Source organism: Pseudomonas sp. FG1 (genome assembly GCF_034313875.1).
Taxonomy (GTDB): domain Bacteria; phylum Pseudomonadota; class Gammaproteobacteria; order Pseudomonadales; family Pseudomonadaceae; genus Aquipseudomonas; species Aquipseudomonas veronii.
On sequence record NZ_JAVIWP010000001.1, the window covers coordinates 3,992,903 to 4,223,588 of the forward strand.

Annotated in this window: 175 protein-coding genes and 3 pseudogenes (2 of these 178 cut by a window edge); 113 read left to right on the plus strand and 65 right to left on the minus strand. The window is 62.3% G+C overall.

What is annotated here, in order from left to right:
- Both RGV59_RS18530 and RGV59_RS18535 read left to right on the plus strand, forming a co-directional pair.
- Positions 1–10,071, plus strand: the 3' portion of a protein-coding gene (locus RGV59_RS18530; protein ID WP_322247021.1) for a non-ribosomal peptide synthase/polyketide synthase. It extends 3,951 nt beyond the left edge of the window; 10,071 of the gene's 14,022 nt are visible here — the last part of the coding sequence; its start codon lies off the left edge, out of view; it ends in the stop codon at positions 10,069–10,071.
- Positions 10,072–10,074: 3 nt separating this feature from the next.
- Positions 10,075–20,562, plus strand: coding sequence for a non-ribosomal peptide synthetase (locus tag RGV59_RS18535; protein WP_322247022.1), 10,488 nt, complete (start codon positions 10,075–10,077; stop codon positions 20,560–20,562).
- 164 nt (positions 20,563–20,726) lie between these two features.
- Here the strand turns inward: RGV59_RS18535 and RGV59_RS18540 are convergent, their stop codons facing one another.
- Together RGV59_RS18540 and RGV59_RS18545 are read right to left on the minus strand one after the other, a co-directional pair.
- A complete protein-coding gene (locus tag RGV59_RS18540) occupies positions 20,727–23,159 on the minus strand; it encodes a TonB-dependent siderophore receptor (protein WP_218276649.1) in 2,433 nt (810 codons plus the stop codon).
- A 109-nt stretch (positions 23,160–23,268) separates the two neighbouring features.
- A complete protein-coding gene (locus RGV59_RS18545) occupies positions 23,269–24,921 on the minus strand; it encodes a cyclic peptide export ABC transporter (protein ID WP_126587273.1) in 1,653 nt (550 codons plus the stop codon).
- A 199-nt stretch (positions 24,922–25,120) separates the two neighbouring features.
- Here RGV59_RS18545 and RGV59_RS18550 point away from each other — a divergent pair, with 199 nt between their 5' ends.
- On the plus strand, positions 25,121–25,948 hold the full coding sequence (locus RGV59_RS18550; RefSeq protein ID WP_126587272.1) for a N(5)-hydroxyornithine transformylase PvdF: 828 nt from the start codon (positions 25,121–25,123) through the stop codon (positions 25,946–25,948).
- Positions 25,949–26,147: 199 nt separating this feature from the next.
- Here the strand turns inward: RGV59_RS18550 and RGV59_RS18555 are convergent, their stop codons facing one another.
- Positions 26,148–27,014 carry a formylglycine-generating enzyme family protein gene (locus tag RGV59_RS18555; RefSeq protein WP_126587271.1) on the minus strand — a complete coding sequence of 289 codons (867 nt, stop codon included), beginning with the start codon at positions 27,012–27,014 and terminating at the stop codon, positions 26,148–26,150.
- 76 nt (positions 27,015–27,090) lie between these two features.
- A complete protein-coding gene (gene pvdM / locus RGV59_RS18560) occupies positions 27,091–28,455 on the minus strand; it encodes a pyoverdine-tailoring dipeptidase-like protein PvdM (protein WP_126587270.1) in 1,365 nt (454 codons plus the stop codon).
- Between the two features lie 142 nt (positions 28,456–28,597).
- Here pvdM and RGV59_RS18565 point away from each other — a divergent pair, with 142 nt between their 5' ends.
- From RGV59_RS18565 to RGV59_RS18680, 24 genes are all read left to right on the plus strand, one after another.
- Positions 28,598–30,226, plus strand: a complete 1,629-nt coding sequence (locus RGV59_RS18565; protein ID WP_126587269.1) for a PvdJ/PvdD/PvdP-like protein — start codon at positions 28,598–28,600, stop codon at positions 30,224–30,226.
- A 474-nt stretch (positions 30,227–30,700) separates the two neighbouring features.
- A complete protein-coding gene (gene tssB / locus RGV59_RS18570; RefSeq protein ID WP_046383738.1) occupies positions 30,701–31,204 on the plus strand; it encodes a type VI secretion system contractile sheath small subunit in 504 nt (167 codons plus the stop codon).
- 33 nt (positions 31,205–31,237) lie between these two features.
- Positions 31,238–32,776: a type VI secretion system contractile sheath large subunit gene (tssC, locus tag RGV59_RS18575; protein ID WP_126587268.1), complete on the plus strand. Its 1,539-nt coding sequence runs from the start codon at positions 31,238–31,240 to the stop codon at positions 32,774–32,776.
- Between the two features lie 23 nt (positions 32,777–32,799).
- Positions 32,800–34,155 (plus strand): type VI secretion system baseplate subunit TssK, encoded by a 1,356-nt coding sequence (gene tssK / locus RGV59_RS18580; RefSeq protein WP_126587267.1) that lies wholly within the window; start codon positions 32,800–32,802, stop codon positions 34,153–34,155.
- A complete protein-coding gene (gene tssL, locus RGV59_RS18585; protein WP_046489055.1) occupies positions 34,152–34,835 on the plus strand; it encodes a type VI secretion system protein TssL, short form in 684 nt (227 codons plus the stop codon). The genes tssK and tssL overlap by 4 nt, the downstream gene beginning before the upstream one ends.
- 6 nt (positions 34,836–34,841) lie before the next feature.
- On the plus strand, positions 34,842–36,560 hold the full coding sequence (locus RGV59_RS18590) for an OmpA family protein (RefSeq protein ID WP_126587266.1): 1,719 nt from the start codon (positions 34,842–34,844) through the stop codon (positions 36,558–36,560).
- Positions 36,561–36,584: 24 nt separating this feature from the next.
- Complete coding sequence (locus tag RGV59_RS18595; protein ID WP_046383733.1) at positions 36,585–37,076, plus strand: Hcp family type VI secretion system effector; 492 nt, start codon at positions 36,585–36,587, stop codon at positions 37,074–37,076.
- 155 nt (positions 37,077–37,231) lie between these two features.
- Positions 37,232–39,886, plus strand: coding sequence for a type VI secretion system ATPase TssH (tssH, locus tag RGV59_RS18600; RefSeq protein ID WP_126587265.1), 2,655 nt, complete (start codon positions 37,232–37,234; stop codon positions 39,884–39,886).
- Positions 39,887–39,888: 2 nt separating this feature from the next.
- A complete protein-coding gene (locus tag RGV59_RS18605; protein ID WP_322247024.1) occupies positions 39,889–42,252 on the plus strand; it encodes a type VI secretion system tip protein VgrG in 2,364 nt (787 codons plus the stop codon).
- 29 nt (positions 42,253–42,281) lie between these two features.
- Positions 42,282–45,185: a hypothetical protein gene (locus tag RGV59_RS18610; protein ID WP_126587400.1), complete on the plus strand. Its 2,904-nt coding sequence runs from the start codon at positions 42,282–42,284 to the stop codon at positions 45,183–45,185.
- A gap of 11 nt (positions 45,186–45,196) precedes the next feature.
- The gene (locus RGV59_RS18615) at positions 45,197–46,603 is read left to right on the plus strand and encodes a hypothetical protein (RefSeq protein WP_126587399.1); all 1,407 of its coding nucleotides are present in this window, start codon (positions 45,197–45,199) and stop codon (positions 46,601–46,603) included.
- Between the two features lie 534 nt (positions 46,604–47,137).
- Positions 47,138–47,497, plus strand: coding sequence for an IS66 family insertion sequence element accessory protein TnpB (gene tnpB, locus RGV59_RS18620; protein ID WP_322247025.1), 360 nt, complete (start codon positions 47,138–47,140; stop codon positions 47,495–47,497).
- 18 nt (positions 47,498–47,515) lie between these two features.
- On the plus strand, positions 47,516–49,018 hold the full coding sequence (gene tnpC, locus RGV59_RS18625) for an IS66 family transposase (RefSeq protein WP_322247026.1): 1,503 nt from the start codon (positions 47,516–47,518) through the stop codon (positions 49,016–49,018).
- Positions 49,015–49,323, plus strand: coding sequence for a hypothetical protein (locus RGV59_RS18630; RefSeq protein ID WP_322247027.1), 309 nt, complete (start codon positions 49,015–49,017; stop codon positions 49,321–49,323). Before tnpC ends, RGV59_RS18630 begins: the two co-directional genes overlap by 4 nt.
- Before the next feature lie 86 nt (positions 49,324–49,409).
- Positions 49,410–49,682: a PAAR domain-containing protein gene (locus RGV59_RS18635; RefSeq protein WP_126587409.1), complete on the plus strand. Its 273-nt coding sequence runs from the start codon at positions 49,410–49,412 to the stop codon at positions 49,680–49,682.
- 224 nt (positions 49,683–49,906) lie between these two features.
- Positions 49,907–50,920, plus strand: coding sequence for a hypothetical protein (locus RGV59_RS18640; RefSeq protein ID WP_256581857.1), 1,014 nt, complete (start codon positions 49,907–49,909; stop codon positions 50,918–50,920).
- 270 nt (positions 50,921–51,190) lie between these two features.
- Positions 51,191–54,283, plus strand: a complete 3,093-nt coding sequence (locus RGV59_RS18645) for an ImcF-related family protein (RefSeq protein WP_322247146.1) — start codon at positions 51,191–51,193, stop codon at positions 54,281–54,283.
- A 72-nt stretch (positions 54,284–54,355) separates the two neighbouring features.
- Positions 54,356–55,135 carry a sterol desaturase family protein gene (locus RGV59_RS18650; protein WP_126585532.1) on the plus strand — a complete coding sequence of 260 codons (780 nt, stop codon included), beginning with the start codon at positions 54,356–54,358 and terminating at the stop codon, positions 55,133–55,135.
- Complete coding sequence (tssA, locus tag RGV59_RS18655) at positions 55,132–56,718, plus strand: type VI secretion system protein TssA (RefSeq protein ID WP_126585533.1); 1,587 nt, start codon at positions 55,132–55,134, stop codon at positions 56,716–56,718. Before RGV59_RS18650 ends, tssA begins: the two co-directional genes overlap by 4 nt.
- A gap of 24 nt (positions 56,719–56,742) precedes the next feature.
- A complete protein-coding gene (gene tssF, locus RGV59_RS18660) occupies positions 56,743–58,512 on the plus strand; it encodes a type VI secretion system baseplate subunit TssF (protein ID WP_126585534.1) in 1,770 nt (589 codons plus the stop codon).
- Complete coding sequence (gene tssG, locus RGV59_RS18665; protein ID WP_126585535.1) at positions 58,476–59,573, plus strand: type VI secretion system baseplate subunit TssG; 1,098 nt, start codon at positions 58,476–58,478, stop codon at positions 59,571–59,573. The genes tssF and tssG overlap by 37 nt, the downstream gene beginning before the upstream one ends.
- Positions 59,554–60,090, plus strand: coding sequence for a type VI secretion system lipoprotein TssJ (gene tssJ / locus RGV59_RS18670; RefSeq protein WP_046383722.1), 537 nt, complete (start codon positions 59,554–59,556; stop codon positions 60,088–60,090). The genes tssG and tssJ overlap by 20 nt, the downstream gene beginning before the upstream one ends.
- Positions 60,091–60,093: 3 nt before the next feature.
- On the plus strand, positions 60,094–60,534 hold the full coding sequence (gene tssE, locus RGV59_RS18675) for a type VI secretion system baseplate subunit TssE (protein WP_102618894.1): 441 nt from the start codon (positions 60,094–60,096) through the stop codon (positions 60,532–60,534).
- 23 nt (positions 60,535–60,557) lie between these two features.
- A complete protein-coding gene (locus RGV59_RS18680; protein ID WP_126585536.1) occupies positions 60,558–61,670 on the plus strand; it encodes an OmpA family protein in 1,113 nt (370 codons plus the stop codon).
- A gap of 3 nt (positions 61,671–61,673) precedes the next feature.
- Here RGV59_RS18680 and RGV59_RS18685 read toward each other — a convergent pair whose 3' ends face one another.
- Positions 61,674–62,918, minus strand: coding sequence for a methionine gamma-lyase (locus tag RGV59_RS18685; RefSeq protein ID WP_057004699.1), 1,245 nt, complete (start codon positions 62,916–62,918; stop codon positions 61,674–61,676).
- Between the two features lie 123 nt (positions 62,919–63,041).
- Between RGV59_RS18685 and RGV59_RS18690 the strand changes: the two genes are divergently transcribed.
- Both RGV59_RS18690 and RGV59_RS18695 read left to right on the plus strand, forming a co-directional pair.
- Entirely contained in the window at positions 63,042–63,512 is a 471-nt protein-coding gene (locus RGV59_RS18690) for an Lrp/AsnC family transcriptional regulator (protein WP_017846578.1), read from the plus strand.
- 114 nt (positions 63,513–63,626) lie between these two features.
- On the plus strand, positions 63,627–64,064 hold the full coding sequence (locus tag RGV59_RS18695) for a carboxymuconolactone decarboxylase family protein (protein WP_017846577.1): 438 nt from the start codon (positions 63,627–63,629) through the stop codon (positions 64,062–64,064).
- Between the two features lie 18 nt (positions 64,065–64,082).
- On the opposite strand, the gene RGV59_RS18700 is transcribed toward RGV59_RS18695, so the two are convergent.
- Complete coding sequence (locus RGV59_RS18700) at positions 64,083–66,233, minus strand: TonB-dependent siderophore receptor (protein WP_126585537.1); 2,151 nt, start codon at positions 66,231–66,233, stop codon at positions 64,083–64,085.
- 181 nt (positions 66,234–66,414) lie between these two features.
- Here RGV59_RS18700 and RGV59_RS18705 point away from each other — a divergent pair, with 181 nt between their 5' ends.
- Positions 66,415–67,209, plus strand: a complete 795-nt coding sequence (locus RGV59_RS18705; RefSeq protein ID WP_017846575.1) for an acetoin reductase — start codon at positions 66,415–66,417, stop codon at positions 67,207–67,209.
- 128 nt (positions 67,210–67,337) lie between these two features.
- Here the strand turns inward: RGV59_RS18705 and RGV59_RS18710 are convergent, their stop codons facing one another.
- Entirely contained in the window at positions 67,338–69,206 is a 1,869-nt protein-coding gene (locus RGV59_RS18710) for a sigma-54-dependent Fis family transcriptional regulator (RefSeq protein ID WP_126585538.1), read from the minus strand.
- Positions 69,207–69,516: 310 nt separating this feature from the next.
- Here RGV59_RS18710 and RGV59_RS18715 point away from each other — a divergent pair, with 310 nt between their 5' ends.
- Genes RGV59_RS18715 through RGV59_RS18725 form a run of 3 tightly spaced genes read left to right on the plus strand, consistent with a single transcriptional unit; the run spans position 69,517 to position 72,653 of the window.
- Entirely contained in the window at positions 69,517–70,494 is a 978-nt protein-coding gene (locus RGV59_RS18715) for a thiamine pyrophosphate-dependent dehydrogenase E1 component subunit alpha (protein ID WP_046383715.1), read from the plus strand.
- Between the two features lie 39 nt (positions 70,495–70,533).
- Positions 70,534–71,553: an alpha-ketoacid dehydrogenase subunit beta gene (locus RGV59_RS18720; RefSeq protein ID WP_017846572.1), complete on the plus strand. Its 1,020-nt coding sequence runs from the start codon at positions 70,534–70,536 to the stop codon at positions 71,551–71,553.
- Complete coding sequence (locus RGV59_RS18725; protein WP_017846571.1) at positions 71,550–72,653, plus strand: acetoin dehydrogenase dihydrolipoyllysine-residue acetyltransferase subunit; 1,104 nt, start codon at positions 71,550–71,552, stop codon at positions 72,651–72,653. The genes RGV59_RS18720 and RGV59_RS18725 overlap by 4 nt, the downstream gene beginning before the upstream one ends.
- A gap of 792 nt (positions 72,654–73,445) precedes the next feature.
- On the opposite strand, the gene RGV59_RS18730 is transcribed toward RGV59_RS18725, so the two are convergent.
- Complete coding sequence (locus tag RGV59_RS18730; protein ID WP_017846569.1) at positions 73,446–74,342, minus strand: helix-turn-helix domain-containing protein; 897 nt, start codon at positions 74,340–74,342, stop codon at positions 73,446–73,448.
- 140 nt (positions 74,343–74,482) lie between these two features.
- Between RGV59_RS18730 and RGV59_RS18735 the strand changes: the two genes are divergently transcribed.
- Genes RGV59_RS18735 through RGV59_RS18745 form a run of 3 tightly spaced genes read left to right on the plus strand, consistent with a single transcriptional unit; the run spans position 74,483 to position 78,244 of the window.
- A complete protein-coding gene (locus RGV59_RS18735) occupies positions 74,483–75,841 on the plus strand; it encodes a glutamine synthetase family protein (protein ID WP_126585539.1) in 1,359 nt (452 codons plus the stop codon).
- A 22-nt stretch (positions 75,842–75,863) separates the two neighbouring features.
- Positions 75,864–76,952 carry a polyamine ABC transporter substrate-binding protein gene (locus tag RGV59_RS18740; RefSeq protein WP_017846567.1) on the plus strand — a complete coding sequence of 363 codons (1,089 nt, stop codon included), beginning with the start codon at positions 75,864–75,866 and terminating at the stop codon, positions 76,950–76,952.
- Entirely contained in the window at positions 76,949–78,244 is a 1,296-nt protein-coding gene (locus RGV59_RS18745) for an NAD(P)/FAD-dependent oxidoreductase (protein WP_126585540.1), read from the plus strand. Before RGV59_RS18740 ends, RGV59_RS18745 begins: the two co-directional genes overlap by 4 nt.
- A 71-nt stretch (positions 78,245–78,315) precedes the next feature.
- Here RGV59_RS18745 and RGV59_RS18750 read toward each other — a convergent pair whose 3' ends face one another.
- Positions 78,316–79,572 carry a hypothetical protein gene (locus RGV59_RS18750; protein ID WP_102617602.1) on the minus strand — a complete coding sequence of 419 codons (1,257 nt, stop codon included), beginning with the start codon at positions 79,570–79,572 and terminating at the stop codon, positions 78,316–78,318.
- Between the two features lie 345 nt (positions 79,573–79,917).
- On the opposite strand from RGV59_RS18750, the gene RGV59_RS18755 reads away from it, so the two are divergent.
- Positions 79,918–80,334 (plus strand): SRPBCC family protein, encoded by a 417-nt coding sequence (locus RGV59_RS18755; RefSeq protein ID WP_126585541.1) that lies wholly within the window; start codon positions 79,918–79,920, stop codon positions 80,332–80,334.
- An 80-nt stretch (positions 80,335–80,414) separates the two neighbouring features.
- Here RGV59_RS18755 and RGV59_RS18760 read toward each other — a convergent pair whose 3' ends face one another.
- The 3 genes from RGV59_RS18760 to RGV59_RS18770 form a co-directional block, all read right to left on the minus strand.
- Positions 80,415–81,806 (minus strand): sensor histidine kinase, encoded by a 1,392-nt coding sequence (locus tag RGV59_RS18760; protein WP_126585542.1) that lies wholly within the window; start codon positions 81,804–81,806, stop codon positions 80,415–80,417.
- Positions 81,784–82,467 carry a response regulator transcription factor gene (locus tag RGV59_RS18765; protein ID WP_003219726.1) on the minus strand — a complete coding sequence of 228 codons (684 nt, stop codon included), beginning with the start codon at positions 82,465–82,467 and terminating at the stop codon, positions 81,784–81,786. Before RGV59_RS18765 ends, RGV59_RS18760 begins: the two co-directional genes overlap by 23 nt.
- A 187-nt stretch (positions 82,468–82,654) precedes the next feature.
- Complete coding sequence (locus RGV59_RS18770) at positions 82,655–83,575, minus strand: MurR/RpiR family transcriptional regulator (RefSeq protein WP_017846562.1); 921 nt, start codon at positions 83,573–83,575, stop codon at positions 82,655–82,657.
- A gap of 284 nt (positions 83,576–83,859) precedes the next feature.
- On the opposite strand from RGV59_RS18770, the gene RGV59_RS18775 reads away from it, so the two are divergent.
- From RGV59_RS18775 to RGV59_RS18835, 13 genes are all read left to right on the plus strand, one after another.
- A complete protein-coding gene (locus RGV59_RS18775; RefSeq protein WP_126585543.1) occupies positions 83,860–85,797 on the plus strand; it encodes a bifunctional 5-dehydro-2-deoxygluconokinase/5-dehydro-2-deoxyphosphogluconate aldolase in 1,938 nt (645 codons plus the stop codon).
- A 163-nt stretch (positions 85,798–85,960) separates the two neighbouring features.
- Positions 85,961–86,854: a myo-inosose-2 dehydratase gene (iolE, locus tag RGV59_RS18780; protein ID WP_046489005.1), complete on the plus strand. Its 894-nt coding sequence runs from the start codon at positions 85,961–85,963 to the stop codon at positions 86,852–86,854.
- The gene (gene iolB / locus RGV59_RS18785) at positions 86,851–87,639 is read left to right on the plus strand and encodes a 5-deoxy-glucuronate isomerase (RefSeq protein ID WP_057004690.1); all 789 of its coding nucleotides are present in this window, start codon (positions 86,851–86,853) and stop codon (positions 87,637–87,639) included. Before iolE ends, iolB begins: the two co-directional genes overlap by 4 nt.
- Positions 87,640–87,649: 10 nt before the next feature.
- Positions 87,650–89,581, plus strand: a complete 1,932-nt coding sequence (gene iolD, locus RGV59_RS18790; protein ID WP_126585544.1) for a 3D-(3,5/4)-trihydroxycyclohexane-1,2-dione acylhydrolase (decyclizing) — start codon at positions 87,650–87,652, stop codon at positions 89,579–89,581.
- Between the two features lie 19 nt (positions 89,582–89,600).
- Positions 89,601–90,611, plus strand: a complete 1,011-nt coding sequence (locus RGV59_RS18795; RefSeq protein WP_322247029.1) for a Gfo/Idh/MocA family oxidoreductase — start codon at positions 89,601–89,603, stop codon at positions 90,609–90,611.
- A 998-nt stretch (positions 90,612–91,609) separates the two neighbouring features.
- Positions 91,610–92,638: a Gfo/Idh/MocA family oxidoreductase gene (locus RGV59_RS18800; RefSeq protein ID WP_057004688.1), complete on the plus strand. Its 1,029-nt coding sequence runs from the start codon at positions 91,610–91,612 to the stop codon at positions 92,636–92,638.
- A 128-nt stretch (positions 92,639–92,766) separates the two neighbouring features.
- A complete protein-coding gene (locus tag RGV59_RS18805; RefSeq protein ID WP_079444050.1) occupies positions 92,767–92,946 on the plus strand; it encodes a hypothetical protein in 180 nt (59 codons plus the stop codon).
- Between the two features lie 48 nt (positions 92,947–92,994).
- Positions 92,995–93,930 (plus strand): sugar ABC transporter substrate-binding protein, encoded by a 936-nt coding sequence (locus RGV59_RS18810; RefSeq protein ID WP_126585545.1) that lies wholly within the window; start codon positions 92,995–92,997, stop codon positions 93,928–93,930.
- A 65-nt stretch (positions 93,931–93,995) separates the two neighbouring features.
- On the plus strand, positions 93,996–95,549 hold the full coding sequence (locus tag RGV59_RS18815) for a sugar ABC transporter ATP-binding protein (protein WP_126585546.1): 1,554 nt from the start codon (positions 93,996–93,998) through the stop codon (positions 95,547–95,549).
- Between the two features lie 58 nt (positions 95,550–95,607).
- Positions 95,608–96,630: an ABC transporter permease gene (locus RGV59_RS18820; RefSeq protein WP_017846553.1), complete on the plus strand. Its 1,023-nt coding sequence runs from the start codon at positions 95,608–95,610 to the stop codon at positions 96,628–96,630.
- Positions 96,631–96,974: 344 nt separating this feature from the next.
- Complete coding sequence (locus tag RGV59_RS18825; protein WP_010564800.1) at positions 96,975–97,379, plus strand: TraR/DksA family transcriptional regulator; 405 nt, start codon at positions 96,975–96,977, stop codon at positions 97,377–97,379.
- A gap of 546 nt (positions 97,380–97,925) precedes the next feature.
- Positions 97,926–99,158: a methyl-accepting chemotaxis protein gene (locus RGV59_RS18830; RefSeq protein WP_371918419.1), complete on the plus strand. Its 1,233-nt coding sequence runs from the start codon at positions 97,926–97,928 to the stop codon at positions 99,156–99,158.
- Between the two features lie 115 nt (positions 99,159–99,273).
- Entirely contained in the window at positions 99,274–99,477 is a 204-nt protein-coding gene (locus RGV59_RS18835) for a hypothetical protein (protein ID WP_017846551.1), read from the plus strand.
- A 6-nt stretch (positions 99,478–99,483) separates the two neighbouring features.
- On the opposite strand, the gene RGV59_RS18840 is transcribed toward RGV59_RS18835, so the two are convergent.
- The 3 genes from RGV59_RS18840 to RGV59_RS18850 form a co-directional block, all read right to left on the minus strand.
- Positions 99,484–99,720: a DUF2789 domain-containing protein gene (locus RGV59_RS18840; protein ID WP_017846550.1), complete on the minus strand. Its 237-nt coding sequence runs from the start codon at positions 99,718–99,720 to the stop codon at positions 99,484–99,486.
- Between the two features lie 72 nt (positions 99,721–99,792).
- Positions 99,793–100,023 carry a hypothetical protein gene (locus tag RGV59_RS18845; protein ID WP_017846549.1) on the minus strand — a complete coding sequence of 77 codons (231 nt, stop codon included), beginning with the start codon at positions 100,021–100,023 and terminating at the stop codon, positions 99,793–99,795.
- Positions 100,024–100,133: 110 nt separating this feature from the next.
- Entirely contained in the window at positions 100,134–100,409 is a 276-nt protein-coding gene (locus RGV59_RS18850) for a hypothetical protein (protein ID WP_081610137.1), read from the minus strand.
- 414 nt (positions 100,410–100,823) lie between these two features.
- Here RGV59_RS18850 and RGV59_RS18855 point away from each other — a divergent pair, with 414 nt between their 5' ends.
- Together RGV59_RS18855 and RGV59_RS18860 are read left to right on the plus strand one after the other, a co-directional pair.
- A complete protein-coding gene (locus RGV59_RS18855; RefSeq protein WP_017846547.1) occupies positions 100,824–101,273 on the plus strand; it encodes a hypothetical protein in 450 nt (149 codons plus the stop codon).
- Between the two features lie 132 nt (positions 101,274–101,405).
- Positions 101,406–102,422, plus strand: coding sequence for an ABC transporter substrate-binding protein (locus RGV59_RS18860; protein WP_046383697.1), 1,017 nt, complete (start codon positions 101,406–101,408; stop codon positions 102,420–102,422).
- 89 nt (positions 102,423–102,511) lie between these two features.
- Here the strand turns inward: RGV59_RS18860 and RGV59_RS18865 are convergent, their stop codons facing one another.
- A complete protein-coding gene (locus RGV59_RS18865; protein ID WP_102617593.1) occupies positions 102,512–104,638 on the minus strand; it encodes a TonB-dependent receptor in 2,127 nt (708 codons plus the stop codon).
- Between the two features lie 93 nt (positions 104,639–104,731).
- Positions 104,732–105,121 (minus strand): DUF2946 domain-containing protein, encoded by a 390-nt coding sequence (locus tag RGV59_RS18870; protein ID WP_046484472.1) that lies wholly within the window; start codon positions 105,119–105,121, stop codon positions 104,732–104,734.
- Positions 105,122–105,214: 93 nt separating this feature from the next.
- Between RGV59_RS18870 and RGV59_RS18875 the strand changes: the two genes are divergently transcribed.
- Entirely contained in the window at positions 105,215–105,652 is a 438-nt protein-coding gene (locus RGV59_RS18875) for a DUF3995 domain-containing protein (RefSeq protein ID WP_046383694.1), read from the plus strand.
- Between the two features lie 91 nt (positions 105,653–105,743).
- Here the strand turns inward: RGV59_RS18875 and RGV59_RS18880 are convergent.
- Positions 105,744–108,569 (minus strand): annotated as a pseudogene (locus RGV59_RS18880) (DUF6531 domain-containing protein); the annotation flags it as partial.
- A gap of 460 nt (positions 108,570–109,029) precedes the next feature.
- Between RGV59_RS18880 and RGV59_RS18885 the strand changes: the two are divergent.
- Together RGV59_RS18885 and RGV59_RS18890 are read left to right on the plus strand one after the other, a co-directional pair.
- Complete coding sequence (locus RGV59_RS18885) at positions 109,030–109,359, plus strand: hypothetical protein (RefSeq protein WP_026139966.1); 330 nt, start codon at positions 109,030–109,032, stop codon at positions 109,357–109,359.
- Positions 109,360–109,550: 191 nt separating this feature from the next.
- Positions 109,551–109,835 (plus strand): hypothetical protein, encoded by a 285-nt coding sequence (locus tag RGV59_RS18890; protein ID WP_102617591.1) that lies wholly within the window; start codon positions 109,551–109,553, stop codon positions 109,833–109,835.
- A 472-nt stretch (positions 109,836–110,307) separates the two neighbouring features.
- On the opposite strand, the gene RGV59_RS18895 is transcribed toward RGV59_RS18890, so the two are convergent.
- Entirely contained in the window at positions 110,308–110,670 is a 363-nt protein-coding gene (locus tag RGV59_RS18895) for an NUDIX hydrolase (RefSeq protein WP_017846540.1), read from the minus strand.
- A 126-nt stretch (positions 110,671–110,796) separates the two neighbouring features.
- Between RGV59_RS18895 and RGV59_RS18900 the strand changes: the two genes are divergently transcribed.
- Together RGV59_RS18900 and RGV59_RS18905 are read left to right on the plus strand one after the other, a co-directional pair.
- Complete coding sequence (locus RGV59_RS18900; protein WP_126585547.1) at positions 110,797–111,777, plus strand: Gfo/Idh/MocA family protein; 981 nt, start codon at positions 110,797–110,799, stop codon at positions 111,775–111,777.
- A gap of 90 nt (positions 111,778–111,867) precedes the next feature.
- Positions 111,868–112,509 carry a ribonuclease T2 family protein gene (locus tag RGV59_RS18905; protein WP_017846538.1) on the plus strand — a complete coding sequence of 214 codons (642 nt, stop codon included), beginning with the start codon at positions 111,868–111,870 and terminating at the stop codon, positions 112,507–112,509.
- On the opposite strand, the gene RGV59_RS18910 is transcribed toward RGV59_RS18905, so the two are convergent.
- Complete coding sequence (locus RGV59_RS18910; protein WP_126585548.1) at positions 112,500–113,369, minus strand: AraC family transcriptional regulator; 870 nt, start codon at positions 113,367–113,369, stop codon at positions 112,500–112,502. The two genes, RGV59_RS18905 and RGV59_RS18910, sit on opposite strands and share 10 nt — an antisense overlap.
- A gap of 109 nt (positions 113,370–113,478) precedes the next feature.
- Between RGV59_RS18910 and RGV59_RS18915 the strand changes: the two genes are divergently transcribed.
- Both RGV59_RS18915 and glsB read left to right on the plus strand, forming a co-directional pair.
- A complete protein-coding gene (locus RGV59_RS18915; RefSeq protein ID WP_046383689.1) occupies positions 113,479–113,889 on the plus strand; it encodes a hypothetical protein in 411 nt (136 codons plus the stop codon).
- A gap of 98 nt (positions 113,890–113,987) precedes the next feature.
- Positions 113,988–114,896: a glutaminase B gene (gene glsB, locus RGV59_RS18920; protein ID WP_017846535.1), complete on the plus strand. Its 909-nt coding sequence runs from the start codon at positions 113,988–113,990 to the stop codon at positions 114,894–114,896.
- Between the two features lie 153 nt (positions 114,897–115,049).
- Here glsB and RGV59_RS18925 read toward each other — a convergent pair whose 3' ends face one another.
- Complete coding sequence (locus RGV59_RS18925; protein ID WP_017846534.1) at positions 115,050–116,294, minus strand: saccharopine dehydrogenase family protein; 1,245 nt, start codon at positions 116,292–116,294, stop codon at positions 115,050–115,052.
- Between the two features lie 28 nt (positions 116,295–116,322).
- The gene (locus tag RGV59_RS18930; RefSeq protein WP_017846533.1) at positions 116,323–117,420 is read right to left on the minus strand and encodes a carboxynorspermidine decarboxylase; all 1,098 of its coding nucleotides are present in this window, start codon (positions 117,418–117,420) and stop codon (positions 116,323–116,325) included.
- A 355-nt stretch (positions 117,421–117,775) separates the two neighbouring features.
- Between RGV59_RS18930 and RGV59_RS18935 the strand changes: the two genes are divergently transcribed.
- From RGV59_RS18935 to metE, 9 genes and pseudogenes are all read left to right on the plus strand, one after another.
- On the plus strand, positions 117,776–118,795 hold the full coding sequence (locus RGV59_RS18935) for a LacI family DNA-binding transcriptional regulator (protein ID WP_046484528.1): 1,020 nt from the start codon (positions 117,776–117,778) through the stop codon (positions 118,793–118,795).
- Positions 118,779–119,783 (plus strand): ABC transporter substrate-binding protein, encoded by a 1,005-nt coding sequence (locus tag RGV59_RS18940; protein ID WP_017846531.1) that lies wholly within the window; start codon positions 118,779–118,781, stop codon positions 119,781–119,783. The genes RGV59_RS18935 and RGV59_RS18940 overlap by 17 nt, the downstream gene beginning before the upstream one ends.
- On the plus strand, positions 119,784–120,602 hold the full coding sequence (locus RGV59_RS18945; protein WP_017846530.1) for an ABC transporter permease: 819 nt from the start codon (positions 119,784–119,786) through the stop codon (positions 120,600–120,602). It begins immediately after the preceding gene.
- Positions 120,599–121,393, plus strand: coding sequence for an ABC transporter permease (locus RGV59_RS18950; RefSeq protein WP_017846529.1), 795 nt, complete (start codon positions 120,599–120,601; stop codon positions 121,391–121,393). Before RGV59_RS18945 ends, RGV59_RS18950 begins: the two co-directional genes overlap by 4 nt.
- Positions 121,390–122,421, plus strand: coding sequence for an ABC transporter ATP-binding protein (locus RGV59_RS18955; protein ID WP_126585549.1), 1,032 nt, complete (start codon positions 121,390–121,392; stop codon positions 122,419–122,421). Before RGV59_RS18950 ends, RGV59_RS18955 begins: the two co-directional genes overlap by 4 nt.
- Positions 122,422–122,431: 10 nt before the next feature.
- Positions 122,432–123,265, plus strand: coding sequence for a phosphodiesterase (locus RGV59_RS18960; RefSeq protein ID WP_046484483.1), 834 nt, complete (start codon positions 122,432–122,434; stop codon positions 123,263–123,265).
- Between the two features lie 138 nt (positions 123,266–123,403).
- Positions 123,404–124,723: an OprD family porin gene (locus RGV59_RS18965; RefSeq protein WP_046383684.1), complete on the plus strand. Its 1,320-nt coding sequence runs from the start codon at positions 123,404–123,406 to the stop codon at positions 124,721–124,723.
- A gap of 18 nt (positions 124,724–124,741) precedes the next feature.
- Positions 124,742–124,828, plus strand: a pseudogene (locus RGV59_RS31795) (outer membrane lipoprotein carrier protein LolA); the annotation flags it as partial.
- Between the two features lie 139 nt (positions 124,829–124,967).
- Entirely contained in the window at positions 124,968–127,256 is a 2,289-nt protein-coding gene (gene metE / locus RGV59_RS18970) for a 5-methyltetrahydropteroyltriglutamate--homocysteine S-methyltransferase (RefSeq protein ID WP_108526542.1), read from the plus strand.
- A 58-nt stretch (positions 127,257–127,314) separates the two neighbouring features.
- Here the strand turns inward: metE and RGV59_RS18975 are convergent, their stop codons facing one another.
- Positions 127,315–128,469: a DUF1624 domain-containing protein gene (locus RGV59_RS18975; RefSeq protein WP_126585550.1), complete on the minus strand. Its 1,155-nt coding sequence runs from the start codon at positions 128,467–128,469 to the stop codon at positions 127,315–127,317.
- Between the two features lie 119 nt (positions 128,470–128,588).
- Between RGV59_RS18975 and RGV59_RS18980 the strand changes: the two genes are divergently transcribed.
- Positions 128,589–129,140, plus strand: coding sequence for a DUF924 family protein (locus tag RGV59_RS18980; RefSeq protein WP_046484530.1), 552 nt, complete (start codon positions 128,589–128,591; stop codon positions 129,138–129,140).
- A 96-nt stretch (positions 129,141–129,236) separates the two neighbouring features.
- A complete protein-coding gene (gene yfcF / locus RGV59_RS18985) occupies positions 129,237–129,869 on the plus strand; it encodes a glutathione transferase (protein ID WP_126585551.1) in 633 nt (210 codons plus the stop codon).
- On the opposite strand, the gene RGV59_RS18990 is transcribed toward yfcF, so the two are convergent.
- Entirely contained in the window at positions 129,844–130,110 is a 267-nt protein-coding gene (locus RGV59_RS18990) for a hypothetical protein (protein ID WP_017846521.1), read from the minus strand. The genes yfcF and RGV59_RS18990 overlap by 26 nt on opposite strands.
- A gap of 132 nt (positions 130,111–130,242) precedes the next feature.
- Between RGV59_RS18990 and RGV59_RS18995 the strand changes: the two genes are divergently transcribed.
- Together RGV59_RS18995 and RGV59_RS19000 are read left to right on the plus strand one after the other, a co-directional pair.
- The gene (locus RGV59_RS18995; RefSeq protein ID WP_126585552.1) at positions 130,243–130,887 is read left to right on the plus strand and encodes an ATPase; all 645 of its coding nucleotides are present in this window, start codon (positions 130,243–130,245) and stop codon (positions 130,885–130,887) included.
- Between the two features lie 34 nt (positions 130,888–130,921).
- The gene (locus RGV59_RS19000; protein ID WP_046383680.1) at positions 130,922–131,263 is read left to right on the plus strand and encodes a hypothetical protein; all 342 of its coding nucleotides are present in this window, start codon (positions 130,922–130,924) and stop codon (positions 131,261–131,263) included.
- 39 nt (positions 131,264–131,302) lie between these two features.
- Here RGV59_RS19000 and RGV59_RS19005 read toward each other — a convergent pair whose 3' ends face one another.
- Both RGV59_RS19005 and RGV59_RS19010 read right to left on the minus strand, forming a co-directional pair.
- Positions 131,303–132,049 (minus strand): creatininase family protein, encoded by a 747-nt coding sequence (locus tag RGV59_RS19005; protein WP_017846518.1) that lies wholly within the window; start codon positions 132,047–132,049, stop codon positions 131,303–131,305.
- Between the two features lie 29 nt (positions 132,050–132,078).
- Complete coding sequence (locus RGV59_RS19010; protein WP_017846517.1) at positions 132,079–132,792, minus strand: murein L,D-transpeptidase catalytic domain family protein; 714 nt, start codon at positions 132,790–132,792, stop codon at positions 132,079–132,081.
- 38 nt (positions 132,793–132,830) lie between these two features.
- On the opposite strand from RGV59_RS19010, the gene RGV59_RS19015 reads away from it, so the two are divergent.
- Together RGV59_RS19015 and dapF are read left to right on the plus strand one after the other, a co-directional pair.
- Complete coding sequence (locus RGV59_RS19015; RefSeq protein WP_017846516.1) at positions 132,831–134,414, plus strand: L,D-transpeptidase family protein; 1,584 nt, start codon at positions 132,831–132,833, stop codon at positions 134,412–134,414.
- Positions 134,415–134,439: 25 nt separating this feature from the next.
- Positions 134,440–135,249, plus strand: coding sequence for a diaminopimelate epimerase (dapF, locus tag RGV59_RS19020; protein ID WP_102617584.1), 810 nt, complete (start codon positions 134,440–134,442; stop codon positions 135,247–135,249).
- Positions 135,250–135,315: 66 nt separating this feature from the next.
- Here dapF and RGV59_RS19025 read toward each other — a convergent pair whose 3' ends face one another.
- Complete coding sequence (locus RGV59_RS19025; protein WP_102617583.1) at positions 135,316–135,810, minus strand: DUF1543 domain-containing protein; 495 nt, start codon at positions 135,808–135,810, stop codon at positions 135,316–135,318.
- A 105-nt stretch (positions 135,811–135,915) separates the two neighbouring features.
- Here RGV59_RS19025 and RGV59_RS19030 point away from each other — a divergent pair, with 105 nt between their 5' ends.
- Positions 135,916–136,737 carry an aldo/keto reductase gene (locus tag RGV59_RS19030; protein ID WP_102617582.1) on the plus strand — a complete coding sequence of 274 codons (822 nt, stop codon included), beginning with the start codon at positions 135,916–135,918 and terminating at the stop codon, positions 136,735–136,737.
- Between the two features lie 30 nt (positions 136,738–136,767).
- Here the strand turns inward: RGV59_RS19030 and RGV59_RS19035 are convergent, their stop codons facing one another.
- From RGV59_RS19035 to RGV59_RS19055, 5 genes are all read right to left on the minus strand, one after another.
- Positions 136,768–137,097: a DUF6388 family protein gene (locus tag RGV59_RS19035; protein ID WP_046383675.1), complete on the minus strand. Its 330-nt coding sequence runs from the start codon at positions 137,095–137,097 to the stop codon at positions 136,768–136,770.
- A 22-nt stretch (positions 137,098–137,119) separates the two neighbouring features.
- Positions 137,120–137,350, minus strand: coding sequence for a hypothetical protein (locus RGV59_RS19040; RefSeq protein WP_226927611.1), 231 nt, complete (start codon positions 137,348–137,350; stop codon positions 137,120–137,122).
- Between the two features lie 430 nt (positions 137,351–137,780).
- Positions 137,781–138,629, minus strand: a complete 849-nt coding sequence (locus RGV59_RS19045; RefSeq protein WP_046383674.1) for a metal-dependent hydrolase — start codon at positions 138,627–138,629, stop codon at positions 137,781–137,783.
- 15 nt (positions 138,630–138,644) lie between these two features.
- Positions 138,645–139,535: an SDR family NAD(P)-dependent oxidoreductase gene (locus RGV59_RS19050; RefSeq protein WP_017846509.1), complete on the minus strand. Its 891-nt coding sequence runs from the start codon at positions 139,533–139,535 to the stop codon at positions 138,645–138,647.
- Entirely contained in the window at positions 139,532–141,070 is a 1,539-nt protein-coding gene (locus tag RGV59_RS19055; protein ID WP_126585553.1) for a flavin-containing monooxygenase, read from the minus strand. The genes RGV59_RS19050 and RGV59_RS19055 overlap by 4 nt, the downstream gene beginning before the upstream one ends.
- 258 nt (positions 141,071–141,328) lie before the next feature.
- Here RGV59_RS19055 and RGV59_RS19060 point away from each other — a divergent pair, with 258 nt between their 5' ends.
- The 11 genes from RGV59_RS19060 (at position 141,329) to RGV59_RS19110 (ending at position 155,546) form a co-directional block, all read left to right on the plus strand.
- Positions 141,329–142,327, plus strand: a complete 999-nt coding sequence (locus RGV59_RS19060) for an alpha/beta fold hydrolase (protein WP_185833576.1) — start codon at positions 141,329–141,331, stop codon at positions 142,325–142,327.
- A gap of 294 nt (positions 142,328–142,621) precedes the next feature.
- On the plus strand, positions 142,622–143,902 hold the full coding sequence (locus tag RGV59_RS19065; RefSeq protein ID WP_104903330.1) for an alkane 1-monooxygenase: 1,281 nt from the start codon (positions 142,622–142,624) through the stop codon (positions 143,900–143,902).
- Between the two features lie 135 nt (positions 143,903–144,037).
- Complete coding sequence (gene praA / locus RGV59_RS19070; RefSeq protein ID WP_046484504.1) at positions 144,038–144,532, plus strand: alkane oxidation protein activator PraA; 495 nt, start codon at positions 144,038–144,040, stop codon at positions 144,530–144,532.
- Positions 144,533–144,665: 133 nt separating this feature from the next.
- Positions 144,666–145,202, plus strand: coding sequence for an alkane oxidation protein activator PraB (gene praB, locus RGV59_RS19075; protein ID WP_082107767.1), 537 nt, complete (start codon positions 144,666–144,668; stop codon positions 145,200–145,202).
- A 140-nt stretch (positions 145,203–145,342) separates the two neighbouring features.
- Positions 145,343–145,837: a hypothetical protein gene (locus RGV59_RS19080; protein ID WP_126585555.1), complete on the plus strand. Its 495-nt coding sequence runs from the start codon at positions 145,343–145,345 to the stop codon at positions 145,835–145,837.
- Positions 145,838–145,943: 106 nt separating this feature from the next.
- Positions 145,944–147,401, plus strand: a complete 1,458-nt coding sequence (locus RGV59_RS19085) for an outer membrane protein transport protein (RefSeq protein WP_102617578.1) — start codon at positions 145,944–145,946, stop codon at positions 147,399–147,401.
- Between the two features lie 280 nt (positions 147,402–147,681).
- Positions 147,682–150,207, plus strand: coding sequence for an acyl-CoA dehydrogenase (locus tag RGV59_RS19090; RefSeq protein ID WP_102617577.1), 2,526 nt, complete (start codon positions 147,682–147,684; stop codon positions 150,205–150,207).
- A 71-nt stretch (positions 150,208–150,278) separates the two neighbouring features.
- Positions 150,279–151,622 carry a 3-oxoacyl-ACP reductase gene (locus RGV59_RS19095; RefSeq protein ID WP_126585556.1) on the plus strand — a complete coding sequence of 448 codons (1,344 nt, stop codon included), beginning with the start codon at positions 150,279–150,281 and terminating at the stop codon, positions 151,620–151,622.
- A gap of 3 nt (positions 151,623–151,625) precedes the next feature.
- Positions 151,626–152,516, plus strand: coding sequence for a MaoC/PaaZ C-terminal domain-containing protein (locus RGV59_RS19100; protein WP_126585557.1), 891 nt, complete (start codon positions 151,626–151,628; stop codon positions 152,514–152,516).
- Positions 152,513–153,811 (plus strand): acetyl-CoA C-acetyltransferase, encoded by a 1,299-nt coding sequence (locus RGV59_RS19105; RefSeq protein ID WP_126585558.1) that lies wholly within the window; start codon positions 152,513–152,515, stop codon positions 153,809–153,811. The genes RGV59_RS19100 and RGV59_RS19105 overlap by 4 nt, the downstream gene beginning before the upstream one ends.
- 31 nt (positions 153,812–153,842) lie before the next feature.
- Positions 153,843–155,546, plus strand: coding sequence for an AMP-binding protein (locus tag RGV59_RS19110; RefSeq protein WP_126585559.1), 1,704 nt, complete (start codon positions 153,843–153,845; stop codon positions 155,544–155,546).
- A gap of 1,272 nt (positions 155,547–156,818) precedes the next feature.
- Here RGV59_RS19110 and RGV59_RS19115 read toward each other — a convergent pair.
- Entirely contained in the window at positions 156,819–157,934 is a 1,116-nt protein-coding gene (locus RGV59_RS19115) for a Gfo/Idh/MocA family protein (protein ID WP_126585560.1), read from the minus strand.
- Between the two features lie 310 nt (positions 157,935–158,244).
- Here RGV59_RS19115 and RGV59_RS19120 point away from each other — a divergent pair, with 310 nt between their 5' ends.
- A complete protein-coding gene (locus RGV59_RS19120) occupies positions 158,245–159,285 on the plus strand; it encodes a WD40/YVTN/BNR-like repeat-containing protein (protein WP_185833579.1) in 1,041 nt (346 codons plus the stop codon).
- A gap of 15 nt (positions 159,286–159,300) precedes the next feature.
- Entirely contained in the window at positions 159,301–161,676 is a 2,376-nt protein-coding gene (locus RGV59_RS19125) for an efflux RND transporter permease subunit (RefSeq protein ID WP_017846495.1), read from the plus strand.
- Between the two features lie 49 nt (positions 161,677–161,725).
- Here the strand turns inward: RGV59_RS19125 and RGV59_RS19130 are convergent, their stop codons facing one another.
- Positions 161,726–166,618 carry a DUF6543 domain-containing protein gene (locus RGV59_RS19130; RefSeq protein ID WP_126585562.1) on the minus strand — a complete coding sequence of 1,631 codons (4,893 nt, stop codon included), beginning with the start codon at positions 166,616–166,618 and terminating at the stop codon, positions 161,726–161,728.
- 141 nt (positions 166,619–166,759) lie between these two features.
- Here RGV59_RS19130 and RGV59_RS19135 point away from each other — a divergent pair, with 141 nt between their 5' ends.
- The 3 genes from RGV59_RS19135 to RGV59_RS19145 all read left to right on the plus strand — a co-directional run bounded on the left by RGV59_RS19135 (position 166,760) and on the right by RGV59_RS19145 (position 168,544).
- Entirely contained in the window at positions 166,760–167,047 is a 288-nt protein-coding gene (locus RGV59_RS19135) for a DUF5629 family protein (RefSeq protein WP_126585563.1), read from the plus strand.
- The gene (locus RGV59_RS19140; protein ID WP_102617572.1) at positions 167,034–168,209 is read left to right on the plus strand and encodes a lactonase family protein; all 1,176 of its coding nucleotides are present in this window, start codon (positions 167,034–167,036) and stop codon (positions 168,207–168,209) included. The genes RGV59_RS19135 and RGV59_RS19140 overlap by 14 nt, the downstream gene beginning before the upstream one ends.
- Before the next feature lie 155 nt (positions 168,210–168,364).
- Positions 168,365–168,544 carry a hypothetical protein gene (locus RGV59_RS19145; protein WP_126585564.1) on the plus strand — a complete coding sequence of 60 codons (180 nt, stop codon included), beginning with the start codon at positions 168,365–168,367 and terminating at the stop codon, positions 168,542–168,544.
- Between the two features lie 49 nt (positions 168,545–168,593).
- Here RGV59_RS19145 and RGV59_RS19150 read toward each other — a convergent pair whose 3' ends face one another.
- The 10 genes from RGV59_RS19150 to RGV59_RS19195 form a co-directional block, all read right to left on the minus strand.
- Positions 168,594–169,196 carry a glutathione S-transferase gene (locus RGV59_RS19150; RefSeq protein ID WP_126585565.1) on the minus strand — a complete coding sequence of 201 codons (603 nt, stop codon included), beginning with the start codon at positions 169,194–169,196 and terminating at the stop codon, positions 168,594–168,596.
- Positions 169,193–172,831 carry an AAA family ATPase gene (locus tag RGV59_RS19155; protein ID WP_126585566.1) on the minus strand — a complete coding sequence of 1,213 codons (3,639 nt, stop codon included), beginning with the start codon at positions 172,829–172,831 and terminating at the stop codon, positions 169,193–169,195. The genes RGV59_RS19150 and RGV59_RS19155 overlap by 4 nt, the downstream gene beginning before the upstream one ends.
- Positions 172,828–174,069 carry an exonuclease SbcCD subunit D C-terminal domain-containing protein gene (locus tag RGV59_RS19160; protein ID WP_017846488.1) on the minus strand — a complete coding sequence of 414 codons (1,242 nt, stop codon included), beginning with the start codon at positions 174,067–174,069 and terminating at the stop codon, positions 172,828–172,830. The genes RGV59_RS19155 and RGV59_RS19160 overlap by 4 nt, the downstream gene beginning before the upstream one ends.
- 774 nt (positions 174,070–174,843) lie before the next feature.
- Complete coding sequence (locus RGV59_RS19165) at positions 174,844–176,484, minus strand: BatD family protein (protein ID WP_017846487.1); 1,641 nt, start codon at positions 176,482–176,484, stop codon at positions 174,844–174,846.
- Positions 176,481–178,220, minus strand: coding sequence for a tetratricopeptide repeat protein (locus RGV59_RS19170; protein ID WP_017846486.1), 1,740 nt, complete (start codon positions 178,218–178,220; stop codon positions 176,481–176,483). The genes RGV59_RS19165 and RGV59_RS19170 overlap by 4 nt, the downstream gene beginning before the upstream one ends.
- Complete coding sequence (locus RGV59_RS19175) at positions 178,217–179,305, minus strand: vWA domain-containing protein (protein WP_126585567.1); 1,089 nt, start codon at positions 179,303–179,305, stop codon at positions 178,217–178,219. The genes RGV59_RS19170 and RGV59_RS19175 overlap by 4 nt, the downstream gene beginning before the upstream one ends.
- Positions 179,298–179,792 carry a DUF4381 domain-containing protein gene (locus RGV59_RS19180; protein WP_017846484.1) on the minus strand — a complete coding sequence of 165 codons (495 nt, stop codon included), beginning with the start codon at positions 179,790–179,792 and terminating at the stop codon, positions 179,298–179,300. Before RGV59_RS19180 ends, RGV59_RS19175 begins: the two co-directional genes overlap by 8 nt.
- Positions 179,789–180,721, minus strand: coding sequence for a DUF58 domain-containing protein (locus RGV59_RS19185; protein ID WP_017846483.1), 933 nt, complete (start codon positions 180,719–180,721; stop codon positions 179,789–179,791). The genes RGV59_RS19180 and RGV59_RS19185 overlap by 4 nt, the downstream gene beginning before the upstream one ends.
- Positions 180,722–180,726: 5 nt before the next feature.
- Positions 180,727–181,686: an AAA family ATPase gene (locus tag RGV59_RS19190; protein WP_003218556.1), complete on the minus strand. Its 960-nt coding sequence runs from the start codon at positions 181,684–181,686 to the stop codon at positions 180,727–180,729.
- A 148-nt stretch (positions 181,687–181,834) separates the two neighbouring features.
- A complete protein-coding gene (locus tag RGV59_RS19195; protein WP_126585568.1) occupies positions 181,835–182,185 on the minus strand; it encodes a hypothetical protein in 351 nt (116 codons plus the stop codon).
- Positions 182,186–183,011: 826 nt separating this feature from the next.
- On the opposite strand from RGV59_RS19195, the gene RGV59_RS19200 reads away from it, so the two are divergent.
- Positions 183,012–187,880, plus strand: coding sequence for an NAD-glutamate dehydrogenase (locus RGV59_RS19200; protein WP_126585569.1), 4,869 nt, complete (start codon positions 183,012–183,014; stop codon positions 187,878–187,880).
- A 127-nt stretch (positions 187,881–188,007) separates the two neighbouring features.
- On the opposite strand, the gene RGV59_RS19205 is transcribed toward RGV59_RS19200, so the two are convergent.
- From RGV59_RS19205 to RGV59_RS19215, 3 genes are all read right to left on the minus strand, one after another.
- Complete coding sequence (locus RGV59_RS19205; protein WP_017846480.1) at positions 188,008–188,703, minus strand: GntR family transcriptional regulator; 696 nt, start codon at positions 188,701–188,703, stop codon at positions 188,008–188,010.
- Positions 188,704–188,719: 16 nt separating this feature from the next.
- Positions 188,720–189,421 carry a FadR/GntR family transcriptional regulator gene (locus RGV59_RS19210; protein WP_017846479.1) on the minus strand — a complete coding sequence of 234 codons (702 nt, stop codon included), beginning with the start codon at positions 189,419–189,421 and terminating at the stop codon, positions 188,720–188,722.
- Between the two features lie 109 nt (positions 189,422–189,530).
- Positions 189,531–190,856, minus strand: coding sequence for a C4-dicarboxylate transporter DctA (locus tag RGV59_RS19215; protein ID WP_173677810.1), 1,326 nt, complete (start codon positions 190,854–190,856; stop codon positions 189,531–189,533).
- Between the two features lie 216 nt (positions 190,857–191,072).
- Between RGV59_RS19215 and RGV59_RS19220 the strand changes: the two genes are divergently transcribed.
- On the plus strand, positions 191,073–191,702 hold the full coding sequence (locus RGV59_RS19220) for a DNA-3-methyladenine glycosylase I (protein ID WP_126585571.1): 630 nt from the start codon (positions 191,073–191,075) through the stop codon (positions 191,700–191,702).
- A gap of 14 nt (positions 191,703–191,716) precedes the next feature.
- On the opposite strand, the gene RGV59_RS19225 is transcribed toward RGV59_RS19220, so the two are convergent.
- From RGV59_RS19225 to RGV59_RS19250, 6 genes are all read right to left on the minus strand, one after another.
- Positions 191,717–192,121 carry a cupin domain-containing protein gene (locus RGV59_RS19225; RefSeq protein ID WP_017846476.1) on the minus strand — a complete coding sequence of 135 codons (405 nt, stop codon included), beginning with the start codon at positions 192,119–192,121 and terminating at the stop codon, positions 191,717–191,719.
- Positions 192,122–192,204: 83 nt separating this feature from the next.
- Positions 192,205–193,638, minus strand: coding sequence for a PLP-dependent aminotransferase family protein (locus RGV59_RS19230; RefSeq protein WP_046383650.1), 1,434 nt, complete (start codon positions 193,636–193,638; stop codon positions 192,205–192,207).
- 132 nt (positions 193,639–193,770) lie between these two features.
- A complete protein-coding gene (locus tag RGV59_RS19235; RefSeq protein WP_046490965.1) occupies positions 193,771–194,538 on the minus strand; it encodes an SDR family oxidoreductase in 768 nt (255 codons plus the stop codon).
- 31 nt (positions 194,539–194,569) lie between these two features.
- Complete coding sequence (locus tag RGV59_RS19240; RefSeq protein ID WP_126585572.1) at positions 194,570–195,637, minus strand: phosphotransferase family protein; 1,068 nt, start codon at positions 195,635–195,637, stop codon at positions 194,570–194,572.
- Between the two features lie 129 nt (positions 195,638–195,766).
- Positions 195,767–196,720 (minus strand): 2-hydroxyacid dehydrogenase, encoded by a 954-nt coding sequence (locus RGV59_RS19245; RefSeq protein WP_017846472.1) that lies wholly within the window; start codon positions 196,718–196,720, stop codon positions 195,767–195,769.
- Positions 196,721–196,874: 154 nt separating this feature from the next.
- A complete protein-coding gene (locus RGV59_RS19250; RefSeq protein WP_126585573.1) occupies positions 196,875–197,399 on the minus strand; it encodes a cysteine hydrolase family protein in 525 nt (174 codons plus the stop codon).
- Between the two features lie 488 nt (positions 197,400–197,887).
- Between RGV59_RS19250 and RGV59_RS19255 the strand changes: the two genes are divergently transcribed.
- Positions 197,888–199,165, plus strand: coding sequence for a serine/threonine transporter (locus RGV59_RS19255; protein ID WP_126585574.1), 1,278 nt, complete (start codon positions 197,888–197,890; stop codon positions 199,163–199,165).
- A gap of 143 nt (positions 199,166–199,308) precedes the next feature.
- Entirely contained in the window at positions 199,309–200,961 is a 1,653-nt protein-coding gene (locus tag RGV59_RS19260) for a SulP family inorganic anion transporter (protein ID WP_126585575.1), read from the plus strand.
- 51 nt (positions 200,962–201,012) lie between these two features.
- On the opposite strand, the gene acnB is transcribed toward RGV59_RS19260, so the two are convergent.
- Positions 201,013–203,613, minus strand: coding sequence for a bifunctional aconitate hydratase 2/2-methylisocitrate dehydratase (acnB, locus tag RGV59_RS19265; protein ID WP_017846468.1), 2,601 nt, complete (start codon positions 203,611–203,613; stop codon positions 201,013–201,015).
- Positions 203,614–204,009: 396 nt separating this feature from the next.
- On the opposite strand from acnB, the gene RGV59_RS19270 reads away from it, so the two are divergent.
- The gene (locus RGV59_RS19270) at positions 204,010–204,480 is read left to right on the plus strand and encodes a DUF1289 domain-containing protein (protein ID WP_017846467.1); all 471 of its coding nucleotides are present in this window, start codon (positions 204,010–204,012) and stop codon (positions 204,478–204,480) included.
- 3 nt (positions 204,481–204,483) lie between these two features.
- Here RGV59_RS19270 and RGV59_RS19275 read toward each other — a convergent pair whose 3' ends face one another.
- Entirely contained in the window at positions 204,484–205,347 is an 864-nt protein-coding gene (locus tag RGV59_RS19275; protein WP_017846466.1) for a universal stress protein, read from the minus strand.
- 149 nt (positions 205,348–205,496) lie between these two features.
- Here RGV59_RS19275 and RGV59_RS19280 point away from each other — a divergent pair, with 149 nt between their 5' ends.
- The 3 genes and pseudogenes from RGV59_RS19280 to RGV59_RS19290 all read left to right on the plus strand — a co-directional run bounded on the left by RGV59_RS19280 (position 205,497) and on the right by RGV59_RS19290 (position 208,255).
- Positions 205,497–206,099 (plus strand): tRNA-(ms[2]io[6]A)-hydroxylase, encoded by a 603-nt coding sequence (locus tag RGV59_RS19280; protein WP_126585576.1) that lies wholly within the window; start codon positions 205,497–205,499, stop codon positions 206,097–206,099.
- 171 nt (positions 206,100–206,270) lie between these two features.
- Complete coding sequence (locus tag RGV59_RS19285) at positions 206,271–206,978, plus strand: winged helix-turn-helix domain-containing protein (protein ID WP_017846464.1); 708 nt, start codon at positions 206,271–206,273, stop codon at positions 206,976–206,978.
- Positions 206,979–208,255: pseudogene (locus RGV59_RS19290) on the plus strand (ATP-binding protein).
- 17 nt (positions 208,256–208,272) lie between these two features.
- Here the strand turns inward: RGV59_RS19290 and RGV59_RS19295 are convergent.
- The 4 genes from RGV59_RS19295 to RGV59_RS19310 all read right to left on the minus strand — a co-directional run bounded on the left by RGV59_RS19295 (position 208,273) and on the right by RGV59_RS19310 (position 211,800).
- Positions 208,273–208,467 carry a hypothetical protein gene (locus RGV59_RS19295; protein WP_185833577.1) on the minus strand — a complete coding sequence of 65 codons (195 nt, stop codon included), beginning with the start codon at positions 208,465–208,467 and terminating at the stop codon, positions 208,273–208,275.
- A gap of 2 nt (positions 208,468–208,469) precedes the next feature.
- Positions 208,470–210,293, minus strand: coding sequence for a serine hydrolase domain-containing protein (locus RGV59_RS19300; RefSeq protein ID WP_126585577.1), 1,824 nt, complete (start codon positions 210,291–210,293; stop codon positions 208,470–208,472).
- A 94-nt stretch (positions 210,294–210,387) separates the two neighbouring features.
- Positions 210,388–210,876, minus strand: coding sequence for a GFA family protein (locus RGV59_RS19305; protein WP_017846461.1), 489 nt, complete (start codon positions 210,874–210,876; stop codon positions 210,388–210,390).
- A 33-nt stretch (positions 210,877–210,909) separates the two neighbouring features.
- A complete protein-coding gene (locus tag RGV59_RS19310) occupies positions 210,910–211,800 on the minus strand; it encodes a LysR family transcriptional regulator (RefSeq protein ID WP_079444008.1) in 891 nt (296 codons plus the stop codon).
- A 229-nt stretch (positions 211,801–212,029) separates the two neighbouring features.
- Between RGV59_RS19310 and RGV59_RS19315 the strand changes: the two genes are divergently transcribed.
- The 8 genes from RGV59_RS19315 to dctM all read left to right on the plus strand — a co-directional run bounded on the left by RGV59_RS19315 (position 212,030) and on the right by dctM (position 220,570).
- Positions 212,030–212,848 (plus strand): FAS1-like dehydratase domain-containing protein, encoded by an 819-nt coding sequence (locus tag RGV59_RS19315; RefSeq protein ID WP_046490981.1) that lies wholly within the window; start codon positions 212,030–212,032, stop codon positions 212,846–212,848.
- A gap of 28 nt (positions 212,849–212,876) precedes the next feature.
- Positions 212,877–214,040, plus strand: coding sequence for an acyl-CoA dehydrogenase family protein (locus tag RGV59_RS19320; RefSeq protein WP_017846458.1), 1,164 nt, complete (start codon positions 212,877–212,879; stop codon positions 214,038–214,040).
- Positions 214,041–214,050: 10 nt separating this feature from the next.
- Positions 214,051–215,400, plus strand: a complete 1,350-nt coding sequence (locus RGV59_RS19325) for an MmgE/PrpD family protein (RefSeq protein ID WP_126585578.1) — start codon at positions 214,051–214,053, stop codon at positions 215,398–215,400.
- A gap of 9 nt (positions 215,401–215,409) precedes the next feature.
- Positions 215,410–216,606, plus strand: a complete 1,197-nt coding sequence (locus RGV59_RS19330) for a CaiB/BaiF CoA transferase family protein (RefSeq protein ID WP_126585579.1) — start codon at positions 215,410–215,412, stop codon at positions 216,604–216,606.
- Positions 216,607–216,620: 14 nt separating this feature from the next.
- The gene (locus RGV59_RS19335) at positions 216,621–217,436 is read left to right on the plus strand and encodes an HpcH/HpaI aldolase/citrate lyase family protein (protein ID WP_104903307.1); all 816 of its coding nucleotides are present in this window, start codon (positions 216,621–216,623) and stop codon (positions 217,434–217,436) included.
- Between the two features lie 156 nt (positions 217,437–217,592).
- Positions 217,593–218,576 carry a TRAP transporter substrate-binding protein gene (locus RGV59_RS19340; protein WP_017846454.1) on the plus strand — a complete coding sequence of 328 codons (984 nt, stop codon included), beginning with the start codon at positions 217,593–217,595 and terminating at the stop codon, positions 218,574–218,576.
- A gap of 81 nt (positions 218,577–218,657) precedes the next feature.
- Complete coding sequence (locus RGV59_RS19345; protein WP_126585580.1) at positions 218,658–219,290, plus strand: TRAP transporter small permease; 633 nt, start codon at positions 218,658–218,660, stop codon at positions 219,288–219,290.
- Entirely contained in the window at positions 219,290–220,570 is a 1,281-nt protein-coding gene (gene dctM, locus RGV59_RS19350; RefSeq protein ID WP_017846452.1) for a C4-dicarboxylate TRAP transporter large permease protein DctM, read from the plus strand. The genes RGV59_RS19345 and dctM overlap by 1 nt, the downstream gene beginning before the upstream one ends.
- Positions 220,571–220,604: 34 nt before the next feature.
- Here the strand turns inward: dctM and ampC are convergent, their stop codons facing one another.
- Entirely contained in the window at positions 220,605–221,759 is a 1,155-nt protein-coding gene (gene ampC, locus RGV59_RS19355) for a class C beta-lactamase (RefSeq protein ID WP_126585581.1), read from the minus strand.
- Positions 221,760–221,887: 128 nt separating this feature from the next.
- Here ampC and RGV59_RS19360 point away from each other — a divergent pair, with 128 nt between their 5' ends.
- Complete coding sequence (locus tag RGV59_RS19360; protein ID WP_046383640.1) at positions 221,888–222,766, plus strand: LysR family transcriptional regulator; 879 nt, start codon at positions 221,888–221,890, stop codon at positions 222,764–222,766.
- 64 nt (positions 222,767–222,830) lie between these two features.
- Here the strand turns inward: RGV59_RS19360 and yghX are convergent, their stop codons facing one another.
- The 3 genes from yghX to RGV59_RS19375 all read right to left on the minus strand — a co-directional run bounded on the left by yghX (position 222,831) and on the right by RGV59_RS19375 (position 225,231).
- On the minus strand, positions 222,831–223,718 hold the full coding sequence (gene yghX, locus RGV59_RS19365) for a YghX family hydrolase (RefSeq protein WP_126585582.1): 888 nt from the start codon (positions 223,716–223,718) through the stop codon (positions 222,831–222,833).
- A gap of 44 nt (positions 223,719–223,762) precedes the next feature.
- Complete coding sequence (locus RGV59_RS19370; protein WP_126585583.1) at positions 223,763–224,257, minus strand: PaaI family thioesterase; 495 nt, start codon at positions 224,255–224,257, stop codon at positions 223,763–223,765.
- An 83-nt stretch (positions 224,258–224,340) separates the two neighbouring features.
- On the minus strand, positions 224,341–225,231 hold the full coding sequence (locus RGV59_RS19375) for a DMT family transporter (RefSeq protein WP_102617551.1): 891 nt from the start codon (positions 225,229–225,231) through the stop codon (positions 224,341–224,343).
- 91 nt (positions 225,232–225,322) lie between these two features.
- Between RGV59_RS19375 and RGV59_RS19380 the strand changes: the two genes are divergently transcribed.
- The 3 genes from RGV59_RS19380 (at position 225,323) to RGV59_RS19390 (ending at position 227,671) form a co-directional block, all read left to right on the plus strand.
- Positions 225,323–226,648 carry a PLP-dependent aminotransferase family protein gene (locus RGV59_RS19380; protein WP_126585584.1) on the plus strand — a complete coding sequence of 442 codons (1,326 nt, stop codon included), beginning with the start codon at positions 225,323–225,325 and terminating at the stop codon, positions 226,646–226,648.
- Positions 226,649–226,724: 76 nt separating this feature from the next.
- Positions 226,725–226,937 (plus strand): DUF6434 domain-containing protein, encoded by a 213-nt coding sequence (locus tag RGV59_RS19385; RefSeq protein WP_102617550.1) that lies wholly within the window; start codon positions 226,725–226,727, stop codon positions 226,935–226,937.
- The gene (locus RGV59_RS19390; protein WP_126585585.1) at positions 226,934–227,671 is read left to right on the plus strand and encodes a CPBP family intramembrane glutamic endopeptidase; all 738 of its coding nucleotides are present in this window, start codon (positions 226,934–226,936) and stop codon (positions 227,669–227,671) included. Before RGV59_RS19385 ends, RGV59_RS19390 begins: the two co-directional genes overlap by 4 nt.
- A 51-nt stretch (positions 227,672–227,722) precedes the next feature.
- On the opposite strand, the gene RGV59_RS19395 is transcribed toward RGV59_RS19390, so the two are convergent.
- Together RGV59_RS19395 and RGV59_RS19400 are read right to left on the minus strand one after the other, a co-directional pair.
- Positions 227,723–229,432 carry an amidase gene (locus RGV59_RS19395; protein WP_185833580.1) on the minus strand — a complete coding sequence of 570 codons (1,710 nt, stop codon included), beginning with the start codon at positions 229,430–229,432 and terminating at the stop codon, positions 227,723–227,725.
- A 54-nt stretch (positions 229,433–229,486) separates the two neighbouring features.
- Positions 229,487–230,275: a helix-turn-helix domain-containing protein gene (locus tag RGV59_RS19400; RefSeq protein WP_102617547.1), complete on the minus strand. Its 789-nt coding sequence runs from the start codon at positions 230,273–230,275 to the stop codon at positions 229,487–229,489.
- Between the two features lie 83 nt (positions 230,276–230,358).
- On the opposite strand from RGV59_RS19400, the gene RGV59_RS19405 reads away from it, so the two are divergent.
- Positions 230,359–230,664, plus strand: a complete 306-nt coding sequence (locus tag RGV59_RS19405; RefSeq protein WP_017846441.1) for a DUF2834 domain-containing protein — start codon at positions 230,359–230,361, stop codon at positions 230,662–230,664.
- Positions 230,657–230,686 carry the 5' portion of an MAPEG family protein gene (locus tag RGV59_RS19410; RefSeq protein ID WP_046491005.1) on the plus strand. The gene runs 393 nt beyond the window's last position, so 30 of the gene's 423 nt are visible here — the first part of the coding sequence; the start codon lies at positions 230,657–230,659; its stop codon lies off the right edge, out of view. Before RGV59_RS19405 ends, RGV59_RS19410 begins: the two co-directional genes overlap by 8 nt.

Below are 230,686 nucleotides of genomic sequence, written 5' to 3' on the forward strand. Positions count from 1 at the left end.
GCCTATCGCACCCAGGTCAACGACCTGCTGCTGAGCGCATTGGTGCGGGTGATCTGCCGGTGGAGCGGCCAGACGGCTGCGCTGATCCAGCTGGAAGGCCATGGCCGTGAAGACCTGTTCGACAATGTCGACCTGAGCCGTACCGTCGGTTGGTTCACCAGCCTGTTCCCGCTGCGCCTGCAGGCCGAGGGCGGGTTGGCGGATGCGATCAAGTCGGTCAAGGAGCAACTGCGGGGCGTGCCCGATAAAGGCATCGGCTACGGCCTGTTGCGTTACCTCGGCACACCGGACGCCCGCGAAGCCCTATCAAGCCTTGCCGCGCCGCGCATTACCTTCAACTACCTGGGCCAGTTCGATCGCCAGTTCAACCAATCGGCACTGTTCGTACCCGCCACTGGCGGCAGCGGTCAGGCCCAGGACCCCGAAGCGCCGCTGGCCAACTGGTTGACGCTGGAAGGGCAGGTGTACGGTGGGGAATTGACCCTGCAATGGGGCTTCAGCCGTGAGATGTTCGAGGCGTCGACGATCCAGCGCCTGGCGGATGACTATGCGGCGGAACTCAAGGCCCTGATCGTGCATTGTTGTGCCACGCCGGCAGGGCAGGTCACCCCGTCGGACTTCCCGTTGGCGCGTCTGACCCAGCGCCAGTTGGATGGGCTGCCCGTCGCGGGACCGGCCATTGCCGATCTCTACCCGCTGTCGCCGATGCAGCAGGGCATGCTGTTCCACAGCCTGTACGAGCCCGAGGCCCAGGCCTATATCAACCAGTTGCGCCTGGACATCGGCGGCCTCGATCTTTTGGCGTTCGGTCGCGCCTGGCAGGCCGCGCTGCAGCGGCATGACATCCTGCGCAGCAGCTTCCACTGGCTGGGCCTGGACAGTGCCCATCAGTTGATCCAGCGGCAGGTCGACTTGCCGTTGCAAGTCATCGAAGACCCCGATGCCGACGCCGAGGCCCTCGCCGCAGCCGAGCGCGACAAGGGCTTCGCGCTCGACGCGGCGCCGCTGTTTCGCCTGTTGCTGGTACGCGGTGCCGGCGCGACCTGGCAGTTGATTTTCACCAGCCACCACATCCTGATGGATGGCTGGAGCAACGCCCAATTGCTGGGCGAAGTCATCGCCCACTATGCCGGCCATACCGTGCCGGCACCGCTGGGACAGTTCCGCGACTACCTGGGTTGGCTGCAACAACAAGGGTCGGGCGAAGCCTTCTGGAAAGCCACGCTGGCGCCGTTGCAAGCGCCCACCTTGCTGGCGGAGGCGCTGCGCGTGCCGGCCCACGCCACAGGGATGGCTGACCATCAGGTGGTGCTCGACAGCGACTTCACCCAAGCGCTCGGCGAGTTTGCCCGCCGCCAGAAAATCACCCTCAACACCCTGCTGCAAGGGGCGTGGAGCCTGTTGCTGCAGCGCTACACCGGCCAGGATTGCGTGGCGTTCGGTGCCACCGTCGCCGGGCGTTCGGCGCCGCTGCCGGGGATCGAGCAGCAACTGGGCCTGTTTATCAACACCTTGCCGATCGTCAGCCTGGCCGCGCCGGCCCAATCGGCCGCGTGCTGGCTCAGCGAGCTGCAAGCGCTGAACCTGAGCCTGCGCGATCACGAACATGTGCCGCTCTACGACATCCAGGGCTGGGCGGGCCAGCAGGGCGCGTTGTTCGACACCTTGCTGGTGTTCGAAAACTTCCCGGTGGCCGAAGCCCTGAAACAGGGCGCGCCCGCAGGCCTGACCTTCGGCCGCCTGCACAACCATGAACGCACCCACTACCCGCTGACCCTGGGGATTGAGCTGGGGGCCAGCCTGCGCCTGGAATGGAGCTACGACCGCGCGCGTTTCAGTGCCGATCAGGTCGCGCGATTGAGCGCCAACCTGCAGCACCTGCTGGTACAACTGCTCGCCGATGCGCAGGCGCCGCTCGGCAACTTGCGCCTGCTCGACCCCACCACGCAGCGCGACATGCTCGCCCTGGGCCGGGCACCCGGCGCGGCCCTACGTGAGCTGCACGTGCATCAACGCATTGCCGCCCAGGCCGCCGCCACCCCGGATGCGCTGGCGGTGCAGGCCGGCGAAGCGCGCTTGAGCTATGCCCAGCTCAACGACCACGCCAACCGCCTGGCCCATCGCCTGCTGGCGCTGGGCGTGGGGCCTGGGCAGCGCGTGGGCCTGGCCTGCCGACGTGGCCCGCAGTTGATCGTCAGTCTGCTGGCGGTACTTAAAAGCGGCGCCGCCTATGTGCCGCTGGACCCGAAATACCCCAACGAACGCCTGGCCTACATGCTGGCGGACAGTCGTGTGGACCTGCTGCTCAGCGAAACCGGGCTGCTCGCCGACCTGCCGCTGCCGCAAGGTCTGATCCGTGTGGACTTCAGCGCATCCGGCGCTGAGTTGGCCGCTTACCCGCGCGCCAATCCGCCCAGCCACGTGGGCGCCGCCGACCTGGCCTACGTGATCTACACCTCCGGCTCCACCGGCCAACCCAAGGGCGTGGCCATCGATCACGCCGCCCTCGGCCAGTTCTGCGACAGCGCCGCGGTCTACAGCCGGCTGTGTGCAGCGGACCGTGTACTGCAGTTCGCCACGTTCAGCTTCGACGGCTTTGTCGAGCAGTGCTACCCGCCGCTGTGTATAGGCGCTGCGTTGATCATGCGTGGCGATGAACTGTGGGACGCCGGGCAACTGGCGCGGGAAATCGTCGAGCAGGGCGTGACCCTCGCTGACTTGCCGGCGGCGTACTGGTACCTGCTGGCCAAGGAATGTGCGGTCGAACACCGCGCCCTGGGCAATCTGCGCCAGGTGCATGTGGGCGGCGAAGCCATGTCGGTGGAAGGCCTGCGCGCCTGGCACGCCGCCGGCCTGGGCCACGTGCGGCTGGTCAACACCTATGGGCCGACCGAGGCCACGGTGGTGTCCAGCGTGCATGACTGCCAGTTGCTCGATGCCAGTGACGCGTTCGGCGTGCCCATCGGCCAAGCCATCGAAGGCCGTTCGCTGTATGTGCTCGACAGTGCGTTCGAGCTGCTGGCCACCGAGGGCGTCGGCGAGCTGTGCATCGGTGCCGAGTACGGCCTGGCCCAGGGCTATTTCGACCGCCCGGCGCTGACGGCCGAGCGCTTCCTGCCGGACCCGTTTTCCGCCGTGCCGGGGGCGCGGCTCTACCGCAGTGGCGACCTGGCCCGTTACAACCAGGCCGGTGCGTTGGAGTACGTCGGGCGCATCGATCATCAGGTGAAGATTCGCGGTTTCCGTATCGAAATCGGCGAAATCGAGGCCAGCCTGCAAGGCTTGCCGCAGGTGCGTGAGGCGGCAGTCATCGCGCAGCCGGGCGCCGTGGGTGCGCAATTGGTGGCCTACGTGGTGCCGACCCAGGGCCAGCGCCTGGACACCCAGGCGCTGGCGGCGACCTTGCACCGTGTGTTGCCCGACTACATGGTGCCGGCGCAGTGGGTGGTGCTCGATGCCTTGCCGTTGAACAACAACGGCAAGCTGGACCGCCGCGCACTGCCGGCGCCGGACCTGAACCAGCCCCGACAGGCCCACCGCGCCCCGCACAGCCCGCTGGCGATCCGGTTGGCGGCGATCTGGCAAGCGGTGTTGCAGGTCGAGCGCGTGGGGCTCGATGACCATTTCTTCGAGCGCGGCGGCCATTCGTTGCTGGCCACCCAGGTGATCTCCCGCGTGCGCCATGACCTCAAGCTGGAAGTGCCGTTGCGCGCGCTGTTCGAGCAGCCGACGCTGGAGGCCTTCGCGACCGCGTGCGCCGGCGTGCAGGGCGACACGGCACCGACGCTGCAGGCGGCGGGGCGTGACCGGCCGCTGGCGTTGTCGTTCGCCCAGGAGCGCCAGTGGTTCCTCTGGCAACTGGACCCGACCAGCGCCGCCTATCACGTCCCCGCCGCACTGCACCTGCGCGGCCCGTTGGATATCGCTGCGCTGGAACACGCTTTCCGCGCCCTGGTGCAGCGTCATGAACCGCTGCGCACCACCTTCGTGGAGGAGGGCGAGCAGACTTGGCAGGTGATCCACCCCGACCTGGCGATTGCGCTGGCGCATCAGCACATCGCTGCAGCCGCGATCGAAGCGACGGTGGCGCAGGAGATCCAGCGCCCGTTCGACCTGGTCAACGGCCCGCTGATGCGCGTCACGTTGCTGCACGTCGAAGCGGAGCACCACGTGCTGGTAATCACCCAGCACCACATCATCTCCGATGGTGGGTCGATGCAGGTGATGGTCGACGAACTGCTGGCCCTGTATCAGGGCCAGGCGCCGTTGCCGGCATTGCCGCTGCACTATGCCGACTATGCCCAGTGGCAACGCGAGTGGATGGCCGCCGGGGAGAAACAGCGCCAACTCGATTATTGGTGCGCCCGCCTGGGCAGCGAACATCCGCTGCTGGAGCTGCCCCTGGACCACCCGCGTCCGGCGCTGCAAAGCCATCGCGGCGCGCGCCGACAACTGCATCTGGACGCCGCGCTGGTCGCCGAAATCAAGGCCCTCGCCCAGCGTCAGGACGTGACCCTGTTCATGCTGCTGCTCGCCGCGTTCCAGACCTTGCTGTTTCGCTACAGCGGCCAGTCCGCGATCCGTGTCGGGGTGCCGATCGCCAACCGCAATCGCCTGGAAACCGAGCGGCTGATCGGCTTCTTCGTCAACACCCAGGTACTGCAGGCCGAGCTGCATGGGCAGATGGGCTTCGACCGCTTGCTGGCCCAGGTCAAGCAACGTGCGGTGGAGGCCCAGGCCCATCAGGACTTGCCCTTCGAACAACTGGTGGAAGCGCTGCAACCGGAACGCAGCCTCAGCCATAACCCGTTGTTCCAAGTGATGTTCAATCACCAGGACAACCTGCGCGCCGGCCCGCTGCAGTTGCCAGGCCTGGACCTGCAACCGGTGGATTGGACCGGCCACAGCACCCAGTTCGACCTCAACCTGGAAACCGAGGAGTCGGCCGATGGCCTCTGGGCTGCACTGACCTACGCCACCGACCTGTTCGAACCGGCGACCATCGAGCGCCTGGCCGAGCATTGGCAGAACCTGCTGCGCGCCGTGGTGCGCGATGCCTCCCAACCCCTGGACGAGCTGGCGCTGCTCAGCACGGCGCAGTGGCGGCAGATGCTCGAAGCGTGGAACCACACGGCCTTCGATTACCCCCGCGAGCGCTGTGTGCATCAGTTGTTCGAAGCGCAGGCCCTGGCCCAGCCCGACGCCATCGCTGTGCAATTCAACGACGACGCCTTGAGTTATGCCGAACTCAACCGCCGCGCCAATCGCCTGGCCCATCGCCTGATCGCGGCGGGTGTCGGCCCGGACGTGCTGGTGGCGGTGCATGTGGAGCGTTCCCTGGACATGGCGGTCGGCCTGCTGGCGACCCTCAAGGCCGGTGGCGCCTACGTGCCGCTCGACCCGCAGTTCCCGGCGGAGCGCCTGGCGTTCATGCTCGAAGACAGCCGCGCCCGGGTGCTGCTGACCCAGCCAGCGCTGATCGGCCGACTGGCGCAACCGCAAGGCCTGCACGTGCTGCTGGTCGATGACAGCGACGCTGGCGAACACAACCCGCAAGTGGACGTCAGCCCGGAACACCTGGCCTACGTGATCTACACCTCCGGCTCCACCGGCCAGCCCAAGGGCGTGATGGTGCGCCACCGCGGGCTGTGCAGCTTCACCAGCGGCATGGCCACCAGCCTGGACATCGGCCGGGAGGCGCGAGTGCTGTCGCTGACCACGTTCTCGTTCGACATCTTCGCCCTGGAGCTGTACGTGCCGCTGACGGTTGGCGCCACGGTGCTGCTGAGCGAGCAGGCCCTGGCCCTCGACCCGGAGGCGATTATCGACCTGGCGCACCACCAGCGCGCCAATGTGCTGCAAGCCACGCCGTCAACCTGGCGCATGCTGCTGGACAGCCCGCGTGCCGAGCGGCTGCATGGCATCAAGGCACTGTGCGGCGGCGAAGCGCTGCCGGCCGACCTGGCCCAGCGTCTGCTCGATCTGCAAGGCCCGGTGTGGAACCTGTATGGCCCCACGGAAACCACCATCTGGTCGGCGGCCCATCGGCTGTTGGCGCCGCAGCCTTTTGTCGGGCGGCCGATTGCCAATACCGCGTTGTTCATCCTCAACGCCGGGCTCAGCCCATGCCCGTTGGGCGCGGCCGGTGAGCTGCTGATCGGCGGTGTCGGCCTGGCGCGCGGTTACCACGCACGGCCGGCGCTCACCGCCGAACGCTTCGTGCCCAACCCTTATGGCGCACCGGGCGAACGCCTGTACCGTACCGGTGACCTGGCGCGCTACCGCGACCACGGCGTGGTGGAGTACATCGGCCGGGTCGACCAGCAGGTCAAGGTGCGCGGGTTCCGTATCGAACTGGGCGAAATCGAAGCCTGCCTGCGCGAACACCCCGGCGTGCGCGAAGCCGTGGTGCTGGCCGACAACGACCGCTTGATCGCCTATCTGGTGACCTCCGCCCCACAGACGCCGCAGGTCTACCAAGCCGCCTTGCGCGAGCGTTTGCCGGACTACATGGTGCCGGCGTACCTGATGTGCCTCGACAGCCTGCCCTTGACCCCCAACGGCAAGCTCGACCGCAAGGCTCTGCCCAGCGTGGACGCCAGCCTGTTGCTAAAAGGCCATGTCGCTCCCGTCACACTGCGCCAACAGCAGGTGGCGGCGATCTGGGCCGAGGTGCTGGGCGTACCTCATGTCGGCCTCGACGACCACTTCTTCGAGCTGGGCGGGCATTCGCTGCTGGCCACCCGCGTGGTGTCGCGGGTCCGCCAGGCGCTGACGCTGGAAGTGGCGCTCAAGACCCTGTTCGAACACCCGGCGCTGGGTGACTTCGTCGCGGCGCTGGGCGAGGAGGGCGTGGTCGCACCGGCCATGCTCAAGGCCGACCGCACCCAACCGTTGCCACTGTCCTATGCCCAGGAACGCCAATGGTTCCTCTGGCAACTCGACCCGCACAGCGCCGCGTACCACATCCCCAGCGCCCTGCGCCTGAAAGGCACGCTGGACCTGGCCGCGCTGCAACGCAGTTTCGACACGTTGCTGGCGCGTCACGAAAGCCTGCGCACCCATCTGCATCAGGACGCCAGCGGCACACGGCAAGCGGGCCTGATCGACGTCGACCAGGCCGACAGCGACGAAGCCGGGCTCAAGGCGCAGGTCGCTGCCGAGGTCGCGCGTCCGTTCGACCTGCTGCGCGGGCCGTTGCTGCGGGTCACGTTGCTGCGCCTGGCTGAGGATGACCACGTGCTGGTGCTGGTGCAGCACCATATCGTCTCGGATGGCTGGTCGATGCAACTGATGGTCGAAGAACTGGTGCAGCTCTACGCCGCGTTCAGCCAGGGAACCACGCCGCACCTGCCGGCCTTGCCGATCCAGTACGCCGACTACGCCCTGTGGCAGCGTCAATGGATGGAGGCCGGCGAGACCGCGCGTCAACTGGCTTACTGGCGTGAGCAACTGGGCGGTGTGCAACCGGTGCTGGAATTGCCGGTCGACTACCCGCGCCCAGCGCTGCAAAGCCACCGTGGCGCGCGCCTGGGTATTGAGCTGGCGGCGCCGTTGCTCGCCGGTTTGCGCAGCCTGGCGCAGCGCACCGGGGTGACGTTGCCGATGGTGTTGCTGGCGTCGTACCAGGCCTTGCTGCACCGCTACAGCGGTCAGGAGGACGTGCGCGTCGGCGTGCCGATTGCCAACCGCAATCGCCTGGAAACCGAAGGGCTGATCGGCTTCTTCGTCAACACCCAGGTGCTCAAGGCCGATATCCACGGGCAGATGAGCGTCGAGCATTTGCTGCACCAGACGCGTCAACGCTCCCTTGAGGCCCAGGCCCATCAGGACCTGCCGTTCGAGCAGTTGGTGGAGGCCTTGCAGCCCGAGCGCAGCCTGAGCCTGAGCCCGCTGTTCCAGGTGTTGTTCAACCACCGCGTGACGTCGGTCGACAGCCATTGGCAGCGCCTCACCGAGCTTGACGTCGAGGTCCTGAGTTGGGCTGAAGGCGTCGCCCAATTCGACCTGGCGCTGGACGTCGAGGAAAGCCAGACGCTGTTGCGTGCGTCCCTGAGCTACGCCACCGACCTGTTCGCCCCGGCGACCATCGCACGCATGGCCGGCCACTGGCAGAACCTGTTGCAGGCGATGGTCGCCGATCCGCAGCAGACCCTCGGCCAGTTGAACCTGCTGGACGGGGATGAACAGCGGCACATTCTGCAGTTGTGGAATCAATCCGACGCCGGCTTCCCGGCCCAGCGTCTGGTACATGAATTGGTGGCCGAGCGTGCGCGGGAAAACCCGCAGGCAATCGCGATCAAGTTCGACACGCAAACCCTGACCTACGGCGCGCTGGACCGCCAGGCCAACCAGTTGGCCCACGCGTTGATCGCCCGGGGTGTCGGCCCGGAAGTGCGCGTGGCGATTGCCATGCCGCGCAGTGCGGAGATCATGGTGGCGTTCCTTGCGGTGCTGAAAGCTGGCGGCGTGTATGTGCCGCTGGACGTGGAATACCCGCGTGATCGCCTGCTGTACATGATGCAGGACAGCCGCGCCAAGCTGCTGTTGACCCATACCGCCGTGCAGCAGCAACTGCCGATTGCCGAAGGCCTGGATACGCTCGCCATCGACCGCACCGAAACCTGGAGCGGCTTCAGCGACACTGTGCCGCCGGTAGCTCTGGACGGCGACAACCTCGCCTACGTGATCTACACCTCCGGCTCCACCGGCATGCCCAAGGGCGTGGCGGTGGCCCACGGTCCGCTGGTGGCGCATATCATCGCCACCGGCGAACGCTACGAAACCGGCCCGGCCGATTGCGAATTGCACTTCATGTCCTTCGCTTTCGACGGCTCCCACGAAGGCTGGATGCACCCGCTGATCAACGGCGCCAGCGTGCTGATCCGCGATGACAGCCTGTGGCTGCCGGAATACACCTACGCGCAAATGCACCGTCACAACGTGACCATGGCCGTGTTCCCGCCGGTGTACCTGCAACAACTGGCCGAGCATGCCGAGCGCGACGGTAATCCGCCGAAGGTGCGCGTGTATTGCTTTGGCGGTGACGCGGTGGCGCAAGCGAGCTATGACCTGGCCTGGCGTGCGCTAAAGCCGACCTACCTGTTCAACGGCTACGGCCCGACCGAAACCGTGGTCACGCCGTTGCTGTGGAAAGCACGCAAGGGCGATCCCTGCGGCGCCGTGTACGCACCGATCGGCACGCTGTTGGGCAACCGCAGCGGCTACATCCTCGACGCCCAACTCAACCTGCAACCCATCGGCGTCGCTGGCGAGCTGTACCTGGGCGGCGAGGGCGTGGCGCGTGGGTATCTGGAGCGCCCGGCACTCACCGCCGAACGCTTCGTCCCCGACCCGTTCGGCAAACCCGGCAGCCGCGTGTACCGCAGCGGCGACCTGACCCGTGGCCGCCCGGATGGCGTGGTGGATTACCTCGGCCGTGTCGATCACCAGGTGAAGATCCGCGGTTTCCGTATCGAGCTGGGCGAGATCGAAGCGCGTCTGCGCGAGCAGGACAGCGTCGGCGAAACCGTGGTGGTGGCTCAGGAAGGCCCGACCGGCAAGCAACTGGTGGCCTACGTGGTGCCGGCAGATGCCAGCCTGGCCAACCACGCCGAGTGGCGCGACACCCTGCGCCGCGCCCTGAAAACCCGCCTGCCGGATTACATGGTGCCCGCGCACTTCATGTTCCTGGCGCAAATGCCGCTGACCCCCAACGGCAAACTCGACCGCAAGGGCCTGCCCGAGCCGGACGCGAGCCTGATGCAACAGGCCTACGTCGCCCCCGAAACCGAGCTGGAACAGCAGATCGCCGCGATCTGGGCCGAGGTGCTGCGGCTGCCGCACGTGGGCCTGAACGACAACTTCTTCGAGGTCGGCGGCCACTCGTTGCTGGCGATCCAGATCACCTCGCGGGTCCAGGCCGAACTGGGCCTGGAAGTGCCGCTGGTGGAAGTGTTCCAGACCGAAACCCTGCGCGCCTACGTGCAGGCCGCTGCCGCCTTCCGCGCCGGCAGCGCGCAAGATTTCGACGACCTTCGTGACTTTTTGAGCGAACTAGAGGCGATTTGACCCATGCGTTCCAACCCTAATATCGATCTGGTTTCGCGCTTTCTTCGCCTGCCGCTGGAACAGCGCCAGCAGTTTTACCAGCGCCTGCAAAGCCGTGGCATGAGCTTCGCCCAACTGCCGATTGCCTCGATCCGCGAGGACGGCCAACGCCTGCCGCTGTCCTATGCCCAGGAGCGCCAGTGGTTCCTGTGGCAGTTGGACCCGGACAGCGCCACCTACCACATCCCCGGCGCATTGCGCTTGCAGGGGCGCCTGGACCTGGCGGCGTTGCAGCGCAGCTTCGACAGCCTGCTGGCGCGCCACGAAAGCCTGCGCACCCGGCTGATCCAGGACGGTGAGCAGCTGTTGCAAACCATCGAGCCCGAGGCGCGTGTCGAGATCCGGCAGGAGGTTGTTCACGAGGCGCAACTGATGGCGCGGGTCGAAGCCGAGGTCGCCCGCCCGTTCGATCTGCAACAAGGGCCGCTGTTGCGCGTGACCCTGTTGCAACTGGCAGAAGATGAGCATGTGCTGGTGATGGTGCAGCACCACATCGTTTCCGATGGCTGGTCGATGCAAGTGATGGTCCAGGAACTGGTGCAGTTGTATGCCGCCTACAGTCAGGGCCAGGACCTTAGCCTGCCGGGCCTGCCGATCCAGTACGCCGACTACGCGCTGTGGCAACGCAACTGGATGGAGGCCGGGGAGAGGGCCCGCCAGTTGGCGTACTGGCAGGACCTGCTGGGCGGTGAGCAACCCGTGCTGGAATTACCCCTCGATCACCCGCGCCCCGCGCAGCAAAGCCATCGCGGCGCGAGCCTGCAGGTGCAGCTGCCGGCGGACCTGGTGGCGGGCCTCAAGCGCCTGGCGCAGCAAGAAGGTGTGACGCCGTTCATGCTCCTGCTGGCGTCGTTCCAGACCCTGCTGTTTCGCTACAGCGGCCAAGCGGATATTCGCATCGGCGTGCCGAATGCCAACCGCAACCGCGTCGAAACCGAGCGGCTGATTGGCTTTTTCGTCAACACCCAGGTGCTCAAGGCCGACCTCGACGGGCAGATGACGTTTGCCGAACTGTTGCAGCAGACCAAGCATCGTTCCCTGGAAGCCCAGGCGCACCAGGACCTGCCGTTCGAACAGTTGGTGGTGGCGTTGCAGCCTGAACGCAGCCTGAGCCACAACCCGTTGTTCCAGGTGATGTTCAACCACCAGACCGACACCCAGGCCAGCGGTGACGGCCAGCACCTGCCCGGCCTGCGCGTGACAGAACTGGACTGGAACAACCAGACCACCCATTTCGACCTGAGCCTGGACACCCATGAATCCGCTGAAGGCCTGTGGGCCGCGCTGACCTACGCCACCGACTTGTTCGAGGCGGCGACCATCGAGCGCTTTGCGCAACATTGGCAAAACCTGCTCCAGGCGCTGGTGAGTGCGCCGCGCAGCCGTCTTGGCGCGCTGCCGATGCTCGACCGTGCGCAGCAGCAGACGATGCTCCAGGATTGGAACGCGCCGGCCAGCGTCGCCGTCGCACAAGCCGTACACCACCGGTTCGAGGCCCAGGCCCGCCAGCATCCTGAACGCCAGGCGCTGGCCCTGGATGACCAGACGCTCAGCTATGGCGAACTGAACCGCCAGGCCAATCGTCTGGCGCACTACCTGATCGACCAGGGGATCGGCCCGGACGGCCTGGTCGGTATCGCCGTCGAGCGTTCCTTTGCCATGGTGGTCAGCCTGTTGGCGGTGCTCAAGGCGGGCGGTGCCTACGTGCCGCTTGACCCTGAGTATCCGCGCGAGCGCCTGGTGCATATGCTCGAGGACAGTGGCGTGCGCCTGGTGTTGACTCAGTCTCACCTGCGTGAGCGCCTGCCGTTGGCCGGGTCGTTGACCTGCCTGGATATCGACCTGGCCCACGCGACGTTGGCGCCGTATGCCGAACACGCTCCGGCGCTCGACGTCGAGCCGCAGAGCCTGGCCTACGTGATCTACACCTCGGGCTCCACCGGCAAACCCAAGGGCGTTGCCATCAGCCACGCGGCGCTGAGTGAGTTCGCCGACATCGCGGCCGACTATTCGCGCCTGGTCCCACAGGATCGGGTGCTGCAGTTCGCCACCTTGAACTTCGACGGCTTCGTCGAGCAGCTGTACCCGGCGCTGACCCTGGGCGCCACCGTGGTGTTGCGCGGCCCGCAGTTGTGGGACGGCGCCGACCTGTACCGGCAGATCATCGATCAGGGCATCACCCTGGCCGACTTGCCGACGGCTTACTGGAAACTGTTCCTGCACGATTGCCTGGCGGCGGGCCCACGGTCTTACGGGGCCTTGCGCCAGGTGCATATCGGCGGCGAAGCCATGCCCCTGGACGGCCCGGCGATGTGGCGCCGGGCCGGGCTGGGGCACGTGCGGCTGCTCAACACCTACGGGCCGACCGAGGCCACGGTGGTGTCCAGCGTGCTCGATTGCAGCGCCGACGATGGGGTGATCAGCGGCAGCGCCAGCCCGATTGGCCGCGCGTTGCCGGGGCGGGCGTTGTATGTGCTGGACGGCGACCTCAACCTGTTGCCGGTCGGCGCCGTGGGCGAACTCTACATCGCCAGTGCCAGCGGCTTGGCGCGTGCTTACCTGCAACGCCCGGGCCTGACCGCCGAGCGCTTTGTCGCCGACCCGTTCGGCCGCCTGGGCGAGCGTCTTTATCGCACCGGCGACGTGGCGCGTTATCGCGCCGACGGGGTGATCGAATACGTCGGCCGCGTCGATCACCAGGTGAAGATCCGTGGGTTCCGTATCGAGTTGGGTGAAATCGAGGCGCTGCTGCTGGCCCAGGATGCCGTCCGTGAGGCCTTCGTGCTGGCCGCCGACAATCAGTTGGTGGCCTATCTGGTGGCGACGCAGCTATTGTCCGAGCCGCAGCAGGTGAGCGCCGCCGAACAGCTCAAGGCCACCTTGCGCGAGCAACTGCCCGATTACATGGTGCCGGCGCACCTGATCTTCCTCGAGCGCATGCCCTTGAACCCCAACGGCAAGCTCGACCGCCAGGCCCTGCCGACACCCGTCGGCGGCTCGGCACAGCAGGCATGGTTGGCACCGGTCACGCCGCTGCAGCAACAGATCGCGGCGATCTGGGCCGATATCCTTGGCGTCGAGCGTGTCGGCCTGGCCCATCATTTCTTTGAACTGGGCGGGCATTCCCTGCTGGCCATGCAAGTGGTCTCGCGCATTCGCCAGGCCCTGGACCTGGAAGTCCCGCTCAAGACGCTGTTCGAGCAGCCGCGCCTGGCAGGCTTTGTCGCTGCCTTGAGGACCTCCGATCCCGCCGCCCCGAAAGCCCCGGCCCTGCTGCCGGCCGAGCGCGACCAGCCGCTGCCGCTGTCGTATGCCCAGGAACGCCAGTGGTTTCTCTGGCAGTTGGAGCCGCACAGCGCGGCGTACCACATCCCCAGCGCGCTGCGCCTGAAAGGCCAGCTTGACCGCGCGGCGTTGCAGCGCAGTTTCGACGCCTTGCTGGCCCGTCATGAAAGCCTGCGCACCTCCCTGCGCCAGGAGCGCGAGCGCGCGGTTCAAGTGATTGAACCGCAGGTGTCGTTGCACATCGCATGCGCCGATGTCGATGAAGCTGCGCTGAAGGCCCGGGTAGAAGCCGAGATCGCCCAGCCCTTCGACCTGCAACAAGGGCCGTTGCTGCGCGTCTGCCTGCTGCGCCTGGCCGCCGATGAGCATGTGCTGGTGCTGGTGCAGCATCACATCGTCTCCGATGGCTGGTCGATGCAACTGATGGTCGAGGAACTGGTGCAGCACTACGCGGCTTACAGCCAGGGTCAGACCCTGGCATTGCCGGCGCTGCCGCTTCAGTACGCCGATTACGCCGTGTGGCAGCGCTGTTGGATGGAGGCGGGCGAGAAGGATCGCCAACTGAGCTACTGGCGCGACCGGCTCGGCGGTGAGCAGAGCGTGCTGGAGCTGCCGTTCGACCACCCGCGCCCGGCGGTGCAAAGCCACCGTGGCGCACGCCTGCCGATCGAACTGGCGCCCGCGCTCGCCCGCGACCTCAAGGCCCTGGCCCAGCAACAGGGCGTGACCCTGTTCATGCTGTTGCTGGCTTCGTTCCAGACCTTGCTGCACCGCTACAGCGGCCAGGAAGACATCCGCGTCGGCGTGCCGATCGCCAACCGCAACCGCAGTGAAACCGAGCGCCTGATCGGCTTTTTCGTCAACACCCAGGTACTCAAGGCCGACATTCACGGGCAGATGAGCGTCGCGCAGGTGGTGCAGCAGACCCGGCAACGGGCGCTGGAGGCGCAGGCCCATCAGGACCTGCCGTTCGAGCAATTGGTGGAGGCCTTGCAACCCGAGCGCAGCCTGAGCCACAACCCGTTGTTCCAAGTGATGTTCAACCACCAGACCGACGTCGGCCAGGCCCAGGTCCAGCACCAATTGCCGACGCTGCGGGTAGAAGGGCTGGAGTGGGAAAGCCGGACCGCGCATTTCGATCTGGACCTGGATATTCAAGAATCCACCGAAGGTATCTGGGCCACATTGGGGTATGCCCAGGACCTGTTCGAAGCCTCGACCGTGCAACGTATGGCGCGGCATTGGCAGAACCTGTTGCAGGCGATGGTCGCCGATCCGCAGCAGACCCTCGGCCAGTTGAACCTGCTGGATGAGGATGAACAGCGGCACATCCTGCAGTTGTGGAATCAATCCGACGCCGGCTTCCCGGCCCAGCGCCTGGTACACGAGTTGGTGGCCGAGCGTGCGCGGGAAAACCCGCAGGCAGTCGCGATCAAGTTCGACGCACAAACCCTGACCTACGGCGAGCTGGACCGCCAGGCCAACCAGTTGGCCCACGCGTTGATCGCCCGGGGTGTCGGCCCGGAAGTGCGCGTGGCGATTGCCATGCCGCGCAGTGCGGAGATCATGGTGGCGTTCCTTGCGGTGCTGAAAGCTGGCGGCGTTTACGTGCCGCTGGACGTCGAATACCCGCGTGATCGCCTGCTGTACATGATGCAGGACAGCCGCGCCAAGCTGCTGTTGACCCATTCGGCGGTACAGCAGCGTTTGCCGATCCCGGACGGCTTGGCTGTGCTTGCGGTGGATCAGGCGCAGGCCTGGTCCGATGAGCGTGACAGCGCACCGTCAGTGGCTCTGGACGGCGACAACCTCGCCTACGTGATCTACACCTCCGGCTCCACCGGCATGCCCAAGGGCGTGGCGGTGGCCCACGGTCCGCTGGTGGCGCATATCATCGCCACCGGCGAACGCTACGAAACCGGCCCGGCCGATTGCGAATTGCACTTCATGTCCTTCGCTTTCGACGGCTCCCACGAAGGCTGGATGCACCCGCTGATCAACGGCGCGAGCGTGCTGATCCGCGATGACAGCCTGTGGCTGCCGGAATACACCTACGCGCAAATGCACCGTCACAACGTGACCATGGCCGTGTTCCCGCCGGTGTACCTGCAACAACTGGCCGAGCATGCCGAACGCGACGGTAATCCGCCGAAGGTGCGCGTGTATTGCTTTGGCGGTGACGCGGTGGCGCAAGCGAGCTATGACCTGGCCTGGCGTGCGCTAAAGCCGACCTACCTGTTCAACGGCTACGGCCCGACCGAAACCGTGGTTACGCCGTTGCTGTGGAAGGCACGTCGCGGCGATCCGTGCGGCGCCGTATATGCACCGATCGGCACGCTGTTGGGCAACCGCAGCGGCTACATCCTCGACGCCCAACTCAACCTGCAACCCATCGGCGTCGCTGGCGAGCTGTACCTGGGCGGCGAGGGCGTGGCGCGCGGTTATCTGGAACGTCCGGCACTCACCGCCGAACGCTTCGTCCCCGACCCGTTCGGCAAACCCGGCAGCCGCGTGTACCGCAGCGGCGACCTGACCCGTGGCCGCCCGGATGGCGTGGTGGATTACCTCGGCCGTGTCGACCACCAGGTGAAAATCCGCGGTTTCCGTATCGAACTGGGCGAGATCGAAGCGCGTCTGCGCGAGCAGGACAGCGTCGGCGAAACCGTGGTGGTGGCCCAGGAAGGCCCGAACGGTAAGCAGTTGGTGGCCTATGTGGTGCCACTGGATCCGGTGCTGATGGACGATGCGGTGGCCCAGTCCACCTGCCGTGAAAACCTGCGCCGCGCCCTGAAAACCCGCCTGCCGGACTACATGGTGCCCTCGCACCTGATGTTCCTGGAGCGCATGCCGCTCACCCCCAATGGCAAGCTCGATCGCAAGGGCCTGCCGCGTCCTGATGTGAGCCAGATGCAGCAGGTGTATGTGGCGCCACAGAGCGAGCTGGAGCAGGACGTGGCGGCGATCTGGGGTGAAATCCTGGGCCTGGAACGGGTTGGCCTGGCCGACCACTTCTTTGAATCTGGGGGGCACTCGTTGCTGGCGATGCAGGTCATCTCCCGTCTGCGCCAGTTGCTGGGCCGGGAAGTTCCCCTCAGAACCCTGTTTGAACACCCGCGGTTGCAGGGTTTTGTCGAGACGCTGCAGCGTTCGGCAGCCGAGACGGACAGTGCGCCGGCGATTCTGCCCGTCAGTCGCCAGCAGCCGTTGGCATTGTCTTATGCCCAGGAGCGCCAGTGGTTCCTCTGGCAACTGGACCCCCAGAGCGCCGCGTACCACATCCCCAGCACCCTGCGCCTGCGTGGCTGGCTGGACCAGGCCGCGCTGCAACGCAGTTTCGAAACGCTGGTGGCACGCCATGAAAGCCTGCGCACCCAGGTGTACCAGGACGCAGGCCGCGCCCTGCAAATGATCCGGGATGCGGGTGCCGTGGAGATCCTGCATGCCGACGCCGACGAAGCGGATGTGCAGCGCCTGGTGCAAGCCGAGATCGCGCGACCGTTTGACCTGCAACAAGGCCCGCTGCTGCGGGTGACCCTGCTGCGCCTGGCTGACGACGAACACGTGCTGGTGCTGGTGCAGCATCACATCGTCTCCGATGGCTGGTCGATGCAGGTGATGGTCGACGAGCTGGTGCAACTGTACGCGGCCAACAGCCAAGGCCAGGACCTGCAACTGCCGGCGCTGCCGATTCAATACGCCGACTATGCGCAGTGGCAGCGCGACTGGATGGCGGGCGGCGAGCGCGAGCGTCAATTGGCTTACTGGCAAACGCTGCTGGGCGGTGAACAGCCGGTGCTGGAACTGCCCGCCGAGCGGCCGCGACCTTCGGTGCAGAGCTATCGCGGGGCGAGCCTGGATGTCGTCCTGGACCCGGCGCTGGTGAAGGGGCTCAAGGCCCTGGCGCAGCGTGAGGGGGTCACGTTGTTCATGGTACTGCTGGCGTCGTTCCAGACCCTGTTGCACCGTTACAGCGGCCAGCAGGATATTCGCGTCGGTGTGCCGATCGCCAACCGCAGCCGGGTCGAAACCGAGCGGCTGGTGGGGTTCTTCGTCAATACCCAGGTGCTCAAGGCCGATATCGATGCTCAACTGACCGTCACCCAGTTGTTGCAGCAGGCCAAGCGGCGGGCCCTGGATGCCCAGAGCCATCAGGACCTGCCCTTCGAGCAATTGGTCGAGGCGCTGCAACCCGAGCGCAGCCTGAGCCATAACCCGTTGTTCCAGGTGTTGTTCAATCACCAGAGCGAAGCGCGCCTGGCCAACAGCGGCCAGCAGCTTGCCGACCTGAGGGTTGAAGGGTTGGAGTGGGGCACGCAGACCGCGCAGTTCGACTTGAGCCTGGACACCCAGGAGACCGCCGAAGGGCTGTGGGCGACCCTGACCTACGCCACCGATCTGTTCGACGCCGCGACACCCAAGCGCATGGCCCGCCATTGGCAGAACCTGTTGCAGGGCATGCTCGGCGATCCGAATCAGCGGGTCACCCAGTTGCCGATGCTGGAGCGTCTGGAGCAGCAGGTGATGGTCGAGCAGTGGAACGACACGGCGCAGGATTACCCGTTGCAGCAGAGCGTGCAGCAGTTGATCGAAGCGCAAGCCGAACGCACGCCGGATGCCCAGGCATTGCTGTTTGATTGCGAAGTGCTCACTTACGCCCAACTGAATGCTCGTGCCAACCGCCTGGCGCACCGCCTGATACAGGCCGGTGTCGGGCCAGACCTGCTGGTGGGCGTGGCGATGGAGCGTTCGGTGGAGATGGTGGTGGCGCTTCTGGCCGTGCTCAAGGCTGGCGGCGCCTATGTGCCGCTGGACCCGGAATACCCGCGCGAGCGCCTGGCCTACATGCTGCAGGACAGTGGGGTGCAACTGCTGTTGACGCAGGCGCATCTGGTAGCGTCGTTGCCCATCGGTGACTGCGTACAGTGCCTGGTGGTGGAGCAGGGTGACAGCTGGCTGGAAGGGTTTGCCACCTTCAATCCCGAGGTCGCCGTCGAGGCCGAAAACCTCGCTTATGTCATCTACACCTCCGGTTCCACCGGGCAGCCGAAGGGCGCCGGTAACCGCCACTGTGCATTGACCAACCGATTGCTATGGATGCAGCAAGCGTATGCACTGGATGCCAGTGATACGGTGCTGCAAAAGACGCCGTTCAGTTTTGACGTGTCGGTCTGGGAGTTCTTCTGGCCGTTGATGAGCGGCGCACGGTTGGTCATGGCGGCTCCGGGTGATCATCGGGAGCCGTCGCGCCTGGTGACGTTGATCAATCGACACCAGGTCACCACTTTGCACTTCGTGCCCTCGATGTTGCAGGCGTTCCTCCAGGACTCGCAGGCCGGCAGTTGCCAGGGCCTGCAACGCATCATTTGCAGCGGCGAAGCCCTGCCGGTGGACGCCCAGCAACAGGTGTTCGCCAAACTGCCCAAGGCCGGGCTGTTCAACCTGTACGGCCCGACCGAGGCGGCCATCGATGTGACCCATTGGACGTGTGTCGATGAAAACCGCGACAGCGTGCCGATTGGCCAGCCGATCGCCAACCTGCGCACCCATGTGCTGGATGCGCAGTTGCAGCCGGTTGCCGCGGGTGTTGCCGGTGAGTTGTACCTGGGCGGGGTCGGGCTGGCGCGCAGTTACCATCGCCGTCCCGGCCTGACCGCGGAGCGCTTTGTGCCGTGCCCGTTCCAGCCTGGCGCGCGGTTGTATCGTACCGGGGACCGGGTCCGTCAGCGCATGGATGGCGTGATTGAATACCTGGGGCGCCTGGATCATCAGGTCAAGTTGCGTGGTTTGCGGATCGAGCTGGGCGAAATCGAAGCGCGCCTGCTGGAGCATCCGCAGGTGCGTGAAGCATCGGTGCAAGTGCAGGATGGCAAGCATCTGGTGGGCTACCTGGTGTTGCACGACCCGGCCGCCGCCTGGCGTGATGCCCTGAGTCATCACTTGCTGGCGCATTTGCCCGACTACATGGTGCCTGCGCAATGGGTCGTGCTGGACCGCATGCCCTTGAGCCCCAACGGCAAGTTAGACCGCAAGGCCCTGCCGGCACCGGACGCCAGCGTGCATCAGCGGCACTTCGTTGCGCCGAGCAACCCGCTGGAGCACACCGTTGTGCTCGCCTGGCGCGAGGTCCTGGGCCTTGAACAGGTGGGGGTGGAGGACAACTTCTTCGAGCTGGGCGGGCACTCGTTGCTGGTGTTGATGCTCAAGGAGCGTATCCGCAAGGCTACCGGCGTGGAGCTTTCGGTGAGTCAGCTGATGCTCAACCCGACGGTTGCGGGGCAGGTCGCCTGTGTTAATGGTCAGGCCGGCAACTCGTTGATCGTCAGGTTGAACAGCCAGACCCGTGGCACACCGTTGTACCTGTTCCACCCCAGTTATGGTTCGGTGCATTGCTACAAGGCCATTGCCCTGGCGTTGCGCGAGCAGCGGCCGGTAATGGGCGTGATCTGCCGGGCGTTGGCCGAGGAGGGCAGTGAAGTGCCGGCCTGGCACGAGATGGTCGAGGACTACACCGCGCAATTGTTGACGGCGCAGCCGGAGGGGGCCTTCCGTCTGGCGGGCTGGTCCCTGGGCGGCAACCTGGCGATGGAAGTTGCCCATGGCCTGGAGCAGGCTGGGCGGGAAGTGGAATGCGTGGGCTGGATCGACGCATCGCCACCCCAGTGGGTCAAGCCCTTCTGGGACACGGCGGTGATGGTCGATGAGCGCGAAATATCCGCCAATGACCGGCGCGTGGAATTGTTGGGCGCGATGTTCCCTGAGTTCACGGCGCAGATCCATGCCAAGTGGTCGGGCCTGCAGGCCACGGTTGATGGCGACGATGAGCAATGGGCCGGGTTCAACCAGTGGGCCGGGGATGTGCTGGGTGAGCGCTTCCATGAACTCAAGGAAGAGTTGCTCAGTGGCCATGAGGCGCAAATCTCGTGGGAGGTCGACCGCATGCTGGGCCAGCGCCTGCATGATGCCGATTTCAAGGCGATCAAGGCGCCGATCAGTTGCTGGTGGGCGACCTTGAGCCGCACGGGTGTGCATCATCGGTTGATTGAGGCGAGCATGCTGGAGGTCGCCGGCCAGTCCCGGATTGAACGTTCGGTGCTGATCGAGACCAGTCATGATCGGTTGATCGACAACGCAGCGTTCGTGCGCAGCTTCGCCGACGCGATGGCGTAACACCGGGCCTGAACGAACAAGCCCCCGGCCACTGATGGTGACCGGGGGCTTTTTCGTGGGGTGGGGTTCAACGACCGGCCCCTGCAAAAACGCCCCAGGCAATGAATGCACGGGGCGTTAGGGTTGGAGCCCTCAGTAGCCGCCAGGGCGGCTACGAGCAGGCCTTAGAAGTCCCAGCGGGTGCTGAGCATGAAGTTGCGTGGCTCGCCGTAGGCGGCAGAGTTATAGAAGCCGATGTTGGTGTAGTAGGTCTTATCGAAGATGTTGTTGACGTTCAACGTTGCCGACACGTTCTTGGTGAACTGGTAGCGGGTCATCAGGTCCACCAGCCAGTAGGATTCCTGGGAAAACTCCTCGTAGCCGCCTTTCGGGCTGTTGTAGATGTCCTGCCAGCCAACACTCTGCCAGCGAGCGCCGCCGCCGACGGTCAGCTTGTCGAGGTTGCCCTTGAACTTGTACGAGGTGTAGACGCTGACCTGATCTTCCGGCTCGAAGGTCGAGATCTTGATGTCGTTGTCGTCGCGCACAACCTTGTGGGTATAGCCACCCTGGAGCTGCCAGCCCGGTGCCAGTTCGCCCGACATTTCGACTTCGTAACCCTTGGTCACGGCCTTGGTGCCCTTGAACGCGTAGTTCGACGGTGTCGGCGTGCGGTTGTTGTATTCGTCGTCGGACACGGAACGGTTGGTTTCGTGGATCTCGAAGTAGGCGGCGCTGGCGTTTACACGACCGTCCAGGAAGTCTGCCTTGACGCCCAGTTCCCAGTTCTGGCCTTCATCCGGCTCGACCAGTTTGTTGTTGCGGTCGCGGTTGTAGCTTTCCTGCGGCATGAAGATATCGGTGTAGCTGGCGTAGACCGAGTACGTGTCGTTCAGGTCGTAGACCACACCGGCATACGGCACGAACCGTCCGGTTTCCTTGTAGGTCGGGTTGTTGCCAGTGACGGTGTAGTCGACCACGCGGCCGCCGAGCAGCAGCTTGAGGTCGTCGGCGAGGTTCAGGCGGGTGGTCATGTACGCGCCGGTCTGGCGCACGGTGTCGTCGATCTTCGACTGCGGTGTGCCCCAATCCGGTTCGGTCGCGTTGCCGTGCCAGTTGTGGAAGTTCACCAGGTTGGGGGCGAGGTTCCAGTAGCCATTGCCGTTCCACTCGGAAGAACTGATGGAACCGCCGAGGACCAGCTCATGCTCGCGGCCACCCAGGCTGAACGGGCCGCTCACATATAGGTCGGCGGAGTCGCTGACGGTTTCGCCGGTGTACTTACCCGATGTCAGCTGCGAAGTGCCGTCCAGGTTGGGAGTGTTGCCCTGAATCGAGCCCATCTTCGCGTGGTAGCCGTTGATCTTGTGGTCCAGTTGCAGCTTGGTAACCCAGCCATCGCCGAGGTCGTGCTCGACTATGGCGAATAGGGTGCGGGTGTACTGCTCCCAACTGCTCCAGTCGGCGGCGTTGTTGAACGAGCGCTTCACCTTGTTGCGATTACCCTGGGCGTCGATCAGCGGGAAGCTGCCGGACCAGGACGAGCCTTTTGGCAGGCTGTCCTGGTAGTCGCCACCCACGGTCAGCATGGTGTCCGGGGACAGGTCAAATTCCATGATGCCGTAGTAGACCGGGCTTTGGCGCTCATAGCGGTCCATGAAGGAATGCTTGTCCTGGTAAGCCGCCACCGCCCGACCCCGGACATTCCCGGTTTCGGTCAGCGGGCCGCTCACATCCAGCTCGCTGCGGTAGTTGTCCCAGGAGCCGGCGCCCACGCTGGCGTGGCCCTGGAACTCTGCGGTGGGCTTTTTGCGCACAAGGTTGATGGTCGCACCCAGGGAGCCTGCGCCAGTGAGCAGGCCGGTGGCGCCCTTGAGTACTTCGACCCGGTCGTAGATCGCCATGTCGCTCAGGGTGTTACCCGCCGAATAGGCCACGTTGCGCGCAGTGGACGGAATGCCGTCGTACTGGAAGTTGTTGATGGAGAAACCACGGGCGTAGTAGTTGCTGCGCTCGGTATCGAAGGCCGAGACGGTGATGCCCGGCGTGTGGCGCATCACGTCGTCAACGTTGTTCAGGCCGAAGTCGTCCATGTGCTGGCGGGTGATGACGGTCACCGACTGCGGCGTCTCCTTGGGCGTCAGCACCAGGCGGGTCGAGGTGGCGATGTAGCCTGGGGTATAGGAACCGGTGTTTTCGGTCACGCTGCCCAGTTGGTTGGCGGTCACCTGGGTCGGGCTCAGTTCCAGCCCGGCGGAGGTGCCGGCGGCGGTGACGGTCAGCGAATTGCCATTGAGGCTGTGGGTGGTCGACGTTCCTGACAGCAGGGTATTGATCGCCTGTTGCGGGTCCAGTTTGCCTTTGACGGCGGTGCTGTTCTTGCCTTGCACGTCGGTCGGGCTGTAGAGCACCTGCATGTTGGCCTGATGACCGAAGGCCTGCAGCGCGCTCCCCAGCGGCTGCGCGGGAATGTCCAACTCGATCTCTTGTGCCTGCACATAGCCGGCCACCGGCAGTGATATGGCCAGGGCCAGGGCGTTCGGCAGGAGGTTGATGTTCAGGGCCCGACGCATGGATAGCGCTTTGCTCAGTGGGCTGAGACCGAGTCGTGCTGGCATGGGTGTTTTCTCTTCTATGTTTTAAGTGGGCAATTATAGGTGTTTATTGAGTCTGGTTCTCATTACCACTAGTGAGACGTTCCTATCCCGGGAAACCGGAAAAGAAAATTCACGCCGGCGTCATTTCGTGCATGACCTGGCCGGCGCGCAGGCGCACCAATTGGTCGGCGATATCGAAATAGCGGTCGTCGTGACTGATCACGATGATGGTCTTGCCCAGGCGCTTGAGGTCCGGCAGCAGCTCGGTATAGAAGATCCGGCGGAAGGCCGGGTCCTGGTCGGCGGCCCACTCGTCGAACACCAGCACCGGGCGTTCTTCCAGCCAGGCGTTGACCAGCGCCAGGCGCTTGCGTTGGCCGGTGGACAGATCGGTGGTGCTGAACACGCCGTCCTTGACGCTGACCTTGTGGGCGATCTCCAGGCGTTCCAGGTATTTTGTCGCGCTGTCGAGTGACTGGGCGGCGCTGCCCTGGACCAGGTCGTCGAACAGGTAGTAATCGGCGAACACCGTGGTGAACAGTTGGCGATAGTCGTCGCGCTCGGGGTCGCTCACAGCGTTGCCATTGAGCAGGATTTCCCCGGCCTGCGGCGGGTACAGCCCCAGCAGCAGCTTGATCAGGGTGGTCTTGCCGCTGCCGTTTTCGCCGACGATGAACACGATATCGCCCTGGGCGATGTTCAGGTCGATCGGCCCCAGGTGGAACGGTTCGCTGCCTGCCACTGCCGGCGGGCTGTAGCGCACACCGCGTAATTCCAGGCTGTTGACCACCGGTTGCGGGGCTTCGCTGTCATCCATCAGCAGGTGCGGTTCCGGCGAGGAGAAGCGCTGTGACAGCTCACTGATACGACCAAATGCAATCTTCGCCTTGCCCACCACAGGCAGGTAGCCGAGCAGGTGTTCCAGCGGGCCTTTCATGTACAGCAGCACCAGGACGAAACCGGTGATCACGCTAGGGTCGGGGTTGGGGTTATAGGCCTGCATCGCCAGGGCCAGGCCGATCACCACGAAGAACAACATCGAGCCAAAGGTCTTGGCAAGGATGTAGATGTTCACGGAACGCACCTGGATGTCGGCGATGCGGTCCGCGGTTTCCTGAATGCGCTGGGTGTTCATGCGAAAGCGCCGGGGCCGGTGCATGCGCAGTTCCTTGGCGCCGGAGGCAATGGCGTTGTAGTAACGCTGCAGCTCATCCTCGTGGCTGCGCGCCAGGTCGAAGCCCTGGATGCCTTTGCCGCCGGCGATGAACTGCACGGCACTGCCGATCACGATGGCGACCACCATCATCAGGAACATCGGTACCGACAGGTAGGCCAGGTAGCCCAGGCAACCCAGGGTCACTGTGGCCGCAATGGCCAGCGGTGTGAACGCGAAGGAGAAATCGCTGATGGTGTCGACGTCGTGGGTCAGTACCGGGATCAGCCGGTGGGAGCGATAACCCTCGATCTGCCCGATCGGCGCCGACAGCACCTTTTCGCCGAGGTCCTTGCGCAGGGCGGCAATGATCCGTTGGCCGACGTAATTGGTGCCGATATCGGAAATGATCGAACTGACCAGCGCCAGCACACACAGCGCAGCAAATGTCAGAATCACCCCCTGGGTCATCCCGGCGGAGGAGTGCAGCGCATTATTGATAGTCGCCAGCAGCAGCGTGATGGCCAGGCCACCGGCCATGCCCAGGGCGACGGAGACGCTCACGATGGCGCGAAAGGGCCTGAGCAATGCGAGCAAACCGCTGAAGGCGCCGCGCTTGGGGTCGGTCATAGGTACTTCCCGGAAAGTGAATGGAGGGGGCTGGGCACACAGACCCTTACCCATGACAAACGAAGCGTCGGCGCGAGTATTTAGCGCGGCGTGCCCGGCGGTGGCGGTGGCGGATAAATTGCCCGCTGCCTGGTTCGTTCTTGTTGGGTAGGCGCACGCGTAGGGTCGCGTGCCGGATCTATCCAGTGAGAGCGAACCAATGACGAAAAAGAACCTGGTGTATGTGTGGTCCCTGAGAAATGCCGCCGCCGACAAGGCCGGGCAGCCAGTGGCCTATAAGGACCACGAGCGCTACATGAAGTCGGTGCTGGAGTTTCTGGTGGGCTCGCTCAACGATACGTCGCTGGGCGAGGCCTATAACCTGGTGGGCGTGGTGTATGACGACGACGAGCAAAACCCGCGTGACCGGCAATTGGTCGCCGACTATGGCTTTGCCTATGCGCCGGGCCGCCAGTGGCTGTACCCGGCGGACCTGCGGGTGCAGGGGCGTCTGGTCAACGATTTGCTGCTGAGCGTGCCGTCCACCTACCGCCGCCTGCCGCGTGGCAGCGCGCAACACGTCGCCGGCAAGCAGGATTTCGAACGCCGCCTGCACCACACGCTGGTGGAGCTGAAGGCCGATATCGTGGTGCTGGACGGCCTGCTGGTGATCCTCGATGAGCTGGTGCGCCCGGGTGCGCCATTTGCGCGGCGGATCATGAACATTCACCCGGGCATTACCCGTATCGAATCGCCCTACGAGCGCCGGGGCGCCTACGCCACCTGGAACGCCTTGTACGGTGCCCGTGGCCAGGCGGTGGTGGATTGGACGACCAAGGAGACGCAGCCGTGCGAGCCGCTGTACCTGACCGGTGCGTCGTTCCACTACGTGGACAACGGCATCGACTCCGGAGAAGTGTTCCACGACGTGCTCAAGACCGAGATTTCCCCGGACGACACCATCCTCGAATTGCGCTGGAACAACTTCAACAACAGCCTGTTTCCGGCGTTGCATGAAGGTTTGGAACGGTTGGCTCGGCAAAGCTGACGCACGCCCCCTGTAGGAGCGGGCTTGCCCGCGAAAATCGCCAACGATAACGCGTTTATCCTGGATAAACGCGGCGTACTCGGGGGCTTCGCGAGCAAGCTCGCTCCTACAGTGGGTGCAGCGGGTGCAGCGGGTGCAGTAGGTGCGGTGGATGCAGCGGGTGCAGTAGGTGCAGTAGGTGCAGTGAGGGGATTTGTTGTTACAGGTCGCGCACTACCCGAAAGCCGATCCAGTCCCCGCGTGTCTGCGGGTAGATGTTGTTGCGATTGCCCGAGCGCGAGAACACTGGCGCTTCGCCCCAGTCATTGCCACGGATCTGGTAGCTCTCGCAGTTCGGTTCCACCCAGGCGCTGCCGTCGGTCGGTGCGCCGATGTAGTTGGGGTGTTCGCAGTCGGCCACGCGCTCGTAGACGTTGCCGTGCATGTCGTACATGCCGAATGCGTTCGGCGGGTAGCTGCCGGCCGGCGAGGAAAAACTGTAGCCATCCGCCGGACCGTAAGTGTTGGCATGTTCGGCAATGCTGTAACCCTTGCCTTCGTCGAACGGAAACGGGAAGGGCCCGCTGGAGCCGGCGCGCGCGGCGTATTCGCGCTGGGCTTCGCTGACCATGTGGTACGGCTGCCCGGTCTTTTTCGACAGCCAGGCCACGTAGTGTTTGATGTCGTCCATGTCCATGCACACTGCCGGCTGACGCGGGCTCTGGGGGTAGCGCGGCTTGCTGGCGATGCATTCGCGGCCGGGGCGGGTATCGCCGTCGGCGATCTTGACCCCGGTCTGGCGGATATAGCTGTCCCACTCGCCAGCGGTGATCTGGAAGCGGCTCATGGCGAACGGCTTGGCGAAGGTCACGGCATGCATCGGGCTTTCGTCCGGCTCGCGGCCGACCTCATCGTCGGGCGTGCCCATGGTGAAAGTGCCGGCGGGCAGCACGACCATTTCCGGGCAGTCCTTGCAGTCCTTGAACACTTTGCCGGGTTGCGGCGTGGCGGCCTCGGCCAGGTTGGGCAGCAGCGCTGCACACAGGGCGGTGAGGGCCAAAGCGGTCAGGGGGGCGGATGGCGTCATGTGGGCCTCTCGTTCAAAGGGCAAAGGGCGTGCGTCGCCACCGCTGGCTCAGCACGGTCATGTTGTGCTCACGGGCTTACGTCGAGGGTGATGAGCGGTTGGCCAAGGGCCTGGCGGCTTTTTGTACCTGTTCCCACACCCGCAGAAAGTTGCCGCCCCACAGCTTGGCGATGTCGGCTTCGGAGTAGCCGCGCTGGATCAGCTCGGCGGTGACGTTGCGGATTTCGCCGACGTTGTTCCAGCCGTCGATACCGCCGCCGTCGTTGAAGTCCGACGCCAGGCCGACATGGTCGATGCCGATCTTGCGCACGGTGTAGTCGATGGCATCGCCCAGGTCCTTGAGGGTGGCCTTGGGTTCGTCATCGAGGATGGCGTACAGCGCGCTGGCGTACTCGCCGAACGTGTGCTCGGGCCAGGCGGCGATGATTGCGTCGCCCGGCATCAGGGCCACGGCCAGGTTGGGCAGGGGTGGCAGGTCGAAGCGGGCGCGCAGGCTGTTGAGCTTGTCCTGGGTCGGCTGGCTCAGCGGGCGAAGGTAGGCGGAGAAGGCCACGATCTGTACCACGCCGCCGCTGCGCTTGATCAGTTGCAGTTCCTTGTCGCTGAGGTTGCGCGGGATATCCACCGCCGCGCGTGGCGCCGAGTGGGAGGCCACCAGTGGCGTGCGGCTCAACTGCGCAACCTGTTCCAGGGCCTTGGTCGACATTTGCGACACATCGATGATCACCCCCAGGTCATTGAGGCGGTGTACCGCTTGCTGGCCGATGTCCGAGAGGCCGTCGAGAGCGTCGGTGGAGTCATTGAAAAATGGCAGTGGCCGCGACGAGTCGGACCAGGCGTTATTGCCGATATAGCTGAAGCCGAACATACGCATGCCGCGTGCTGTCCACAGGTCCAGTTGGTTCAGGTCGCTGCCCAGCGGGTAGGCGTTGAGCATGCTGATAAAGATCGCGAATTTGCCTTCGCCATGCAGGCGCCGGAAGTCATCCGGGGTGTAGGCGATGCCCACTTCGTTGGGGAAGTCGCGCACCATGCCGGAGATGATTTTGTAGCGCACCTCCTGCTCGTGGCGGGCTTCCTCGACAAAGCCGTCGCTGGGCCTGTGGGGAGCATTGGCGCCGTTCCAGATTTCCGGCCAGCCGAAAACCGTCAGCGCCGCCCCGGACAATCGCCCGCGACGCGCCTTGGCCAGGTCGAACTGGCCGCTGCCGTCGTGGTCGGCCTCATTGCCGGCGGTGCCGAAATCCAGCGGCACGGTGATATGGCTGTCGAACGACAACAGGCGCTCCTGCAGGTCATTGGCCTGCTTGATCACCGCCAGCGGGTAGCCGGCATTGCCTCGGAACCAATGATCCCAGGCCAGGAAACCGGCCCCGGCGCCGATGGCCAATGCCAGTGGCAGGCCGATAAACAGCGCCTTTTTCGAACGTGGTTTTGTCATTGCCGTCTCAGTCAGTTGAGGCCTTTGCTATCTGGGAAGAACGAGCGATGAGCGCGGAAATTTAGGCCTCGGCGACGGCGCGGTAAATTTCCCGCGCGAGTAAACGTTCTAGCTCTGATAACGCCGTTTCCTAAGGTAGACAATGACGATCTCTCGACGTGGGTTCATCGCAGGCCTGGCGCTGACTGGCGCCGCCGTGCCGGCGGCCTTATATGCCCATCGCGAGTGGACGCGTGAAGAATTCCCCATCACCCCCGGCGAAGCCACGGTGGATCTTGCCGATACCGCCGGCCAGCACCTGGCGAACACATTGCGCGGGGTGTGGAACCTGCGCCTTGAAGGCCGCGATGCCGGCCTCAAGGGTTTGCCCGCGCAGGGCCTGGCGTTGCTGCTCGATGTCGCGCCGCGTGGGCGTGGCTTGCGTGGTTATCTCGACACGGCCGAGCACCTGCGCGGCGATGGCGAACCCCGTTATCGCGTGTTGGGTGACTTGCTCGCGGGCGAGGGCACCGAGCTCTATTGGCGGCTGATCGACCGTGATGCCGCCGACGGCGCGCCGGCCTATGAATTCAGCATGACCGTCGATGAAGTCTGGGGCGTCTTCGGCAACGCCGGCAGCGGCACCCTCAGCGGGCAGATCCTCGACCTCGACCGCCCCCTGGCGCTGACCGCGCCGGAGAATCGCTTTGTTGCCCACAAACAGCCGTTTCCCGAAGCCCGCCAACGCATCGGTCTCAACCCTTCGCTGCTGGCCTGGCTGATTTCCCCCGAGCACCGCCTGTTCCACCAACTGTGGCACGCCACGCGCGACCAATGGCACAAGCTCTCCGAGGAAAAACGCGACGCCTTGCGTGGCATCGGCTGGCAGCCCGGCCCACGGGGCAAGGAGCGCGACGCGCGGGGCAAGCTCAAGGATCGCAACGGCTCGGGCATCGACTTCTTCTTCATGCATCGGCATATGCTCGGCACCGCACGTTCGATGCAAGACTTGCCGTCGTGGTCCGCCTTCCCCGAACCGCAACCGGCCCTGGAACGTGATCGCCTGGGCTTCCTGCGCTACTTCGACAACCATGACGGCTTTGCCCTGCCACCCACTTGGCTGGCGCCGGACGACGGCGACTACACCCAATGGGTCAGCGATATCAAAGCCGCCGAGACCTACCACAGCAACTTCCAGGTCTGGGAATCCCAATACCGCGACCCGCGATACCTGGCCAAATTGACCCTGGGCCAGCTCGGCTCCGAAATGGAACTGGGCCTGCATGACTGGCTGCACATGCGCTGGGCCTCGGTGCCCCGCGACCCCTCCAACGGCGCCCCCGTGCCCTTCGCCCGCGACCCGGCAGACTTTGCCGCGCGTTGGTATGCGCCCGAGAACGACTTTCTTGGCGATCCGTTTTCCTCCCACGTCAACCCGGTGTTCTGGCACTTCCATGGCTGGATCGACGACCGCATCGAAGACTGGTTCCGCGCCCATGAGCGCTTCCATCCCGGCCAGGTCAGCCGCCTGGAGGTCAACGGCGTGGCATGGTTCGCGCCGGGGCGTTGGGTTGAAGTCGGCGACCCGTGGCTGGGCCCGGATACCCATGGCTGCAGCACCACGCCAGGCTTGCAGAGGGGGCGTTCGATGGAGATGGACCCAGAGATCATGAAGCTCGCTCTGCGAATTACGTTTGCTGCGCAAGACGAAGCGCTGCAGGGTTTGTTCAAACGGGTGCCGAAGCGGCCATGGTATGCGCGGCATTTGAAGGTCAAGGCGCGCGAGGTGTAGGCGTTTTTTGCTGGAGTTCAATGTTTATGATGTAAAGCTGAGACGGAGATGGTTTATCTTCTGGTCGGCACGTGGGTGTTTTTTATAGGTTTTAGTACTATAAACAATGGAAGATGTTGAAAGAAATTCATATGGGTTGGTATATTTCTACTGATCTTTTATTGGGCGTCGCCACGGTTAAGAAATATCCGACAGCGAGGTCCCTGTCTGTGGTTTAAATCTTCAATAATCTTTGCAAGAAAGATAATCTTTGTGCTTTGTGGGAAATATCCCTGATGCGCAATGGAAAGTTCCCGTCCGTGATTCGGGGGCTGGTAAGTTCCGGCAGTGATACTTCATTCTAGTGAGCAAGCGGACGCCATGTGCCATGTAGCGCTTTGGCTTCCGGAAAGGGAATTTAAGTTGATTGGATTCCGGTTTTAATTTCCATCTGACCGCAGATCAATGCTGTTGGATAACTCACGGAATGAAACGATGACGCTAAGCAGCTTTCAAAATGAAGTGCCCAAGGCCAGGGTTAATATCAAGCTCGACCTGCATACTGGCGGTGCGCAGAAAAAGGTTGAGTTACCTTTGAAACTGATGGTGCTGGGTGACTACAGTAACGGTAAAGAACAGCGTCCGCTCTCCGAGCGCGGCAAGGTTGATATCAATAAGAACAACTTTGACAGCGTCCTGGGCGAGTTCTCGCCGGGTCTGAAGCTGGCTGTCGACAACACCTTGGACGACGATGCGTCCGACACCGCTGTCGAACTGAGTTTCCGGTGCATGAAGGACTTCGAGCCTGAGCAGGTCGCACGGCAGATTCCACAACTGCGTGCGTTATTGGCGATGCGCAACCTGTTGCGTGATCTGAAATCGAATCTGCTGGACAACGTGACCTTCCGCCATGAGTTGGAGCGCATCCTCAAGGATGACGCGCTCAGTGACGAACTGCGCGCTGAGTTGGCTGCCTTGGCGCCTGAAGAAGAGCGTTAATTCATAGCGGTAATTTAAAAGGGAAGTTAAAGCATGTCCTTAGAACATTCCAACGTGCAAGCGCGCGGCGCCACAGTGTTGTCTGAAGAGTCTGCGGGTGTTTATGCTGCGCTGTTTAACAAGATCAATTTAAGTCCTGTTGCTGAATTGGCCGGTATTGATATCTTCCAGAACTCGGATGCGCTGTCCGAGGTGTCCGCCGATGAGCGGGTGACGGCAGCGGTCAGTGTGTTTTTAAAGTTGCTTAAGCAATCGCCGCAAAAAATCGAGCGTTTGGATAAAGTCCTGTTGGATGAGCATATTGCCTCGTTGGACCGGCAGATTGGCCGTCAACTCGATGCGATCATGCACCATCCGGACTTCCAGCGCGTCGAGTCAACCTGGCGCGGTGTGAAATCGCTGATTGATCAGACGGATTTCCGTCAGAACGTTCGCATAGAACTATTGGATGTCAGCAAGGACCACCTGGTGCAAGACTTCGAGGACGCGCCTGAAATTGCCCAGAGCGGCTTGTACCTGCATACCTACACGCAAGAGTACGACACACCGGGGGGCGAGCCGATTGCGGCGGCTATTTCAAACTACGAATTCGATCGCAGGCCTCAGGACATCGCGCTGCTGCGCAATATTTCCAAAGTCGCCGCCGCCGCCCACATGCCGTTTGTGGGGGCTGTAGGCCCAGCGTTTTTCGGCAAGGAAACCATGGAGGAGGTGGCCGCAATCAAGGACATCGGCAACTATTTTGATCGTGCCGAATACATCAAGTGGAAGTCATTCCGTGACAGTGACGACGCGCGTTACATCGGCCTGACCATGCCGCGGGTCCTGGGGCGCTTGCCCTACGGGCCCGACACCGTTCCCGTGCGCAGCTTCAATTACGTCGAGAATGTCAAAGGGCCGGATCACCACAAGTACCTGTGGACCAACGCATCGTTTGCCTTTGCCGCGAACATGGTCAAAAGCTTCATCAGCAACGGTTGGTGCGTGCAGATACGTGGGCCGCAGTCGGGTGGTGCGGTCACTGAACTGCCTATCCATTTGTATGACTTGGGCACTGGCAATCAGGTCAAGATTCCTTCCGAAGTGATGATTCCGGAAACCCGTGAGTTCGAGTTCGCCAACCTCGGTTTCATTCCGCTCTCGTACTACAAGAACCGCGACTATGCGTGTTTCTTCTCGGCCAACTCCGCGCAAAAGCCGGCGCTGTACGACACGGCCGACGCCACCGCGAACAGTCGAATCAACGCACGCCTGCCTTACATTTTTCTGCTGTCACGCATTGCTCACTATCTGAAGCTGATCCAGCGCGAAAACATTGGCACCACCAAGGATCGGCGTTTGCTGGAGCTGGAGTTGAACAAGTGGATCGGCGGGCTGGTCACCGAGATGACTGATCCGGGTGATGACTTGCAGGCCTCACACCCGCTGCGGGAGGCGAAGGTCACGGTGGAAGACATCGAGGACAACCCCGGTTTCTTCCGCGTCAAGTTGTATGCCGTGCCGCACTTCCAAGTCGAGGGCATGGACGTGAACTTGTCGCTGGTTTCGCAGATGCCCAAGGCCAAAGCCTGATTCAGTCGTAGGGAAACGATGCCATGAATATCGATCGCCCTCTGTGGGCCGCCGGGGCGTTGCTGTCGCCGCAACAATTCCAGCAACAGGCGCGCTGGGAGGCTTGGACCAACGAACAACTCGCGCACCTGGCCCTGGCACACCCCTGGGGTGTCCAGGCGGTAGGGTTCGACCTGGATGCATTACGGCTGGGTAAGCTCAAGGCGACTCAGTTGCGGGTCCGCATGCCCGATGGCACCTGGATCGACACCGAGCAGGTCGACCGCCTGCCTCCGGCCTTGGAGCTGGCGCAGTTGCTGGCCGACGAAGATCAGGACGCGTTATTGCACTTGGCCTTGCCTCTGGAACAGGCGAATGGCGACAACTGCGTGTTCGACGGCGGCAGGGCCGATCGGCCCACACGCTATCGCCAGTCTTGGCGCGACGTACAGGATATGTATGCCGATGAGGTGCAGTCGATAGGCGTGCTGGAGCATGCACTGAGCCTGCGCCTGCAGCGCGACGATAATGCGGACTACATGACGTGTCCAGTCGCGCGCCTGGTGCGCGACGGGCAGGGCGCCTGGAGCCTCGACCCGGGCTATGTGCCGCCGTTGCTGAGCTTCGCCGCGCACCCGGGGTTGCTGAACCAGCTGGACAACCTGTTGACGCAATTGTCCGCCAAGCGGCAACGGCTCATGGGCATGCGGCGGGAAAGCAATCAGCGCATGGCCGACTTTGCCGTCGCCGACGTGTCGCTGTTCTGGCTGCTCAATGCGTTGAATACCTACCAGCCGGTATTGGCCGATCTTCGGGAGTTTCCCGCGCGCCACCCCGAGCAGGTCTACCAGCAACTGATCAAGCTCGCCGGTGGCCTGCTCACGTTTTCGCTGGAACACGACGTGGACAAGATCCCCGCCTACCGGCATACGTCGTTGGAGGCGGTGTTCCCGCCGCTGATGCACACCCTGTCGCTGTTGTTGGAGGCCAGTCTGCCGTCGCGGGTCATTGCTTTGAGCCTGGAGGTGCAGGGGGCCAATCGTTGGCAAGTCACGCTGAATGATCCGCGCTTGCGCGAGCGTGAGGGGGCCGACTTTTATCTGTCGGTGCGCAGTCGGCTACCGGCGGCGCAGGTGCAGGACCAGTTCCCGCGCCTGTGCAAGATCGGTACGCCGGATGAGGTCGATTATCTGATCAACGCGGCGCTCGACGGGGTGCCGTTGCAATCCCTCAGCCATGTCCCGGCGGCGATTCCATTGCGCCTGGAAAATCAGTACTTCGCACTGGATCTCGGGCATTCCAAGGGGCAGGCGGTGCTGGACGAAGGAGTCTGTGCTTTCTACGTTCCCAGCAGCTTGGTCGACGTCAAGTTGGAATTGTTTGCGGTGCTGCGCTCATGAAACCGACGCCTTCCAACGAGCAAGCCGCAGCAGCGGTGGATATCGACGCGCTGTTACAGGACACCTACCTATTGGTGGTCGAGTTGCGCCAGGGCGCCTCGGTGCAACCTGGCCGGGAGTTGGGCCAGCTTTGTATCGAACAGGTTGAGCAGGCTCGGCAGCACCTTGAACGCGCGGGCCTGAGTCAGCGCAACATCGACCACATCAGTCATGCTCAATGCGCGTTACTCGACGAAACGGTGCTGACCTGCGCCGACGCAGATGCCCGCGCTGCCTGGGCCAGCGAACCGCTGCAGGCCAAGTTCTTCAATCGTCATCAGGCCGGTGAGTTTCTGTACGAGGCCATGCGTGACGTGTTGAGCGAACCCGCGCCGGACCGGCATGTGTTGACGGTATTTCAGCGCGTATTGATGTTGGGTTTTCGCGGGCGCTATCGTGATTTGAGCGACCCCGGACGCGAGCAACTATTGGCTGCTCTCAACGCACAGGCGGCGCCGTTCAAGGTCAGCCAACAGGTGCCGACGCAGGTGGCCGGTGGCGAACTCAGCGCGGGTTTTGGCTGGCTGCGCTCGCCCTTGATTCATCTGCTGACAGTGGCCCTGTTGCTGGTTGCGACGTGGTGGGGATTGGATCATCTGCTGAGCGATGCGATTGCCTCGCTCTTGCCTGATCAGGGGTAAATTCGGATGACCTTCAATCTGCATCGCATCCTTTACCTGTGGGCTGGTGTCCTCGTCCTCGCGTTGCTGCTCATCATTCCGCTGGCGATGTGGGCGCGTGTGCTCGGCGTGCTGATCGCGGTGTGTTGTGTGACGTGGGCCTGGGTATCGCTGCGCCTGCGCGCCGAGCGGCAGCGTGGGTCGGTGAGGTTGGCCGAGGGCATGGTGCTGCCCGCTGCGGGGTTTCGTCAGCCGGTGGTGCTGGTCTGCGGTGATGGCCTGGATGGGCTGTTCGGCGGGGTTGCCGCCGGGCAGTTGGCCCTGCGGGTGACCGAGCAAGGGTGCTACGTGCGCGTACCGAGCCTGGAGCAACTGCCGGCTATCACCGATCACCTTCTGGCCTTGCGTCCTGGCTGGGCCGGGCAACTGGGCGTGATGTTCAGCGTCAGCCCCGGCGCGCACAGTGATGGGGCGGTACTCGCCGGTCAGATGCGCGCCTTCAGTCATCAACTGGCCTTGGCCCGCAAACGCGGGGTTGCGCTGCCGCTGTTGCTGGTGAGCTACCTGCAAACCCTGCAGGACGAGGCGCCCTGGTTCTGTTGGGGCAGCGGGCAGGCCGAGGTCCGTGTGTGTGATGCGGGTGCTTGCGTCAGCCTGGATGACTGGCAACAGCAACCCGCTGACTCGCCCAGGCAGGCCGCTCGGATGCACGTCAGCATTCAACTGAACAGCGCTGTGGCGTGGCTTCACGAAGCGGTACTGCCGCACCTTGTCACGCGTAGCGCTTCTGGCCTGGCGGCGATCTGCGCAGTTACGTGGGTGCCGGCATTGGCGCATGCCGTGAAGGGGAACCTGTGGCAGCAATGGTTACGCAGCAAAGTCGCGCTGGCGGATCACAGGGCGGTTGTGGCCGATGCGGTGTTGCCGTTCCCGGACCCTTTGCTCAACCTGCTGCCGCTCGGCCCGCTGCGTTCCCCGGTGCAACGCGCGAGCGTTGTTGCGCTGTGGTTGTTCGCCGTCGCCGGTGTTGTCGCACTTGCCAGTTCGGCGTGGCAGAACGCCCTGTTGCTGCGCCAAGTCAGTGATGACCTGCGACGTTATTCGGCGATCCCGCAACCGACCCAGCGCAATCAGCGCGAGTTTCTTGGGCGTGAAAGTGCCGTGGGCGTGTTGCGCCAGGACGCCCAGCGTCTGGACGCGTACTACCGGCACGGTGCGCCCCCGGCATTCGGCCTGGGCCTGTATCGCGGCGAACGCCTGCGCGCTGCGCTGCTGGCGGTACTGGCTGCTCACGTTGAGCCGCCACCGGCCGCATCGCCTGCGCGGGCTTCCAGCTCGGTGCGGTTGGACAGCCTGTCGCTGTTCGCCAGCGGCAGTGCCCAGCTCAAGGCGGATTCAGCCAAGATCCTGATCAATGCGCTGGTCGATATCAAGGCCCAGCCCGGCTGGCTGATCGTGATCTCGGGGCATACCGATGCCACTGGCGACCCCGAGAACAACCTTCGACTGTCCCGCGCCCGCGCCGCTGCCGTGCACGACTGGATGCAACGCATGGGCGGCATTCCCGACAGCTGCTTTGCTGTACAGGGTTTCGGCGCCAGCCAGCCGATTGCCGGTAACGACACCGAGGCGGGGCGTGCAGCCAACCGCCGCGTTGATATCCGTCTGGTGCCTGAGGCGGGGGCCTGCGCGCTTCCCGTTGCAAGCCCGGACAGGCAACCCCCGGTCGCATTCCGCGACATTTAAATCTACGAGAAAAAGGAGCTTCACATGGCAATTCCCGTTTACCTCTGGCTGCAAGACGACGGCGGCGCAACTATCAAGGGTTCGGTGAACGTGCAACAACGCGAGGGCAGCATCGAGGTGGTTGCCCAGGATCACAGTCTGTACATCCCCACCGACAACAACACCGGGAAATTGACCGGTACGCGGGTTCACACCCCGTTTCTGTTTTCCAAGGAAATCGATGCCTCCAGCCCCTATCTCTACAAGGCGGTCACTACCGGGCAAACCCTCAAGAGTGCCGAGTTCAAGTGGTACCGCATCGACGATGCGGGGCAGGAGGTCGAGTACTTCATCACCAAACTCGAAGAGGTCAAGGTCGTGAAGGTTGCGCCGAAAATGCACGACGTCAAAGACCCCAGCAAAGAGAAGCACAACCACCTCGAGCAGGTGGAGTTGCGTTACGAGAAGGTCACCTGGACCTACAAGGACGGCAACATCATCCACTCCGATTCGTGGAATGAACGCCAAAGCGCTTGATACGCCCAGAGCAGCAGGTGGGTCTTTGCCTGCTGGCTCCCGGTGTGCTGGGTTGAGCGTCCGTTCGCGGGCGTTCAGCCAAACACATCGAGTTTCCGGCACGCGACTGGCGTTAACGATCGCGTACCACCATCACCGAACAAGGATGTAGCCGTATGGCCCAGAATTCCACGCGCTTGCTTCGTCGTCTCAACCCTTACTGCGCCCAGGCGTTGAGTGCAGCGGCCACGTTGTGCCAGAGCCGTGCCCACGCGCAGATCACCGTCGAACACTGGCTACTCAAGTTGCTGGGGCAAGGTGAAGGCGACCTTACCGTGATCGCACGTCGCTATGAGCGGAATATGGAGACGTTGTGGTATGGCTTGCTGGAGCACATCGATCGCCTGCCGCGTAGCGTGCAGAGCAAGCCGCAGCTGTCGGCGCCATTGCAGCAACTGATCAAAAATGCCTGGTTGCGTGCCTCATTGGACGAGCACAACGACAGCCTGCGTTCCGTACATCTGCTGAGCGCGTTGATGGAGACGCCCAACCTGCTGGCGTGCGAAGCCGTATGGCCTTTGCTCAGTCTCAGTGAGGCGCAGTTGCAGCGGCTGCAGGTGCTACTGGACCAAACCTCCGAAGAGCGCCCCGCGGTGCAGACGTCAGTGACCGCGGTGCCTTCAAGTGAACTCGCCATACTCCCGCCCAGCGTGTCGAAAGACGATGCGTTAGCGGCGCTGCTGGACAGGTTCACCCAGGACCTGACCGCCAAGGCCGCGCAAGGGAAGATCGACCCGGTGTTCGGCCGCGATGATGAAATCCGTCAGGTCATTGACATCCTCAGCCGTCGGCGCAAAAACAATCCGATCCTGGTGGGCGAGCCTGGTGTCGGCAAAACGGCGCTGGTCGAAGGTCTGGCGTTGAGCATTGCCCAAGGCAAGGTTCCGGACAGTCTCAAAACAGTCAGTGTGCGTACCCTTGACCTGGGATTGTTGCAAGCCGGCGCTGGCGTCAAGGGCGAGTTCGAACAACGCCTGAAAAACGTGATCGACGCCGTACAGCAGTGCGAACAACCGGTGCTGTTGTTTATCGATGAGGCCCATACTCTGGTCGGGGCCGGCAACCAGGCCGGCGGCGCCGATGCGGCCAACCTGCTCAAGCCCGCTCTGGCCCGTGGCGAGTTGCGCACCATCGCCGCGACCACCTGGAGTGAATACAAGCAGTATTTCGAGCGTGATGCCGCTTTGGAAAGACGCTTTCAAATGGTCAAGGTCGAGGAACCGGACGACGCGAATGCTTGCCTGATGTTACGCGGGCTCAAGGCGCGCTACGCCAGCCATCACGGTGTGCATATCCAGGATGCGGCAGTGCAGGCGGCGGTCAGCCTGTCGAGGCGCTACCTGACGGGGCGCCAGTTGCCGGACAAAGCCGTCGACCTGCTGGACACCGCCAGCGCCCGGGTGTGCATGAGCCTGGACTGCGAACCGCAGGCGTTGCGCCGTCTGAGTGCCCTGCAAGTGGCCCTGGAACTGGAGGGCCAAGCGCTGGAGCAGGATCAGCGGCTTGGCGGCCACAGCGTGGATGAGCGTCTGGCGACGATTGCCGCGCAACACGCCGATCTGCAACGTCAGCACGCCGATCTGGAACAGCAATACCGCCAAGAACTCGATCTGGCCCAACAACTGATTGCTGCGCGCCAGGCGCAGCCACCGCAGCGGGATACCTGTGCACAGTTGCAACGGCAGTTGAGTGACATTCAAGGCAGCCAGCCACTGCTGTCTTTGGATGTCGACGCACGTAGCGTGGCGCAAGTCATCGCCGATTGGACCGGCGTGCCACTGGGCAGCTTACTCAAGGACGAGCAGGCCAATCTGCTGCTGCTCGAACAGCAATTGCAAGCGCGCGTGATCGGCCAGGCTCCGGCCTTGAGTGCCTTGGCTCAGCGCCTGCGTGCGGCCAAAACCGGGCTCACCGATGAGAAGGCGCCGTTGGGCGTGTTCCTGCTGGTCGGCACCAGCGGCGTGGGCAAGACCGAAACGGCGCTGGCCTTGGCCGACAGCCTGTTCGGCGGCGAAAAATCACTGATCACCCTCAACTTTTCCGAGTACCAGGAAGCCCACACAGTCAGTCAACTCAAAGGCTCGCCACCCGGCTACGTCGGCTACGGCCGGGGCGGTGTATTGACCGAAGCCGTGCGCCAGCGGCCCTACAGCGTTGTGTTGCTCGACGAGGTGGAAAAGGCGCATCGCGATGTGCTTAACCTGTTCTACCAAGTCTTCGATCGTGGGTTTATGCGCGATGGCGAAGGGCGCGAGATCGACTTCCGTAACACGGTCATTCTGATGACCTCCAACCTCGGCAGCGATCTACTGCACACCAGCGTGCAGGAACACCCGGAGATACCGGACAGCGTGCTGCATGAACGACTGCGTCCGATCCTGCGCGAACACTTCCAGCCAGCGTTGCTGGCGCGCTTTCAAACCCTGATCTATCGCCCGCTGCAAGCCGACGCACTCAAATGCATTGTTGCGATCAAGCTGGCCCAGGTCGCCAAGCGCCTGCAGCGTCATTACGGTCTGGATTGCCGGATCGACGACACCCTGAACGACGCCTTGGTTGCCGCCTGCCTGCTACCGGATTCAGGCGCACGCAACATCGACAGCTTGCTTAACGAGCAGCTCCTGCCGGTCCTCAGTCAACAACTGTTGGCGCGTCGAGCGGCGCAACTGCGCACCCACGGCGTGAGCTTGGGCTATAGCGAGGATGAAGGGATCAGTCTGCATTTCAGCGATGTTCAAGACACGGCGCAGGCCGTCGCCCCGGAGGTGTGAACGTGCAGGCTTTCTTCGACCATAGCCGGCACACCTTGAGTGTGCGCAACATCGAAGCCCGTCTCGACGTGTTGGCCTTTGAAGGCCGCGAACACCTGAGCCAGCCCTTCACCTATCGCGTGGAATTCACCAGCACCGAACGTGACCTCGCCGCCGAAACCCTGCTTGGCCAGGACGCTCGTTTCAGCCTGCACGCCGCCCCGCAAAAACCACCGGCCTCAGGCTTCAGCGCGCCCGCGGTCAAACCGCTGCGCAGCCTGCACGGTGTGGTCACCGGCTTCAAGCGTCAGTCCGGCTCGAACGACCAGGCCCGTTATGAAATCACTCTGCAGCCGCGCCTGGCCCTGCTCGGCCAAGGCAGACAATTTCGCATCTACCAGCATCAATCCGTGCCGCAGATCGTCGAAAGCATCCTGCGCAGCCGCCACGACTTTGAAGGCCAGGACTTTCTGTTCAGCCTGAAACGCGACTACCCCAGGCGCGAGCAGGTCATGCAATACGGCGAAAGCGACCTGGCCTTCATCGACCGCCTGCTCGCCGACGTCGGCATCTGGTACCGCTTCACCAGCGACGAACGCCTGGGTATCGATGTGGTCGAGTTCTGCGACGATCAGCGCCTCTACCAGTTCGACATCGCGCTGCCGTATCGCCCGCAATCCGGGCTGGGCAGCAGCGGGCAGGACGCGGTGTGGCACCTGCAATCGAACCACCGGGTGGTCGAACAACAGGTGCATATCCGCACCTACCACCCCCGCGACGCCGGCGCCCACCTGAGCGGCGAGATCGACCAGAGCCGCGGCGCCAGTGGCACCTACGGCGAGGCCTACCACTACGCCGAGCCCTACACGACCCTCGGCGACCGGCTGGATCAGGACGAAGACCTGCTCAGCGAAAGCGGCTACTTCTACGCACGCCTGCGCCACGAGCGTTACCTCAACGCCCAGACCCAACTCAGCGGCATCACCAGCAGCGCCACGTTAGCGCCGGGGCAGGTGCTGCACATCACCGGCGGCGCGCCCCAAGCCTTCACACCGGGCTCGGTGATCACCGGCCTGACCACCACCGCCGCCCGCGACAGCAGCTTGGTCGCGACCTTCCAGGCCATACCCTATTCAGACACCGTGTGCTTTCGCCCCGCACTGCAGCCCAAACCCCAAATCGCCGGCACCGTCCCGGCCCGCGTCACCAGCCCACAGGCCAACGACCCCTACGGCCACATCGACCTCGAAGGGCGCTACAAGGTCAACTTCCTGTTCGACCGCGACACCTGGAAACCCGGCGAAGAAAGCCTATGGCTACGCCTGGCCCGACCCTACGCCGGAGATACCCACGGCCTGCACCTGCCGTTGATCGCAGGGACCGAAGTGGCGATTGCGTTCGAGCAGGGCGACCCGGACCGGCCCTACATCGCGCACGCGTTGCACGATAGCCAGCATGTCGATCATGTGACCTTGCGTAACTACAAACGCAACGTGCTGCGTACCCCGGCGAACAACAAGCTGCGGATGGATGACACGCGGGGGCGGGAGCACGTCAAGCTGAGTACTGAGCACAGTGGTAAGAGCCAGCTGAATCTTGGGCATTTGGTGGATGGTCAGCGACAACCACGTGGTCAGGGAGCCGAATTGCGTACCGATGGCCATGCCGCCATCCGTGCGGGCAGCGGCATCTTCATCAGTGCTGACGCGCAGCCCAAAGCTCAGGGTCAGATGCTTGAAATGAGCGCCGCGCTGGGCCGGTTACAGCAGGCGGGCGAACAGTTGGACGGGTTGTCGGTAGACGCCCAGGCAGCCCATGCAGACCCGGCCGATGTACAGGCGCAGTTGAAGTTGCTCAAGCAAGACCTGGAACAACTCAAGTCGTCCGTGCTGGTGCTCAGCGCGCCCGATGGCGTGGCCGTGACCAGCGGCCAGCATCTGCAATTGGCGGCGCAAAAAAATCTGATGATCAACTCCGGGGCTGAGACGGATATCAGCGTGGTCAAGCGGCTGTTCATCGGTGTGGGGCAAGGGATGAGTCTGTTTGTGCGCAAGCTGGGGATCAAGCTGATCGCTAATCAGGGGGCGGTGAGTATCCAGGCGCAGAACGACAAGCTCGAGTTGATCGCGCGTCATGGGTTGGACATCACCAGTACCGAGGACGAGATCCATATCACGGCGAAAAAGAAAATCATCTTGAATGCCGGTGGCAGCTACATCGCCATTGATCAAAGTCGCATCGAGTCCGGGACTCAGGGGGACTACTTCATAAAGTCGGCGTACTTCGACCTTCAGGGGCCAGCCCGACAAACCCTGGATATGCCACAGCCTCCTCAATTGACTGAGCACAAATCCAAGGCCCAGGGGCCTACGGATTTCTCTGGCTGATCCCTTTGCTACCAGGAGTGAATCACACCATGGCCAACTTGTTTTCTCGAGTATTTGATCTCTTCAGCCCCATCCGGGAAGAGCCGATTTATGTGGCAGACCCTCCGCTTTGGCCAACACGGCAGACATCACCTTCGCCGTCTCAACCGCTTGCGCAAACCAGTAACGACACACCGGTTCCAGTGAGAAACTGGAGCCATCCCTTCAAGTACAAGACCAGCCCGTTGCTGCAATTAACCCAAATGGCCAAGGCGGTAGCCGGTTACTACCCGTTGGGACGCAATGGTCTTTGGCACGGCGGGGTGCATTTCGACAGCGGCACAGCCGGCACTCTGGATCAATCCAGCGTGCATTGCCTGGCCGACGGCGAGGTGGTGGCGTATCGCATCGACGAGCACTCGCCGACCACCGCGTACTTCGTCAATGAACTGAGCGTAAAAAAGCCCTTTTCACGCAACTTTGTGCTGGTACGTCATCGCCTCGAAGCTCCAAAGATTGAGGGGAGCCCAGACGCACCGCCGAGCCTGATTTTTTATAGCCTGTACATGCACTTGCAGGATTGGGCGGTTTACCAGAACGACCCTGGCATTGCGCGTCCCGCGTTTTGGCCCGAAGGGCAGACTCGCAGAGTCAAGGCAACGGTGCGGGACTTAATCCCAGGCCATCCTGAGCAGCAGGGTTTGAAGGTTTACAACCAGGCGCAGCGGAGTAAAGCGCTTGCTCTGTTGTTACCGGGGGCGGAGGTGACCGTAAGCGGTGACGGTGAATTCCGAAAGCTGGAAAACACCAATGGACCTGACGTACTGAAAAGCGCCGATGGCCCACTGCTCGGTTACCTTTCGATTGACTATCTGCTCCCCATCGCCGGCGATGAGTACCGCGTCAAAGCAAATCCGTCACTTCGTGTCCGCGCCGAAGCGAACACCAGCAGCGCCATCCTTATGGAACTGCCCCATGACACGGAAGTAGCCGTCAGCGGTGAAGGCACGTTCCGTAAGTTGGAGCGTGTAAATCAGTACGTTCACTTCAATTCCCTGGACGGTGTTCGCGAACCGATAGCCGAGCGCATCGAGGTTCTCGATCAACCGATAGCGATCAAGGCTGGCGACTTGATCGGTCACATTGGCGAGTATCAAGACGGCGGGGCTGAGCACCCGGAAAAGAAATTGCATCTGGAAGTGTTCAGTGCCGATCACATGGAACCGTTCATCGAAGCAAGTCGTGCCTGGGCACAACGACTACCTGAGGCAAGCAAGTCCTGGCTGAAACTCTCCAAGGGCACTGCCGTAGTGGCGCATCAGGAGCGTTTCAGCGTCACACAACCACCCACGCTCAGTGCAGCCAGCACGCCCAGTGATGCTGATCTACTGGTGCCTAAAAGTCAGCTCGATGGCCTACAGACCGATAAAAAAATCATGATCGCCGCAACGGCAGATCGAAAGGCCTGCAACTGGTACCGCCTCGATGGACTGCTGCACGACGTGGACGGCGTGTTACTCGATGGCTGGGTGCGCGAAGAAGTGGGCGTTACTCCGTGGGTCAGTCCATGGTCGTGGGACGGCTACGACATCGTCTTCAACTACGACTCCCCTCGGCAAACCCTGGCTTCTTTTTTCCGCGCGGCCAACCGTTTTAATGAAGAGCAACTCGAACGCCACGGCCCCTGGGCCGACATGTCGGATAAAGGGCCGATGAAGAAGCGCCTGTACGACATCATTGATCGTGACCGTGATGGAAAAATGACGGCTGAAGAGTTGCAGGCAGCGATTGGCCTACCGGCGCACGCGCAATCGCTGTCGCAACTGATCATTTTCTACGAAAGCGAATGGCGCCACGAACCCCATAAGTGGGACGCGCTGGACGCAGTACTGGGCCATAGCGGCTCCACCCCTCTGCTGAACTGGTTGGCGGAGAAAGAGCGGATCAAGCAGATAAGTTGGTGGAATGAGGTGGCGCCGGGAGTGGGATTGCCGGTGCATGGGCGGGTTTATCACTTGCATCCCGTGGGGTTGGTAGGACAATTTCTGACGAGAGATGAGTGCGCTTGTGGTTGTTGTTTAGATATTAAATTTTCGAGATATAGATGGGTTAGGAAGAGGAGAGGGTACCCTGACATGACATATTATGGCCCTGTATATCATGGGACTAAGAAGTTAAACAGGTTTTCAGGTTGGGACGATCTGATCAGTAAGGGAAAAGCAACAAGTGATGAAAAGGCTATTGTGATTGCCATGTCTTCGAATGAAGGGGCCATGGACGCAGTTCAAGCCTGGGACTGGCAAACATTTAGTGCCGAAGCCATGCAGAAAACTGTAACTCCTGAAGGTTATGGTGAATTACCCAAGCAGATCAATGAGTTTAAATTGGAAAACCGAGTTTTATTTAGCGAAATTTTTGCTAAGTGCGGTTGGTCCATCAGGCAAGAGTCCAATGGAGCAAGAATATATTACTCGTCAGGAGAGACGGAGAATGAAGAGATAACCGGGAGTGCGCTGTATGAATTCATAAAAAAAGGATTTGGTCAAACTGATTCTGGATTTCCCAAAAAGTCAGAAGCTCTGGCTTCGATTGCGAGTGCAATGCTTCATGAAGAGTTTCAGAAAAAACAGGTGGTTGATTTTATTGCCCGTATGAGAGTGGCTCTCTCGAAGTCACCTCTCGGTTACGCTAATCCTGCAAGTGACTTCTTCCAGTCGAGGCTCGGACGTGCTCTGGTTCTTGATCACGATGTGAATGCGCCCGCTAATGTGTCACGTAGCCTCAAGAGCGCAATTGACGTATTGCGCAGTCGCCACCCTGGATTGAGTTTAGATCCATACCAGTGGGGAGATAGTCGCCTGCAGTACGAGGAAGAATTGATAATGATTTATGGGCCAGCTCGCAATATGAACTCTCCGAGTGAACGCTACAGTCACCTTCGTGGGTTATTATAAGGGACGTTATAGTGAGACATATAATTTTGTTATTTTTTGCTGTACTAACCTCTACTGGATTGATGGCGACCACTATCCAAGGGGAATCAGGTTTGCTCCTCTATTCGGACGGGGTTGATGGCGACTATAAATCGCTGGTCTACAAAACAAACACTGGAAGGGTTCTGCGAATATTTGATGAGGGGTTAAGTTATAACTATAATAGCAAGTATGATGCTGGTAATCTTTCTCCTGATAAAGCCTACTCGGTGGTACATTTTTCTGAAGTGGGGGAGGAGTACGAGGGGCGCTCTAATACCATATATCTTTGTGCGTTTGTAAGAATGTCTGATGGTTGCGTTGTGAATGTATCAACTGGAGAGCAGTGTGGAGGGGGGTGGGGGACGTCTAGTCTGTGGCGTAGTTCACTGAGTATTAACGGATACGATTTGACTAAAGATTCACCAACCGTCGACAAAGTCTACAAGGACTACGCGTCCGGACGAAAGGATTTAATTCAAGTTTCCTCTCCAAGGGTTCTCGCGTATTTTTTAGAGGGAACGACATTTGATAATATTCTAGCTTGCGACCCTCCTCGCGAGAAAAATAAAAAAATATATAGTGACATGTTGACGCTGCTGGAACGTGACGGCGATGCGAGCAATTCTTTAAAGCTGAGAGCGATTATGGGTGCAACTGGAATGCTGCCTACAGGTGAAACAGTACAGGCGGCTCAACCGGCAATAAAGGTTGAGAGTCGCCGACCTCTTGCACTGTCTGTATTTGATCATGGAACAAAATATGGCCTGTTGGTACCAGGAGATTTTTTACGTGAGATTGAGGCGGTATACGATGACGTGCATATTGAGGATATTACCGGTGACGGGGTCGGAGAGGTGGTTTTTCATTTGGCGGGAGATGGTGTGAATTTTTGCTCGAGAGTACTGCGTTACGAAAGTAGTGATCACTCCTTAAAGGAGTTGGTTTTTAATCAGGGAGGTCTTTGTGATTTTAAGCTTAGAGGTGGCTATATTATCAGCTCTTATAAGGATGGGGGTGCTTGGGTTGAAGATATTTACATTGCTGAAGGTGGGCAAGTAAATATAAAGATGTCGGATCGCTGTGTCGGGTGTGGTGAGGTAAGTCGGGTAGTTTACCCTTTTGCTGGTTCGCCTATAAGGTCGTTAGTGTCCGATGACATGAATTTCGAAAAGCGTACAGAATTAGTCTCTACCGTGGAATCTATCCAGGCTAGGATTTTTTCTTCCCCTGCAGCGACTAAGTCCACGCAAAAATATTTAATACGAGGAGATAGAATTACCTTTTTGGGGTTTTATAGCAATGACGGTGAAGATTGGGTTGAGTTCAGGTTTTCCGGGGGCGTTACTACAGAAGGGTGGTTGAGGTGCAGTGATCTAGTTAGTTGTGATAAGTTTTAGTGTATCGACATTGCTGATTTTTAGTGCTGGCGTCCCAAGGCAAATTTTTGAGGGTCGTGAGTTGGTAATGCGTTTGAGTGAGCGTGCGTCCGATTTTTATGATGTGGGCGCGATTGAATTCGTGCCAGTGGATGGCGAGCGTGGGCAATTATTGTTGGCAGGCACCGCTCTTAATATCTCGAGCTGCCCGGATTGTTGGTAATGAAAGCACTTTCGTCATGTTAGGAAGTGATTGTGAAGTAGATGTTGCTGGTTGCGACTCTTACGATGACTTGTCTGTTTTCGTAATTATTAGTGTGAGCTAGCGAAGTATTATGAATGAATAGGTTTTTTTGAAACTAAGCATCGATGACAGTTCTTGTATTTTAAGTGCGCTTAGCAAATATGACCCTTTCGCAGGGCAAGTAATTGAATCGTTTCGTGAGTGGAGATAGAACATGAAAAGTATCGTAAGCGATCCATCACCTACACATTCAAAGCCGCCCATTGAAGCCTGATGCTGTGCTCCCGATCTCTTTACGGAGCCAGCACCTCATGATGCGTCCCGACGCCAAAGTCGAAAAAGTCTACCTCTACCCCAAGCCCGTGGATTTTCGAAAATCCATCGACGGCCTCGCCGCCCTGGTCGAGCTGGATATCAAGGTGGCGGTATTCGACCCGGTACTTTTTGTTTTTCTAAATCGCCCCCGTAACCGGGTGAAAATCCTTTACTGGGAGCGCAATGGCTTTTGCCTTTGGCTCAAGCGCCTGGAGTCCGAGCGTTTCAAAACCTCGCCCGACGCGACTGACGAAGCCATCGTATTGAGCATCCAGGAACTGAACTGGCTGCTTGACGGTTTTGACCTGTGGCGCAACCGTCCGCATCAGGTTTTGACGCCGCGATTTGTTGCTTGATTGGGTATAATCCGGGCCATGACTTCGATGCCCGACAACCATCCCGATGACCCGGCTGCGCTCAAGCAATTACTTGCTCAGATGCAGTCGAAAGTCGCTCTTCTTGAAGAGGAAAATGCACTGCTTCGTCAGCGCCTGTTCGGACGAAAATCTGAGCAAACCGTTGATCCGATGACACCACAGCTGCCGTTGTTCAATGAAGCTGAAAGTATCGCCACGCCAGTGCCCGTTGATGCTGAGGAAGAAGTTGTCGCCCCGACCAAACGCCGTGGCAAACGCAAGCCTCTACCCGCTAACTTGCCACGAATCGAAGTCATCCACGAACTCCCCGAACACGAACTGACCTGCATTTGCGGCTGCCGCAAACATACCATCGGCGAAGAAACCAGCGAACAGCTGGAGATCGTGCCGATGCAGATCCGGGTGATCAAACACATCCGCAAGGTCTACGGCTGCCGTGGTTGTGAAACTGCACCGGTCACCGCCGACAAACCCGCGCAACTGATCGAAAAAAGCATGGCCAGCCCCAGCGTGTTGGGCATGTTGCTGACCGCCAAGTATGTCGATGGCCTGCCGCTGCACCGTTTCGAAAAAGTCCTCGCTCGCCACGGTGTCGATATCCCGCGTCAAACCCTGGCGCGCTGGGTGATCCAGTGCTGCGAACACTTCCAACCGCTGTTGAATCTGATGCGTGATCGGTTACTGGAAAGTCCGATTGTTCACTGCGATGAAACGCGAGTGCAGGTGCTCAAAGAGCCAGGTCGAGACCCGACCAGCCAATCCTGGATGTGGGTACAAGCCAGCGGCCCACCGGCGCGACCAATCCTTCTTTTTGACTACACCACCAGTCGAGCGCAGGAGGTGCCGTTGCGGCTGCTCGGCGACTATCGTGGCTATTTGATGACTGACGATTACGCCGGCTATAACGCCTTGGCCGCGCAGCCGAGTGTCGAGCGTTTGGCTTGTATGGCCCATGTACGGCGCAAGTTTGTCGATGCGCAGAAAGTGCAGCCCAAGGGTAAAACCGGTCGGGCCGATGTTGCGCTGACGATGATCAACAAGTTGTACGGTATCGAACGTGATTTGAAAGAAATGACGGATGAGCAGCGCTTTGCCGGTCGCCAGGAAAAGAGCTTGCCGGTGCTCGCGCAGTTGAAAAGCTGGCTGGAGAAAACTCAGCCGCAAGTCGCATCGCAAAGTGCTCTCGGCAAGGCGCTCAGTTATCTGGGTAGCAACTGGAGCCGGCTGGAACGTTACGTGGAGGCCGGTTTTTTACCGATCGACAACAATGCCGCCGAAAGAGCGATAAAGCCGTTTGTCATAGGGCGCAAGGCATGGTTATTCAGCGATACGCCCAAGGGCGCCACCGCCAGTGCGCAGATCTACAGTCTGGTCGAAACGGCTAAAGCCAACGGCCAGGAGCCCTATACGTGGCTGCGCCACGTACTGGAGCGATTACCGCAGGCTGAATCAGTTGAAGATGTTGAGGCGTTACTACCCTGGAATTGGAGGGCATCATGAGTATCAACATTGATCATCTGAGCGTCGATGAGTTAGTGACATTGAATCATCACATTATCGAACGGCTGAAGATGTTGGAGTCATTGGAGGCTCATAAATCGATGATGCAGTTCCATCCGGGAGCACGGGTAAGCTTCGATTCACCCAATGGTGAGCGCCTGTCCGGTACCGTCATGAAGTTCAACCGCAAAACCGTCACAGTGGTAACCGACACCGGCCAGCGCTGGAATATTTCGCCGCACTTACTGTCACCGATCAAAAACGTACAGGCAGGGATGGTGGTGGATGTCAGGCCGAAAAAATGAAGTAACTGTGCCGAGAATGGTCTCCGCGCCAGCATGATTTGATTCCTCCCCATCTCAGGCGCCGTCTGTTTGGATAGGTGGGGTTTATGGATCAGTTACAAAGTATCATTCGCATAGGCGACAAAACAACCGGCGGTGGCAGTGTTCAATCAGGTTCCACTGTCATGTTCTTCAGAGGCATTGGCGCGGCTCGCCAGGGTGATCCAGTGGACTGCCCGATCCCCAGCCATGGCCGAACAGAGATTGCCGAGGGGCACCCAACGTTTCATGACTACGGCATTCCGGTCGCGTTTCATGGGCATCGTTGCGCGTGTGGTTGCACCTTGATTTCGTCTCTGCCTCAAGCAAGTGCGAGCTAGTCATGCCGGTTAGATTGGATCAAGTCCCAGCACCGTCGCCACGACCTGCGCGGCCGAGGGTTTGGCGTTGGTTAGGTGTACTGCCACTGCTGCTTTTAGTGCTGGGTGTATGCGGGGCGTTTTTGCTCGGTACTCAATCGTTACGCGAAACTCCCCCGGGTTTCTGGGGGCTAGCCTTGGGGACTCCGTTCTTGGGCTGGTGCCTGCTTAGCTTCGGGCGTGTTTTGTTGTATTTCGGTCAACAACAGGTGGCTGACGGCTGGGATAAAGCACGTGAAGAGGATTTGGTTCACAAAATCCGACGAGGTCGGCGCGTCCAACAGGTGTTGGGTGTCAGCCTGCACACGGCGCTACGCGAACCGGAAACTTCCTCAGCAACACAACTGACTGCGTTGCTGAGCGGAGCCGAAGTGCTTGAGGCTCAACCGTGCAGGCCGGACCAAGCTGTTTCGCGTCACAGTCGTCTTACTAGCGCTGCACATGAAAACCCTGAGCAAGTGTTGGGACGAGCATTTGGGCAGCTACTTGCCGATCTGCTGCCAGTCCTAAGGCGGGCGTCCGCTGATACACAACTGGCAGTGCTTCTGGAGGTCGATAGCGCTTTGCCGAAAAGCGTGTGGCAGGACCTATGGCGACAAGCGTGGAGCGAATCCGGCATCCGTCAGCCCACTGTCCCTGTCGAAGGCAGTGGGCTGGCCGTACTGGACCAATGGCTCGATCAGCGAATTGGCGACAAGGCGTCTTTGTTGGTGGTGGCTTTGCAGTTTGCACCGCAGCAGGCAGAAGGAACGGCTGAAGCGGCGGTCGGGCTGCTTTTTGGCAACCGCCTGACGCAAACCGTCTTGCCCCCAATCGCCTACCTGCATCGTCCGGAGCAGGAGCGCGAGCCGAACACCGACGCGTTGCTTTACGCCGCGCGTCAGGCATTGGAATGGGCGCCTCTCGATGCGCAATCGATCCAGCAAGCCTGGCGAGTCGGAGTTGATGTGCAGAGGAATGAGGCGCTGAGCAACGTCTTGGCGGCCGTGCCGCTCCCTGCGAAGAACAATCAAGGGTTTTACAACCTGGATACCTCGCTGGGGAACCCGGGCAAAGCGTCACCGTGGCTGGCGATTGCCGCCGCAACGCAGACCATTCAAGGCGGCGCCGGGCCGCAATTCATTTTCAGCGGGAGCAACTGCGTTGATGCAGGGCTCTGGAGCACGGTCTTGACGCCTGTGCCATCACTTTCGAAATAGGAACTTCGAATGCAGACTCGACGTGTTGTGTGGCTGGGAGTTTTGGTCGTCGTACTGCTGTTGATTGGTACGGTGCAGGGTGTATTGGTCTGGCAGTATCCCGAGCTGGTTGGGCTTCGCTCTGGTGGTTATCGCAAAATCGCAGGACTGTGGGTGATAGCCGTTACGACCTTGGTCCTGGTGATGTGCGTTGTGGGCTACCATTTTTTGGGGCACCAGTTGGGGCATTCGGCTTACCGGCAAGTGCAGGCGGATGATGTGCCCCGGCCTATGCAGGCTGACCACTCCAAGTCCCTTGATGCAGACGTCGCGCAACGCGTTAGCTCGATTAGAAAGCTACTGCGTGCTCGTTACGGCCTTTTCTGGCGCCACAAAACCCGCCTGCTGCTCATCATCGGCGAACCCACCGAAATCGAAGCCATCGCCCCCACCCTGGCCGCTCACCAATGGCTCGAAGGCCAAGGCACCGTCCTGCTGTGGGGCGGCAGTGCGCAGGCCGCGCTGGATCAATCATTCCCTGAGCGCTGGAGCGGCCTCAGCCGCTGGCGTGCGCTGGACGGAGTCGTCTGGGCGCTGAACGAAACCCAGGCCGCCGACGATGTCGCGATGGGCAAAGGTGTACGCCAGGTGCAGCGCCTTGCCCGTGACTTGCGCTGGCAGTTGCCGTTATCCCTCTGGCAGGTCTGCGGCAGTGCGTGGGCGCAGGACACGCGCAAAGCGCAGCCGGTGGGCTGTCAGTTGCCCGAGCGCTTTTCGGCGGCGGTATTGGACGCCGCGTTGAATCGTTTGCTGGAGCCTTTGCGTCGCGCGGGTTTGGCGCAGATGAACGCGGTGATGAAGGATGATTTTCTGCTGCGTCTGTCGCGGGATTTAAAGGGCGAGGGCATTGATCGTTGGTTTCACACCTTGGCGCACCTGGCCGGCGAATTTGCCCGTGGCGTGCCGTTGCGGGGGGTGTGGTTCAGCCTGCCGGTACAGCGCTCGCCGCATGATCAACAACAGGCGTGGTCGGTCGCCCCGGTGTGGCACGGTGTACTCGGCGATAACGCCCGTGGCCGCCGGCTGGGCTGGAGCGTGCCGCGAGTTGGCTACGCGCTGGTGCTGGGTTTGGCGACGTTATGGGGAGCAGGACTGCTGCTGTCATTCATCAGCAACCGCACGCAGATCGCCCAGGTACACAGCTCGTTGTCGACCTTGCAACGCGCATCACAAGGCGACGAACAGCTCCGGGCCCTTCATGAACTGGTCCGCGAATTGGCGCGCCTGGATGATCGCGTTCAAGGCGGCGCTCCGTGGTATCAGCGTTTCGGCCTGAATCAAAACCCAGTGCTGCTTGAAACCGTGTGGCCGCGCTACGTCGAAGCCAATAACCGCCTGATCCGCGACCCGGCCGTCGCCGCTTTACGCCAACAGCTCACGGCCCTGGTCAAGCTGGCCCCGGACAATCCCGAGCGCGCCGAACGCGCCCGTGCTGCCTACGACCAGCTCAAGGCCTACCTGATGATGGCGCGTCCGGCAAAAGCCGACGCCAGTCTGCTGGTGAAAACCCTCGGCGAAGTCGAGCCTTCCCGCGCGGGCCTCTGGCAAGCCCTGGGCCCCACTCTGTGGCAGTTTTACGCTGAACACCTGGCGGAAAACCCGGCTTGGCGCATCGACACCGACGCGCGGCTGGTCGCGCAAGTCCGGCAGGTCCTGCTCGGCCAACTGGGCCAACGCAATGCCGAAGCCAATCTGTACCAACAACTGCTCGATGACGCCGCCCATCACTACCCGGCCCTGGGCCTGCAGCAACTGGTCGGCGACACCGACGCCCAGGCCCTGTTCACCACCGAGGCCAGCGTGCCCGGCGTGTTCACCCGCCAGGCCTGGGAAGGCTCGGTGCGCCACGCCATCGATGCGATCGCCGAGGCGCGCCGCGAGGAAATCGATTGGGTGCTCAGCGACCAACCTGCCGATGTCGACACCCGCCTGAGCCCTGACCAACTGCGCGCCCGCCTCACCGAACGCTACTTCCAGGACTACGCCAGCGCCTGGCAGGATCTGCTCAACAGCCTGCGCTGGCAGCAGGCCGCGAGTCTCGATGAGTCAATCGACCAATTGACGCTGATGAGCGACGTGCGCCAATCGCCCTTGATCGCGCTGCTGAACAGCGTGGCCTACCAGGCGCAGGCGGGCAGCCGACCCCAGGCCCTGGCCGACTCGCTGGTGCAGTCCGCGCAAAAGCTGATCGGGCCGGACAAGGCTCCAGCGATCGAACCGTTGGCCCAGGCCGCCACGGGGCCGCTGGCGGCGACCTTCGGCCCGTTATTGGCGTTGCTGGACAAGTCCAACACGGACGGCCTCAGTCTCCCGGCCTTCCTCACCCGCGTGACACGGGTGCGTTTGAAACTGCAGCAGATCAGCACCGCGCCCGACCCGCTGGAAATGACCCAGGCCCTGGCACAAAGCGTGTTTCAAGGCCGCAGCATCGACCTCACCGACACCCAATCCTATGGCGCCCTGCTGGCCGCCAGCCTGGGCGCGGAGTGGGGCGGGGCGGCGCAGACGCTGTTCGTGCAGCCGCTGGAACAGGCCTGGCAACGCGTGTTGCAACCCTCCGCCGCCGGCCTCAACAGCCACTGGCAGCGCTCGATCGTCAGCCATTGGAACGCCGCCTTCGCCAGCCGCTACCCGTTTGCCGCCACCACCAGCGACGCCTCGTTGCCGATGTTGGGGCAGATGATCCGCGCGGACTCCGGGCGCATCGCACAGTTTTTACAGCAGCAATTGAGCGGCGTGCTGCGCAAGGAAGGTAGCCGTTGGGTAGCCGATCCGCGCCACAGCCAAGGCCTGCGCTTCAACCCGCAGTTTCTGGGCGCGATCAATCAACTGAGCGAACTGGCCGATGTGCTCTACACCGACGGCGGCATGGGGCTGAGCTTTGAACTGCAAGGCAAACCCGTGCGCGACGTGGTGCAAACCACCTTCATCCTCAACGGCGACCGGCACCAGTACTTCAACCAGAAAGAAAACTGGCAGCGTTTCAACTGGCCGGGGCGCAGCGACTATCCCGGCGTGAGCCTCAGCTGGACCAGCGTACATGCCGGCGAGCGGCTGTTTGGCGACTACCCCGGCACCTGGGGCCTGATCCGCCTGCTGGAAAACGCCCAGGTCACGCCATTGGACGACGGCAACAGCCGCTACCGCCTGGCCCTCAAGGCGCCCGACGGCCTGAGCCTGACGTGGCACCTGCGCACTGAATTGGATGCGGGGCCGCTGGCGTTGCTCAAGCTGCGCGATTTCAGGTTGCCGCAACAGATATTTCTCAATGAGGGCGCCGCAGAAGAACCCTATGCGCAGAACGGGAGTTTCGAACTCCGGTGAATCACTGTTCCATCGGCGCGCTGACGTAACCAAGGAACACCCTTAACAGGTATTGGATACAAAGGATGTGTAATGCAAAAAATTAAAACTTATCTTCGGGACCATGGCCACGCTCCATTCAAATTCGGCGAGGGGCGTATCAGCGGTTATATCTGCGCTGCACTCGGGCTGTTGAGTCTGCTGGCCGTGTTGTGTTTCTTGCTTCCCGAGTGGCTGACCACGACCGAACTGCGCAAGGTTTACAACGAACAATTGGCGCGTAGCCTGCTACTGCTCGGATTGGCGCTCCTCATCTCCGCGGCGGTCTTTATTCCGCTGGAAAAGCTGTATGCCAAGAATGCGGTGCCGTGGTTATGGCGCTTCCGTGCAGTACACCATTCGAGTACGGCGATGGATTGGCTGGCCGGTTCGCGTGTCCACTTTGTCGAAGTGCTATTGACGCGCACCGCCGTACTGATGCCGCTGATGTTGCTGGGTTTTTCTGCGCAGGCATTGAATGCCTATGTGGTGCTGGTCGGCGTCCAGGCGATGCTGGCTCATGCCAATGTGTGCATCAAAGGTGGTTGGCTGGAATACGTATTGGTACTTCCACGCTACCACCATTGGCACCATGCCCGTCATCCAGACTACCGCTACAAAAACCATGCGATTCACCTGCCGCTGATCGATAGGGTGTTTGGAACATTCAAATTGCCCGCAAAGGACTGGCCAACGCGCTACGGAGTGTTTGGCGAACCGTTGCCGGACGGCATTCTGCGTCAGCATCTATATCCATTCCAGAAGCGTGTGCAGAAGTGCGGCAAGCATGAGGGTGTAACACAGCCCGCTGGCGTGAGTGAGGGGGCCGAATGAGCCTGCGCACCTTGATCGCCCGCTGCCTTGGGGAGCGTGACGCACTGTCTGTCGCACACGAACACGCCGCCCACTGGCAACCCTGGCTACACCCCATCAGCACCGAATCCCCTGTCGGCGACGACCCCGGCTACGACGATGACTTCCAACGCATGCGCGAAGAAGTCAACAAACTGTCGGGTGCCGATGCCGAGCAGGTTGCCCAACTGGCGCAGAAGCTGCTGACCCAGCGCTGCAAGGACCTGCGCGTCGCCACGTACTACCTGTGGGCGCGCTTGCACAAAGACGGCGAACTCGGTTTGGCGGATGGCTTGAGCCTGTTGGCCGCGCTGGTGGAGCGCTTTGCCGACGCGGTGCTGCCCAGCCGTCCGAACAGCCGCAAGATGGCCCTGGAATGGTTGGCCAGTGGCAAGGTGTTGGACACGCTGTCGCTGTACCCGGAAGTGGTCAAGGCCGAAGCCGAGCGCACCGCCGCCGCGCTCGCCTGGCTGGAGCGCGGCTTGAGTGGGTGGGCGCAGGAGCAGCGTCCGGATCTGCAGCCGCTGTACGCGGCATTGTCGGCGCGACTGGCGCAGTCCGGCGGGATGGACGCATTGGTCCCGCAACACACCGCCAGCCTTGAGTCGACTGTGCATGCCAATGCGTCGCCGCCGACGATGATCAAATCCGGGCGGGACCTGTTGGACAGCGGCCGGGCCCTGACGAGCTACCTGCGCGAGCAACCCTTGGGCTGGCTGGCCGCTCACCGACTGATGAAGAGCTTGCGCTGGGACACCGTGCATCAGACGCCGCCTCAGGAGGCCAACGGCAACACGCGCCTGGCGCCGCCGCGTGCAGACTATCGGGCACAGCTCAAGCGTTTGTACCTGCAACAGAACTGGGCGGAGTTGATCGAACAGGTCGAGCGGATGTATGCCGAAGGCGTGAACCATTTCTGGCTCGACCTGCAGTGGTACCTGTATCAGGCCTTGAGCAAACAACCCGCACCGCAGGACCGCTGGGCCGCTATCACCAAACGTGACCTGGGCATGTTCCTCGAGCGCCTGCCGGGTCTGGAGGTGCTGTGCTGGAGTGACGGCACCCCGTTCGCCGACGAAACCACCCGCGAGTGGATTGCCCAGCACGTCAGCGGCAACCAACCCCAGCAATGGCTGCCCGTGCCCTCGGCGGTCGTGGCCAGCAGCGATGCGGACATCTTGTCCCTGGAAGGTGAGGCCGTGGCCCAGGCCGACAGCGACGGCGTGGATCACGCGCTGGCGTGGCTGGCTGCGCGGCCCGGTATCGACAGCGGGCGCCAGCGCTGGCTGCTGCGCCTGCTGATGGCGCGGGTGGCCGAACAGCATGGCAAGAGCGACCTGGCCATTCACCTGCTGGGGGAACTGGACACCACCGCGCAACGCCAGGCCCTGGCCGACTGGGAGCCGGCGCTGCATTTCGAGGTCAAGGCGCGCCTGCTCAAGCTGCTGCGCGTGAAAGCCCAACGCAACGACGCCGACAAACCCAGCCTGGCGCGGCGCATGGAAACCCTGCTGGCGGCGCTGGTCGCCATCGACCCGGTACGCGCCGCCGTGCTGTGCGGCTAACCCTTATCTATCAGGAGTCGTTCTGTGAACATGGACAATCTCACACTGCGCTATTTCGATGCCGAAATGCGCTACCTGCGCGAGGCGGGCAAGGAATTCGCGGAGGCCTTCCCGGATCGGGCGGCACAGCTCAACCTGGACAAACCGGGGGCGCAAGACCCCTATGTGGAGCGCCTGTTCGAGGGCTTCGCGTTCCTGATGGGCCGCCTGCGGGAAAAACTCGACGATGACCTGCCGGAATTGACCGAAGGCCTGGTCAGCCTGCTCTGGCCACACTACCTGCGCACCATCCCGTCGCTGTCGATCGTCGAACTGGTGCCGGAACTGGCGCAGATGAAGCACAGCGAGTTGATCGCGCAGGGCTTTGAAGTGCTGTCGCAACCCATCGGGCCCCAAAGTACCCGTTGCCGCTACACCACCACCCAGGACCTGGCCCTGCGCCCGCTGGCCCTGGCCTCGGTCGGGCGCAGCTTCGCCCCGGATGGTCGCTCCGTGTTGCGCCTGCGTTTTGCCTGCGGCGCGTTGACCGACTGGAGCCAGATCGACCTGAGTCGCGTGCCGCTGTACCTGAATGCCGAAGCCCCTTTGGCCAGTGCTTTGCATCAGGCGCTGACCCTGAATGTGCAAGCGATGTTCGTGCATTGGCCCGGCCAGACCGAACGCCAGCCGGTGGCCGGGCATTTTGCGCCCAAGGGGTTTGCCGATGAAGACCGGCTGTGGCCCAAGGGCGACAGTGCGTTCAGCGGTTATCAGTTATTGCTGGAGTATTTCAGTTTCCGCGAAAAATTCATGTTCGTGACCCTGTGTGGCCTGGAGCACCTGCAGATTGCTCCCGACGCCGCCTGGTTCGAGCTTGAAGTGGTGTTGCGCGAACCCTGGCCGGCCGATTTCGACCTGAGCCGCGAGCATATCCGCCTGCATGCGGTGCCGGTGATCAACCTGTTCGCGCTGGAGGCCGACCCGCTGACCCTGGCACCGTTGCAAAGCGACTACCTGCTGCGCCCCATGCGTTTGCAGGACGGCCATATCGAGATCTATTCGGTGGACCGCGTGACCGCCTCGCGAAACGCCGAGCGCCAGGACTATGTGCCGTTCAGCAGCTTTCGCCACAAGGGTGGCATGCTGCGTGACGAGGCTCCCGAACGCTACTTCCATACGCGCCTCAAGCGCGCCGCCAATGGCTTGCATGACACCTGGCTGATCCTCGGCGGCGAGGGCTTCGACAGCGACCGCCTGCGCACGCGTGAAAGCCTGTCGTTGCGACTGACCGGCACCCACGGCCAATTGCCGCGCAAGGCGCTGCAAAGCACCGTGCTCGACACGCTGGTGCAAAGCCCCCAGGCCGGTTTGCGGGTGCGCAACCTGTGTGCGCCGAGCTTGCCGTGCTACCCGCCGAACCGCGACCGCTTTCACTGGCGGGTGCTGAGCCACCTGGGCTCGAACTTCCTGCCGATGCTCGACAACGCCGAGGTGTTGCGCGGCACATTGGCCTTGTACGACTGGACGGGCAGCGAACTCAACCGTCGTCGTCTGGCGGCGATCGTCGAGGTCCGTCATCACTTGGTCCAACGTTTCGAGAAAGGCTTTTTGCTACGCGGCGTGGATATCGAGATCACCCTCGATGCCAATGGCTTTTCAGGGGAGGGCGACATCAGCCTGTTCGGCGAGATGCTCAATCGCTTCTTCGCCTTGTATGCCGACATTCATGTGTACACCCAGCTCACGCTGATCCTGCAACCTACTGGAAAGTGCCTGCGATGGAACGAGAATCACAGTCAGCGTATTCCCGGCTGAAAGCCAGCGGTTTGCTGGATGCCTTACAGGGCCAGGTGGCCGAGGCCAATCTGCAGCGTTTTTGCCAGTTGCTGGAACAGGCCTTGCCCGACCATCCGCCGCTGGGCAGCACCGCGCACCCGGCGGATGACGCCGTGCGCTTTCGGCCCGATCCGGGCATGGGCTTTCCGGCCGGCGAGTTGAAGTCGATTGAAATCGATGAAGCGCACCCGGAGCGAGCGGCGACGGTACGCACGCGCTTGCTTGGGTTGTACGGGGTCGATTCGCCGATGCCGACCGTGTACCTGGATGACATCGCGCAGCGTCGGGAGGGGCATGAAGCGCTGGAAGCCTTCCTGGATATGTTCAATCACCGGATCTTCACCCAGTTCTACCGGATCTGGCGCAAGTACTCCTACCCGGCGACGTTCGAAGCGGGCGGCACCGATGCCACCTCGCAATGCCTGCTGGGCCTGATCGGCCTGGGCATTCCCGGCACCGCGCAACAGGTCGCCACGCCGGTCTCGCGCTTTCTGGCCTTGCTCAGCGTGATGCGCCTGCCCACGCGGAATGCGCAAGGCATCGTCGCACTGGTCAAATTGCTCGCCCCCGACACCCAGGTGCAGGTGACTCCGCATTGGCCGCAGAACATTACGTTGGCGGTGCCGGCCAGCCTCTCCCGGCAACGTCCGGTGAGCCTGGCCCAGGGCACGCCGCTGGGGCGTATCGGCCGCGACGCCAACAGCCAGTTCGGTCTGACGCTCTATACCGAGCACGCGCAGGAAGCCCGTGGCTGGCTCCCCGACGGCCAGCTACACCGCGACCTGCGGGTGCTGTTGCGCGTTTACCTGGGGTGGCGTTGCACGGCGAAGCTGCGCTTGTCGCTGCCGTTGCACAGCCTGCCTGCGCCGGTGTTGGGGCTGGCCACCCTCCGGCTCGGCATGACCGGTGTGCTGGGCTTGGGAGGCAGCGCTTGGCGCACGACGGAACGCGAGACCCTCACGATCAACCTGGGGCGCTACCAAGGCCTTTCGATTAACCCGCGCAACAGGGAGACACAGCATGTCGCGTACCGTTTTTAATCTTGTGCTGCTGGCGGCTTTCACGCTACCGCTCGGCGGTTGTGGGTTGGCCCAGACCGTGGCGGATGGCACGGCATCCACCGCCAAGGCGATCTTCTACAAGCAGGTCAACACCCTGCATCTGGATTTCAGCGCGCGCACGGCGCTGAACACCGATGCCACGGACATGCGTGCGTTGTCGGTGCCGACCCTGGTGCGGGTTTACCAATTGCGCGACAGCAAGGCGGTGGAGCTGGCGACCTACGAAGGCCTGCTGGGCGATGACGAGCGCTTGCTCGCGCGTGCGTTACTGGACAAACACTCGGTGGTGGTAAAGCCCGAAGAAGGCGCTCAGCTGAACGTGCCGATGGACAAGGACGCGCAGTTTGTCACGTTGGTGGCGTTGTTTCGCGACCCCGATACCCGGCAGAACAGCTGGCGCCTGACATTGACGCGTGACGACCTCGACCCGGATCGCGCACGGGTGATCGAACTGGGCGATAACCGCTTGATCCTGCGCCCATTGACGAAGGATTGAGCCATGACCGAGTACACCCCTTCGCTCTACGAACGCCTGTTGCAGAATTTCGCCGGTGAACTGGACCTGCAGCGGGTCTGCGAGGCGGACCAGCACACCCTCTCGGTGCTGGACAACCTGCAGCGCATCCTCAACAGCCGAGCGGGCGCGCTCAGCCATCTGCCGGATTACGGGCTGCCGGACATGGGCCTGATCCTGCAAGGGTTACCCGCCACGGCCCAAGGCCTGATCGGCGTCATGACCGACACGTTGCTCAAGTACGAGCCACGTCTGGCGGCGATCACCATCGAGCTGCTGCCCCAGGTGCTGCCGGGGCATCTGGAGTACGCCCTGGACATGCAATTGAAGGATGGGCAGCACGTGACCTTCGGCACCCGCCTGACCCCCGAAGGCCGGGTGCTGGTGCGTCACTTGAAGCGACAGCATTACCTGTCGAAGCCTTGAACCGATAACGCAAGGGAAACCCGATGACGGCGTTGTTTGAGATGCGTATTCAAGTCGGCGGTGATCCGCGCGGCTTCAGTGAGTTCATCGCTTTGCGCGAGGAATTGGCCAAGCTCAGCCATCCCGCCTGCCCGGATGTGGACTGGGCCAAGGTCGAGCAAGGCTGCCTTGCGCTGTTCCAGCAAAACGGCGCGGAGTTGCACAGCGCGTGCTTTTACACCTTGGCTCGCGGCCAGCGTCATGGGGTCGAGGGCATCACCCAAGGTGTGGCGTTGATCGAGGCGCTGGGCGGTGAGTGGGTGCGCCTGTGGCCGCCGATGGCGTCGGCGCGCGTGGACTTGCTGGGATGGTTGTTCGAGCAACTGCAACTGGTGCTGCGCAGCCGGGCGATGACCGCCCACGGCGTGCCCGCGCTGGTTCAATTGGACCTTGAGTTGGCCCGTTTGCAGGTGCGTTTGCGGGCTCATCTAGACCACCCTCTACAACCGCTGCACGCCCTGCGCTATCAGGTCGGCGGCTTGATCCAGCGCCTGGAGCAAAGCCCCGCGCCGGACGGCACGATGCTCGCGCCGCTCAGGTTGCCGGCGCCGGCGCTGGTGAGCCCCGTGGTGATCCTGCCGCCACCCGCAGTGGTGGCGCGCCGGCCACGCATCGCGCTGTGGGGGCTGGTCGGGGCGCTGATCGTTGCCTTGCTCGCAGGGTTCGGTTGGCGCATGTGGTTGGCCGGTCCAGGCACTGAACCCCTTATGCCCGACTCCGTTCGACTGGACAGCCTGTCGCTGTTCGATGCCGGCAGTGCCACGCTCAAGCCAGGCTCGGCCAAGGTGCTGATCAATGCCCTGGTCGACATCAAAGCCCAACCCGGCTGGCTGATCGTGGTCGCCGGGCATACGGACGCGACCGGTTCCGTCGAACAGAACCTGGCGCTGTCCCATGCCCGCGCCTCTGCCGTGCGCGACTGGATGCAGCGCATGGGCGACATCGCCGACAGTTGCTTTGCCGTCCAGGGCTTCGCGGCCAGTCAGCCGATTGCCAGCAATGAAACCGACGTCGGGCGCGCCGCGAACCGTCGCGTGGATATTCACCTGGTGCCGCAGACAGGGGCCTGCGGCGAGGCCACGGTGGCCGTGGACTGAGCGCTATTTCATCGCATGCTCGACCACTTGTGTCGCACGCGGCGCAGCCCGCAGACACTTGGTCAAAGCCTGCTGCACATCCGCCAGCAGGTCGGCGATGTCCTCCAGCCCGACCGACAGACGCACCAACCCCTCGCTGATCCCGTGGGCTGCCCGCTCCTCTGGGGTGTAGGTGGAGTGGGTCATGCTCGCCGGGTGTTGGGCCAGGGACTCGGCATCGCCCAGGCTGACCGCGCGGCTGAACAGCTTGAGTGCGTTCATGAAGCGCCGGCCGGTCGCGATCCCGCCTTTGAGCTCGAAGGCAATCATCCCGCCGGACATCCGCATCTGCCGCGCCGCCAGTTCGTACTGGGGAAATGAGCGCAACCCCGGGTACGTCACGCGCTCGACGGCGGGGTGGGCCTGCAAGGCTTCGGCTACTGCCTGGGCGTTGCTGCAATGGCGGTCCATGCGCAGGGCCAGGGTCTTGAGGCCGCGCATCAGCAGCGATGCGTCCTGCGGGGACATGACCGCACCGGTCAGGTCTTTGAGCCCTTGCAGACGAATGCGCTGCGCCAGTGCGTGGTTGCTCACCGCAATGCCGGCAGTGATGTCGCCATGCCCGCTGAGGTACTTGGTGGCCGAATGCACGACCACATCGGCGCCCAACTCCAGGGGCCGTTGCAGGTACGGCGTGCAGTAAGTGTTATCGACCACCACGATGACGTTGGGCTGCTGGTGCGCCAGCGTGGCGACGGCGGCAATATCGACCAGTTGCAGGTTGGGGTTGGCCGGGGTTTCGCAGTAGATCATGCGTGTGGCCGGGGACAGCGCGGCGTGCAGCGCATCCAGGTCGGTGAGGTCGACATGGCGCACCTTGATGCCGAACTCCGCGATGCCATGGTGCAGCAGGGCGAAAGTGCAGCCGTAGAGTGTCTGGCTGACGATCACCTCATCGCCGGGGCGCAGCAGGGTCCAGAAGGTGGCGGCAATCGCACCCATACCGGAACTGAAGGCGACGGCGGCCTCGCCGTTTTCCAGGGTCGCCATGCGCGCTTCCAGCAGGGCCAGGGTCGGGTTGGAAATGCGCGTGTAGAAGTGCCCGCTTTCTTCACCGGCAAAACACGCGGCGCCGTATTCGGCGGTGGGGAAGGCGAACGTGGCGCTGAGATAGATCGGCGGTACGAGGGCGCCGTGGTGGTCCTTGGGGTCGTAACCGTGGTGGATGGCACGGGTGGAAAAGCCGAATGCATTGTGTTTATTGTTCATGTCGGACACTCCTTATTTCCTACAATGCTATGCTCATAACCACAGCTGAACTTTGCAATATTTGCTGACAAATCCCGCGCAATGGGATGAAACCTTCCTAAAAATAATGATTAGAGGCACGTTATGCCCCTCAGTCTGGATCGCACCGACAAGGCGCTTTTAAACGCACTGCAAGGCAACGCCCGCTTGACCGTGGCCGAGCTCGCCGAGCGCGTGTCCCTGACCACCTCCCCGTGTTGGCGGCGGGTCAGGAACCTGGAAGAGAGCGGGGTGATCAGCGGTTATCAGGCGATCCTGTCGCCCAAGGCGTTGGGCTATGGGGTGACGGCGTTTGTCAGCATCATGATGGAGAGCCATACCCAGGAAATTGCGCGGGCGTTCGAGCAGCGCTTGCTCGACATTCCGGAAATCGTCGCCTGCCATAACGTCTCGGGGCGCTATGACTTCCTGCTGGAAGTGGTGGCCAAGGACCTGGAGTCGTTTGGCGAATTCGCGCGGGAGGTGTTGCAGACATTGCCGTGCGTCAAAGAGATTTACTCGAGCTTTTCCTACAAATCGGTGCGGCCTTTGCGCGTGATTCCGTTGCCGCGCTGAGGGGCTGAGCCCGTGGGCACATTGGCTACCTGATCTTTGCCGGAATTGGCTATTTCTCCTGAGTGCTGCGCTGACTAATCTGGCCACCAATTTCCAGTGTTCAGGAGCTCTACCATGCAACCCCGTACCGATTTCTACACCGCTTCCCCAGACGCCATGAAAGCCATGCTCGCCCTGGAAACCGCAGTGGGCAAACTGTCCATCGAACTGCCCCTGCTGGAACTGGTGCGCCTGCGCGTGTCGCAGATCAATGGCTGCGCCTTCTGCCTCGACATGCACACCGCCGATGCGCGCAAGGGCGGTGAGACCGAACGCCGCCTGTACACCGTGTCGGCCTGGCGCGAAACGCCGTTCTTCACCCCGCGTGAACGCGCCGCCCTGGCCTGGGCCGAAAGCCTGACCCTGGTCAGCCAGACCCGCGCCGCAGACGAAGACTACAACGCACTCGCCGCCGAGTTCAGCCCCCAGGAACAGGTCGATCTGAGCGTCGCCATCGCCACCATCAACAGCTGGAACCGCCTGGCGGTGGGCTTTCGCAAGATGCCCAAGTAAGCCCGGGGCCGTGCGCGGTCAGAAGTTGACCGAGGCACTCAGGCGCGCTGTCAGCGGCGCGCCCTGGAACAGGTAGTCATCGCCCATGTACTCGCCCGCGTCGCGCCAGTAGCGTTTGTCGAACAGGTTGTCGACGCTCAGGCGAAACACCGTTTCATAGCCATCGACTTTGGTGGTGTAACGGCTGCCGACGTTGACCACCGCATAGTCCCCGACCTCGACGTTGCCGCTACGGTTAGCGTACTTTTTGGCGCTGTATTGCACGCCGCCCAGGACCGCCAGGCCGTTGACCCACGGCAGCGCGTAGTCGGCGTAGACACTGGCGCGCAGCTTGGGCACGTTGATCGCCTGGTGGCCTTCGTAGTCCGGCGTGCCGCTGCCGCTGACCCGCGCCCGAATCGCCGCGACGCTGGTGGCGATCTGCAGGCGGTCGGTGGCCCAACCATTCGCCGACAGTTCCAGCCCGGTGTTCTTCTGTTCGCCTTGTTGCACGTAGGTGAAACTCCCGGCGCCATCCGGCTTGGCGTACTGGTAGGCCTGGCGCGTCTGGAACACGGCCGCGGCGAAGCTGATGCGGCGCCAGTCGTATTTCACGCCGGCTTCGATTTGTCGCGACACGGTCGGGGCCAGGGTCTCGTCCGCGTTGTTCGCGAACCACGGCGCCGTGCCGCCCAGGGACAGGCCCTTGCTGTAGCTGGTGTACAGCGAGATGTTTTCAATCGGCTTATAGATCAGCGAGGCCTGGGGCAGGAACACGTATTGCTGAGTGTGGCGCGCCTGGTTGCCATTGCTGTCAAAGGCTTGTTCATCGAGGCGCACTTCGCGACCGCCGAGGAGGGTTTGCCACTGCTCGTTGAAGCGGATGCGGTCGGTGACGAACACGCCGTACTGGCGGCTGTCGAGGGTGCGATGGCTGTCGTTCAGCGGTACGTTGGTCGGCGCAAACGTCGGCGCGTCCTGATTGATATTGCCGCTGCCGATGTACTCGTTGACCGCCTTGCGCTTGTCGATCACCCGGCGAAACGCGCTGGTGCCGAAGGTCAATTCATGGCCCAGGCCGGCGGTGTCGAACAGCCCGGTCATGGCCGCCTGCACTTCATCGTCGCGGCGGGTGTCGTCGGGGCTGCGGTAGTCGTAGATGTCGTAGTCACCCTCGGGGCTGAACGTGTTGGTGTTGCACGTGTTCACGTAGAAACAGCCCCAGGCGAACGAACTGTAGTCATCGATCACCACCTTGCTGCGCGCCGCGCTGACACTGCCTTTCCACTGGTCGCTGAAGCGGTATTCGAACTTGCCGTTGAGGTTCAGCGAATCGATACCGACCTGCTTGGAACCGCTTTGATGGCCCAGCAGCTGTTTCGGCGATGCGTCGTGGGGCACTTCGCTGCCGCCCAGCAGTTGGTAGCCTGGCACCGAGCGCTGTTGTTTGTTCTGGTATTCGGCATCCAGTTGCAGCACCGCGTCGGGGCTGATGTTCCAGTCGAACGCCAGGGACAGGAAGTCGCGCTGGCCGTTGGCGTGTTCCACGTAGGAATTGAGGTCTTCATGGGCCACGTTGGCGCGCAGGCCGAACTGCCGCTCGCTGCCGAACCAGCCACCGACGTCGGTGGCGATATAGCCGCTGCCGCGGTCGTCGCTGGACACCGTCACCGAACGCACGTCTTGCGGGCGCTTGGTCACGTAGTTGATCACGCCGCTGGGCTCGGAGATCCCGCTTTGCAGGCCGGCCAGGCCCTTGAGTACTTCCACCTGCTGTTTGTTTTCCAGGGCGACGTTCTGCTCGCCGGTGATGGTGCGCCCGTTGATCTTGTAGCTGCTCGCCGCGTTCAGCGAGAAGCCGCGCACCACGAAGTTTTCGTAGTAGCCGATCGGCGCGTAGCTGTCGCCCACCGAGGCGTCGTTGCGCAGCACTTCGCTGAGCAGGCGGGCTTGCTGGTCCTTGATCAGGGCGGCGTTGATCACGCTGATCGAGGCGGGAGTGTCCAGCAGCGGCGCTTCATTGAAACCGCCGACCGAGGCGGTTTCACTGCGATAACCGGACTCATCCTGGCCCTGGACCTGTACCGCCGGCAGTTCAATTTCCGCAGCCAGGCTGCTGCCGATGCCACCGCTGAGCAGCAGGCCGAGGGCGAAACGTGACGTGACGACGGGGCGAAAACGCAGAACCATGGGGCAAGGCCTTAAAGCGCAGGACGGGGGGCGCATAAGCTAGGCATAAGTGCGTGCATTTACAAGGATTCGCGCATTGAGACATCCGGTCTCAGCGCGCACGCCGATTCATGTGCGCCTCGACAGCCCTGGCGTGCATCTGCGATAGACGAGGCTTCTCTCATCGTTGCAGGAGGTCGTTATGAGTACCGCTGGAAACCTCATCGCTGGAAAAGTTGCGCTGGTGACTGGCGCCGGGCAGGGTATCGGCCGCGCCATCGCCCTGCGCCTGGCACGGGACGGTGCCGATATCGCGCTGGTGGACATCAATGGCGCCAAGCTCGAAGCCGTGGCCGCTGAAATCGTCGCGGCAGGGCGCAAGGCCTCGGTGTTCATCGCCGACGTGTCCAAGCGCGAACAGGTGGTGGCCGCCGTCGAACACGCATACCAGACCCTCGGTGGTTTCGACATCATCGTCAACAACGCCGGGGTGGCGCAGATCGATTCACTGCTGGACGTCAGCCCCGAGCAGGTCGAGCGCACCCTGGGCATCAATGTGCAGGGTGTGTTGTGGGGCATCCAGGCCGCCGGCAAGAAGTTCAAGGCGCTCAAGCAGAAGGGCAAGATCATCAACGCCTGCTCGATCGCCGGGCATGAAGGTTTTGCCCTGCTGGGCGTGTACTCGGCGACCAAGTTCGCCGTGCGCGCCCTGACCCAGGCGGCGGCCAAGGAACTGGCCAGCGCCGGGATTACGGTCAATGCTTATTGCCCGGGCGTGGTCGGCACCGATATGTGGGTCGAGATCGACAAGCGCATGGCCGAGATTACCGGCGCCGAAGTCGGTGCGACCTATAAGAAGTATGTGGACGGGATTGCCCTGGGCCGTGCGGAAACGCCTGAGGATGTGGCCGGGCTGGTGTCTTACCTGGCGGGGCCGGATGCGGACTACATGACCGGCCAGTCGCCGTTGATCGATGGTGGGATTGTGTACCGATAGCCCTGAAAGCACGCGGTTCAAAGGTGGGAGTGGGCTTGCCCGCGAAGGCGGCGGTTCAGTCACGGCATCGGTGGCTGATACACCGCCATCGCGGGCAAGCCCGCTCCCATATGTTTGACCGTGCTGGGTCAGATATGTTTGCCCGGCATGTCGATGCCCAGTTGGTTGACCCGGCGATACAGGGTCGCCCGCGAAATCCCCAGCGCCTGGGCCGTCGGCGACGGCTTCCAGCGATGCCGGATCAGTGCATCCAGCACCACCTGGCGTTCCGGGCTGACACGTTGTTCCACGTCGGCCTCGAGCCGCTCGCCGCGCACCTCCACGGGCAGGTCAGCCAACTGGATGGTGCCGCCGTCGCACACCGCACAGGCATACGCCAGCACATGGCGCAGTTGTCGCACATTGCCCGGCCAGGCATAGCCGAGCAGTACCTCCAGCGCGGCGGGGCCGATGCCCACGGAGATTGCGCCGCTGTGCGCCTGCTGTTCCAGCAGCCGATTGATCAAGGCCAGCTTGTCGCTGCGCTCGCGCAAGGGCGGCAGGCAGAACCGTGCGCAGCCCAGGCGAAAGTACAGGTCTTCGCGAAAGCGCCCCTCGCTGACCAGCACCGCCAGGTCGCGGTGGCTGGCGCAGATCACCTGGATATCCACCGCACGGGTTTTTGCCGCACCCAGCGGCGCCACTTCACCTTCGGCCAATACCCGCAGCAAGCGCGTCTGCAGGGCCAGCGGCATATCGCCGATTTCATCGAGGAACAGCGTGCCGCCATCGGCCTGCAACAACAGCCCGGGCATGCCCTTGTTCGACGCGCCGGTAAAGGCCCCGGCGACATAGCCGAACAGCTCGCTTTCGATGAGGTTTTCCGGGATCGCCGCGCAGTTCACCGCCACGAAGGGCCCGTCGCGACGAGCGCTGCGCTCATGCAGTTGGCGCGCGAAGACTTCCTTGCCGGCGCCGGTTTCACCCTGCACCAGCACCGGCAGGTTGCGGTCCTTGACCCGCAAGGCCAGGCGCAGGTGTTCTTCCACCCGGGGGTCGACCTGATTGTTTACGGCCTTCGCTGGACGCGCCGGCTTACGCCGCGGCGCGCTGACCCGCACATGCAATGCGCCGGGCTCGCCCAGCCAGTGCAACTGTTGCGCCGATTGATCGGTGACCGCGCGCAACGCATCCAGATCGAAGACCTCGCCGATATGCGCCGGCACCTGGCCAAAGCGCCGACGCAGGGCCTGGCGCGCCTTGCTGTTCAACGCATGCAGGCGCCCATCCTGGTCCCAGGCCAGCAGCAGGTCGGGCTGGCTGTCGACATAGCCGGGCGTACTGTGGGCCTGGAGCACCCAGTGCTGACGGGCGCTGTGCATGAAGAAGGCATTTTCGATGGCTTGTGCGCTCTGTGCCACCATCTGCCGCACCAGATGCTGGCTGCGCCGGTCATCCGGGGATTTGAGCGCCGAGGCGTCCATCACCCCCAGCAGGTTGCCCTGGGGGTCGAAGATCGGCGCGGCGGAGCAGGTCAGCCCGATAAATGCCGCGCGAAAGTGATCGCGCTTATGCACCGTCACGGCAGCCTTGCTGGTCAGTACCGTGGCCACGCCGCAGGTGCCTTCTTCGGCTTCCGACCAGCAGGTGCCCAGGTATAGGCCGGCCTTGCGGCAATCGGTGCGAATCGCCGTGTCCACGCGGTGGTCGATGGTCTGGCCCTGGGCGTCGGTGAGCATCACGCAGTAGTCGGCATGGCGCACGCGGTGGTGGAGTTGGCCGACTTCTTCGCTGGCGATGTGCATGAACAGTTCGGCGCGCTCACGGCATTCCTTGAGCAGCGGTTCACTGAGAATGCGTGGCCCTTGCAGCGAGCCAGGGTCGAGGTGGTGTTGCTCCATGGAACGGCGCCATGAATCGAAAATCAGCGACGGCACCGGAGCCTGGGGCAGGCGATCGGCATTGCGGACCACGCGACTGACGCAGTCGACATGGTCTTTGGAGTTCGCGGCGAGCATAAGGCCTCCGGTTCTCGATCTTTTGTTGTTATGCCCGCCATTAAGCGCGCATGCGCGCAGGCGGACAAGGGCGGCCTGACCAACTGCCCGGTGTGAGACGCAGCGTCTCATCCGGCCACGCACGCCACGGGCAGGTTGCAATGGCGCGTCTCATTCTGTGGTTGGCGGTCGCCGCCGCACAACCGCGTGGCACTGCTCTAGATCAAGTCTATGCGAGGTTTATCGAGGCGTTGGCACAGGCTGTGCTGAAGGTCTTGCAACTGGCTGCAGCCAGCCTTTTGTGTGTCGAGACAACCTGGAGAACAACAAGATGTCCACTCACCTGTCCACTGATCAACTGCTCCATGCCTACACCGTGATGCGTACCATCCGCGATTTCGAGGAACGCCTGCACGTGGAATTCGCCACTGGCGAGATCCCAGGTTTCGTCCACCTGTATGCCGGCCAGGAAGCCAGCGCCGCCGGGGTCATGGCCCACCTCAACGATGAAGATTGCATCGCCTCCAACCACCGTGGCCACGGCCACTGCATCGCCAAGGGCGTGGACGTGTTCGGCATGATGGCCGAGATCTACGGCAAGAAAACCGGGGTGTGCGGCGGCAAGGGCGGTTCCATGCACATTGCCGACCAGGAGAAAGGCATGCTCGGCGCCAACGGCATCGTCGGTGCCGGCGCGCCCTTGGCGGCCGGAGCGGCGCTGGCGTCCAAGCTCAAGGGCAGCCAGGGCGTGGCCGTGGCGTTTTTCGGCGATGGCGGCTCCAACGAGGGTGCGGTGTTCGAGGCCATGAACCTGGCCGCAATTATGAAACTGCCGTGTCTGTTCGTGGCTGAAAACAACGGCTACGCCGAAGCCACCGGCTCGGGCTGGTCGGTAGCGTGCAAAGACATCGCCGAGCGCGCCGTGGGGTTCGGCATGCCGGGGGTGATCGTCGACGGCAATGATTTCTTCGCCGTCCACGCGGCTCTGGGGGTAGCCGTGGAACGTGCGCGCAGCGGCCAGGGGCCGACGCTGGTGGAGGTCAAGTTGAGCCGTTTCTACGGCCACTTCGAAGGCGACGCGCAAACCTATCGCGGCCCCGACGAAGTGAAGAACCTGCGCGAATCCCACGATTGCCTGGTGCTGTTTCGCCAACGCTGCAGCGCCGAAGGCTGGCTCGATGCGGCGCAGTTCGAGCGCATCGACGCGGAGGTCGCGCAACTGATCGAAGACGCCGTGCGCCTGGCCAAGTCCGATCCCAAGCCTCAGGCCGCAGACCTGCTCAGTGATGTCTACGTCGCTTACCGCTAATCGCCACCCACTACAAAAATAATCCGTGGAGAATTGATCATGGCTCGCAAAATCAGTTATCAGCAGGCAATCAACGAAGCCCTGGCCCAGGAAATGCGTCGCGACCAGAGTGTGTTCATCATCGGCCAGGACGTGTCCGGCGGCACCGGCTCCCCCGGCGAGCAGGATGCCTGGGGCGGCGTGCTCGGCGTGACCAAGGGCCTGTACCCGGAGTTTCCCGACCGCGTCTTGGATGCACCGTTGTCCGAAATCGGTTACGTCGGCATGGCGGTCGGCGCGGCCACCCGCGGCATGCGCCCGGTGTGCGAGTTGATGTTCGTCGACTTTCTCGGCTGCTGCCTCGACCAGTTGCTCAACCAGGCCGCCAAGTTCCGCTACATGTTCGGCGGCAAGACCGCCACGCCGCTGGTGGTGCGCGCCATGTACGGCGCCGGCCTGCGCGCCGCCGCGCAGCATTCGCAGATGCTCACCTCGATGTGGACGCACATCCCCGGCCTCAAAGTGGTGTGCCCGGCCACGCCCTATGACGCCAAGGGCATGCTGATCCAGGCGATCCGCGACAACGACCCGGTGATCTTCCTCGAACACAAAATGCTCTACAGCCTGCAGGGTGAAGTGCCGGAAGAGCTGTACACCGTGCCTTTCGGCGAAGCCAATTACGTGCGCGAAGGCAATGACGTGACCCTGGTCACCTACGGGCGCATGGTGCATATCGCCCTGGAAGCCGCTGCCAACCTGGCGCGCCAAGGCATCGACTGCGAAGTACTCGACCTGCGCACCACCAGCCCGCTGGACGAAGACAGCATCCTGGAAAGCGTGGAGAAGACCGGCCGCCTGGTGGTGATCGACGAGTCCAACCCGCGCTGCTCGATCGCCACCGATATCAGCGCGCTGGTCGCGCAGCGCGGGTTTTCGTTCTTGCGCGCACCGATCGAAATGGTCACCGCGCCGCACACGCCGGTGCCGTTCTCCGATGCGCTGGAGGATCTGTACATCCCCAACGCAGCGAAGATCGAAGCCGCGGTGTTGAAGATTGCCGATAAGAGGACTGCCGCATGATCCATATCTTGACCATGCCCAAGTGGGGCTTGTCGATGACCGAAGGCCGCGTGGATGTCTGGCTCAAACAGCCGGGCGACCGGGTGGAGAAGGGCGAGGAAGTGCTCGACGTGGAGACCGACAAGATCTCCAGCAGCGTCGAGGCGCCGTTCAGTGGCGTGCTGCGCCGCGTGCTGGCGCTGAGCGACGAGACCTTGCCGGTGGGCGGGCTGCTCGGGATCGTAGTGGAGGGCGAGGCCACGGAAGCCGAGATTGATGCGGTGATCGAGGGTTTCCAGGCCAGCTTCGTGTCGAGTGCGGCCGAGGCGCAAGCGTCCGGGCCCAGCGCGCAGAAAGTCGAGGTGGGCGGGCGACTGTTGCGTTATCTCGATCTCGGTGAGGGCGGCACGCCGTTGGTGCTGGTCCACGGGTTTGGCGGCGACTTGAACAACTGGCTGTTCAACCACCCGGGGTTGGCGGCGCAGCGCCGGGTGATCGCCCTGGACCTGCCGGGCCATGGCGAGTCGGGCAAGCAGCTGCGCAGCGGCGATGCCGACGAGTTGAGCCAGGCGCTGCTGGCGTTGCTCGATCATCTCGCGCTCGACCGCGTCCACCTGGCCGGCCACTCAATGGGTGGCCTGGTCAGCCTGACCGTGGCGCGCCAGGCCCCCGCGCGGGTCGCCTCGCTGACCCTGATCGCCAGCGCCGGGTTGGGCGAAGAGATCAACGCGGACTACTTGCACGGCTTCACCGACGCGACTAACCGCAACGCACTCAAGCCGCACTTGATTCAACTGTTCAGCGACCCGGCGCTGGTCACGCGGCAGATGCTGGAGGACATGCTCAAGTTCAAGCGCCTCGAAGGCGTGGATCAAGCGTTGCGCCAGCTCAATGCCCAGCTGTTCGAGGGCGGGCGGCAGCGCCTGGATTTGCGCAATATTGTCGGGCAGCAGCCAAGCCTGGTGATCTGGGGCAGCGACGACGCAATCATCCCGGCCAGACATGCCGAGGGGCTCGAGGCCCAGGTGGAAATCCTGCCGGGGCAGGGGCATATGGTGCAGTTGGAGGCGGCGGAGCGGGTCAACCAGTTGATGGCAACCTTCCTCAACTCCCAGCCTTGATGCAGTCCAATGTGGGAGGGGCGGTGCGACGATTCGACTTGCCCCCGATAGCGGTGTCTCAGTCAATATTCCTAGTGACTGACCCATTGTCATCGGGGGCAAGCCCCCTCCCACCATTTAGAGTGCATTTCAAAAGTTGGAGGCGGCGGAGCGGGTCAACCAGTTGATGGCAACCTTCCTCAACGCCCAGCCTTGATGCAGTCCAATGTGGGAGGGTAACGAGTAGTTTTCAATGCCACCAAACGCGAACGGATTGCGACCGCTTACCGCTGATCTCAGGCCGACGAATATCTCAATGTGGGAGGGGGCTTGCCCCCGATAGCGGTGTCTTAGTCAATATTCCTGGTGACTGACCCATTGCCATCGGGGGCAAGCCCGCTCCCACCATTTAGAGTGCATTTAAAAAGTTGGAGGCGGCGGAGCGGGTTAACCCGTTGATGGCAACCTTCCTCAACGCCCAGCCTTGATGCAATCCAATGTGGGAGGGGCGGTGCGACGATTCGACTTGCCCCCGATAGCGGTGTCTCAGTCAATATTCCTAGTGACTGACCCATTGCCATCGGGGGCAAGCCCCCTCCCACCATTTAGAGTGCATTTCAAAAGTTGGAGGCGGCGGAGCGGGTCAACCCGTTGATGGCAACCTTCCTCAACGCCCAGCCTTGATGCAATCCAATGTGGGAGGGGCGGTGCGACGATTCGACTTGCCCCCGATAGCGGTGTCTCAGTCAATATTCCTGGTGACTGACCCATTGCCATCGGCGGCAAGCTCCCTCCCACCATTTAGAGTGCATTTCAAACGGCGCGCTTGAGAGTTTCGCTCGGCAGCTCCTTGAACAACGCCCGGTAGCTATTGGAGAACCGCCCCAAATGCCAGAACGACCAGTTCATCGCCACTTGCGCCACTGTGGCCGCGGCTGAACTCAACAACTCCCGCCGCGCCCCGTTCAAGCGGCGCAAACGCAACCACTGCGCCGGGCTCATTCCGGTGTAGGTCTTGAAGCCTTGTTGCAACTGGCGCAACGGCACGCCGGCGATCTGCGCCAGTTCCAGCAGGTTGACGGTGTCATCCGGTGCATCGACCGCCCATTCGCCGATGCGCGTCATCAGCCGGCGCTCTTCGCTGCGGCGCTGCAATGACTGGCGGTCCAGGCATACGCAGGCGTTGTCGAGAATGAACAGGCAATCGTCGAGCAACTGCTGGGTGAGGGCATCGCGGCTGATCGGGTCGGTGGTGCCGGACAACCGTGTGAGCGTGCCACTGAGCCAGCGGCTGAATAACGCATTCTGCTGGCAGGTCAGCGGCGCCATGAACAACCCTTCGAGTTTCGCCACATCCAACCGATGGCGCTGCACGAACTGCGGCCCGAATACCACCGCCACTTCACGGTAGTTCTCCGGGGTGATCCAGGTGTTGCGGCTCTCGCCATTGAGCAGGTACAGCGTGTTGTCGCTGCCGTCGAAACAGAACGCCAGGGCCCCCGGCGGCGCGTTGAAATGCTGCTCCACCCGGGTGTTCATGCTCTCTTCGTAGACCTCCACGCCGTGCAGGTCGAGGTAGCGAATCTGCCCGGCAAAATGCCCGGGGGACATCTGCTGGTAGTGCTGCACCCAGCCGGGTGTTGCACGGCATTGAGCGGCCACATCACCGGTGGTGAAGGCCTGTACGCGCAAAGCGGTTGCCTGTGTCATGGGGGGAACCTGCTCGCACTCTATTGGTGCGTTGTGTTCGGAGCAAAGTGGATAGATGCCGTGGCGCGGCGAGCCCAAGATAGACCTCAATGCGCCAGGAGTACAAGCCGGTGCAGTCTCCCACCCATGACGAGGTCCTTATGAACGCCCCCTTCGATCAGCTGTCCGCCTGGCTGAAAGAACACAAGATTACCGAGGTCGAATGCGTGGTCAGTGATTTGACTGGCATCGCACGCGGCAAGATTGCGCCCACCAACAAGTTCCTGCATGAGCGAGGCATGCGCCTGCCGGAAAGTGTGTTGCTGCAAACGGTAACCGGGGACTTTGTCGACGACGATGTCTACTACGACCTGCTCGACCCGGCCGACATCGACATGGTCTGCCGCCCGGTGGCCCACGCCACCTACGTGGTGCCATGGGCGATTGAACCGACCGCCATCGTGATCCACGACACCTTCGACAAGCAGGGTAACCCCATCGAACTGTCGCCGCGCAACGTGCTGAAAAAGGTGCTGCAGCTCTACGCCGAGCAGGGCTGGCAGCCGATTGTCGCGCCGGAAATGGAGTTCTACCTGACCCAGCGCTGCGATGACCCGGACCTGCCGCTGAAAACCCCGGTCGGCCGCTCCGGGCGGGCCGAAACCGGTCGCCAGTCGTTCTCCATCGACGCCGCCAACGAGTTCGACCCGCTGTTCGAAGACGTCTACGACTGGTGCGAAGCCCAGGGCCTGGACCTCGACACACTGATCCACGAAGACGGCCCGGCGCAGATGGAAATCAACTTCCGCCACGGTGACGCCCTGGATCTTGCCGACCAGATCACCGTGTTCAAACGCACCCTGCGCGAAGCCGCGCTCAAGCACAACGTCGCCGCGACCTTCATGGCCAAGCCGGTGGCCGACGAGCCGGGCAGCGCCATGCACCTGCACCAGAGCGTGGTCGACATCGCCACGGGCAAGCCGGTGTTCGTCGACGCCGACGGCCAGATGAGCACGCTGTTCCTGCACCACATCGGCGGCCTGCAGAGGTACATCCCCAAGCTGCTGCCGATGTTTGCGCCCAACGTGAATTCGTTCCGCCGCTTCCTGCCGGACACCTCGGCGCCGGTCAACGTGGAATGGGGCGAAGAAAACCGCACTGTCGGCCTGCGCGTGCCGACATCGAACCCCGACGCCATGCGCGTGGAAAACCGCCTGCCCGGCGCGGATGCCAACCCGTACCTGGCGATCGCCGCTAGCCTGTTGTGTGGCTACCTGGGCATGATCGAAAAGATTGAGCCGAGCGCGCCGGTGGAAGGCCGCGCCTATGAACGGCGCAACCTGCGCCTGCCGATCACGCTCGAGGATGCGCTGGTGCGTATGGAGGAGTGTGCGACGGTCAAGCAATACCTGGGCGACAAGTTCGTGCGCGGCTACGTCGCGGTCAAACGCGCCGAGCATGAGAATTTCAAGCGTGTGATCAGTTCCTGGGAGCGTGAGTTCCTGCTGTTGAGCGTCTAAACAATCATAAAGGGGTGTCGATATGCGTCTGATGAAAAAACTTCTCCCGCTGGCCCTGGTGGCAGCATTCAGCAGCGCCGCGCAGGCGGAGCCGACGGTCAGTGTCTACAACTGGACCGATTACATTGGCGAAACCACCTTGGCCGACTTCCAGGCCAAGACGGGGATCAAGGTGATCTACGACGTGTTCGACTCCAACGAAACCCTGGAGGGCAAGCTGCTGGCGGGGCGCACCGGGTATGACGTGGTGGTGCCGTCCAACCACTTCCTGGCACGCCAGGTCAAGGCCGGCGCGTTCCTCAAGCTCGACCGCGCGCAGTTGCCCAATTTCAAGAACCTCGACCCCAAGCTGCTTAAGCTGCTGGAGAAAAACGACCCGGGCAACGCGCACTCGGTGCCGTACCTGTGGGGCACCAACGGCATCGGCTACAACGTCGACAAGGTCAAGCAGGTGCTCGGCATCGACCATGTCGATTCGTGGGCGGTGCTGTTCGAGCCGGAGAACCTCAAGAAGCTCAACCAGTGCGGCGTGGCCTTCCTCGACTCGGCGGATGAGTTGTTCCCGGCGATCCTCAACTACATGGGCAAGGACCCGCGCAGCGAGAACCCTGAAGACTACAAACAGGCGCAAGCCAAGCTGTTGACGCTGCGGCCTTACATCACCTACTTCCATTCCTCCAAGTACATCTCGGATTTGGCCAACGGCGATATCTGCGTGGCGTTCGGTTATTCCGGCGACGTGTTCCAGGCCGCCAACCGCGCCAAGGAAGCCAAGAACGGGGTGAACATTGCCTATTCGATTCCCAAGGAAGGCTCCAACCTGTGGTTCGACCTGCTGGCGATCCCCGCCGATGCGAGCAACCCGAAAGCAGCCCACGCGTTTATCAACTACCTGCTCGACCCTGAAGTCATCGCCAAAGTCAGCGCCTCGGTCGGCTATGCCAACGCCAACCCGGCAGCCAATGCCTTCATGGACCCGGAATTGGTGAACAACCCTGAGGTGTACCCGTCCCAGGCCGTGCTCGACAAACTCTATATTTCCACCACGCCGACCCCGGCGACCATGCGCCTGATGACCCGCGCCTGGAGCAAAGTGAAGACCGACAAATGATCCAATCGAACGACCACGCCCGGTCCTATTACCGGGCCTCGGCCAATGCCATGCCCGAGCGTCCGGCCTTGGCCGCCGACTTGAGCGCGGATGTGTGTGTGATCGGCGGTGGGTTCACCGGGGTCAATACCGCCATCGAACTGGCCCAGCGCGGGCTGTCGGTGATCCTGCTGGAGGCGCGGCGCATCGGTTGGGGCGCCAGCGGGCGCAACGGCGGGCAATTGATTCGCGGCATCGGCCACGACGTGTCGGGCTTTGCCAAGTATGTGGGCGAGGAGGGCGTGCGTTATCTGGAGCGGGCCGGGATTGATTCGGTCACGTTGGTGGGCGAACGCGTTCGCACGCAGGGTATCGACTGCGACCTGCGCTGGGGCTTTTGCGAACTGGCCAATACCGCGGCGCAGTTCGCCGCGTTCAAGGGCGAGCAGGAGCGCCTGTTGGCGCAGGGCTACAACCATGAGGTCCGTGTGGTAGGTCCGCAGGATATGCACCAGGTCGTCGGCTCGCAGGTCTATGCCGGCGGCCTGGTGGACATGGGGTCCGGGCACCTGCACCCATTGAATCTGGTGTTGGGCGAGGCGCGGGTCGCCGAGTCCCTGGGGGTGCGGATTTTCGAGCACACCCCAGCGTTGGAACTGCTCCACGGCGACACGGTGCAAGTACGCTGCGCCGGCGGCACGGTGCGCGCCAGCAACCTGGTGCTGGCCTGCAATGCACACTTGGAGGCGTTGGAGCCGCGCTTGAGCGGCAAAGTACTGCCTGCCGGCAGCTACATCATCGCCACCGAACCGTTAACGGAAGGGCTGGCCGAGCAATTGATCCCGCAGAACCTGGCGCTGTGCGACCAGAAAGTCGGCTTGGACTACTACCGACTGACCGCCGACCGACGCCTGTTGTTCGGCGGCGCCTGCCATTATTCGGGGCGTGATCCGCAGGACATTGCCGCGTATATGCAACCGAAGATGCTCACGGTATTCCCGCAACTGGCCAATACCGCGATCGAGTTCCAGTGGGGCGGCAAGATCGGCATCACCGCCAACCGCTTTCCCCAGGTCGGGCGGCTAAAACAGTACCCGAACGTGTTGTATGCCCAGGGCTATTCCGGCCATGGGCTGAACGTGAGCCATTGGTGTGCGCGGCTGCTGGCTGAAGCCATCCATGCCGGGCACAGCCAGGGCCTGGAGGTGCTCAGCCAGGTGCCGCACATGACCTTTCCGGGCGGCAAACTGTTGCGCTCGCCGTTGTTGGCGTTGGGCATGCTGTGGTATCGGTTGCGGGAGACCCTGCAGTGATGAGCTGCCGCCGCACGGGGGCGGTTGGATTGAGCCGCACCTAAGGCCGCAAGAAAAACCGCTTTTCCTCGTCATGGCAAGGTTGCGCCTACGGCCCTGTAGTTGAGCGTGGAATCGGTTGCTGTGCCATACACGATCGCCCCGGAGCGGGTAATGCCCTCTAGCCGGCTCATCCGTCCGCCCAAAAGCGGGGCGATCGCTACGGTGCTGTTGACGCCGTCCCAGTAGGCGCCGCTGGGGTATTGGTTGGCATCGAAACTGTTCAAGGCGACGGTGTCGTTATCCGCCAAACCCACCGCGTTGGTCTGGGCGCTGCCAGGCAGCGGCTGGATCGACTGCACGCTGAACGAGTTGGTGGGGTCTGGCCAAAAGAGTGCTTTCTCGAAACCCGACGGGTCCCTGCCATACGCGAGTATATGCCCGGGGTTGTTGATCGACACCGCGTAATTCTGCGCATTGAGGGGCATGGTCAGCAGCAGGGGCGCGCTGCTGGGTGTTCCCCAGAATGCCGTTTGCGGCACATCGCCGGTAGCGCCGCTGAACACGCAGGTACCGACCACCTGAAGCTGATCGTTCATGCCCACCGCCCAGCAATAGCTGGCGCCGGAGGGGCTGGCCAGCGCGGTCAACACGTAGCTGCTGCCGTTCCAGGTGGCGACGGTGGGTTTGGGCGTGGCATTGGCCCCCGGACAGTTCATGACGACACTGGGATAGCCGTTGATCAAGGTGTTGTTCACGTCGACCCCGGCACAGTTGTCGCCATAGCTGGAAACGCGCTGCGGCGTGGCATTGCCCGGGGTATACAGCACCACGGTTGCCTGTAACGTGGCGCTGATGCTTTGAGCCAGGGCAGCGCCTAGCGGGTTCAGGGCGGTGGGTACGGTCTGGACATCGGCGGGTCGCAGCAGGGGAAATAGCAAGGTGCCAGGCAAGGGGGCCGTCGCCGTCGGCAGGCCACTGGGCGTCGCTGCATTCCAGAACACGGCAAAACTGAGATTGGCGGCGTTGGCGCAACTTCCCAGCATCCAGCCACTGTTAGCGATTGCCTCGACGCTGCACGGTTGCCCGTTCACCAGCGGCGGCAAGACCTGTTGAGGGCCGCTCAGCGATGCGGCGTACCAAGGATTGCTGTTGGCGCTGACCGTAGCGGATGAACAATTGCCCACGGCCTGCGCGCTATCGTTGACGCTACTGGTTGAACATTGCGCCCCGGCCGCACTGCCCGAGTCGACGTATGTGGCGGCACTGGCGGTTACACCATAGCCGTACAGCAGCGAGGCGCCGAGCAGTGTCAGCGCAGTGATCGAGGTTTTGAAATAACGCGGCATGATGAGTCCCTCCCTGGAGTGTTTACCTGTCGGTGCCGTATGGACAGGCGCCGTTGCGTACCAGTAAACGCTGGAGATGGGGGCGTTACAACTGTCATTTCTAACAGGTACAGAACGAGTGGCTGTGCGTTAGCATCGGTGTTTTTGTACCCTGCGGGCCGTCCAGGCACGCAGATGATTTCAGTGGTCCGGTACGGCATGGCATCAATCTCGAGCATCCATCGCGCCACGAATAGGGGGTGAAGTGACGAATCGGCTGGCGTACATTGTTCAACCCCGGTCGCCAGCAACTGTCGGTGCGACAGATCTGGCGATCTGAATTGTTTATTGTCTGGAGTATTGATTGTGCCTACAGCTTCTTCTGTCATTGAAGTTCCGGTTTCGGCCGATCGGGTGTGGCAATTGGTCGGCGGTTTTGACGCGCTGCCGGACTGGCTGCCATTGATCGTCGAGAGCAAGCCGGGCGACGGCGGGCGCCTGCGTCACCTGAAGACCGCCGATGGCGGCGTGGTGGTGGAGCGCTTGCAGACCTTTGATAACGTGGCCCGCACTTACAGCTACAGCATCGAGGAGTCGCCGTTTCCGGTGAGTGCCTACCTGGCGACGTTGCGGGTCGAAGCCCTGACGGAGTCGTCGGCGAAGGTGACGTGGTCGGGCGTGTTCACCCCGCTGCCGGGCACCACCGACGAGGCGGTGGAGGCTTTGTTTGCCGGCGTGTACCGCGGTGGGCTTGAGGCGCTGCGCGCCAACTTCCCGGCTTGACCTGATCGATCGGGCAACCGACGCCCAATGTGGGAGGGAGCAAGTCCCCTCCCACCGTTTCGATCGGTGTCGTGTCTGGTTTATTTGGGCATCAGTTGCTGGCGACACTCCAGCACCAACCGCGCACCGCCGCGTTGGCTGGTGCCAACGTCCAGATTGAAACCGTGCAGGTTGATGATCGCCGCGACAATCGACAAGCCCAGCCCAAACCCACCTTGCTGGTCGCTTTCATCCACGCGATAGAACCGCTGGAACACCGCCTTGCGTTCCGCTGTTGGGATGCCGGGGCCGGAGTCGTGGACTTCGATACGCGTGCTGCCCGCATCGTTGACCGCGCGCAAAATCACTTCGCCGCCCGCAGGGGTGAACTTGATCGAGTTGCTCAGCAGGTTGGCCAGGGCCTCGAACAGCAAGGCCCGGTCGCCGGTGATCCAGGGCAGGGATGGCGGGGTGTCGAGCACCAGTTGCAGTTCGCCTTCCTCGGCCAGGGGCAGGTAGAAGTCGTGCAGTTCGCGCAGCAGCGGCAGTGGGTCCATCACCAGGAAGCCCGAGCGGCGTTGGTGGTCTTCCAGTTCCGAGATCCGCAACAACCCGCGAAAACGCGCCATCAGCGTGTCGGTTTCCGCGATGGCGTCGTCCAGCTGCACCGCGTGGGCCGAGTCGTGTTCGGCTTGTTGCTTGATGCGATAGAGCTGCGCGCGCAAGCGGGTGAGCGGGGTGCGCAGGTCGTGGGCGATGTTGTCGCACACGCCTTTGACCTCGTTCATCAGCTTCTCGATGCGGTCGAGCATGGCGTTGACGATGGCGGCGAGCATGTCCAGTTCGTCACGCCGGTTCGACAGCGGCAGGCGATGGGTGAGGTCGCCGGCGACGATGGCCTCGGCGCTGGCCTGGATCCCGCGAATCCGTCGCAATGGGCGGCGGCGCAGCAAATGCCAGCCGGCGGCGCCGGGGATGATGGTCAGCGACACCGCCCACAGCAGCGCGTGCCAGATGATCCGGGTTACGCCGAACAGCGAACCGTTGGCGCGCACCAGCACCAGCCAGCGGCCATCGGCGGTGTGGGTGACCACGGCGTCGCAGCTGTCTTTGGGCAGTTTCGGGTCGTCGGAGTCGACGCAATTGGCCAGGGCGTGGATCTTGCCGTCCAGGGGCAAGTCGGGTGGTATCGCCTGGATCGGTCCGTTCAATGGGCGAAATTGCTCATCGAACAGGCCATAGGCGTCCACGCCCTTCATGTCGAAGGTCATGCTGGTGGTCAGGGCTTCCAACAGTTCTTCGCCGTCGAACCGCTGGAACAGGTGCTGGCGCTGCATCAGCGAATGGCGCGAGAGGTCGCTGAGGTAACCGGACACCTCGTAATACAGCACCCCCATGAGGATGCAGCTCCAGGCCACGAACAGCGAACTGTACAGCGCCAGCAAGCGGCTGCTGGAGGAACGCCAGCCCTTAGAGGGGTTCAGCAATGACATACCCGGAACCTCGTACCGTGCGGATCAGCGGCGTGAGGCCCGGTGGATCGATCTTCTTGCGCAGGCGACCGATGTGGACATCGATCAGGTTGGTCCCGGGGTCGAAGTGATAACCCCAGACTTCCTCGAAGATCATCATCCGCGACAGGATCTGCCCGGTGTTGCGCATCAGGAATTCCAGCAGTTTGTATTCAGTGGGCAGCAGGCTCAGCGGCTGCTCGGCGCGGCTGGCTTCACGGCTGATCAGGTTCAGCTCGAGGTCGGCCACGCGCAGGGCGGTTTCGAATTCCTTGACCGTGCTTTTGCGCCGCAGCAGCACTTCGACGCGGGCGGCCATTTCATCGGAGGCGAACGGCTTGGTCAGGTAGTCATCCCCACCGGCGCGCAGGCCGCGCACCCGCTCGTCGACATCGGAGAGCGCGCTGATCATCAGGATCGGCGTCGACACGCCGATAGTGCGCAGGGTGGTGACGATGGCCAGGCCATCGAGTTCCGGCAACATACGGTCGAGGGTGATCAGATCGTAATCACCACTCACGGCGCGGACCAGGCCTTCGCGGCCGTTGTCCACCCAATCTACGTCCAGTCCATGGCTACTCAGCTCGGCGACGATCTCGCGGGCCGTTACGGCGTCATCCTCAATGGTCAAAATGCGGGTCATAGGATTACCTGGTGAGCGATTCACACTAGAAGTGTGGGCATTTTGCCAAGAAATGGCTGAACGCTTCCTAAATAAAACTTCATGTTGGCAAAACTGACACAGTTTTCATAAACCCCGCCTACTCCGATGTGCGGGCTTGCCTGCGATGAAGGCGTGTCAATCGGCGGCTACGGTGACGGATCCTCCGTCAGTCGTCGAAGCCCACCTGCTCATGAATCTCATCCACCTTCAACTCCAGGCGATACGCCACCGCAATGAACAGCGCCTGGCACAGGCACAACGTGGCGCTCAAGGAGCGGAAGGCAAACGACGAGCCTTCATTGACCAACAGCACTGCGTTCGCGCGCTTGGCCAGGGGCGACAGGTTGCTGTCAGTAATGATCAGGGTCTTGGCCTGGTGGTGCTGGGCGATACGCAGGCAGTGCTGGGTTTCTTTGCCGTAGGGCGTGAAGCTGATGGCGATCACCAGGTCATTGGCGCGCACGCTGCGCATCTGCTCGCGGTAGCTGCCGCCCAGGCCTGAGATCAGGTGGATGCGCTTGTTGGTGTGCTGCAGGTTGTAGACCAGGTAATCGGCCACTGCAAACGAACGGCGCACGCCAACCACGTAGATGTTGTCGGCGTTGACCACCAGGTCGACGGCTTTTTCGAACGCCGCGTCATCCAGTTCCAGGCCCAGGCGCTCGATGCCCGAAAGCGTGGCATTGACACACTCGCGCGCCAGGTCGCCGCCGCTGGCCTTCTGCGACTTGTTGGCGATCATGCTGCGGATGCGCTGCTGATAGTTCTGCACCGGCGTGGTCTTGTGGGTGTACGCCTCGCGAAACAGCGCCTGCATCTCACTGAACCCGCTGAAGCCGAAACGCTGGGAGAACCGCACGATGGCCGACGGATGCACTTCGCATTCGCGGGCGATGTCGCTGATGCGGTCGACCATGATCCGATCGCTCTGCTGGCTCATGTAGCTGGCGATGCGCTTGAGCTGGCGTGGCAGGCTTTCGTATTCGTCGGTGATCAGCTGCAACAGGCGTTCGGCATTGATCGCAGGGCTGGCGAGAGTGTCTTGGGAAGCGGTCTCGGGCGTGGCCGGCTGATCGGTGCGGGACATGGGCAATCCTTCTGGCGGGTTCATCTGGTGCGCTGATGGTGGGTGCAAGTCTACAGGGTAGGCGCAAAAAAATACCCCGGCATGCGCCAGCGAGTGGGCGGCTGAAACGATGCACTGTCGCTGGCGTGCCCTTATGCTGACGTATTGGAAAAAATATTCTACCAAAAATAATTATGGAATAAATATTGATTGGGCTCGCTGAACGTTCTAGTCTGCTCCCACCAAGAGCGTGTGCCGTCGCCACGGCGGCACAACGCAGGCTGATAAAAATAACAGGAGCCAGCATGGGCCAGACTCGTTTTGCCAGTGGGCGTCAATTGGATCTGATTTGCCTCGGGCGCCTGGGCGTCGACCTCTATGCGCAGCAAGTCGGTGCGCGGCTTGAGGATGTGTCCAGCTTTGCCAAGTACCTCGGCGGTTCTTCCGCCAACATTGCCTTCGGCACCGCGCGCCTGGGCCTCAAGTCGGCGATGTTGAGCCGGGTAGGGGACGACCATATGGGCCGGTTCCTGACGGAATCCCTGGCCCGTGAAGGCTGCGATGTCAGCGGCATCAAGGTCGACCCGCAACGCCTTACCGCGCTGGTGCTGCTGGGCCTCAAGGACCGCGAAACCTTCCCCCTGGTGTTCTACCGCGAAAACTGCGCCGACATGGCCCTGCGCGCCGAAGACATCAGCGAAGCCTTTATCGCCTCGAGCAAGGCCCTGCTGATCACCGGCACGCATTTCTCCACCGACGCTGTGTACAAGGCCAGCGTCCAGGCCCTGGATTACGCGGCCAAACACAACGTCCAGCGCGTGCTCGACATCGACTACCGCCCGGTGCTGTGGGGCCTGGCGGGCAAGGCCGATGGCGAAACCCGGTTTGTCGCCGACCAGAGCGTCAGCCAGCACGTGCAGAGCATCCTGCCGCGCTTCGACCTGATCGTCGGTACTGAAGAAGAGTTCCTGATCGCCGGCGGCAGTGAAGATTTGCTCAGCGCCCTGCGCACCGTCCGTGAACTGACCCCGGCGACCCTGGTGGTCAAGCTCGGCCCGCAGGGCTGCACGGTGATCCACGGCGCGATCCCGGCCCGTTTGGACGAGGGGGCGATCTACCCCGGCGTGCGCGTTGAAGTGCTTAACGTGCTGGGCGCCGGCGATGCGTTCATGGCGGGCTTTCTCAGCGGCTGGCTGAACGATGCCAGCGACGCGCGATGCAGCCAGTTGGCCAATGCCTGCGGCGGCCTGGTGGTGTCGCGCCACGCCTGCGCACCGGCCATGCCGACGCCGGCCGAACTGGATTACCTGTTCAACAGCCCGGTGCCGATCACCCGTCCCGATCAAGACGTGACCCTGCAGCGCCTGCATCGGGTCACGGTGCCACGCAAGGCCTGGAAGCAACTGTTCGTGTTCGCCTTCGACCACCGCTGGCAATTGGTCGACCTGGCGCAACGCGGCGGCCAGGACCCGAGCCGCATCAGCACGATCAAGCAGCTGTTTATCCAGGCCGTCGAACGCGTGGAGAAGAAGCTGCGCGGGCAGGGCATTGAGGCCGATGTCGGTTTGCTCGCCGACCAGCGCTTCGGCCAGGACGCGCTCAACGCCGCCAGCGGTCGCGGCTGGTGGATCGCACGCCCGGTGGAGGTGCAGAACTCGCGGCCCCTGGCCTTCGAACACGGCCGCTCGATCGGCAGCAACCTGATCGCCTGGCCCCAGGAGCAAATCATCAAATGCCTGGTGCAATACCACCCCGATGACGAACCGCTGCTGCGTCTGGAACAGGAAGCGCAACTCAAGGCGGTGTACGAGGCTTCGCTGGTCAGCGGGCATGAACTGTTGCTGGAAGTCATCCCGCCCAAGGATCACCCCTCGACCTACCCCGATGTGCTCTACCGCAGCCTCAAGCGCCTGTACAACCTGGGTATCTACCCGGCGTGGTGGAAAATCGAGGCACAGTCGGCCGAGGACTGGACAAAACTCGACGAACTGATCGAGGAACGCGACCCGTACTGCCGCGGTGTGGTGCTGCTGGGCCTGAATGCGTCGGCCGAACGCCTGGCCGAGGGCTTCCGCCAAGCCAGCCAGAGTCGCACCTGCCGTGGTTTTGCCGTGGGACGCACGATCTTCCAGGAGCCGAGTCGCGCGTGGATGGCGGGGGAGATTGATGACGAGACCCTGATCCGCCAAGTCCGGGCCACTTTCGAGCAATTGATCAGTGCCTGGTGCAGTGCCAGAGGCTGAACGCAGTTCTTAATTTGAAATGTAATCCAATGTGGGAGGGAGCTTGCTCCCGATGGCGGTGGTGCAGTTACAGAAGTGTTGCCTGACACACTGCCATCGGGAGCAAGCTCCCTCCCACATAATGCAGATCTCAGTGATACCTGAAAATAATAAAGGTGCAGCCATGCCCGCAATCCGAATTGGCATCAACCCGATCTCCTGGAGCAACGACGACCTGCCGGCCCTGGGCGGCGAAACGCCCCTGAGCACGGCGTTGAGCGAAGGCAAGCAGATCGGCTACGAGGGTTTTGAACTCAACGGCAAATTCCCCAAGGACGCCAAGGGCGTCGCCGATGTGTTGCGCCCCTACGACCTGGCGCTGGTCTCCGGTTGGTACTCCAGCCGTCTGGCCCAGCGGTCGGTGGCGGAGGAAATCGAAGCCATCGCCGCTCACGTCGAGTTGCTCAAACACAATGGCGCCACGGTGTTGGTCTACGGCGAAGTGGCCGATTCGATCCAGGGCTCCCGCATCCGCCTGATCGAACGCCCGCGTTTCCACAGTGAGCAGGCCTGGCAGGACTATGCCGACAAGCTCACCGAACTGGCGCGCTTTACTCTGTCCCAGGGCGTGCGCCTGGCCTACCACCACCATATGGGCGCCTATGTCGAATCGCCGGAGGACATTGATCAACTGATGCGCCGCACCGGCCCCGAAGTCGGCCTGCTGTTCGATTCGGGCCACTGCTACATGGGCGGCGGCGAACCCCTCGACGTACTGCGCAAGCACATCGACCGCGTGTGCCATGTGCATTTCAAGGACGTGCGCAAAGCGGTGGTGCAACTGGCGCGCAACCAGATGTGGAGCTTCCCCGACTGCATCGTCAACGGCACCTTCACCGTGCCGGGTGACGGCGATATCGACTTTGCCGCGTTGCTCGACGTGCTGCTGGCCGCGCATTACCGAGGCTGGCTGGTGGTCGAAGCCGAGCAGGACCCGGCTGTCGCGCCGAGCTATATCTATGCGAAAAAAGGTTACGACACCTTGCGTGCGCTGCTGAACGAGAGGACGGGGCAATGAGCTTGCTGGTCAAGAGCAATAAGCGCGGGCAAACCATGGTCGCCCTCGAAGCGGGCCGCCTGGACTATGTCGGCTTTGCCGCCTACCGCCTGAGCCTGGGCGAAACCCTGCCAGTCACCGCCGGCGATCAGGAGCTGTGCCTGGTGCTGCTTAGCGGCCGGGTGACGATCGAAGGCGAGGGGTTCAACTGGCAGAACCTCGGCGATCGTCAGTCGGTGTTTGAAGACAAATCGCCCTTTGCCGCTTACCTGCCGCCGGGCACCGACGCCCAGGTGACGGCATTGAGCGACGTGCAGCTCGCGGTCTGCGCCGCGCCTGGCGCGACGGGTTTCGCGCCGCGCTTGATCCGCCCCGAACAGTGCAAGCGCAGCGTGCGCGGCAAAGGCGCCAACACCCGTTACGTGTGCGACATCCTGCCCGACAGCGAGCCCGCCCACTCCTTGCTGGTGGTGGAAGTCCGCACGCCGTCCGGGCATTCGTCGAGCTACCCGCCGCACAAGCACGACACCGACGACCTGCCGCACCAGAGCTTTCTCGAAGAAACCTATTACCACCAGGTCAACCCGCCCCAGGGCTTCGTGTTCCAGCGGGTGTACACCGACGACCGCAGCATCGATGAGGCCATGGCCGTGGAAAACAGCGACCTGGTGGTGGTGCCCAAGGGGTACCACCCGGTGAGCGTGCCGTATGGCTACGAATCCTACTACCTCAACGTAATGGCCGGCCCCAAGCGCGCCTGGCATTTTCATAACGACCCGCAGCACAGCTGGCTGCTGGACCTTTAAGGGGCGCGACATGACCACCACTCGTTTGACCATGGCCCAGGCCCTGGTGAAATTTCTGGATAACCAATACATCGAAGTCGATGGTGTGCAGAGCAAGTTCGTGGCCGGGGTGTTCACCATTTTCGGCCACGGCAACGTGCTCGGCCTGGGCCAGGCGCTGGAGCAGGACAGCGGCGACCTGGTGGTGCATCAGGGCCGCAACGAGCAAGGCATGGCCCACGCCGCCATCGGGTTTGCCAAACAGCACCTGCGCCGCAAGATCTACGCGTGTACCGCATCGGTCGGCCCGGGGGCGGCGAATATGCTGACCGCTGCCGCGACTGCCACGGCCAACCGCATTCCGTTGCTGCTATTGCCTGGCGATGTCTACGCCAGCCGCCAGCCCGACCCGGTGCTGCAACAGATCGAGCAGTTCCATGACCTGAGCATCAGCACCAACGACGCCTTCCGTTCGGTGAGCAAATACTGGGACCGCATCAACCGCCCCGAGCAATTGATGAGCGCGGCGATCCACGCCATGCGCGTGCTCACCGACCCCGCCGAAACCGGTGCCGTCACCCTGGCGCTGCCGCAGGATGTGCAAGCCGATGCCTGGGATTATCCGGATTACTTCCTGCAAAAACGTGTCCATCGCCTCGACCGGCGCCCGCCCACCGAGGCGATGATCGGCGATGCCGTGGCGGCCTTCGAGGGCAAGCGCAAGCCGTTGATCATCTGCGGCGGCGGGGTCAAGTACTCCGGGGCGAATGCGGCCCTGCAGGCATTTGCCGAACGCTTCGAGATTCCCTTCGCCGAAACCCAGGCGGGCAAGAGTGCGGTGCTGTCCAGCCATCCGCTGAACGTCGGCGGGATCGGCGAAACCGGCTGCCTGGCCGCGAACCTGTTGGCCGCCGAGGCCGACCTGATCATCGGGATCGGCACGCGCTACACCGATTTCACCACGTCGTCGAAGTCGTTGTTCAAGCACGCCGAGGTGCGGTTCCTCAACCTCAACATCAGCCCCGGCGATGCGTTGAAACTCGATGGCGTGCAAGTGCTGGCGGATGCACGAGTCGCCCTTGAGGCATTGGCCGCAGCGCTGGGCGATTATCGCGCCGGTTGGGGCGAGCAGGTGCGCGATGCAAGGGCGCAACTGGATGCTGAAGTCGACCGGGTGCATCAGTTGGAATACGCCGGTGACGACTTCGTCCCCGAGGTCGACGACCACCTCGACCGCGGCGTGCTGCGCGAATTTATCGAGCTGACCGGTTCGTGCCTGACCCAAAGCCGGGTCCTCGGCGTGCTCAACCAGGCGCTGGCCGACGACGCGATCATCGTCGCCGCCGCCGGCAGCCTGCCCGGCGACCTGCAGCGCAGCTGGCGCAGCAAGGGCGTCAACACTTACCACGTCGAGTACGGTTATTCGTGCATGGGCTACGAGATCAACGCCGCCCTCGGCGTGAAACTCGCCGAGCCGACGCGCGAGGTCTATGCGCTGGTCGGTGATGGCTCCTACATGATGCTGCACTCGGAGCTGGCCACCTCGATCCAGGAGCGCCGCAAGATCAACGTGGTGCTGCTGGACAACATGGCTTTCGGTTGCATCAACAACCTGCAGATCGGCAACGGCATGGACAGCTTCGGCACCGAGTTCCGCTACCGCAACCCCGAGAGCGGCAAGCTCGACGGCGGCCTGGTGCCGGTGGATTTCGCCATGAGTGCGGCGGCCTACGGTTGCAAGACTTACAAGGTCAGCAGCGTCGAACAGCTCGAAGCGGCGCTGGCCGATGCGCGCACGCAAACGGTGTCGACGCTGATCGATATCAAGGTGCTGCCCAAGACCATGATCCACGGCTACCTGTCGTGGTGGCGGGTGGGTGTGGCGCAGGTCTCCACCAGCGAACGCACCAACGCGGCGGCGAAAAAACTCAATGAACAGCTGGCCAAGGCCCGGCAGTACTAATAACAAGAGGAGTGAATGTATGTCGTTGAAGCTGGGTGTTATCGGTACGGGCGCTATCGGCCGGGACCATATTCGTCGTTGCAGCCAGACCTTGCTCAACAGCCAGGTGGTGGCGGTGACCGACATCGACCTGGAGCAGGCCGCCAAGGTGGTGGCGGATCTGAAACTGGACGCCGAGGTGTATCCGGACGGCCATGCGCTGATCCGTTCGCCTCAGGTCGAAGCCATTCTCGTTACTTCCTGGGGCCCGAGCCATGAGGCATTCGTGCTCGCCGCCATCGAGGCGGGCAAACCGGTGTTCTGCGAAAAACCCCTGGCGGTCACCGCCGAAGGCTGTCGCAGGATCGTCGAGGCTGAAGTGGCGCACGGCAAGCGCCTGGTGCAAGTGGGCTTCATGCGCCCCTATGACGAAGGTTATCGCGCCCTCAAAGCGGTGATCGACAGCGGCCGGATCGGCGAGCCGCTGATGCTGCACTGCGCGCACCGCAACCCGCGGGTGGGCGAGAACTACAAGACCGACATGGCGATCACCGACACCCTGATCCACGAGCTGGATGTGTTGCGTTGGCTGCTCGACGACGACTATGTGTCGGTGCAAGTGGTGTTCCCGCGCAAGACCAGCAAGGCCCTGGCCCATCTGCGCGATCCGCAGATCGTGCTGCTGGAAACCGCCAAGAGCACGCGCATCGATGTGGAAGTGTTTGTGAACTGCCAGTACGGCTACGACATTCAGTGCGAAGTGGTGGGGGAGACCGGTATCGCCAAGCTGCCGGAGCCGTCGCAGGTGCAATTGCGCAGCGAGGCCAAGCTGTCCAATGCGATTCTGATGGACTGGAAAGACCGCTTTATCGGCGCCTATGACGTCGAGTTGCAGGCGTTCATCGACAGCGTGCGCGCCGGGCAAGTGGGCGGGCCGTCGGCGTGGGATGGGTTTGCGGCGGCAGTCGCGGCGGATGCGTGTATCGAGGCCCAAGGCAGTGGGCAAATTGTCCAAGTCAGCCTGCCTGAGCGTCCGCGCTTCTACGGCTGACACGCGGTCAATGTGGGAGGGGGCTTGCCCCCTCCCACAGTTGGATTGGGTTTGCACTTCAATGAAGGAGTGAATGTATGCGAATTGGACTAGTCGGCTATGGCCACGGAGGGCGCTTCTTTCATGCGCCACTGACTGCAACCCTGCCTTCTACGGCTAACACTCGGTCAATGTGGGAGGGGGCTTGCCCCCGATAGCAGTGGGTCAGCTAATGAATCTGGATCTGATCCACCGCCATCGGGGGCAAGCCCCTCCCACAGTTGGATTGGGTTTGCACTTCAATAAAGGAGTGAATGTATGCGAATCGGACTGGTCGGCTATGGCCACGGAGGGCGCTTCTTTCATGCGCCACTGACTGTAACCCTGCCTTCTACGGCTAACACTCGGTCAATGTGGGAGGGGGCAAGCCCCCTCCCACAGTTGGATTGGGTTTGCACTTCAATGAAGGAGTAAATGTATGCGAATCGGACTGGTCGGCTATGGCCACGGAGGGCGCTTCTTTCATGCGCCACTGACTGCAACCCTGCCTTCTACGGCTAGCACTCGGTCAATGTGGGAGGGGGCAAGCCCCCTCCCACAGTTGGATTGGGTGTGCACTTCAATGAAGGAGTGAATGTATGCGAATTGGACTAGTCGGCTATGGCCACGGAGGGCGCTTCTTTCATGCGCCACTGACTGCAACCCTGCCTTCTGCGGCTAACACTCGGTCAATGTGGGAGGGGGCTTGCCCCCGATAGCAGTGGGTCAGCTAATGAATCTGGATCTGATCCACCGCCATCGGGGGCAAGCCCCCTCCCACAGTTGGGTTGGGTTTGCACTTCAATGAAGGAGTGAATGTATGCGAATTGGACTGGTCGGCTATGGCCACGGAGGGCGCTTCTTTCATGCGCCACTGACTGCAACCCTGCCTTCTACGGCTAACACTCGGTCAATGTGGGAGGGGGCAAGCCCCCTCCCACAGTTGGATTGGGTTTGCACTTCAATGAAGGAGTGAATGTATGCGAATCGGACTGGTCGGCTATGGCCATGGAGGGCGCTTCTTTCATGCGCCACTGATTGCAACCCTGCCCGGCGCTACTTTTGTTGGTGTGGTGACTCGTTCACCCGAGCGCCGTCAGCAATTGAGCACTGATCTTCCAGGGGTTAAAGCCTTTGACAGCATCGGCCAGATCGTCGAGGCCGGCGTTGACGCCCTGGTGATTTCCACCACGCTTAAAGGTCGCCCGGCGCTGGTGCTGGAGGCCATCGAGCACGGCGTTGCCGTGGTCAGCGATAAACCTTTCGCCGCCAACGCCGAGCAGGCCCGGGTGCTGATCACCGCGGCTGAACGCCAGGGCGTGTTGCTCAGCGTCTACCAGAACCGGCGCTGGGATTCGGATTTCCTGACCTTGCGCAAACTGATCGACGCCGGCGCCCTCGGCGCTGTCACCCGGTTTGAATCCCGCGTCGAGCGTTTCAGCCCGCAATCGGTGGGCAATGCCAGCGGCGGCGGCTGGCTGCGTGACCTGGGCAGCCATCTGGTGGATCAGGCGCTGCAACTGTTCGGCCCGGTGGATCGGGTTTTCGCGCAACTGCACTACAGCGCCGAACACCCCAGCATCGACCACGGCTTCTTTGTCTCCCTGACCCACGCCAACGGGGTGATTTCCCACCTGTGGGGCAACGCCTTGCAGAACAGCCCCGCACCGCGCTTGCGGGTCAGCGGCACCCTGGGTTGCTACACCGTCGACGGGTTGGACGGTCAGGAAGACGCCCTGATGGCCGGCAAGTCGCCCAAAACCGAGGGCGAGCACTGGGGGGCCGAGGAGCACCGCCGCTGGGGCTGGTTCGAACAAGGCCCCGAGCGCGAGCGTGTGCCGTCGGAAAAAGGCTGCTGGACCCAGTTCTATCGCCAGTGGCAGGCCGCCGTGCAAGGGCAGGGGCCGCTGCCGGTGGACGCCTACGAGGCGTTGGAAACCACAAGGATATTGGACGCCGCACGCCTGAGCGCCGAGCGCCAGCAAGTGGTTTCGACAAAAATAGAATAAAATTCTAAAACAGGTTGATATAGAAATTATTTTCCAATAAAGTCTTTTCCAGGTTGCATAAAGTACGTTCCGGACTCGATCCCGACGACTCAACAAAAACAAGATCAAAAACAACCAGGTACCGTCAGATGAAAATCTTCAACGCTGTACTGCGAGTTTTACGCCCAGCCCTTGCGCCACGCGGTCTGCCCCGCACCCGGCCGTTTTACTTCTCCTTCCTCAACGTGCTGTGCGTCGAAAACCAAGGCGCCCTGGTGTGCTGCATTCCGGGAGCACCGCTCGTCCGCCTGCCGTCATCCTCGCTCTGAAAAACGCAACGTCCAAAAAACCAACAAGAAAGTGGAGACAGACCGTTCATGAAGACCCCGATCCGTTTTACCGCGCTGGCGTTGTCCATGCTGCTGGCCAGCGGTTTTGCCATGGCTGCCGATCTGAAGATCGGCGTGAGCATGTCGCAGTTCGATGACACCTACCTGACCAATGTGCGTGAGTACATGGACAAGCAAGCCAAGGCCTACCCCAAGGGCGATGGCGTGCAACTGCAGTTCGAAGACGCGCGCGCCGACGTGGTCAAGCAATTGAGCCAGGTCGAGAACTTCATCAGCCAGAAGGTCGACGCGATCATCGTCAACCCGGTGGACACGGCGTCCACGGCGCGGATCAGCAAGTCAGCGCTCGAAGCGGGTATTCCGCTGGTCTATGTCAACCGCCGACCTGACCAGAAAGACCTGCCCAAAGGCGTGGCGGCCGTGACCTCCGATGATGAAGAGGCCGGCAGGCTGCAAATGCAGTACATCGCCGAAAAACTGGGGGGCAAGGGCAAGGTGGTGATCCTGCTCGGTGACCTGGCGAACAACTCCACCACCAACCGGACCAAGGGCATCAAAGAAGTCCTGGCCAAGTACCCGCAGATCAAGATCGAGCAGGAACAGACCGGCATCTGGCTGCGTGACCGTGGGATGACCCTGGTCAACGACTGGTTGACCCAGGGCCGCGAATTCAATGCCGTGCTGGCCAACAACGATGAAATGGCGATTGGCGCGGCCATGGCGTTGAAGTCGGCCGGCACCAAGCCGGGCAGCGTCTTGATTGCGGGGGTCGACGGCACGCCGGACGGCTTGAATGCGATCACCAAGGGCGAAATGACCGTGTCGGTGTTCCAGGATGCCAAGGGCCAGGCAGTCGGCTCGGTGGAGGCGGCGCGCAAGATGGCGAAGAAGGAAGCGATCGAGCAGAACATTGTCATCCCGTTCAAGCTGATCACCCCGGACAACGTCAAAGACTTCAAGTAGCCCTTACATCACAACAATAAGCCGGCAGGGCGGTCGTGCCCGCCCTGTCGATGGAGTACCGCCCTATGCTTGCTCAAGCCACTGTCTCGCAGCCGCCCGCTATCCAGCCGTCGCTGCTGGAAGAACCGTACCTGCTGGAAATCCTCAACATCAGCAAAGGCTTTCCCGGTGTGGTGGCCCTGGCCGATGTACAACTGCGTGTGCGCCCGGGCTCGGTGCTGGCGCTGATGGGCGAGAACGGCGCGGGCAAGTCGACCCTGATGAAAATCATCGCCGGCATCTACCAGCCCGACGCTGGGGAAATCCGCCTGCGCGGCAAGCCGATCGTGTTTGAGACGCCGCTGGCCGCGCAAAAGGCCGGGATCGCGATGATCCACCAGGAACTCAACCTGATGCCGCACATGAGCATCGCCGAGAATATCTGGATCGGCCGCGAGCAGCTCAACAGCCTGCGCATGGTCAACCACCGCGAAATGCACCGCTGCACCGCCCAATTGCTCGCCCGCCTGCGCATCAACCTCGACCCCGAGGAGCAGGTGGGCAACCTGAGCATCGCCGAGCGGCAGATGGTCGAGATTGCCAAGGCGGTGTCCTACGATTCCGACATCCTGATCATGGATGAGCCGACGTCCGCCATCACCGAGAAGGAAGTCGCCCACCTGTTTTCGATCATTGCCGACCTCAAGGCCCAGGGCAAAGGCATCGTCTACATCACGCACAAGATGAATGAAGTGTTCGCCATCGCCGATGAAGTGGCGGTGTTTCGCGACGGCCAGTACATCGGCCTGCAGCGCGCCGACAGCATGAACAGCGACAGCCTGATCTCGATGATGGTCGGCCGTGAACTGAGCCAGTTGTTCCCGGTGCGCGAAACGCCCATCGGCGAGTTGCTGCTGTCGGTGCGCGACCTGGGCCTGGACGGCGTGTTCAACAACGTCTCGTTCGACCTGCATGCCGGCGAGATCCTCGGCATCGCCGGGCTGATGGGCTCGGGCCGCACCAACGTGGCGGAAGCCCTTTTTGGCATCAGCCCAAGCACTCGCGGGCAGATAACCCTCGATGGCAAGGCGCTGCGTATCACCGACCCGCACATGGCCATCGACAAAGGCTTTGCGCTGTTGACCGAGGATCGCAAGCTCAGCGGGCTGTTCCCGTGCCTGTCGGTCCTGGAAAACATGGAAATGGCCGTGTTGCCGCATTACTCGGGCAACGGGTTTATCCAGCAGAAAGCCCTGCGTGCGCTGTGCGAAGACATGTGCAAGAAGCTGCGGGTGAAAACCCCGTCCCTGGAGCAATGCATCGACACCTTGTCCGGCGGCAATCAGCAGAAAGCCCTGCTGGCGCGCTGGCTGATGACCAACCCGCGCCTGCTGATCCTCGACGAGCCGACCCGTGGCATCGATGTCGGCGCCAAGGCCGAGATCTACCGTTTGATTGCGTTCCTCGCCAGCGAGGGCATGGCGGTGATCATGATTTCCTCGGAGCTGCCTGAAGTGCTGGGTATGAGCGACCGGGTGATGGTGATGCATGAAGGCGAACTGATGGGCACCCTGGACCGTGCAGACGCGACCCAGGAAAAAGTCATGCAACTGGCCTCCGGTATGACCGCGGTCCACTGACGAACAGCCGCGCGGGCCTGCGGTTGGCCTGCGCCATAGAATAAAAAGGTGATTGGCTATGAACGCAATAACAGACAACAAGCCTGCCACGGCAGCGGTCAAGCACCGTCGGCGCTTGCCCACCGAGCTGAGCATCTTCCTGGTGCTGATCGGCATCGGCCTGGTGTTTGAGCTGTTTGGCTGGATTGTGCGAGACCAGAGCTTCCTGATGAACTCCCAGCGCCTGGTGTTGATGATCCTGCAAGTGTCGATCATCGGCCTGCTGGCCATCGGTGTGACCCAGGTGATCATCACCACCGGGATCGACTTGTCTTCCGGCTCGGTCTTGGCGTTATCGGCGATGATCGCTGCCAGTCTTGCGCAAACATCTGACTTTTCCCGTGCGGTGTTTCCGTCCCTGACCGACCTGCCGGTGTGGATTCCGGTGGTGGCGGGGCTCGGCGTGGGGCTGCTGGCGGGCGCGATCAACGGCAGCATTATTGCGGTGACCGGTATCCCGCCGTTTATCGCAACGCTGGGGATGATGGTGTCGGCCCGTGGCCTGGCGCGTTACTACACCGAAGGCCAGCCAGTGAGCATGCTCTCGGATTCCTACACGGCCATCGGGCATGGCGCGATGCCGGTGATCATCTTTCTGGTGGTGGCGGTGATCTTCCATATCGCCCTGCGCTACACCAAGTACGGTAAGTACACCTACGCCATCGGCGGCAATATGCAGGCGGCGCGCACCTCGGGGATCAACGTCAAGCGCCACCTGATCATCGTCTACAGCATCGCCGGGCTCCTGGCGGGCCTGGCCGGTGTGGTGGCCTCGGCGCGTGCCGCCACCGGCCAGGCCGGCATGGGCATGTCCTACGAACTGGATGCGATTGCCGCAGCGGTGATCGGCGGCACCAGCCTGGCCGGCGGAGTAGGGCGCATCACCGGCACCGTGATCGGCGCGCTGATCCTTGGGGTGATGGCCAGCGGGTTTACCTTTGTCGGGGTCGACGCGTATATCCAGGACATCATCAAGGGCCTGATTATCGTGGCGGCGGTGGTGATCGACCAATATCGCAACAAGCGCAAGCTAAAACGCTGACGCAGTGCAAAATGTGGGAGGGGCTTGCCCCCTCCCACATTCAGGCCTGTATTCGTCAGATCCAACCGTTTGTCTTCTATATAGCTCCACAACACTGAATTTCTTGCTATAAACGCACTCCGATGACCATTCGCCAAGCCCGTCCTGGTGCCTTTGGGGGTTATCTTGGAAAAAATGCCTGTCTTTTCAGTTGCTGCGCCCTCAAGTCGGCCTTAGACTGCCGCCCCTCGTAAATTGAGTGCCGGGTGGCGCTTGGAATGGATGGCGCCTTTCCGAGACCTGCAGAGGTTGACCGGAACGCTCCCTTATTCGCCTTAATGCACGTATTTTTTATAGAGAAATCAATGACAAAGGAAAAGTTGCTGGCCATGCCGGCGGATGACTACATGAATGCCGAACAGCACGCTTTTTTCGAGCAGTTGCTGCAAGACATGAAAGTGGAACACCACGAGCGCATTGAACAGAACCGCATCGCCATTGAGAGCCTGGACACCCCGGCCGACCCGGCGGATGCCGCCTCCGTGGAAGAAGAGCGCACCTGGTTGGTGAATGCCATTGATCGCGACCAGCGCATGCTGCCGCAACTGGAGCGCGCACTGGAGCGCATCAAGGAAGATTCCTTTGGTTGGTGCGATGACAGCGGCGAGCCTATCGGCCTCAAGCGCCTGCTGATCAGCCCGACCACCAAGTACTGCATCGAAGCGCAAGAGCGCCACGAGCAGATCGACAAGCACCAGCGTCAAGCCTGATGCGCTGAAGCTGGGGGGCGAGTACTGCGCTCCCCAGGGAAAATACCCGTTACGCCCGCTATATTGATCTGTTGCAAGCTCCCCCACTAAAGGCCCATGGATAATGGCCTGATAGTGGCGTTTAATGCAGAGACAATAATGACAAGCAGTGGGGTGACGAAGATGGCTGGAGACGGATCTCTGATGGGCGCAGCAGTGCCACCGCACGCGGTGGTGCGCGGGTTGCCCGGCTGGCTGACGCCGCTTTTGCAGAGCACCGCCGTGGTGCTGGTCCTGCTCGGCCTTGCGTTTGCCAGCCTGCCGATTTATCTCTGCCTGACACTGGCCTTGCTGGTGATCTGGCTGCCTCGCCTGAAAAAACGCACACCCAGCGCGGCGCCGTCCGAAGCGGTCGATGCGATTGGCGACCTGACCCGCGACCTGTCCTATACCACCAGCCATAACGCCTTGTCGGCGGCCGGCGTGGCCTATTCGGTCAAGCAACTGGCTGCGCGCCTGCAGTCGCAGTTGAGCGCTGCCCAGCAGATCGTCAACAGCGCCGAAGTGATGATCGGCACCGAACAAGTCACCTCCCAACTCAGTCACCAGGCGCTGGGCGCCGCCAGCCAGGCGCATCAGCGCAGCACCGAGGGCCGCGAAGTGCTGGCCCAGTCGATCACCCGCATGCACCAACTCAGCCAGCGCGCGAATGCCAGCCGCGAGATGATTGAAGCCCTGAGCCAGCGCAGCGAGGAAATCCAGCGGGTGACCCTGGTGATCCAGTCCATCGCCAGCCAGACCAACCTGCTGGCCTTGAACGCCGCCATCGAAGCCGCGCGTGCCGGCGAGCATGGGCGCGGGTTTGCCGTGGTGGCCGATGAAGTCCGCGGGCTGGCCGGCCGTACCGCCACCGCCACCGAGGAAGTCGGGGTGATGGTGGCCGATATCCAGCAACGCACCGGCCAGGTGGTGGAGCAGATTCGCCAACTGTCGGCGGACCTGCACACCGGCGTGGAGCAGGTGGAACACGCCGGTGAGCAACTGCAGAACATCGCCAGTCTGGCCGCGGATGTCGAAGGGCAGGTCAACGAAATCGCCCAAGGCACCGAGACCAATCGGGCGCAACTCGACAGCCTGTTCCATGCCGTGGAGCAAATGCGCAGCGACCTGACGGTGAGCGACGAGCAAACCCGTCAACTGGCCGATGCCGCCGTGCAAATGGAAGGGCAGGCCGAAACCATCAGCGAACGCCTGGCCGCCGTCGGGCTGGATGACTATCACCAGCGCGTCTACGACCTCGCCCGCGAAGGCGCGAGCCGCATCGCCGAACAGTTCGAGGCCGATGTGCTGCAAAACCGTGTCAGCCTGGAGGATCTGTTCGACCGCAACTACGCGGCGATCCCCAACACCCACCCCAGCAAGTACCACACGCGTTTTGACAGCTACACCGATCAGGTTTTGCCGGCGATTCAAGAGGCGCTGCTGCCACGACACGAAGGTTTGGTATTTGCCATCGCCTGTACGCAACAGGGGTATGTGCCGACACACAACAAAGCGTTTTCCCAACCCTTGACCGGCGATGTACAGGTGGATGCGTTACAGAATCGCACCAAGCGCAAGTTCGACGACCGTACCGGGATTCGCTGTGGCAGCCATCAGCAAGCGGTACTGTTGCAGACTTACACCCGCGATACCGGTGAGTTGATGCACGACTTGTCGGTGCCGATCATGGTCAAGGGCCAGCATTGGGGCGGGTTGCGCCTGGGCTATAAACCCGAAGGCACGAACGCCAGGCACTAGAGATTGTTGCTGTTTGCGCAATAGAGCTATCCAGGGGATAGCTTTTTCTGAGGGTAGGAAAAACGTAGCATGGTCGCCGTTGTTAGTTAGCTAACGATTGTTGCGGAGAAGCTCCATGCAAAACAAAGTCGATGTTGCTGTGATGATTGGCAGTGGCGTACCCGAAACCCTGCGTGCGTTGGGTCAGAAGGCTTGTTGGGTCGTGCTGCTCAACGGTGAGCAGCGTGGCACCGTCTTCGCCAGCCGTGATGAAGCGGAGGAGTGCAGGGCCGCCTGGCAAGCGCTGTTGCGCATGGAACAGTCAGACAGCCTGCATTGAGGGGCGTTATTGCGCTTGGTGCAGACGCTGGTTCAGTTCATCCACGGCCATCGCCCATTCAGCGTCTTCCCGAAGTTCTTCCTTGAGAAACTGAGCCTGCTGGGGCGTCCAGAAGGGCGCGTCGATCAGCTTGACGTCGTCGGCCAAAGGATGGGCAGCGATAAACGCGTCGATGTCCTTCGGGGTGGAATCCAGGCCCAGTTGATCAAACAGGGTTTCAAGGGTTGGTACTGGCGCATCCATATCGTTCTCCATGCCGGTTTTTGGGGGGGTATGCATCGGAGGCTTGTCGCGCAGTAGAGTTCTATCGGATTCTCAGGAGGTCAACGCCCCTGAGTCCACCGCTGTCTTGAGGGCCCTGGCGGCTTCTTTTGCCGCGACGGCGGCGGCGTCCGCGGTCTTGAACCAACGATCTTTTTCCACTTGGTGCATTGTGATCGTGGTCAAGGGAGGCTTGGCACGCATTACGATAACTGCTTGGAATTCTCCGTCTACTTCCTTGGCTTCGCCATGGATAAAAAATTCGCCAATATCAAATTCCGTCACGTATAACCTTCCCTTCAAGGTAACTGCACTGATGAAACCTGACCCGCACGGGGCAAACTTCAATGGACGGGCCAGTATGGCAGTTGTTGAGGGGCGACGGCGCGGTAAAGTCATCCAGGTGACGAAACGATCCCGCCGTGCGGGGCGTGCAGGGCGGCCTCGAGGGTTTTTGCCAGTTCGCAGGCGCGGATATGATTGCTGCGAAAGCCTTTGATCCTGCCGCTGGTGACTTCCAGAATATGAAAGAAGTTGCGCCCGGCCGGTACAACTTGATAAAGCACGGAGTTTGAGTACCCATCATGGCTGTGCAAGCAGTAGTATTGGCGCTCGTCTTGATAGGATGAGTGAGTGCTGGAAGACGTAGCGTTGTGTTGACGTCGTTGCATGGTCAGCTCCTGTCGATCGATCTGGTTGGCCCGCCAGCAGCGGAACGGGTGGTTTTGACCCGTGTTGCTGTTTTAATATTGTCGTCGGAGATCGGTACTCGGTTCCATTCCAGGTGTTTTGTTTTGTGCAGGTTGTCGGAAACTGCGCTTTTTAATTGGGTTATTCTCTGAAGCTGGTCGACCCGTCTTCTCGGGCTGTTAAACCTGTGATTTGCTGTGAAGATCGATGGCCTGCATAAGGCTCGTCGTGTATGCCTGTATTAGTCTTACGGCACCGCAGGGGCGTTTTTTCAGGGTTTTTAATCAATGCGTTGTGTCAGCGTGCCGGTATGGCCGCTTTTTTGTGCTGCCCGTTACGGCGGACAGTGCTTTTTTTGATCTGGGGGCGTTTCCTTGGCAGTCAGTAATCTGGATATGCACGCGTTATTCGTGCTGGGTGATTTGCGCGCAAAGTTGGTCAAGCAGTTTCAATCCCGTTTTGTTTACATCACTGAACAGACACCGGAAGGCATCTATATCGCCGAGATCGATACTGAATCGGCATTGGTCGTGGATGACAAACAACGCCTTGAACTCAAGGTCGGTGATCATTTTCGTGCCGCGGTATTGCCCAGTCGCGAAGGTGGCAAGTTTGAATTGAAGTTCCGCGATATCAAGTTGACGGTGTATGGCTTGGGCGACTATGCCTTTGTTTCCTCGGCCGAAGGCCAGGGCATTGTGTTCAAGGAAGGTCACAGCGTGATGCTGGTGTTTGCCGCCAACGAACAATTGCAGGAAGGCTTGACCAAAACCCTCAAGGCCGTGACCGGCAAGGCCGCCAAGTGGCGCAAGGGTGAACTGGTGACCTTCAAGGCCAGCGAATAACCCGCTCGTACAGCAAACAGCCTTTATCTCCCGGAACCTCTACTACAGTTGAGTTGACTTAACTATTCAGAGGCTTCGCGCAGTGGCGGCCAAGCCGTCTGTTATTGCAGCGAACACGTGAGGTGCAAAGGCATGAAAGGATTGAGATCCCTGTTGGCGGCGTCCCTGGCGAGCCTGAGTCTGTCGGTGGCTTCGTTGCCGGTTTCGGCTGCACAGGCGCCTGTGCATTTCGCCGACCTGAACTGGGAAAGCGGCAGTCTGATCACCGAAGTGCTGCGCTATATCGTCGAGAAGGGCTATGACCTGCCCACCGACACCTTGCCCGGCACCACCATCACCCTGGAAACCGCCCTGGCGAAGAATGACATCCAGGTGATCGGCGAAGAATGGGCAGGCCGCAGTCCGGTGTGGGTCAAGGCCGAGGCCGAAGGCAAGGTGGCCGGGGTGGGCGATACGGTCAAGGGCGCCACCGAAGGCTGGTGGGTGCCGGAGTACGTGGTTAAGGGCGACCCTGCCAAAGGCCTTAAGCCCCTGGCGCCAGACCTCAAAAGTGTCGCGGACCTGGCGCGTTACAAGGACGTGTTCAAGGACCCCGAATCCCCAGGCAAAGGGCGCTTTCTCAACAGCCCCATTGGCTGGACCTCGGAAGTGGTCAACAAGCAGAAACTCAAGGCCTACGGCCTGGACGACAGCTATGTGAACTTCCGCAGTGGCTCGGGGGCGGCGTTGGATGCCGAGATAACTTCCTCGATTCGTCGCGGTAAGCCAGTGCTGTTCTATTACTGGTCGCCGACGCCCTTGATGGGGCGCTACAAATTGATCCAGCTGGAAGAGCCGGCGTTCGATGCCGAGGCGTGGAAGACGCTGACGGATGCGGACAATCCCGATCCGAAGCCGACACGGTCTTTGGCGTCCAAGTTGAGTATCGGCGTGTCCACGCCGTTCCAGAAAGAACATCCGCAGATTGTCGGGTTCTTCGAGAAAGTCGAGTTCCCGATCGAGCCGCTGAACAAAGCCTTGGCGACCATGAGCGAGAATCACACCGCGCCACGGGACGTCGCGCTGGCGTTTCTCAAGGCGCATCCTGATGTGTGGAAGGCCTGGTTGACGGAGGATGTGGCGCAGAAGGTTGAAGCCAGCCTGAAATAGCGTCCCATCCTGCGGCAGAACGCGGGGCAAGAATGTGGAAGCGGGCTTGTCAGCGTGTGCCCGCTTTCACATTGGCTAGCATTCCAGGCTCAGAAGCGGGTTTGCACCGCCACTTCAAACGTGCGCGGCGACCCCAGGTAATACGCCGGCGACACATGGGCAAACTCGGCATACACCTCGTTGGTCAGGTTGCGCACGCGGCCGGTCACCGAGGTGTGGGCGTCCACCTTGTAGCGCAGGAATGTGCCGAACAGGGTGTAGGCCGGCACTTTCTGGGTGTTGGCGTTATCCGCATACACCTGGGCCACATACCGCGCATCCACGCCGCCTTGCCAATCCTCGGAAAAATCATAGGTCAGCCACAGGTTGCCGACGCGCTTGGGCACATTGGTCGGCGTATTGCCCTTGCGCGAGACCACCGCGCCGCTGGCGATTTTTTCGTTGAACTCGTCGTACTCGGCGTCCACCCAGGCGAAGTTGCCTTCGGCGAGTAGTCGCGGCGTGATGCGCAACGAACTGGCCAACTCAATGCCCTTGGACGACTGTGCGCCTACCGGGATGCTGTTGGTGGGGTCCAGCGGGTCGGTGACGGCAAAGTCCTTGCGCTCGATTTTGTAAGCCGCGACGGTGGCCGAACCGCGACCGTCCAGGTAATCGAATTTACTGCCCACCTCCCACTGTTTGCCGGTCGATACGTCGAATACCTGGGTGGTGGTACTCGGCTGTTCGGCGGCCGTGCTGTATTGCACGTACACATTGGCCGTCGGGATGAACTGGTAGGTCAGGCCCGCGCGCCCGGTCACCGGCTCCCAACTGCGCGTGAAGTGCCGTGGACTGCTGGCGGTTATCGCGCCATGGTTGGTGACATCCAGGTCGATGGCGTCGTAGCGCAGGCCCGTCAGCAATGTCAGTTTATCGGTCAGGCCCAGGCGATTTTCCACGAACAGCGCTTTGGTGGTGACCTCGTTGGTCTTGTCGCTGATAAAGCCCGGTCGGGTGCCTGGGATGTCGTAAAAGTACCCCGGGTCGTAATGGTCAGGATCGACCGTGCTGTTGCCTGCGGCTCTCAGCGGGCTATTGGTCGTGCTGTTGACCTTGTATTCGAAGCCGCCGGACCAGGTGGTGGCGAGACCGAAGACGCGGTCGTCGTGGCGCAGCTCGAACTGGTTGCCATTCTGCTCACCCTGATGACGCACCTGGTACGCGGTCGAGCGGTTCACCGCGCTGTTGTCGGCGTTGTATTGGTAGGTCTCCAGGTTGCGGTAATCGCGCTGGCTCTCCAGGTGATACAGGGTGTTTTTCAGCGTGGTGCTGTCGTTGATCCGGTAGTCGATGATCGAACGCGCCCAGAGCGTGCGCTGTTCGTAACGGCCGTCGGCGACGTTGTAATTGTTGAAACGGTTGTGTTTATCGATCTTCAGCTCGCCGGCCTTGGGGTTCAGCACCGGCGTGCCCCAGTACGGGCTGTCTTCATGTTCGTCCTGGTATTCCAGGGCCAGGGTATGGGACAGGTTGGGGGTAAGGTCGCTGAGCAGGGAAAACGCTACGCTCCAGGCGTCGCGCTGGTCGCGGTCGATGTAGCTGTGGTTGGTGTTGCGGCTGACGTCCAGGCGTGCGTAATGCTGCACGTCGGCGCTGGGGTCGGTCAGCGCGTGGTTCAGGCCGAATGCCATGCCGGCGGTGTCGTAGCTGCCGTAGGTCAGTTGGCCTTCGGCGGCCTGTTCTTCGCGGGTGGCCAGCTTGGTCACGTAGTTCAGCGAACCGCCCACGGAGCCGGCGCCGTTGATCAAGGACGAGGGGCCGCCGACCAGTTCCACCCGATCATAGATCCACGCATCCACCGGCCGGGCCAGGCCGGTGGCGACGTTGATGCCGTTGAACATCTGGGTGATCTGGCTGCTGGTAAACCCACGATACGAGACAAAACCTCCAAACCCCGGCGGTGCGCTGGCGTTGACACCGGGCAAGGTATTGGCTGCATCCCGGAACGTCTTGGCGCCATGGCGCTCGATGTCATTGCGGTTGGCGATCGCCACCGAGGCGGGCGTTTCGCGCACGCTCAACCCCAGCCGCGACGCCACGCCGCTGGACTGGTCCAGGGCCAGGCCGGGTTCGTGGGAGGGTTCGCCATCGATGGTGGTCGGGGCCAGTTCGAGCGCCCAGGCACAGACTGGCAGGCAGCCGAACAGGCCTGCCAACAGAGGTAAATGTTTCATGCTTGAATCCTGAAAAACCTGCTTGAAAACAACGCACAGTCGCCCGTACTTCCTTACGGAAACGGTGTCAGTGCAGATCAGAAAGCGCGAGGATCAGGCGAGGGCGGGCGGCGCCCGTGGGTGGGCCGTGGGCCAGGTGAAGCGGGCAGGAATGTCAGCCGCCAGTACGATAGCCGGCGGCGGTGCGTGGGGTTGCGGCAACACCGCGACGTTGAGGCTGGAGTTCAGCGCCGGGCCCATGCCGCCGGTCGAGCACAGCGGGCAACCAAACGCCTTGGACAGCGTCGGCAGGCTTTCCTCGACGGGGGTGGACGGCTTGGGCGCCTGGGTGCGCGGGTCGACGGTACAGAACTGCCCGCCGATGCCGTTGAGCTGCATGCCCGCCATCTGCCCATGACCGATGCTGCACGCGAACACATTGAACAGGACGCTGCAGTAGAGCATCCAGGCAATGAGCGAGCGGTCGGCACGGGTGATTTTCATGGGGTGGCACTTTACCATCGGCCGCCGACGAAATGCCTGCAAAAAATCTCAGGGGGACTATCCTACTTCGCACAAATTCCGGGAGAGGCCGCCATGAGCTTTATCGTCGCACGATGGATCGTCGGTATTTTCACCTTTGTCAGCATGGTGCATTTGTACTGGGCCGCCGGTGGCAAGCTCGGCAGCCTCGCCGCCATTCCTCAACTTCCCGGCGAATTCGCCAGCGGCCCCCGCCTGGCGTTCAAGCCTTCGGCATTGGGCACCTTGCTGGTGGCGATGGGCCTGGTGGCAATTGCCTTGCTTGTTTGCCTGCGGGCCGGGCTGTATTTTTCGCCGGTGTCCCATGGCGCATTGCAATGGGGCATCAGCGCGATTGCCGTGATCATGTTTGCCAGGGCAATCGGCGATTCGGAGCTGGTGGGTTTTTTCAAAAAGGTCGGTGGTTCGCGGTTTGCACGGTGGGATACGTATTTTTATTCGCCGTTGTGCCTGTTGTTGGGCGCCGGGTTGTTGGTGGTGGCGTGGAGTTGATCGTCTGATCGCGCCGCGAGCTTTCATCCGCCTGCAGACCCGCCCCGTGGATTTGGGCGCTTACCGATAGGCGTTGATCCTGCCCACCCGCCAGGCAGCGACCGTTATCCGGATCGTAGTAGCGGTGGCGATGGTAGTGCAGCCCGCTTTCCCGGTCGAAGTATTGACCTTGGGAGCGCAGCGGGTTTTCGACTTTTTCGACGTCCAATCGCGTAGTCCGGCCATCGGCGCGGTAGTGCGCGGACCACACGATTTCGCCGTCGGGCGTGGTGAGTTCCTGCGCGGTGCCAAGGTGATCCAGTTGGTAGTGGAAAGGCGTGGTGTGCTGTGGGCCGAAGCCTTCCAGCAGGGCCAGTGGGCGGACACTGTCGGGTTCGTAGACGTAGCTGCGATGCCGTTGCGCGTGGTGCTCGGCGATCAGTCTGTCGCCTTGCCAGAAAAACTCGGTGGTCGTGCCGGCGACGGTTTTGCTGATGCGGCGACCAAACGGGTCGTAGCGGTAGTGGACGGTTTGGCCGTTGGGGCGGGTGAGGCCGATCAGACGCTGCTGGCAGTCGTAGCGGTATTCGGTAACGACAGAGTGGGCCTGGCCACGCCGTTCGCGGATGAGATTGCCAAAGGCGTCATAGTCGTAGTGGCGGCCATCCTGGAGCGTCAGACGGTTACCCGCTGGCGTGTAGGCGAAACGTTCCTGTGCGGCCTGGGAATGATCAGCGCGGACCAGGCGGTTTAGCGTGTCGTAGTGGTAGCGGTGCTCGCCTTTGCGGGTGTCGAGCAAGTACCTGAGGTTACCGGCTTTGTCGTAGCTGTACTGGCGGCGGTAGCGAGTGCCTTCGATATCGCAGATGCCATGGTTGAACAGGCGTGCATGCTCATCGTATTGGTAACTGCTGAGCAGTTTGCCTTGGGCGCGTTGGTGTTCTCGGCCGGCGTCGAACAGGTGAGACGTCAACAGCGCGCCATTGAGTTCAACGGTCGCAAGGTGGCCGCCCTTGTCATGGTTGAACCCTAGCTGGTTGTTGTCCGGCAGGCGCAGGTATTTGAGTCGGCCGCAGGCGTCGTAGCCATAACGGAGTGTGCCCCAGCCCTGGTGTTCGGCGATCAGGCGGTTTTGCGGGTCGTATTCGTAGGTAAGCGGGCGGTAGCCGTCGTCGACGCTGAGGAGGTTGCCCTGGCGGTCGTAGGTATATTCAATAATGCCGCCATCGGGCAGGGTTTTCCTGACCAACCGGCCGGCGTGGTCTCGCCGGTAGCGGGTGACGAGCTGACAGCCGTCGGTGCCGTGTGCGGTTTTTTCCAGCAGCTTACCGTTGAGGTCGTAGGCATAGGCGGTGCGTCGGCCGTCGAAGTCGATTTCCTGCTGGAGCAGGCCGTTGGGGTGATAGTCGAAGCGGTAGATTTCGCCGACTTCGTTTTCGATTTCGGCGAGCAACAATCGCACGTGGTCGTAGCGGTAGTTGACCTGGCTACCGTCCGCATTGATGCGGCGGCTGATCAGGGGCAGACCGTCGGTGTATTCGTAGCGAGTGACGTGCCCCAGTTCATCGCGTTCGGCGGTGATTCTTCCGTAGGGGTTGTAGCTGTATTCCCGCGTGCCACCGCCGGGCATGACCACACGAACCAATCGTCCGACACCGTCCCACTGGTACTGGGTCGCCACCCCATGCTTGTCCTCTTGCGCCACCCTCCGACCGAGATCGTCATAGCGATAGCGCTTCACACTGCCGTTTGGCCAGTGTTCTTCAAGCAACTGCCCACGCTCATTCCACCACCGCCGCAGGCAGCTATGGTCGGGAAACCAAACCCCGATCAGTTGGCCATACTGGTTGTAGCTATAGTCGGTAACGTTGCCATCGGGGTCGGTCTGACGAATGACATTGCCTTGGTCGTTATGCGCGTAGTTCCAAACTGCCTGGCCACGACGTACAACTCTTAAGAATCCATTGTCATACTCGTAGGACGTTGGCTCATCTTCCCCCGGAAAAAACGCGACCAAGCATCCAGCGTCGTCGTACTGATACGCCGTTACCGCGCCGAGGGGGTCTTGCTCGACTGTCAGATGACCTTTGTCGTCATAGGATCTGAAATGCTTGGCGCCATCCGGACCCACCCGCTGCACCCGCCGTGCCCGAACATAGGTTTCCTGGCTCCCATCGGCGTTGTGAAGGGTCACGCTGCCGTCGTCCCCCCAGGCATACCGCGTGTCGATCTGCAAGAAACTCGCCCAATGCCGGACACATCGCGCCGCCTTGCCAGCCCGTTCCCAAGCCCAAAAGAAGCGCGCGCCGCCGGCTAACTGGCGTTCAAGGATCAAGTGTTGCTTGTCGTACCGATAGGTCTCGCTTTCCCCTACGGCATTGGTCGCCGAAACCAGTCTTCCAATGTCGTCATAGGTGTAGGAAACCACGGTCTGTTCGGTCATCCAATCCCCGGCCGCACCGCCCTCGGGCCGCTGAACCTGGTAATCGAGCGCCACCAAGTGGCCGCGCTCATAACGGAAAAATAGCGAGCGACCGACACTGTTGTCCAGGCGTTCAATGTGCCCCAACACATCGCGGACAATTCGCAGCCGGTTGCCGTAGGCATCGCTGATCGCGGTCAGCACACCGTGGCAGAAGTGGTAGAAGCGCGATGCCTGGCACAGCACCAGCTCATCCGACCGCGCCCCCAGGTAGATCGCGGCGTCGGCCTGGCGATTGCCGGTTGTCGGTCGCGTCTCGGTCGGCAAGGGCAGGGCGGTCGATCGGTGCTCATGGTCGATCCACACCGCCGAGGCGTCCGTCAGCGTCAGGCGATGCGCCAGCGAGTGGCTCCAGCCAACCCCCAATCCGCAGTCCACATCCACCGCACGGGGGTGATAGCACCGCGTCCATTCGAACGGCAGGAGCCCGTCCAGTGCGGCATCGGTCAGCCTCAGCGAATCCAGTGCGCCATACCCGGCGTTGACCTGCTGGGGATACTCGGCCCGGCGTTGATGCACGCCATCCAGCTCAGGTGTGATAAAGGCAATGTGGGAAGCGTTAGTCATCCGTGACGTCTCGGCAAAGGGTAAGACGTCGGAGTCTGCCGCTGAAAAAAGACGCTGGACGAACGGCTGGAAAAATCAGAAGGGGCTGACACGCCCAGGGAAAATCCCGCGAAAAAGCAATTGAAAGGGCTACCCAAAAAGTCGATCCGACCGATTGCGAGGCCGCCCGTCATTGTTCACGCAAATAAAACCACTCGTCTTGCTGCCCGGTTTCCAGATATCGGCCGGCGAGTTGAGCGCGCATTGTGGCGATCCTTCAATCCGTGCGATAAGGCAATTTAGTGGCCCCTTTGTAACAAAATTCTCGCCAGAATCGCTTTTATTTTCAGCTGGTTAGGTGAGGAAGCAAATGCGCAATGTAGGAATCATGCTGATCGCCTGTTCCCTGGCCGGCGGCGCGGCTGCCGTACAGGCACGGGAGTTGCGCGAGGGTGACAAGTACATGTGCAGTTGGGGCGCGGGTACGGCCGCCAGGGCACAGGAACTCAAGCTGTCGGGCGTTTCACTGTATGCCGCGCGGCAGAAGATCCAGACCATCAAGTTCAACAAGTCATGGATGCGGATGATGGCCATGGGCATCACCGAGCAGACCTATGACAGCCGTTCACGGCTCAAGCCCGAGGCGATTCGCCAGAGTTTCTATCAGGATTGTGTGCGCTACAAAGTGGCGCGCAAATAAGGCGCTTCTTGCTGGTTGAGCAGCGCGGTTTACAAATCCACGACAATCTCAGTGTTTCTATTTGCATACAATTGCCCCCGTCATTGAGGAGACTGGTATGCAAACGCTTTTTCCCGGGGCGACGTCGGATGATGTCGCCGCGCTGTTCCTGATCGCCGACGTTCGCTGCCAGAAGAGCAGGGCGCACTAAAATGATGACCCCTCCGGAGCCCCGGTCGCCCGACAGCTTGCGCTACTTCGCAGTCGCGGTGTTGTGTGTTGCGGTGTTGCTGGGGATCTATTTCGTACAACTCAATGCCAAAGTCGACCGCCAGCGTGAACAGACCGTCGAGTACCTAGCTCTCTGCAGGCAAGTGGAGCGCGTGGCCAGTGCCGCCTCGGCAAACAGGATTGAACTTAGCGATACGTGCAAACAGTTGAGCGGACAGTCATCGAAAAGTCTGACGCCGAAATCGATTGATAACCCTTCTTTATAAAGGGAAATAGTACTTAAAAGTCGCGATGGTATTTGCACCAAAAAGTGGCACTTATATACCTCCCTACCTTGATAAATGTGTGGTTATTGAAGGACTTACGATTGTTTTATTCCGACGAAAGGATTAAAACCATCTTGTTACGGAATTAGGCAATCGGTACTATAGCCGGGCGTTCACCTCCCACGGTTTATGCATTTTTTAAATCCCAAGTTTCCATCAGCTACTTGGGATTTTTTTTGCCTGGGATTTGTTGTCGGCATCAACAAGCTCCGCGCGCATCCGACCATTGTGCTTGGCTTGGTACAGCAACATCGTCGATGTTCTCGACAAACTCGAGCATCACACTGTTCCATCCAACTCGTTGGACGAGATTACCGATTTCGGTGGCGAGCAAGTCGATAACCTGCCTGAGCACATTCGAGTGAAGCGCCCCGACGCAGAATCTGCACAGGCCGCCGGACAGAGCGCGGAACTACAGGCGTCGCAGAAAGGATTTGACGATGTGCCGGGTGGTATCGGTAGTGTCCAGCTCGTCCATCGCACCGTAGGCGTGCCAGCGGCAATCGATGATTTCGTTGCACGGCCGTGCTTGCGCGATGTTCACCACCGACGCCTCGAACACATGGTGCAGCGTGTCGCGCGCCTTCAATTCCTGCAGGTACAGCAGTCCGTCGACGTTCAACCCGGTTTCTTCTTCCAGCTCCCGTTCGGCGGCGCCGACCGGGCGCTCATCGCGTTCGACCTTGCCGCCCGGCAACGCCCATTTCGATCTGGCTTTGCGCACGAAGAGGATATGCCCCTCGTGTTCGCAAATCACCGTTGCGCGTATTTTCATCGTCTGTGCCCCGCAGCGAGATGTCTGTCATAAAAGTGTAATGCAAATGTCATGATGGATGGTGGTGGCGTATCTGCGTGAGGATATAGATACTGGTCGATTGACGACAACGCACGAGGGGAGCAGATGAAGACGGTACGTTGGGGCATGATCGGCTGTGGCAGCGTCACTGAGTTAAAGAGTGGACCTGCTTTCTACAAAGCGCCAGGTTCGGCCTTGGTGGCCGTGATGGGGCGCCGCGAGGAGGCTGTGCGCGATTATGCGGCACGCCACGGCATTGGCCGTTTCTATACCGACGCCCAGGCACTGATCAACGACCCTGAGGTGGACGCGGTGTACATCGCTACACCGCCCGACAGCCACCTCGAATACAGCCTGATGGTCGCGGCCGCCGGCAAGCACTGTTGTGTCGAAAAACCCATGGCGCTGAATGCCGAGCAGGGCGCATTGATGCAGCGCACTTTCGAACGTGCCGGGCTGCATTTGTTTGTGTCCTACTATCGCCGCTCGCTGCCGCGCTTCCAGCAAGTGCGCGACTGGTTGCGCGATGGACGCATCGGCCAACTGCGTCACCTGACCTGGTCCCTGTGCAAGCCGCCAGCCGTCGAAGACACCAGTGCCGCCAATTGGCGCACCGACCCGGCCATTGCCGGCGGCGGCTACTTTGCCGACCTGGCCAGCCACGGCTTTGATCTGTTCCAGTACCTGGCCGGCGACATTGTCGAGGTTGCCGGGTTTAGCGCGCGACAGGCCGGACAGTATGCGGCGGAAGACGCGGTGACCGCCTGCTGGACTTTCAGCTCCGGCGCGCTGGGCATGGGCTGCTGGAACTTTGTCGCGGACCGCCATGAAGATCGCGTCGAGCTGATCGGCACCCTGGGGCGGATCACGTTTGCGGTGTTCGACGACCAGCCGTTGCGGCTTGAAGGGGCGGTCGACGAAGTGCTGGAGGTGCCTTGCCACACGCATATCCAGTGGCACCATGTGCTGGGCATGAACGCCCATATTCGCGGCGAAGCCGAGCACCCCTCACTGGCGATCGAGGCATTGAAGACCGACCGGATTCTGGACAAGGTGCTGCAACGCAATCCCTATCATCCTGAGTAGTTTTCCTGGCGTCGGCGTTGCATTCACCACTTTCGCCGGACCCTGGCCTGCACTCACAATGCGGGCTTATTTTTTTCAAGGAACAGACGGATGAAATACAAGGCAGCCTGGCTGGCCGTGGGGTGGGTACTGGCAAGCATGGCGACGCAGGCGGCGCCACGCGAGCAACGGCCGGCGGGGGACTTTGATTTTTATGTGCTGTCGCTGTCGTGGTCGCCAACGTTCTGCCTGGCGCACCCGAACAACGAGCAATGCAGCGGCAAAGGCTACGGGTTTGTATTGCATGGCCTATGGCCGCAATACGCACGGGGTGGCTGGCCGGCGTCGTGCGATACGCAGTCGCGGCTGTCGGCGGATGAGCTGGCCAAAGGCGCGTTGATATTCCCGACGCAGGCACTGCTCAAGCATGAATGGTCCAAACATGGCACCTGCAGCGGCCTGGAAGCCACGCGTTACCTGCAGGCCACCGATGCGGCCTTGGCCACGGTGCAGATCCCGCAGCAATTGCAGCCATTCAACGTGCCGGGTCACCTGGAGGCACGGGAGATCGAGGCGCTCTTTCGCGAGAGTAACCCGGCCATGGGCAACCATGGCGTGGCGGTGATCTGCAAGGGCAAGGTGCTGTCCGAAGTGCGCGTGTGCCTGAGCAAGGAACTGCGTTTTGCCGGCTGCCCCAAGAGTGTGAAAACCCAGTGCCGAGACGGTGATATCCGCATTCCGGTTCAGCGCTGATCGAGCGCCTGGAGCGAGTGCAATGCGATGGCCGCCGGGGCCTCGGTTGACGTCGACACCCCGACGCGGCCCGCCAGGTAACGCGCTGGCGGCTGGCCCACGGCCTTGCGGAACATGGTGATAAAACCGCTGGCATTTTCATAGCCCAAGTCCAGGGCGACGCGCTGCACACTTTCGCCCCTGGCCAGTCGTTGCAACGACAGGATCACATGCAACTGCCGACGCCAGCGGCCGAAGCTCAGGCCAGACTCCTCCAGCAACAAGCGCGTCATGCTGCGCTCGCTCATGCCGATGCGCGCCGCCCATTGGCCTAGCGTGGCCTTGTCGCCGGGGTTGGCCAGCAGGCTGTCGGCCAGGCGACGCAGCCTCGGGTCCTGGGGCATCGGCAGGTGCAGGCCTTCAATGGGCGCCTGGGCCAGCTCGTCCAAAAGCGTGTCGATCAAACGCCCCTGCGCACTGTTCACGTCGTACAACTGCGGGAAGCTCACCGCTTTGCTGATCAACTCATGCAACAGGCCGGATACCGACAGGGTGCAGCATTGCGAGGGCAGGGCGCCGGCAGCGTCCGGGTCGATCAGCAGGCAATACAACTCAGCTTCGCCGGCGCCACGCGCGGCGTGGGGCATGCCGCCGGGAATCCACAGCGCACACTGGCGCGGCACAATCCAGATGCCGGCCTCGATTTCGCAATGAATCACCCCGCGCAGCGTGTACATCAACTGGCCTTTGCGGTGGGTGTGCTGAACGTGCTCCCAACGCTCGGACGTACTGGTCGCGCTCACGGCCACCACCGCACGCGGGACCAGATCGGCATCCTTGGCTAACGACAGATCATGCTGGTCCAGGCGATGGCGTTTCATGGTGAGCTCGCAGCTTGGCTGAATTGCGAAACATTCTGGCTATTCTGTGCAATGCCGTCCAGCTTCGTCAGCCTTATAGTGAGACTCTCTCTCATTAAGGAACTCTGCCATGCGACTCGACAGTTCAGCATTTCCCGTGGTGAAGATCATTTTTGATGCGCCGAATGAAGGCGGGTCGCAGGACAGCTTCGTGATGTTCGAAGGCCTGCTGGCACGTCAGCAATCTTTTGTGTTGCTGTATGAAAAAGCCTTGGACGAACTGAATCACGCGCATTCCTACGAAGAGCGCGAGCACGCCTCGCACTGGATGAAGACACACCGGCAGGCCCTGCGTGCGTATGTCAAAGGCATGATCCAGGTGGAGCCCTGCGCGGCCAAGCGCCGGGCACTCAAGCCGTTCGCCGCGACGTTTGGCAATGCCTGGGGTTATCCGCTGCTGATGGTGGCGTCCAATGACCAGGCGTGGGCGCTGGCGCGGGATGTGCTGGATGAGCAGGTGTCGGATGTAACGTATTTCTAAGCCATGCACCGCCTCCCGCCAGTGGGACTGCCGAGCGCATTGAAGTATCCTCCGCGCCCCGCTTACCACTGATTCAAAGAACGATGACAGGACAAGACATGCAGGCGCTGTTGGAGTCGATTCTCGACGAAGTTCGTCCACTGATCGGCCTCGGCAACGTCGCCGACTACATTCCCGCGCTGGCCGACGTACCCGCCGATCAACTGGGGATCGCCGTGTACGGCAACGACGGCGCAGCCTACTGCGCCGGGGATGCCGATACCCTGTTCTCGGTGCAGAGTATTTCCAAGGTGTTCAGCCTGGTGCAAGCCATCGACCACGGCGGCGAAACCATCTGGGAGCGCCTCGGCCACGAGCCCTCGGGGCAACCGTTCAACTCCCTGGTGCAGCTGGAATTCGAACGCGGCCGCCCGCGCAACCCCTTTATCAATGCCGGCGCGCTGGTGATCTGCGATATCAACCAGTCACGCTTTGCCGTGCCGATTCTGTCGATGCGCGACTTTGTGCGGCGCCTGTCGGGCAACCCGCAGATCCTGGTCAACAGCGTCGTCGCCGAATCGGAAGCGCAACACGGCGCGCGCAACGCGGCCATGGCCTACCTGATGAAATCGTTCGGCAACTTCCATAACGACGTCGACGCGGTGCTCCACAGCTACTTCAACTACTGCGCGTTGCAGATGAGCTGCCTGGACCTGGCCAGGGCGTTCAGTTTCCTGGCCAACGAGGGGGTGAGTGCCCACAGCGGCGAGCAGATCCTGACTGCGCGCCAGACCAAGCAGGTCAACTCGATCATGGCCACCAGCGGGCTATATGACGAGGCGGGGAACTTCGCCTATCGCGTGGGTTTGCCGGGCAAGAGCGGGGTCGGCGGCGGTATTGTCGCGGTGGTGCCGGGGCAGTTCACGGTGTGCGTGTGGTCGCCGGAGTTGAACGCGGCGGGGAATTCGCTGGCGGGGATCAAGGCGTTGGAATTGTTGAGTGAGCGGATTGGGTGGTCGGTGTTTTGAGGCCGCTCCCGTGTGTGCAGGAAGCATCACGAATCCAAATGTGGGAGGGGGCTTGCCCCCGATTACAGTGTGTCAGTCAATACAGCTGTGACTGATCTACCGCTATCGGGGGCAAGCCCCCTCCCACATTTTGGTTCGGTCTGCTATCGCCTATCAGGCTATCGCATCCCAGGCCCGATCGCCGTGCTCGTCTTTGATCCGAGTCGGCAGGCCCATCACGTCCAGCGCTTTCAGGAACGGCTCAGCCGGCAGTTCCTCGACGTTGGCCATGCGCTTCACATCCCACTCACCACGCGCTACCAGTAGCGCAGCGGCGACCGGCGGCACGCCGGCGGTGTAGGAGATGCCCTGGCTGTCGGTCTCGGCGTAGGCTTCTTCATGATCGGCCACGTTGTAGATGAACACCTCGCGCGGCTGGCCGTCCTTGGTGCCTTTGACCAGGTCGCCGATGCAGGTCTTGCCGGTGTAGCCGGGGGCGAGCGAAGACGGGTCGGGCAGCACGGCCTTGACCACTTTCAATGGCACCACTTGCAGGCCTTCGGCGGTGGTGACCGGCTTTTCGGAGAGCAGGCCGAGGCTGTTCAGCACGGTGAACACGTTGATGTAATGCTCGCCGAAGCTCATCCAGAAACGCACGTTGGGCACGTCGAGGTTTTTCGACAGCGAGTGAACTTCATCGTGGCCGGTCAGGTACAGGTTCTGCGAACCGACCACAGGCAGGTCGTCGGTACGTTTGACTTCGAACATGGTGTTGCTGGTCCACTGGCTGTTCTGCCAGCTCCACACCTGTCCGGTGAATTCGCGGAAGTTGATTTCCGGGTCGAAATTGGTGGCGAAGTATTTGCCATGGGAGCCGGCATTGACGTCGAGAATGTCGATCGAATCAATGCGGTCGAAATGCTGTTGCTGCGCCAGCGCGGCATACGCGTTGACGACACCCGGGTCGAAGCCCACGCCAAGGATGGCGGTGATGTTCTTCTGTTTGCACTCTTCCAGGTGGTTCCATTCGTAGTTGCCGTACCACGGCGGGGTCTCGCAGATTTTGCCCGGCTCTTCGTGGATGGCGGTGTCGAGGTAAGCCACGCCGGTATCGATGCAGGCACGCAGCACCGACATGTTGAGGAAGGCGGAGCCGACGTTGATGACGATCTGCGATTGTGTCTCGCGGATCAGGGCCTTGGTCGCTTCCACGTCCAGGGCGTTCAGCGCGAAGGCTTGGATGTCGGCGGGTACTTTGAGACTACCCTTGGCCTTGACGCTGTCGATGATGGCCTGGCATTTGGAGATGTTGCGCGACGCAATAGCAATACGACCGAGTTCGTCGTTGTGCTGCGCACACTTGTGGGCCACCACCTTGGCGACACCTCCTGCACCAATGATAAGAACGTTCTTTTTCAATTGCTTTATCTCTCCTTTATCCGCCAGCTTACGAAAGGCTGGACAGGTAGTCGTCGTAACCAAATTCACGAACCACCTCGACTGTACCGTCGAGTTGTTTCACTACGATGGACGGCATTTTCAGGCCGTTGAACCAGTTTTTCTTGACCATGGTGTAGCCCGCGGTGTCGATGAACGACAGCCGATCGCCGATGGCCAACGGACGATCAAATTGATACTCGCCGAAAATGTCCCCGGCCAGGCAGGATTTGCCGCACACCATGTAGGTGTGTTCACCCGTGCTCGGCGCCAGCTTGGCATTGAGGCGGTAGATCAGCAGGTCCAGCAGGTGGGCTTCGATGGAACTGTCGACCACGGCCAGGTGTTTGCCGTTGTACAGCGTGTCGAGCACGGTGACTTCCAGCGAGGCGCTGTTGGTGATCGCCGCTTCGCCGGGTTCCAGGTACACCTGCACGCCGTACTTCTCGGAGAACGCCTTCAAGCGCGCACAGAATGCGTCCACGGCATAGTCTTCACCGGTGAAATGGATGCCGCCGCCGAGGCTGACCCACTCGACCTTGTGCAGCAGCGCGCCGAAGCGTTCTTCGATGGTGCCGAGCATCTTGTCGAACAGGCTGAAGTCGTCGTTTTCGCAGTTGTTGTGGAACATGAAACCGGAGATCTGCTCGATCACGCCTTCGATCTTCACCGGGTCCCATTCGCCCAGGCGGCTGAACGGACGCGCCGGGTCGGCCAGCAGGTAATCCGAACTGCTCACCTGCGGGTTGACGCGCAGGCCGCGGGTCTTGCCTTCGCTACGTTCGGCAAAACGCTGCAGTTGGCTGATGGAGTTGAAGATGATCTTGTCGCAGTTTTCCAGCATCTCTTCGATTTCATCGTCGGCCCAGGCCACGCTGTAGGCGTGCGCCTCGCCTTGGAATTTCTGGCGACCAAGCTTCAATTCATACAGCGACGACGACGTGGTGCCGTCCATGTATTGCTGCATCAGGTCAAACACCGACCAGGTGGCAAAGCACTTGAGCGCCAGCAACGCTTTGGCGCCGGACTGTTCGCGCACGTAAGCAATCTTCTGCATGTTGACCAGAAGTTTCTGTTTATCGATGAGGTAGTACGGCGTTTTGATCATTTTTGAGAGCCTGCGGCGGTGCCTGCCAAAAAAGGACACGCATTGTGCCCGCACTTGGAGCAGATCGAAAGGTTAGCGGGCGGATTTTGCGCGTCGGGTTTCCAAGCATAGCCCCGGAATATGACTCTCCAACGGCATGCATCGACCCAATGTGGGAGGGGGCTTGCCCCCGATAGCGTTGTGCCAGACGCCCGATAGGCCAGCTGATCCACCGCCATCGGGGGCAAGCCCCCTCCCACATTCGGATCGCGGTGTGTCCAGGGCGCTGACATCAAACCGTCATCTGTCCACCACGTTCCTGCCACATTGCGCCGCTAATGTCCTCGCCAATGAGATCGATCTCAAGCGAGTGACCATGACTGATTTGAAAGACGTTGCACGGCTGGCCGGGGTCTCCCGTGCGACCGCTGCCCGCACCTTTGCCTCTCCCGACCAAGTACGCCCGGCGACCCGCGAACAGGTGTTCGCCGCTGCCCGCGAGCTGGGTTTTCGGCCCAACTTGCTCGGCCGCCAACTGCGCCTGCAAACCACCAACCTGATCGGCGTGGTGGTGCCCAACCTGCTCAACCCGGTCTTCGCCGAGCAATTGCAGGCCATGGAGCGTGCAGCCCGTTTGCGCGGCTACAGCCTGTTGCTGGCAACCACCGACTACAACAGCGAGCGCGAAAGCATTGTGGTGGAGGAGTTGCTGCGCCAGCGCGTCGACGGCCTGGTGCTGACGGTGACGGATGCCGAAAGCAACAGCGTGCTACACAGCCTGGCCACCGAGCAGACGCCGTTCGTGCTGGCCTACCACCAACCCAGCAACCCCGACTACAGCGCCGTGTCCGTCGACAACCGCGCCGGTATGGCCCTGGCGACGCGCTATTTGCTCGAAGCGGGGCACCGGCGCATCGGCATGGTCGCCGGCCCCGCGTTGCAGTCCGACCGCGCACGTCTGCGTTACGCCGGTTATTGCGATGGGATGAAAGAGCATGGCCTCCAACCCCGCCCGGTGATCGAAATGCCGGCCCACACCCAGGCTGAGTTCGCCGCCATTGCACCGTTTCTCAACGGCCCTGATGCGCCGACCGCGCTGGTGTGTTCCAACGACTTTCTGGCGATCAGCCTGATCGCCGAGCTGCGCCGCAACGCCTGGAACGTACCCGAGCAACTGTCAGTGATGGGTTTCGACGGCATCGCCCTCGGCACCCAGATGCACCCGACGCTGTGCAGCGTGGTGCAGCCCATCGCCTTGCTCGCCAGCACCGTGATTGACCAGTTGCTGGCGCAGATCGCCGGCAACGCCCCGATTTCCCATTGCCTGCCTTGCCATATCCGGCCGGGTGAAAGCACTCAACCCCATGAGGAGACCCTTGATGCGCGTATTCAGTAAAACCCTGGCCGCCGTGCTGCTGTGCGGCATGGCCAGCCTGGCCCAGGCCGCCGACACGGCGATTTGCTACAACTGCCCGCCGGACTGGGCCGACTGGGGCACCCAGCTCAAGGCCATCGCCGCCAGCACTGGCGTGCAGGTGCCGCTGGACAACAAGAACTCCGGCCAGTCCCTGGCGCAGTTGGTGGCGGAGAAAGCCGCTCCGGTGGCCGACGTGGTGTATTACGGCGTGACCTTCGGCCTGCAGGCGCAAAAGGCCGAGGTGGTCGATGGCTACAAACCCAAAGGCTGGGAGCAGATTCCCGCCGGCTTGAAAGACCCGACCGGCCACTGGTTCGCGATCCACTCCGGCACCTTGGGCATCATGGTCAACGTCGATGCGCTGGGTGGCTTGCCGGTGCCGCAAAGCTGGGCCGACCTGCTCAAGCCTGAATACAAAGGCATGGTCGGCTACCTCGACCCGTCCAGCGCTTTCGTCGGCTACGTGTCGGCGGTGGCAATCAACCGCGCCCTGGGCGGCGACCTGGACAACTTCGCCCCGGCCATCGACTACTTCCAGAAACTGGCGAAAAACGCCCCCATCGTGCCCAAGCAAACCGCCTATGCGCGGGTGTTGTCCGGTGAGTTGCCGATCCTGGTGGACTACGACTTCAACGCCTACCGCGCACGCTACAAAGACAACGCCAACGTCGCGTTCGTGATTCCCCAGGAAGGCAGCATCAGCGTGCCCTACGTGATGAGCCTGGTGGCCAACGCACCGCACCGCGCCAATGGCGAAAAAGTGCTGGATTTCGTGCTGTCCGATGCCGGCCAGGCGCTGTGGGCGAAGGCTTACCTGCGCCCGATACGCCCGGTGCAGATGCCGGCCGAAGTCGCCGCGCAGTTCCTGCCCGACAGCGATTACGCCCGCGCCGGTGTGGTGGACTACCAGAAAATGGCCGCCGTGCAGGAAGCCTTTGCCGCTCGTTACCTGAACGAGGTCAAGTAAGTGGCCGCATCGGCAAGACATACCGCCTGGGCCCTGGCCCCGGCCTTTGCGGTGCTGCTCGCGTTCTGGCTGTTGCCGCTGGCGCACCTGATGGTGCTCGGCGCCGAGAGCCGCGACAGCAACGGCAGCGGTTACTGGCAGGTCCTCAGCAGCGCGCAGTATCTAGGCAGCCTGGCGCAAACCTGTGCGCTTGCGGTGTTCGTCACACTCGTGGCGTTACTGATCGGCGGCATCAGCGGTGTATTCCTGGCGCGCCAGCAGTTTTTCGGGCGTTCGGCGCTGGTTGCGTTGCTGACGTTTCCGTTGGCATTCCCGGGTGTCGTAGTGGGCTTTTTGGTGATCCTGTTGGCCGGGCGCCAGGGTCTGCTGGCGTCCCTGGGCCTGCAGTTGGCCGGTGAGCGCTGGATCTTCGCTTACTCGCTGGCCGGGTTGTTTATCGGCTATCTGTACTTCTCGATCCCGCGGGTGATCCTCACGGTGATGGCCGCGTGCGAAAGCCTCGACCGCAGCCTGGAAGAAGCCGCGCACTCGTTGGGCGCAGGGCATTGGCGCGTGGTGTGCGATGTGATCGTGCCGGGCCTGGCACCGGCGTTGGCGTCCTGCGGGGCGATCTGCTTTGCCACGTCCATGGGCGCCTTCGGTACGGCGTTCACCTTGGGCACGCGGCTGAACGTGACCCCGGTGGCGATCTACAACGTGTTCACCAACTACGCCAACTTTGCCGTCGCCGCGGCGCTTTCCGTGGTGTTGGGCGCGCTGACCTGGGCAGTGTTGCTGCTCACCCGGCGCTGGGTGAAAAACGCGGGGACGGTCCTGTGAAGCGCTCATCGCTGTTCGTGATGCAACTGCTATTTACCCTGCTGGTGTGCGCCTTCATGTTGGTGCCGGTGTTGATGTCGTTGCTGGCTGGGCTCACGCGCAATTTCTTTGTGGGCCTGTCCAGCGGCCTGACCTTCGATTGGTTGATTCAGGTCTGGCAGGCCTATTCGCCGACGGTGTGGTTGTCGCTGCAACTGGCCCTGGCCTGCGCGGTGTGCGTCTGCGTGATCGGCGTGCCGGCGGCCTACGCCCTGGTGTGCATGAACAATCGCTTCAGTCGCGCCTTCGAGGAACTGATGGTGCTGCCGGTGGCGATGCCGGGGCTGGCCAGCGCGCTGGCCTTACTCTTGACCTACGGCCAGTTCGGCGCGTTTCGCAGCAGTTGGCTGTTCATTTTGGTCGGCCATGTGCTGTTCACCTTGCCATTCCTGGTGCGCCCGGTGATGGCGGTGATGCAACGCCAGCAACTGCCGGTGCTGGAGGAGGCGGCGGCGAGCCTGGGGGCAGGTCCCATCAAGCGCTTTTTCAGCGTGGTGGTGCCCAACTGCCGGGCGGGCATTCTCGCCGGTGTGCTGATGGTGGTCACCTTGTCGCTGGGTGAATTCAACCTGACCTGGATGCTGCATACGCCCATGACCAAGACCCTGCCGGTGGGCCTGGCCGACAGCTACGCCTCGGCGCGCCTGGAAATCGCCAGCGCCTACACCCTTATCTTTTTGCTGATGATCGTGCCGCTGCTGATTGCGTTGCAGGCCATCAGTGCCCGTTTGTCCCGTGGAGAGCGTCGATGACCGCTATCACTATCCGCCTGCAAGGTTGCCGCAAGGCGTTCGCCGACGGCACCGTCGCCGTGCATGACTTGGACCTGACCGTCGAAGGCGGCGAAACCCTGGCCATCCTCGGCCCGTCCGGTTGCGGCAAAACCACGACGTTGCGCTTGATCGCCGGCCTGGAACGCCCGGACGTGGGCCAGGTGTTCTTCGGCGACCAGGACGTCACGCGCCTGCCCATCGAGCGCCGCGATGTGGGCATGGTGTTCCAGAACTATGCGCTGTTTCCCAACCTGGATGTGGCCGGGAATATCGTCTATGGCCTGAAGATTCGCGGCATGTCGCCAGCGGAGCGCAACAAGCGCTGCGAGGAACTGCTGGAACTGGTCGGTTTGCAACACCACGGCAAGCGCAGCATTCATGAACTGTCGGGTGGGCAACGCCAGCGCGTGGCCTTGGCCCGTGCGTTGGCGCCGCGCCCCAAGGTGCTGTTGCTGGACGAACCCCTGGCCGCCCTCGATGCGCAATTGCGTGAGCGCCTGCGCAGTGAGTTGAATCAACTGTTGCGCGGCCTCGGTATCACCTCGGTGTTTGTCACCCACGACCAGGGCGAAGCCATGGCCCTGGGGGATCGCATCCTGGTGATGGAACACGGCCGCGTCGCGCAACTGGCCAGCCCGCGGGACATCTACCAGAAGCCGGCCAACGCCTTCGTCGCAGGCTTTGTCGGCAACCTGAATGCCTTCCAGGTCATTGAGCCGTCGCCCCATGGTTTGAAAGTCTGCGGCGGCGAATTGCCGTGGCATGCAGCGCAGTTGCCCGGCACCGTGTATTGCCGCCCCGAACACTTGCGGGTGATGGAAAACGAAGGGCATCTGCACGGCCATCTGCTGGCGCAGTTTTTCCAGGGCGCGCAAAGCCGCCTGCTGGTGGATGTGGGCGGCCCGCAACCGTTGCTGGTCGACAGCAGCGACAACCAGCTGTACGCCGTCGGCGCGCCGATTGCCTTGGCCATCGCGCCGCACATGTTGTTCACCCTGAATGCGTGAGAGTTGCCTTGTGAACCGTCCGTTTCTTGTTGCGCAGATCAGCGATCTGCACCTTAAAGCCGGCCAGCGCCTGACTTACGGCGTGGTCGACACCTTGGGCGCGCTGCGCCGTGCCGTCGACCATCTGAACGCCAGCCACCCACGCCCCGATATCGTGGTGATCAGCGGCGACCTGGTGGACTTCGGCCGCGCCGATGAATACGCCGTGCTGCACCCTGAACTGGCGCGCCTGCACATGCCTTGCTACCTGGTGCCCGGCAACCATGACACGCGCGGGCCGTTGCTGGATGCGTTCCGCGATCACACCTACTTGCCGAGTTCGGCGGCGGGCCCGTTGGATTGGGTGGTCGACGCCCACCCCCTGCGCCTGATCGGCCTCGATTCCACCATCCCCGGCGGCCATGGCGGCCAACTGCTGGACAGCCAGTTGCAGTGGCTCGACCAACAGTTGGCACTGCGTCCGCAAGTGCCGACCGTGCTGATCCTGCATCACCCGCCGTTTATCAGCGGCATCGGCCATATGGACCGCGAGCGCTTTATCAATGCCGCCGCCCTCGAAACCGTCGTGGCGCGCCACCCGCAGGTGGAACGCTTGTTGTGCGGGCATTTGCACCGGTCGATGCAGCGGCGTTTCGGCGGCAGTTTGAGCTGTGTATGCCCTGGCACGTCGCATCAGATCGTGCTGGACCTGCAAGACGCCGCACCGGCGCATTTCAACCTGGAACCGGCGGGTTACTTGTTGCATCGCTGGGATGCGCAACAGGGGTTGGTCAGCCACAACGGCGTATTCGGGGACTACCCGGGGCCATATCCGTTTTATGACGCTCATGGATTGATTGACTGAGGTTTTACGGAGGTTCACTTCACCCAACCAAGTAACTGAACGTTAGTTAACGCAACGGCCAACTCACGTGTGGCCGTGTGCTTCCTGCTGTCCATTTTTAGCGCCCGGAACTTGGATTCCGCGCCGGAGTTCGTCCTGATGAAAGCTACTTTGAATGTATTAAGCCTATTGACCGGCAGCCTGGGCATCGCCCTGAGCCCCCTGGCGTCGGCCGATTTCTTGAGCGACAGCAAAGCCAACTTGAGCATGCGCAACTTCTACTTCAACAACGACAACCGTGACGGCAGCGCCGCACCGTCGAAGACTGAAGAGTGGGGCCAGGCGTTCATACTCAATTACCAATCGGGCTTCACCGACGGCACCGTCGGCTTTGGTCTGGACGCGGTCGGCATGCTTGGCATGACCCTCGACAGCAGCGCCGGCCGCCATGTGGGCAGCTCGATGATCCCTACCGACGACGGCAAGGCCGTGGACAACTGGGCTCGCGGCGGCGCCACCGCCAAGGCACGCTTCGCCAAGACAGAAGCGCGCTACGGCTACCTGCGCCCGAACCTGCCGATCCTGGTGAGCAACGATGGCCGCCTGTTGCCGCAATCGTTCGAAGGCGGGCAGGTCACCAGCAAAGACATCGACAACCTGACCCTGATCGGCGGTCAGCTTCAACACACCACCGGGCGCGGCTCCAGCGACCGCAGCGGCCTGGCGGCGGCGGGCGGCACCCAGGAAAGCAATAAATTCACCTACGCCGGTGCCGACTACCAACTGACCAAAGACCTGATGGTCCAGTACTACTACGCCAACCTCGAAGACTATTACCAACAACACTTTGCCGGCTTGATTCATGTATTGCCGCTGGGCGACTACGGTTCGTTGAAAACCGACCTGCGTTACTTCAAGACCACCTCCGATGGCAAAAACAGCAGCGCCGCCGGGCGCGCCGAAGGCTACAAGTTCAGCGGCTATACCAAAAACGGCAGCGGTGAAATCGACAACAACACCTGGAGTGCGGCCTTCATCTACTCCCTGGGGTCTCACGCGATTACTGCCGGTTACCAGCAAGTGTCCGATGACAGCAACTTTGCCCAACTCAACCAGGGCGGCCTGGTGAACAAAGGGGAGGGCGGCTCCAGCCTGTACCTCTACACCGACCGGACGGTGCAAACCTTTATCCAGGCCGGCGAACGCACGGCCTTTGCGCAGTACGCCTATGACTTCGCGGCGTTGGGCGTGCCGGGCTTGAAGGCGTCGATGATGTATTTGAAAGGCGACCATATCCTCACCGCCAGCGGGAACAACGCCAGCGAGTGGGAACGGGATATCTCGTTGGATTATGTGGTGCAGAGCGGCACCTTCAAGAACGTCGGGTTCGGCTGGCGCAACGGTATGTCGCGCAGTGAGGTCGCGCGGGACCAGGATCAGAATCGGCTGTTCGTGAGCTATTCGATTCCATTGATGTAACAGCCTGTAGGAGCGAGCTTGCTCGCGAAGAACGCCAACGATCATGCGGGCTGCCTGACGGTACGCGGCGCACTTGGGTTTTTCGCGAGCAAGCTCGCTCCTACAAGGGTCAGGTGTTCAGGCGCCGCGAGCGCGGTATTAACATGAGTAAATCTTGTGATCATCAGGAATAAAATGAGTTTGTCTCACTATCGTCATCTGCCGACAATGGCTGCCATTACTACCTACAGTGGAGTTGTAAGTCATGGCAGTCGCTCATTCCCTCGGATTTCCGCGCATTGGACGCGATCGTGAACTGAAAAAAGCGCAGGAAGCGTTTTGGAAGGGCGAACTCGACGAAGCCGGCCTGCACGCTGTCGGCCGCGATTTACGCAAGGCGCATTGGGCCTTGCAAAAACAGGCTGGCATCGAGCTGTTGCCCGTCGGTGATTTTGCCTGGTACGACCAGGTACTCACCCATTCGCTGATGTTCGGTGTGATCCCTGAGCGTTTCCGCCCGGCCGATGGCAAAGCCACCTTGCAGACCTTGTTCGGCATGGCGCGTGGCGTCAGTGACAATTGCTGCGGCGGGGCGCACGCCCAGGAAATGACCAAATGGTTCGACACCAATTACCATTACCTGGTGCCTGAGTTCAGCGTCGACCAGCACTTCCACCTCGGCTGGGACCAGCTCTTCGACGAGGTCAAGGAGGCGCTTGACCTGGGGCACACCGTCAAACCCGTGGTGATCGGCCCGCTGACCTACCTGTGGCTGGGCAAGGCCAAGGGCGGTGATTTCGACAAACTCGAGCTGCTCGACCGCCTGCTGCCCCTGTACGGCCAGATCTTCCAGCGCCTGGCTGACCTGGGCGTGGAGTGGGTGCAGATCGACGAGCCGATTCTGGTACTCGACCTGCCGCAAGCCTGGAAAAACGCCTTCGAGCGTGCCTACAACCTGATCCAGCGTGACCCGCTGAAAAAGCTGGTCGCGACTTACTTCGGTGGCCTGGAAGAAAACCTCGGCCTGGCCGCCAACCTGCCGGTGGATGGCCTGCACATCGACCTGGTGCGCGCACCGGAGCAGTACCCGACCATTCTCGACCGCCTGCCGGCCTATAAGGTGTTGTCCCTTGGGGTCGTCAACGGGCGTAACGTCTGGCGTTGCGACCTGGACAATGCCCTGGCCACTTTGCGGCACGCCCATGAAAAATTGGGCGATCGCCTGTGGGTGGCGCCGTCCTGCTCGTTGTTGCACAGCCCGGTCGACCTGGGCCGTGAAGACCAGCTCGATAACGAGTTGAAAAGCTGGCTGGCGTTCGCCGTCCAGAAGTGCGCCGAAGTGGCCGTGCTGGCCCAGGCCGTCGACCAGCCCGACGCGCCGAACGTGCTCGCCGCGCTCGCCGAAAGCCGCGCCGTACAGGCGGCCCGTGCCGCATCGCCGCGCATTCATAAACCGGCGGTGCAAGCCCGCGTGGCGGCAATCACCGCTCAGGACAGCCAGCGCCAATCGCCGTTTGCCCAGCGCATCGAGACACAACGTGCCGGTCTCAAGTTGCCGCTGTTTCCGACCACCACCATCGGTTCGTTCCCACAAACCGCGTCGATCCGCCTGGCGCGTCAGTCCTACAAACAAGGCAAGTTGAGCGAAGCCGAATACGTCGAGGCGATGCACAGCGAGATTCGTCACGCCGTTGAGGTGCAGGAAAACCTCGGCCTGGACGTACTGGTGCATGGTGAAGCCGAGCGCAATGACATGGTCGAGTACTTCGCCGAGCAATTGGACGGCTACGCCTTCACCCGCTTCGGCTGGGTGCAGAGCTACGGTTCACGCTGTGTGAAACCGGCGGTGATTTTCGGCGACCTGAGCCGCCCGCAGGCGATGACCGTGGCGTGGATCCGCTACGCCCAAGGCCTCACCCGCAAGGTGATGAAAGGCATGCTGACCGGCCCGGTGACCATGCTGATGTGGTCCTTCCCGCGTGAAGACGTGAGCCGTGAAGTGCAGGCGCGTCAACTCGCCCTGGCGATCCGTGACGAAGTGGTCGACCTGGAAGCCGCCGGCATCCAGATCGTGCAGATCGATGAAGCCGCGTTCCGTGAAGGCTTGCCGTTGCGCCAGGCGCAGTGGCAGCACTATCTGGACTGGGCCACCGAAGTGTTCCGCCTGTGCGCCTGCGGCGTGCGTGACGAAACCCAGATCCATACGCACATGTGCTACAGCGAGTTCAACGATGTGATCGAGTCCATCGCGGCGATGGATGCCGACGTGATCACCATCGAAACCTCGCGCTCGGACATGGAACTGCTGGACGCGTTCGAAGCCTTCGCCTACCCGAACGACATCGGCCCGGGCGTCTATGACATCCACTCGCCACGGGTGCCGGACGCCTCGGAAATGGCCAACCTGCTGCGCAAGGCCGCCAAACGCATTCCGGCAGAACGCTTGTGGGTGAACCCCGACTGCGGCTTGAAAACGCGCGGCTGGCCGGAGACGGAAGCGGCCCTGATCCATATGGTCGCGGCGGCGCGGCAACTGCGCGCCGAACTGGCGTAACACGGCCTGACAAGGTGGGAGGGCGCTTGCGCCCTTTCACCGCAGGCGCAGTGACAGGTCACAGGTATTTAAGCCACGCCACATCCCGCCGCCGCGCCTTCAGCCCGGCAAACCAGCGCACCGGCCAATACAGCGCCATCGGCAAGAGCAGCGCGACCAGCCATACCGCGCCAACACCGTCGAAGCCGAAGTAGGCGCCATGGTTGAGGCCCAACAGCGCCACGCACGCGACATAGAGCATCTTCAGCACATACAGGTGCAACAGATAAAAGAACATCGGGGCTGCGCCGAATACCGCGAGCACGCCGATCCAGCGCCGCTGCCCCACGCGTTCAAGCGCCAGCAGCAATAACAGGCCAATGCCCAGCGTCAACGCGAGGAACAACAGCGACGGCGGATACTTGGTGACATTGAAAAAGCTCATCAACGTCAGCACGCCGCTGTCATACGCGTGCCACGGCTGCTCGCCATAGCCATTGGCCGCCCGCAACAACACGAATCCCAGCAATGCACCGAGCCCCGCCCGCAACAGGTAACGCTGGCGCAGGGCAGGCGCCATGGCCGTGGCAAACCATGGGCCCAGTCCGTAACCCAGCGCGATCACACCGATCCATGGCAACACCGGGTACGTGATGCGCAATCGCAGGTGATCGGACACCTCGACCCAACTACGCTCATGCAGGAGCGCCCACACAGTCTGCAGCGCTGTCCCTGGAGCGAAGTGCAGCGCGTCCAGCAGGTTATGCCCGGCCATGATCACCAGTGCCAAGCTGATCAGCAGCGGGCGCGGCAACCACAGCAGCGCGGCGAGGGCGATCATGCTCAGGCCAATCGCCCAGATCACCTGCAGGTAGATGACGCTGGGCGGCAGTTGGAAGGTCCAGGCAAAGTTGACCAGGCTGAACTCCAGCACGATCAAGAACAGCCCGCGCTTGAACAGAAAGGCCGACACATCGCCACGGCCCTGGTATTTTTGCCCGTACAACCAGGCGGACAGCCCGGTGAGCAACACAAACACCGGCGCACACAGGTGGGCGAGGGTACGGCTGATAAACAGCGCGGGCTCGGTGCTGTCGAGGCTCATCGGGTCGCTGACCTGACGGTGCAGCAGGAAGGTTTCGCGCACATGGTCCAGCAGCATGAACAGGATCACCAGGCCGCGCAGGGCGTCGATGGAAAGCAGGCGTTGGCGCACGGGAGCAGCGTCGATCATGGGCGTGGATCACAAGGGCAGGATTAAAAGCGAATGTTATCCTATAACGCATGCGCGCGCCGCTGCGCGAAGTCATCGAGAGCGAACAGGTTCGCGCCTGGCGTCGGGAGAGGCTGATCATGAGCAAACCACACAACGACACCCCGCACGCCGTCGTCGATTTCTGGACGCAGGCCGGTCCCAAGCGTTGGTTCGCCAAGGACGCCGCGTTCGACGCGGCGTTTCGCGACACCTTCCACACCACCCATTTGCAAGCGGCGCGGCGTGAGCTGGAGGGCTGGCTGGACTCGGCGCAAGGTGCGCTGGCCTTGCTGATCCTGCTCGATCAGTACCCGCGCAACGCGTTTCGCGGTACAGCGCATATGTTTGCCACGGACCCGTTGGCGCGCTTGTATGCGCGGCGCATGGTGGATGCCGGGCTGGATCAATTGGTCGAACCGGCATTGCGTGCGTTTTGCTATCTGCCGTTTGAGCATTCCGAAGACGCGCAAGACCAGCAACGCTCCCTGCTCCTCAACCAGCAGTTGGATGCCAACACTTACCGTTGGGCCAAGGAACACGCGCGGATCATCGAACGGTTCGGGCGCTTTCCCCACCGCAATGAGGTGCTGGCCAGGACGACCACGGAGGCGGAACGGGCGTTTCTGGAGCAGGGCGGGTTTGCCGGTTGAGGCGCTATTCCGCCGGGGAATGCCCCCATAAAAACTGCGCATTGTCTTTATCGCCGCCGATCTCGTAGCGTGGGGTTTCACTCAAGGAGATCCACCATGAACCAAGCTGCGCTGCGCCTCTACGTTGATTCGCTGTTCACCAGCCCCTACGCGATGTCGGTGTTCGTCACCCTGCGCGAAAAAGGCCTGGCGTTCGACACCGTGCCCCTCGACCTCGACGCCGCGCAACACCAGACGGCGGGCTTTGCCCAACTGTCCATGACCCAACGCGTGCCGACGCTGGTGGACGGTGATTTCTCCCTGTCGGAGTCCTCGGCGATCAGCGAATACCTCGACGCGGCCTACCCCGGAACGGCGGTGTACCCGGCCGATCCGAAGCAGCGGGCGCGGGCGCGGCAGGTCCAGGCGTGGTTGCGCAGCGATTTGCTGCCGATTCGCCAGGAGCGTTCGACGTTGGTGGTGTTCTATGGGCAGAAGATGCCGCCGTTGTCGCCATTGGCCGAAGCTGCCGCCCATCGCTTGATCGGTGCGGCGCAGGTGCTGTTGGCGGGGAATCCGGCGTACTTGTTCGGGGAGTGGTCAATTGCCGATGTGGACCTGGCGGTGATGCTCAACCGCCTGATCCTCAACGGCGACCCTGTGCCGGCCGACTTGGTGAGCTATGCGCAGCGCCAATGGCAGCGGCCATCGGTGCAGGAATGGGTCAATCTGCCAAGGCCCGCGCTTTAGGCCATTCCTGCGCGACGCGTCGGTCCAGCTCTTCCCAGTCCGCCATGCCCAGCACGCGGGTGGTGTTCAAACCGCGCAGGTAACCGAGCAATTGCTGGGCGATGGCGTAGGCCTGGTCCGGGTCGGCGGCCTCGTCCAGCAGCACATCTTCATAGACAACCAGGTAATCGGCGACCCGATCGCGAAAATCCGGCAATACGGCTTCGCGGATGCGGTCGAAGGTTTTCTGGTGGGGTTTCATAGCGTGGTCCTTATAGATTTTATGTAAGCACTATTGATTCAGATAATAGTCAGCATCAGAGATTGCAAGTTCTGTTTTTTCCACAAAGGCGGAAAATCTCCCCATCAAGACGCAGTTCAAGGAAATCGCGCGATGAGGACGTTTATTCAACTGGCTTTAATGACCCTGATGATGAGCACTGTGGTCATGATCAACCCGGTAATCGCCGATGAACTGCGTACAGGCCATTTGCTGTCACTCGGCGCTAGCGTAGACTCGCTGCGGCACGAGCAGTCAGTGGGGGTGCTGTACAGCGAAAACACGGTCGACAACCTCAGCTACCTTGAACGCTACCACGCCACAGCCTTGAATGGCGCCAGAGATGCCCTTGATGGGCGCATCCGGGCGGCGTTCGTCAACAGTTCCGACCCGGAGTTGGCGATTGACTGGTTGATGAATTCGTTGCAAGGCACGTTTTTGTCGGTGACCGTTTACGACACGCTGGATGCGCTCGTGCAGGCTCACCCCGATGTGGTGGTGATGCTCGACACCCATAACCAACTGTTGACCCCGCGTAACGACCTGGTCGAAGCGCATTTTATCGCGCGCTTCTATGACGCGGACCTGCAGTACATCGCCAAGGCCGAAGGCTCGGTGCATAAGCAAGTGCCGTCGGTGTGGACGCATGACAAGGCGGCCCCGGAGATTGCCGCGCAGATCGAGCAGCAGCGCGATGTACAGCTCGATGCCTTGAAACAATTTGATGCGTCGCTCAAGGCATTAGTCCGAGCGGGTTGATGTGAACTTTTCCTTTTATATATTCAGGATTTCTATGCGCTCTTTTTTTGCCCCGGCCCTGGCTGTCGCTTCTTTGTTACTGGCCGGTTGTGTTTCCGCTCCGAATGCTCCGACATTGACCCTGCATACCGCCAAGACCCCCGAAGGTTATATGCAATGCGTGTTGCCCAAGCTTGAAAAACACAACCTCACCTCGACCGTGACGCAGAATTCGCGCCACGCCAAGGTGGTGTTGACCAGCAAGGTTGCCGCCGATGATGTACTGGAGGCCTACAAGAGCCAGGACGGCACCAAGGTGTTCCTGTATGAGCGCAAGCCGCTCGCGTCGACCATCACGCCGTCGCGCCTGGAATTGACGGCGCAAGAGTGCAAGTAACCGCAGGCCACCCCTAACTCGGTGGGCGCGAGGGTTGGCTCAAGGGGTTGCTTCGTGGCTGAAGCTGTCGACAACCTTGACCAGCCCTTGAGCCGCCAACGCCACCAATTCAGCGCCTTTCTCCACGGTCGCCAGGGCCGGGTCCGAGCCCATGCGCCCGTCGGGGAAGCGCGCACGGAAGTCCAACGCTTCACGGATCGGTCCGGTGTTGGCGATCTGCGGCGAATAATCGGCAGACTTGATCGACTCCGGATAAGCCCACTGCGTCACGGCAATTTCCGACGGCGTGGCATGGCTGCCGTGGCCGACCGGGAACTGCCGGTGAGCCAGCTCGTTGACGCCTTCCAGATCCCACCAGTTCACCAGCTTCAGCGCAAACCCGGCCGGTTGGCGGGCGAAGCTGGCGGCGGCATACAGCTCGGAAAACGCCGCTTCGATCGTGGCGATGTTGCCGCCATGGCCATTGAGAAACAGGATCTTCTCGAAACCATGCCCGGCCAGCGAACGCACCCAGTCGCCAATCGCGGCAATAAAGGTGGAAGGGCGCAGCGAAATGGTGCCGGGAAAACCCAGGTGGTGCTGGGCCATGCCGATATTGAAGGTCGGGCCGATCAGGATGTCTGCGTGTAGCTGCGCTTGGTGGGCGATGATTTCCGGGCACATCCAGTCGGTGCCCAGCAGGCCGGTGGGGCCGTGTTGCTCATTCGAGCCGATCGGGATCACCACCGTGCGGCTGCGCTCCAGAAACTGCCCGATCTCGATCCAGGTGGACTTATGTAGAAGCATGCGACGCTCTCTTTATCGGTGGGGACAGGCTAACCGCCACGGATTGTACGACTACTCGCCACCTGTTGGGGTTTGCAGTTGAGGTAGGTCGAAGACTTCAACCAGCGCTGGTCCGGGTACCACGAGAACATGAACTGCCCATCCTTGAGTTTGTCCACCACCTGGCGCGCCACCTGCGGACGCACCGCCGGGCAACCCTGGCTGCGGCCGATGCGGCCTTCGCGCTTGCTCCACAACGGGTTGACGTAGTCGGCGGCGTGAATCACCAGGGCACGGTCGCGCGCCTGATCATTGAAGCCCGGCTCCAGGCCGTCCATGCGCAACGAATAGCCATGGGTGCCCAGGTAACTTTCCTGGGTACGGAACAGGCCCAGGCTGGACTGGTGGCTGCCTTCACGATTGGAGAACTGGGTGGCGAAGTTTTCCCCGGACTTCGCCCCGTGGGCCACCAGGTCGCGCAGCACCAGGGTCTTTTTGCGCAAATCGAAAATCCATAGCCGACGAGCGGTCGAAGGCTGGGAATAGTCAATCACGGCCAGGCGCTCGGAACGCTCTTCACCATTATTGACCGCGCACTGCACCGCGTTCAGCGCGCTTTTGAGTACAGTGGGATTGAGTTCTGGAGCCGAGCGCGCCAGGCTGCTATACAAGGAAACAGGGTTGCCGTCGGCGGCGAGCACAACGGTGCTCAGCGTAGCCACGGTCAAGGTCATCAGGCCGAGGCGGCACATAAAAGTCAGCATCTACAGTACATCCCCCACTGTGGATTGGAGCAAAGCTATTGTTCAAAAAACACGCATGTTACTTGAGCATTTGCTTGCTCGTTGCACCGCTGGTCGCTACAGCCGACGAAGTACCGATGGGCACGTTACCGGTGATTCCAGCCAGCCCGGTCCAACAGGCCCTCGCGCAGTTGCCCAGCGTGTGCCCCAGCCTTGCGTCGCGCATCGACGCGGCGACATTGGCGCGTCTGCAGGCGTTCTATCGGCAGCAGGGCGATGTGCCGCTGTGGGTCGCCGAACGCCGCCAGGCACTGCAAGCGCAGTTGCTGATGCTGGCCGACGACGGCCTGGACCCCACCCACTATAGCCTGCCCCCGGCGAACGCCACGGACAACGTGCTGTGCAGCGATATCGGCAGCAGCGAACAGTACCTGCAAGCCCTGCAGGATTTGCATTACGGGCGCCTGCAGCAATCGCGCTTCGAACCGCTGTGGCATTTCCAGCCGCCCACCCGCGACCTGGATACCGAGGTGCTGGCCTTCGCCGCCACCGGGCTGCACGACATGGCGCAAGCCTTCGACCAGGCCCGGCCCAGCACGGATTTATACCGCAGCCTGCGCAACGTCTATTCCACGTTGCGTAAGCAGCCATTACCGCATTGGGACGCGGTCGCCGGCGGGCCGCTGTTGCGCCCCGGCATGGAAGACCCGCGCGTGCCGGAACTGGCGCGGCGCCTCTACCGTGGTGGTTATCTCGCCAGCGAACCCAAGGACAACGGCAAGCAGTACCGCGACGAACTGGTCAAGGCGGTCAAGGCCTTCCAGGTCGGTCACTCATTGCAATCCGACGGCGTGATCGGCGCCGGCACGGTGGCCGAACTCAACATCAGCCCGGCGGTGCGCCGCGAGCAGTTGCGCATCAACCTGGAGCGCTTCCGCTGGCTGAGCCAGGACCTGGAGCCCGAAGGCGTGGTGGTCAACGTCGCCGCCGCGCAATTGAGTGTCTATCAGAGTGGCATCCCGGTGTGGCAAACCCGCTTGCAGGTCGGCCGCGCCGAACGCCAGACACCGCTGCTCAAATCACGCATCAACCGGTTGACCCTCAACCCGACCTGGACCGTGCCGCCCACCATCATGCGCGAGGACAAACTCCCGGCCATCCGCCTCAACCCCGAATACCTGCGCCAGCAGAACCTGCAAGTGCTCGATCCCGAGGGTCGCCCGCTGGCCCCCGAACACATTGACTGGGCCCGCCCCGGCAACATCCTGCTGCGCCAGGGAGCCGGCCCGCGCAACCCGCTGGGCAAGATCGTGCTGCGTTTCCCCAACCCGTACTCGGTGTACCTGCACGACACGCCCAGCCAACCGCTGTTCACCAAAGGCCCGCGTGCGTTCAGCTCGGGTTGTGTGCGGGTCGAACAACCGTTGCTGCTGCGCGACCTGCTGGTGAGCCCGGCGGAGCGCGTTCGCACCGATGAATTGCTGGCCACCGGCGTGACCCATGAATTCCGCCTGGCGACGCCGGTGCCGGTGTTGCTCGGGTACTGGACCGTGGAAGTGGATCGCCAGGGTGAGTTGGTGTATGCGCCCGATATCTACGGGCGCGACCCCGTGTTGATGAAAGCCATGGGGAGTGTGCTCTGATTTGTCACCGCCCACAGCACACGCCATGACGCTGCCTTTCGTGAAGATGCACGCCCACGGCGACGACTTCCTCATCATCGATCGCCGTGGTCTGGATGATCCGATCAGCGCGCAGGTCGCTCGCCGTCTCGGCAATCGTCACACCGGCATCGGCTTCAATCAGTTGGCGGTGGTGCTCGATTGCGCAGACGCTGCCGCACGGATCAAATTCTGGAACCCCAATGGCACGCCCCTGCAAACCTGCGGCAGCGCTACGCGCGGTGTGGCCGAGCGGCTGATGCATGAAGCCGGCACCGATACCATCGTGCTGCGTACCGACCGCGGTTTGCTGACCTGTGTGCGTGAGTCGGGGCAGCGGGTGTCGGTGAATATGGGCGCGCCATCGCTGGGCTGGGCCGCGGTGCCGCTGGCCGAGTCGATGGACACACTGTACTTGCCCCTCGAAGGCGACCCGGCGGCGTGCAGCATGGGCAACCCCCATTGCACCTTCTTTGTCGCGGACCTCGCCGCTGTCGACGTGGCGACCCTGGGCCCAGCCCTGGAAACCCACGTGCTGTTCCCCGCCAGGACCAATGTGCATTTTGTCCAGGTCATCGATCGCGGGCATATTCGCCTGCGGATCTGGGAGCGCGGCGGCGGCGTGCCGCTCGGGTCCGGCTCGTGCTGCTGCGGCGCGGTGGTGAATGGGATTCGCCGCGGCTTGCTCGACGACCGCGTCGAGGTGCAATGCGACGGAGGCACAGTCACCGTGCAGTGGGACGGGCAGGGCGGCGTGGTGTTGACCGGGAGCGTGGAGCCGATCATGCAGGGCATCGTCTATGTGCCCATAGGGTAAATTGAGTTCCGGCAGCGGTTCATCCGGTGCCGGCGGTTGAGCGTCGGCGGAGCGGGTAAAGCCGGTTCACGCCAGCACAATGTAGTCGTTCTGCTGGAGCACCGGCCGGTGCGGGGCTTGGACGAGGTGAAGGTAACGGCCGTCGACCAGATCGATGGGCAGGCAGTCGTCGATGTCCAGCACGCCGTCGGTGTGGGCCTGTGACCAGTGACGCAGCAGCTGTTGCTTGCCTTTGCCCGTCGCTTCCTTTTTGTCGCGGGCAACCACCAGCAGGTAGTGATGCGCCTCGCCAAAGCGGTTGGTCTCATAGCCGCCCAGGTTGATGAAGTACAGGTGCGGCGCGCCGGCCTGGGGCGCCAGGTGGCTGAGTTCGACTTTCCAACCGTCGACGCCATCGACCGCCATCCACGAATCGATATGCACGCCCTTGGGGCTGCCAAACCAGGCATCGCGTAACTGTGGGTAGGTGGCGTCCAGCGTATCCGCCACGGCGAATACCACGTCATGGACTTCGATCCTGGCCCGTGGGTGCTTGCCCCCGAGCATCACGACAAACAGCATTGCAGGCCCTTCCGGCGATTTGGCAAAAGGCAACCATACTTCGATTGAACCCTTTTGTCCGGTGAATGCCACACTGTTAACCCGCGAACGCATCAGGAGATTGTCATGCGAACCATCGATCTGGCCGGTGTTCCGGTCCCTGTCATTGGCCAGGGTACCTGGCGCATGGGCGAAGACCCGGACCGGCGCCGCGTCGAAGTCGCGGCGTTGCAGTGCGGTATCGACGAGGGCATGACCTTGATCGACACCGCCGAAATGTACGGTGAAGGCGGCGCCGAAAGCGTGGTCGGCGAGGCCATTCGCGGCAAGCGCGAGCAGGTGTTCCTGGTGAGCAAGGTCTACCCCCGCAACGCCAGCCGCCGGGGCGTACCGCGCGCGTGCGATGCCAGCCTCCAGCGCCTGGGCACCGATTACATTGACCTGTACCTGCTGCACTGGCGCGGTCAGTACCCGCTGGCAGAAACCGTCGAGGCGTTCGAGCGCTTGCGCGAAGCCGGCAAGATCGGCCGCTGGGGTGTTTCCAACTTCGATGTGGCCGACCTGCAGGAACTTGCGTCACCGGCCTGCGCGACCAACCAGGTGCTCTACAACATCCAGGAGCGCGGCATCGAATTCGACCTGCTGCCGTGGTGGCAACAACATCACTTGCCGTTGATGGCTTACTGTCCGATCGCGCAAGGCGGCGAATTACTGTCCAGCCCGACCCTCCAGCAGATCGCCCATCGGCATCAGGCGACGCCCGCGCAGGTCGCGCTGGCCTGGGTAGTGCGTCAGGACGGGATGATCGCCATCCCCAAGGCCGTCACGCAAGAGCATGTGCGGCTCAACGCCGCCGCCGCTCAACTGGTGCTGGACGAACACGACCTCGACGCCATCGACCGGGTGTTCGGAGCGCCCAAGCGCAAGCATCCGTTGGCGATGGTGTGAGGCGATAAAACCAGCATGGGGCGTGCCGCGTCAGCCGCTCACGCCATGCAACTCGCAGTATTCGTCCCAGCTCATCCCCGCCATCTGCGCCACTTCCTTATGCACTTCGAGGCGTTGCGCTTCGAATGCCTGGGCGGATTCGGCCGTCAGCTTGAGGGTCAGCTCCCAGGCAAACAGCCCCAGGCGCTCGGCTTCGGCTTCGAACGCCTCATGCAGGCGTTCGGCGCGGTATTGCGCAAGGGTTTCGCCTTTGGCCTGGGCGGCCAGCGGGTTCAGAGTGTCCAGTTGGGTGAGGACATCCGGGTGTGCCTGCAGAAATCGGTCCAGCGCGAGTTGATGGGTATCGCCGGGTTGGGACACAGGTGGGTTCCTCGAAAAAAAGTCAGGCATCTGCGCCGGTGTCTTGGCAAGCCTGTCTACGCCGGGCGCGTTTGCGCATGCGGCGGTTTATCCGGGTGCGTATGGGGTCGAGGACGAAAAGTAACAGGTACGCGGTCAGCACCAGCGTCAGGTCGATCCAGGTTTCGCTGATCGGCCCTAAAAACAGCTCCATAACCGCCTTGGCCAGGTAGAGCAAAGCAACCCCACATAACCACAGCAGTGCGTTAAACATCAGTGGGTGCATAGTATTAGACCGTTTGTGTTGCATCTCAAGCCAAGCTCCTTGCTGCTGGCGATTTCAGCGTGTTCCCCTTGCTGCGCGATCCGGGAACCCTGAAAAAGTCGCAGATATTACATCTTGAAACAGGTTTAGGGACTGCTTCTTATCAGAAAGTTCCGTGGCTAAAGCGCAAGCGCGCACATGAGCATGCTGAGGAACCTGAAAAATCAACTGGGCGACCGCAACGGCTTTTCGCGCCGCGCCTGGTCATGTGTGGCGGTGGCCGGTGTGTTCCCGACCCTGTCTTCGAGGGGCTGCGCGCCGGCCGCGAGGGCGCGCTGTGTGTTATTCGGCGTCGGCGGCGTGCGCCTCGACGCCGACCCGAGCACCCACGGCGATCACGGTGGCCGGGGTGCTGTACCAGGTTGCGTGCGCGGCGGGTCTAGGCTTGGGCCGATCGGTATTCGCGCTGGGTCTGTTCGATCTCTTCGACCAAGCCCTCGATCCTCGCCAGGCGCGCACGGTTGTCGTGGTCCCACGGATGAAAGCCCGGCTTGAAGTAGTGCAGCCACGGCCGCAGCATCCGCGGGAACACGCCCTTGGGTCCATACAAAAACTTGAGCATGCGCCAGAACCCTTGCACATGCCCGCCGGCCTTGCGGTCGGCGATCAGCAGGCGCAGGTGGAAGTCGAACACCACCAGCCAGAAGAGCAGCGTCGTGGTCAGCATGCTCCCGGTGCGCAGCAGGTAGCGCAGGGGGCCCGGCTTGATCACGCGGTTCCACACGTCAAACGCTACCGCCTTGTGCTCGGTTTCTTCGAGGGCATGCCAGTACCACATCTGCTGGTAACCCTTGAGTGAATCGCCGAAGCGCGAAGGGTCGCTCAGGAGGATTTCCGCGAGCATCGCGGTGTAATGCTCCAGGGCGATGGTCACCGCCAGGTTGAACGCCGGCGGCAGGTGTTTTTTCTGCAGGTCGAGGAAGAATTTCAGGCGCCGGTCCAGGCGATGTGCCGGCAGGCCTGCGGCTTGCAGCAAGTCGTTATAGGCGAGGTGTTCGCGGCTGTGCATGGCCTCCTGGCCGATAAAACCCTGGATCTCCTGTTTCAGCGCCGGGTCATCGATGCGTTGGCGGTAGTGGCGCACGCTGTCCATGAAAAACAGCTCGCCCTGGGGAAACAGCAACGACAACGCATTGAAAAAATGCGTGATGAACGGACCTTGTTCGTGCCAGTCCTTGATGCGTTCGGCCGGCAAGGCAAAGCGGATATCGCGACGGATCGGTAGCATGGGGCTTGCTCCTGTTCAGAGACGGCTCTCGTCGTTGCTGTCAAACAGCGGCGTTGGGCGTTTGGGGGCCATGCGCTTGCTGGCGAACACCACCAGCGCTTGATAGGCCGCCGGCAGGCAGCGGGTGAGCAGGTCGAGAACATACGCATCGCGGCCGATGAGCACGCGGCGTTTATTCTTGCGCACGCCCTGCAGGATCACTTTGGCGGCCTGGTCGGCGTCGGTGATGAACAGCTTTTCGAAGTCGGCGCGGGCCTGCTGTTCGCTGTGGATCAAAAAGCCGGTCATGTTGGCGTCGATGCGGCTGCTACGGCAGATATCGGTGCGGATGCCGCCGGGGTGGACACAACTGGCCGAGACGCCGCAACGTTGCAGGTCCAACTCCTGGCGTAGGGCTTCGGTAAAGCCGCGCACCGCGAATTTGCTGGCGTTGTAGCCGCTCATGCCGGGCTGGGCAAACAACCCGAACACGCTGGACGTGTTGACCACATGGCCGTCGCCGCTGGCCTTGAGATACGGCAGGAAGGCCTTGGTCCCGTACACCACGCCCCAGAAGTTGATGCCGATGATCCATTCCAGATCGCTGTAGTCCACGCCTTCGACGGTGCTCGACAGCGCCACTCCGGCGTTGTTGAAGATCAGGTTGACCTGGCCGTGCTCGGCAGCGCAGCGCGCCGCCCAGTCTTGCATGGCGTGCCGGTCGGACACATCCAGCACCTGGGTGGTCACCCGCACTGGCGCCAGGGTGGCGGTTTGAATCAACGCCACGGTCTGGTCCAGGCCTTGGCTGTTCTTGTCCGCCAGCGCCAGGTGGCAACCTTCGCGCGCCAGGGCCAGGGCCAATGCGCGGCCCATGCCGGATGCCGCGCCGGTGATCGCCGCCACGCGGCCGTTGAATGACTTCATGACAGGCTCCCTTCTGCGGTGGAATGTGGCGCGGCCATTGCGCGGGGCGCCGCGTCAATCGGTGCCATGCTGGCGACATAATCCTTGAGTGCAAAATGCCGGGTGATCTGCTTGAAGCGCCAGGTCGAGCCGGGCCACAGGGTGGTGTTCTTGCCAGTGCGAGGGTCGAGGTACCAGCTCCGGCAGCCGCCGGTGTTCCAGATGGTGCGCGTGAGTTTGTCCTGCAATTGGTGGTTGTAGGCTTGTTCCACCGCGGGTTTGACCTCCACCGTGGCAATGCGGTGGCGCTGCATTTGTTGCAGCGCATCGAGGATGTAAGCGACCTGGGCTTCGATCATCAGGATCATCGAGTTATGCCCCAAGCCGGTGTTGGGGCCGATGATCAGGAACAGGTTCGGGTAGCCCGGCACCGTGCTGCCTTTGTAGGCATGGGCGCCGTCGTGCCAGGCGTCCATCAGGTCGACGCCGTGACGCCCGATGATGCAGTCGCGGGGCGGCGGGTCGGTGGCCTGGAACCCGGTGCCGAAGATCAGGCAATCGGCCGGGTGCTTGACGCCGTCGGCGGTGATCACGCCATCGGCTTCGATGCGCAGCACGCTGTCGGTCACCACCTGCACATTGCTGCGCGACAACGCTGGGTAATAGTCGTTGGAGATCAGCACGCGCTTGCAGCCGAGGATGTAGTCCGGCGTCAGCGCCTTGCGCAGGGCAGGGCGGGTGACGTGTTTGTGCAAGTGGCGCAGGGCGACTTTCTGCACCATCTTCATCAGCCGTGGGTGCCGGGCAAAGCCCACCACGCGGCCTTCCAGCGCCCAATACAAGGCGCCGCGCACCAGCCGTTGGGTGAAGGGCAGGTGCTTGAATGCCCAGCGCTCAACGCGGGAAATCGCTCGGTCGGGCTTGGGCATGATCCATGGCGGGGTGCGCTGGAACAGGTCCAAATGAGCGACCTGCGGCGCGATCTGCGGCACGAACTGAATGGCACTGGCGCCGGTGCCGATCACCGCCACGCGCTTGCCCTTCAGGGTATAGGCGTGGTCCCACTGCTGGGAGTGAAAGCGCTGGCCCTTGAAGCTGTCCAGCCCCGGGATATCCGGCAGCGCCGGGCGCGACAAGCCGCCCATGCCCGACACCAGCACCCGCGCGCTGACCTGGCGCCCGTTGCTGAAGCTCAGTTGCCAGCGTTGTTGCTGCTCATCAAACACCGCACGTTGCAGGCCCATACCGAAGCGCAGATACGGCGCCAGCGCGAAACGTCGGGCGCATTGCTCCAGGTAGGCGCGGATCTCCGCTTGCGCGGCGAATTGGCGGGTCCAGTGCGGGTTGGGCGCAAACGAAAACGAATAGACGTGGGACTGCACATCGCAGGCGCAGCCAGGGTAGTGGTTGTCGCGCCAGGTGCCGCCGAGTGTCTCGGCCTGTTCGGCGATAAAGAAGTCGCTAAAGCCGGCTTCCTTGAGCTTGATCGCCATGCACAGGCCGGCGAAGCCTGAGCCGATGATGGCGATGTCGATGGAGTCACTGTGGGCATTCATAGGCGGGCCTGCGTGGGCATCGGATGTGCTCCTGTTTTTGTTTTGTCTTTTTAGATAGAACACCATTGCAAAGGAAAATTGAATTACTTATTTTAAAAAAGATTTTAAATAATCTACCTGAAAATATCGCCTAGGCTAGTCCCTGGCTCCTCATGTGCGACGGTATGCACGAAGTTTAGGTCCAGGGTGTGGGCGATGGCTGAGGCCTTGATCAATTCCGGTCGGGCGGTCGGCAGCAGGGAAGCAGAGGACCGAGCTATGGCTGTCGAATGGGTTATCGCTGCGGGTGTGCTGGTCAGTGCGAGCGTGGTGGCATGGGGCTTCAGTGCCTGGATGACACGGCGCATCGAAGCGGCCGTTCCAAGTAACGGGCGCTTTGTGGACGTCGATGGCGAGCGCTTTCATTATCTCGACGAGGGCAAGGGCCCACCGCTGGTGATGATTCACGGGCTGATGGGCAGCAGTCGCAACCTGACCTACGCCTTGTCGGGGCAGTTGCGCGAGCATTTCCGGGTCATCACGCTCGACCGGCCTGGCTCGGGCTATTCGACCCGGCATCCCGGCACGGCGGCGGACCTGCCGGCCCAGGCCCGGCAAATCGCGGCTTTTATCCAGGCGCTGGGCCTGGATCGACCGCTGGTGCTGGGGCATTCCCTCGGCGGCGCGGTGGCCCTGGCGCTGGCCCTCGACCATCCCCACGCGGTCTCCGGGTTGATCCTGGTGGCACCGCTGACCCATCCCCAGCGCCTGTTGCCGCTGGTGTTCCTGTCATTGGCGGTGCGCCCGGCGTGGCTGCGTCGCTGGCTGTCGCACACGCTGACGATGCCGATCGGCCTGCTGACCAAAGGCTCGGTGGTCAAGGGCGTGTTCGCCCCCGATCCTGCACCAGCGGACTTCGCTACACGCGGCGGCGGGCTGCTCGGCATGCGCCCGGCCAACTTCTACGCGGCCTCCACCGAGATCAACCAGGTCAACGATCACCTGCCGGGCATGGTCAAGCGCTACCCGCAACTGACCCTGCCCATCGGCCTGATCTACGGCGCAAAGGACAAGGTGCTGGACTTTCAAAAGCACGGCCAGGCCCTCGCGAGCCGGGTGCCCGGCCTCAAGCTGCAACTGGTGGAGGAGCGCGGCCATATGTTGCCGATCACCGCGACGGAGCGTGTTGTGGCGGTGGTGGAACAGGTGGCCAAACGGGCCCGATCACCGCAAAACACCACCGTCCTGCATCCACCGTTGGCCCTGGCGGACAAATAATCGGGCCATCCGAGTCGCGGCACAACGGCGTCAATGCGCGCTCTAGACACCTGACCAGCCAGCTGAAAAAGAGACTGCTCGGTCACGCAAAAAAGGGCTCGATAAACTAGTTGACGACCTAACGATTTCGCGTTATTTATTTAAAAAAATATTTCAATGTTTGTTTTGAAATGATTTTTGAAATGCCTAAGAGCGAATAACAATGAAAAAAACGTCTTTTATCGCATGGTTGATTTCCCGGAGCCTTCCGCGCTCCTCGAACCTGTTTTGCACCTGCCTCGTCCGGAGGTTGCCATGAATCAGACCCTGGCCACCCCGCAGGTCTGGGCCGACGGCAAACGCCACCTGTGGTGGCTCGGCATCCTGCCCCTGGCAACGCCTTTACTCTCCGGCACACTGGCAATCACCAGCGGCGTGCAACAACTGTGGTGGGTTGGCGTATTGGTGATCTTCGGCCTCATCCCGCTGATCGATGGCCTGTTGGGCGAAGACGTGAGTAACCCGCCCGAGTCCGCCGTCAACCACCTCGAATCGCAACGCTATTACCGCTGGATCATCTACACCGGCGTGCTGTTCGTCATCGCTTCGGTGGTGATCACCGGTTGGCTGGCGGCCGGCGGTATCGACTGGATCATCAACGGCGGTTTGCTCCAGGCCACCGCCGCGCTGGAACCTTCGAGCTGGCTGGCGAAAACGGCCGCCTATCTCACCTCGCGCACCCAACTGCACGGCCAGGTCAGTGCGTTCACGTACCTGGGCATGGCCATGTCCACGGGCGCGGCGACTGGCATCGCGATCAACACCGCCCACGAGCTGGGGCACAAACCCAAGCCGCTGGAAGTGTTCCTGGCCAAAGTCACTTTGGCGCCGACGTTCTACGGGCACTTCTATACCGAACACAATCGGGGCCATCACGTCCGTGTCGCCACCCCGGAAGATCCGGCCAGCTCGCGGCTGGGGGAAAGTTTCTGGGCTTTCCTGCCGCGCTCGGTGTGGTTCAGCGCACGCTCGGCGTGGAACCTGGAGCGCGAACGCCTGCGCAAACTCGGCCTGCCGGCCTGGCACTGGAAAAACGCCGTGCTCAGCGCCTGGCTGTACAGCGTGGTGTTGTGGGGCGCGATGATTGCCTGGTTGGGGGCGGCGGTGATTCCGTTCCTGATCATCCAGGGCATCTACGGCTTCTCGCTGCTGGAAGTGGTGAACTACGTCGAACACTACGGCCTTAAACGCCAGAAGTTGCCCAACGGCCGTTATGAGCGTTGCTCGCCGCGACACTCGTGGAACAGTAACCGGATCGTGACCAATATCTTTCTGTTCCAACTGCAACGGCACTCCGATCATCACGCCAATCCGACGCGCAGTTATCAATCGTTGCGTCACTTCGATGAATCGCCGCAACTTCCCTACGGTTATGCAAGCATGATTGTCTGGGCTTACGTGCCGTATTTGTGGCGACGACGGATGGACCATCGTGTGCTCAGGCATTATGCCGGGGATATCACTCTGACCAATCTTCAACCGTCCAAGCGTTTGCACTATCTGAAACAATACGGCGGCAATAGCAAAACGTTCTGAGATGAACTGAAAAAGTTACCTGGCGTGCTCGGGATCTTTGTATCGCGCGGTTTCTTATCGCCCAGCGTTTATCGATTTCATTGCAAGAGAGTTGTTTGACCCCACAAAAATAAAAGCAAGGGAAGGACGTTCACCATGCAAACACCTGCCAAGTTCACCGCCCATATCTTATTGGCGGCATTGGGTCTGATTGTCTATCAGCAAGCCCAGGCTGCCCGTATTGAACCTGCCGGCAGTGCGTTTACTGCCCAAGGGCCCATCAGTTTTTCCAAAGGCAAGCTGATCAGTGCCGACTGCACCATCAAGGTGGCGGGCAAGGTTGCCGCCGACGGTTCGTCCGTCAATGTCGACAAGGTCGAATTCGACGGCGGCCTCAAGTGCAGCCGGGTCGAAGCGATCAACCTGCCGTGGATCTTGGTGGCCAAAGACACCCAAAGCGGCTCGATGTCGAAGATCAGCGTGGACGTCCACGCCTTCGGCCTGGGCGGCAAGTGCGGCCCCTCCACGGCCGACGGCACCTGGGATAACGCCACCGGCAAGTTGGAAGCCGCCAATGTACCGATTGGCGAAGACTGCAAGATCAAGACGGTGTCGATCAAGATGCCGGCCAACTTCAAAGTTGTCGAATAGATATATCCGATAGTTGCAGCGGTAATTGAATTGAAATTTGGCTGGAAAGGGAAGTTCTGCAGTTTCTCCGTGACCTCTCGTTCATGGCCATTACCCCTGGCGAATGACTCGCCATAACATGTGAGGAAAAATAATGAAAAGTTTGAAAACTCTCGTGTCGTTGTCTGCTTTGGCCGTGTGCATGGGTGCGGCCTCGATGGCCGGTGCGGCGTCTTTTAGCCCTGTTGGGAAGACGTTCCAAACCGACGCTACGGGCACTATCGTCGTCAAATCCCCGTCGTCTTTTGGCGCTGCCGTGACGTGTAAAGCCGTTTTTTCAGGAACGGTTCGTTCTGATGGCAAGGCTGATATCACCAATGTGGTCGTGTCTCCCGGCAGCAGTACTCTGTGCAATTTGCCTCAGATCACCGGCTTGCCATGGTTGTTGACACCGGCCACCACCACTTCAGGCACCGCAACCAACGTCGGTTACACCATTACCGGTGTACCGCCTTTGATCCCCGGAACAAGCTGCGGCCCGTCCACCATTAACGTAGCTCTGGCTTCAACTACCGGTCCTCTGGATTCGGATAAAAGCATCACCCTGACTGCCGCTAACCAAGCGCTTTCCGGCGGTTGCACCGTGCAGTCGCTGAATGTCAAAGCCACTGGTGTCACCATTGTTCCTTGAAGCATGTAATCCGTGGAAAGGGTTGATCACCCGTTGAAAGGCAGGCGCCTCTAACGAGGCGCTTGTTTGGCGGGGTTTTCTTAAATACTAGAAATCGGCGCTACCGACTGACAACAACAAGAAAGTTGAGGGTCAAGACAATGCAACATGTTATTCCACGTATTTCTTTAGCCGCCGTGTTACTAGGGTTGGTGTTTGGCTCCTCCATGGTCAGTGCCGCAACATTTGCCCAGGCCGGTGCTGCTTTTAACGCAACCGGCACAATTGCGACGGGAATAAAGCCGTTGGTATGGACACCTATTCCCTGCAGCATTGCATTGACTGGACAAGTAGCGGCTGACGGTTCGAGTGCAACTATCACCGGCGCTACTTTTGCCGGGAATGCCTTATGCAATATTTCCGGGCCATTGAATCTGCCTTGGACACTGGTGCCCACAAGTGCCAATACCGCGAGCCTCTCAGGCTTCATGCAGAAATTCGCCTACGACAGTTGCGCCACTCCCAGTGCAGTTGCGATGCAGTGGAGTGCTGCTGACGATACCTTCAGCCTCACTAGCCCCCACACCGTGAACTCAACCTGCAGGCTGAACACGTTCAACTTTAAACCCTCGCCAGCGTTGACGATCACACCATGAATTGGATCGCCATCTACCGATTCAAATATGCCTTCAAGTGGGCAAATTAAAGCAGCAAGCGATCCGGCTGGGGCTGGTTCAGTGAGATAACAATATGGAGTGCCGCATGAATAATAAAAAACAACAGGTACAGGTTTTGCTGGGACTGGCATTGATGGGCGGGGTGATGGTTGCCACGCCCGTGCAGGCCGGCGGATTTTCCACACCGACTTATGGGGCTCCTGGTTGGGGGCGCGCCTTTGGTGGTGGTTCGCTATTCAAGAACGACCCCAGTTCGGCGTACAACAACCCCGCCGCGATGGCGTTTGTGGACCAGAACGTCGCACAAATGACGGTCGACTACGCGCGCATCAAAATCAAATATAAGGGCGCGGCTAATGATTATCTGGGTAACCCTGTCTCGAACAGTCCAATAGGTGCGGATGGTTTCCCTGACCTTTCATCGCCAACGGTCAACAACAATGATGGTGGCGAGGGTGGTTTCACTGCCTGGTTGCCGACCGGGTTCATGGTGATGCCCCTGGGGGACCGGTTCGCTTTTGGCTTGAGCCAAGTGGTGCCACAAGGGATGCGCTCAACTTGGGACGAAGACTCCAAACTTCGCGATTTTGCTGTAGACACCAAGATCGAAACCGTGGGATTGACCGGTTCGCTTTCGTTCAAAGTCAACGATCAGTTCGCCATCGGCGGTGGGCTTATTGTTCAACACAGTAAAGGGTTTGTGAGTCAGAACATCGATTTGTTGGCGGCTGCTGCCAACTCCCAGGACCCATTACTGGGCAGTATTGATTTGCCGGCAGGGGTCGGAGGCGCGCTGATACGGGTCAAGGTCGACAATATCTCCACCGGCTGGTTTACCGGTATTACCTGGAAACCTACTGACCAAGACACCTTGGGCCTGAACTATCACGCCAAGATCAAGAACAAGATGACGGGCAAGTACAACATTCGTTCAGACTCGTACAGCTATGCCCTGATGACTCAACCGAACCCGTTCACTGGCACTGGCACGCTGGTTGGGTCGGCTTATCCTGGGCTGGCGTTGTACCCGGATGGCGCACATGCCAGTACCCAACTGGATATTCCCGCGACTGCGGGCTTTGACTGGGTGCATCAGTTCAATGACCGATTCACCTTGGGCGCAAGTGTGAACTGGACGCAGTGGTCGTCGTTCAAGGACCTCACGCTCAAGTCCGGTGATATCACCATCGTCTCAATCCCCTACAACTACAAGGACTCGTGGATGTACTCCCTCGGCGGTGACTTCCGTGCCACCGATGAACTGACGCTGCGTGCCGGTGTGGCCCTTGACCAGACACCAACCCGCAACTCGACCCGTGACCCCCGTATCCCGGATGGTGATCGTACGTTCTTGTCGTTCGGTGCGGGTTACGAGGTAAAGGCTGTAAAGGGCTTGAGTCTTGACTTGGCGTATTCCCATCAGTTCGTGCAGGAAGTGAAGCTGAAAACCAAAAACGTTGACCGCTTGGGTGGCGCCAGCCTGGACGGCAAGGCTGAGTCGTCAGGCGATGTGGTCAGCGTATCGGCCACCTACAAGTTTTAACAGATATCGAGGGCTATGGAGGAAGGCACTAAGCGCATCTGAATGCCTTCTTCCTGCTGTTTGCCCTCATTTACGGGTCGCCATGTGACCTATTCCGATGTTCGTATTCGTGACCCCGGCTGACGTGCTCAGCCCAGTATTTTTTTGCCCAGGAGTTAAATAAAAATTTCAAAACATAATTTGAATCTGGCTTGCCAAATTTGTAGTGTTGCCCTACGCCGCAGTTCATATCGATCTGCGCCAGCGTTTGCTACGCCCTGAATCGAGTAGAGGTATCCCCATGGTGATCTGGTTATTGGTGGGTTTCGCAGCCGCGATTGCCCTGGCGTATCGACAAGCCGCCGCTGTCCACTGGCTGGGCGCCGGCCTGGCCTGGCTGGCGGCCGGCTACCTGTTCAACGTGGTCGCCGTTTTCGGCACCACCGTCGTGGCGCTGTTAGTGGTATTGCCCGCGTTGCTGATGACAATCAAACCGCTGCGCCGCAGCCTGTTGACCAGCAAGGCTCTGAGCCTATTTCGTACAGTGATGCCGGCAATGTCCGACACCGAGCGCGCGGCCATCGAGTCCGGCACCGTGTGGTGGGATGCCGAACTGTTCAGCGGCCGACCCGCCTGGCAGCGCCTGCTGCAAGCCGCGCCGGCCAGCCTGAGCGCCGAGGAGCAAGCCTTCCTCGACAACGAAGTCGAAACCCTGTGCGACATCGCCAACGACTGGGAAACCACCCAGGTCTGGCAAGACATGTCCCCCGAGGGCTGGCAGTACACCAAGGACGCCGGTTTCCTTGGCATGATCATTCCCAAGCAGTACGGCGGCAAAGGCTTCTCCCACTACGCGCATTCGCAAGTGGTGATGAAGCTGTCGACACGCTGCTCGGCGGCGGCGATTTCGGTGATGGTGCCCAACTCCCTGGGCCCGGCGGAATTGCTGCTGCATTACGGCACCGATGCCCAGCGCAATTACTACCTGCCGCGCCTGGCGCGTGGCGAAGACATTCCGTGTTTCGCGCTGACCAGCCCGTATGCCGGTTCCGACGCTGGGGCGATTCCGGACCTGGGCATCGTCTGCAAAGGCCTGCACGAAGGCGAGGAAGTGCTGGGTTTCAACGTGACCTGGGACAAGCGCTACATCACCCTTGGCCCGATTGCCACGGTGCTTGGCCTGGCGTTTCGTGCGCAAGACCCGGAAGGTCTGCTCGGCCAGCCGGGTTCGCTGGGCATCACTTGCGCGTTGATCCCAACCTCCCATCCGGGCGTGAACAGCGGTCGTCGGCACTGGCCGCTCAACGCGGTGTTTCAGAACGGTCCTACCACCGGCAAGGATGTGTTCATTCCCCTGGAGTGGGTCATCGGCGGCCGCGAACAGGTCGGCAACGGCTGGCGCATGCTGATGGAATGCCTGGCGGCCGGTCGGGCGATTTCCTTGCCGTCGGCCAACGTCGGCCTGGGCAAGGTCGCAGTACGCGGCACCAGCGCCTATGCGGCGATGCGCAAACAGTTCGGCCTGCCCATCGGCAAGTTCGAAGGCGTGCAAGCCCCGTTGGCGCGCATGGCCGGGCATTTGTATGCCTGCGACGCGGTGCGCAAGGTGTCGGTGGCATCGCTGGATGCCGGCGAAAAACCTTCGGTGATCTCCGCCATCGCCAAATACCACGTCACCGAGCGCGCGCGGATGATCGTCAACGACGGCATGGACGTCGTCGCCGGCAAGGGCATCTGCATGGGCCCCAACAACTTCCTGGCCCGCGCTTATCAACAAAGCCCGATTGCGATCACGGTAGAAGGCGCGAACATCATGACCCGCTGCCTGATCATCTTTGGCCAGGGCCTGATCCGTTGCCATCCCTATGTGTTGCGCGAGATGGAAGCGGCGCGCAACCCCGATCGGCGCAAGGCGCTTGAAGCGTTTGACAGCGCAATGTTCGGCCATGTGAGCTTTGTGCTGGCCAATACGGTGCGCGCCGCAGTGCATTCGCTCACTGGCGGGCGCCTGATTTCCGCACCCGCCAAGACCGAGCCGGCGTTGGCGTCCTACTACCGTCAGGCCAATCGGCTGTCGGTGGTGTTGGCTTTGATCTCGGACGTTTCCATGGGTGTGCTCGGCGGTGCGCTCAAGCGCAAGGAAAGTATCACCGGGCGCCTGGGCGATATTCTTTCGCAGTTGTACATCTTGTCCTGCGTGCTCAAGCGCTTTGAAGACGACGGTCGGCCCCAGGCGGACTTGCCGCTGGTGCATTGGTCGGCCCAGGATGCGTTGCTGCGCGCCCATGAAGCCCTCGCCGAAACACTCGATAACTATCCGTCGAAAGCTGCGGCAGCGGTGGTGCGCGGCTTGAGTTTTCCGTTTGGCATCCCGTTGCGTAAACCCTCGGACCGGCTGTTGGCCCAGGTGGCGGATGTGGTGCAGACCTCCGGCGAAACCCGTGAGCGCTTGCTGGCCAATTCCTATATCCCACGTCCGGAAATCGACAAGCTGGCCTACGGCGAATTGGCTTTCCGCCTGTTGCCGCAGGTGGAGCTGATCGAAGCACGGCTCAAGCCTGCGATCAAACAGGGCTTGCTCGAACCGATGCCGATCGCCGCCACGGCCTTTGCCGCCTGGCGCGTCAAGGCGCGGGCGCTGGACTTGATCGGCAGCGATGAAGACGCCTTGCTCGCGCGCTATGTGGAATATGCCGACCACGGCATCCAGGTCGACGACTTCCCGCAGGACTTCGGTCTGCTCGAGGCGTTGCAGCAGCGTAAGCACGTGTTGCAACCGTCTACCCAGCGTCGTACCAGCCAGGGCGAGAATGCTTCGGTCAATTGAGTGGCACTGAATGAACGCGCCTACATGGCTCGGGCGTTCATACCGATACCGTATCGTGAGTGGATGTTTATATGAGTGACAGCTACCTATCGTTCGTCAATTCTCCCTGGGGCCGACGCCTGGCCCAGGCCATCGGCCTGCCGCAACCGTTGCTGCTGCAACGTCATCGCCGTGGCCAGCAAGGCCTGGCCAACCCGGTGATCGTCGCGGGGGCAGGGCGCCTGGCTGTGCAAGTGCAACAGATTTTCAGCGCCACCGACACGGTCGCCGCCACTGCAGCGACCCTCAAGGCGCCGTCTACGGTCAAGGTGCAGGGCGCGGTGTTCGATGCCACGGGCGTCGTCGACCTGCAGCAGCTCGATGAGCTCTACGTATTTTTCCACGCCAACGCCAAGCGCCTCGCCCAGCATGGTCGCGTGGTGGTGCTTGGCACTGCTCCCGAAGACTGTCGGGATTTGCCCCAGGCCATCGCCCAGCGCGCCCTCGAAGGGTTGGTGCGTTCGCTGGCCAAGGAACTGCGCCGGGCGATCACCGTGCAATTGATCTACGTCGCGCCGGGGGCCGAAGACGCCCTGGACAGCAGCCTGCGCTTCTTTCTGTCGCGTCGTTCGGCCTATGTGTCGGGGCAAGTGGTGCGCCTGGAAAAACCGCTGGACGGCCCTGTCACGGTCAACTGGGACACCCCCTTCGCCGGCCGCCGCGCACTGGTCACCGGTGCCTCCCGCGGCATCGGCTTGGCGATTGCCCAGGTATTGGCCCGCGACGGCGCCCATGTGGTGTGCGTGGATGTGCCCCAAGCCGAGGACGCGCTGCAACATGCCGCCGCCAGCGTCGGTGGCTCGGCGTTGCCACTGGACATTACCGCTGCAGATGCGGCCTCGCTGTTGCAGGCCCATGTCAGCCAATCCGGCGCCTTCGACGTGGTGGTGCATAACGCCGGGATCACCCGCGACAAGACCATCACCCGGATGACCGAAGCGGCGTGGCGCAGTGTGCTGGCGGTCAACCTGCAAGCGCCGTTGCAACTGAGCCACGCGTTGCTGGAATGCCAGGGCCTGAACCCGGGCGGGCGCATCGTCTGTGTGTCGTCGATTTCCGGCATCGCCGGCAACCTCGGGCAAAGCAACTACGCCACCTCCAAAGCCGGGGTGATCGGCCTGGTCCACGGCCTGGCACCGTTGGCGGCGGCGCAGCAGGTCACGGTGAACGCGGTGGCGCCGGGGTTCATCGAAACCCAGATGACCGCGAAGATCCCGCTGCTGATCCGCGAAGCCGGGCGGCGCATGAATTCGCTGTCCCAGGGCGGCCAGCCGATCGACGTGGCCGAGACCATCGCCTGGCTGGCCCACCCGGCGTCCGGCGGCGTCAACGGCCAAGTCGTGCGCGTGTGCGGCCAAAGCCTGCTGGGAGCTTGAGCCATGGACTACGTGACGCAGATCATCGATCCGCCGCCGTCGCAGCCCCAGTTGTTGCTGGACGGCCTGCGCGCCTTGCGCAAACCCAAGCTTGACGGCGCGCCTGAGTTGCCCAAGGCGCGTCTGGTGCGTTCGGCGGTGGAATTGTCGGCCACGGGCATCGCCGCGTATGGCCGCGCCTGTGGTTTCCGGCATGAGCAGGGCGTGCCGCTGTCCTACCCGCAGGTGCTGGCGTTCCCGTTGCACCTGATGCTGCTGACCCGGCCGAGTTTCCCGTACCCGGCCAGCGGCATGGTCCACCTGGCCAATCGCATTCGTCAGCACCAGCGCTTGCACGCAGGCCAGGCCCTGCGCCTGGAGGTGTATTGCGAGCGTTGGGTGGCGCACCCCAAAGGCCAGGCGCTGAGCATCGCCACCCGGGCCTACGGTGCGGACACGCTGCTGTGGGAAAGCGACAGCCTGTACCTGCGGCGCGACGTGAAAAACCCGGTGGGTGAGCCATGGGCGGACGTGCTGCCCTTGCAGGAAGAAGGCCTGTTGCGCACCCAGCGCTGGGTGCTGCCCGCCGACCAGGGCCGGCGGTTTGCCAAGGTCTCGGGGGATTTCAACCCGATTCATACCTCGCTGATCGGCGCAAAACTCTTTGGCTTTCGCCGCGCCATCGCCCACGGCATGTGGACATTGGGCCGCGCATTGGCCGCCGAGCAACCGCCGGGCGGCCTGGATCAGGCGCAAGCGCACTGCGACTTCAAGCTGCCGATCTTCCTGCCCGGCCAGGTCGCGCTGTGGCGCCGCCCCGTGAGCGGCCCGCGGCGTGAGTTCGAAGTGCGCAACTTCGCCGGTGACAAACCGCACATGCGCGGGCTTTTTATCTGGAACGAGCGTCTTAAATGAATGACTACAGCTTCAACCCGGCCCCGGCCCGCCGCGTGGCGATCATCGGCGGCAACCGCATTCCGTTTGCCCGCTCCAACACGGTGTACGCCCACGACAGTAACCAGGATTTGCTGGTGGCCGCGCTGCAAGGCCTGGTCGACCGCTACAACCTGCACGGCCAGCGCCTGGGCGAGTTCGCCGCGGGCGCGGTGATCAAGCACTCGCGGGATTTCAACCTGGCGCGTGAGTCGCTGTTATCGACCACGCTGTCTGCGCAAACCCCGGCCTACGACTTGCAACAAGCCTGCGGCACGGGCCTGGAAGCGGCCTTGCTGGTGGCGAACAAGATCGCCCTCGGCCAGATCGACGTGGGCATCGCCGGTGGCGCCGACACCACGTCCGACGCGCCCATCGGCCTCAATGAAGCGCTGCGCCACACCTTGCTTGCGGCCAATCGCGCCAAGGCCATGGGCGACAAGGTGAAGGCGCTGCTGAAGGTGCGTCCGTCGATGTTCTTCAAGCCGCTGCTGCCGCGCAATGGCGAACCGCGCACCGGTCTGTCGATGGGCGAGCACTGCGAAGAAATGGCCAAGCGCTGGCAGATCAAGCGCCTGGCCCAGGATGAATTGACCCTCAGCAGCCACCAGCGCCTGGATGCCGCCTATCAACGCGGTTTCTTCGACGACCTGATCAGCCCCTATCGCGGCCTGGCGCGGGACAACAACCTGCGCGCCGACACCAGCCTGGAGAAGCTCGCCAGCCTGTCCCCGGCCTACGACCGCCAGAACGGCACGCTCACGGCGGGCAACTCCACACCGCTGACCGACGGCGCCTCGGTGGTGCTGTTGGCCAGTGAAGCGTGGGCCGCCGAACACGGCTGGCCGGTGTTGGCTTACCTGCGCACCGGCGAGACCGCGGCGGTGAATTTTGTCGACGGTAGCGAAGGCCTGCTGATGGCGCCGGCCTATGCCGTGCCGCGCATGCTCAAGCGTGAGGGCCTGGGCTTTGCCGACTTCGATTTCTTCGAGATCCACGAAGCGTTCGCCGCCCAGGTGCTCTGCACGCTCAAGGCCTGGGAAGACGCCGACTACTGTCGCGAACGGCTGGGGCTGGACGCACCGCTGGGCACCATCGACCGCGCCAAGATGAACGTCAACGGCGGCTCCCTGGGCTGCGGGCATCCCTTCGCCGCCACCGGGGGCCGGCAATTGGCGGCGTTGGCCAAGGCGATCCACGAGCGTGGCGGCGGGCGCGGCCTGATTTCGATCTGCGCGGCGGGCGGGCTGGGCATTACCGCCATCGTCGAAAAGTAGCGCTATCCAAAACAACAACAAGGAAACTGCCATGAACGCTATCAGCCTGGAACACACCGAACGCATCTGGTTGAACGCCTACCTGCCTGGCGTCCCGGCGGACATCGATGCCGGTATCGAGGACTACCCGTCGCTGCGCGAGGTGTTCCTGGAGCACCTGGAAAAATTCCGCGAACGGGTGGCCTACGTCAGCATCGGCACCGAAATGACCTATGCCGACTGGCACATGCAGGGCATTGCGTTTGCCGCCTGGTTGCAAGGCCAGGGTGTGAAGACCGGCGACCGCGTGGCGCTGATGATGCCCAACTGCTTGCAGTACCCGATCTGCCTGCTGGGGACGATCCTGGCCGGTGCGGTGGTGGTCAACGTCAACCCGCTGTACACCGCCCATGAACTCAAGCATTTGCTCAAGGACAGCGGCGCCGAGACGGTGGTGATCTTCGAGAACTTCGCCCACACCCTGGAAAAAGCCATGCCCGGCAGCAGCGTCAAGCGCGTGGTGGTGGCGGCCATCGGCGACTTGCTCGGCACCTTCAAGGGCGCGGCGATGAACTTCATCCTGCGCCGCGTGCAGAAACAGGTGCCGAGGTTCAACCTGCGCGGTTCGGTACGCTTCAATCAGGCGCTCAAGCAAGGACGGGCGCTGACCCATTTCCCGGTGGACATGCACCTCGACGACCTGGCCTTCCTGCAATACACCGGCGGCACCACCGGTGACGCCAAGGGCGTGATGCTCAGCCACCGCAACATCATCGCCAACCTGCTGCAAGCCAAGGCCTGGGTCGGCAACCAATTGGACCAGGACAAGCAGGAAACCAACGTCACCTTGTTGCCGCTGTATCACATCTTTTCGCTGACGGTGAACTGCCTGATGTTCATGTGCCTGGGCGGGCGCAACATCCTGATCGCCAACCCACGGGACGTGAAGCGCGTGCAGATGATCCTGCGCAAGGAGCGCTTCAACGGGATTGCCGGGGTCAACACGTTGTTTAACGGCTTGCTGGAGAACCAGGAGTTCTGTGCGCGGGACTTTTCCGACCTGCGCATGGTGATCGCCGGTGGCATGGCCACGCACACGGCGGTGGCCAAGCGCTGGAAGGACGTCACCGGGCTGCCGATCATCGAAGGCTACGGGCTGACCGAATGCTCGCCGGTGGTGAGCATCAGCCCCATCGACATTTCCCGCATGCGCGAGATGGAGTTCACCGGCAGCATCGGCGTGCCCTTGCCGTCGACCTGGGTGCGTTTCATGCGCGAAGACGGCGAATTGGCCGACCTCGGTGAGCAGGGCGAATTGCAAGTGCGCGGCCCGCAGGTGATGCAGGGCTACTGGAAGCGGCCCAAGGAAACCGCCGAGGTGCTGGATGCCGAGGGCTGGCTGTCGACCGGCGATATCGGGGTGATGGATACGCGCGGCTATATCCGCCTGGTCGACCGCAAGAAGGACCTGATCCTGGTCTCGGGCTTCAACGTGTACCCCAATGAAATCGAAGACGTGGTGGCGCTGCACCCCGGCGTTGCTGAAGTGGCGGCAATCGGTGTGGAAGATGGCGTGACCGGCGAGAGGGTGAAGATCATCGTGGTGCGCAAGGACCCGAACCTGACCCAGGCACAGATCCTGGCCCATTGCCGGGAATACCTGACGGGGTACAAAGTGCCCAGGTACGTGGAGTTTCGCAGCACCGAGCTGCCCAAGACCACGGTGGGCAAGGTGCTGCGCCGCGCGCTGCGCTAACTTGAATCTCTAGGTGATCTAAATGTGGGAGGGGGCTTGCCCCCGATAGCGGAGTTGAAGTCACCGAGCCTATCGACTGATCCACCGCCATCGGGGGCAAGCCCCCTCCCACATTTCAGAGCGAGTTCACATTGACCCAGCGCTGTTCTCGAGCCGCCACGCGGAGTTTCGCAGCACCGAGCTGCCCAAGACCACAGTGGGCAAGGTACTGCGCCGCGCGCTGCGCTAACTTGAATCTCTAGGTGATCTAAATGTGGGAGGGGGCTTGCCCCCGATAGCGGAGTTGAAGTCACCGAGCCTATCGACTGATCCACCGCCATCGGGGGCAAGCCCCCTCCCACATTTCAGAGCGAGTTCACATTGACCCAGCGCTGTTCTCGAGCCGCCATGTGGAGTTTCGCAGCACCGAGCTGCCCAAGACCACGGTGGGCAAGGTGCTGCGCCGTGCGCTGCGCTAACTTGAATCTCTAGGTGATCTAAATGTGGGAGGGGGCTTGCCCCCGATAGCGGAGTTGAAGTCACCGAGCCTATCGACTGATCCACCGCCATCGGGGGCAAGCCCCCTCCCACATTTCAGAGCGAGTTCACATTGACCCAGCGCTGTTCTCGAGCCGCCACGTGGAGTTTCGCAGCACCGAGCTGCCCAAGACCACAGTGGGCAAGGTACTGCGCCGCGCGCTGCGCTAACTTGAATCTCTAGGTGATCTAAATGTGGGAGGGGGCTTGCCCCCGATAGCGGAGTTGAAGTCACCGAGCCTATCGACTGATCCACCGTCATCGGGGGCAAGCCCCCTCCCACATTTCAGACCGAGTTCACATTGACCCAGCGCTGTTCTCGAGCCGCCATATGGAGTTTCGCAGCACCGAGCTGCCCAAGACCACAGTGGGCAAGGTACTGCGCCGCGCGCTGCGTTAGCTTGAATCTCTAGGTGATCTAAATGTGGGAGGGGGCTTGCCCCCGATAGCGGAGTTGAAGTCACCGAGCCTATCGACTGATCCACCGTCATCGGGGGCAAGCCCCCTCCCACATTTCAGAGCGAGTTCACATTGACCCAGCGCTGTTCTCGAGCCGCCATGTGGAGTTTCGCAGCACCGAGCTGCCCAAGACGACGGTGGGCAAGGTGCTGCGCCGCGCGCTGCGCCGCGCGCTGCGCTAACTTGAATCTCTAGGTGATCTAAATGTGGGAGGGGGCTTGCCCCCGATAGCGGAGTTGAAGTCACCGAGCCTATCGACTGATCCACCGCCATCGGGGGCAAGCCCCCTCCCACATTTCAGAGCGAGTTCACATTGACCCAGCGCTGTTCTCGAGCCGCCACGCGAATCGCCGTCGCCAGCCGCTCGACCGCCCACGCCGCCTCGAAGTCGCTGCCGTCCGCGCCCTGGCCGGCCACTGCCAGAATCAACTCGCGCACTTCCAGCGTCTTCAATTCGTTGTAGCCCAACTGATGGCCGGCGGCCGGGCTGAACGCCGCGTAGCCGGGTAGGGCGGGGCCGGCCAGCAGGCGTTGGAAGCCGTCCTGGCCCTTGCGGCACAGGCGCAGTTCGTTCAAGCGCTCCTGATCGAAGGCCAACGTGCCTTGCGTCCCGCTGATTTCAAACGCCAGGTGGTTCTTGTAACCGTGCTTGAGCCAACTGCTGCTCACCGTGCCGCGCGCGCCGTTGGCGAAACGCAGCAGGGCGTGTACCTGGTCGTCCACGGCAATCGACTTGAGTGTGTCGCCGCCTTTGACGGCGGGGCGCTGTGCATGCACGGTCTGCGTATCGGCGCACACGCTGACCACATCGCCCACCAGATAGCGTGCCATCGACAGCAAGTGGCTGCCCAGGTCTGCCAGGGCGCCACCGGCATGTTCCACCTCACAGCGCCACGACCAGGGTGAAGCCGGGTCGGCCATGAAGTCTTCGCTGAACTCACCCTGGAAACTGATGATTTCGCCCAATTCGCCGTTGGCGATGATCTGCTTTGCCCACCCAATCATCGGGTTGTGCTGGTAGTTGTAGCCGACCCGCGTCACCACGCCCGCCGCACTCGCGGCGTGGCGCATGGCGTCGGCCTGCGCCAGGCTGACCGCCAGCGGTTTTTCGCAGTACACCGCCTTGCCCGCCGCGAGCGCGGCCATGGCCATGGGGTAGTGCAAATGGTTCGGTGTGGTGATCGCCACCACATCGACCGTGGGGTCGTTGACCAGCGCTTGCCAGTCACCATGGGCCTGGGCAAATCCCCAGGCATCGGCGCAGCGCTGGGCGCGTTCGGTGTCGGCATCGGCCAGGGCGGCCAGCTTGAGGCTGACCGGCAGCTCGAATACCGTGCGGGCGTTATTGAACGCCAGGGCATGGGCGCGGCCCATGAAGCCTGTGCCGATCAGGCCGATTCCGAGTTTGCGCATAGCCGTGGTCCTTTGGATTATTGTTTTCAGGGAGGCTATTAATGGAATATAAATTCTCATAATTCAATATGTGGAAAAAATAATTCATTTCTGAAGCTATATCATTGCAGTTGATGTGGTTATATTCAGCGCAGGGTTAAAAGCCGCCAGTTAACAAAAGATAACGTAGCGCCGATTGTCAGACGATTCGAAAGCCCGATAGGATGGCCCCTACTTCCTCCAGGCGCTCTAGATTGCAGGTTTCAGAGCCCGGGAAGGTAAGACGACCTAACAATAATAAATGGGAGAAAGGTCTATGAGTGAGCCTGTCATGGGTTGGGTTGTTTGCCGCCCACGCGCCGCACGCAGGGTTGCGTTGCTGGCCACAGCGCTCTCGTTGCTGGCCGGTGCCGCGTTGTCGCCACCGCTGTTGGCAGCCAGCGATACCGCCGCACAGCCGGTGTTTGCAATTGAATCCCCCAAGGCCGCCAAGGGCCTGATGATCGACGTGGTCCTCGCGGGCTCGCGCCTGGTGGCGGTCGGTGATCGCGGGCACATCCTCTATTCCGATGACCAGGGCAGCACCTGGACCCAAGCCAAAGTCCCCACCCGCCAACTGCTCACGGCGGTGTTTTTTGTCGATGACAAACACGGCTGGGCCGTCGGCCACGATGCGCAGATCCTCGCCAGCGTCGACGGCGGCGCCACCTGGGTCCAGCAATACCAGGACCTCAAGCGCGAAGCGCCGTTGCTCGACGTCTGGTTCAACGACGCCAACCACGGCCTGGCCGTCGGCGCCTACGGGGCGCTGATCGAAACCACCGACGGTGGCAAAACCTGGGAAGACGTCAGCGAGCGCCTCGACAACGAAGACCAGTTCCACCTCAACGCCATCGCCCAGATCAAGGACGCCGGCCTGTTTATCGTCGGTGAGCAGGGCAGCATGTTCCGCTCCAGCGACGACGGCCAGACCTGGGAAAAACTCGAAGGCCCCTACGAGGGTTCACTGTTCGGCGTGATTGGCACCGCCCAGCCGCACACCCTGTTGGCCTATGGCTTGCGTGGCAACCTGTACCGCTCCACGGATTTCGGCAGCACCTGGGAGCCGGTCGAACTGAATGCGGCGCGCGGCGCCCTGGAGTTCGGCTTGTCCGGGGCGACCTTGCTCGATGACGGCGCGCTGGTGGTGGTCGGTAACGGCGGCAGCGTGGTGGTCAGCCATGACGACGGCCAGACCTTCAGCGTATTCAATCGCCCGGACCGTATTTCACTCTCGGCGGTGACGGCGGCGGGCAATGGCAACTTGATTCTGGTCGGGCAGGGGGGTGTTCGTGTTGCTACGCCAACCGGCGCCGAACCCACAAAACAATAAGAAGGCGGGGAAAGAATGAGCAGTCATCACAACGATAAAGCGACCTTTCTTGAGCGCCTGATCTTCAACAACCGCCCGGCAGTGATCGTCATCTGCCTGCTGGTGAGTATTTTCCTGTTCTGGCAGGCGACGTTGATTCGCCCCTCCACCAGCTTCGAAAAGATGATCCCGCTCAAGCACCCCTTCATCGAAAAGATGATGGAACACCGCAACGACCTGGCCAACCTGGGCAACACGGTGCGTATCTCGGTAGAGGCCAAGGACGGTGACATCTTCACCAAGGACTACATGGAGACCCTGCGGCAGATCAACGACGAGGTGTTCTACATCTCTGGCGTCGACCGCTCGGGCCTCAAGTCGCTGTGGAGCCCCAGCGTGCGCTGGACCGAAGTCACCGAGGAAGGCTTTGCCGGCGGGGAAGTGATCCCGCAGAGCTACAACGGCTCGCCGCAGAGCCTCGATCAACTGCGCAACAACGTGCTCAAGTCCGGCCAGGTCGGGCGCCTGGTGTCCAACGACTTCAAGTCGAGCATTGTCGACATCCCGCTGCTGGAGTCCTACCCGGACCCGCAGGACCAGGGCAAGTTGCTGGCGCTGGACTATCGGCAGTTCTCCCATGAACTGGAAGACAAGATCCGCACCAAGTTCGAAGCGCAGAACCCCAACGTCAAGATCCACATCGTCGGTTTCGCCAAGAAGGTCGGCGACCTGATCGACGGGCTGGTGATGGTCGTGCTGTTCTTCGGCGTTGCCTTCGTCATCACGCTGGTGCTGTTGCTGTGGTTCACCAACTGCCTGCGCAGCACCGTCGCGGTGTTGAGCACGACGCTGGTGGCGGTGGTCTGGCAACTTGGCTTGATGCACTTCTTCGGCTTCGGGCTCGATCCGTATTCGATGCTGGTGCCGTTCCTGATCTTCGCCATCGGTATTTCCCACGGCGTGCAGAAGATCAACGGTATCGCCCTGCAATCGAGCGACGCGGACAATGCGCTGACTGCCGCACGGCGTACCTTCCGGCAACTGTTCCTGCCGGGGATGATCGCGATTCTGGCGGATGCGGTGGGTTTCATTACCCTGCTGATCATCGACATCGGGGTGATCCGGGAACTGGCCATCGGCGCGTCCATCGGCGTGGCGGTGATCGTGTTTACCAACCTGATCCTGCTGCCGGTGGCGATTTCCTACGCGGGCATCAGCAAGCGCGCCGTGGCCAGGAGCAAGAAAGACGCGAATCGCGAACACCCGTTCTGGCGCCTGCTGTCGAATTTCGCCAACCCGAAGGTCGCGCCGATTTCCGTCGCCCTGGCGCTGGTCGCGTTCAGCGGCGGCCTCTGGTACAGCCAGCACCTCAAGATCGGCGACTTGGACCAGGGCGCGCCGGAGCTACGCCCGGACTCGCGCTACAACAAAGACAACAACTTCATCATCAGCAACTACTCCACCAGTTCCGACGTGCTGGTGGTGATGGTCAAGACCAAGGCCGAAGGCTGCTCGCGCTATGAAGCCATGGCGCCCATCGACCAGTTGATGTGGAAGATGCAGAACACCGAGGGCGTGCAGTCGGCGATCTCGCTGGTGACCGTGTCCAAGCAGATGATCAAGGGCATGAACGAGGGCAACCTGAAATGGGAAACCCTGTCGCGCAACCCGGATGTGCTGAACAACTCCATCGCCCGCGCCGATGGCCTGTACAACAACAACTGCTCCCTGGCGCCGGTGCTGGTGTTCCTCAACGACCACAAGGCCGAAACCCTCGACCGCGCCGTGCATGCGGTGCAGGACTTCGCCAAGGAAAACAACAAGGACGGCCTGGAGTTCATCCTCGCCGCCGGTAACGCCGGGATCGAGGCGGCCACCAACGAGGTGATCAAGGAGTCGGAACTGACCATCCTGATCCTGGTGTACCTGTGCGTGGCGACCATGTGCATGATCACCTTCCGCTCCTGGGCGGCGACCCTGTGCATCGTGCTGCCGCTGGTGCTGACCTCGGTGCTGGGCAACGCGTTGATGGCGTTCATGGGCATCGGCGTCAAGGTCGCGACCTTGCCGGTGGTGGCCCTTGGCGTGGGCATCGGCGTGGACTACGGCATTTACATCTACAGCCGTCTGGAAAGTTTCCTGCGCGCTGGCCTGCCGTTGCAAGAGGCGTACTACCAGACGCTCAAGTCCACAGGCAAGGCGGTGCTGTTCACCGGGTTGTGCCTGGCGATCGGCGTGTGTACCTGGATCTTCTCGGCGATCAAGTTCCAGGCCGACATGGGCCTGATGCTGACCTTCATGCTGCTGTGGAACATGTTCGGTGCGCTGTGGCTGCTGCCGGCGCTGGCGCGGTTCCTGATCAAACCGGAGAAGTTGGCCGGGCAGAAAGGCAACTCGCTGTTCGCCCACTGAGTGCGGCGGTGGGGGCGGTTGCGCCCCCACCGGCAACGTCACGCTGCGCTCACCGGCTTGCGCGCGGTGTGGGCGCGATCGCCAGGAACAACTGATCCACCGGCGGCGTGATCAATACGTAGACAATCCGCCTGATCGGCTCGGCGCCCGGCTCCTGGGGGTTGCGCAAGCTGCTCTGGACGTGTTGCTTGAGCAAATCCTTCTGCGTGTATTTGCGCTGCTCCGCCAGTTTCAGATGGGCGCGGGTATAGCGCGCGGGCGGGGCGTCGGCGCTGGCGTAATGGAAGTGGGCATACCACAGCACCGTCGGCGGTTTTTTCGCTTTGTCATACACCGCGTATTCGGTGAAGAAATCGCCACTGAGGGTCGGCCGTTGCGGGTCGGCCAGGCTGGTCAGGTTGATATCGATCTGCTGGTGTTGCCACAGATACTCGAGGCTCTCCTGGGTCGGCCATTGACGCTTGTAGCCCTCGCTGCACACCCGTTCCGCCAGCCGCAGCATATCGCGGGCCTGGGCCTGGTACTCGTCGATCAGGTCCTGGGCCGAGGGTTTGTCGAGGTGGTCGCGCTGGATTTCCTCGGCCAGCGCGGTGAGCTTGTCCGCGTGCCCGCTGAGCAGCTCATCCCAGTCGCCCGGGTTGACCTGTTGGCGCGTGCGCGGCGAGTCGAGCTTTTGCCGGTCGGCGGTAATGACGCGTTCAATGTCGCGGCGCTGTTCGATCAGCGTCTGGGCCAAACCTTTGAGGGTCGCCAGCGTGCGGCCTCGCGGGGGCTGCGTGGGGGCTTGGGAAGGCGGTTCGGCGGTGGTCGCCCAGCCGTCCGCGTGCTTGTTGAAAGAGGCAACGGCTTCACCGGTCAGCGTATCGGTGAGGGTGAAGTGCTCCTCGGCGTTCTGCGCATCGGCCGGCTTGAGTTCGCCGATCAAATACTCTTTTTTGCGGGTCTTGAACACGCGCTTTGTCGGCGCCTTGGCGCGCAGGGTTTTCGACAGCGGCAGCACCACCTCCAACGCTTCCTGCTTGCGCACCACCGATTCCAGCTCGCTGTTCGCCAGCGCCTGGGCGTATTCGAGGCCCGCCAGCAGACGTTCGGCCTGCGGGCGCAGGCGGCTCGGGTTGAGCGCCTTGAGTACGCGGATCGCCTCTTCATAACGGCGGTACTTTTTCAGCACGCTCTCGTACACCTGCCGTTGTTCGACCAGGGTGTATTCGGTGCTGCTGCGCACTTCGACGTGAGACAGCAGCGCCGCGCTCAGGTCGGTTTGCTCCAGGCGTTTGACGTACAGCTCTTCCTGCGGCGGCAGGCGTACATCGGTCATCTCCACGCTGCTGACGGCCAGGTAGTCGAGGGCGTTGAGCCGCAGGTTGTCGGGGAAAAAATTCTGCGGGTATTCGATCTGGGCCAGCAATTCCTGGCGTATCGTGCGTCCCGCCAGCGAATCGTTTTCCAGCTGTTCCAGGGTGGTTTCCATGGCAACGGAAACCTCGGCCATGTGCTGGCGGATGTTTGCTGACTCGGTGGCGTTGCGCACGTATTCGTCGTAGACCGTCGAGTCGCCGAGCAAGTTATTCACGAACATGCGGCGCGCCATTCGTGCCATGGGTTCGCCCGCGCCGGAAAAACGCATGGCATTCAACCGGCCCAGGAGCATCTCGTGGATAAACAGTTGTTGGTCCCAGACCGTCTTGAGGATTTTTGCGCGGTCATGCACATGCACGCCGGCGCCGCCGACTTTTTCCAGTTCTACGCCGAGCTTGACCATCTCCAGGCGCGGGGCGAGTGATTGGGCAAACAGCAATTCCAGGTTCTCCAGCAGAATCTGAAACTCGGTGCGCAATTGCTGATGCTTGAGGGTTTCGCGCTGGTGCCGTGTTTCCAGGGCGGGCCTTTGCTGGTCGCTGGCTTTTTGCAGCAGGTTCCATACCAACTGCGCGGTTTTGCGTTGTTTGACCAAGGCGTCCAGGGCGGGAGATATCTGCGTGCTCGCTGCCTGGAATGGCGCCATCAGGTGCTGCATGTCTTCACTGAGCACTTGCACCCGGGCGAGCACTTCTTGTTTCTTGCGCAGGTTTTCTTCGCGCAAGGCGGCCAGGCGCTTGGGCCCGCCACCCAGCAGTTTGAGCCCGCGGTCCAGCGACCAATGGCCGTTGCCATCGGTTCTCAGCAAAATCCCGGGATGTTCGGGTTTTTGCGGATGAACGATGAACACATCAGCAAAACCCGGGACGATGCTGACCCTGAATAACAGCCCGGCCACCGAGGCATGCCACAGGCCGTTGATGCGGTACAAGCCTTGGTGAGGCCCGGTGTCGAGTGGCGCGGGAGCGGGCACGGGCCACGGCACGTTGACGGCGCGCAGTTTCTCCAGCAGCGCGGCCGCGGCGGTGTCGCCGGCCAGCGAATGGTTGAAGTCCAACGGCGTGCGGCCACCGCCGGGTGGTTCGCTGGGCAGGCCGATGACGCCGCGTTCGACCGCCGCGGCATGGCGGGTTGCCAGGCCGGGCGGGCGTCGGAAGGGCGCGCGCGTGACCGGCTGTTCGTCGAGCGGCGGGCTGGCGCTGTGCGCGCTGAGGGGGCCTTGATGCACCAGCAGCATGCCGATGTTGAGCAGCAGGTCGACCCACGCCAGCTCTTTCGCCGTAGGGTCAGGGCTCTCCAGCGCCGGCAGGTCCTGGGTCAGGCTTTGCGTCGCCTGGATCAGCCAGCCGATCGTCGCCAGGGGGCCGCGCACGGCCATCAACAAGGTGTTGAAGCCCAGTTGCATGCCTTCGAGGATCAACGCCCAGCGGCTTTGCGCGTTCGAGGTCGACTCGCGCTCGGCCTGGTCCAGCAACTGGCGGGTTTCGCAGCCGAACAGATAGTCCATCAGGCTGCCGTGGTTGAGCGCTTGCAGGATTTCGTCGCCGCTCGCATCGCCGGCCGGCGCCAATTCGGCGGGTTTGGGCACCTCGGGCAGCCGGTCGAACTCCGAACCGATGCCGATGCGCAGGATGTGCGGCTGGCTGAACCCGCCGTTGCTGTAGATCGCCCTGGCCGGGTCGGGCAGCCAGGTCAGCACGCTGTCCTGTAGCGCACCGGGTTGCACAATGGCCGCCAGCAGGTGTTCGCGGCTGCTGAACTCGAGCAGCGCGTCACGATAGGCCGGACGGTACAGCAGGTGCGGCCCCAGCCGGGTGTCGAGCGGTTCGATGATGAACATGTTCTGCGCCACGTCCGCTGTGGCTGCCGGCGTGCGCAGAAAGGCCAGGGGGCGGATGACCATTTCGTCGCCATCGACCCGGCGTGCCAGCGGGTTGGTTGCGAGCAGTGCCCGCACACAGCGCGCGCCGCGCGCGGTCAGGCCGGCTTCGCCGCGGAGCGCGTGCTCCAGCGCCTGGGTTTTCAGGTGCAGGGGCCGCTGTTGGTTGAACAGCCGCTGGCGTTTGCGCGCGGCGGCGGTGTCGCCCATCAGTTCCCGGCGCAGGTAGGCGGGATAGTTGTTGCCGATGTCCACACGCTGGACCAGTTGCAGCACGTAGGCGGGCGTCAACCACGCTTCGAGCGCCCGGCCGCTGCGATGGCTGAGCGTCATGCGGCCTCTGGGGCTTCCCGACAGGTTCTTCAGCGCCAGGTCCACCAGGCTCATGGATACCGGCGCGAGGTAACCACCTGCAAGGCTGCCCACCGCGACATGAAAGGTCAGGGTCAACTCGTCGGCCCGGTAGCCGGCAGCGCGTGCCGCGTCGTTGCAGGTACGCTGGCCGCCCAGGGCGACAGTGCGATCCAGGCACAGTTGATGGTTCAAGTGCTCGGCGGCATAGCTATGCAGGCTTTCCAGGCCATCGAAGTCGGAATCGCCGAGGGTCTGGCGCTTGATCCCGGCCTGTTCAAGCAGGCATTCGCGGTAAGCCAGGCGGTCGGCGGCGCTGGCGCGTTGCAGCCAGTCGGGCAGGGCGGCCTGGAGAGACGCCAGGGTGGCCAGCGCCGTGCCGCTGGCGCGGGCGAAAAACCGCGCCGGTTGGGTGATGGCGGCAAACTGTTGTTCCAAGGCCTGCACCGTGCTGTTGGCCGGGAGTTGCAGGGCGGCCAGGTCCTCCAATTGCTGGTTGAGGATCAGCGCGGCCTGGACCTCGAAAATATTGCCGTCGGGTTCGTACTGCTGCCAGGTGATGCTGTCGACGCTGAAGCGCTGTTGCAGGTGGTCGGCCCAGGCCTGGCCGAAGGCGTCCAGGTCAGGGTAGGTCTCGATTGCGCCGGATAGACGGCACAGCAACACCTGCTCGCGGCACACCACCAGCAGGTCGCTCGCTTGCAGCGTGAGCAGGCTGCCTGCGCGCGTCAGGTGCGCCTCTAGCGTATAGGCATGAATCGCGTTGTCGGGGGCCGGGCGGCGTGCGCGGGTGGCACGGTCTGGGTAGCGCGCCAGCGTATTGAGGACGTCCAGCGGTTGGGCGTGGCGTGCGGCGGCGTCGAGCAGCGTGCCTTGCAGCACGTCGGCCAGCCATTTCCAGCGGCTGCCGCCAGCGTCGCTGTCTTCGCCCCAATAGGTGGCCACAGCGTCTTGGAAGCCAATAAACAGCAGCGACGGCAGTTCGCGAATGACGGCTTCGATGACGTCAAGATCATAGGCGTGGGCGCCATTGGCCGGATAACCGAGCCGCGTGCCGCTGGCATCGCTCAAGTAGCTATCCAGGCCGTGGCGCGTCGACACATCGGGAAAGCTGCCGTCGGCGAGATGGCTCAGCGCGACCTCCAGCAACGGCAGCAACGCCCGCCCGCCACCGTCACGGGGTACGGCCAGTCGCAGGTCGGCGAGGGGGTGTGTCAACGGCGGATATTTCTCCGCCAGGTTGCGCGCCAGCATCTGCGCGGTGACTGAGCGCAGTGTCGGGCGCTTGAGAAACTGGGCTTCAAGCGCTTCCCGCAGCGGGTCGGCGGCGAGGGGGGGATTGCGGTCTGGCATGGGTATTCCTTTACGTTGAATAAAGACGTGCCCTTGCACGGTAATCCGCGGTGTGGCGCCGATGCGGTAGCCGGTTATGGTTTTAGGTCCTGGCGGCAAAGTGGCCTATCATTAGCCCTTTGAACCTGATGAAAGACTGTGATGACTACTACTTTGACGGCCGTCCTTGCCACCAGCGACATGCTTGAAATCGACGGGCTGCATGCCTTCGAGTTCGCACTGGATGAAGAAAAGCTGCTGATCATCGCCATGGATGGCCGTGCGCAAAAACGCTGGAGTTTCAGCCAGGAACAGCTGCAGGCCGCGGTCTTCGATGAGACTCTGCAAAGCTGGACGCTGACCGGTGATGTGGGCGAGCACCGCCTGGTCTGCATGAGCGCAATCACCGCCAATAATAATGAAGAGGATGAAGCGGATGCTGATGCGTAAATTCTGGCCCTTGTTGATCGCGGGCAGCGTCGGGGCGATGTCGGTACAGGCCGCACCGGCCGACACCCATGAACTGCTGGTCGGCAGCTACACCGCCGGCAGCAGCGAAGGGATCTATCGCCTGCAATTCGACAGCCGCACCGGGCGGTTCCAGGGCCAGCCGGTATTGGCGGCAAAAACGGCCAACCCGTCCTGGCTGACGGTCTCCAAGGACCAGCAGCATCTGTTTGTCGTCAATGAAAACGGCCCCGGCCAACAGGACGCGGTCGGTCGCGTCAGCAGCTACCGCATCGACCCGCAGAACCATCAGCTCACGCTGATCAACCAGGTACAAAGCCTGGGCAGCGAGCCGACGCATTCCAGCGTGGCCGCCGATGGCCGCTACCTGTTCGTCGCCAACTATTCGGTGCTTGAAGACCCGGGCGGCAGCCTGGCGATTCTGCCGCTGGACGCCCAAGGCAAACTGGCGGCGCCCGTGCAGTTGAGCGGGCACCCGGCGAGCCGGGTCAACCCGCAACGCCAGGCGTCCAACCATGTGCATTCGGTGGTGCCGTCGCCGGATGGCAAGTATGTGTTTGTGCAGGATCTCGGCGCGGACAAGGTGTTTGCCTACCGCTACGATCCCAAGGCCAACCCTGAGCAGCCCCTGACCCCGGCCAACCCGGCGTCGGTGCCCTTGCCGCCGGGCAGCGGCCCGCGTCATTTGCTATTCAGCGCGGACGGCAAACATGCCTGGCTGACCACCGAGATGAGCGCCCAGGTCGCGGTGTTCGATTACCACGACGGCACGCTCAACCAAACCCAACTGGTGGACTTCGCCGCCGGGCAACCGGTGTCCGACAAGGCCGGCGCGGCGCTGCATGCTTCCAGCGATGGCAAGTTCCTGTACGTGAGCAATCGCGGCACGGCCAATCAGTTGCTGGTGTTCAGCATCGATCCGGCGACCGCGCATCTCAAGGAACTGCAGCGCCGTTCCGTGGACGGCGACCACCCCCGCGAGTTCAGCCTGGACCCGAGCGGCAAGTTCCTGCTGATCGCCAACCAGAAAAGCAATGAAATCGTGGTGGTCGAACGCGACCCACACACCGGCCTGCTCGGCAAAACCGTGCAAAAACTACCGATCGATGCGCCCAGCGACCTCAAGTTCCTGGTGCGTCAATAAGCCACAGGCCCCGCACGTCGGGGCCTGATCCTCTTTATTAATTCGATTAATAACGGCTACTGTTTCAAAGCATTTCTAAGGCCCAACCCTCGGGCGTAAGTTGAGTTCCAAGGCCTCCCCGGCCACTCAACCAAACGAACACAAGGGTTACCGACATGAACTTCAATCTCTTCTCGATCATCGCCGCCTCCGCTGTTTCCGCCACTGTTGCACTGCCGGCTGCCGCCAGCGTGAACATCAACGGCAAACAATCCAGCACCAGCGCCTACACCCAGAAATACCTGCAACAGAGTGCCAACTTCTACGCCGCACTGGATCACAAAACCCAGTATTGAGCGCCCTGTGGGAGCCGGCGCGCCCGCTCCCACATCGATTCAGGCAGATTCAGGCAGATTCAGGCTTGGCCATCACCGCGATAAACAGCGGCGAGTCCAGAAACCACTGCAACCACGCCTGCACCCGTCGATATGAGGTGCGCGCAAACCACTCCCGATCGACATGGGCAAACTGCCGCACAAACGGCGCCACAGCCATATCCGCAAGGCTTGGATGATCGGCGAGCAAATACGCACGGTCAGCCAGCAACGCCTCCAGCTTCTGCAAAAACACCTCACCGTCGGCCCGATACGCTTCCATCGGCCGCTCCGGGTAGCGCTCGGCATACTTGTAGCGATTCAAGTGATGTTTGAAGCCCAGGTCATTCTCGGCAATCAGCGCCAGCACCGCGGGATCACCCTGCAGCAACCAGTCTTGCGGATCGTTTTGCGCTAAGGCCCAGCGCATGATGTCCAGGCTTTCGTCGATTACCCGACCGTCGACGCTCAACACCGGCACCGTGCCTTTGGGCGACAGTGCGAGCATCTCGGCCGGCTTGGCCTTGAGGCTGACTTCGACAATCCGCAGCGGCACGCCGCAATAGCGCAGGGCCAGGCGGGCGCGCATCGCGTAGGGGCAACGGCGAAACGAGTACAGCAGCGCCTCGCTCACTTCACCTCCACGGTGCTCAAACCATTGCCCTGACGCTTGACTTGGATCTGCACCGGGATGCGCTCGTGCATTTCCTGTACGTGGGAAATCACCGCCACCTTGCGGCCCTGGGCTTGCAGGCCGTCCAGCGCGTCCATGGCCAATTGCAGGGATTCCGGGTCGAGGCTGCCGAAACCTTCGTCGATAAACAGCGACTCGATCTTCAAGGTACTCGAGGCCATCGACGCCAGGCCCAGCGCCAGCGCCAGGGAGACGAGGAACGTCTCGCCGCCGGACAACGAATGCACCGAGCGCAGTTCGTCGCCCATTTCCGTGTCCATCACCAGCAGGCCGAGCATGCTGCCGCCGCGTTTGAGGCGGTAGCGGCGTACCAGTTGGCGCAGTTGCACGTTGGCGTGGTGTACCAGCAAATCGAGGTTGTAGGCCTGGGCGATCTTGCGGAAGGTGTCGCCGGTGGCCGAGCCGATCAGCGCGTTGAGGCGCGCCCAGCGTTGCCATTCTTCATAAGCCTTGGTGATCTGTTCGGCCAGGGCGTGGTTGGCATCCTGGCGGCGCTGGTCTTCGGATTGCCGCGCGCGCAGTTCGGCGCAGTGTTTTTCGCCCTCGGCCAGTTGCTGGTTGAGCGTGGCCAGTTGGGTGTCCAGTTGTTCGGCGTCGAGGTTGCCGTTGTGCAGCGCCTGGTGCTCGGCCAGGCGTTGTTCGCGCTCCTGCAGCAGAACCCGGGCTTGCTCGACGGCTTTTTCGCTGTTGTGCAGTTGCTGGCGCAGTGCGCTGGCATGGGCCTCGTCCAAGGTCAGCAGGCGCTTGAGCCCGGCGTCGTCCAGGTCGGGGTGCAGGGCGCGCCACTCGCCCAAGCGCGTCGCGAGCGCGTGCTGTTCGGCGTGCAGCGTGTGCTGGCGGTCTTGCTGGGCCTTGAGGTCGGCGGCCAGTTGGATCAAGGCGTTGCGGATGTCCTGCAGCTGTTGATTGGCGTCGGCTTCGCTTTGGCGAGACTGTGCCACGGCCTGTTCGAGTTGCTGTTGCCAGTCTTCGGCGCGTGGGTGTTCACCGAGCAGGCGGGTGAGTTTTTCCTGGGCCGCGTGTTGCTGGGCGGCCAGTTCGCTGACCTGCTGGCGCAATGCGTCGAGTTGCTGCTGGCGATGTTGCTGATGGGTGTGTTCTTTCTCGATCGCCTGCTGACGCGCTTGTTGCTCGGCCAGTTCATCGCGCTGATGGGCCAACTGTTCGAGGCGCTGACCGACCTGTTGGTCCAACTGCATGAAGGTCGCCGCCGGTTCGCTGCGCAGGCCCTCGAGTGTCTCGGTCGGCAACAGGCTGGCGAACGCCTGGAGTTCTTCGTCGAGGCGTTCGCGGTCGTTGGCCAGTTCGCGTTGCTGGTCGATCAGTAACTGGCGCGCCTGCTGGCTGGCGTCCTGGGCGGCTTGCAGCTGTTGCTGCAGGCGCCCGGCGTTTTGTTGCAGGTTGAGCAGGGCGCCTTGGCGTTGCTCGTCCTGGGTGATGTTTTGCGTCAGTTGACTGAGCTGCTGGGCCAGCCAGGTGCTGCGCCGGGCCGGCTCCTGATTGAACAGCGCGGCCGCCAGCGGGTGCGCGTCCAGGCTCGGCGCCAGGGCTTGCTGTTGGATTGCCAGTTGCTCCTGTTGCTGCAGGAATTCCTTTTGCTGGGCGATCAAACCGCCGACTTCACCGCGCAGCTCGGTGAGTTTTTCCTTGAGGCTGTCGACGGCTTTCTGCGCCATCGCCTCTTCGTTTTCGTCGTGGCGACCGAGGCTGTGCAGCAACGCTTCGGGTTGGTGATACGGATGCGCTTGGCTGCCGCACACCGGGCAGGGCTGGTCATCCTGCAATTGCCCGCGCAACTCCTCGACGCTGGCACTGCGGGCCAGGCGCTGGCGCTCCAGCAGTTGCTTGGTCACCGTCAGGGTCTGTTCGGCGCGCGTAAGTTCGGCTTTGGTGTGCAGGCCGGTCTGGTTCAACTGATCGCGTTGTTGTTGCGCGTCTGCGAGTTTCTGCGTCAACACGCTGGCTTGCTGGTCCAGCTGTTGCTGGTTGTCCCACAGCCGGGTCAGGTCTTCGAAGGCGCGTTGCTGCTTGCGATTGTCTTGCAGCAGGCTGGCGAGTAACTGGATCTGCTCGGCGACGGCGTGAGGTTCGGCGCCGGCCTCCTGGTACAGCAGGTCGAGGGCATCGCGTTGTTGGGCGAACTTCTCGGCGGCGGCGGTGGCGCGCTGTTCAAGCTGCGGCAGTTCGGCCTGACCTTTGTTCAGGCGATTGCCGATCAGCATCAGTTGTTGCAGGCGGTCGCGGTAGGCATTCCAGGCCTCGCTCAACGGCGCGAGGGCGGCGCTGCGTTCCAGGCCGGCGGCCAGGCGTTGCAGGCGCTCGGCGACGAGGGTGTGTTTTTCCTGCAAGCCCTTGAGCAAGGCCTGACCTTCGGCGCAGGCCGTTTCGTGCTGTTGCTGGTCCTCGTCGCGCTTGGCCAGTTCCTTGGTCAGGTGGGCGAGGGTGTTCTGTTCCTCGAAGGCCTGGCGCAGCAAAGGCCCGGCGTCGGCCTGAGCTTGCAGGGCCGCGGCCAGCGCTGTTTGGGCCGATGCCTGCTGTTGTAGGGCTTGCTCCTGGCGGCCATGCAGATCGGTTTGCTGCTCGATCTGCGCTTGAATGTGCGCGGCCAGCGGCGTGAGCAAGGTGTCGAGCTCAGCCTGGCGCGCGAAGTGATGACGCTGCGGCGCCAACTGTTCCAAGCGGCTCAAGTCCTCGCGCTGCGGGCCTTGGCTGTCCCAGTGCTGCTGGGCTTGCTGCAACTGTTCGACGGCACTGAGCTTGCGCTCCTGCCATTCGCGCAGTTCCTTGAGCCAGGTGTGCTGCAGCTCCAGCTGCTTGAGCTGGGCTTGCTCGGTCTTGAGCTGTTGCTGCGCGTGGGCCAATTGTTGGTCCAGCTCGGCGCGGGCTTGCTCGGCCAGGGGTTCCACGCCGGTGGCCTGGTCCTGCAGTTGTTTGTGGGCGTCCTTGGCGTCCTTGGCCTTGTCGAAGGCGCGACGGCCGAGTTGGGTGTAGAGCGCGGTGTCGGTGAGCTTTTCCAGCAGTTCGCTGCGCTCGTTGTCGTTGGCCTTGAGGAAGGCGCTGAACTCGCTCTGCGCCAGCAGCACCGCGCGGGTGAACTGTTCGAAGTTCAGGCCCAGGGCCAACTCCAGCTGGGTCTTGTATTCGGTTTTCTGGCTCGCCAGCAACTGGTCGCTGTCCAGGTCGATCAGGCTTTGCCGGCTGTTCTGCAACTTGCCGCTGGCTTTGTCGCGGGCGCGGTTGGCTTCCCAGCGCGCACGGTAGCGGCGGCCGTTGACGCCGACAAAGTCGACCTCGGCATACCCGCCGCCGGTGCCGCGTCGCAGCAACGTGCGCGGGTCGCCGATGGAAATATCGCTGTCGGCGTCGGGCATCTTGGCCTGGCCGGTATCGCCCAGGCGTGGCACGGCACCGAACAGCGCCAGGCACAGCGCGTCGAGCAGAGTACTTTTGCCGGCGCCGGTCGGCCCGGTAATCGCGAACAACCCGGCGCTGGCCAGGGGCTCGGCGGTAAAGTCGATCTCAAACGGGCCCGCGAGGGAGGCGAGGTTTTTCAGGCGGATGGCGAGGATCTTCATGGCTGTTCGCCCTCCTGTTGCACTTCCTGGAGCAGCACCGCGAAGTCCTTCAAGGTCTGTTCATCCACTTCACTGCCATAGTTGTCCTGCCAGGCGCGGCTGAACAGCTCCTGGGGGGTGAGCTGGTCGAGTTCGATCAAGCGCTCGTTGTCGGTGTCGTCGCTGCCGCGTTTGCCGGCGTACTCGGCAGCGATACGCACCAGGCGCACGGCCTTGCCTTGCAGGGCGGTTTCAATTTGCTGGCGCAGGTCGGGTTGCGGCTCGTCGAGGCGCACGCGCACCTCCAGCCACGGCTGGCGTTGGGTTTCGGCGAGCAGGTCGATGTCCGGCAAGTCGCCGAGCTGCTTGAGGATATCGGCCAGCGGCGCGGCTTCCAGGCGTTGCAGGTTGACCGCGCGCGGGATCAGGCGCGGTTCGACGCTGAGCAGGGTTGCGCCGTCGAACGTCACGTCGAGAATCTGGTGCTGGTAGCCGATTTCGGAAAACGACAACGGAATCGGCGAACCGCTGTAGCGAATGCGCTCCTCGCCGTTGACCCGCTGCGGCTTGTGCAGGTGGCCGAGGGCGACATAGCTGACGCTGGCATCGAACAGGCTGGCGGGCAGCGCTTCGGCGTTGCCGATGATCAGGCTGCGCTCGGAGTCTTCCGACACCGAACCGCCGGCCATATGTGCATGGCTGATGGCAACCAGTGCCTGGCCGGGCTCGCGTTTGGCGTTGGCTGCGGCAATCAGCCACTCATGCACCTGGCCGATACCGCGCAGGTAATCGTCCCCCAGTTGCGCCCCGGTGACTTCCGCCGGGCGCAGGAACGGCAGCGCCAGGCACCAGGCGGCGATCTTTCCGTCGGCGCCGGGCAGCGGGATCAGCAACCGCTCGGTATCCAGTTGCCCGTCATCGAGCCACAACACCCGGCCCAGGGCATGGGTGCGCAAACGGCGCATCAACGGCGCGGGCAGTTCGATGCGCGAGCCGGAGTCGTGGTTGCCGGCGATCATCACAATCGTGAGGTTGGGGGTTTGTTCGTGGGCGCTGATGATGAAATCGTACAGCCGCTCCTGGGCCTTGAGCGGCGGGTTGACCGTGTCGAAGATATCACCGGCGATCAACAGCACGTCCGGCGCGTGCGCGCCGAGCTGGCGCAGCAGCCACTCGAGGAAACAGGCGTGTTCGAAGTCGCGCTCCTGGCCATGCAGGTTTTGCCCAAGGTGCCAGTCGGAGGTGTGAAACAGACGCAAGGCGAGCTCCGTGGAGAAGATGAAAAGGAGGGGAGTTTACCTGTATTGCGCACACGCTGCTCCAGACGACGCAGATCCAGTGTGGGAGGCGGCTTGCCTGCGATGGTGGTGGGGCCGCTTGCTGAGTGTTGTCTGGCCCATCGCCATCGGGGGCAAGCCCCCTCCCACAGGGGTATGCGGTGTGCGTTATGTCTTGGCGGGCAGGCAATCCAGGGCGCGGAAGGACAGGGTTCGGGCTATGTAGATCGGACGACGCAGATCCAGTGTGGGAGGTGGTTTGCCTGCGATGGTGGTGGTCCGCTTGCTCAGTGTTGTCTGGCCCATCGCTATCGGGGGCAAGCCCCCTCCCACAGGGGTATGCGGTGTGCGTTATGTCTTGGCGGGCAGGCAATCCAGGGCGCGGTCGGACAGGTTCGGGCTATGTCGACCAGGCGACGCAGATCCAGTGTGGGAGGGGGCTTGCCTGCGATGGTGGTGGTCCGCTTGCTCAGTGTTGTCTGGGCGATCGCCATCGGGGGCAAGCCCCCTCCCACAGGGGTATGCGGTGTGCGTTATGCCTTGGCTGGCAGGCAATCCAGGGCGCGGTCGGACAGGTTCGGGATATGTCGACCAGACGACGCAGGTCCAGTGTGGGAGGGGCTTGCCCCCGATGGCGGCGTGTCAGCCGACATCATAATTGACTGATACACCGCTATCGGCGTGGTGGGTCCGCTTGCTCGGTGTTGACTGGCCCACCACCCGTCCCGACTTTCGATTCGTGACGTATCAGGGGGGCTATTTGGGATACAACGGCGGCAAGCTGGTGGTGTCGGTCGTCGGGTCTTGCTCGCGGTCGGCCATTGGAATGGCTTTTACCGCACGCCACAGTTCTTCGCCCAGCCAATAATGGCCGCTTTCGCTGTACAGCGCGCCGTTCAACCCATCCAGCGCGTCGGACAGCGGCACGAAGCGCGCCGCCATGTCGGCCAGGGTTTCCGGTTGTTGCCGGGCCCAGGCGTCGAGGGCCTGGCGGGTGGCCTGGGGGTCGTTGGCCTGGGTCGCGCGCTTGAGGTCGTCGAGCAGGGTGCGCGGGCTCGGGCCGGTTTGTGCCGCGCGTTGCACCGCCGGCTGGCGGCGTGCGCGCCACCACAGGCCAAAACCCAGCAACGTGGTGCAGGCAAGGAGCAGGGTGCTCAGTTGCCACAGCCACAGGCGGCTATCGTCGGGGGCGGTGATCACGGTCGGTGTCGCGGGCGTGTCCACCACCAGGCTCGGGTTATTCGCTACTTGCAGCGTGCGGGCGGGCAGGCGGGTGCGTTCGAGGTGGTCCTCATGGGTGTTCCACCACACCACTTCCACCGCTGGCAAGTCCAGCGCGCCGGCGCGGGTGGGCACCAGGGCTTCGCGGTCTTCTCGGCTGCCGATCAGGCCACGGTCGTTGTTCTGGTTGCCGACTACCGGCTGGTCCGGATAGCGGCGCAGGCCATTGATCTCGGTGCTCGGCAGTGCCGGCAGTTGTGCGCTGGAGAGGCCCTCGGCCTTGACCGTCAGGCTGCGGGTCAGGGAATCGCCGACCTGCACGTGGTCCGGCTCGGGGTTCCAGTTTTCGCTCAGGGTCAGGCTGCGTGCCGGCAGCCACGGCGCCTCGGCGGGGTACAGCTCGGGCTTGGGCTTGACCGTCAGCTCGAGGGGCGCGGAGCTGACGTGGATCAGCTTGCCCGGCTTGGTGCCCTGCAGCGTGTTCTCCTGCGGCGGGCGCGATTCCACCAGGGTCGCGCTGAAGGTCTGGGCGGCAATCGTCAGGCTGCCGCTGTGCTGCGGGTAGATCGCGTAGCGGGTTTCGATCACGCCGTGGCGAATGCTGTTGATGACCTTCTCGTAGGTGCGTGATTCGCCCAGTTGCTCGATGCGCGCATCGGGAATCTGCAGCGGTGTGAGGCTGCTGTCGTCGTACAGCGACACCGAGTGATACACGCGTACTGTCAACAGGGCCTGGGCCTGCACGTACACGGTGTTCTGGTCGAGGTTGGACTCGACGAACACCGGCGCGAGTTCGGCGTTGGTGTCCTGGCTGGTGGTTTCCAGTACTTGCAGGCTGATCGGCTGGGTCGTGTATTCGCCCACTTGCAGCGGCGGGATCACCACGGTGCCGTTCTGCTTGGGCAGCAGGGTAATGATCCAGCGCGTGGTGGCGTGGTTATCGCCGCCGAGGGTGGTGAGTTGGTTGATCTGGCGCGTGCCGCTGACTTCGAACTGCGCCTCCAGCGGCGACAGGTCGGGTTTGCCGAACTGCGTGACGTCGCCGGATTCCACCGTCAGCTCCACCGTTTCCCCGGAATTGAGGCGGCTGCGGTCGACGCTGGCGACCAGGTTCGCCGCCTGGGCGTGGCTTGCCGACAACGCGAGCAGAAGCAGAAGGGTGGTGCGGCGGCTCATCGAGTCTTGTCCTGATGCTGTTGCTGTTCGTACCAGAATTTGCGCCGCAGCAGTTCGCCGGGGTTGTCCGGGATCTCCTGTAGCCATTGTTCCAGGGCCTGGCGATGTTCGTCGTCCAGGCTGGCGCCGCTGGGGCGCAACGGCGGGGTGGTGGTTTGCTCGTCCTCCAGCTCGCTGCCCGGCACGTCATTGCCGCCCGCTTGTGGCGTGGCGCCGGCCTGGGTCTCGGCGGTGCCGGCTTCGCCCGGGTTTTGCGGCGATTGCTCGCCACCCGTGGCACTTTGCGCGCTGGCGCCCGGTTGCGCAGTTTGGCCGGGTTGGGTGGTTTCGTCATCTTCGTTTTTTGCGGGCGGGGCCGGCTCGGGCTGCGCCTGTTGTTGTATCAGGCTTTCCACCAGGGCCTTGTTTTTCAGGGCCGGCAGCAGATCGGGCTGGGCTTCCAGCGCCTGTTCGTAGGCATCGATGGCTGCTTCCAGCTCACCGGACCTGGCCAGTGCATTGCCGCGATTGTAGTGAGAGTAGGCGTCACTGCCCTCGGCAAAACGCTTGATGGCTTCGGCGTAGTTACCCGCTTCGTACAGCGCCACGCCTTGCCATTGCGGGTCTTGGAAGCGTTCGGCGGCTTCGGCGGGGCGTTTTTTCTTCAGCAGGTACTGGCCTTGCTGGTCGGGGCGCAGCCACAGGTCCTGGAGTTCGAAGGCATAACTGGGCTGCGGTGCGCCAAGCAGCAGCAACGGCAAGCAGAACAACCAGCCACGCCGCCCGGCGCACGCGGCCAGCAGCAACAGCGGCAGCAGCAGCCAGTAACCCTGGTCGGCCCAGGTGTCGAGGTGCAGCAGTTGGCCGTCGTTGCGCAGGGCTTGCGGCGCGTCGAGCATGCCCAGTTGGCGCAGGTCCTTGTCGTCCAGGCGCGCGGCACGGTAGCGGCCGCCCATTTCGCTGGCGAAGGCTTTGAGCGTCGGGCTGTCGAGGCGCGGCACGAGGATGGCGCCTTGGTCGTCCTTGAGGAATTCGCCGCTCTCCAGGGTCACCGGCGTGCCCTCGCGGCTACCGATGCCGAGGATCGACAGGCTTGGCGCCTGGCCGCCTTGCAGCAACAAGCGGATGCCCTGGCGTTCCTGCTTGGACAGCGATGAGCCGATCAGCAGCAGACGCCCCTGGCCGAGGCCGCCTTGCTTGAGCAGGCCGAGGGCTTTCTCCACGGCCAGGTCGGCGCGGTGCCCGGGCTCGGGCATCAACGAGGGGCGTAGCGCTTCGAGCAGGTTGCGGCTGGTGGCCAGGTCGTCCGACAGCGGCACCAGGGTGTGGGCGCTGCCGGCATACACGACGATGGCGGTTTGTGCGTCGCTGCGCGCTTGCAGTAAGTCATACAGCTTGCGCCGTGCCTGCTCCAGGCGGCTGGGCGGGCTGTCGGTGGCGAGCATTTCCGGGGTCAGTTCGAGCAGCACCACCAAGGGGTCGGAAGGCTTCTGGCTGGTCTGTTCCACCCGTTGCCAACTGGGGCCGAGCAAGGCCAGTACTGCCAGCAGCCAGGCGATACCGAGGAGCACCCACGGCGATTTGCTTTCACGGCCATTGCCACCGCTGAGCAGCACGGCATGGAACGCCGGCGGCAGGATCATCTGCCAGCGCCCGGCGCGCTTTTGCCGGTGCCACAGCTGCCACAGCAACCAGCCGAGCAGCGGCAGCAGCAACAGCCACCAGGGACGGAACCAGTGCGGCCACAGGTCGATCATCGACGCCTCCGCAAACGCAGGCGTTTGAGGCGCTGGCGCCATTCTGGGTGCTGTTGCAGAAAATGCCCCTTGGTCGACAGTTTGTTGAACAGCCGTTGCAGCGCGTTGTTCGGCCAGCGCTCCTGCACCACCAGCAACAGGCTGAGGATCAGCGCCAATGCCAGGGGGCCGCTGTACAGCGCCTGGGCCGGGCGCGCCTGGGTCGGTTGCTGTTCGACCGGTTCGAGTTGGTCGAGGGTTTCCTTGACCGCTTGCAACTCTGCGCCATCGCGGGCACGGAAGTAGCGGCCGCCGGTGGCCTCGGCGATGGCCTTGAGCGCCGGTTCGTCGAGGTCCAGGCTCGGGTTGACGCCCAGCACGCCGAGGGAACCGGTTTGTTCAGGATCGGCGCCGATACCGATCGGATAGATCTTCACGCCTTCTTCGGCGGCCAGGCGCGCGGCGGTCAGCGGGTCGATCCGGCCGCCGTTGTTGGCGCCGTCAGTCACCAGGATCAGCACGCGGCTTTGCGCCGGGCGCTGGCGCAGGCGCTTCAAGGCCAGGCCGATGGCATCACCGATGGCGGTGTTCTTGCCGGCGATGCCGATGCGCGCTTCATCCAGCCAGGTGCGTACCGTGTGGCGGTCGAAGGTCAGCGGCGCTTGCAGGTAGGCTTGGCTGCCGAACAGGATCAGGCCGACGCGATCGCCTTCGCGCCCTTCAAGGAAGTCGCCGAGCAGGTGCTTGACCAAGGTCAGGCGGCTGACGTCTTCGTCCTCCCAGTGCATATCGGGGAAATCCATGGAGCCGGACACGTCCACCGCCACCAGCAGATCGCGGCCGCTGGCGGCAATCGGCAGCGGTTCGCCGAGCCATTCCGGGCGGGCGGCGGCGGTCAACAGCAGCAGCCACAGCACGACGAAAGGCGCCTGTTGCCGCCAGCCGGGCAGGTTCGAGCGTGCGCGGCGGCCCGCCAGGCCTTCGAGGTCGCTGAGGTAGCTGACTTTCAGCGCGGGCTCGCCGCTGTCGGCCGCCGGCAGCACCAGGCGCATCAACCAGGGCAACGGCAGCAGGGCGAAGATCCACGGCCAAGCGAACTCAAACATGTTTGCGAATCCAGGTGTCGACGGCCTGGGTCAGGCCGGCGATGGCTTTGTCGTCGAGTTTGCATTCGGGCTTATAGGCGCCTTCCACCAGCACCATCCAGCGTGTGAGGCCGGCGGCGGGGCAGCGGTTATCGAGAAACGCCAGCCATTTGCGGCCATTGAGGGTGTGGCTCTGGCTGTAGGGGTAGTCGTTGCGGCACAGGCGCTTGAGCAGGCCGTTGAGTTGCTGCAGCCAGGCCCCGGCGGGTGCGCCGTCGTAGGGTCTGGGCATCAGCGCCAGTTCGGCCAGGGCGGCGATGCGCAGCGGGTCGAGCGGTTGTTCGGCGCGGGACACGGGGCGCCGCGTGGGCAGGAAACGGCGCAGCCACCACACGCCCCAGCCCAGCAGCGGGATCACCAGCAGCAACAGCCACCAGCCTGGCGCAGGCGGCCAGAAACCGATCGCCGGTGGGGCGATCAGCGGTTGGAGTTGGTCGAGGCTGCTCATTGCTTTTTAACCGGGCGTTGCGGGTTGAGGTATTCGCGCAGTTGCTCGACCATTTCGCTCTGGGTGCTCAAGGGCATCAGCAATACCCGCAGTTTCTGCGCGAGCAGTTCCCAGCGGGCGCTGCGCGCTTCGGCCTGGGCCTTGTAGGCCTGGCGCAAATCGAAGTTCAGCGTGTCCAGTTCCAGTTGCGCACCGCGTTCGGCAAAGCGCAGCAGCCCGGCGGCGGGCAGGGCGTGGTCGAGCGGGTCGGAGATCGGTAGCAGCAGCAGGTCGCAATGGCGTGACAACAGGCTCAGCTGTTGTTCGGCACCTTCGGTCAGTGCGCGCTCGTCGCAGATCACGATCACCAGGCTGCCCGGGCGCAGCACTTCACGGCCACGGCGCAGGGCCAGGCCCAGGGCGTCGGTTTCGGGGCCGCTCTCGGTGCTCAGGCTCTGGTTGACCCGCACCAGGCGGTTGAGCAGTTGCAGCAGGCTCTGTTTGCTGCGCCGCGGTTTGATTTCGTAGTGCTCGTTGTCGCCGAAGACCAGCCCGCCGACGCGGTCGTTATGCCCCAGCGCCGCCCAGCCGATCAGGCTGGCCGCCTGGGCCGCGAGCACCGACTTGAACATCTGCCCCGAACCGAAAAACAAGCGGCAGCTTTGCTCCACCATGATGAAAATCGGGCGTTCGCGCTCTTCGTGGAACAGCTTGGTGTGCGGTTCCTGGGTGCGCGCGGTCACGCGCCAGTCGATGGTGCGTACATCGTCGCCGGCCTGGTAGACGCGCACCTGGTCGAAGTCGACCCCGCGCCCGCGCAGCTTGGAGTGGTGCAGGCCGATCAGCGGGCTGCGCTGGCTCGGCGTGGAAAACAGCTGCACTTCACGCACGCGGTGGCGCATCTCAATCAATTCACTGAGCGTGACGCGCACTCCATCGCTGGCGTTCATCGATTTCAAGCGACGGCTACGACGTCGAGAATGCGTTGTACCACGCGGTCCTGGTCGATCCCGGCGGCTTCGGCTTCGAACGACAGAATGATGCGATGGCGCAGCACGTCGAACAGCACCGCCTGGATGTCTTCCGGGCTGACAAAGTCTCGCCCGGCCAGCCAGGCGTGGGCGCGGGCGCAACGGTCGAGGGCGATCGAGCCACGGGGGCTGGCGCCATAGGCAATCCACTCGGCCATTTCCGGGTCGAATTTGGCCGGGGTGCGCGTGGCCATGACCAATTGCACCAGGTATTCCTCCACCGCATCGGCCATGTACAACCCGAGGATTTCCTTGCGCGCGGCAAAGATCGCCTGTTGGCTGACGCGGCGTTCAGGCTTGGTTTCACCGTTGAGCGCCTCGCCACGGGCCTGCTGCAGGATGCGCCGCTCGACGGCCGCGTCCGGGAAACCGATCTTGACGTGCATCAGGAAACGGTCGAGCTGGGCTTCGGGCAGTGGGTAGGTGCCTTCCTGCTCGATGGGGTTTTGCGTGGCCATCACCAGAAACAGCGGCGACAGCTCGTAAGTACTGCGACCCACACTGACCTGGCGCTCGGCCATGGCTTCGAGCAAGGCCGACTGCACCTTGGCCGGGGCGCGGTTGATTTCGTCCGCCAGCACCAGGTTGTGGAAGATCGGCCCCTGCTGGAACACGAAGCTGCCGGTTTCGGGGCGATAGATTTCAGTGCCGGTGATGTCGGCGGGCAACAGGTCGGGGGTGAACTGGATACGATGGAACTGCGCTTCGATGCCTTCGGCCAACTCTTTGATGGCCTTGGTCTTGGCCAGGCCCGGCGCGCCTTCCACCAGCATATGGCCGTCGGCAAGCAAGGCAATCAGCAGGCGCTCGATGAGTTTTTCCTGGCCGAGAATCTGCGTAGAAAGAAAGGTTCGCAGCGCAAGCAGCGCTTCACGATGTTCCATCGATGACGGTTCCTGGAGAGATGAGCCCGAGCGTCGAGAAAAAACGCCGGGCCTGGGGGGCTTACTTTAATGCATCGGGGGGGGCGGCGACTAACGGCGCGCGGGGTATTTTTCGCAAAACGTGTAGGAATTTTGTGTGTCAGTAGCCTCAGGCACGGATATAAGTGCCTGTGCCCATGAGAATGTTCTGCAGGGTTTCTTCAACTTCAGCCATATCCTCAGGGGCGGTGCTGTGCAGAATCTCCAGGTGATCCTTGCCGCCCAGCGCATCGGCATCGCCTGCCGCCAGCTCAATCAGCAACGTGCTGTCACTCAGCGTGACCTTCAGGCCCTCGAGGGTCGATGGTTCGTCGTCCCAGGTCAGCTCCACCTCGTCTTCATCCGGGTAACGGGCCAGTATGAACATCTCGCCCTTAGCGCTATGGCAGCAGAGCATGGCCATGTTGTCTTCTTCTTCGTCACATGGGTTGGCGATCAGGTTGGTAGTGATCAATTGCATGGCAGTCCTATGGGTTTATTGGCCGCAAAAGGGGGATTTTGCCACTGCCGCCATATTTATGTCGGTGTGAATTTCATCAGTGCGTCATGGCTTGAGCACAACGATTTTGCCTTTTTTATAGGTTGACGATCTAAACGGTGGCACGCCTGTCGGCTGTGGCCTGGGGGCCGCCTGGTTATATTTATTCCATTGCGCAGAATATACGCCGCTGTCGGCGAACGAAATCGGCGGATTGATGTTATCCGGTGACGAGGTGGGTTGCGAAATGATGGGCGAGGGTGCTGTTGGCGTAATCATGACGGGCCTGCAATAGATGGCGGTCGGTAAACCACGCTCCCTGTGTTTTTTTGATTGGCGGTTGGCGCAGGAAAAGTTCCCTGATGTCTGAGGTCCCTTGCTTGATGTGCCGTAGGTATGTGCCGACGGGCTTCGCGTGTGTTAGCTATCATTGGCTTGAAATCAGCGCCGGTGACCGGCTTTTTTGTAGTTCGGTGTGTGTGGTTGCCCTTTGTGCAACCCTTCGTTGCCAGCCGATGACCGAATATGTCGCAGCGCCGCAAGCAGCTGTCTTCCTACTCTCGTTAAGCTGCGCAACGGATGTGCTCACTGCTGGGAGCCTGACCTGCCCGTCACACCGTCGCCTGGCAAGGTGTATGTCCAATGGAAGTTGTATGTGACCTGATCGTCTTGTCCAGCTTCACCCACCTGTCACCCTGATTCGTTTATGGTGCTTGTATCGTTACCTGCGAACAGGGCTGACGGTCTCCCCGCAAGGGGATAACACGCGACGCTTCCATCAATAACAAGCCCAAGCGGAGTACCACAGATGGCGTTCTTCACCGCAGCCAGCAAGGCCGACTTCCAGCATCAACTGCAAGCGGCACTGGCGCAGCACATCAGTGAACAGGCACTGCCACAAGTGGCGCTGTTCGCTGAACAATTTTTCGGCATCATTTCCCTGGACGAACTGACCCAACGTCGCCTTTCCGACCTGGCCGGTTGCACCCTGTCTGCCTGGCGCCTGCTTGAGCGCTTCGACCACACCGAACCCCAGGTGCGGGTCTACAACCCCGATTACGAACGTCATGGTTGGCAGTCGACCCACACCGCGGTCGAAGTGCTGCACCATGACCTGCCATTTCTGGTGGACTCGGTGCGTACCGAGCTGAACCGCCGCGGCTACAGCATCCACACCCTGCAAACCACCGTGCTCAGCACGCGCCGTGGCAGCAAGGGCGAATTGCTGGAAATTCTGGCCAAGGGCACCCAGGGCGAAGGCATCCAGCAAGAATCGCTGATGTACCTGGAAATCGACCGCTGCGCCAACGCCGCCGAACTGAACGTGCTGAGCAAAGAGCTGGAGCAGGTACTGGGCGAAGTGCGCGTGGCCGTGGCCGATTTCGAGCCGATGAAAGCCAAGGTCCAGGAACTGCTGGTCGGTATCGACGCCAGCCGGTTCAGCATCGACGGCGAAGAACAAGCCGAGATCAAGAACTTCCTGGAATGGCTGGTGGGCAACCACTTCACCTTCCTCGGCTATGAAGAGTTCGTGGTACGTGACGAGGCGGACGGTGGTCATATCGAATATGACGCCAGCTCCTTCCTCGGTCTGACCAAGCTGCTGCGCGCCGGCCTTACCGCCGACGACCTGCGCATCGAAGACTACGCCGTGTCCTACCTGCGCGAGCCGACCGTGTTGTCGTTCGCCAAGGCCGCCCACCCGAGCCGCGTGCATCGCCCGGCTTATCCGGACTACGTGTCGATCCGCGAGATCGACGCCGACGGCAAGGTCATCAAGGAATGCCGCTTCATGGGCCTGTACACCTCGTCGGTGTACGGCGAAAGCGTGCGGGTGATTCCTTATATCCGCCGCAAGGTTGCGGAAATCGAACGCCGCTCGGGCTTCCAGGCCAAGGCGCACCTGGGCAAGGAACTGGCGCAGGTGGTCGAAGTACTGCCGCGTGACGACCTGTTCCAGACCCCGGTCGACGAGCTGTTCAGCACCGTGATGTCGATCGTGCAGATCCAGGAACGCAACAAGATCCGCGTGTTCCTGCGCAAAGACCCCTACGGGCGTTTCTGCTACTGCCTGGCCTACGTGCCGCGCGACATCTATTCCACCGAAGTACGCCAGAAGATCCAGCAAGTGCTGATGGATCGCCTGAAAGCCTCGGACTGCGAATTCTGGACGTTCTTCTCCGAGTCCGTGCTGGCCCGTGTGCAACTGATTCTGCGGGTCGACCCGAAGAACCGCCTGGACATCGACCCGCTGCAACTGGAAAAAGAAGTGGTGCAGGCCTGCCGCAGCTGGCAGGACGACTATTCCAGCCTGGTGGTCGAAAGCTTCGGCGAGGCCCACGGCACCAACGTGCTGGCGGATTTCCCGAAAGGTTTCCCGGCCGGCTACCGCGAGCGTTTTGCTGCGCATTCGGCGGTGGTCGACATGCAGCACTTGCTCAGCCTCACCGAAGCCAACCCGTTGGTGATGAGCTTCTATCAGCCGCTGGGCCAGGTGTCCGGCCAGCGTGAGCTGCATTGCAAGCTCTACCATGCCGACACCCCGCTGGCGCTGTCCGACGTATTGCCGATCCTGGAAAACCTCGGCCTGCGCGTGCTGGGCGAATTCCCGTACCGCCTGCGTCATGCCAATGGCCGTGAGTTCTGGATCCATGATTTCGCGTTCATCGCCGCCGAAGGCGTGAACCTGGATATCCAGCAGCTCAACGACACCCTGCAGGACGCGTTCGTGCATATCGTCCACGGCGATGCCGAGAACGATGCGTTCAACCGCCTGGTACTCACCGCTGGCCTGCCGTGGCGCGACGTGGCGCTGCTGCGTGCCTACGCGCGTTACATGAAACAGATCCGCCTGGGCTTCGACCTGGGTTACATCGCCAGCACCCTGAACAACCACACCGACATCGCCCGCGAGTTGACCCGGTTGTTCAAGACGCGCTTCTACCTGGCGCGCAAGCTCACCGCCGACGACCTGGAAGACAAGCAGCAACGCCTGGAACAAGCGATCCTCAGCGCCCTGGACGAGGTTCAGGTGCTCAACGAAGACCGCATCCTGCGTCGCTACCTCGACCTGATCAAGGCCACCCTGCGCACCAACTTCTACCAGACCGACGCCAACGGCCAGAACAAGGCGTACTTCAGCTTCAAGTTCGACCCGCGGGCCATTCCCGAGCTGCCCAAGCCAGTGCCGAAGTTTGAAATCTTCGTCTACTCGCCACGGGTCGAGGGTGTCCACCTGCGCTTCGGTAATGTCGCGCGCGGCGGCCTGCGCTGGTCCGACCGTGAAGAAGACTTCCGCACCGAAGTGCTCGGCCTGGTAAAAGCCCAGCAAGTGAAGAACTCGGTGATCGTGCCGGTGGGCGCCAAGGGCGGCTTCCTGCCGCGCCGCTTGCCACTGGGCGGCAGCCGCGACGAGATCGCGGCCGAGGGCATCGCCTGCTACCGCATCTTCATTTCCGGCCTGTTGGACATCACCGATAACCTCAAGGATGGCGCCCTGGTGCCGCCGGTCAACGTCGTGCGGCATGACGGCGATGACCCGTACCTGGTGGTCGCGGCCGACAAAGGCACCGCGACGTTCTCCGACATCGCCAACGGCATTGCCATCGACTACGGCTTCTGGCTCGGCGATGCATTCGCCTCCGGCGGTTCGGCCGGTTACGACCACAAGAAAATGGGCATCACCGCCAAGGGTGCTTGGGTCGGTGTGCAGCGTCACTTCCGTGAGCGCGGCATCAACGTGCAGGAAGACAGCATCACCGTGGTCGGCGTCGGCGACATGGCCGGTGACGTGTTCGGTAACGGCCTGTTGATGTCCGACAAGCTGCAACTGGTCGCGGCCTTCAACCACCTGCATATCTTCATCGACCCGAACCCGAACCCGGCGACCAACTTCGTCGAGCGTCAGCGCATGTTCGAGCTGCCGCGTTCGGCGTGGAGCGACTACGACACCAGCATCATGTCCGAAGGCGGCGGTATCTTCTCGCGCAGCGCGAAGAGCATTGCCATCTCGCCACAGATGAAAGAACGCTTCGACATCCAGGCCGACAAACTGACCCCGACCGAACTGCTGAACGCCTTGCTCAAGGCGCCGGTGGACCTGTTGTGGAACGGCGGTATCGGCACTTACGTCAAGGCCAGCACCGAAAGCCATGCCGATGTGGGCGACAAGGCCAACGACGCCCTGCGCGTCAACGGCAACGAGCTGCGCTGCAAGGTGGTGGGCGAGGGCGGTAACCTTGGCATGACCCAACTGGGGCGTGTGGAATTCGGCCTCAATGGCGGCGGTTCGAACACCGACTTCATCGACAACGCCGGCGGCGTGGACTGCTCCGACCACGAAGTGAACATCAAGATCCTGCTCAACGAAGTGGTGCAGGCCGGCGACATGACCGACAAGCAACGCAACCAGTTGCTGGCGAGCATGACCGACGAAGTCGGCAGCCTGGTGTTGGGCAACAACTACAAGCAGACCCAGGCCCTGTCCCTGGCCGCCCGCCGTGCCTACGAGCGTGCCGCCGAGTACAAACGCCTGATGAGCGATCTGGAAAGCCGTGGCAAGCTGGACCGCGCCATCGAGTATCTGCCGACCGAGGAGCAGCTCACCGAACGCGCCGCCACCGGCAAGGGCCTGACCCGTCCGGAGCTGTCGGTGCTGATCTCGTACAGCAAGATCGACCTCAAGGAAGCCCTGCTCAAGTCGCAGGTGCCGGATGACGAGTACCTGACCCGTGACATGGAGACCGCGTTCCCACCGAGCCTGGTGGCCAAGTTCGGCGAGGCGATGCGTCGCCACCGTCTGAAGCGCGAGATCGTCAGCACCCAGATCGCCAACGACCTGGTCAACCACATGGGCATCACCTTTGTGCAGCGGCTCAAAGAGTCGACCGGCATGAGCCCGGCCAACGTGGCGGGCGCCTATGTGATCGTGCGCGACATTTTCCATCTCCCGCACTGGTTCCGTCAGATCGAAGCCCTGGACCACCAGGTCTCCGCCGACGTGCAACTGGAGCTGATGGACGAGCTGATGCGCCTGGGCCGTCGTGCCACGCGCTGGTTCCTGCGCAGCCGTCGCAACGAGCAGGATGCCGGGCGTGACACCGCGCACTTCGGTCCGCACCTGGCCGCACTGGGTCTCAAACTCGACGAACTGCTCGAAGGCCCGACCCGTGAAGGCTGGCAGACCCGTTACCAGGCCTACACCGAAGCCGGCGTACCGGAGTTGTTGGCACGCATGGTTGCAGGCACGACGCACCTGTACACCTTGCTGCCGATCATCGAAGCCGCCGACGTGACCGGGCATGACGCCGCCGAAGTGGCCAAGGCCTACTTCGCCGTCGGCAGCGCCCTGGACTTGCCATGGTACCTGCAGCAGATCAGCGATCTGCCGGTCGCCAACAACTGGCAGGCCCAGGCCCGCGAAGCCTTCCGCGACGACGTGGACTGGCAGCAACGGGCGATCACCATTTCCGTACTGCAAATGGCCGAAGCGCCACAAGACATGGAAGCCCGCGTGGCCCTGTGGCTTGAGCAGCACCAGGACATGGCCGATCGCTGGCGCGCAATGATGGTGGAAATCCGTGCCGCGGTCGGCACGGACTACGCCATGTACGCGGTGGCCAACCGTGAGTTGCTGGACCTGGCGTTGAGCGGTCAGTCGGTGCTGGCATCGGTTTGATCGAGCGGTAAACAACTGTGGGAGGGGCTTGCCCCCGATAGCGATGGATCAGTCAACACCGGTATGACTGATCCACCACTATCGGGGGCAATCCCCCTTTTTCATTGTGAGCGCCATCGACTTGGGATCAGTGGTGCTTGAGTAGTCGGGTCTCCAGGTGATCCAGGTGCCGGGTCATCAAGTTCACCGCAATGCCAGAGGCCCGTTGCTCGATGGCATCGACAATCGCCACATGCTCCTGCCACGCACAATAGCTGCTGGCTTGCGCCTCGTACTGGGCAATGATCAGCGACGTCAACGGCACCAGGCTGTTGAGAAACTGCGCCAACGGCGCATTCCCCGCCATCGCCGCCAATTGCAGATGAAACTCCCCCGACAAGCGAATCGCCGGCCCACGCTGGTCGCGTTCAATACAATCACGCTCGCGGGCAATCAACTCGCGCAACTGGCGGATCTGCATCGGTGTGGCCTGGGCGCAGGCCAGTTGTACCACCGTGATCTCCGTCAACCGCCGGGCTTCCAGAATCTGCCGCGTCTGCTGGGCATCCGGTGCGGCTACCTGGGCGCGCTGGTTGGGGCGCAGGATGATCACGTGCTGGTGCGACAACTTGGCCAACACCCGGCGAATCACGCTGCGGCTCACTCCGAAGGTTTGGCCCAGGCTTTCCTCGGTCAACCGGGTGGACGGGGCGATGCGCTGTTCGAGAATGGCGTCGAACAGCCGTGGGTAGATGTCATTCACCGAGGGCTTTTTACCGGCCACCAGGCACATGGCGGGCAGGCCGGTGATGGGCAGGTCGCGTGGCAAGGCGTGGGCGGTCATGGCCGGTCTCCAAAAATCAACTGCCCAGATGGTCGTCCGGGATGGTCAAGCGAATGCCCATGCGCAGGCCTTCCTGGAGGATGTGCTTGCGCATTTCGGCACTGGCCAGGGCGCTGTTCTTGTTGCGGATGGCGCGCACCACGGCATCGTTTTCCTGCAGGCGTTCCGCCAGGTGTTCCGGGGAGTTGCGCAGCACCTGTGCGCTTTGCTTGAGAGCGTTGCTGGTTTGTTGCACCACGTTCTGGAAGATCGGGTTGGAGGTGAGGGCGAACAGTTCTTCGTGGAAGGCAATGTAGGCATTCATCCCGGCTTCGGCGTCGCCAGCGTCGAGGGCTTCGCGCATGTCCATCAGGGTCAGGCGCAGTTGGCCAACCTCTTTGCTGCTGATGGATTGGGCCACCAGGCCGACAATAAACGGTTCGAGGGTGTAGCGCAGTTGCAGGATATCTTCGAGGCTGGCGTCGGCCACGGCGTCACTCGATTGCGCCTCGTTGACGTGGGTTTCGAGCACCACCACGCCTTTGCCGGGCATCGAGCGCACCAGGCCGAGGGTTTCCAGCACGATCACGGCTTCACGCAGGCTGGGGCGGCTGATGCCCAGCTGTTCGGCCAGTTCACGCTGACCGGGCAGCATTTCACCGCGCCGCCACTGGCCCCGCGCCAGGGAGGCGCGGAGTTTTTCTACGACTGAATTGACGACGGTTGAGGGGGTGACCACGTCGATTGCTCCTTGATGTTGCGAATACAATTGCCACAAAGGCGACGATTGAGTGTGGGAGGGAGCAAGCCCCCTCCCACTGGTGATCTGTGTCGCTCATGCCAATGGGTCAGAACTCCTGGTGCGCGGGCACTACCGGCTTTTTAGCCTGGAACGCATAACCCTGCTGGCCGGCGAGTACCTTGTTGGCGCGCTGGATATCGATGTCTTTTTCCCAGCGCGCAATGGCCACGGTGGCGACGCAGTTGCCGATCAGGTTGGTCAATGCACGGCCGATGCCCATGAACCAATCCACCGCCAACACCAGCACCAGGCCGACCACCGGAATCGCCGGGATGGCCGTGAGTGTCGCCGCCAGAATCACCAGCGCCGACCCCGGAATGCCATGGGCGCCCTTGGAGGTGATCAACGATACCAGCAGGATGGTCAGCAAGTCGGTCATCGACAGCGGTGTGCCGGTAGCGTTGGCGATAAACACGATGGCCAGGGTCAGATAGATCGAGAAACCGTCGAGGTTGAACGAATAGCCTGTCGGAATCACCAGGCCCACGGTGGAACTGCCGATGCCCAAGTGTTCCAGTTTACGCATGATCTGTGGCAGCACCGCGTCGGACGAGGCGGTGCCCATCACGATCAGCAGCTCTTCGCGCAGGTACTTGAGCAGCGGCAGCATGCGCAGGCCGGACAGGCGCATCACCAGGCCGAGGATCACCCCGACAAACATAAAGCAGGTCAGGTAGAACAGGCCTACCAGGCTGCCCAGGTGCTGCAGTGAGTCCAGGCCGTAGGTGCTGGTGGTAAAGGCGATCGCGCCGAACACGCCGATCGGCGCCAGGCGCACGATCATGCCCATGATGCGGAAGATCACGTGACTCAGCTCGTTGATCAGCCGCGAAATGCCCGACGCCGCTTCACCCACCAGGTTCAAGGCGCTGCCGAACAGCACCGAGAACAGCAGCACTTGCAGCACGTTGTTGTCGGCAAACGCACCGATCACCGAGTTGGGGATCAGGTCCATCAGGAACTGGCTGGTGCCCTTGATGTGTTGGCCCTTGTCGGCCAGTTCATGCAAGCCGGCGGAGGACAATTGCTCCAGGTGGATATTCGCACCGCTGCCGATGCCGGTGCTGAAGGCCATGAGCAGGCCGATCACCAGGGCGACGGTGGTCAGCACTTCAAAATAGATTACCGACTTGAGGCCGATGCGCCCGACTTTTTTCAAGTCGCCGGCGCCGGAGATACCGCTGACCACCACGCAGAACACGATCAGGCCAATCAACATCTTGATCAGTTTGATGAAACCGTCACCCAGGGGTTTGAGTTGCGAGGAGAATTCGGGAAGGGCCAGGCCGCAGAGGATGCCGAGCATCAGACCGATCACGACTTGCAGGAAAATCGAACGCGAGCACCATCTGAACATGGGAGGGATCTCTATTCGGTGCCCTGGTGGGTCCAGGGCTTAATTGTTGTGGTCATACCGGTAAGTCCAGTGCGTGGCCAGTCTACGCTGGGTTTTTTCCAGGTCACAAGTGATTTTCGCGGCTTGTCCGGTCGCGGTCTGACCAGTTGCTCTGCGAGGGCGGTGCTTGAGCGGTTGACGGGGCGCAAATTTTTTCGCTTATCATCCGCCGCTGAGTACGCGAGGTGACGGATGGACAAACCAGGACTGAGCACCAACGACGCAGGGCTGACCCATTGCAGTTGGCGTACCGCTGCGCCGGAATATTCGCACTACCACGACCATGAATGGGGCGTGCCGGTGGCGGATGACATTCAGTTGTACGAGAAGATTTGCCTGGAGGGGTTTCAGGCGGGCATGGCGTGGATCACTATCCTGCGCAAGCGCGAGCATTTTCGGCGGGCGTTCGACGGTTTTGATTTCCGCCGTGTGGCGCAGTACGGCGAAGCGGATATCGAACGCCTGATGGCTGACCCTGGCATCGTGCGCAACCGCGCCAAAATCGTCTCGACCCTCAACAATGCGCGCAGGGCGTGCGAGTTGGTGGCGGAAAGCGGTTCGTTGGCGAAATGGCTATGGTCGTTCGAACCGACGCCTGACGAACGCCCGGCGCGGGTGGATCTGGCGTATTGGAGCGCCAACCCGACGTCACCGGCTTCGGTGCGCTTGTCGAAGGCCTTGAAGAAACGCGGGTGGACCTACGTGGGGCCGACCACGATGTATGCGTTGATGCAGGCGACGGGGATGGTCAATGACCATCTTGAAGGCTGTGCCTGCCGCGAGCCGATCGAAGCACTGCGCCGTCGATTCAATCGCCCTTGAGTCTCGCAGCGGTGCTATTCGTGCGCCAGAGGGGTGAGCACCTCAGCCTTGTCATCCAGCACCATCACCACCAGCAGTTTCGCCGGTCGGGTCTGGCTGGCATTGCTCGACTCGAAGTGCCGCGAGCCCGCCGGCTCGTAGAATGACTGGCCGGCCGTGTAGGTGATCGCCGGTTCATCGTTGACCCGCGACGTGATCGCGCCCTCCAGCACGTAAGCCACGGCGGTGCCGGTATGGCTGTGGGGCACGGTGGCCTGGCCCGCGGCGTAATCGACGCTCAGCATGATGGTTTTCTTGCCGGGCACGTTGCTCAGGGCGTGCTCTTGCAGAACCTTGATCGACTCCTGGTTGTACACCGGTTCATGGGCGAAGGCACTGAACGAGGCCAGTATCAGGGCGGTTGCGAGTGAGCGTTTCATGGCGAGTTTCCGAGTCGTTCGAGAGGTCTTCACCCTACGCCGCGTGCTCCCGCCGACCAATGACCAATCCAGCCGAAAAACCTCTAGCCAATCTGCTGGAGAATGTCGCGCACCTTGTCCAGGGCCGGGTCGATGTCCAGGGTTTCGATCGCGCCGAAGCCGATGATCAGGCCCGGGCGTACCGGCGTGTCGTGAAAAAACACGTCGAGCGGGTACAGGCCCACGTCGACCTGGCGTGCCAGCTGCATCAACAACGCAATATTCACCGGCACCTTGCACAGGGCCGCCATATGAAAGCCGGCCACGGTGGGCACCGCTTCGAACCACGGCGCCAAATCCCCCGCCAGGCGCTGCAGGATGCGCTCGCGACGTCCGGCATACACGCTGTGGCAGCGGCGAATATGCTTGAGCAGATAGCCTTCGCTGATGAACTTGGCCAACGCCCATTGCGGCAAGGTGGAGCTGTGTTGATCGGTCAATTGCTTGGCCTTGAGCACCGCGCCATAAAGGGCTGGCGGCAGTACCGCATAGCCCAGGCGCAACTCCGGCAGCAGGGTTTTGGAGAAGGTGCCGACGTAAGTCACCACGCCTCGGGTGTCCATGTTTTGCAGGGAGTCGGTGGGACGGCCTTCGTAACGGAATTCGCTGTCGTAGTCGTCTTCGATAACCATCGCCCCCAGCTCGAACGCACGGGCCAGCAAGGCTTCGCGGCGTGCCTGGCTCATGGGCATGCCGAGGGGGAACTGGTGGGACGGTGTCACATAGATCAGCCGCGCACCGTCGGGGATCCGCTCGACCTGAATGCCCTGATCGTCGACGGGCACGCCGATGACGTTTGCCCCCATCGCCATGAACAACTGGCGCGCCGGGGTGTAGCCGGGGTCTTCCATGGCGACGATGCTGCCCGGCTCCAGCACGACGCGGGCGATCAGGTCGAGAGCCTGCTGCGCGCCGTTGGTGACCACGATGTCGTCGGCGCTGCATTTGACCCCACGGGAAAACGCAATGTGCCCGGCGATGGCGCTGCGCAACGCCAGCAGGCCTTCGGTCTGGCTGTAGAGGCCACTGTTCTGGGCAATACGGCGCAGGGCGTCCTGGGTGCAGCGTCGCCATTCATCCTGGGGGAATTGGTGGCGGCTGGTGGCGCCGCCGAGGAATTCGTAGCGCAGGGCACTGTCGCGCGTGGGGTGATGCATGGGCGAGGGCAGTGCCTGCCACTTCGCCAGGTTGGCGGCGCAGGCCAGGTCGGTGGCGGTTTGCAGGCGTTCGGTCGGCGGAGTGCGGCTGTTGACGAAGGTGCCGCGTCCGATCTTGCCCACCAGCAGGCCTTCGTAGGTCAGGGTGGCGTAGGTGTCGGACACGGTCTTGCGTGACACGCCCAACTGCGCGGCCAGCAGGCGGCTGGGCGGCAATTGCGCCCCGGCGGCCAGGCGGCCGGAGTCGATGGCTTCGCGCAGTTGCTGGTAAAGCTGTTCGGCCAGGTCCTTGCGGCCGTTGATGATCACGTGCAGTTCCATGTTTTTCCTGAGGGGCTGAGTCGGTCCAAGACTACTCGCTGGCGACGTTTGCTCCAAAGGGGCTGTATGACAACGCGATAAAAAAAGTGGGAGCGGGCCTGCTCCCACCTGCGGATTGTGCTGCTTATGTGGTCAGGACAGGAAACCACCGTCCACGTTCAGCGACACCCCGGTGGTGTAGCTGGATGCATCGCTGGCCAGGTACAGCACCGCGCCGGCCATCTCGCTCGGGTCCGCTACGCGCTTGAGCGGGATCTGCGCCAGGGCCATTTTCAGGATCGCGTCGTTCTTCACCAGCGCCGAGGCGAACTTGGTGTCGGTCAGGCCTGGCAGCAGGGCGTTGCAGCGGATGCCGAATTCGGCGCATTCCTTGGCGAACACCTTGGTCATGTTGATCACCGCGGCCTTGGTCACCGAGTAGATGCCCTGGAACACGCCCGGCGAGATGCCGTTGATCGAGGCCACGTTGATGATGCTGCCGCCGCCGTTTTCGCGCATCAGCTTGCCGGCTTCCACCGACATGAAGAAGTAGCCGCGAATATTCACATCCACGGTTTTCTGGAAGGCGCCCAGGTCGGTGTCCAGCACGTTGCAGAATTGCGGGTTGGTCGCGGCGTTGTTGACTAGGATGTCCAGGCGGCCGAACTGCTCGCGGATGCCGGCGAAGACCTGGTTGATCTGCTCCATTTCACCGATATGGCAGGCAACCGCAGTGGCCTTGCCGCCGTCGGCGATGATCGCATCCGCTACGTGCTGGCAGCCTTCCAGCTTACGGCTGGACACGATCACGTGGGCGCCTTGCTGGGCCAGCAACTTGGCGATGGCCTCACCGATGCCACGGCTGGCGCCGGAGACAAAAGCGATCTTGCCGTCGAGGTCGAACAGGTTGGTCTTGGACATGGGGGTTCCTTGTGGGTCTTGGCTCGGTCGATCAGAGGGCGGATTTGCCGATGACATTCAGGCTCATCTGCTCCAGCAGCTTGTTCATCTGAATGAACTGCGCAAAGCGTTTGTCCTGAGTCTGTCCATGGAAAAAACGGTAGTAGATCTGCTGCACGATGCCGGCCAGGCGGAACAGGCCGTAGGTGTAGTAGAAGTCGAAATTGTCGATCTCAAGGCCGGCGCGCTCGGCGTAATAGTCGACGAACTGGCGACGCGTGAGCATGCCCGGTGCGTTGCTCGGCTGGCGGCGCATCAGTTGCACGGGCGCCGGGTCGGCGGCTTCGATCCAGTAGGCGAGGGTGTTGCCCAGGTCCATCAGCGGGTCGCCGAGGGTGGTCAGCTCCCAGTCCAGCACGCCGATGATCTGCATCGGGTTGTGCGGGTCGAGGATCACGTTGTCGAAGCGGTAGTCGTTATGCACGATGCTGGAGGTGGGATGGTCGGCCGGCATCTTGTCGTTGAGCCAGGCGCGCACGGCCTCCCAGCGAGGTGCGTCGGGGGTCAGGGCTTTTTCGTAGCGGTCGCTCCAGCCGCGGATCTGGCGTTCCACGTACCCCTCGGGCTTGCCCAGGTCGGCCAGGCCGCAGGCGTTGTAGTCCACTTGGTGCAGTTCGACGAACTTGTCGATAAAACTTTTGCACAGCGCTTCGGTCTTGCTCGCGTCCAGGCCCAGTTCGGCCGGCAGGTCGGAGCGCAGGATGATGCCGTTGACGCGCTCCATCACATAGAACTCGGCGCCGATCACCGATTCATCGGTGCAATGCACGTAGGGCTTGGGGCAGTAGGGAAAGCCGTCTTTCAGCTGATTGAGAATGCGGAACTCGCGACCCATGTCATGGGCCGATTTGGCCTTGTGCCCGAACGGCGGGCGGCGCAGCACGAATTCCTGGCCCGGGTATTCCAGCAGGTAGGTCAGGTTGGACGCGCCGCCGGGGAACTGGCTGATCTTGAGCGTGCCGCTCAGGCCCGGGATATGGGCCTTGAGGTAGGGATCGATCAGGCTGGCATCAAGTTCTTCGCCTGGGCGGATCTGGGTCGATTGGTCGTTCAGCGCCATGCTTATCCCTTCTGCTTATTCTAAAGGCCTCGGACTATTGGCTAATCTAATGCGCCCAGCCGCCCGGCCACAAGGTCGGGGCGGCTTAATAGGTTCGCGTGTTGGATGATGATCAGCGTGCCTGATCGGTCATTTTTCGGGCGGGGGCAAGGCGACCGGCGTCAGCACCGGCCGGCCGGCGAAGTACTCCAGCAGGTTGTCGGCCACCCGCTGCACCGTATCGTGGGCGGCTTCCGGCGACAGCCCGGCCACATGGGAGGTCAACACGGTATTGCTCAGGCGCTTGAGGGCATCGGGCACCTTGGGCTCGTCGTCGAACACATCCAGTGCCGCGCCGCCGATACGGCGCTGTTCCAGGGCGGCGACCAGGTCGGCGGTCACCACCACGCTGCCACGGCCGATATTCACCAGGTAGCCGTTCGGCCCCAATGCATCCAGGGCATGCCGATCGATCAAGTGGCGCGTGCCCGGGCCGCCGGGCGTGGCCAGGATCAGAAAGTCCGAGGTGTGTGCCAGCTCCACGGCGGTCGAGCAATAGATGTAGTCCACGTCATCGCGGGGCTGGCGGTTGTGGTAACTCACCTGCATGCCGAACCCGAGGGCGGCGCGCTTGGCGATCTCCAGGCCCACCGCGCCGAGGCCGAGAATCCCCAGTTGCTTGCCGCCCAGGGAAGGGCGCATCACTTTGGGCCACTCGCCGTGGCGCACTGCCGCGTCCGTTTGCGGAATGCCGCGCACCAATGACAGCAGCAAGGCCATGGCGTGGTCCGCCACCGAAGGCGCGTTCACCCCGGCGCCGTTGGTCACCACGATCCCGCGGTTGCTTGCCGCCTGCAGGTCGACATGCTCATAGCCGGCACCGATCACGCAGATGATCTCCAGCAACGGCAGCGCGGCGATTTCTTCGGCATACAGGCCCAGCGGGCCACGCGTCAGTACGGCCTTGATCTGCCCGCCGTGGGCCTTGATGGCCTGGGCGCGTTCGGCGGGCGTCGGTGCCAGGATCACATGAAAGTCATTGCTTTCGATGATGGGCAGGTATTCGTTGATGGTTTCGACCAGGACCAGAACAGTGGTTGTCATCGGACGGCTCTTCCTGAAGGTTTTGAGAGCAAGAGTATGCGGGATTTGTCAGCAAAATCGCTTTGTCGTGGCAGAAAAATCGTTGTAGGGCCGAGCTTGCAGGTGTTGAGGGCGACGCGCGCCCAGCAAGCTCGTGCCTACGGTATTTGCGTTGTCAGAAACTGATCGCGGCGGCGCTCACGCGTTGCACAAACGCCCCGGCCAACGTGGCATTGTGATGTTCGATGATCGCCGCCGCCGACAGCGTTGCAGTATCCATGCAGGTGTGGCCGTCTTCGGGCAGTATCACCGAGAACCCCAGTTCGACTGCGACGCGGCAAGTGGTATCGATGCAGAACTGGGTTTTCATCCCGACAATCACCAGCTTATTGAGCTGCATCGCGCGCAGTCGCTGCGCCAGATCGGTGCCGAGGAAACAACTGGGCCGGGTTTTATTGAAGAACTGGTCACGCGCTTCATCGACATCCAGCTCATGCCACACCTGCCAATACGGGCTGCCCGCGGCAATCGCGGAGCCCGCCGGGCCTGTGTGGCGGGCGACGAAGATCGGTGCGCCGGCTTGGCGCGCGCGCCCGATCAGTTGGTTGATGGTCTGCAGCACCCGTTCGCGTTCGAAGGGGTGCTCCGGGCCAGCGTACAGGCCGGTTTGCATATCGATGATCAGCAGGGCGTCAGCCATGGTGTTGCTCCTTTCGCGTGCCGGATGGCGGCGCAATAAAAAAGGCCCCGTCCATTGCTGGCGGGGCCTTGGGTTGAATCCGTGAGGTGTCTAGTTCAAGCACCCACAGCAACCGCACGACCCGCCGGAAGCGGTCGTGGTGGTGGTGCGGGTGAGGTGCTGCTGAAAAAGGTTCATGGCCGATCATGCTGGGGCATAAGTTTGGCTGTCAAGCGTCGCAGGCAACTTCTTATAAGGCGTGACGATATTTCGGGCATCCACAAGGGACTCGTCTGACACGCGACTACCCAGGGGGCTCTTCACGCCAAGCGCGCAAAAAAATAGCCGACAACCTCGTCCTTGAGCCTCTGCACCGCTTAACCATTCCTCAGCTAAGCCTTTGCTTATTTAAAAGAATCCCGGACAATCGCGCCCCTGTTATAGCCGGGGCGCTGCCTGTCAGGTTTTTCTGACTCGTGCCGGCTGTGGAAATGCGGAGATCCGACTGGATGAATGATCAGGCCAATAGCGTCGACGAACGCTATGTCACGACACCTGTAATCCTTACAAGCTGGAGCCGTCAGGACACCACCTGGATGCTTGGCTTGTTTGGCACGGCGATTGGTGCCGGCACTTTGTTTCTACCTATCAACGCCGGCCTCGGCGGCTTCTGGCCGCTGGTGATCCTGGCGCTGCTGGCCTTCCCGATGACGTTCTTTGCCCACCGTGGCCTGACGCGTTTCGTGCTGTCCGGCCGTGAAGGTTCCGACATCACCGACGTGGTCGAAGAGCATTTCGGCGTCAAGGCCGGCGCGCTGATCACCTTGCTGTACTTCCTGGCGATTTTCCCGATCCTGCTGATCTACAGCGTGGCGCTGACCAATACCGTCGGCAGCTTCATGGAGCACCAGTTGCACATCATGCCGCCGCCACGGGCGATCCTGGCGTTTGTGCTGATCCTCGGCCTGCTGGCCGTGGTGCGTTGCGGTGAGCAGGCGATCGTCAAGGCCATGAGCCTGATGGTGTACCCGTTCATCGTCGCCTTGCTGTTCCTGGCGGTGTACCTGATCCCGCACTGGAACGGCGGCATCCTCAGCACCGCCAACGTGGTCCCGGCGCCTTCGGCGTTGCTCAACACCTTGTGGCTGGCGATTCCGGTGATGGTGTTCTCGTTCAACCATTCGCCGATCATCTCGGCCTTTGCGGTGGACCAGAAGCGCCAGTACGGCGCGCATGCCGATGAGCGCAGTTCGCAGATCCTGTCGCGCGCGCACCTGTTGATGGTGGCGATGGTACTGTTCTTCGTGTTCAGCTGCGTGCTGACCCTGTCGCCGGCGCAACTGGCTGAAGCGAAAGCACAGAACCTGTCGATCCTGTCGTACCTGGCCAACCACTTCGACAACCGGACCATCGCCTTCGCCGCGCCGCTGATTGCGTTCGTGGCGATTGCCAAGTCGTTCCTGGGCCATTACATCGGCGCCAGTGAAGGCCTCAAGGGCCTGGTCGCGAAAACCGGCCGGCGTCCGGCACCGAAGACCCTGGACCGCATGACCGCCGCCTTCATGTTGGTGATGTGCTGGATCGTCGCCACGCTCAATCCGAGCATCCTTCGCATGATCGAGACATTGGGCGGGCCGATCATTGCGTCGATCCTGTTCCTGATGCCGATGTACGCGATCCGCAAGGTGCCGGCGATGGCCAAGTACCGCGGGCAGGCGTCCAACGTGTTTGTCACGGCGGTCGGCCTGGTGGCGATTACTGCGCTGATTTACTCGCTGCTCTCCTGACCGCACGCTGCACCGAACAGGGCCGATTCGCACGCGTGGCGAGTCGGCCTTTTTTTCGCTCGGAAAACCTGACGCGGCGCAACCGTCGCGCGGCAATGGGCGCTAAGCTGGAACACATTTTTAGCCAGGATGGATGGGGCCGATTGAACACTGAAACCGATACGCCCGTTGTCGCTGCGTCGAAGCGAACCCAGGACATAATTGCCGGCTTATCGATTGCCGGTTTGCTGTTGCCGGAGGCGGTGGCCTATTCCAGCATTGCCGCGCTCCCGCCCCAGGCCGGTGTGATTGCCTTGTTTGCCGGGCTGGTGTGCTACGGCCTGTTCGGCACCAGCCGTTTCGCAATCGTCTCGGCGACTTCGTCGTCGGCAGCGGTGTTGGCGGCGGCAACGGCCAGCCTGGCGGGGGATGACCCGGCGCTGAGGCTGTCCCTGGCCTTCGGGCTGGTGCTGATCATTGGCGTGTTTTTTCTGCTGGCCGGGCTGTTCAAACTCGGTGGCGTCACTTCGTTTATCGCCAAGCCAGTGTTGCGTGGGTTTGCCTTCGGCCTGGCGTTGACCATCATCCTCAAGCAACTGGCCAGTGTGGTGGGCGTCCAACTGACCGATAACAACCTGATCCGCTTCCTGCCGCAGTTGCTGGAGCAGTTGCCGAACTGGAACTGGCCCGCCGCGCTGGTGGCTGCGGTGGCCCTGCTGGTGTTGTGGTTATGCGCCCGCGTTCCGCGCCTGCCCGGCGGGCTGGTGGTGATCGTGCTCGGCGTTATTGCCGGCCAGGGCCTGAACCTGCAGGCCCATGGCGTCGCGCTGATCGGCCTGATCGACCTGCGCCTGGAGCTGGGGCATTTGCCGGTACTGCCGTTTGCCGATTGGCTGCGCCTGGGCGAGTTGGCGTTTGCGTTGGTCATGATTTTGTACGCAGAGTCCTACGGGTCCATCAGTTCGTTCGCTCTCAAGCACGGCGACCGGGTGTCGTCCAACCGCGACTTGCTGGCGCTGGGCGCGGCCAACCTGGTGTCTGGGTTGTTCCACGGCATGCCGACGGGCGCCGGGTATTCGGCGACCTCGGCGAATGAGGCGGCTGGCGCCTATTCGCGTTTGGCGGGGATCGTCGCGGCGCTGGTGATCCTGGCGATTGTGTTGACGGTGCTGCCGTATGTTGCGCTCACGCCGGAGCCGGTGTTGGCGGCGGTGGTCATCTATGCCCTGGGCCGGGGTTTGAGCCTGCAGCCCCTGGGGCGTTACTTCCTGTGGCGACGCGACCGTTTGCTGGTGGTGTGTGCGGTGGCGGCGGTGCTGGTGCTCGGCGTGCTGGATGGTTTGTTGTTGTCGGTCGGGATCAGCGTGGTGTTGATGTTGCGCCAGATGTCGGCGGCGGATATCCAGGTGCTTGGGCGCCTGGGCGACACTCATGATTTCGTGGACCGTCAACACCATGCCGATGCGCTGACCGTTCCCGGCGTGTTGATCATACGGCCAAGCGAGGCGCTGTTTTTTGCGAATGCCGAGCGCATCCTCGGCGCCGCCCTGCGCCTGATGCGTCAGTCATCCGCGCAGACGGTGGTGTTGAGCCTGGAAGAGTCCCCCGACCTCGACGGCACCAGCGTCGAAGCGCTGGCCGCTTTTTTTGCCCAGGTGCGCGGGGAGGGCAAGCAATTGGTGCTGGCGCGGGTGCGCCATGACGCCCATGAAGTCTTGCAGGCGCTGCCGGAGGCCCAGGCGCCCGAGGTGTTGCTCAGCGGCTTGAGCGTCGATGGTGCGGTGCAACTGGCGTTGCACAGCCATCCCCAGGCATAAAAAAACGCCGCGTATCTTGCGATACGCGGCGTCCTTTACATCAACACACCCTTAGGCTTGCAGCACCGGGATGTTGGCGTTTGCAGCGCTTTCACGGAACTCGGCGATCTGATCGAAACTCAGGTAGCGATACACATCGCTGGCCATGGTGTTGATCTTCGCGGCGTATTCCATGTACTCCTCGACGGTCGGCAGGCGACCCAGGATCGAAGCCACCGACGCCAGCTCGGCCGAAGCCAGGTAGACGTTGGCGCCATCGCCCAGACGGTTCGGGAAGTTACGGGTCGAAGTCGACACGACGGTCGAATTCGGTTCTACACGTGCCTGGTTACCCATGCACAGCGAGCAGCCCGGCATTTCCATGCGCGCACCAGCCTTGCCGTAGATGCCGTAGTAGCCTTCTTCGGTCAGTTGGTGAGCGTCCATCTTGGTCGGTGGCGACAGCCACAGACGGGTTGGCAGCTGACCCTTGACCTGATCCAGCAGTTTACCGGCAGCGCGGAAGTGACCGATGTTGGTCATGCACGAACCGATGAACACTTCGTCGATCTTCTCGCCAGCAACGCTGGACAGCAGACGGGCGTCGTCCGGGTCGTTTGGCGCGCAGAGCACAGGCTCCTTGATGTCGGCCAGGTCGATCTCGATGATTTCGGCGTATTCCGCGTCGGCATCGGCCACCATCAGCTCTGGGTTGGCAACCCAGGCTTCCATCGCTTGGGCGCGACGTTCCAGGGTACGTGCATCGCCGTAGCCTTCGCCGATCATCCAGCGCAGCAGGGTGATGTTGGAGTTCAGGTACTCGGTGATCGACTCTTTCGACAGCTTGATGGTGCAACCGGCAGCCGAACGTTCAGCCGAGGCGTCGGACAGCTCGAAGGCTTGTTCGATGCTCAGGTTGTCCAGGCCTTCGATTTCCAGGATGCGACCGGAGAAGGCGTTCTTCTTGCCTTTCTTCTCTACGGTCAGCAGGCCAGCCTGGATCGCGTAGTAAGGAATGGCATGAACCAGGTCACGCAGGGTGATGCCAGGTTGCATTTTGCCTTTGAAGCGCACCAGGATCGATTCCGGCATGTCCAGTGGCATCACGCCAGTGGCTGCGGCGAACGCTACCAGGCCGGAACCGGCCGGGAACGAAATGCCCATTGGGAAACGGGTGTGGGAGTCACCACCGGTGCCGACGGTGTCCGGCAGCAGCATGCGGTTCAGCCAGCTGTGGATGATGCCGTCGCCTGGGCGCAGCGACACGCCGCCACGAGTCATGATGAAGTCAGGCAGGGTGTGGTGGGTGGTCACGTCGATCGGCTTAGGATACGCCGCGGTGTGGCAGAAAGACTGCATCACCAGATCGGTCGAGAAGCCCAGGCACGCCAGGTCTTTCAGTTCGTCACGGGTCATAGGACCGGTGGTGTCCTGGGAACCCACGGTGGTCATCTTAGGCTCGCAGTAGGTGCCTGGACGAACGCCAGTCACGCCGCATGCCTTGCCGACCATCTTCTGCGCCAGGGTGAAACCCTTGGTGCTTTCGGCCGGAGCTTCCGGCTTCTTGAACAGGTCGGACGGTGGCAGACCCAGTTCGGCACGCGCCTTCTCGGTCAGGCCGCGGCCGATGATCAGCGGGATACGGCCGCCGGCACGGACTTCGTCCAACAGCACCGGGGTCTTCATTTCGAAGGTGGTCAGGACTTCATCGGTACCGTGCTTGCAGACTTTGCCAGCATGCGGGTACAGGTCGATCACGTCGCCCATGTTCATGTTGGTGACGTCGAATTCGATCGGCAGTGCGCCAGCATCTTCCATGGTGTTGTAGAAGATCGGAGCGATCTTGCTGCCGAAGCAGAAGCCGCCAGCACGCTTGTTCGGCACGTAAGGAACGTCGTCGCCGAAGAACCACAGTACGGAGTTGGTTGCCGATTTACGCGACGAACCGGTACCGACCACGTCACCGACGTAGGCGATCGGGAAGCCTTGGCCGCGCATTTCTTCGATCTGCTTCATCGGGCCGGTCTTGCCTTGCTCGTCCGGCACGATGCCGTCGCGAGCCATTTTCAGCATGGCCAGGGCGTGCAGCGGGATGTCAGGGCGGGACCAGGCGTCCGGCGCAGGCGACAGGTCGTCGGTGTTGGTTTCGCCGGAGACCTTGAATACGCGCAGGCTGATCTTGTCGGCCAGGGTCGGACGGTTCTTGAACCACTCGCCGTCGGCCCAGGACTGGATCACGGCCTTGGCGTGTGCGTTGCCGGCCTTGGCTTTTTCAGCCACGTCGTGGAACGCATCGAACATCAGCAGGGTGTGCTTGAGTTGAGCGGCGGCAACAGGCGCCAGTTCGGCGTTGTCGAGCAGCTCGACCAGGGTCACGATGTTGTAGCCGCCTTGCATGGTGCCAAGCAGTTCAACGGCGCGTTTCTTGTCGATCAGGGGAGAAGTGGCTTCGCCCTTGGCCAGGGCAGACAGGAAACCGGCTTTGACGTAGGCAGCTTCGTCAACGCCTGGTGGAATGCGGTTGGTGATCAGGTCAACGAGGAATTCTTCTTCGCCAGCCGGGGGATTTTTCAGCAGCTCGACCAGGCCTGCGGTTTGTTCGGCATTAAGCGGCTGGGGAACAATACCCAGGGCTGCACGCTCTTCGATATGTTTGCGGTAGGCTTCAAGCACAGTTATTACCCTCATCAGTGGTCCCACGGGACGCTCATCCAGAAATGAACGGCACGCATGCGCTCGGGGGCTTTTTGGGCCGCAAAGCCAGCGCTGCCGACATTCCTCACAGAAGCTGCTTTCAAAGTTTTACGCCTGCAGAACGGAGCTGATGAGGGTTGGCGCTGGCTTGACCTGCCGGGTCATTGACCATCGCCAACACCGTTCTGAAGGAACGACTGTGCTCGTGACGCTTTGAAAACAGCTTCCAGCGGATTATTGGCGCCTTATAAGGCCGGATGATTCTACGGCAAAAAAATTCTAAACGTAAGTTGCCAAGCCAAGTTTGCTGGGTGATCAACCTTAGACAAAGGGCTAACATGGCGCCCTGTTTCGCTGATTTGCGTGTTGCCGCCCATGTCCAACCAAGCCATCAAGACCCCCTGCGTAGGCCTGTGCTCCACGGTTTACGGTGACCTCGTGTGTCGCGGCTGCAAGCGTTTCCACCACGAAGTGATCCAGTGGAACGGCTATAACGAAGAAGAAAAACGTGCGGTGTGGCTGCGGCTCGAGCAACTGTTGGTGCAGGTCATGGCCGGCAAGCTGGAGGTTTTCGACCCCAAGACTCTGCGCAGCCAGCTGGAGCAACGCAAGATCCGCTTTGTGCCGCACCAGTCCGAGTACTGCTGGGCCTACCAGTTGATCGCCCGCGGGGCACGGGTGATTTCCAACCTGGAGGCCTATGGCATGGTGCTGCTGCCGGAGTTCCGCGAGTGGAATCTGCCGCAGCTGCGCGATGCCATCGACCGTGAGTTTTTCATCCTGTCCGAGGCGCACTACCAGCGCTATATCGCGCCGGGGTTTCTCAAGGATGTGTTGGGCGCCTGACGATCAGGCTTTGTTGGCCAGCTTTTCCAGTTGATCCGTCAGTGCCTGGGGCTTGAGCACCAGCACATCGCTTTCCAGCGCATCGAGCACCACTTCCGCCGTATTGCCGATCAGCGCGCCGGTCAGCCCGGTGCGCGCCACGGTGCCGATGATCGTCACTGCGGCTTTCAAGGTGTAGGCGGCATGGGGAATCAGCACATCCGCCGGGCCTTCTTCGATATGCAGGTGGGCGTCGTCGATATCGAACGTGGCCTGGAATGCCTTGCACTGCTCGCGATAACGCGCCTCGATGGTTTCCTTGAGCTGAAACACCGGGTCGCCGGCCGAGAGCATTGGCGATGGATGGGCGCTGATGACATGCAGTGACGCCTTGGCCAGGCTGGCGATGTCGAAGCCGTAGTCGATGATCATGTGGTGCAGCGCACGATGCTCGGTGTCGGTATTGCCTACATCGATGGCGGCGAGAATGACGCCGTCGTTCCATGGCGTTGCTGTCTTGACCAGCAGCACCGGCACCGGGCAGTAGCGCAACAGCTTCCAGTCGGCCGGGGTCAGGAGCGCCTTTTTCAGCGGGCTGTCGGGGTAGTGCTGCTTGATCACCAGGCCACAGCCTTCGGCCTGCTGCACCTCGATGATGGTTTCATGCAGGCTGGTATTCCACGCCTGTTCGGTGGTGACGCTGTAGCCGTCTTCGGTCAGGCCGGACTTGAGCAGGCTCAACAGCGCCGAATGCTCATGTTTCTTGTCGCACACCAGCAGGTGCAGGCGCGCGCCGGTGGTCCCGGCGATCAGTTTGGCGCGTTTGAGGGCCAGGCTTTCCGAATGCTCGGGCTCAAGGACCACCAGGATGCTGCGGATGGCTTGCATGATCGGGACTCTCCAGAAAGGGGGCGTTGAACAACTATAGTTGCTGCCCGCCAGACGTCATGTTGATGCACATCAAGGCCAGCGGCTGGTGGTCTGCGGCGCGGTCGGTATAATCGGCGACCTTTTGTGATCCTTTGCCCGTGAGCCCGATGAACCTGCCCGAAATCCACGAATTCCTCGGTTGCCCCACCCCTGACGCCTGGGTCCAGGCCGCGTTGGCCGATCAGGAAACCCTGCTGATCGACCACAAGAACTGCGAATTCAAGGCCGCCAGCACTGCCTTGAGCCTGATCGCTAAGTATCACAGCCATGTCGACTTGATCAATATGATGTCGCGCCTGGCCCGGGAAGAGCTGGTCCATCACGAACAGGTCATGCGCCTGATGAAGAAGCGCAAGGTCGCGCTGCGTCAGTTGCACGCCGGGCGTTATGCCTCGGGCTTGCGCAAGGTGGTGCGCAGCCACGAGCCGGTCAAGCTGGTGGACACCCTGGTGGTCGGCGCCTTTATCGAGGCGCGCAGTTGCGAGCGTTTCGAGGCGCTGGTGCCACATTTGGACGAAGAACTTGGCACGTTCTACTTCGGCCTGCTCAAAAGCGAGGCGCGGCACTACCAGGGTTACTTGAAACTGGCTTATCAGTATGGCGAGGCCAAGGATATTGCCCAGGTGATCGAACGGGTGAGGGCGGCCGAGCAGGAACTGATCGAGTCCCCCGACGTCGAGTTCCGCTTTCACAGTGGCGTGCCAGCCTGAGGCGACGGCTGCGCATACAACGCTCGGTGACGGCGTTAAAAATTGCAGGCTATTTGTTAAAAACTCTTAAAAGCATGAAGCTTCATCGCGTGTGGCCGGCCAAGCGCTGCCGGCGGGCAACTTGCCACCTATAATGCGCGCACTTCAATCCGCGTTGTGCACTGAGAACTTATGGAAAACCTGGGGCTGGGCAAGGTATTGCTCGTTGAGGACGATGAGAAGCTGGCAGGGCTGATCGCGCACTTTCTGGCACAGCACGGTTTTGAGGTACGGGCGGTGCATCGCGGTGATGCGGCCTTGGCGGCCTTTCTTGACTTCAAGCCCAAGATTGTCGTGCTCGACCTGATGCTGCCGGGCCAGAGCGGCTTGCATGTGTGTCGCGCGATTCGCGCGGTATCCGACACGCCGATCGTGATCCTCACCGCCAAGGAAGACGACCTGGACCACATTCTCGGCCTGGAGTCCGGCGCCGACGACTATGTGATCAAACCGATCAAACCGCCGGTGCTGCTGGCCCGCCTGCGAGCGTTGCAACGGCGCCAGGCGCCGGAGCCGACGGTGCGCGGCGCCATCGAGTTCGGGCGCCTGGTCATTGACCGCAGTTGCCGGGTGGTCAGCCTGGGCGGCGAGAAGATCGACCTCACCACCATGGAGTTCGAACTGTTGTGGTTGCTGGCCAGCAGCGCCGGCAAGATCCTCTCGCGCGATGACATCCTCAACCGCATGCGCGGCATCGCCTTTGATGGCCTGAACCGCAGCGTCGACGTGTACATCAGCAAACTGCGCGGCAAGCTCAACGATAACCCCCGTGAGCCGGTGTGCATCAAGACCATCTGGGGCAAGGGTTATCTGTTCAATCCGTTTGCGTGGGAGGTCTAGATGCTGCGCCTGTTTCTACGCCTGTATGTGATTCTGGCCCTGGGCCTGGCGGGAGCGATCTGGCTGGTCAACTACACGTTCGACGAGTTGCTGCCCGAAACCGACGAAACCTATAGCCGCGAGGCCGTGCGCGGCCCGGCCTATGGCCTGGTCGAACAACTGCGGCCGCATGTCGGCGAAGCGCGGCAAGCCCGCTTGGCCGAATTGCAACCCCATTACGGGCTGCACCTGAAGCTGGTTGAAAGCGAAGCCCTGGGGCTGTCCGAGCGTGAAAAAAGCTGCTGGACGACGGCTTGCTGGTGGTGCGCGGGGACTTCAAGGAGTTCCTCTCCCGCATCGACAGTGGCATGCAGTTGCTGGAAATCAAACTGCCGGAAGAACCCAAATGGATGTACATGTGGGTCTACGGCTTTCTCGGGCTGTGCCTGGCTATCGTGCTGTATTTTTGGGTGCGCCCGCATTGGCGCGACCTGGAGCATATCCGCCTGGCCGCCCAGCGCTTCGGCGATAACGACCTCGGCTCACGCATCCTGTTGCCGCGTCGCTCCACCGTGCGCGAACTGGCCGGGCACTTCAACCAGATGGCCGAACGCATCGAGAGCCTGATCGCCAACCAGCGTGAGTTGACCAACGCGGTCTCCCACGAACTGCGCACGCCCATCGCGCGCCTGTCGTTCGAGCTCGACCAGCTCAAACAACAGGCCGATCCCCGGCAGAGCCTCGCACTGATCACCGACATGTATGCCGACCTTGGCGAGTTGGAGGAAATGGTCTCTGAATTGTTGACCTACGCCAGCCTGGAGCGCGGCGCCACCCAGGTCACGCAGGAAAATATCGAGGCCCACAGCTGGCTCGACAGTGTGATCGGCAGCGTGGCCCTGGAGGCCGAGGCGGAAGGCGTGCAGTTGTCCTTGCGTACCTGTGAAGTCGACGTTATCCAGATCGAACCGCGCTTCATGGCGCGTGCGGTGATCAACCTGCTGCGCAACGCCATTCGTTACGCCGACCGCCGCGTGGAAGTGTCGCTGGTCAAGTTCGGCAGTGGTTATGAAGTGCGGGTCTGCGATGACGGCCCCGGCATCCCCGAGGAAGGCCGGGCGAAGATCTTCCAGCCGTTCATCCGCCTCGACGCCAGCCGCGACCGCCGCACCGGCGGCTTCGGCCTCGGCCTGGCGCTGGTGCAGCGGGTTTGCCAATGGCATGGCGGGCAGGTCCAGGTAGTCGATTCGGAGTGGGGTGGGGCGTCGTTTCGGATGAGTTGGGCGTATACCGAATAAGGCTTTTGGGGGGTGGATCAGGTACGGGAGGGCGATTGCAAAAAGCCGCAGACTGCTGTGCCGACAGTCACACCACCCAAGTCATAGCTGGCACTCACGCCCAATTGCGTGCGCGATTTGATTTTTCCCAGGGCCTTGTCGGCGCCCTCGACAGGCACACTGAGCTGATGGACAGGCAAAGGTGTTTCGAACGCATAAGCAGGTGCATCCATGGTTAGAAAATCAAGGGCTTATGGGGCGACTGCGTGCGTTTGAAGGCGTAGCCCGAGGCGCTGAGGCCGTTGACCTGGCGGCTGACGGTGTCGCCCAGGCCATAGCCATTGCCGGCAAGCACGGCATGGGCGTGGTCCACGGGCAGCAGGATGTAATCGGTCAGCGGCTTGTCGTGCAGTTGGCCGCGAATCACCAGGAAGCCTTCTTCCAGACGCACGCTGATGCCGCTGAGTGGCGCGTCGGGTTCGTGGGTGCTGAGCACTTGATAGGTGCCGACGGTGTCGGCCCAGGCCAGTGGCAGGGGCGGCGGGTCGATGCGTTCGCCCACGGCCACCCGCTGGCCGTGGCTGCGCGCGGTGAGTATCTGCCGGCCTTGCACCGTCACCACGTCCAGTTGCACGTGGCCCAGCCCGCCGAGATCCTTGAGCCAGAACCCCAGGACCTTTTGCTGCGCGCGCAACCAGCCGTCTTCATCGCGCAGCAGTTCGAAGGTGTATCCGGCCAACTCGCCGGACAATCGCGTAGGGGTATCCCTGATCCGGAATACGCCCCAGGCCGTGGCGTAGAACCCGGCCAGGCGCTTACGGTCGATGGCGGCGGGCACCTGGCGCAACTTGCCCCCGTGCTTGGGCGCCTGGCAGTCGTCGGCGCATACCGGCGCGCCGGTTTGCGCCTGGAGCATCAGGCGCAGGGTGTCGGTGCTCAGCGCGACCACCATGTCTTCGGCGTTGCTGTCGTTGGCCATGATGATCACTGCCAACTGCTGGTCCGGCAGCACCGTCACCTGCGCGGCAAAATCGTCGCCCCCGCCGCTGTGCTGGAACGTGCGTATGCCGGGGCTGACCGGCTTGTCGCCACAGGGCGAGAGAAACCAGCCCAGGCCCATCTGGCAATCGAAGTCCAGCACGTTGCCGATATTCTGTTGGGTAAACATCTGCTCGATGGAAGCGCGGTCCATTACGCGGGTGTCGTTGTAGAGGCCTTGGGCGAACAGCATCTGTACGTAGCGGCTGAGGTCCTTGGGGCTGGTCCACAAGCCGCTGGCGGCGAGGTCGCGCACCTGGGCATCGGTGCTCGCGCTGCCATCCTGATAGCCGAGCGCGCGGTGGGGCACGTGCGCGCTGACGCCGACAAAACTCGATTGGTTCATCTTCAACGGCTTGAACAGGCTGTTTTGCAACTGGGTCTCGAATGCCTTGCCGCTGCTGCGTTCGATAGCCGCGCCCACCAGCGCATAGCCGAGATTCGAGTACGCCACCTGCGAACCCGGCGGGGTGCTCAGCCACACGCCCGACATACGCATTGGCATCTGGCCCATGGCGAAGGTGTTGCGCAGGCCGCGCAGGTGTTCGCTGGGCAAGCCCGACTGATGACTGAGCAAGCGGCGCAGGGTGATGGCGCGGTCGGCGTCGGCCTGGTCGTCATGGAAGCGCGAGCGCACATAGAACTCGCGCAAGGTTTGCTGGATCGGTGCGTCAAGGGCCAGTTGCTGTTGTTCCACCAGTTGCAGCGCGGCGGTGGCGGTGAGGAGCTTGGAGATCGCGCCGGCGCGAAATGCCGTATTCGGCGTCACCGGTACGCCCCGGGCCTTGTCGGCCACGCCGAAACCATTGGCCCAGATCAACTCTTGGCCATTGACCAGGGCGATGGACAGCCCGGGCACCTGCTCCCGGGCCATCTCCCACGGAATGCGGGTTTGTAGATAGCGAATGATCGCGTTGTAGTCGCCCTTGGGGATCGGCGGCGGGGCAGGCGGTTGACCATGGCAACCGATACTGCCGAGCAGGCAGCCCAGCAGCGGAATACCGCGCAATGTGCGAAACATGAAGAGCACCCGGATGGTTGTTTGGATGCTCGAATGCTAGGGAAGGGCTGTCCGACAATCTTTGCAAGCTTTGTCGGAAAACTGTCAAAGACTGTTAACGCGCCAACCCCAACCGCTCATGCCACTGCGCGATCGATTCCTGCGGATATTCATCGAACTGCAGGTCGCCCTTGCGCACGCTGACTTCGACCCAGGGCGCCTTGGAACCGAGCATCAGGTGCGTGTGCTGCGGCGGCACTGGCAACGGTGTGTCGATGGCCGAGGCAAACGGATGGATCAGCTCCGGCCACTGCGGGCTGAACAGCCATAGCGCGCTGCCGCATTGTGAACAGAAATGCCGCTCGGCGCTGCTGGCATGGGCGCGGCTGGCGCCTTCGGGCTTGAGCCTGGCGTGGTAGATCGAGATCAGCTTGCGCCCGCGCACTTTCAGGCTGTTGCTGTCGCCCGCGAGGTTGATCGCGTAACCGCCGCCACCCTGGGTCTTGCGGCAAATCGAGCAATAGCAGCGTTGGTAAGGGTAGGGGTGGGCGCTGGTCAGGCTGAACGTCACAGCGCCGCAATGGCAGGAACCTTCGAGTTGCATGGGCAGTCTCCTCTGGCAAGGTGACTCTGGAGTCTAGGCGCTTTGCGGCATCAAGGTCGCGATCAGGGCACGAATGGTCCCCGGCAGCGCTTCCAGCTCGCGCACCAGGATACTGCGCTCGCGAATCGCCCATGGCTCATTCAGTTTCACCGCCACCAACTGCATGGTTCGGCTGTGCCGCAAGGCGGCGGATTCCGGGATGATGCCAATGCCCACACCCGCCTCGACCATCCGGCAGATCGCCTCGAAACTCGACATTTGGATGCGCAGCGACAACTGCTTGCCGACCCGCTCGACGTGCTCGCGCAGGAAACTCAGCAAGGTGCTGCCTTCGTGCAGGCCGATGTGCTGGTAGGCGAGGGTCTGTTCCAGTGTCACTGAGGGTTGGTCCGCCAAGGGGTGGCCCACGGGCACCATCAATACCAGTTTATCGGTGCTGAAGTGCAGCACCTGCAGGCCCGCGGCCTCCACGGGACCGGCGATGATGCCCATGTCGCTGGTGCCATCGAGCACGCCGCGCACGATATCGCGGGACAGGCGCTCCTGCAGGTCGACAGTGACACCGGGCCGCTGGGAGAGGAAACCGGCCAACACTTCGGGAAGAAACTCAGTGACCGCCGTGGTGTTGGCGAAGATGCGGATATGCCCGGCGGAGTCGACGCCGTATTGGGTGAACTCACTTTTCAGGTAGTCCACCTGGCGCATGATCAGCCGCGCATGGTGCAGCAGCCGCTCGCCTGCCGGGGTGATCTCCACGCCGCGGCTGTCGCGGTACAACAGACGTGTTTCCAACTGGCCTTCCAGGGCCTTGATGCGCGCACTCGCAGCCGCCGGCGAGAGGAAGGCGCGCTTGGCACCCTGGGTCAGGCTGGGTGATTCGGCGATATGGATAAACAGGCGCAGGTCGGCGAGATCGAAGTGCATGGCGGCTCCGGGGTGGACAGGGCTGTTCGGTGCAACGGCGGTGCGGGGCTTGCCTGCGCTGACAGTGTGCCGGCGATGAAAATGCCAACCAACCGAAGCAAGTCCGTTGCCCATCAATGCGTGGCGTTCAGCATAGCCGAACGCTGGCTTATTGAAATGCAAATTCTCAGAACGGTCGGGCGCTTGCATGATCCGGGGCACACATTCACAGCCCGAGGACCTGCACCCGATGAGCGCCACTGATTGGATCGGCCGAAGCGAAACGGCCCACGACCACCTGAGCCACAACCTGCTCACACGCATCGCCGCGACATTCGGCGAGCCCGTGCCCGAACACGGCGCGGCGGTGCCGCCGTTGTGGCAATGGTGTTTCTTCCAGGACCCGCTGCCGGAATCGGCCCTGGGCACCGACGGCCACCCGGCCCGTGGCGGCTTCCTGCCGCCGGCGGATAACCGCAATCGCATGTGGGCCGGTGGGCGTCTCGAGTTCCTGCATCCGCTGCGCGCCGGCGAGGCGGCCAGCCGTGTGTCGACCATCACCCAGGTCGAAGAAAAGACCGGCCGCACCGGTGCGTTGCTGTTTGTCACTGTGCGCCATGACTACACCCAGGACGGCCGCCTGGCGATCCGCGAAGAACAGGACATCGTCTACCGCGAACCGACCCCACCCAAGCCGGGCAACGGCGCTGCGCTGGCGGCGGGTGAGTGGTGCGAAGCGATCGAGCCGACGCCGACCCTGCTGTTCCGCTACAGCGCCGTGACTTTCAACGGCCACCGCATTCACTACGACTATCCCTACGTCACCGGCACGGAAGGCTATTCGGGCCTGGTGGTGCATGGGCCGTTGATCGCCACGTTGAGCCTGCGCGCCTTTTGTCGGGCTCATCCCCGCGCCACGGTGCGCCGTTTCGACTATCGCGGCGTGCGCCCGCTGATCGCTGCGCAACCGTTTGAAGTCGCCGGACGTATCAGCCAAGCCGGCGTGGCAGAGCTGTGGGCCGGTAATCACGATGGCTTGGCCCAGCAGGCCCGTGTGCATTTCGAATAACACCAGAACAACAGGCGGAGAGCCGTTAATGAACCCGAATGACAATGAAGCACTCAATGCCATCCGCGCAGGCGTGCGCGCTTTGTGCGCCGAATTCGATGCGACGTACTGGCGTCGGATCGACGAAGAAAAAGCGTTCCCCGATGCCTTCGTCAAGGCCTTGACCGCCGCCGGCTGGCTGTCGGCGATGATCCCGGAAGAGTACGGCGGCTCCGGCCTCGGCCTGGCTGAAGCGTCGGTGATCCTTGAAGAGGTCAACCGTTGCGGCGGTAACTCCGGCACCGTCCACGGCCAGATGTACAACATGTTCACCCTGCTGCGCCACGGCAGCGCCGCGCAAAAACGCTTCTACCTGCCCAAGCTGGCCAGTGGCGAATTGCGACTGCAATCGATGGGCGTCACCGAGCCCAGCACCGGCACCGACACCACCAAGATCAAGACCACCGCGATCAAGCGCGGCGACAAGTACGTGATCAACGGCCAGAAAGTCTGGATCTCGCGGGTGCAGCATTCCGATCTGATGATCCTGCTGGCGCGCACCACGCCGCTGGCCGACGTGAAGAAAAAGTCCGAAGGCATGTCGATCTTCCTCGTGGACCTGCGCGAGGCGATCGGCAACGGCCTGACCGTGCAACCCATCGCCAACATGGTCAACCACGAAACCAACGAGCTGTTCTTCGACAACCTCGAACTGCCTCTGGACAGCCTGATCGGCGAAGAGGGCAAGGGCTTCAAGTACATCCTCGACGGCCTGAATGCCGAGCGTACCCTGATCGCCGCCGAGTGCATCGGCGATGGCCGCTGGTTTATCGAAAAGGCCAGCGCCTATGCCCGCGACCGCGTGGTGTTCGGCCGGCCCATCGGGCAGAACCAGGGCGTGCAGTTCCCGATTGCCGAAGCGCATATCGAAATCGAAGCGGCCGACCTGATGCGCTGGCGTGCCTGCGAGGAATACGACCGTGGCGCGCCTGCCGGGGCCAGCGCGAACATGGCCAAGTACCTGGCGGCCAAGGCGTCCTGGGAGGCGGCCAATGCGTGCCTGCAAACCCACGGCGGCTTTGGTTTTGCCTGCGAGTACGACGTGGAACGCAAATTCCGCGAGACCCGCCTGTACCAGGTGGCGCCGATCTCCACCAACCTGATCCTGTCCTACGTGGCCGAGCACTTGCTCGAGCTGCCACGCAGTTTCTGAGAGCCTGAACATGAGCCATACCCAAGCCCTGTGTCGGTTCCTCGCCGAATTGACCTATGCGCAGTTGCCCGAACCGGTGCTGGCGCGCACCGAAGACCTTTTTCTCGATTGGCTGGCGTCGGCGCTGGCCAGCCAGGGCGCGCACCCGATCCCGCTGTTTGAACGCTACGCGCAGAAAATGGGGCCGAGCAGCGGCCCGGCGCAGGTGATCGTCAATGGCCGCAGCAGCAGCGCGTATTTCGCCGCGTTGGTCAACGGCGCCTCGTCGCACCTGGTGGAGCAGGATGACCTGCACAACAGCTCGGTGTTGCACCCGGCGACGGTGGTCTTTCCCGCGGCCCTGGCGGCGGCCCAGGACCTCGGCAAATCCGGCCGTGAACTGCTGCTGGCCGCGGTGGCCGGTTATGAAGCTGGAATTCGCATCGGCGAATTCATGGGCCGTTCCCACTACCGCATCTTCCACACCACCGCGACCGTCGGCACCTTGGCGGCGGCGGTGGCCGTGGGCAAATTGCTGGGGTTCGATCAGGAGCAATTCATCAATCTGCTCGGCAGCGCAGGCACCCAGGCTGCCGGGCTGTGGGAGTTTTTGCGCGATGCCGCCGACTCCAAGCAATTGCACACGGCCAAGGCGGCGGCGGATGGCTTGCTCGCCGCGTACCTGACGGCGGACGGGCTGACTGGTGCGCGCAATATCCTCGAAGGCGACCAGGGCCTGGCGGCCGGGATGTCCAGCGATGCCGAACCGCACAAGCTGTCCGCCGACCTCGGCCGGCGCTGGGCGCTGCTGGAAACCTCGTTCAAGTTCCATGCCTCGTGTCGCCACACCCATCCTGCCGCCGATGCGCTGCTGCAGTTGATGCAGCGTGAAGGCCTCGATGCCGCCGCGATCGCCAAGGTGCAGACCCGCGTGCATCAGGGCGCCATCGATGTGCTGGGGCGCGTCACTACGCCGGCCAGCGTTCACCAGGCCAAGTTTTCCATGGGCACCGTGCTGGGCCTGATCGCCGTGCATGGCAAGGCCGGGCTGGTTGAGTTCCACACGTTGGCACTGAGCGATCCCGCCGTCTCGGCCTTTCGCGACAAGGTCAGCATGACCCTCGATCGCGAAGTCGACGACGCCTATCCGCAGCGTTGGCTGGGCCGCGTCACCGTCACCACCGAGGATGGCCGCACGCTGCACGGCGCTATCGACGAGCCCAAGGGCGACCCCGGCAACAGCCTCAGCCGCGCCGAGCTGGCGGATAAATTCCAGCGCCTCAGCCAGTTCAGCGGCGCGCGCACCCCGGCCGAGGCCGACGCGTTGATCGCCAAGGTCTGGCAGTTGCGCAACACCCCGTGCATGGCCCACTGGCTTTGAGGAATCGTCATGACTGCTAATCAACGACCGCTGGACGGTATCACCGTTGTCAGCCTGGAACATGCGATTGCCGCACCCTTTTGCACACGCCAATTGGCCGATCTCGGTGCGCGTGTGATCAAGATCGAACGCCCCGGCAGCGGTGACTTCGCCCGTGGCTATGACGAACGCGTGCGCGGCCTGGCGTCGCATTTCGTGTGGACCAACCGCTCCAAGGAAAGCCTGACCCTGGACCTCAAGCAAGACGCGGCGGGCGCCATTCTCGACAGCTTGCTCGCCGACGCCGATGTACTGGTGCAGAACCTCGCACCCGGTGCGGCGGCGCGCATGGGCCTGTCGTTCGAGACGCTGCATGCGCGCTTCCCGCGCTTGATCGTCTGCGATATTTCCGGCTATGGCGAAGGCGGGCCCTACGCGCAAAAGAAGGCTTATGACCTGTTGATCCAGAGCGAGGGCGGCTTTCTGTCGGTGACCGGCGGGCCCACTGACGACCAGATGGCCAAGGCCGGTTGCTCCATCGCCGACATCGCCGCCGGCATGTACGCCTACAGCGGCATCCTCTCGGCGCTGTTGTTGCGCGGCAAGACCGGCGAGGGCAGCCGTATCGACGTGAGCATGCTGGAAAGCCTGGTGGAGTGGATGGGCTACCCGATGTACTACGCCTTCGACGGAGCACCGCCACCGCCGCGTGCCGGAGCGGCGCATTCGACGATTTATCCCTACGGACCGTTTCCCACCGGCGACGGCGGTACGGTGATGCTCGGCTTGCAGAACGAGCGCGAATGGGCGGCGTTCTGCGACAAGGTGCTGCTCACCCCGGCCTTGGCCGCAGACGAGCGCTTCTGCGCCAACTTCAAGCGCTCGGCCAACCGCGAGGCGCTGCGCCGGATCATCGTCGACAGCTTCGCCCGACTCGACGCCGAGGCCGTCATCCAGCGCCTGGAACATGCGCAGATCGCCAGTGCCCGCGTCAACGATATGCACGGCGTGTGGGACCACCCGCAACTCAAGGCACGTGACAGCTGGCGCGAAGTCGCGAGCCCGGCCGGTCCGCTGCCAGCGCTGTTGCCGCCAGCGCGGAATACGGCATTCAGCCCGCGCATGGATGCGGTGCCCGCGTTAGGCCAGCACAGCCAGGGCATTCTCGATCAGCTCGGTTATTCGGGCGAAACCATCGACGACCTGCGCGCGCGCGGCGTTATCTGACAAGGAGTGTGATGATGCCAACGCCTGTAGTCCGTTCAGCCCTGTTCGTTCCCGGCAGCCGCCCGGAGCGGTTTTCCAAAGCGCTGGCCAGCGGTGCCGACGCGGTGATTGTGGATTTTGAAGACGCGGTGGAAGAGCCGCTCAAGCGGCAGGCGCGGGAGAACCTTGGCGCGTTTTTGCGCGCCCACCCCGACACCCGGGTGTGGGTGCGGATCAACGCGCCAGAGCACGCCGAACACGCTGACGATGTGGCGTTCTGCAGCGCCCATGCAAACGTGGCGGGCGTGCTGCTGCCGAAAGTCGAAAGTGCCGCCCAGGTCGCGGTGGTGGCCGCCGCCGGCAAACGGATCTGGCCGATTATCGAAAGCGCCAAGGGCCTGCTGGCGGTGGCCGCGATTGCCCATGCGCGGCAGGTGGAGCGCCTGTCGTTCGGCGGCCTGGACCTGGCGCTCGACTTGAATCTGAGCAGCCCTTCGCCAGCGGCTGACTTTGCCCTGGACCAGGCGCGCCTGGCGCTGATCGTGCATTCTCGCGCCGCCGGCCTGGTGGCCCCGCTGGACGGCGTCCACCCGGCCATCGACGACCCCGAAGGCCTGCGCCGCTCGATCCGGCATGCCTATGAAATGGGCTTTGCCGGCGCGCTGTGCATCCATCCCCGGCAGGTGGCGGTGATCCATGCGGCCTTGGCACCGAGCGCCGCAGACCTGGCCTGGGCCAAGCGCGTGGTGGCGGGCGGAGCCCACGGGGCCGGCGCGTATCAGATCGATGGGCAGATGGTGGATGCCCCGGTTCTGTTGCGCGCACAACGGCTGCTCGCCGCCCGGCGCTGACGGGCGCAGCCGAAGCCAGAGGCGAGAGAAGATCTGCATTTTCGTTCAGGTTGGCGTTCATCTAAGCCGAACGCAGGTATCAAAAACTCGAAATTCACTACACGCGCCATATCAGGCACCTTGCCCTACAACACAACAATAAGAAGGTGATTTCCCATGCTCAAGCTCTCCCGGGCGCTGTTCTGCGCCGCCACCTTGTTCGTCGCGGGCCTGGCCCAGGCGGCGGACCCGATTGTGATCAAGTTCGCCCATGTGGTTGCCGAAAACACGCCCAAAGGCCAGGGCGCGTTGCTGTTCAAGAAACTTGCCGAAGAACGCCTGCCGGGCGTGGTCAAGGTCGAGGTGTACCCGAACTCGTCGCTGTTCGGCGATGGCAAGGAAATGGAAGCGCTGCTGTTGGGCGATGTGCAGATGCTCGCGCCGTCCCTGGCCAAGTTCGAGCAATACACCAGACAGGTGCAGATCTATGACCTGCCGTTCCTGTTCAACGACCTGGCCGCCGTCGACCGCTTCCAGGCCGCCCAAGGCAAGCAGTTACTGACCTCGATGCAGAACAAGAACATCCTCGGCCTGGCCTATTGGCACAACGGTCTCAAGCAGTTGTCGGCCAACAAAGCCCTGCACGAACCCAAGGACGCCCGTGGCCTGAAGTTCCGCGTGCAAGCCTCCAGCGTGCTTGAAGAACAGTTCAAGGCGATCCGCGCCAACCCGCGCAAGATGAGCTTTGCCGAGGTCTACCAGGGCTTGCAGACCGGTACGGTCAACGGCACCGAAAACACCTGGTCGAACTATGAAAGCCAGAAGGTCAACGAGGTGCAGAAGTACTTCACCGAGTCCAACCATGGCCTGATCGACTACATGGTGATCACCAACGCGAAGTTCTGGAACGGCCTGCCAGCGGATGTGCGCAGCACCCTGGAGCAGATCATGGCCGAGGTCACCGTTGAGGTGAACAAGCAGGCCGAGGCGCTGAACCAGTCGGCCAAACAGAAGATCGTCGACGCCAAGACCAGCGAAATCATCGAACTGACCCCCGCGCAACGCCAGCAATGGCGCGAAGCCATGCGCCCGGTCTGGCAGATGTTCGAAGGCGAGATCGGGGCTGACCTGATCAAGGCGGCGGATGCGTCCAACCTGTAATGCCGGGGCATACCGAGATCCCTCCCACAGGTTGATCCGGTTTCCACTCTGAAACCTATTCCCGCTTCGCGAGGTTTTGCCATGCAAACGCTCAGGCGCGTCTGGGAGCACCTGGAGGAAGGCGTCATTGCCTTCCTGCTGGCCGCCATGACCCTGGTGACATTCGTCTACGTCATGCTCAACAACATCTACACGCTGTTCTTTGCCCTGGCCGACAAGTGGGCCTGGAGCAGCCATTTTTTCAACGCCCTGGGCGACGGCAGTATGACCTGGGCCCAGGACATGACCTGGAGCGTGGCGCTGACCAAGGCCATGTTCGGCTGGCTGATTTTCTTCGGCATTTCCTACGGCGTGCGTACCGCCGGCCACCTTGGGGTGGATGCGCTGGTCAAGCTGACCGGACGCCGGGTGCAGCGCTTGCTTGGGATGCTTGCCTGCCTGTGCTGCCTGGCCTATGCCGGGCTGTTCATGGTCGCCAGTTACAGGTGGGTGAGTGCGGTGATGACAGCACACATCGGCGCCGAAGACCTCGACCAGTTCGGCATCGATGTCGGCGACATCGTGCTCATCGTGCCGGTCGGTTTTGCCCTGGTGTTTATCCGCTACCTGGAAATTTTCTATCGCCTGTTCACCCACCGCCAGGTCGGGTTGGGGCTGGCCGACGAGGCCGGTGAGGCGAGCAAATTGGCCGGCGGCCATGAGGAGCGTCACTGATGGCCGTGCTCTGTCTGTTTCTGCTGTTGTTTGTGTTCATGTTCCTCGGTGTGCCCGTCGCGATTTCCCTCGGATTGTCCGGCGCGGTGTCGATCCTGATGTTCAGCCAGGACTCGGTGAGTTCCCTGGCGATCAAGCTGTTCGAAACCTCGGATGCCTATACCTTCCTGGCGATTCCGTTCTTCCTGCTGTCCGGTGCGTTCATGACCACCGGCGGCGTGGCGCAGCGGCTGATCGACTTCGCCAATGCGTGTGTTGGGCATATCCGTGGCGGCCTGGCGATTGCGGCGGTGTTGGCGTGCATGTTGTTTGCCGCGTTGTCCGGTTCGTCACCGGCCACCGTGGCGGCCGTCGGTTCGATTGCGGTGGCCGGGATGGTGCGCTCCGGTTACCCGAAGGCGTTCGGCGCGGGCATCATCTGCAACGCCGGCACCCTGGGCATCCTGATTCCGCCGTCGATCGTGATGGTGGTGTATTCGGCCGCCACGGAAACGTCGGTCGGCAAGTTGTTCATGGCCGGGGTGATCCCGGGGCTGCTGCTGGGCCTGATGCTGATGGTCGCGATCTATATCGTGGCGCGCATCAAGAAGCTGCCGGCGCAGCCACGGGCGAGCTTTCGCGAGTGGCTGGCCTGCGCGCGCCGTGCGTTCTGGGGCTTGCTGCTGCTGGTGATCATCCTCGGCGGCATCTACAGCGGGATGTTCACCCCGACCGAAGCCGCGGCGGTGGCAGCGGTGTACTCGGCGTTTGTCGCGCTGTTCGTCTACAAGGACATGAGTCTGCGCGACTGTCCCAAGGTGCTGCTGGAGTCCGGGCGGCTGGCGATCATGCTGATGTTTATCATCGCCAATGCGATGCTCTTCGCCCATGTGTTGACCACCGAACAGATCCCCCAGGAAATCACCGCCTGGGTGCTGTCCGAAGGGCTCACGCCGATCGGCTTCCTGATCATGGTCAACGTGGTCTTGCTGATCGCCGGCAGTTTCATGGAACCGTCGGCGATCGTGTTGATCCTGGCGCCGATCTTCTTCCCGATCGCGATGAAGCTGGGCATCGATCCGATTCACTTGGGGATCGTGATGGTGGTGAATATGGAAATCGGCCTGGTCCACCCGCCGGTGGGCTTGAACCTGTTCGTGACCTCGGCGGTGACCGGCTTGACGCTGGGGCAGACCATTCGTGCGGCGATGCCGTGGCTGATGATCCTGTTGGTGTTCCTGATCATGGTCACCTACCTGCCGTTCATCTCGCTGGCGCTGCCGCACTGGCTGGGGATGTAGACCTCACGATGTGGGAGCCTGGCTCCCACCTTGCTCAGTGATCCAGCGCGCTCAGGATCGCATGGGCGACCTTGACCCGCTCGGCATTCGGATAGTTCTTGTTCGCCAGGATCACCACGCCCATGTCCTTGCTTGGCACATACGCCACATACGCGCCAAAGCCTGCGGTTGAGCCGGTTTTGTTGTACAGCACGTTGGCCGGTTGCGCTTGCGGCGTCGTCAGCCAATCGGGACGGTGAGGTTTCATGGCCATCGGTGTCGAGTTGCCGTCAATCAGCGCTTGCAGGGCGATGGGGTAGGGGTAGTACTCCCAGCCCAGGCCCTGGGTCATGCCGTTCACGCGGTAATAACCGGCGTGGGTACTGGCGATGGCTTGTTGCAGCGGCTTTTCCAGGGTTTGCGGGTGCAGGTTGGCGATCACGTAGCGCGCAAGGTCATGGGTGCTGGTCTTGATGCCGTAGGCTTCGCTGTCCAGTGCGCCAGGGCTTACACGGACGGGTTTCTGCTGCTTGTCGTAGCCTTGGGCGTACTCGCCGGATTGCGCGGTGGGCACGCTGAGGTGGGTGTTGCTCAACCCCAGCTTGGGCAGCAGGGTGTGCTCCATGGCGACATTGAACGGCTGGCCCAGGCTTCGCGCCGCGAGGTAGCCAAACAGGCCGATGCTCGGGTTGGAATAGAGACGTTGCGCGCCCGGGGCGTAGCTGGGTTTCCAGCGCTGGAAGTAGCCGAGCATGGCGTCGGCGTTGTCGGCGGCATCCGGAAACTGCAGCGGCAGGCCGCCGGGGGTGTAGGTCGCTAGTTGCAGCAGGCTGATGCGGTCAAAGGCGCTGCCGGCCAACGCAGGCCAGTATTGGCTGGCCTTGTCCGACAGCGTGAGCTTGCCGATGGCCTGGGCGTAACCGCCCAGGGTTGCGGTGAAGGTTTTGCTCACTGAGCCGATTTCGAACAAGGTGTTTTGGTTGACCGGTTGCTGCGTTTCTTTCGATGCCATGCCGTAGTTAAAGTATTGCACCTTGCCGTTCTGCACCACCGCCACCGCCAGGCCGGGAATGGCCTGCTGCTGCATCAGCGGCTTGACGCTGGCGTCTACCACGGCCTGCAGGTCGGTGGCGGCCAGGCACTGGCCGGCGCCGAGAAACATTGCCAGCGCCGTTAAATGACGCACTCCAAATACCGTTTGTTGGGGCATGATATCGCTTCCATGAGTGTGATCGATTGAATGAACAGCCTGCGCGGGCGTGCCAAAGGTAGACAGTTCGCCGGGCGTGGGCAAACGATGATATTTCGCACCAGCCATTAGAAAAATTAGGGGCAAGCATGCTGCGTTCCCATCTGCCTCTCAATGCCCTGCGCGCATTCGAGGCCTCCGCCCGGCACCTGAGTTTTACGCGGGCCGCCATTGAGTTGTGTGTCACCCAGGCGGCGGTCAGCCACCAGGTCAAGAGCCTGGAGGCGCAACTGAACGTCACCCTGTTCAAACGCCTGCCGCGTGGCCTGATGCTGACCCGCGAAGGCGAGACGTTGTTGCCGGTGCTGCGCGAATCCTTCGACCGCATTGCCCACACCCTGGGCCAGTTCGAAGGCGGGCACTACCGCGAAGTGCTCAGCGTCGGTGCGGTCGGCACTTTTGCGGTGGGCTGGCTGCTGCCGCGGCTGGCGGACTTCCAGCACCGCTACCCGTTTATCGACCTGCGCCTGTCGACGCACAACAACCGTGTCGATGTCGCCGCCGAAGGCCTGGATTACGCGATCCGTTTCGGCGCCGGGGCCTGGCATGGCACCGACGCCTGCCCATTGTTCGAAGCGCCGCTGACGGTGCTTTGCGTGCCGTCAATCGCCGAGCAGTTACACACGCCGGCCGAGTTGTTGAAGCACACGGTGCTGCGCTCCTATCGCGCCGATGAGTGGAACCTGTGGTTCCAGGCCGCCGGGCTGCCTGCCGACACCCTGGTGCCGCGCAGCATCGTGTTCGACTCATCGTTGGCGATGATGGAAGCAGCGTTGCAGGGTGTCGGTGTGGCGTTGGCCCCTGCGCTGATGTTCTCGCGACAACTGGAAAGTGATGCGATCCGCCAGCCCTTCAACGTGGGCATCAGCACCGGCAGCTATTGGTTGACGCGCCTGCAGTCACGCGCCGAAACCTCGGCGATGCTGGCGTTCAAGGCCTGGCTGACGGTGATGGCGGCGCAGGGCTGAAATTTTCATCAAGAAGCAAAATGAAACATTTGTCGGCGGCTAACCTCTACACATTCAGAGGCGGTCAGGCCAGGTATTTGTTGAACCACCCCAGCGTGCGCTGCCACGCCAGGTTCGCCGCCGCCTCGTCATAACGCGGCGTCGAGTCGTTGTGAAAACCGTGGTTGGCGCCCTTGTAGATATACGCTTCATAGGTAGTGCCCGCGGCCTTCAGGGCCTTTTCATAGGCCGGCCAGCCTTCGTTGATCCGCGTATCCAGTTCGCCGTAATGCAGCATGATCGGTGCCTTGATGCGCGGCACGTCCTTGGCCTCTGGCTGCCGCCCGTAAAATGACACGGCGGCGCCCAGTTCCGGGTAGGCCACGGCTGCTGCATTGACCACGCCGCCGCCATAGCAGAAGCCGGTAATCCCGACTTTGCCGGTGCTGTTGTCGTGGTGCATCAGCCACTCGATGGCCGCGAAGAAGTCGTTCATCAGCTTGGCCGGGTCGACTTTTTGTTGCAGCGCTACGCCTTTTTCATCGTTGCCGGGGTAGCCCCCCACGGATGTCAGGCCATCCGGCGCGAGGGCGATAAAGCCGGCCTTGGCCAGGCGGCGGGCGACGTCTTCGATATACGGGTTGAGGCCGCGGTTTTCATGCACCACGACCACGGCGGGGACTTTGCCGGTGGCCTTGGCCGGGCGCACCAGATAGCCGCGCACCGTGCCGTTGCCCTTGGGCGAAGGGTAGGTGATGTAGTCCGCGACGATGTCCGGGTCGGTGAATTTCACTTGCTCGGCCAGCGCATAGTTTGGGCTCAGGGCAGCGAGCAGCGCCGACGCGGTGAGCCCGCCGAAGGTGAACAATGCGGCGCGGTCGAGAAACTCGCGGCGGTTGATCTTGCCGTGGGCATAGCCGTCGTAGAGCTCCAGCAGTTCGGGGGCGAAGTCTTTCGCGGTGAGACGAGTCATCGGTGCAGTCCTCGATTAGCGGTGCCAGTCAATGTAGACCAGGATCACGCGTTGCGAGCGTGGGCGGCGGCGGCCAGTTGCCCGGTATCGACGCGCACGAACACCGAATCGCCGATCGCCGTGAGCACATCGCCGGCGTATACCTCGCAGACCACGCGGCTTTTACGCCCCACATCGCCCTCGACCCGGGCACGCAAGGTCAGCGTGACACCCAGGGGCGTGGGCTTGATGAATTTGATCCCGAGATGCCCGGTCACACAGTCGATACGCGGCAGGCTGCCGGGTTCGCGTTGTTCGGCGCGGTAGTGGTAGGCCATGGCGGTCCAGTTCGAGTGGCAGTCCACCAGCATGGCGATCAGGCCGCCGTAGACCAGATCCGGCCAGCCGCTGTATTTCGCTTCCGGTTGGTGCTCGGCGACCACGTGAACGCCGTCGGCGTCCCAGCGGCTCTTGATATGCAGGCCATGGGGGTTGTTGCCGCCGCAGCCGTAGCAGATGCCTTCGGGGGCGGTGGTGTCTTGCAGTGACGGGGTGTGCATGCCAAGTCCTTATTATTCTGGGAGGGGACTGTCCTGTTTAACAGGACGCGCGCCGGATGGGAATAATGCCATCGCCGCAGACGCTAGCGCGCAAACCGCTTGGCCCCGGCCACACAGCCGATCACCGCGACTGTCACCAGCACCATGCCCAGGCTGACCTGCTCATGCAGCAGGCCCGCCGCCAGCGCCAGGCCGAAGAACGGTTGCAGCAACTGCAACTGGCCGACCGCGGCGATGCCGCCCTGGGCCAGCCCGCGGTACCAGAACACAAACCCGATCAACATGCTGAACAGCGCCACATAGCCCAGGCTCAGCCACGCCGGCAGGCTGATGCCAGTGAAGGTCGGCGGCGCGAGCATCAGGCTCAATGGCAGCGCCACCGGCAACGACACCACCAGCGCCCAACAGATCACTTGCCAGCCGCCCAGGCTGCGCGACAGCTTGGCGCCCTCGGCGTAACCCAGGCCGCACACCAGCACCGCCAACAGCATCAGCAGGTCGCCGGCCGGTGCGGCGCTCAGGCCCTGGGCGACGGCATACCCCATCACCAGCGCGCTGCCCAGGATCGAAAACAACCAGAACACCGGGCGTGGCCGCTCACCGCCGCGCAGTACGCCAAAGAGCGCCGTGGCCAGCGGCAACAGGCCGATAAACACGATGGAGTGCGCGGACGTCACGTATTGCAGGGCCAGTGCCGTCAGCAAGGGGAAGCCGATAACCACGCCGAGGGCGACGATGACCAGGGGCAGCCATTGCGCGCGTGTTGGGCGTTTTTCCTTGAAAAAAGCCAACAGGCACAACGCCAACACGCCGGCCAGGGTGGCGCGCAGCAGGGTGAGGAACACCGGCTCGAATTCCATCACCGCCAGGCGCGTCGCCGGCAACGAACCGCTGAAAATCACCACGCCGATAAAGCCATTGATCCAACCCTGGGTGCTGTTGGCCAGGGGATTGAACGGTGAGGTCTGTTCCATGAAGGGGGCCCGAAAAAAGGAGAGGTTGCGTGCGGGCCATGCTAGGCAGGAAGATTAAGACAATCAAAAAATTGTCATGGATACATCGCCCATGCCCCGCGCCCGTTACAAAAACCTGGTCGACACCTTCGCCGAGGACATCCGCAGCGGCAGGCTGTCGCCCGGCGAGCGTCTGCCCACCCATCGCCAATTGGCCGCGCGCCACGGCCTCGCGCTGGTCACCGCGAGCCGCGTGTACAGCGAGCTGGCGGCGATGGGCCTGGTCAGCGGTGAAACCGGTCGCGGCACCTTCGTGCGCGAGATCTCGCTGCCGCCGGGGCAGGGCAGTGGGCAGATGAATGTGGCGCCGGGCATGCTGGATCTGAATTTCAACTACCCGTCATTGCCGGGCCAGGCCGAGCTGCTGCGCACGGCATTGCGTCAACTGGCGCTGTCGGGCGATCTGCAAGCGTTACTGCGTTACCAGCCCCACGCCGGGCGCCAGCATGAACGCGCGGCGGTGGCGCGCCATCTGCTGAGTCGAGGGCTGACGGTCGAGGCCGATCAGGTGCTGCTGGTCAGCGGCGCGCAACATGGGTTGGCCGTGACGCTGATGGCGCTGCTCAAACCGGGGGATGTGATTGCCGTCGACGCGCTGACCTATTCAGGCTTCAAGGTGCTGGCCGAGACCCTGCACCTGGAAATGCTGGCGATCCCGCTCACCGCCAGCGGCCCCGACCTCGATCATCTGCACAGCCTGTGTCGCAAGCATCCGGTCCGCGCGCTGTATAGCATGCCGACCGTGCATAACCCGCTGGGTTGGGTGATGAGCCTGGAGCAGCGCGAGCAGTTGGTAGCCATCGCCCGTCAGCACAACCTGATGATCATCGAGGACGCGGCCTACGCATTTCTGGCAGAACACGCGCCACCACCGTTGGCGACCCTCGCGCCGGAACGCACGGTGTATGTCGGCGGCTTTTCCAAAAGCGTCGCCACCGGCCTGCGGGTCGGCTTTGTGTCAGCCCCGGCGGCGTGGGTGAAGGCCCTGGAACGCAGCATCATGGCCACGACCTGGAATGTGCCGGGAGTAATGAGCGCGATTGCCGTGGCCTGGCTCGACGACGGCACGGTGGCTCAACTGGAAGCACAGAAACGCCAGGATGCCCGGGCGCGCCAGGCATTGGCGGCACAGGTGCTGAAGGGGCTGACGTACATCAGCCATCCTTCGTCGTATTTTCTCTGGTTACCCCTGGCGGAAGAGGCCCGCGCCGATCAGATCGCCATGACCTTGCAGCGCGAAAATATCGCCGTGTCCACCGCCGAACCGTTTGCCGTATCCGCCCATGTACCGCATGCGCTGCGCCTGGCGTTGGGCTCGGTGGACATGACGGCGCTGCGCGAGGCCTTGCTGGCGGTACGCAAGGTGGTGGCGTGGTGACGCTATCCGGCACTTCCTGCTTAAGTGGCACATCGCTATGCTACGGCGAAAATAACAAACCGCCTTGTGAGAAAAAATGGAATTTAATTGGCACAGCGACCCCATCACCCGCAGCACCCCGATCACCCCGCGCTACAAAAACACCCAGAACGTGCGCCGTTTCATGCTTGAACACTGCGGCCCGGGGTTTAAGTTCGACCGCGCATTCATGGCCTGGATTCGCAACGACACGGCCAAAACCCTGGGCGATATGGTGGATGAGTGGCAGCGTCGAAACGCCGGTTTATGATTACTCAAGGCATGGTGGCACTGGTTAACTACGGCATCCATTTGACGCCAGGCCTGCTGCTGTTCGGCGCGTGGTTCGCGCTCACACCCAGGTCGATGACGGCGATCCGCATCCTGGTTCTGTTGGCGGCGTTTGTGCTGATGCGCGATGCGATGACGCCATTGCGCATGTGGGCGCTCAGTGACGATGTGCAGATTGCATTCACCGCCAACACCTTTGTGCTGGCGGCGCTGGGCGGTCTATCGCTGTTGCTGGTTGCCGGGCTCGCGTGGGTAGCGCCGGACTTGTCGCGGCTAGTCGTGTGGTCCAAGGGCAATTGCGCCGTCGGACTGGCGAGGGGCCTGGCGGTGGGCTGCCTGATCGGCGTACCGCTGCGGCTTTACCAGGGCGTGGATACGCAAGCGATCCACGACTACTGGGTGTGGTTGCCAGGCATGGTGGTATTGGCCTATGGCGCCAATGCGTTGGAAGAGGTGTTGTTTCGCGGTTATCTGCAGGGGTATCTGGAACAACAACTGACGCCACTGCGGGCGGCCTTGATCAGCGGCGTGGCGTTCGCGGCCTGCCATGCGTTCCTGGCCCTGAGCGTCACTCAATTGGGCTGGCCGGTATTGCTGTTTACCCTGATCGAAGGGCTGGCCTGCGCGTTGTTGCGCATGCGTCATGGTGTGTTGGCCGCGACGCTCGCCCATGGCACGGCGATCCTGTTGATTGCCGTGCCTCTGGTTGCCTGAATGAGCAGCGCAACCAAGTGGGAGCGGTGGCTCCCACCGTTGGACCGCGCGTCAGCGTGGCGTGAGCGCCGGCGTGCGCGGCGGAATCAGGCGTTTGCTGCCGGTGGCTTCATACGCTGACGCCAGCTGCAGCAACCTGGAGTCATCGTAGGCGCGCCCGGCAAAGGTCAGCCCGACCGGCATGCCGATATCCGCCATCACGCCCATCGGCACGGTAACGGTCGGCACGCCCAAGTGGCGGATGGCAAGGTTGCCGTTGGCCACCCACACGCCATTGCTCCAGGCGATGTCGGCGGACGCTTCGTTCACATCGGCATCGGCAGGGCCGACGTCGGCGACGGTGGGGAAGATCACGGCATCGAGGCCGAGCTTATCCATCCAGTCTTCGAGGTCGATGCGCCGGGTCTGTTCGAGGCCGCGCAGGCCGTCGGGCAGGGTGCTGATCTGGTTCCACGGGGTGATCCCGCGTTGGGCCATCCGCACGTATTCGTCCATGCCGGCGGCCAATTCGTCTTCACGGTTGGGCAAGGTGCCGGGGTCATGGGGGAAAATCTTCGGCCCGTCGACATCCGCCAGGCGGTTCAGGTTCGGGTCGTTATTGGCGCGCAGGAAGTCATCGAAGGCCCACGCGGACAGTTCCCACAACTCATCGTGGAGGAACTCCTTGGACACCAGGCCACGGGTAAACACCGTCGGTGCGCCCGGGCGGTCGCCTTCGCAGTTGGACACCAGGGGGAAGTCCACTTCGATGACTTCGGCGCCGGCCGCCTCGAGGGCCTGGCGCGCGGCTTGCCACAGGGCGATGACGCTGGCGCGGGTGATGATCTTTTGCCCGGTCGGGCCACCGATGCCGGGTTTCTCGCTGGTGCCGGCGTCGGGGTCGGCGTTGATGTACATGCGCGGTACGCCAAAGCGTTTGCCGGCGAGGGATGCGGCGGTCGCGGCCAGTTCAGCGTAAGCCGCCGGGCGCACCGAAGCGACGCTGGGGATGGGCACCCAAGGTTGCAGGCGCCACAGGTCGCCGCGGGTGTCGGGGTCTTCGGCGACCACCACGTCGAGTACTTCCAGCAGGTCGGCCATGGTGCGCGCATAAGGCACCACCACGTCCATGGTGGGGGTCAGCGGCCAGTTGCCGCGCACCGAAATCACCCCACGGGACGGGGTATAGGCACACAGGCCGTTGTTGGACGCCGGGCCGCGCCCGCTCGACCAGGTTTCTTCCGCCAGACCGAATGCCGCGAAGCTCGCGGCAGTTGCGGTGCCGGCGCCGTTGGACGAGCCGGAGGCAAACGGTGCCGTCAGGTAGGCGGCGTTATACGGGCTTTCCGCGCGGCCATACACGCCACGCTGCATGCCGCCATTGGCCATCGGCGGCATGTTGGTCTTGCCCAGGCAGATGGCGCCACCGGCCCGCAGCCGTTCGATGCTGAAGGCGTCGCGCTGGGCAACCAGCTTGGCGAACGCCGGGCTGCCGGACGCCGCCGTGAGGCCCTTGACCAGGTAACTGTCCTTGGCGGTATAGGGAATGCCGTCGAGCGGTCCCAGCGTTGCGCCCTTGGCCCGGCGCGCATCGGACGCCTCGGCTTCGTCCAGGGCCGCGGGGTTGCGCACCACCACGGCATTCAGCGCGGTCGCGGTCTGCGCGCCGTTGTAGGCGTCGATCCGCGCCAGATAAGCCTGGACCAGTTCGACGGCCGTGGTCTGGCCGGACTCAAGCGCCGCGCGCAATTGGGCAATGGAGACTTCGGTAACTTGCATCAGGTTTTTTTCGCCGCCTTCAAGTGGGGGTATGGCGGCAGTCTACGGACAGATATTTCACAAAACCAGCGCCGCATGACCTTCGAAAGCGCTGCGCATGACCTGCCATGTGAAGTCGTCGGCGGGAATCAGATGCTCGATCCGCAGCGAGGTGAGGGTAATGTCCTGGGGCATGCCGAAGGTGGTGAAGGTCGATAGAAAGTTCAGCTCACCCTGGGTCGAGCGCACGCGGGTCAACACCAGTGGCGGCATGTCGCTGGGCAGCTCGGTGTGGGCGGGCACCGGCAGGCTGGCCAGCAACGCCGCCAACGATGGGTTGGTCAAGGCCTCGCGGGTTGCCCGTTGCCAGGCGAGGGTGCGGATCTCTTCGGCGTTGATCAGGTGATCGCCCAGGCCGCCCGATTGCAGCAGGGTGCTCAGCAGGTTCACGCCATCGGCGGCGCCCGGGTCGATCCCGACCAAGCCAAAGAGCACGGCAGTACTGGTGTTGGCCGCCAGCACCTGCCACTCACTGCCGAGCAGAATCGCCGGGGCGGGGTTGTTGGCGTGCAGCACATGGCTGACCGCTTCGCGAATGGCCGCCATGGCCGGCGAGGCGAGGGGGGTGGCGGCATAACGCGGGGCAAAACCGGCGGCGAGGAATACGCGGTTGCACTGGTCGAGGGGCACCTGCAGCGCGCTCAGCAGATTGTGCAGGGTGCCGGGGCTCGGCTTGGCGCGGCCGGTTTCCAGGCAACTGAGATGACGCTGCGAGACTCCGGTGATCAGGGCCAGGTCGAGCTGGCTCAACTGCGCCTGGCGGCGTAGCCGGCGCAAGTGTTCGCCGGCGGTAGCAGGATTGTCCATGGCGTGACCATGACCTCCGAGGTCATTGCGAGGGGCTGAACCTTATCACTATCGTGGGCCTCGATCACTTCAAGGAAGAGACCATGCACAGACCCTTTATCGCCCTGGCCGGTTTGCTCGGGTTTTCGCTGTATACGCTGATAACGATGCTGACCGCGGAGCAGTCGCTGCTGGCGTTTGGCCGGCAATTGCTGTCGCGCCCGGACACCGCGCAAGTGGTGATCGACCTGTACCTGATGGCGCTGCTGGCTTGTGTGTGGATGTACCGCGACGCCCGGCGGCGTGGGCGGTCGGTGGCGTCGGTGCTGCCTTACTGGGTGCTGACGGCGCTGTTCGTTTCGGTGGGGCCGCTGCTCTATATCGTCATCACGGGGTTGCGGGATGAATGAGCTATTGCGTGTCTACGCACTG

Bases quoted from the DNA above. Each gene is read 5' to 3' on its own strand.
- tssA (WP_126585533.1), top strand. From the start codon at position 55,132: ATGAGCCTGCGCACCTTGATCGCCCGCTGCCTTGGGGAGCGTGACGCA.
- RGV59_RS18735 (WP_126585539.1), top strand. From the start codon at position 74,483: ATGAACGCCCCCTTCGATCAGCTGTCCGCCTGGCTGAAAGAACACAAG.
- RGV59_RS18725 (WP_017846571.1), top strand. From the start codon at position 71,550: ATGATCCATATCTTGACCATGCCCAAGTGGGGCTTGTCGATGACCGAA.
- RGV59_RS19280 (WP_126585576.1), top strand. From the start codon at position 205,497: ATGAACCTGCCCGAAATCCACGAATTCCTCGGTTGCCCCACCCCTGAC.
- RGV59_RS19195 (WP_126585568.1), bottom strand. From the start codon at position 182,185: ATGCAATTGATCACTACCAACCTGATCGCCAACCCATGTGACGAAGAA.
- RGV59_RS19110 (WP_126585559.1), top strand. From the start codon at position 153,843: ATGAACGCTATCAGCCTGGAACACACCGAACGCATCTGGTTGAACGCC.
- RGV59_RS19385 (WP_102617550.1), top strand. From the start codon at position 226,725: ATGGAATTTAATTGGCACAGCGACCCCATCACCCGCAGCACCCCGATC.
- RGV59_RS18650 (WP_126585532.1), top strand. From the start codon at position 54,356: ATGCAAAAAATTAAAACTTATCTTCGGGACCATGGCCACGCTCCATTC.
- RGV59_RS19235 (WP_046490965.1), bottom strand. From the start codon at position 194,538: ATGTCCAAGACCAACCTGTTCGACCTCGACGGCAAGATCGCTTTTGTC.
- RGV59_RS19145 (WP_126585564.1), top strand. From the start codon at position 168,365: ATGAACTTCAATCTCTTCTCGATCATCGCCGCCTCCGCTGTTTCCGCC.
- RGV59_RS19185 (WP_017846483.1), bottom strand. From the start codon at position 180,721: ATGAACGCCAGCGATGGAGTGCGCGTCACGCTCAGTGAATTGATTGAG.
- RGV59_RS18595 (WP_046383733.1), top strand. From the start codon at position 36,585: ATGGCAATTCCCGTTTACCTCTGGCTGCAAGACGACGGCGGCGCAACT.
- RGV59_RS18645 (WP_322247146.1), top strand. From the start codon at position 51,191: ATGCAGGCTGACCACTCCAAGTCCCTTGATGCAGACGTCGCGCAACGC.
- RGV59_RS19140 (WP_102617572.1), top strand. From the start codon at position 167,034: ATGCTGATGCGTAAATTCTGGCCCTTGTTGATCGCGGGCAGCGTCGGG.
- RGV59_RS18550 (WP_126587272.1), top strand. From the start codon at position 25,121: ATGACGAAAAAGAACCTGGTGTATGTGTGGTCCCTGAGAAATGCCGCC.
- yfcF (WP_126585551.1), top strand. From the start codon at position 129,237: ATGAACCAAGCTGCGCTGCGCCTCTACGTTGATTCGCTGTTCACCAGC.
- tssC (WP_126587268.1), top strand. From the start codon at position 31,238: ATGTCCTTAGAACATTCCAACGTGCAAGCGCGCGGCGCCACAGTGTTG.
- RGV59_RS19340 (WP_017846454.1), top strand. From the start codon at position 217,593: ATGCTCAAGCTCTCCCGGGCGCTGTTCTGCGCCGCCACCTTGTTCGTC.
- RGV59_RS19345 (WP_126585580.1), top strand. From the start codon at position 218,658: ATGCAAACGCTCAGGCGCGTCTGGGAGCACCTGGAGGAAGGCGTCATT.
- RGV59_RS19200 (WP_126585569.1), top strand. From the start codon at position 183,012: ATGGCGTTCTTCACCGCAGCCAGCAAGGCCGACTTCCAGCATCAACTG.
- tssK (WP_126587267.1), top strand. From the start codon at position 32,800: ATGAATATCGATCGCCCTCTGTGGGCCGCCGGGGCGTTGCTGTCGCCG.
- RGV59_RS18700 (WP_126585537.1), bottom strand. From the start codon at position 66,233: ATGGTTCTGCGTTTTCGCCCCGTCGTCACGTCACGTTTCGCCCTCGGC.
- yghX (WP_126585582.1), bottom strand. From the start codon at position 223,718: ATGACTCGTCTCACCGCGAAAGACTTCGCCCCCGAACTGCTGGAGCTC.
- RGV59_RS19080 (WP_126585555.1), top strand. From the start codon at position 145,343: ATGCAACATGTTATTCCACGTATTTCTTTAGCCGCCGTGTTACTAGGG.
- RGV59_RS19405 (WP_017846441.1), top strand. From the start codon at position 230,359: ATGCACAGACCCTTTATCGCCCTGGCCGGTTTGCTCGGGTTTTCGCTG.
- RGV59_RS18795 (WP_322247029.1), top strand. From the start codon at position 89,601: ATGTCGTTGAAGCTGGGTGTTATCGGTACGGGCGCTATCGGCCGGGAC.
- RGV59_RS19155 (WP_126585566.1), bottom strand. From the start codon at position 172,831: ATGAAGATCCTCGCCATCCGCCTGAAAAACCTCGCCTCCCTCGCGGGC.
- RGV59_RS18720 (WP_017846572.1), top strand. From the start codon at position 70,534: ATGGCTCGCAAAATCAGTTATCAGCAGGCAATCAACGAAGCCCTGGCC.
- RGV59_RS18810 (WP_126585545.1), top strand. From the start codon at position 92,995: ATGAAGACCCCGATCCGTTTTACCGCGCTGGCGTTGTCCATGCTGCTG.
- RGV59_RS18710 (WP_126585538.1), bottom strand. From the start codon at position 69,206: ATGCTCGCCGCGAACTCCAAAGACCATGTCGACTGCGTCAGTCGCGTG.
- RGV59_RS19240 (WP_126585572.1), bottom strand. From the start codon at position 195,637: ATGGCGCTGAACGACCAATCGACCCAGATCCGCCCAGGCGAAGAACTT.
- RGV59_RS19135 (WP_126585563.1), top strand. From the start codon at position 166,760: ATGACTACTACTTTGACGGCCGTCCTTGCCACCAGCGACATGCTTGAA.
- RGV59_RS18915 (WP_046383689.1), top strand. From the start codon at position 113,479: ATGCGACTCGACAGTTCAGCATTTCCCGTGGTGAAGATCATTTTTGAT.
- iolB (WP_057004690.1), top strand. From the start codon at position 86,851: ATGAGCTTGCTGGTCAAGAGCAATAAGCGCGGGCAAACCATGGTCGCC.
- RGV59_RS19030 (WP_102617582.1), top strand. From the start codon at position 135,916: ATGCGAACCATCGATCTGGCCGGTGTTCCGGTCCCTGTCATTGGCCAG.
- metE (WP_108526542.1), top strand. From the start codon at position 124,968: ATGGCAGTCGCTCATTCCCTCGGATTTCCGCGCATTGGACGCGATCGT.
- RGV59_RS18680 (WP_126585536.1), top strand. From the start codon at position 60,558: ATGACGGCGTTGTTTGAGATGCGTATTCAAGTCGGCGGTGATCCGCGC.
- RGV59_RS18540 (WP_218276649.1), bottom strand. From the start codon at position 23,159: ATGCCAGCACGACTCGGTCTCAGCCCACTGAGCAAAGCGCTATCCATG.
- RGV59_RS19040 (WP_226927611.1), bottom strand. From the start codon at position 137,350: ATGTTTAACGCACTGCTGTGGTTATGTGGGGTTGCTTTGCTCTACCTG.
- ampC (WP_126585581.1), bottom strand. From the start codon at position 221,759: ATGCCCCAACAAACGGTATTTGGAGTGCGTCATTTAACGGCGCTGGCA.
- RGV59_RS19085 (WP_102617578.1), top strand. From the start codon at position 145,944: ATGAATAATAAAAAACAACAGGTACAGGTTTTGCTGGGACTGGCATTG.
- RGV59_RS18685 (WP_057004699.1), bottom strand. From the start codon at position 62,918: ATGAACAATAAACACAATGCATTCGGCTTTTCCACCCGTGCCATCCAC.
- RGV59_RS19295 (WP_185833577.1), bottom strand. From the start codon at position 208,467: ATGGATGCACCTGCTTATGCGTTCGAAACACCTTTGCCTGTCCATCAG.
- praA (WP_046484504.1), top strand. From the start codon at position 144,038: ATGCAAACACCTGCCAAGTTCACCGCCCATATCTTATTGGCGGCATTG.
- RGV59_RS18850 (WP_081610137.1), bottom strand. From the start codon at position 100,409: ATGCAACGACGTCAACACAACGCTACGTCTTCCAGCACTCACTCATCC.
- RGV59_RS19095 (WP_126585556.1), top strand. From the start codon at position 150,279: ATGAGTGACAGCTACCTATCGTTCGTCAATTCTCCCTGGGGCCGACGC.
- RGV59_RS18955 (WP_126585549.1), top strand. From the start codon at position 121,390: ATGACCGCTATCACTATCCGCCTGCAAGGTTGCCGCAAGGCGTTCGCC.
- RGV59_RS19360 (WP_046383640.1), top strand. From the start codon at position 221,888: ATGCTGCGTTCCCATCTGCCTCTCAATGCCCTGCGCGCATTCGAGGCC.
- RGV59_RS18635 (WP_126587409.1), top strand. From the start codon at position 49,410: ATGGATCAGTTACAAAGTATCATTCGCATAGGCGACAAAACAACCGGC.
- tssJ (WP_046383722.1), top strand. From the start codon at position 59,554: ATGTCGCGTACCGTTTTTAATCTTGTGCTGCTGGCGGCTTTCACGCTA.
- RGV59_RS19255 (WP_126585574.1), top strand. From the start codon at position 197,888: ATGAATGATCAGGCCAATAGCGTCGACGAACGCTATGTCACGACACCT.
- RGV59_RS18745 (WP_126585540.1), top strand. From the start codon at position 76,949: ATGATCCAATCGAACGACCACGCCCGGTCCTATTACCGGGCCTCGGCC.
- tnpC (WP_322247026.1), top strand. From the start codon at position 47,516: ATGACTTCGATGCCCGACAACCATCCCGATGACCCGGCTGCGCTCAAG.
- RGV59_RS19100 (WP_126585557.1), top strand. From the start codon at position 151,626: ATGGACTACGTGACGCAGATCATCGATCCGCCGCCGTCGCAGCCCCAG.
- RGV59_RS19050 (WP_017846509.1), bottom strand. From the start codon at position 139,535: ATGAAGTCATTCAACGGCCGCGTGGCGGCGATCACCGGCGCGGCATCC.
- RGV59_RS19390 (WP_126585585.1), top strand. From the start codon at position 226,934: ATGATTACTCAAGGCATGGTGGCACTGGTTAACTACGGCATCCATTTG.
- RGV59_RS19245 (WP_017846472.1), bottom strand. From the start codon at position 196,720: ATGACAACCACTGTTCTGGTCCTGGTCGAAACCATCAACGAATACCTG.
- RGV59_RS18750 (WP_102617602.1), bottom strand. From the start codon at position 79,572: ATGCCGCGTTATTTCAAAACCTCGATCACTGCGCTGACACTGCTCGGC.
- tssE (WP_102618894.1), top strand. From the start codon at position 60,094: ATGACCGAGTACACCCCTTCGCTCTACGAACGCCTGTTGCAGAATTTC.
- tssL (WP_046489055.1), top strand. From the start codon at position 34,152: ATGAAACCGACGCCTTCCAACGAGCAAGCCGCAGCAGCGGTGGATATC.
- RGV59_RS19180 (WP_017846484.1), bottom strand. From the start codon at position 179,792: ATGAGCAGCCTCGACCAACTCCAACCGCTGATCGCCCCACCGGCGATC.
- RGV59_RS18840 (WP_017846550.1), bottom strand. From the start codon at position 99,720: ATGGATGCGCCAGTACCAACCCTTGAAACCCTGTTTGATCAACTGGGC.
- RGV59_RS18875 (WP_046383694.1), top strand. From the start codon at position 105,215: ATGAGCTTTATCGTCGCACGATGGATCGTCGGTATTTTCACCTTTGTC.
- RGV59_RS18805 (WP_079444050.1), top strand. From the start codon at position 92,767: ATGAAAATCTTCAACGCTGTACTGCGAGTTTTACGCCCAGCCCTTGCG.
- RGV59_RS19320 (WP_017846458.1), top strand. From the start codon at position 212,877: ATGAACCCGAATGACAATGAAGCACTCAATGCCATCCGCGCAGGCGTG.
- iolD (WP_126585544.1), top strand. From the start codon at position 87,650: ATGACCACCACTCGTTTGACCATGGCCCAGGCCCTGGTGAAATTTCTG.
- glsB (WP_017846535.1), top strand. From the start codon at position 113,988: ATGCAGGCGCTGTTGGAGTCGATTCTCGACGAAGTTCGTCCACTGATC.
- RGV59_RS18835 (WP_017846551.1), top strand. From the start codon at position 99,274: ATGCAAAACAAAGTCGATGTTGCTGTGATGATTGGCAGTGGCGTACCC.
- RGV59_RS19330 (WP_126585579.1), top strand. From the start codon at position 215,410: ATGACTGCTAATCAACGACCGCTGGACGGTATCACCGTTGTCAGCCTG.
- tssG (WP_126585535.1), top strand. From the start codon at position 58,476: ATGGAACGAGAATCACAGTCAGCGTATTCCCGGCTGAAAGCCAGCGGT.
- RGV59_RS19310 (WP_079444008.1), bottom strand. From the start codon at position 211,800: ATGCACTTCGATCTCGCCGACCTGCGCCTGTTTATCCATATCGCCGAA.
- praB (WP_082107767.1), top strand. From the start codon at position 144,666: ATGAAAAGTTTGAAAACTCTCGTGTCGTTGTCTGCTTTGGCCGTGTGC.
- RGV59_RS19335 (WP_104903307.1), top strand. From the start codon at position 216,621: ATGCCAACGCCTGTAGTCCGTTCAGCCCTGTTCGTTCCCGGCAGCCGC.
- RGV59_RS18975 (WP_126585550.1), bottom strand. From the start codon at position 128,469: ATGATCGACGCTGCTCCCGTGCGCCAACGCCTGCTTTCCATCGACGCC.
- RGV59_RS18855 (WP_017846547.1), top strand. From the start codon at position 100,824: ATGCACGCGTTATTCGTGCTGGGTGATTTGCGCGCAAAGTTGGTCAAG.
- RGV59_RS19305 (WP_017846461.1), bottom strand. From the start codon at position 210,876: ATGCAACTCGAAGGTTCCTGCCATTGCGGCGCTGTGACGTTCAGCCTG.
- RGV59_RS19270 (WP_017846467.1), top strand. From the start codon at position 204,010: ATGTCCAACCAAGCCATCAAGACCCCCTGCGTAGGCCTGTGCTCCACG.
- RGV59_RS19055 (WP_126585553.1), bottom strand. From the start codon at position 141,070: ATGAATGCCCACAGTGACTCCATCGACATCGCCATCATCGGCTCAGGC.
- RGV59_RS18695 (WP_017846577.1), top strand. From the start codon at position 63,627: ATGCAACCCCGTACCGATTTCTACACCGCTTCCCCAGACGCCATGAAA.
- RGV59_RS19175 (WP_126585567.1), bottom strand. From the start codon at position 179,305: ATGTTTGAGTTCGCTTGGCCGTGGATCTTCGCCCTGCTGCCGTTGCCC.
- RGV59_RS19090 (WP_102617577.1), top strand. From the start codon at position 147,682: ATGGTGATCTGGTTATTGGTGGGTTTCGCAGCCGCGATTGCCCTGGCG.
- RGV59_RS19060 (WP_185833576.1), top strand. From the start codon at position 141,329: ATGGCTGTCGAATGGGTTATCGCTGCGGGTGTGCTGGTCAGTGCGAGC.
- RGV59_RS19005 (WP_017846518.1), bottom strand. From the start codon at position 132,049: ATGCTTCTACATAAGTCCACCTGGATCGAGATCGGGCAGTTTCTGGAG.
- RGV59_RS18870 (WP_046484472.1), bottom strand. From the start codon at position 105,121: ATGAAAATCACCCGTGCCGACCGCTCGCTCATTGCCTGGATGCTCTAC.
- RGV59_RS18865 (WP_102617593.1), bottom strand. From the start codon at position 104,638: ATGAAACATTTACCTCTGTTGGCAGGCCTGTTCGGCTGCCTGCCAGTC.
- RGV59_RS19285 (WP_017846464.1), top strand. From the start codon at position 206,271: ATGGAAAACCTGGGGCTGGGCAAGGTATTGCTCGTTGAGGACGATGAG.
- dctM (WP_017846452.1), top strand. From the start codon at position 219,290: ATGGCCGTGCTCTGTCTGTTTCTGCTGTTGTTTGTGTTCATGTTCCTC.
- RGV59_RS19230 (WP_046383650.1), bottom strand. From the start codon at position 193,638: ATGGAACTGCACGTGATCATCAACGGCCGCAAGGACCTGGCCGAACAG.
- RGV59_RS18775 (WP_126585543.1), top strand. From the start codon at position 83,860: ATGGGCCAGACTCGTTTTGCCAGTGGGCGTCAATTGGATCTGATTTGC.
- RGV59_RS18990 (WP_017846521.1), bottom strand. From the start codon at position 130,110: ATGAAACCCCACCAGAAAACCTTCGACCGCATCCGCGAAGCCGTATTG.
- RGV59_RS18895 (WP_017846540.1), bottom strand. From the start codon at position 110,670: ATGAAAATACGCGCAACGGTGATTTGCGAACACGAGGGGCATATCCTC.
- RGV59_RS18760 (WP_126585542.1), bottom strand. From the start codon at position 81,806: ATGTCATTGCTGAACCCCTCTAAGGGCTGGCGTTCCTCCAGCAGCCGC.
- RGV59_RS18535 (WP_322247022.1), top strand. From the start codon at position 10,075: ATGCGTTCCAACCCTAATATCGATCTGGTTTCGCGCTTTCTTCGCCTG.
- tnpB (WP_322247025.1), top strand. From the start codon at position 47,138: ATGATGCGTCCCGACGCCAAAGTCGAAAAAGTCTACCTCTACCCCAAG.
- RGV59_RS18940 (WP_017846531.1), top strand. From the start codon at position 118,779: ATGCGCGTATTCAGTAAAACCCTGGCCGCCGTGCTGCTGTGCGGCATG.
- RGV59_RS18715 (WP_046383715.1), top strand. From the start codon at position 69,517: ATGTCCACTCACCTGTCCACTGATCAACTGCTCCATGCCTACACCGTG.
- RGV59_RS18830 (WP_371918419.1), top strand. From the start codon at position 97,926: ATGATCGGCACCGAACAAGTCACCTCCCAACTCAGTCACCAGGCGCTG.
- RGV59_RS19250 (WP_126585573.1), bottom strand. From the start codon at position 197,399: ATGGCTGACGCCCTGCTGATCATCGATATGCAAACCGGCCTGTACGCT.
- RGV59_RS19065 (WP_104903330.1), top strand. From the start codon at position 142,622: ATGAATCAGACCCTGGCCACCCCGCAGGTCTGGGCCGACGGCAAACGC.
- RGV59_RS19325 (WP_126585578.1), top strand. From the start codon at position 214,051: ATGAGCCATACCCAAGCCCTGTGTCGGTTCCTCGCCGAATTGACCTAT.
- RGV59_RS19000 (WP_046383680.1), top strand. From the start codon at position 130,922: ATGCGCTCTTTTTTTGCCCCGGCCCTGGCTGTCGCTTCTTTGTTACTG.
- RGV59_RS19105 (WP_126585558.1), top strand. From the start codon at position 152,513: ATGAATGACTACAGCTTCAACCCGGCCCCGGCCCGCCGCGTGGCGATC.
- RGV59_RS19025 (WP_102617583.1), bottom strand. From the start codon at position 135,810: ATGCTGTTTGTCGTGATGCTCGGGGGCAAGCACCCACGGGCCAGGATC.
- RGV59_RS18905 (WP_017846538.1), top strand. From the start codon at position 111,868: ATGAAATACAAGGCAGCCTGGCTGGCCGTGGGGTGGGTACTGGCAAGC.
- RGV59_RS18590 (WP_126587266.1), top strand. From the start codon at position 34,842: ATGACCTTCAATCTGCATCGCATCCTTTACCTGTGGGCTGGTGTCCTC.
- RGV59_RS18995 (WP_126585552.1), top strand. From the start codon at position 130,243: ATGAGGACGTTTATTCAACTGGCTTTAATGACCCTGATGATGAGCACT.
- pvdM (WP_126587270.1), bottom strand. From the start codon at position 28,455: ATGACAAAACCACGTTCGAAAAAGGCGCTGTTTATCGGCCTGCCACTG.
- RGV59_RS18890 (WP_102617591.1), top strand. From the start codon at position 109,551: ATGATGACCCCTCCGGAGCCCCGGTCGCCCGACAGCTTGCGCTACTTC.
- RGV59_RS18705 (WP_017846575.1), top strand. From the start codon at position 66,415: ATGAGTACCGCTGGAAACCTCATCGCTGGAAAAGTTGCGCTGGTGACT.
- RGV59_RS19380 (WP_126585584.1), top strand. From the start codon at position 225,323: ATGCCCCGCGCCCGTTACAAAAACCTGGTCGACACCTTCGCCGAGGAC.
- RGV59_RS19400 (WP_102617547.1), bottom strand. From the start codon at position 230,275: ATGGACAATCCTGCTACCGCCGGCGAACACTTGCGCCGGCTACGCCGC.
- RGV59_RS18930 (WP_017846533.1), bottom strand. From the start codon at position 117,420: ATGATCAAAACGCCGTACTACCTCATCGATAAACAGAAACTTCTGGTC.
- RGV59_RS18900 (WP_126585547.1), top strand. From the start codon at position 110,797: ATGAAGACGGTACGTTGGGGCATGATCGGCTGTGGCAGCGTCACTGAG.
- RGV59_RS18740 (WP_017846567.1), top strand. From the start codon at position 75,864: ATGCGTCTGATGAAAAAACTTCTCCCGCTGGCCCTGGTGGCAGCATTC.
- RGV59_RS18815 (WP_126585546.1), top strand. From the start codon at position 93,996: ATGCTTGCTCAAGCCACTGTCTCGCAGCCGCCCGCTATCCAGCCGTCG.
- RGV59_RS19205 (WP_017846480.1), bottom strand. From the start codon at position 188,703: ATGACCGCCCACGCCTTGCCACGCGACCTGCCCATCACCGGCCTGCCC.
- RGV59_RS18770 (WP_017846562.1), bottom strand. From the start codon at position 83,575: ATGTCCCGCACCGATCAGCCGGCCACGCCCGAGACCGCTTCCCAAGAC.
- RGV59_RS19125 (WP_017846495.1), top strand. From the start codon at position 159,301: ATGAGCAGTCATCACAACGATAAAGCGACCTTTCTTGAGCGCCTGATC.
- RGV59_RS18565 (WP_126587269.1), top strand. From the start codon at position 28,598: ATGACGATCTCTCGACGTGGGTTCATCGCAGGCCTGGCGCTGACTGGC.
- RGV59_RS19010 (WP_017846517.1), bottom strand. From the start codon at position 132,792: ATGCTGACTTTTATGTGCCGCCTCGGCCTGATGACCTTGACCGTGGCT.
- RGV59_RS19370 (WP_126585583.1), bottom strand. From the start codon at position 224,257: ATGCACACCCCGTCACTGCAAGACACCACCGCCCCCGAAGGCATCTGC.
- RGV59_RS19045 (WP_046383674.1), bottom strand. From the start codon at position 138,629: ATGCTACCGATCCGTCGCGATATCCGCTTTGCCTTGCCGGCCGAACGC.
- RGV59_RS18610 (WP_126587400.1), top strand. From the start codon at position 42,282: ATGGCCAACTTGTTTTCTCGAGTATTTGATCTCTTCAGCCCCATCCGG.
- RGV59_RS19190 (WP_003218556.1), bottom strand. From the start codon at position 181,686: ATGGAACATCGTGAAGCGCTGCTTGCGCTGCGAACCTTTCTTTCTACG.
- RGV59_RS18800 (WP_057004688.1), top strand. From the start codon at position 91,610: ATGCGAATCGGACTGGTCGGCTATGGCCATGGAGGGCGCTTCTTTCAT.
- RGV59_RS18630 (WP_322247027.1), top strand. From the start codon at position 49,015: ATGAGTATCAACATTGATCATCTGAGCGTCGATGAGTTAGTGACATTG.
- RGV59_RS19375 (WP_102617551.1), bottom strand. From the start codon at position 225,231: ATGGAACAGACCTCACCGTTCAATCCCCTGGCCAACAGCACCCAGGGT.
- RGV59_RS18860 (WP_046383697.1), top strand. From the start codon at position 101,406: ATGAAAGGATTGAGATCCCTGTTGGCGGCGTCCCTGGCGAGCCTGAGT.
- RGV59_RS18765 (WP_003219726.1), bottom strand. From the start codon at position 82,467: ATGACCCGCATTTTGACCATTGAGGATGACGCCGTAACGGCCCGCGAG.
- tssB (WP_046383738.1), top strand. From the start codon at position 30,701: ATGACGCTAAGCAGCTTTCAAAATGAAGTGCCCAAGGCCAGGGTTAAT.
- dapF (WP_102617584.1), top strand. From the start codon at position 134,440: ATGACGCTGCCTTTCGTGAAGATGCACGCCCACGGCGACGACTTCCTC.
- tssH (WP_126587265.1), top strand. From the start codon at position 37,232: ATGGCCCAGAATTCCACGCGCTTGCTTCGTCGTCTCAACCCTTACTGC.
- RGV59_RS18545 (WP_126587273.1), bottom strand. From the start codon at position 24,921: ATGACCGACCCCAAGCGCGGCGCCTTCAGCGGTTTGCTCGCATTGCTC.
- RGV59_RS19165 (WP_017846487.1), bottom strand. From the start codon at position 176,484: ATGAGCCGCCGCACCACCCTTCTGCTTCTGCTCGCGTTGTCGGCAAGC.
- iolE (WP_046489005.1), top strand. From the start codon at position 85,961: ATGCCCGCAATCCGAATTGGCATCAACCCGATCTCCTGGAGCAACGAC.
- RGV59_RS19220 (WP_126585571.1), top strand. From the start codon at position 191,073: ATGGACAAACCAGGACTGAGCACCAACGACGCAGGGCTGACCCATTGC.
- RGV59_RS19115 (WP_126585560.1), bottom strand. From the start codon at position 157,934: ATGCGCAAACTCGGAATCGGCCTGATCGGCACAGGCTTCATGGGCCGC.
- RGV59_RS18820 (WP_017846553.1), top strand. From the start codon at position 95,608: ATGAACGCAATAACAGACAACAAGCCTGCCACGGCAGCGGTCAAGCAC.
- RGV59_RS18935 (WP_046484528.1), top strand. From the start codon at position 117,776: ATGACTGATTTGAAAGACGTTGCACGGCTGGCCGGGGTCTCCCGTGCG.
- RGV59_RS18690 (WP_017846578.1), top strand. From the start codon at position 63,042: ATGCCCCTCAGTCTGGATCGCACCGACAAGGCGCTTTTAAACGCACTG.
- RGV59_RS18980 (WP_046484530.1), top strand. From the start codon at position 128,589: ATGAGCAAACCACACAACGACACCCCGCACGCCGTCGTCGATTTCTGG.
- RGV59_RS19315 (WP_046490981.1), top strand. From the start codon at position 212,030: ATGAGCGCCACTGATTGGATCGGCCGAAGCGAAACGGCCCACGACCAC.
- RGV59_RS19120 (WP_185833579.1), top strand. From the start codon at position 158,245: ATGGGTTGGGTTGTTTGCCGCCCACGCGCCGCACGCAGGGTTGCGTTG.
- RGV59_RS18965 (WP_046383684.1), top strand. From the start codon at position 123,404: ATGAAAGCTACTTTGAATGTATTAAGCCTATTGACCGGCAGCCTGGGC.
- RGV59_RS19130 (WP_126585562.1), bottom strand. From the start codon at position 166,618: ATGCCAGACCGCAATCCCCCCCTCGCCGCCGACCCGCTGCGGGAAGCG.
- RGV59_RS18730 (WP_017846569.1), bottom strand. From the start codon at position 74,342: ATGACACAGGCAACCGCTTTGCGCGTACAGGCCTTCACCACCGGTGAT.
- RGV59_RS18555 (WP_126587271.1), bottom strand. From the start codon at position 27,014: ATGACGCCATCCGCCCCCCTGACCGCTTTGGCCCTCACCGCCCTGTGT.
- RGV59_RS19275 (WP_017846466.1), bottom strand. From the start codon at position 205,347: ATGCAAGCCATCCGCAGCATCCTGGTGGTCCTTGAGCCCGAGCATTCG.
- RGV59_RS18825 (WP_010564800.1), top strand. From the start codon at position 96,975: ATGACAAAGGAAAAGTTGCTGGCCATGCCGGCGGATGACTACATGAAT.
- RGV59_RS19225 (WP_017846476.1), bottom strand. From the start codon at position 192,121: ATGAAACGCTCACTCGCAACCGCCCTGATACTGGCCTCGTTCAGTGCC.
- RGV59_RS18910 (WP_126585548.1), bottom strand. From the start codon at position 113,369: ATGAAACGCCATCGCCTGGACCAGCATGATCTGTCGTTAGCCAAGGAT.
- RGV59_RS18885 (WP_026139966.1), top strand. From the start codon at position 109,030: ATGCGCAATGTAGGAATCATGCTGATCGCCTGTTCCCTGGCCGGCGGC.
- RGV59_RS19170 (WP_017846486.1), bottom strand. From the start codon at position 178,220: ATGATCGACCTGTGGCCGCACTGGTTCCGTCCCTGGTGGCTGTTGCTG.
- RGV59_RS19300 (WP_126585577.1), bottom strand. From the start codon at position 210,293: ATGTTTCGCACATTGCGCGGTATTCCGCTGCTGGGCTGCCTGCTCGGC.